At 53.5% G+C, this 230,686-nt stretch carries 202 protein-coding genes, 2 tRNA genes, 1 rRNA gene and 2 other annotated features (1 of these 207 cut by a window edge); of the genes, 47 read left to right on the forward strand and 158 right to left on the reverse strand.

Annotation, left to right across the window (positions count from 1 at the left end; translation table 11 throughout):
- From J2Z18_RS18205 to J2Z18_RS18450, 50 genes are all read right to left on the reverse strand, one after another.
- Positions 1–193, reverse strand: a 16S ribosomal RNA gene (locus J2Z18_RS18205); the annotation flags it as partial.
- 619 nt (positions 194–812) lie between these two features.
- Positions 813–2,546, reverse strand: a complete 1,734-nt coding sequence (locus J2Z18_RS18210; RefSeq protein ID WP_210095136.1) for a LysM peptidoglycan-binding domain-containing protein — start codon at positions 2,544–2,546, stop codon at positions 813–815.
- 165 nt (positions 2,547–2,711) lie between these two features.
- A complete protein-coding gene (gene ilvE / locus J2Z18_RS18215) occupies positions 2,712–3,596 on the reverse strand; it encodes a branched-chain-amino-acid transaminase (RefSeq protein WP_007130706.1) in 885 nt (294 codons plus the stop codon).
- The gene (gene pheA, locus J2Z18_RS18220) at positions 3,597–4,484 is read right to left on the reverse strand and encodes a prephenate dehydratase (protein WP_007130707.1); all 888 of its coding nucleotides are present in this window, start codon (positions 4,482–4,484) and stop codon (positions 3,597–3,599) included.
- Complete coding sequence (gene thrB / locus J2Z18_RS18225) at positions 4,481–5,449, reverse strand: homoserine kinase (protein ID WP_028407031.1); 969 nt, start codon at positions 5,447–5,449, stop codon at positions 4,481–4,483. Before thrB ends, pheA begins: the two co-directional genes overlap by 4 nt.
- Entirely contained in the window at positions 5,446–6,519 is a 1,074-nt protein-coding gene (gene thrC, locus J2Z18_RS18230; protein ID WP_028407032.1) for a threonine synthase, read from the reverse strand. The genes thrB and thrC overlap by 4 nt, the downstream gene beginning before the upstream one ends.
- A gap of 94 nt (positions 6,520–6,613) precedes the next feature.
- Positions 6,614–7,900, reverse strand: coding sequence for a homoserine dehydrogenase (locus tag J2Z18_RS18235; protein WP_210095137.1), 1,287 nt, complete (start codon positions 7,898–7,900; stop codon positions 6,614–6,616).
- A 59-nt stretch (positions 7,901–7,959) separates the two neighbouring features.
- Positions 7,960–8,397 (reverse strand): ACT domain-containing protein, encoded by a 438-nt coding sequence (locus J2Z18_RS18240; RefSeq protein WP_077569210.1) that lies wholly within the window; start codon positions 8,395–8,397, stop codon positions 7,960–7,962.
- Positions 8,398–9,029: 632 nt separating this feature from the next.
- Complete coding sequence (locus J2Z18_RS18245) at positions 9,030–9,779, reverse strand: hypothetical protein (protein WP_210095138.1); 750 nt, start codon at positions 9,777–9,779, stop codon at positions 9,030–9,032.
- Between the two features lie 28 nt (positions 9,780–9,807).
- On the reverse strand, positions 9,808–10,572 hold the full coding sequence (locus J2Z18_RS18250) for a hypothetical protein (protein WP_210095139.1): 765 nt from the start codon (positions 10,570–10,572) through the stop codon (positions 9,808–9,810).
- The gene (locus J2Z18_RS18255) at positions 10,569–11,900 is read right to left on the reverse strand and encodes an SPFH domain-containing protein (protein WP_210095140.1); all 1,332 of its coding nucleotides are present in this window, start codon (positions 11,898–11,900) and stop codon (positions 10,569–10,571) included. Before J2Z18_RS18255 ends, J2Z18_RS18250 begins: the two co-directional genes overlap by 4 nt.
- A gap of 255 nt (positions 11,901–12,155) precedes the next feature.
- Positions 12,156–13,466, reverse strand: coding sequence for a GTPase ObgE (gene obgE, locus J2Z18_RS18260; RefSeq protein ID WP_007130715.1), 1,311 nt, complete (start codon positions 13,464–13,466; stop codon positions 12,156–12,158).
- Between the two features lie 13 nt (positions 13,467–13,479).
- Complete coding sequence (locus tag J2Z18_RS18265) at positions 13,480–14,220, reverse strand: Spo0B domain-containing protein (protein ID WP_007130716.1); 741 nt, start codon at positions 14,218–14,220, stop codon at positions 13,480–13,482.
- Positions 14,221–14,524: 304 nt separating this feature from the next.
- Positions 14,525–14,836, reverse strand: a complete 312-nt coding sequence (gene rpmA / locus J2Z18_RS18270) for a 50S ribosomal protein L27 (RefSeq protein WP_007130717.1) — start codon at positions 14,834–14,836, stop codon at positions 14,525–14,527.
- Between the two features lie 17 nt (positions 14,837–14,853).
- Positions 14,854–15,186 carry a ribosomal-processing cysteine protease Prp gene (locus tag J2Z18_RS18275; RefSeq protein ID WP_077569218.1) on the reverse strand — a complete coding sequence of 111 codons (333 nt, stop codon included), beginning with the start codon at positions 15,184–15,186 and terminating at the stop codon, positions 14,854–14,856.
- A 13-nt stretch (positions 15,187–15,199) separates the two neighbouring features.
- Entirely contained in the window at positions 15,200–15,511 is a 312-nt protein-coding gene (rplU, locus tag J2Z18_RS18280; protein WP_007130719.1) for a 50S ribosomal protein L21, read from the reverse strand.
- A 13-nt stretch (positions 15,512–15,524) separates the two neighbouring features.
- Positions 15,525–15,609 (reverse strand) — a sequence feature (ribosomal protein L21 leader region).
- Between the two features lie 56 nt (positions 15,610–15,665).
- On the reverse strand, positions 15,666–16,907 hold the full coding sequence (locus tag J2Z18_RS18285) for an Rne/Rng family ribonuclease (protein ID WP_210095141.1): 1,242 nt from the start codon (positions 16,905–16,907) through the stop codon (positions 15,666–15,668).
- 122 nt (positions 16,908–17,029) lie between these two features.
- The gene (locus tag J2Z18_RS18290) at positions 17,030–17,884 is read right to left on the reverse strand and encodes a M50 family metallopeptidase (RefSeq protein ID WP_007130721.1); all 855 of its coding nucleotides are present in this window, start codon (positions 17,882–17,884) and stop codon (positions 17,030–17,032) included.
- Positions 17,877–18,797, reverse strand: a complete 921-nt coding sequence (locus J2Z18_RS18295; protein ID WP_210095142.1) for a M23 family metallopeptidase — start codon at positions 18,795–18,797, stop codon at positions 17,877–17,879. Before J2Z18_RS18295 ends, J2Z18_RS18290 begins: the two co-directional genes overlap by 8 nt.
- 261 nt (positions 18,798–19,058) lie before the next feature.
- On the reverse strand, positions 19,059–19,853 hold the full coding sequence (minD, locus tag J2Z18_RS18300; protein WP_007130723.1) for a septum site-determining protein MinD: 795 nt from the start codon (positions 19,851–19,853) through the stop codon (positions 19,059–19,061).
- Positions 19,854–19,856: 3 nt separating this feature from the next.
- Positions 19,857–20,519 carry a septum site-determining protein MinC gene (gene minC, locus J2Z18_RS18305; RefSeq protein WP_007130724.1) on the reverse strand — a complete coding sequence of 221 codons (663 nt, stop codon included), beginning with the start codon at positions 20,517–20,519 and terminating at the stop codon, positions 19,857–19,859.
- 84 nt (positions 20,520–20,603) lie between these two features.
- The gene (mreD, locus tag J2Z18_RS18310; protein ID WP_007130725.1) at positions 20,604–21,134 is read right to left on the reverse strand and encodes a rod shape-determining protein MreD; all 531 of its coding nucleotides are present in this window, start codon (positions 21,132–21,134) and stop codon (positions 20,604–20,606) included.
- Complete coding sequence (gene mreC / locus J2Z18_RS18315) at positions 21,131–22,006, reverse strand: rod shape-determining protein MreC (protein ID WP_007130726.1); 876 nt, start codon at positions 22,004–22,006, stop codon at positions 21,131–21,133. The genes mreD and mreC overlap by 4 nt, the downstream gene beginning before the upstream one ends.
- Positions 22,007–22,062: 56 nt before the next feature.
- Positions 22,063–23,097 (reverse strand): rod shape-determining protein, encoded by a 1,035-nt coding sequence (locus J2Z18_RS18320; RefSeq protein WP_007130727.1) that lies wholly within the window; start codon positions 23,095–23,097, stop codon positions 22,063–22,065.
- Between the two features lie 38 nt (positions 23,098–23,135).
- Positions 23,136–23,825: a RadC family protein gene (gene radC / locus J2Z18_RS18325; protein WP_007130728.1), complete on the reverse strand. Its 690-nt coding sequence runs from the start codon at positions 23,823–23,825 to the stop codon at positions 23,136–23,138.
- 88 nt (positions 23,826–23,913) lie between these two features.
- A complete protein-coding gene (locus tag J2Z18_RS18330; RefSeq protein WP_210095143.1) occupies positions 23,914–24,525 on the reverse strand; it encodes a Maf family protein in 612 nt (203 codons plus the stop codon).
- Between the two features lie 25 nt (positions 24,526–24,550).
- Complete coding sequence (locus J2Z18_RS18335; RefSeq protein WP_007130730.1) at positions 24,551–24,793, reverse strand: DUF4321 domain-containing protein; 243 nt, start codon at positions 24,791–24,793, stop codon at positions 24,551–24,553.
- 127 nt (positions 24,794–24,920) lie between these two features.
- The gene (locus tag J2Z18_RS18340; RefSeq protein ID WP_028406581.1) at positions 24,921–26,354 is read right to left on the reverse strand and encodes an SPOR domain-containing protein; all 1,434 of its coding nucleotides are present in this window, start codon (positions 26,352–26,354) and stop codon (positions 24,921–24,923) included.
- Positions 26,355–26,560: 206 nt separating this feature from the next.
- The gene (gene murC / locus J2Z18_RS18345; RefSeq protein ID WP_028406582.1) at positions 26,561–27,934 is read right to left on the reverse strand and encodes a UDP-N-acetylmuramate--L-alanine ligase; all 1,374 of its coding nucleotides are present in this window, start codon (positions 27,932–27,934) and stop codon (positions 26,561–26,563) included.
- Between the two features lie 6 nt (positions 27,935–27,940).
- Positions 27,941–29,344, reverse strand: coding sequence for a bifunctional folylpolyglutamate synthase/dihydrofolate synthase (locus J2Z18_RS18350; RefSeq protein WP_245256068.1), 1,404 nt, complete (start codon positions 29,342–29,344; stop codon positions 27,941–27,943).
- A gap of 7 nt (positions 29,345–29,351) precedes the next feature.
- Positions 29,352–32,021 (reverse strand): valine--tRNA ligase, encoded by a 2,670-nt coding sequence (locus J2Z18_RS18355; RefSeq protein WP_007130734.1) that lies wholly within the window; start codon positions 32,019–32,021, stop codon positions 29,352–29,354.
- Positions 32,022–32,644: 623 nt separating this feature from the next.
- Positions 32,645–34,033 (reverse strand): LysM peptidoglycan-binding domain-containing protein, encoded by a 1,389-nt coding sequence (locus tag J2Z18_RS18360; protein ID WP_007130735.1) that lies wholly within the window; start codon positions 34,031–34,033, stop codon positions 32,645–32,647.
- A 244-nt stretch (positions 34,034–34,277) separates the two neighbouring features.
- A complete protein-coding gene (locus tag J2Z18_RS18365) occupies positions 34,278–35,183 on the reverse strand; it encodes an RluA family pseudouridine synthase (protein WP_007130736.1) in 906 nt (301 codons plus the stop codon).
- Entirely contained in the window at positions 35,180–36,475 is a 1,296-nt protein-coding gene (gene hemL, locus J2Z18_RS18370) for a glutamate-1-semialdehyde 2,1-aminomutase (RefSeq protein ID WP_007130737.1), read from the reverse strand. Before hemL ends, J2Z18_RS18365 begins: the two co-directional genes overlap by 4 nt.
- Before the next feature lie 38 nt (positions 36,476–36,513).
- Positions 36,514–37,509, reverse strand: a complete 996-nt coding sequence (gene hemB / locus J2Z18_RS18375) for a porphobilinogen synthase (protein ID WP_007130738.1) — start codon at positions 37,507–37,509, stop codon at positions 36,514–36,516.
- A gap of 125 nt (positions 37,510–37,634) precedes the next feature.
- Positions 37,635–39,191, reverse strand: coding sequence for a uroporphyrinogen-III C-methyltransferase (cobA, locus tag J2Z18_RS18380; RefSeq protein ID WP_007130739.1), 1,557 nt, complete (start codon positions 39,189–39,191; stop codon positions 37,635–37,637).
- Positions 39,192–39,195: 4 nt separating this feature from the next.
- On the reverse strand, positions 39,196–40,149 hold the full coding sequence (gene hemC, locus J2Z18_RS18385) for a hydroxymethylbilane synthase (RefSeq protein ID WP_007130740.1): 954 nt from the start codon (positions 40,147–40,149) through the stop codon (positions 39,196–39,198).
- 2 nt (positions 40,150–40,151) lie between these two features.
- Positions 40,152–40,811, reverse strand: a complete 660-nt coding sequence (locus tag J2Z18_RS18390; protein ID WP_007130741.1) for a precorrin-2 dehydrogenase/sirohydrochlorin ferrochelatase family protein — start codon at positions 40,809–40,811, stop codon at positions 40,152–40,154.
- Between the two features lie 3 nt (positions 40,812–40,814).
- Entirely contained in the window at positions 40,815–41,648 is an 834-nt protein-coding gene (gene ccsA, locus J2Z18_RS18395) for a cytochrome c biogenesis protein CcsA (RefSeq protein WP_007130742.1), read from the reverse strand.
- 18 nt (positions 41,649–41,666) lie between these two features.
- Positions 41,667–43,070: a glutamyl-tRNA reductase gene (gene hemA / locus J2Z18_RS18400; protein WP_007130743.1), complete on the reverse strand. Its 1,404-nt coding sequence runs from the start codon at positions 43,068–43,070 to the stop codon at positions 41,667–41,669.
- A gap of 305 nt (positions 43,071–43,375) precedes the next feature.
- A complete protein-coding gene (gene speD / locus J2Z18_RS18405) occupies positions 43,376–43,774 on the reverse strand; it encodes an adenosylmethionine decarboxylase (protein ID WP_007130744.1) in 399 nt (132 codons plus the stop codon).
- Positions 43,775–44,081: 307 nt separating this feature from the next.
- Positions 44,082–44,672 carry a hypothetical protein gene (locus tag J2Z18_RS18410; RefSeq protein ID WP_007130745.1) on the reverse strand — a complete coding sequence of 197 codons (591 nt, stop codon included), beginning with the start codon at positions 44,670–44,672 and terminating at the stop codon, positions 44,082–44,084.
- A 213-nt stretch (positions 44,673–44,885) separates the two neighbouring features.
- The gene (gene yihA / locus J2Z18_RS18415) at positions 44,886–45,536 is read right to left on the reverse strand and encodes a ribosome biogenesis GTP-binding protein YihA/YsxC (protein ID WP_007130746.1); all 651 of its coding nucleotides are present in this window, start codon (positions 45,534–45,536) and stop codon (positions 44,886–44,888) included.
- A gap of 19 nt (positions 45,537–45,555) precedes the next feature.
- The gene (gene lon / locus J2Z18_RS18420) at positions 45,556–47,892 is read right to left on the reverse strand and encodes an endopeptidase La (RefSeq protein ID WP_007130747.1); all 2,337 of its coding nucleotides are present in this window, start codon (positions 47,890–47,892) and stop codon (positions 45,556–45,558) included.
- A gap of 84 nt (positions 47,893–47,976) precedes the next feature.
- On the reverse strand, positions 47,977–49,686 hold the full coding sequence (lonB, locus tag J2Z18_RS18425) for an ATP-dependent protease LonB (protein ID WP_245256078.1): 1,710 nt from the start codon (positions 49,684–49,686) through the stop codon (positions 47,977–47,979).
- An 820-nt stretch (positions 49,687–50,506) separates the two neighbouring features.
- Positions 50,507–51,616 (reverse strand): flavodoxin-dependent (E)-4-hydroxy-3-methylbut-2-enyl-diphosphate synthase, encoded by a 1,110-nt coding sequence (ispG, locus tag J2Z18_RS18430; RefSeq protein ID WP_007130749.1) that lies wholly within the window; start codon positions 51,614–51,616, stop codon positions 50,507–50,509.
- Between the two features lie 115 nt (positions 51,617–51,731).
- A complete protein-coding gene (gene clpX / locus J2Z18_RS18435) occupies positions 51,732–53,000 on the reverse strand; it encodes an ATP-dependent protease ATP-binding subunit ClpX (protein WP_007130750.1) in 1,269 nt (422 codons plus the stop codon).
- Between the two features lie 14 nt (positions 53,001–53,014).
- Positions 53,015–53,605 carry an ATP-dependent Clp endopeptidase proteolytic subunit ClpP gene (gene clpP, locus J2Z18_RS18440; RefSeq protein ID WP_007130751.1) on the reverse strand — a complete coding sequence of 197 codons (591 nt, stop codon included), beginning with the start codon at positions 53,603–53,605 and terminating at the stop codon, positions 53,015–53,017.
- Between the two features lie 272 nt (positions 53,606–53,877).
- Complete coding sequence (gene tig, locus J2Z18_RS18445; protein ID WP_007130752.1) at positions 53,878–55,215, reverse strand: trigger factor; 1,338 nt, start codon at positions 55,213–55,215, stop codon at positions 53,878–53,880.
- 145 nt (positions 55,216–55,360) lie between these two features.
- A complete protein-coding gene (locus J2Z18_RS18450) occupies positions 55,361–56,200 on the reverse strand; it encodes a hypothetical protein (protein WP_007130753.1) in 840 nt (279 codons plus the stop codon).
- A gap of 360 nt (positions 56,201–56,560) precedes the next feature.
- On the opposite strand from J2Z18_RS18450, the gene J2Z18_RS18455 reads away from it, so the two are divergent.
- The 3 genes from J2Z18_RS18455 to J2Z18_RS18465 all read left to right on the forward strand — a co-directional run bounded on the left by J2Z18_RS18455 (position 56,561) and on the right by J2Z18_RS18465 (position 59,726).
- Positions 56,561–56,634: transfer RNA gene (locus J2Z18_RS18455), tRNA-Arg, on the forward strand.
- Between the two features lie 450 nt (positions 56,635–57,084).
- Positions 57,085–57,513 (forward strand): EamA family transporter, encoded by a 429-nt coding sequence (locus J2Z18_RS18460; RefSeq protein ID WP_007130754.1) that lies wholly within the window; start codon positions 57,085–57,087, stop codon positions 57,511–57,513.
- Between the two features lie 55 nt (positions 57,514–57,568).
- Positions 57,569–57,795, forward strand: a binding site (T-box leader).
- Between the two features lie 65 nt (positions 57,796–57,860).
- Positions 57,861–59,726 (forward strand): arginine--tRNA ligase, encoded by a 1,866-nt coding sequence (locus J2Z18_RS18465; RefSeq protein WP_210095144.1) that lies wholly within the window; start codon positions 57,861–57,863, stop codon positions 59,724–59,726.
- Between the two features lie 141 nt (positions 59,727–59,867).
- On the opposite strand, the gene J2Z18_RS18470 is transcribed toward J2Z18_RS18465, so the two are convergent.
- From J2Z18_RS18470 to J2Z18_RS18480, 3 genes are all read right to left on the reverse strand, one after another.
- Positions 59,868–60,311, reverse strand: a complete 444-nt coding sequence (locus J2Z18_RS18470) for a hypothetical protein (RefSeq protein ID WP_007130756.1) — start codon at positions 60,309–60,311, stop codon at positions 59,868–59,870.
- A gap of 252 nt (positions 60,312–60,563) precedes the next feature.
- Entirely contained in the window at positions 60,564–61,577 is a 1,014-nt protein-coding gene (locus tag J2Z18_RS18475) for a S66 family peptidase (protein WP_007130757.1), read from the reverse strand.
- Positions 61,578–62,079: 502 nt separating this feature from the next.
- Positions 62,080–62,153, reverse strand: a tRNA-Arg gene (locus J2Z18_RS18480).
- Positions 62,154–62,307: 154 nt separating this feature from the next.
- Between J2Z18_RS18480 and J2Z18_RS18485 the strand changes: the two genes are divergently transcribed.
- Complete coding sequence (locus J2Z18_RS18485; RefSeq protein WP_007130758.1) at positions 62,308–62,604, forward strand: magnetosome magnetite crystal formation protein family; 297 nt, start codon at positions 62,308–62,310, stop codon at positions 62,602–62,604.
- An 82-nt stretch (positions 62,605–62,686) separates the two neighbouring features.
- On the opposite strand, the gene J2Z18_RS18490 is transcribed toward J2Z18_RS18485, so the two are convergent.
- The 3 genes from J2Z18_RS18490 to J2Z18_RS18500 form a co-directional block, all read right to left on the reverse strand.
- On the reverse strand, positions 62,687–64,168 hold the full coding sequence (locus J2Z18_RS18490) for a stalk domain-containing protein (protein ID WP_007130759.1): 1,482 nt from the start codon (positions 64,166–64,168) through the stop codon (positions 62,687–62,689).
- 358 nt (positions 64,169–64,526) lie between these two features.
- On the reverse strand, positions 64,527–64,892 hold the full coding sequence (locus J2Z18_RS18495; RefSeq protein WP_007130760.1) for a hypothetical protein: 366 nt from the start codon (positions 64,890–64,892) through the stop codon (positions 64,527–64,529).
- A 57-nt stretch (positions 64,893–64,949) separates the two neighbouring features.
- The gene (locus tag J2Z18_RS18500; RefSeq protein ID WP_007130761.1) at positions 64,950–65,267 is read right to left on the reverse strand and encodes a hypothetical protein; all 318 of its coding nucleotides are present in this window, start codon (positions 65,265–65,267) and stop codon (positions 64,950–64,952) included.
- Between the two features lie 164 nt (positions 65,268–65,431).
- Between J2Z18_RS18500 and asnB the strand changes: the two genes are divergently transcribed.
- A complete protein-coding gene (gene asnB, locus J2Z18_RS18505; RefSeq protein WP_007130762.1) occupies positions 65,432–67,276 on the forward strand; it encodes an asparagine synthase (glutamine-hydrolyzing) in 1,845 nt (614 codons plus the stop codon).
- 68 nt (positions 67,277–67,344) lie between these two features.
- Here asnB and J2Z18_RS18510 read toward each other — a convergent pair whose 3' ends face one another.
- From J2Z18_RS18510 to J2Z18_RS18520, 3 genes are all read right to left on the reverse strand, one after another.
- Positions 67,345–67,977: an XTP/dITP diphosphatase gene (locus J2Z18_RS18510; RefSeq protein ID WP_007130763.1), complete on the reverse strand. Its 633-nt coding sequence runs from the start codon at positions 67,975–67,977 to the stop codon at positions 67,345–67,347.
- 4 nt (positions 67,978–67,981) lie between these two features.
- A complete protein-coding gene (gene rph, locus J2Z18_RS18515; RefSeq protein WP_007130764.1) occupies positions 67,982–68,740 on the reverse strand; it encodes a ribonuclease PH in 759 nt (252 codons plus the stop codon).
- A gap of 122 nt (positions 68,741–68,862) precedes the next feature.
- Positions 68,863–69,918 (reverse strand): GerMN domain-containing protein, encoded by a 1,056-nt coding sequence (locus tag J2Z18_RS18520; protein ID WP_007130765.1) that lies wholly within the window; start codon positions 69,916–69,918, stop codon positions 68,863–68,865.
- Between the two features lie 216 nt (positions 69,919–70,134).
- Between J2Z18_RS18520 and J2Z18_RS18525 the strand changes: the two genes are divergently transcribed.
- Complete coding sequence (locus tag J2Z18_RS18525; protein WP_007130766.1) at positions 70,135–70,698, forward strand: phosphatidylglycerophosphatase A family protein; 564 nt, start codon at positions 70,135–70,137, stop codon at positions 70,696–70,698.
- Between the two features lie 447 nt (positions 70,699–71,145).
- Here J2Z18_RS18525 and J2Z18_RS18530 read toward each other — a convergent pair whose 3' ends face one another.
- The 5 genes from J2Z18_RS18530 to J2Z18_RS18550 form a co-directional block, all read right to left on the reverse strand.
- Complete coding sequence (locus J2Z18_RS18530; protein ID WP_210095145.1) at positions 71,146–73,578, reverse strand: glycogen/starch/alpha-glucan phosphorylase; 2,433 nt, start codon at positions 73,576–73,578, stop codon at positions 71,146–71,148.
- Positions 73,579–73,829: 251 nt separating this feature from the next.
- Complete coding sequence (locus J2Z18_RS18535; RefSeq protein WP_210095146.1) at positions 73,830–74,846, reverse strand: MBL fold metallo-hydrolase; 1,017 nt, start codon at positions 74,844–74,846, stop codon at positions 73,830–73,832.
- A 229-nt stretch (positions 74,847–75,075) separates the two neighbouring features.
- On the reverse strand, positions 75,076–76,794 hold the full coding sequence (locus tag J2Z18_RS18540) for a proline--tRNA ligase (protein WP_210095147.1): 1,719 nt from the start codon (positions 76,792–76,794) through the stop codon (positions 75,076–75,078).
- Positions 76,795–77,231: 437 nt separating this feature from the next.
- Positions 77,232–77,537: an ArsR/SmtB family transcription factor gene (locus tag J2Z18_RS18545; RefSeq protein ID WP_007130770.1), complete on the reverse strand. Its 306-nt coding sequence runs from the start codon at positions 77,535–77,537 to the stop codon at positions 77,232–77,234.
- The gene (locus J2Z18_RS18550; protein WP_040739024.1) at positions 77,518–78,588 is read right to left on the reverse strand and encodes a flavin-containing monooxygenase; all 1,071 of its coding nucleotides are present in this window, start codon (positions 78,586–78,588) and stop codon (positions 77,518–77,520) included. The genes J2Z18_RS18545 and J2Z18_RS18550 overlap by 20 nt, the downstream gene beginning before the upstream one ends.
- Before the next feature lie 494 nt (positions 78,589–79,082).
- Between J2Z18_RS18550 and J2Z18_RS18555 the strand changes: the two genes are divergently transcribed.
- From J2Z18_RS18555 to J2Z18_RS18565, 3 genes are read left to right on the forward strand one after another with little or no spacing between them, the layout of a single operon-like run.
- A complete protein-coding gene (locus tag J2Z18_RS18555; RefSeq protein ID WP_007130772.1) occupies positions 79,083–79,334 on the forward strand; it encodes a FeoA family protein in 252 nt (83 codons plus the stop codon).
- Positions 79,331–80,065 (forward strand): FeoB small GTPase domain-containing protein, encoded by a 735-nt coding sequence (locus J2Z18_RS18560; protein WP_210095148.1) that lies wholly within the window; start codon positions 79,331–79,333, stop codon positions 80,063–80,065. The genes J2Z18_RS18555 and J2Z18_RS18560 overlap by 4 nt, the downstream gene beginning before the upstream one ends.
- A complete protein-coding gene (locus J2Z18_RS18565; protein WP_007130774.1) occupies positions 80,028–81,413 on the forward strand; it encodes a nucleoside recognition domain-containing protein in 1,386 nt (461 codons plus the stop codon). Before J2Z18_RS18560 ends, J2Z18_RS18565 begins: the two co-directional genes overlap by 38 nt.
- Before the next feature lie 114 nt (positions 81,414–81,527).
- Here J2Z18_RS18565 and J2Z18_RS18570 read toward each other — a convergent pair whose 3' ends face one another.
- The 9 genes from J2Z18_RS18570 to J2Z18_RS18610 form a co-directional block, all read right to left on the reverse strand.
- Positions 81,528–82,412 carry a carbohydrate ABC transporter permease gene (locus J2Z18_RS18570; protein ID WP_007130775.1) on the reverse strand — a complete coding sequence of 295 codons (885 nt, stop codon included), beginning with the start codon at positions 82,410–82,412 and terminating at the stop codon, positions 81,528–81,530.
- A 13-nt stretch (positions 82,413–82,425) separates the two neighbouring features.
- Positions 82,426–83,307: a carbohydrate ABC transporter permease gene (locus J2Z18_RS18575; RefSeq protein WP_028406781.1), complete on the reverse strand. Its 882-nt coding sequence runs from the start codon at positions 83,305–83,307 to the stop codon at positions 82,426–82,428.
- A 99-nt stretch (positions 83,308–83,406) separates the two neighbouring features.
- Positions 83,407–84,735, reverse strand: coding sequence for an extracellular solute-binding protein (locus J2Z18_RS18580; protein WP_028406780.1), 1,329 nt, complete (start codon positions 84,733–84,735; stop codon positions 83,407–83,409).
- Positions 84,736–84,847: 112 nt separating this feature from the next.
- Positions 84,848–85,636 (reverse strand): response regulator transcription factor, encoded by a 789-nt coding sequence (locus J2Z18_RS18585; RefSeq protein WP_210095149.1) that lies wholly within the window; start codon positions 85,634–85,636, stop codon positions 84,848–84,850.
- Entirely contained in the window at positions 85,611–87,401 is a 1,791-nt protein-coding gene (locus tag J2Z18_RS18590) for a cache domain-containing sensor histidine kinase (protein ID WP_210095150.1), read from the reverse strand. The genes J2Z18_RS18585 and J2Z18_RS18590 overlap by 26 nt, the downstream gene beginning before the upstream one ends.
- Positions 87,402–87,682: 281 nt before the next feature.
- A complete protein-coding gene (locus J2Z18_RS18595) occupies positions 87,683–87,964 on the reverse strand; it encodes a hypothetical protein (protein WP_210095151.1) in 282 nt (93 codons plus the stop codon).
- Positions 87,965–88,204: 240 nt separating this feature from the next.
- A complete protein-coding gene (locus tag J2Z18_RS18600; RefSeq protein WP_210095152.1) occupies positions 88,205–89,938 on the reverse strand; it encodes a hypothetical protein in 1,734 nt (577 codons plus the stop codon).
- Complete coding sequence (locus J2Z18_RS18605) at positions 89,919–90,146, reverse strand: hypothetical protein (RefSeq protein WP_210095153.1); 228 nt, start codon at positions 90,144–90,146, stop codon at positions 89,919–89,921. The genes J2Z18_RS18600 and J2Z18_RS18605 overlap by 20 nt, the downstream gene beginning before the upstream one ends.
- A gap of 218 nt (positions 90,147–90,364) precedes the next feature.
- Complete coding sequence (locus J2Z18_RS18610; RefSeq protein WP_006208732.1) at positions 90,365–90,589, reverse strand: helix-turn-helix domain-containing protein; 225 nt, start codon at positions 90,587–90,589, stop codon at positions 90,365–90,367.
- Between the two features lie 289 nt (positions 90,590–90,878).
- Here J2Z18_RS18610 and J2Z18_RS18615 point away from each other — a divergent pair, with 289 nt between their 5' ends.
- From J2Z18_RS18615 to nagA, 3 genes are read left to right on the forward strand one after another with little or no spacing between them, the layout of a single operon-like run.
- Positions 90,879–91,754, forward strand: a complete 876-nt coding sequence (locus tag J2Z18_RS18615; protein WP_007130783.1) for a MurR/RpiR family transcriptional regulator — start codon at positions 90,879–90,881, stop codon at positions 91,752–91,754.
- A gap of 4 nt (positions 91,755–91,758) precedes the next feature.
- Complete coding sequence (gene nagB / locus J2Z18_RS18620) at positions 91,759–92,487, forward strand: glucosamine-6-phosphate deaminase (protein WP_210095154.1); 729 nt, start codon at positions 91,759–91,761, stop codon at positions 92,485–92,487.
- Positions 92,484–93,671 (forward strand): N-acetylglucosamine-6-phosphate deacetylase, encoded by a 1,188-nt coding sequence (nagA, locus tag J2Z18_RS18625; RefSeq protein WP_210095155.1) that lies wholly within the window; start codon positions 92,484–92,486, stop codon positions 93,669–93,671. Before nagB ends, nagA begins: the two co-directional genes overlap by 4 nt.
- A gap of 105 nt (positions 93,672–93,776) precedes the next feature.
- Here the strand turns inward: nagA and J2Z18_RS18630 are convergent, their stop codons facing one another.
- From J2Z18_RS18630 to J2Z18_RS18720, 19 genes are all read right to left on the reverse strand, one after another.
- Entirely contained in the window at positions 93,777–94,832 is a 1,056-nt protein-coding gene (locus J2Z18_RS18630) for a YhcN/YlaJ family sporulation lipoprotein (RefSeq protein WP_210095156.1), read from the reverse strand.
- A 210-nt stretch (positions 94,833–95,042) separates the two neighbouring features.
- The gene (locus J2Z18_RS18635; RefSeq protein WP_210095157.1) at positions 95,043–95,990 is read right to left on the reverse strand and encodes an NAD-dependent epimerase/dehydratase family protein; all 948 of its coding nucleotides are present in this window, start codon (positions 95,988–95,990) and stop codon (positions 95,043–95,045) included.
- Positions 95,972–96,799 (reverse strand): dTDP-4-dehydrorhamnose reductase family protein, encoded by an 828-nt coding sequence (locus tag J2Z18_RS18640; protein WP_007130788.1) that lies wholly within the window; start codon positions 96,797–96,799, stop codon positions 95,972–95,974. Before J2Z18_RS18640 ends, J2Z18_RS18635 begins: the two co-directional genes overlap by 19 nt.
- Positions 96,796–97,782 carry a polysaccharide biosynthesis protein gene (locus tag J2Z18_RS18645; protein WP_007130789.1) on the reverse strand — a complete coding sequence of 329 codons (987 nt, stop codon included), beginning with the start codon at positions 97,780–97,782 and terminating at the stop codon, positions 96,796–96,798. Before J2Z18_RS18645 ends, J2Z18_RS18640 begins: the two co-directional genes overlap by 4 nt.
- Positions 97,772–98,866: a non-hydrolyzing UDP-N-acetylglucosamine 2-epimerase gene (gene wecB, locus J2Z18_RS18650; protein WP_007130790.1), complete on the reverse strand. Its 1,095-nt coding sequence runs from the start codon at positions 98,864–98,866 to the stop codon at positions 97,772–97,774. The genes J2Z18_RS18645 and wecB overlap by 11 nt, the downstream gene beginning before the upstream one ends.
- Before the next feature lie 128 nt (positions 98,867–98,994).
- Positions 98,995–100,398, reverse strand: a complete 1,404-nt coding sequence (locus tag J2Z18_RS18655; RefSeq protein ID WP_210095158.1) for a glycosyltransferase family 4 protein — start codon at positions 100,396–100,398, stop codon at positions 98,995–98,997.
- A 148-nt stretch (positions 100,399–100,546) separates the two neighbouring features.
- A complete protein-coding gene (locus tag J2Z18_RS18660) occupies positions 100,547–101,668 on the reverse strand; it encodes a CgeB family protein (RefSeq protein ID WP_007130792.1) in 1,122 nt (373 codons plus the stop codon).
- A 46-nt stretch (positions 101,669–101,714) separates the two neighbouring features.
- The gene (locus J2Z18_RS18665; protein ID WP_007130793.1) at positions 101,715–102,785 is read right to left on the reverse strand and encodes a CgeB family protein; all 1,071 of its coding nucleotides are present in this window, start codon (positions 102,783–102,785) and stop codon (positions 101,715–101,717) included.
- A 206-nt stretch (positions 102,786–102,991) separates the two neighbouring features.
- Positions 102,992–103,300, reverse strand: a complete 309-nt coding sequence (locus J2Z18_RS18670) for a hypothetical protein (protein WP_210095159.1) — start codon at positions 103,298–103,300, stop codon at positions 102,992–102,994.
- Positions 103,301–103,322: 22 nt separating this feature from the next.
- Positions 103,323–103,622: a hypothetical protein gene (locus tag J2Z18_RS18675; RefSeq protein WP_007130795.1), complete on the reverse strand. Its 300-nt coding sequence runs from the start codon at positions 103,620–103,622 to the stop codon at positions 103,323–103,325.
- Complete coding sequence (locus J2Z18_RS18680) at positions 103,622–103,930, reverse strand: alpha-helical endospore appendage domain-containing protein (protein WP_007130796.1); 309 nt, start codon at positions 103,928–103,930, stop codon at positions 103,622–103,624. The genes J2Z18_RS18675 and J2Z18_RS18680 overlap by 1 nt, the downstream gene beginning before the upstream one ends.
- Positions 103,931–103,967: 37 nt before the next feature.
- Complete coding sequence (locus J2Z18_RS18685) at positions 103,968–104,258, reverse strand: hypothetical protein (RefSeq protein WP_007130797.1); 291 nt, start codon at positions 104,256–104,258, stop codon at positions 103,968–103,970.
- 135 nt (positions 104,259–104,393) lie between these two features.
- Positions 104,394–105,125, reverse strand: a complete 732-nt coding sequence (locus tag J2Z18_RS18690) for a glycosyltransferase family A protein (RefSeq protein ID WP_210095160.1) — start codon at positions 105,123–105,125, stop codon at positions 104,394–104,396.
- Positions 105,122–105,853 (reverse strand): sugar phosphate nucleotidyltransferase, encoded by a 732-nt coding sequence (locus tag J2Z18_RS18695; RefSeq protein ID WP_007130799.1) that lies wholly within the window; start codon positions 105,851–105,853, stop codon positions 105,122–105,124. The genes J2Z18_RS18690 and J2Z18_RS18695 overlap by 4 nt, the downstream gene beginning before the upstream one ends.
- Positions 105,850–106,611 (reverse strand): glycosyltransferase family 2 protein, encoded by a 762-nt coding sequence (locus J2Z18_RS18700; RefSeq protein WP_028406440.1) that lies wholly within the window; start codon positions 106,609–106,611, stop codon positions 105,850–105,852. Before J2Z18_RS18700 ends, J2Z18_RS18695 begins: the two co-directional genes overlap by 4 nt.
- Complete coding sequence (locus J2Z18_RS18705) at positions 106,608–107,549, reverse strand: glycosyltransferase family 2 protein (protein WP_210095161.1); 942 nt, start codon at positions 107,547–107,549, stop codon at positions 106,608–106,610. Before J2Z18_RS18705 ends, J2Z18_RS18700 begins: the two co-directional genes overlap by 4 nt.
- Positions 107,550–107,674: 125 nt before the next feature.
- Positions 107,675–108,532 carry a glycosyltransferase family 2 protein gene (locus J2Z18_RS18710; protein WP_007130802.1) on the reverse strand — a complete coding sequence of 286 codons (858 nt, stop codon included), beginning with the start codon at positions 108,530–108,532 and terminating at the stop codon, positions 107,675–107,677.
- Between the two features lie 182 nt (positions 108,533–108,714).
- Positions 108,715–109,290 (reverse strand): WIAG-tail domain, encoded by a 576-nt coding sequence (locus tag J2Z18_RS30910; protein ID WP_210095162.1) that lies wholly within the window; start codon positions 109,288–109,290, stop codon positions 108,715–108,717.
- A gap of 282 nt (positions 109,291–109,572) precedes the next feature.
- Positions 109,573–110,718 (reverse strand): glycosyltransferase family 4 protein, encoded by a 1,146-nt coding sequence (locus J2Z18_RS18720; protein WP_210095163.1) that lies wholly within the window; start codon positions 110,716–110,718, stop codon positions 109,573–109,575.
- A 327-nt stretch (positions 110,719–111,045) separates the two neighbouring features.
- Here J2Z18_RS18720 and J2Z18_RS18725 point away from each other — a divergent pair, with 327 nt between their 5' ends.
- Positions 111,046–112,152 carry a YheC/YheD family endospore coat-associated protein gene (locus tag J2Z18_RS18725; protein WP_210095164.1) on the forward strand — a complete coding sequence of 369 codons (1,107 nt, stop codon included), beginning with the start codon at positions 111,046–111,048 and terminating at the stop codon, positions 112,150–112,152.
- A gap of 147 nt (positions 112,153–112,299) precedes the next feature.
- On the opposite strand, the gene J2Z18_RS18730 is transcribed toward J2Z18_RS18725, so the two are convergent.
- The 5 genes from J2Z18_RS18730 to J2Z18_RS18750 form a co-directional block, all read right to left on the reverse strand.
- Entirely contained in the window at positions 112,300–115,065 is a 2,766-nt protein-coding gene (locus J2Z18_RS18730; protein ID WP_245256069.1) for a DUF5704 domain-containing protein, read from the reverse strand.
- Between the two features lie 534 nt (positions 115,066–115,599).
- On the reverse strand, positions 115,600–116,541 hold the full coding sequence (locus J2Z18_RS18735) for a copper amine oxidase N-terminal domain-containing protein (protein ID WP_210095166.1): 942 nt from the start codon (positions 116,539–116,541) through the stop codon (positions 115,600–115,602).
- 354 nt (positions 116,542–116,895) lie between these two features.
- Positions 116,896–117,294: a helix-turn-helix transcriptional regulator gene (locus tag J2Z18_RS18740; RefSeq protein ID WP_210095167.1), complete on the reverse strand. Its 399-nt coding sequence runs from the start codon at positions 117,292–117,294 to the stop codon at positions 116,896–116,898.
- A 102-nt stretch (positions 117,295–117,396) separates the two neighbouring features.
- Positions 117,397–118,137, reverse strand: a complete 741-nt coding sequence (locus J2Z18_RS18745; protein ID WP_276825055.1) for a hypothetical protein — start codon at positions 118,135–118,137, stop codon at positions 117,397–117,399.
- A gap of 223 nt (positions 118,138–118,360) precedes the next feature.
- Positions 118,361–118,516 (reverse strand): hypothetical protein, encoded by a 156-nt coding sequence (locus J2Z18_RS18750; protein WP_186311182.1) that lies wholly within the window; start codon positions 118,514–118,516, stop codon positions 118,361–118,363.
- Between the two features lie 266 nt (positions 118,517–118,782).
- Here J2Z18_RS18750 and J2Z18_RS18755 point away from each other — a divergent pair, with 266 nt between their 5' ends.
- The 6 genes from J2Z18_RS18755 to queF all read left to right on the forward strand — a co-directional run bounded on the left by J2Z18_RS18755 (position 118,783) and on the right by queF (position 122,776).
- A complete protein-coding gene (locus J2Z18_RS18755; protein WP_210095168.1) occupies positions 118,783–119,211 on the forward strand; it encodes a hypothetical protein in 429 nt (142 codons plus the stop codon).
- Positions 119,212–119,249: 38 nt separating this feature from the next.
- Positions 119,250–119,954: an AIM24 family protein gene (locus tag J2Z18_RS18760; RefSeq protein ID WP_007130813.1), complete on the forward strand. Its 705-nt coding sequence runs from the start codon at positions 119,250–119,252 to the stop codon at positions 119,952–119,954.
- Positions 119,955–120,244: 290 nt separating this feature from the next.
- Positions 120,245–120,925, forward strand: a complete 681-nt coding sequence (gene queC / locus J2Z18_RS18765; protein WP_028406449.1) for a 7-cyano-7-deazaguanine synthase QueC — start codon at positions 120,245–120,247, stop codon at positions 120,923–120,925.
- Positions 120,922–121,413 carry a 6-carboxytetrahydropterin synthase QueD gene (queD, locus tag J2Z18_RS18770; RefSeq protein ID WP_007130815.1) on the forward strand — a complete coding sequence of 164 codons (492 nt, stop codon included), beginning with the start codon at positions 120,922–120,924 and terminating at the stop codon, positions 121,411–121,413. Before queC ends, queD begins: the two co-directional genes overlap by 4 nt.
- Positions 121,406–122,200 (forward strand): 7-carboxy-7-deazaguanine synthase QueE, encoded by a 795-nt coding sequence (queE, locus tag J2Z18_RS18775; RefSeq protein ID WP_007130816.1) that lies wholly within the window; start codon positions 121,406–121,408, stop codon positions 122,198–122,200. The genes queD and queE overlap by 8 nt, the downstream gene beginning before the upstream one ends.
- A gap of 78 nt (positions 122,201–122,278) precedes the next feature.
- Positions 122,279–122,776, forward strand: a complete 498-nt coding sequence (gene queF, locus J2Z18_RS18780; RefSeq protein WP_007130817.1) for a preQ(1) synthase — start codon at positions 122,279–122,281, stop codon at positions 122,774–122,776.
- A 177-nt stretch (positions 122,777–122,953) separates the two neighbouring features.
- Here queF and J2Z18_RS18785 read toward each other — a convergent pair whose 3' ends face one another.
- Both J2Z18_RS18785 and J2Z18_RS18790 read right to left on the reverse strand, forming a co-directional pair.
- Positions 122,954–123,865, reverse strand: coding sequence for an EcsC family protein (locus J2Z18_RS18785; protein WP_007130818.1), 912 nt, complete (start codon positions 123,863–123,865; stop codon positions 122,954–122,956).
- Positions 123,866–124,089: 224 nt separating this feature from the next.
- Positions 124,090–124,578 carry a Dps family protein gene (locus J2Z18_RS18790; RefSeq protein ID WP_245256083.1) on the reverse strand — a complete coding sequence of 163 codons (489 nt, stop codon included), beginning with the start codon at positions 124,576–124,578 and terminating at the stop codon, positions 124,090–124,092.
- A gap of 328 nt (positions 124,579–124,906) precedes the next feature.
- Here J2Z18_RS18790 and J2Z18_RS18795 point away from each other — a divergent pair, with 328 nt between their 5' ends.
- On the forward strand, positions 124,907–126,016 hold the full coding sequence (locus tag J2Z18_RS18795) for a GNAT family N-acetyltransferase (RefSeq protein WP_144871455.1): 1,110 nt from the start codon (positions 124,907–124,909) through the stop codon (positions 126,014–126,016).
- A gap of 250 nt (positions 126,017–126,266) precedes the next feature.
- On the opposite strand, the gene J2Z18_RS18800 is transcribed toward J2Z18_RS18795, so the two are convergent.
- Positions 126,267–126,944, reverse strand: coding sequence for a general stress protein (locus tag J2Z18_RS18800; RefSeq protein WP_007130821.1), 678 nt, complete (start codon positions 126,942–126,944; stop codon positions 126,267–126,269).
- Between the two features lie 230 nt (positions 126,945–127,174).
- Here J2Z18_RS18800 and J2Z18_RS18805 point away from each other — a divergent pair, with 230 nt between their 5' ends.
- Both J2Z18_RS18805 and J2Z18_RS18810 read left to right on the forward strand, forming a co-directional pair.
- Positions 127,175–128,128 (forward strand): hypothetical protein, encoded by a 954-nt coding sequence (locus tag J2Z18_RS18805; protein ID WP_210095169.1) that lies wholly within the window; start codon positions 127,175–127,177, stop codon positions 128,126–128,128.
- 71 nt (positions 128,129–128,199) lie between these two features.
- On the forward strand, positions 128,200–128,439 hold the full coding sequence (locus J2Z18_RS18810; RefSeq protein ID WP_007130823.1) for an NHLP leader peptide family RiPP precursor: 240 nt from the start codon (positions 128,200–128,202) through the stop codon (positions 128,437–128,439).
- A gap of 96 nt (positions 128,440–128,535) precedes the next feature.
- On the opposite strand, the gene J2Z18_RS18815 is transcribed toward J2Z18_RS18810, so the two are convergent.
- The 3 genes from J2Z18_RS18815 to J2Z18_RS18825 all read right to left on the reverse strand — a co-directional run bounded on the left by J2Z18_RS18815 (position 128,536) and on the right by J2Z18_RS18825 (position 134,144).
- Positions 128,536–130,425 (reverse strand): ATP-binding protein, encoded by a 1,890-nt coding sequence (locus J2Z18_RS18815; protein ID WP_245256070.1) that lies wholly within the window; start codon positions 130,423–130,425, stop codon positions 128,536–128,538.
- A gap of 151 nt (positions 130,426–130,576) precedes the next feature.
- Positions 130,577–132,487 (reverse strand): ATP-binding protein, encoded by a 1,911-nt coding sequence (locus tag J2Z18_RS18820; protein ID WP_007130825.1) that lies wholly within the window; start codon positions 132,485–132,487, stop codon positions 130,577–130,579.
- Between the two features lie 205 nt (positions 132,488–132,692).
- On the reverse strand, positions 132,693–134,144 hold the full coding sequence (locus tag J2Z18_RS18825) for a SulP family inorganic anion transporter (RefSeq protein WP_007130826.1): 1,452 nt from the start codon (positions 134,142–134,144) through the stop codon (positions 132,693–132,695).
- Between the two features lie 349 nt (positions 134,145–134,493).
- Between J2Z18_RS18825 and J2Z18_RS18830 the strand changes: the two genes are divergently transcribed.
- From J2Z18_RS18830 to J2Z18_RS18845, 4 genes are all read left to right on the forward strand, one after another.
- A complete protein-coding gene (locus J2Z18_RS18830; RefSeq protein WP_007130827.1) occupies positions 134,494–135,222 on the forward strand; it encodes a hypothetical protein in 729 nt (242 codons plus the stop codon).
- Positions 135,223–135,546: 324 nt separating this feature from the next.
- Positions 135,547–135,726, forward strand: coding sequence for a hypothetical protein (locus J2Z18_RS18835; RefSeq protein ID WP_007130829.1), 180 nt, complete (start codon positions 135,547–135,549; stop codon positions 135,724–135,726).
- 121 nt (positions 135,727–135,847) lie between these two features.
- On the forward strand, positions 135,848–136,240 hold the full coding sequence (locus tag J2Z18_RS18840) for a hypothetical protein (protein ID WP_007130830.1): 393 nt from the start codon (positions 135,848–135,850) through the stop codon (positions 136,238–136,240).
- Positions 136,241–136,432: 192 nt separating this feature from the next.
- Complete coding sequence (locus J2Z18_RS18845) at positions 136,433–137,212, forward strand: peptidylprolyl isomerase (RefSeq protein ID WP_007130831.1); 780 nt, start codon at positions 136,433–136,435, stop codon at positions 137,210–137,212.
- A 99-nt stretch (positions 137,213–137,311) separates the two neighbouring features.
- Here J2Z18_RS18845 and J2Z18_RS18850 read toward each other — a convergent pair whose 3' ends face one another.
- A complete protein-coding gene (locus tag J2Z18_RS18850; RefSeq protein ID WP_210095170.1) occupies positions 137,312–139,465 on the reverse strand; it encodes a class I SAM-dependent methyltransferase in 2,154 nt (717 codons plus the stop codon).
- 937 nt (positions 139,466–140,402) lie between these two features.
- On the opposite strand from J2Z18_RS18850, the gene J2Z18_RS18855 reads away from it, so the two are divergent.
- The 5 genes from J2Z18_RS18855 (at position 140,403) to J2Z18_RS18875 (ending at position 146,244) form a co-directional block, all read left to right on the forward strand.
- Entirely contained in the window at positions 140,403–141,122 is a 720-nt protein-coding gene (locus J2Z18_RS18855) for a 3-ketoacyl-ACP reductase (protein ID WP_007130834.1), read from the forward strand.
- Between the two features lie 435 nt (positions 141,123–141,557).
- Positions 141,558–142,481 carry an AEC family transporter gene (locus J2Z18_RS18860; protein WP_007130835.1) on the forward strand — a complete coding sequence of 308 codons (924 nt, stop codon included), beginning with the start codon at positions 141,558–141,560 and terminating at the stop codon, positions 142,479–142,481.
- Positions 142,482–142,510: 29 nt separating this feature from the next.
- The gene (locus J2Z18_RS18865; protein WP_028406331.1) at positions 142,511–143,698 is read left to right on the forward strand and encodes a MalY/PatB family protein; all 1,188 of its coding nucleotides are present in this window, start codon (positions 142,511–142,513) and stop codon (positions 143,696–143,698) included.
- Between the two features lie 156 nt (positions 143,699–143,854).
- Positions 143,855–145,123 carry an MFS transporter gene (locus J2Z18_RS18870; protein ID WP_210095171.1) on the forward strand — a complete coding sequence of 423 codons (1,269 nt, stop codon included), beginning with the start codon at positions 143,855–143,857 and terminating at the stop codon, positions 145,121–145,123.
- A gap of 14 nt (positions 145,124–145,137) precedes the next feature.
- Entirely contained in the window at positions 145,138–146,244 is a 1,107-nt protein-coding gene (locus J2Z18_RS18875) for an ArsR/SmtB family transcription factor (RefSeq protein WP_210095172.1), read from the forward strand.
- 133 nt (positions 146,245–146,377) lie between these two features.
- On the opposite strand, the gene J2Z18_RS18880 is transcribed toward J2Z18_RS18875, so the two are convergent.
- From J2Z18_RS18880 to J2Z18_RS18915, 8 genes are all read right to left on the reverse strand, one after another.
- Positions 146,378–148,297 carry a DUF4855 domain-containing protein gene (locus tag J2Z18_RS18880; RefSeq protein WP_210095173.1) on the reverse strand — a complete coding sequence of 640 codons (1,920 nt, stop codon included), beginning with the start codon at positions 148,295–148,297 and terminating at the stop codon, positions 146,378–146,380.
- 231 nt (positions 148,298–148,528) lie between these two features.
- Positions 148,529–149,218: an N-acetylmannosamine-6-phosphate 2-epimerase gene (locus J2Z18_RS18885; protein ID WP_007130840.1), complete on the reverse strand. Its 690-nt coding sequence runs from the start codon at positions 149,216–149,218 to the stop codon at positions 148,529–148,531.
- 55 nt (positions 149,219–149,273) lie between these two features.
- Positions 149,274–150,107 carry a carbohydrate ABC transporter permease gene (locus J2Z18_RS18890; protein WP_007130841.1) on the reverse strand — a complete coding sequence of 278 codons (834 nt, stop codon included), beginning with the start codon at positions 150,105–150,107 and terminating at the stop codon, positions 149,274–149,276.
- On the reverse strand, positions 150,107–151,036 hold the full coding sequence (locus tag J2Z18_RS18895; protein WP_007130842.1) for a carbohydrate ABC transporter permease: 930 nt from the start codon (positions 151,034–151,036) through the stop codon (positions 150,107–150,109). The genes J2Z18_RS18890 and J2Z18_RS18895 overlap by 1 nt, the downstream gene beginning before the upstream one ends.
- A gap of 108 nt (positions 151,037–151,144) precedes the next feature.
- Positions 151,145–152,461, reverse strand: coding sequence for an ABC transporter substrate-binding protein (locus tag J2Z18_RS18900; protein ID WP_007130843.1), 1,317 nt, complete (start codon positions 152,459–152,461; stop codon positions 151,145–151,147).
- 252 nt (positions 152,462–152,713) lie between these two features.
- Entirely contained in the window at positions 152,714–153,676 is a 963-nt protein-coding gene (locus J2Z18_RS18905) for an ROK family protein (RefSeq protein WP_007130844.1), read from the reverse strand.
- 91 nt (positions 153,677–153,767) lie between these two features.
- Positions 153,768–154,637: a MurR/RpiR family transcriptional regulator gene (locus tag J2Z18_RS18910; protein WP_007130845.1), complete on the reverse strand. Its 870-nt coding sequence runs from the start codon at positions 154,635–154,637 to the stop codon at positions 153,768–153,770.
- Positions 154,638–154,878: 241 nt separating this feature from the next.
- A complete protein-coding gene (locus J2Z18_RS18915; protein ID WP_007130846.1) occupies positions 154,879–155,403 on the reverse strand; it encodes a hypothetical protein in 525 nt (174 codons plus the stop codon).
- 236 nt (positions 155,404–155,639) lie between these two features.
- Between J2Z18_RS18915 and J2Z18_RS18920 the strand changes: the two genes are divergently transcribed.
- From J2Z18_RS18920 to J2Z18_RS18935, 4 genes are all read left to right on the forward strand, one after another.
- Positions 155,640–156,242 carry a M15 family metallopeptidase gene (locus tag J2Z18_RS18920; protein WP_040738889.1) on the forward strand — a complete coding sequence of 201 codons (603 nt, stop codon included), beginning with the start codon at positions 155,640–155,642 and terminating at the stop codon, positions 156,240–156,242.
- A gap of 226 nt (positions 156,243–156,468) precedes the next feature.
- Positions 156,469–156,855 carry a GntR family transcriptional regulator gene (locus J2Z18_RS18925; protein WP_040739034.1) on the forward strand — a complete coding sequence of 129 codons (387 nt, stop codon included), beginning with the start codon at positions 156,469–156,471 and terminating at the stop codon, positions 156,853–156,855.
- A complete protein-coding gene (locus tag J2Z18_RS18930; protein WP_007130849.1) occupies positions 156,845–157,723 on the forward strand; it encodes an ATP-binding cassette domain-containing protein in 879 nt (292 codons plus the stop codon). The genes J2Z18_RS18925 and J2Z18_RS18930 overlap by 11 nt, the downstream gene beginning before the upstream one ends.
- Positions 157,720–158,433 (forward strand): hypothetical protein, encoded by a 714-nt coding sequence (locus tag J2Z18_RS18935; RefSeq protein ID WP_007130850.1) that lies wholly within the window; start codon positions 157,720–157,722, stop codon positions 158,431–158,433. Before J2Z18_RS18930 ends, J2Z18_RS18935 begins: the two co-directional genes overlap by 4 nt.
- Before the next feature lie 122 nt (positions 158,434–158,555).
- Here the strand turns inward: J2Z18_RS18935 and mmsB are convergent, their stop codons facing one another.
- The 7 genes from mmsB to J2Z18_RS18970 all read right to left on the reverse strand — a co-directional run bounded on the left by mmsB (position 158,556) and on the right by J2Z18_RS18970 (position 167,750).
- Entirely contained in the window at positions 158,556–159,722 is a 1,167-nt protein-coding gene (gene mmsB, locus J2Z18_RS18940) for a multiple monosaccharide ABC transporter permease (protein WP_007130851.1), read from the reverse strand.
- Positions 159,723–159,724: 2 nt separating this feature from the next.
- Complete coding sequence (gene mmsA / locus J2Z18_RS18945; protein WP_007130852.1) at positions 159,725–161,257, reverse strand: multiple monosaccharide ABC transporter ATP-binding protein; 1,533 nt, start codon at positions 161,255–161,257, stop codon at positions 159,725–159,727.
- Positions 161,258–161,302: 45 nt separating this feature from the next.
- The gene (gene chvE / locus J2Z18_RS18950; RefSeq protein WP_007130853.1) at positions 161,303–162,388 is read right to left on the reverse strand and encodes a multiple monosaccharide ABC transporter substrate-binding protein; all 1,086 of its coding nucleotides are present in this window, start codon (positions 162,386–162,388) and stop codon (positions 161,303–161,305) included.
- 373 nt (positions 162,389–162,761) lie between these two features.
- Positions 162,762–163,997, reverse strand: a complete 1,236-nt coding sequence (locus J2Z18_RS18955; protein WP_007130854.1) for a response regulator transcription factor — start codon at positions 163,995–163,997, stop codon at positions 162,762–162,764.
- Entirely contained in the window at positions 163,994–165,937 is a 1,944-nt protein-coding gene (locus J2Z18_RS18960; RefSeq protein ID WP_210095174.1) for a cache domain-containing sensor histidine kinase, read from the reverse strand. The genes J2Z18_RS18955 and J2Z18_RS18960 overlap by 4 nt, the downstream gene beginning before the upstream one ends.
- On the reverse strand, positions 165,927–166,934 hold the full coding sequence (locus J2Z18_RS18965) for a substrate-binding domain-containing protein (protein WP_007130856.1): 1,008 nt from the start codon (positions 166,932–166,934) through the stop codon (positions 165,927–165,929). Before J2Z18_RS18965 ends, J2Z18_RS18960 begins: the two co-directional genes overlap by 11 nt.
- A gap of 195 nt (positions 166,935–167,129) precedes the next feature.
- Positions 167,130–167,750: a TetR/AcrR family transcriptional regulator gene (locus J2Z18_RS18970; protein WP_007130857.1), complete on the reverse strand. Its 621-nt coding sequence runs from the start codon at positions 167,748–167,750 to the stop codon at positions 167,130–167,132.
- Between the two features lie 182 nt (positions 167,751–167,932).
- On the opposite strand from J2Z18_RS18970, the gene J2Z18_RS18975 reads away from it, so the two are divergent.
- Positions 167,933–168,640, forward strand: coding sequence for a futalosine hydrolase (locus tag J2Z18_RS18975; protein WP_210095175.1), 708 nt, complete (start codon positions 167,933–167,935; stop codon positions 168,638–168,640).
- Positions 168,637–169,488: a 1,4-dihydroxy-6-naphtoate synthase gene (locus tag J2Z18_RS18980; protein WP_210095176.1), complete on the forward strand. Its 852-nt coding sequence runs from the start codon at positions 168,637–168,639 to the stop codon at positions 169,486–169,488. The genes J2Z18_RS18975 and J2Z18_RS18980 overlap by 4 nt, the downstream gene beginning before the upstream one ends.
- Before the next feature lie 135 nt (positions 169,489–169,623).
- Here J2Z18_RS18980 and J2Z18_RS18985 read toward each other — a convergent pair whose 3' ends face one another.
- Entirely contained in the window at positions 169,624–170,142 is a 519-nt protein-coding gene (locus tag J2Z18_RS18985) for a mismatch-specific DNA-glycosylase (protein ID WP_007130860.1), read from the reverse strand.
- Between the two features lie 33 nt (positions 170,143–170,175).
- On the reverse strand, positions 170,176–170,679 hold the full coding sequence (locus J2Z18_RS18990; protein WP_007130861.1) for a hypothetical protein: 504 nt from the start codon (positions 170,677–170,679) through the stop codon (positions 170,176–170,178).
- A gap of 155 nt (positions 170,680–170,834) precedes the next feature.
- Between J2Z18_RS18990 and J2Z18_RS18995 the strand changes: the two genes are divergently transcribed.
- Together J2Z18_RS18995 and J2Z18_RS19000 are read left to right on the forward strand one after the other, a co-directional pair.
- Positions 170,835–171,350: an RNA polymerase sigma factor gene (locus tag J2Z18_RS18995; RefSeq protein WP_040738902.1), complete on the forward strand. Its 516-nt coding sequence runs from the start codon at positions 170,835–170,837 to the stop codon at positions 171,348–171,350.
- Positions 171,350–172,393 carry a DUF4871 domain-containing protein gene (locus tag J2Z18_RS19000; RefSeq protein ID WP_007130863.1) on the forward strand — a complete coding sequence of 348 codons (1,044 nt, stop codon included), beginning with the start codon at positions 171,350–171,352 and terminating at the stop codon, positions 172,391–172,393. Before J2Z18_RS18995 ends, J2Z18_RS19000 begins: the two co-directional genes overlap by 1 nt.
- A 131-nt stretch (positions 172,394–172,524) precedes the next feature.
- On the opposite strand, the gene J2Z18_RS19005 is transcribed toward J2Z18_RS19000, so the two are convergent.
- On the reverse strand, positions 172,525–173,406 hold the full coding sequence (locus tag J2Z18_RS19005) for a DUF6612 family protein (protein WP_007130864.1): 882 nt from the start codon (positions 173,404–173,406) through the stop codon (positions 172,525–172,527).
- A 125-nt stretch (positions 173,407–173,531) separates the two neighbouring features.
- Here J2Z18_RS19005 and J2Z18_RS19010 point away from each other — a divergent pair, with 125 nt between their 5' ends.
- The gene (locus J2Z18_RS19010) at positions 173,532–174,089 is read left to right on the forward strand and encodes an SLOG family protein (RefSeq protein ID WP_007130865.1); all 558 of its coding nucleotides are present in this window, start codon (positions 173,532–173,534) and stop codon (positions 174,087–174,089) included.
- Positions 174,090–174,191: 102 nt separating this feature from the next.
- Here the strand turns inward: J2Z18_RS19010 and ald are convergent, their stop codons facing one another.
- From ald to J2Z18_RS19070, 13 genes are all read right to left on the reverse strand, one after another.
- On the reverse strand, positions 174,192–175,310 hold the full coding sequence (ald, locus tag J2Z18_RS19015) for an alanine dehydrogenase (RefSeq protein WP_007130866.1): 1,119 nt from the start codon (positions 175,308–175,310) through the stop codon (positions 174,192–174,194).
- A gap of 272 nt (positions 175,311–175,582) precedes the next feature.
- Complete coding sequence (locus J2Z18_RS19020) at positions 175,583–175,810, reverse strand: hypothetical protein (protein WP_040738904.1); 228 nt, start codon at positions 175,808–175,810, stop codon at positions 175,583–175,585.
- An 80-nt stretch (positions 175,811–175,890) separates the two neighbouring features.
- Positions 175,891–177,405 (reverse strand): alpha-glucosidase/alpha-galactosidase, encoded by a 1,515-nt coding sequence (locus J2Z18_RS19025; RefSeq protein ID WP_007130867.1) that lies wholly within the window; start codon positions 177,403–177,405, stop codon positions 175,891–175,893.
- 118 nt (positions 177,406–177,523) lie between these two features.
- On the reverse strand, positions 177,524–178,435 hold the full coding sequence (locus J2Z18_RS19030; protein WP_007130868.1) for an AraC family transcriptional regulator: 912 nt from the start codon (positions 178,433–178,435) through the stop codon (positions 177,524–177,526).
- 80 nt (positions 178,436–178,515) lie between these two features.
- The gene (locus J2Z18_RS19035) at positions 178,516–180,513 is read right to left on the reverse strand and encodes a methyl-accepting chemotaxis protein (protein WP_210095177.1); all 1,998 of its coding nucleotides are present in this window, start codon (positions 180,511–180,513) and stop codon (positions 178,516–178,518) included.
- A complete protein-coding gene (locus J2Z18_RS30810) occupies positions 180,513–180,638 on the reverse strand; it encodes a hypothetical protein (RefSeq protein ID WP_276825062.1) in 126 nt (41 codons plus the stop codon). Before J2Z18_RS30810 ends, J2Z18_RS19035 begins: the two co-directional genes overlap by 1 nt.
- A 238-nt stretch (positions 180,639–180,876) precedes the next feature.
- Entirely contained in the window at positions 180,877–181,539 is a 663-nt protein-coding gene (locus J2Z18_RS19040; protein WP_007130870.1) for a response regulator transcription factor, read from the reverse strand.
- 43 nt (positions 181,540–181,582) lie between these two features.
- Entirely contained in the window at positions 181,583–184,027 is a 2,445-nt protein-coding gene (locus J2Z18_RS19045; protein WP_245256071.1) for a sensor histidine kinase, read from the reverse strand.
- Positions 184,028–184,333: 306 nt separating this feature from the next.
- On the reverse strand, positions 184,334–185,134 hold the full coding sequence (locus J2Z18_RS19050) for an ABC transporter ATP-binding protein (RefSeq protein WP_007130872.1): 801 nt from the start codon (positions 185,132–185,134) through the stop codon (positions 184,334–184,336).
- Positions 185,121–186,131, reverse strand: coding sequence for an ABC transporter ATP-binding protein (locus J2Z18_RS19055; RefSeq protein WP_007130873.1), 1,011 nt, complete (start codon positions 186,129–186,131; stop codon positions 185,121–185,123). The genes J2Z18_RS19050 and J2Z18_RS19055 overlap by 14 nt, the downstream gene beginning before the upstream one ends.
- An 8-nt stretch (positions 186,132–186,139) precedes the next feature.
- Complete coding sequence (locus J2Z18_RS19060; protein ID WP_007130874.1) at positions 186,140–186,976, reverse strand: ABC transporter permease; 837 nt, start codon at positions 186,974–186,976, stop codon at positions 186,140–186,142.
- Between the two features lies 1 nt (position 186,977).
- A complete protein-coding gene (locus J2Z18_RS19065; RefSeq protein ID WP_007130875.1) occupies positions 186,978–187,988 on the reverse strand; it encodes an ABC transporter permease in 1,011 nt (336 codons plus the stop codon).
- Between the two features lie 116 nt (positions 187,989–188,104).
- Positions 188,105–189,946, reverse strand: coding sequence for an ABC transporter substrate-binding protein (locus tag J2Z18_RS19070; RefSeq protein ID WP_007130876.1), 1,842 nt, complete (start codon positions 189,944–189,946; stop codon positions 188,105–188,107).
- Between the two features lie 274 nt (positions 189,947–190,220).
- On the opposite strand from J2Z18_RS19070, the gene J2Z18_RS19075 reads away from it, so the two are divergent.
- Positions 190,221–191,483 (forward strand): ATP-binding protein, encoded by a 1,263-nt coding sequence (locus tag J2Z18_RS19075; protein WP_040739039.1) that lies wholly within the window; start codon positions 190,221–190,223, stop codon positions 191,481–191,483.
- Between the two features lie 249 nt (positions 191,484–191,732).
- On the opposite strand, the gene J2Z18_RS19080 is transcribed toward J2Z18_RS19075, so the two are convergent.
- Positions 191,733–193,031 carry an alpha-glucosidase/alpha-galactosidase gene (locus tag J2Z18_RS19080; RefSeq protein ID WP_007130879.1) on the reverse strand — a complete coding sequence of 433 codons (1,299 nt, stop codon included), beginning with the start codon at positions 193,029–193,031 and terminating at the stop codon, positions 191,733–191,735.
- A 203-nt stretch (positions 193,032–193,234) separates the two neighbouring features.
- Here J2Z18_RS19080 and J2Z18_RS19085 point away from each other — a divergent pair, with 203 nt between their 5' ends.
- The gene (locus J2Z18_RS19085) at positions 193,235–194,116 is read left to right on the forward strand and encodes an AraC family transcriptional regulator (RefSeq protein ID WP_007130880.1); all 882 of its coding nucleotides are present in this window, start codon (positions 193,235–193,237) and stop codon (positions 194,114–194,116) included.
- Positions 194,117–194,392: 276 nt separating this feature from the next.
- On the opposite strand, the gene pepT is transcribed toward J2Z18_RS19085, so the two are convergent.
- The 17 genes from pepT to J2Z18_RS19170 all read right to left on the reverse strand — a co-directional run bounded on the left by pepT (position 194,393) and on the right by J2Z18_RS19170 (position 214,466).
- On the reverse strand, positions 194,393–195,625 hold the full coding sequence (gene pepT, locus J2Z18_RS19090; RefSeq protein ID WP_210095188.1) for a peptidase T: 1,233 nt from the start codon (positions 195,623–195,625) through the stop codon (positions 194,393–194,395).
- 545 nt (positions 195,626–196,170) lie between these two features.
- Positions 196,171–197,001 (reverse strand): MBL fold metallo-hydrolase, encoded by an 831-nt coding sequence (locus J2Z18_RS19095; protein WP_210095179.1) that lies wholly within the window; start codon positions 196,999–197,001, stop codon positions 196,171–196,173.
- A 70-nt stretch (positions 197,002–197,071) separates the two neighbouring features.
- Entirely contained in the window at positions 197,072–199,432 is a 2,361-nt protein-coding gene (locus J2Z18_RS19100) for a glycoside hydrolase domain-containing protein (RefSeq protein WP_028404529.1), read from the reverse strand.
- A 12-nt stretch (positions 199,433–199,444) separates the two neighbouring features.
- Positions 199,445–201,046 (reverse strand): extracellular solute-binding protein, encoded by a 1,602-nt coding sequence (locus J2Z18_RS19105; RefSeq protein ID WP_007130885.1) that lies wholly within the window; start codon positions 201,044–201,046, stop codon positions 199,445–199,447.
- 52 nt (positions 201,047–201,098) lie between these two features.
- Positions 201,099–201,956 (reverse strand): carbohydrate ABC transporter permease, encoded by an 858-nt coding sequence (locus tag J2Z18_RS19110; RefSeq protein WP_100085248.1) that lies wholly within the window; start codon positions 201,954–201,956, stop codon positions 201,099–201,101.
- Between the two features lie 37 nt (positions 201,957–201,993).
- Positions 201,994–202,911 carry an ABC transporter permease gene (locus tag J2Z18_RS19115; RefSeq protein ID WP_050954053.1) on the reverse strand — a complete coding sequence of 306 codons (918 nt, stop codon included), beginning with the start codon at positions 202,909–202,911 and terminating at the stop codon, positions 201,994–201,996.
- Positions 202,912–203,007: 96 nt separating this feature from the next.
- Positions 203,008–204,183 (reverse strand): Gfo/Idh/MocA family protein, encoded by a 1,176-nt coding sequence (locus J2Z18_RS19120; RefSeq protein WP_210095180.1) that lies wholly within the window; start codon positions 204,181–204,183, stop codon positions 203,008–203,010.
- Positions 204,184–204,301: 118 nt separating this feature from the next.
- Positions 204,302–205,372 (reverse strand): LacI family DNA-binding transcriptional regulator, encoded by a 1,071-nt coding sequence (locus J2Z18_RS19125; RefSeq protein WP_312889665.1) that lies wholly within the window; start codon positions 205,370–205,372, stop codon positions 204,302–204,304.
- A gap of 297 nt (positions 205,373–205,669) precedes the next feature.
- A complete protein-coding gene (locus tag J2Z18_RS19130) occupies positions 205,670–206,290 on the reverse strand; it encodes a LysE family translocator (RefSeq protein ID WP_007130890.1) in 621 nt (206 codons plus the stop codon).
- Positions 206,291–206,473: 183 nt separating this feature from the next.
- Positions 206,474–207,307 carry a MetQ/NlpA family ABC transporter substrate-binding protein gene (locus tag J2Z18_RS19135; protein WP_144871011.1) on the reverse strand — a complete coding sequence of 278 codons (834 nt, stop codon included), beginning with the start codon at positions 207,305–207,307 and terminating at the stop codon, positions 206,474–206,476.
- 78 nt (positions 207,308–207,385) lie between these two features.
- Positions 207,386–208,090 (reverse strand): methionine ABC transporter permease, encoded by a 705-nt coding sequence (locus tag J2Z18_RS19140; RefSeq protein ID WP_007130892.1) that lies wholly within the window; start codon positions 208,088–208,090, stop codon positions 207,386–207,388.
- A complete protein-coding gene (locus J2Z18_RS19145) occupies positions 208,077–208,835 on the reverse strand; it encodes a methionine ABC transporter ATP-binding protein (protein WP_083832633.1) in 759 nt (252 codons plus the stop codon). Before J2Z18_RS19145 ends, J2Z18_RS19140 begins: the two co-directional genes overlap by 14 nt.
- Before the next feature lie 169 nt (positions 208,836–209,004).
- Positions 209,005–210,975 (reverse strand): tetratricopeptide repeat protein, encoded by a 1,971-nt coding sequence (locus J2Z18_RS19150; RefSeq protein WP_210095181.1) that lies wholly within the window; start codon positions 210,973–210,975, stop codon positions 209,005–209,007.
- A gap of 215 nt (positions 210,976–211,190) precedes the next feature.
- A complete protein-coding gene (locus J2Z18_RS19155) occupies positions 211,191–211,703 on the reverse strand; it encodes a DUF3995 domain-containing protein (protein WP_210095182.1) in 513 nt (170 codons plus the stop codon).
- Positions 211,704–211,882: 179 nt separating this feature from the next.
- On the reverse strand, positions 211,883–212,875 hold the full coding sequence (locus tag J2Z18_RS19160; RefSeq protein ID WP_007130896.1) for an ABC transporter ATP-binding protein: 993 nt from the start codon (positions 212,873–212,875) through the stop codon (positions 211,883–211,885).
- 17 nt (positions 212,876–212,892) lie between these two features.
- A complete protein-coding gene (locus J2Z18_RS19165; protein ID WP_007130897.1) occupies positions 212,893–213,693 on the reverse strand; it encodes an ABC transporter permease in 801 nt (266 codons plus the stop codon).
- The gene (locus tag J2Z18_RS19170) at positions 213,690–214,466 is read right to left on the reverse strand and encodes an ABC transporter permease (protein ID WP_007130898.1); all 777 of its coding nucleotides are present in this window, start codon (positions 214,464–214,466) and stop codon (positions 213,690–213,692) included. Before J2Z18_RS19170 ends, J2Z18_RS19165 begins: the two co-directional genes overlap by 4 nt.
- 229 nt (positions 214,467–214,695) lie before the next feature.
- On the opposite strand from J2Z18_RS19170, the gene J2Z18_RS19175 reads away from it, so the two are divergent.
- On the forward strand, positions 214,696–215,130 hold the full coding sequence (locus J2Z18_RS19175; protein ID WP_007130899.1) for a hypothetical protein: 435 nt from the start codon (positions 214,696–214,698) through the stop codon (positions 215,128–215,130).
- A 357-nt stretch (positions 215,131–215,487) separates the two neighbouring features.
- Here the strand turns inward: J2Z18_RS19175 and J2Z18_RS19180 are convergent, their stop codons facing one another.
- Positions 215,488–216,426, reverse strand: coding sequence for a LysR family transcriptional regulator (locus J2Z18_RS19180; RefSeq protein WP_028404518.1), 939 nt, complete (start codon positions 216,424–216,426; stop codon positions 215,488–215,490).
- 119 nt (positions 216,427–216,545) lie between these two features.
- On the opposite strand from J2Z18_RS19180, the gene J2Z18_RS19185 reads away from it, so the two are divergent.
- Entirely contained in the window at positions 216,546–217,937 is a 1,392-nt protein-coding gene (locus J2Z18_RS19185; protein ID WP_007130901.1) for an MFS transporter, read from the forward strand.
- Positions 217,938–218,174: 237 nt separating this feature from the next.
- Here J2Z18_RS19185 and J2Z18_RS19190 read toward each other — a convergent pair whose 3' ends face one another.
- From J2Z18_RS19190 to J2Z18_RS19205, 4 genes are all read right to left on the reverse strand, one after another.
- Complete coding sequence (locus J2Z18_RS19190; protein ID WP_210095183.1) at positions 218,175–220,037, reverse strand: ABC transporter ATP-binding protein; 1,863 nt, start codon at positions 220,035–220,037, stop codon at positions 218,175–218,177.
- The gene (locus tag J2Z18_RS19195) at positions 220,018–221,763 is read right to left on the reverse strand and encodes an ABC transporter ATP-binding protein (protein WP_007130903.1); all 1,746 of its coding nucleotides are present in this window, start codon (positions 221,761–221,763) and stop codon (positions 220,018–220,020) included. Before J2Z18_RS19195 ends, J2Z18_RS19190 begins: the two co-directional genes overlap by 20 nt.
- Before the next feature lie 532 nt (positions 221,764–222,295).
- Positions 222,296–223,312: a C45 family autoproteolytic acyltransferase/hydrolase gene (locus tag J2Z18_RS19200; protein WP_007130904.1), complete on the reverse strand. Its 1,017-nt coding sequence runs from the start codon at positions 223,310–223,312 to the stop codon at positions 222,296–222,298.
- Positions 223,313–223,438: 126 nt separating this feature from the next.
- Positions 223,439–224,926 (reverse strand): alpha/beta hydrolase family protein, encoded by a 1,488-nt coding sequence (locus tag J2Z18_RS19205; RefSeq protein ID WP_007130905.1) that lies wholly within the window; start codon positions 224,924–224,926, stop codon positions 223,439–223,441.
- Positions 224,927–225,105: 179 nt separating this feature from the next.
- Here J2Z18_RS19205 and J2Z18_RS19210 point away from each other — a divergent pair, with 179 nt between their 5' ends.
- From J2Z18_RS19210 to J2Z18_RS19220, 3 genes are all read left to right on the forward strand, one after another.
- Positions 225,106–225,843 carry a response regulator transcription factor gene (locus J2Z18_RS19210; RefSeq protein ID WP_007130906.1) on the forward strand — a complete coding sequence of 246 codons (738 nt, stop codon included), beginning with the start codon at positions 225,106–225,108 and terminating at the stop codon, positions 225,841–225,843.
- The gene (locus tag J2Z18_RS19215) at positions 225,840–227,273 is read left to right on the forward strand and encodes a HAMP domain-containing sensor histidine kinase (RefSeq protein ID WP_007130907.1); all 1,434 of its coding nucleotides are present in this window, start codon (positions 225,840–225,842) and stop codon (positions 227,271–227,273) included. The genes J2Z18_RS19210 and J2Z18_RS19215 overlap by 4 nt, the downstream gene beginning before the upstream one ends.
- 208 nt (positions 227,274–227,481) lie before the next feature.
- Positions 227,482–230,686, forward strand: the 5' portion of a protein-coding gene (locus tag J2Z18_RS19220) for a copper amine oxidase N-terminal domain-containing protein (RefSeq protein WP_007130908.1). The gene runs 251 nt beyond the window's last position; the window shows 3,205 of its 3,456 coding nt (coding positions 1–3,205); its start codon is at positions 227,482–227,484; the stop codon falls past the right edge of the window.

Here is a 230,686-nt window from a genome sequence, read left to right on the forward strand (position 1 = left end):
GCAGATTTAATTATCCGGTATTAGCTACCGTTTCCGGTAGTTATCCCAGTCTTGAGGGCAGGTTGCCTACGTGTTACTCACCCGTCCGCCGCTAACCAACGGTTTCCCGAAGGAAACCATCAGTCCGCTCGACTTGCATGTATTAGGCACGCCGCCAGCGTTCGTCCTGAGCCAGGATCAAACTCTCCAATAAAGATCGTCCGAAGGACGATCGACCTCGCCGGATTTGGGTTCCACTCGGATGAGTGAATCAAATCTGGTGAGTCTTGAAAGAGCGATTAAGCTCATTAGAAAAACTGACGAGAATTTGTTCAATTCTCTATTGTAACTCCCCGCCGAAGCGGTTCGTTTTACTCACTCGTTGTTCAGTTTTCAAAGATCAACCTTTTCGTTACCGGCGAATCCCGTTCGCATCAGCAACTCTTATAATATATCATATCCATTTCGATAATGCAAGAGGTTTTTTTAAGTTTTTTGATTTCTTAAAATCCAAACCAAAAATTATTCATCGACCTCTTCCCTGCCGCAAAGGCGTTCGTTTCGCGACTGGATTTATAATATATCATGAATCAATACTGTTTAACAATGCATAATTTTTTCCAAATCCATTATTGCAGCTTGTACTAATTAAAGAGTGGCTTTCAAAGCACTTAAAGCTCGTTCCGCCCTATATTTTACCACGCTTTGTATCCCTACTATAATGAGACAAGACGGCCGGTGACCGGCCGCCCTTCTACTAAAAATCCTAACATGGCTCTAAACCACTCACAACTTACCTCTAAGCTGTTACCCCTTATTTTTTCGCTAAACCTTTATCCTTTTATCCATGGGTTTTGCTGTTTGTTCTTTGCCGACTGCGGCTTCCGTGTTTTCTTGGCTGCAGTTCTGGAGGCTTTCCCCCCCGTCTGACGATGAACCTTTGCCTTGGCCGTCTTACTATTCTCTTCAATTGCAGCGTCACGAATTTCAGCTTCCTGATCGCTCTCTTCAACTGAATGATTCGTTGGAGGTGCATCTTCCGTAAAGCTTGAAGCAATTCCTACTCCTTGTTCTTCATTTTGACGGTCTATCCACATCTGTTCATAAGGGTTCATGAATGATGGATTTGCGCCGAAAGCTCCAATCGGTGCCGAAGGAACGCTGTAGGCACCCGACGAATTCATGGCACCATGCTGCCAATTATAAGGCATTGCATTCTCCGATGCGCCCTGGTTAGCATATGGATAACTTTGAGGCATACCGTAAAAAGGACTAACTTCTCCGCCCTGACAGCCGCAAGGTGAAGAGGCGTAGCCAAGCGGCGAAATCCCGTGATGTTCCGAGTACGGCATATAGTTAGAAGTAACTCCTGCCGTATAGGACTCGGAAACGGATACCTGGGAATACTCCATCCCAACCGAGTCCCCGGACAATCCCGGATAACCTCCCGCTGCATTTCCCCAAGCTTCTCCATAGGACGCCGGAACGGCCGGCTGTGGCACGTGGTAGTATGGATGAACGCTCTCTCCTTGCCATTTTACCGGTTCATGGCACCCGCATGGGGATTCCGGATAACCGTATTGCGGCATCGTAAACTGAGGCTCATGATATCCATGATGATGGTGATGTTGGTACGGACCAAGACATGGATGATCCGGAACATGGTGAATCGGAAACTCCGGACATGGATGCATGAAAGGTTGGACATGGAAATCAGCAACCTTCGGGCATGGTTCATCGACCGGAAGAACCGGATGCGGCATTGGCATTGTCTTTAACGGATACATTTGCTCCGGCTCAAAAGGTTTGTATTCCGGTTTGTATTCCGGTTTGTATTCCGGTTTGTATTCCGGTTTATACTCCGGTTTAAATTCTGGCTTGAACTCTGGCTTATACTCCGGTTTGTATTCTAGTTTAAATTCGGGTTTAATCTCCGGTTTATACTCGAGTTTAATCTCAGGTTTGTACTCGGGCTTAATCTCGGGCTTAATCTCCGGTTTGTACTCCGGCTCTACCTTTTTAGGCTCCTCCGGCAGAGGCGCAATCTCCGGTAGCTTCGGTAACACAGGCGGCTCTGGCATTGGCTGTGGCGGGGCCACCGGCGGCTGCGGTACGGGCTGGGTAATTTCTTCTTTGACGCCCGTGTAATCCTTGCTGCCCGGCTTCTTTTTGCCTGGAGCCATTTCAGCACTCATCGTTACGCCATCGCTGTCCCCCGTCTCCGTATAAATGCCAGATGAAGGGATGTTCACAATCTCTCCCACCAAAAGGGCATTCGGATTTTTAAGCTGCGGGTTGGCATCGATAATTTCTTTCAGGGTCACTCCCCAAGCTTTGGACAGCTTCCATAGAGAATCCCCTTGCTTTACCGTGTGCTTATGGATAATTGGCTGGCTGCCGCCAGGTACCGGAACGGGCTCTGTCGGAATTTTAATTTTAGCCCCGACATCAAGCTTATTCGGATCGACCAGCTGCGGGTTGGCATCGATGATCTTCGTTAACGGTACGTCAAATTTTTTGGACAGCTCATATAGGGTGTCGCCTTCCTTGACGATGTGTATCTTCACGCCGCTAAAACCTCCTACACTCTTCTAGGCGTCATGGTTATTCGCCCGTGTTCGTTACTACATCCTATGCAAGAAATGGGCGATTGACATCCCTCGATACAAAAAAAATCCTTTCATCGACATGAAAGGATTGTTCAATAAGCTTGATTTACTTGTCCGTAATCTTTAGGATTCCCAAACTTTATACCCGTCAATCTCAACGATTTTCCGGAATTCTTCAAGCAATCGGAGCGTAATCGGACCCGCTTGCCCTTTTCCGATGGTGCGCCCGTCAATTTCGCGTGCAGCGATGACCTCGGCGGCCGTACCTGTGAAAAATACCTCGTCGGCGATATACACATCATGCATGCTGAAAGGCTCTTCCTTAAGCGGAATGTCAAGCTTGCCGCACAGCTCGATAATCGCCTGGCGCGTAATGCCTTCAAGTGCGCCCAGGTAACAAGGCGGCGTTGTGACGACACCATTTTTCACGATAAAAATATTGTCTCCCGAACCCTCCGTAACATACCCTTGAGCGTTCATCATAATGGCTTCATCGGCCCCTGCGAAGTTTGACTGGATCTTAACGAGGATGTTGTTCAAATAGTTCAGCGACTTGATCTTCGGATTGAGCGCATCCGGAATGTTTCTGCGCTGGGCCACAGAAACCGCCCGCAAGCCGTTCAAATAAGCTTCCTCAGAATAGATTGCCAACTGTTCGACAATGATCAACACCGTCGGTTTCGGGCAGCGACGTGGATCAAGCCCCAGATTGCCGGCACCGCGCGACACGACGAGGCGGATGTAGCCGTCTCTCATATCGTTGCGGCGAATCGTCTCCGCCATTGCCTCCAGCAGCTCATCGTAGGCCAATGGAATAACTAGATCGATAGACTTGGCCGAATCGTATAAACGGTCCAAATGCTCTTTGCATTTGAAGATGTTGCCGTTATAAATCCGGATGCCTTCGAAAATGCCGTCCCCGTACAGGAAGCCGTGATCAAATACCGAAACTTTCGCATTCTCTTTCGTGACAAATTCTCCGTCTAAATAGATCCATTGCTCAGACATTTACTTTACCCCCAATTTCTCGCTTTCGTAGGCGTAACCCGGATACGATCCAAGCGTGCGGACTTGGCATCCGAGCGCTTCGATTTCTCCCATGGCGGCCGTCAACAGAACGGAATCGGCCGGAGCCATTACATCAATATAGAAATAATAGTTGCCGAGCTTTTTCTTGGTCGGCCGGGATTCGATTCGGGTCAGGTTCAGCCGTCTCCACGCAAATGCCGAAAGCACCTGATGCAGCGCACCCGGCACATCTTCCGGCAGCGTAACCAGAATGCTCGTCTTGACATGCTCCGGTGAACGGTCAATGGCGATCGGCTCATGGCCGATCAGCACGAACCGGGTGTAATTGTTGTCGTGATCCGTAATCCGCTCTGCGAGCAGATCCAATCCATGCTCCGCTGCACCGAGGGATGTTCCGATGGCCGCCCACCCTTTGCCCGGATTTTCTTTTACGATTTTAACGCCTTCGGACGTGCTGCCAACCTGTTCAAGCTCCGCCTGAGGGGCTGCTTTGGCCAGGAATTGGCGGCACTGGGCAGTCGCAACCTGATGGGACCAGATTTTCGTAATCTTGCTGAAATCCATCATTCCATCGGGTCCGCGGAATTCCGAAGCATTGCCGATCAAATTTTGAATCGACGGATACACCCACTCCACCTGCATCGGCATATCCACCTCATTGACAAGCCAATCCATATGGAGGCTTACAGAGCCCTCAATCGTATTCTCAATCGGAATGACGCTATAATCACTCTTGCCTTCGACCGTAGACATGAACACATCAGAGATCAGTTTGTAGTGGACCAGCTCGACAGGCTGATCGCCAAGAAGATATCGTATCGCTTCATGAGATACCGATCCTGAGGGCAACAAGGCTATTTTTTTCATGCGGTAACTTCCCCTCTAATCATATCCAAAAAGGATCTGTTGTTGATGTCGTCCATCGTCCGGACGCCCTCGGCTGCCGGGTCCAGACAGAAGCACGAGGCCGAAATGCCTTCGGCCTCCATCGCTTTCACCAAGTAAGCCTTGAGATCATCCACACGCCGATCGTCACGATCCACGAAAGCGATGATCGTCGGGCCTGCTCCGCTGAGCGCGACCCCCAGTGCGCCTTGATCAGGCGCTTCCGCCAGAATTCTCGGCATCCCGGGCACGAGCGGTGCCCGGTAAGGCTGGTGAATGCGGTCCTGCATCGCTGCACGGACAAGATCCAGGCGGCCTGCCGACAGGGCAGCCGTCATCAAGGACGATCGACTAATATTATATACGGCATCGGCCAAATTGACCTGGGCAGGCAGCGCCTCCCGTGCTTTGGACGTGGCCAGGTGGAAATCCGGAATGACGACCACCGTCCCGAGACGGGCCGGTGGGTCGATCCGGATATAATCCGCATGCTTTCCATCCCATACCGCCGTAATAATGCCGCCAAATAACGAGGCGCCAACGTTGTCCGGATGCTTCTCGAGGGCAGTCGCCATATCGAACAGCTTGGCCTCAGACAGCGGAGAGCCGATCAACGCATTGGCCGCGAACAAGGCGCCAACGATGGCGGAAGCGCTGCTGCCGAGTCCCCGGGCCAACGGAATGTCGGAATACATCGATATTTCAAGCTCGGGAACCGATTCTCCTGCTTCATCGAACACCATTTGCGCCACTTTATAGATCAAATTGCTTTTGTCGACCGGCACTCCCTTCATCTCGTCCCCGTAGAGATGAAATTCAGTGCGATCAGCCGGCTTCAGCTCGATCCAGGAGTATAGTGACAATGCCATGCCGAGCGTATCAAATCCGGGACCGAGGTTGGCCGTACTGGCCGGAACCTTCACCCTTACGCCTTGGGACAAACTCATACCTGCGCAGCCCCTTCAAGCTTCGCGATGGCTTCCATGACTGCGGACTCCGTATCGGATACGACCAGCGGTTCCGATTTGACGGTTGAAATCGCGATGTTCGGATCCTTCAATCCATGTCCAGTCAGAACGCAGACAACGGATTCCCCGCCTTTAAAATATCCTTCCCGCTTCATTTTATATACGCCTGCAATCGAAGCTGCGGATCCCGGCTCGGCAAAGATTCCTTCACGTGACGCGATTTTGCGGTAGGCTTCCAATATTTCCTCATCGGTTACATAGTTAATCTGGCCGCGGGACTCCTCGGCTGCAGCAACCGCCGTCTTCCAGCTGGCCGGATTGCCGATTCGGATTGCCGTTGCGACCGTTTCCGGATTAGCAATCGGCTCGCCTTTCACGATGGCCATGGCTCCTTCGGCCTCAAAGCCGAGCATTTTAGGAAGCGAAGCCGCTTTGCCGGCTGCATGGTATTCCTTGAAGCCTTTCCAATATGCGGAGATATTGCCCGCATTCCCAACCGGGATCGCCAGCACGTCCGGCGCTTTTCCCAACTGATCAACCACTTCGAATGCAGCCGTCTTCTGCCCTTCAATCCGGTACGGGTTCACGGAGTTGACGAGGGTAATCGGATGCTTAGCCGTGATCTCCCGGACGATTTCCAGTGCGCGGTCAAAATTGCCGTCGATGGCAATCACTTTGGCGCCGTAGATCATCGCCTGTGCGAGTTTGCCCAGGGCAATATTGTTGTTCGGGATAATAACGATGCAGTTCAACCCGCCACGCGCCGCATAAGCAGCCGCTGCAGCGGAGGTATTGCCGGTCGAGGCGCACATAATGGTGCGGCTGCCTTCCTCCATCGCCTTTGCTACCGCCATCACCATTCCCCGGTCTTTAAAGGAGCCTGTAGGATTCAGGCCTTCAAATTTAAAGTGCAGATCGATCCCTAGCTCCTCCGACAGGTTTTCGGCGCGGATCAGGGGCGTATTCCCCTCTTTAAGGGTCAGCAGCGGGGTTTGTTCATTAACGGGTAAATATTCTTTATAAGTTTGAAGCAGTCCTTCGTACGGCATCTCTCATGATCTCCTTTTCTATGAAAAAATATAGTCTCGGCTTCTATGAAAAAATATAGTCTCGGCTCTGATGCTCACTTCGCGGTCTTATGGGTTAGCCTTCTACGCGGTAGACGCTCTTGATCCGCCGAATAACCTCCAGGCCCTCGAAATGATTCAGCACCTTATCCATATTTGCCTTGCTCGCATGGTGCGTGACGATGATGATCTCTGCATCCGGATTCTGGTCATTCGGCTGCTGGACGACCGATTCCAGGCTTACGTCATGCTGTGCAAACACTTGGGTGATTTGGGCGAGTACACCCGCTTTATCATCGACATGCAGCAGAATGAAGTTTTTATACGAAATCTGCTCATCCGTCTTAAGCTTCTTCGGTTTATACGGAACGATCGCTTTCAGACCGTTCACGCCAAGCTTCATGTTTTTGATGATCGCGACCAGATCCGCCACAACGGAGGTCGCCGTCGGCATCTCGCCGGCACCCGCACCGTAGAACATTGTCTCCCCTACAGCTTCCCCATAGACGTAGACGGCGTTGAAAACACCGTTAACGGCTGCGATGGGATGTCCCGTGCGTACCATGGTCGGCTGCACGCTGATGCTGACCTCGTCGTCCTGACGCTCCGCGATGCCGAGCAGCTTCATCTCATAGCCCAGACGTTTGGCGTACGAAATGTCTTCTTTGGTTACTTGAGAGATTCCCTTGACCGATACATCCTGCAGCTCGACATTCGTCCGGAAACCAAGCGTTCCGAGAATCGCCATCTTGCGTGCCGCGTCCAGGCCCTCCACATCAGAGGTCGGGTCTGCCTCCGCATAGCCGAGCGCCTGCGCTTCAGCCAGTACGTCCTCAAAGGATGCGCCCTCCTGGCTCATTTTCGTCAAAATATAATTGGTCGTACCGTTCACGATCCCCATAATCTTCATAATGCGGTCCGATGAGAAGCCTTCAATCAGCGTCCGGATAATCGGAATACCGCCGGCTACGCTTGCCTCATAGAATACATCGCACTGCTTCTCTTGCGCTTTTGCCAAAATCTCGGCGCCGTGCAGAGCCATCAGATCCTTATTCGCCGTCACGATATGCTTGCCGCGGTCCAGCGCTTCCAAAATGTACGTCTTCGTCTGATCGATGCCGCCCATAACTTCCACAATGACATCAATCTCCGGATCCCGGATCACTTCCCACGGATCCTCCGTCAGCTTGCTCTGATCCACACTGACGCTGCGGTATTTCTCCAGATGCTTCACCGCAATCCGCTCGATCACGATCGGTGATCCGACCTGGCTGCTCAGATCCTCCTGATGACCTTCTACAATTCGCACAACCCCAGTTCCTACTGTTCCCAATCCTAAAAGTCCTATCTTCACCGGCTTCATTCCTACAATTACCTCCCGTATCCCATCACAATAAGCGATTTACTTAACTATGAAACGAATTATCCTTGCCCGATCATCTGTACTTTGCGTACGCCGGTGATCCGGCGCAGACCGTCCAACAAATCGTCGAGCTCTTCAATCAAACGGGAGACCTCAACAGAGATCACCACGTTTGCGATCCCCTGTAAAGGAATGCTCTGGTGGATGGTCAGCACATTGCCGCCTTCACCGGCAACCAATCCAAGCACCTCTGACAGCATGCCCGAACGGTGCTCCATATCAATCGATATGGTGACAATTTCATCCCGCTCCAGCTGATTGATCGGATGGATGCCATCCTTATACTTATAAAAGGCGCTGCGGCTAAGCCCTACCTGCTCAACAGCTTCATGGACCGTCTTGACGTCGCCGGAGGCCAGCAGCTTCTTCACCTGCATCGTTTTGACCACAGCTTCGGGAAGGATGTCTTCCCGGACCAAATAATAGCGTTCCTTCACAAAACGTCCTCTCCTCAAAGACTACTGTTTTCGTATAGTGGACATTATACTGGATATATCGGGCAAGGGCAATACATAAATGTCCCTTTTTTCGCGTTGGCAGCATCTTCATGTCCAGGCTATAACCTATACTATATCGCAAATTTTATAGGAACTCATCGTTAACCCTGTAAAATTGTAAATTTAGCGAAGAAAAAACGCCCATACTACGCTTAAAGCGAAGAATGAAGTACCTCGGGCCCGCGACAGCAAACAAGTCCCTTAAAGGGACTTGTGGGGCCAAATGCAGCGTTGCAGAAGCAAACAAGTCCCTAAAAGGGACTTGTCACGCCCAATCCAGCGCTGAAATAGCAAACAAGTCCCTTAAAGGGACTTGTTGTGCCCAATCCAGCGCTGCAGGAGCAAACAAGTCCCTAAAAGGGACTTGTCGCGCCCAATCCAGCGCCACAGTAGCAAACAAGTCCCTAAAAGGGACTTGTCGCGCCCAATCCAGCGCCGCAGTAGCAAACAAGTCCCTAAAAGGGACTTGTCGCACAGGCCGGCTTTTATCCTTACACGCTTGGGCCACTCGATCAAGGCGACCAGTGCTTTAGAAGGGGCTTGGGCAGATCCCCCTTTTTCGAACCCTCCGTCTACCCGATCCTGCTGTGCCTCAGCAGCGTGCCGCAATAGTCACACTCCTTGTGCTCGCCGCGGGCCACGGACGATTTCGCACCGCATCCGGGGCATTCTATCCAATACGGGCCGTCCTCTTCCGGTGTCTCCGTCCGCTCTGCCGTCAAAATCACGGCTGCTTGATTCAGGACCGAGTTCAGCTGCTCATCAAGGCTCTGTGCACCACTGGTTTCGCTGAAGTCTTCCCGGCTCCGCAAGGACGGGATTTTCACGACCCCGTTCTCGATCCGTCCATGGGGGAGCAAATGCATGCGAAACATATCATTCAAATCCCGGATCACCTGCTCCGGTCCCTGCCTAACCGCCTGGGCAATGTACGGGATATGGAACAGCCTCCTTCGGACGATGGCATCCGTATAAACCTCGATCAGCATTCCGAAGCTTTGGTCCCGCTTGTTTCCGATCACGAACAAAATGACTGCCGGAAGCAGAAAAACGATTCCCAAGAAGATCGTGACTTCCGTAAGACTCCCGGTCTCCCCGGTGCCGGTGCTGCCGACGATCATCAAAAACTCAAGGACCATAAACGTAATTAGCAATACCCAGCCCAAGAGCCTGTAATTTCTCCCCTTGCAGCTGTTTCGTCGCTGGGTGGCAATCATTCGAATGGCGGCCAGCACCATAGCTAGCGGAAAAAATAAAACGGCAGCCACGAGGATAAGGGCATCGGTTGTGGAAAATTTCAATTTATAAGGTTTCAAAGGCATACCCATACGTTATCTCCTTGATCTGCTTTTATGTAGAACCTGCTTTTGCATGTAAAAGCTGCATATTACGGTCCTGCACCGTTCTGAGGATATCCCGGATCATGCGTGCCGTTTCCTCGGCCACCTCCGGGCGGGCTTCGGCGCTGACTTCACCGATCAGTGTCACCTGATCCTCCAATACCGCGATTTTCTCCCGGATCAAATGCTCCATTTCATGGAGGGAGGCATGGGGAATGGGATCGCTGTAGCGAAGCGTCTCCTCCAGTTCAGCCAAATCCCGGTCCAGCAAGGGGATATCCTCGCCTGACAGCAGGTTCAGCTTTCCCCGGATCGCTCCAACCCAAGCGACCGTTTCACGCTTCCTTGCTGTGTGCTCCCCCTCCTTCTCCTCATGAGCGAATGCATACCTGCCGATCAGAGAGACTAAAGCCAAAACAACGGCAAATCCCAATAACGTCATCGCATGGATTTTGAGATACGCCGGCCCTGAGAGCTTAAACAGGTTTCCCAGCAAAATCACCTCAAGGATGACGGATACGGCATACACCCCGATAATGAAGCCCATGGCGATCGTAAAAGGGGCCTTGGAGGCAGCAGCTTTGCGTCTGCGTTGATGGATGCAGGATCCGGTAAAAAGAAGCACAGACGCCTCAGCGAAACCAATGGCAATGCCGGACATCCACGCGTTGATATCGGTCAGCCCGCCAATAAAACCGAATAGCAGTATCGTTGCCACCGGCACGATCGCGGCAGCCAACCAGAAACCGTTTCGAGTTGCGACTCTTGACGTCATGATGGATCACCGCTTTCACTTTCCATTAACCGATGCCCGCATTCCATGCAGAACTTCTGCCCCGGCTGTACCTCATGATTGCAGTTAGTGCATTGAAGCCTATGGCTTGCTCCGCAGTTCGGACAGAATTTCGCCCCCGGGTCCAGCAAGTGGCTGCATTCCCGGCAAGGGATTGGCAGCTGGGCGCCGCATTCCGCGCATATCTTGGCATTCGCCGGATAATCATAGCCGCAGGATGGGCAGGCTCTGTACGGATCTCCGCAGTTCAGGCAAAACTTCGCATGACGGGGGATCACATGACCGCAATCGGTGCACAAAATATCGCGAGCCGGCTTGTCCGGCTTCTGCACATGGGCCGGCTGACCACAGCCTGAACAAAACCGGGAATGCTCGTCGATCAACGTTCCGCACTCGGTACAGGCTCTTGGCTTCAGTCCGGGGCCGTCCGCAGTCGGTACCTCAGTGTCCCTTAACACTCGGGTCATCGTCTCATATACCGGACCAGCCATGCCGATCCCTACGCCCAGCCCGCTGCCGATGATTCCCGCCGGGCTCCCGGGATTCTTCGCGGCTCCTTCCAGCGTATCGAAGGTCCGCTCCTGATGATATGTATAGCCGATAATGTCCATTTCCGCTTTCTTCGCCAATGCTTCCTTAATTCGAAGAGCCGCGGGGTCATCTTCCGGTATGTTGATGGAATCGACAAAGAAATTGAGCAGCGTAATCCCCATCTCATCGAACGATAGAGCAATCGCTTCCATAATGTGCTTTGATATTTCCGTCATATAGGCGCTGATTTCGACGACGCTGATTTTTTTGAAAATGATGTACGAGGAGATGATATCCTTAATATTGGACATAAGAATCCCCCGGTAATATTTGACCAAGGTGCTTTGATCAAAGGTTGGCAGCGTGCCGACCATTTTCCCCAAAAATTTTCTCGGATCGCTGATCTGGACCCCGAACTGTCCGAATGCCCGCACGGAGACGATAATATTATATTTGGAATCCTGGAGCTGTATCGGCGCGCTCGTCCCCCACTTCACATCCAGTGAGCGCATTTTGTTGATAAACCATACTTCAGCGGTAAACAGGGATTTGCCGCCGAACGGAAGATTGATGATATTCGATAAAATCGGAATGTTTGCAGTGCTTAGCGTATGCCTGCCTGCAGAGAAGGAATCCAAGGCTTGGCCGCCCTTATATAAAATCGCCTCCTGCGATTCATGAACGATAAGTTGGGTCCAGGTGCCCAGTTCCTGGTTCGGATAACGCCAAGCAAACACATCCGGCGGGCCTTCAAATTTAACAACGTCAATGATTGCCATAGTTCTGCTCTCCTTTTGCACGGTTCGTCCGATCTGATGATCAATAAAAAAAAGGTACAAATGTACTACTATTGTATACGATTTGACTGGTAAATGGATGAAAAATTTGGGAATGCGGGCATATTCGCGCTCTTTAGCGTACAAAAAAACCGCCAAGCCTGCTTGCATACAGACTTAGCGGTATCTCTTTATCAAACAAAACCAGCGGCGCTCGAAGGCCCCGATTGGGGGATGTTCCATCCTTCTGTTCTGCTCTTAATAATAGCTGCTTCCTTCAACAAACTCGAATTCAAAATCGCCGATTCGTACAATCGTTCCTTCCGTTGCACCGCGCTTGCGAAGCTCCTCGTCCACACCCATATGGCGCATGGTCCGGGCAAGCTTCAGAATCGCGTCATGCGAATTCATCTGCATCCGCTTCAGCATCCGCTCGATCCGTTCGCTGTGCACGACATACATTTCATTGTCGCGGGTAATCGTGAACGAGTTGTCATTCTGGGCTTTGAACTTGTAGACCTTCCGCTCGGCAACCTCGGTCACCTCTTCCACCGTTGGCTCTTCCGGCATGCTCTCAAGAATATCCATCGTTCGGTACAGAAGCTCCTGGATCCCTTGACGGGTCAGTGAAGAAATGGGCATAACTTCAATGTCCGGGCGGATCGCCTTTACCTTCTCGGTGAAGACGGCCAGATTCTCTTCGGCTTCAGGCATATCCATCTTATTGGCAGCCACAATTTGCGGGCGGTCCATCAGAGCCGCATTGTAGAGCCTGATCTCATCATTGATCTTCTCCCAATCCTCGAACGGGTCCCTGCCCTCCGTACCGGCCATATCCACCACATGAATAATGACGCGCGTCCGCTCTACATGCCGGAGGAACTCATGTCCGAGTCCGACGCCCTCATGGGCGCCCTCGATCAATCCGGGCAGATCGGCCATGACGAAGTTTCGGCCATCGCCCACTTCCACCATACCGAGATTTGGCGTGATGGTCGTAAAATGATAGGCTCCAATCTTAGGCTGCGCGGCGGAAACGACCGATAACAGCGTAGACTTGCCGACGCTCGGGAAGCCGACCAGACCGACATCGGCCATAACCTTAAGCTCCATTACGACATATCGCTCTTCGCCCTCTTCACCGTTCTCGGCGAGCTCCGGCGCAGGATTGTTTGGCGTTGCGAAACGGATATTTCCCCGTCCCCCACGTCCGCCTCTGGCTACAACGACCTGCTGCCCATGCCGGGTCAGATCCCCGATCACTTCGCCCGTGTCGTCATCCATCAGGATCGTGCCGGGCGGTATGCGCACAATCAAATTTTCAGCGTTGGCGCCATGCTGGCTTTTGTTCCGTCCCTTTTCTCCGCGCTTGGCCTTAAAATGCTTCTGGTAACGGAAATCCATCAGCGTACGCAGTCCTTCATCCACTCGAAATATGACATCGCCGCCTTTGCCGCCGTCACCGCCGGCAGGGCCGCCCTCAGGCACATACTTCTCACGGCGGAATGCAATGAGGCCATCTCCTCCGTCTCCGCCTTTTACGTAAACTTTCGCTTTATCTACAAACATGATATCACCTTCCTCAAGTCACTAACGGCAGGTATAAGCGGTACGTGGGTTCCCCCGGCTCCGTCTGTTCCACCCGAACGCCTTCGTCCTGTACGGCTTGTTCGATCTGAAGCCTTAAGCTGTCGGGTTCTCCGAAGTCTCCTTCACCCTGTGCCCATACAATCAGCTCATGCTCCTGCTGCATAAATGTTAACGCTAACTCCCGGGTTTCTCCCCATGACGCCTTCCCGCTCATCTGGAAAGCCTTGACCGTCCGAATAATCGTTTCGGCCACCCGATCGGCCGTTCCTGGCGAGACCTTGCCTTCCAACTGGACTTGATCCACAATGTCAACTTCCAGCTGCAGATTGTTGCCGGAGGTCCGGTATGAATGTAAATAAAAAACCAGAGAAGGGATGCCCAGCTTGGATATTTTGCTCTCCAGCGCCATCCGCTCTTTTATTCTTTCCACACAAGCCACGGATTTATCAAGCTTGCCTAATTGAATATAGCCGTATAAAATTTGAAGTTCATTCATCCAATCATGTCGGTGATGATTCAACATCCGAATCGACGCGTGCTCCATATTCCGAACGATCGCCTGCTGCCTGCGCTTCTCCGACCGCAGCACAAGCCATGCAGCGCCAACCGAAGCAGCCGCAGCCCAGATCGCCGTTACGGCACCCGCTGCGAGACTAGGCTTCCATACCATCCATGCTACCGGCAAGACTGAGGTTAAACCGGCCCCAGCCGTTATCCATATCCAGGATTTCATCGCTTCTCCTCGTCTTTCAACAGCAATTGGTTACATTCACCAGATCTCAGTATATCACAGTCTTTCCGCACGGTTCATCCCCTGGATGATGATCTTGGCAAATTTCAATACGAATTACGGTGGAAGGCCAGCGATCGAAGGCGCTGCAGGCTAACGGTTACTCCACCTTGGCTTCGAAGATGCTAACCAACTCGACGACCGGATACCCCGCCCACGGAGTGAAGCAAGCCCCTTCTTATAATTAAAAAAAGAAGCCCCGGCAACGATGCCGAAAGGCTTCTTCTGTAAGCAGTATAAGAAACGATTAAGCTTCCACTGCAGCCGCTACAGGAGCGACTTCAACCGGGTAGACGCTCACTTTCTTGCGGTCACGGCCCCAACGTTCGAATTTCACAACGCCGTCCACTTTCGCAAACAAAGTATCGTCTTTACCGATACCCACGTTCGTGCCTGGGTGAATTTTCGTACCGCGTTGACGAACCAAGATGCTGCCGCCGGTCACAACTTGACCGTCCGCACGCTTCACGCCAAGGCGCTTCGCTTCACTGTCACGACCGTTCTTCGTGGAACCTACACCTTTTTTCGATGCGAATAACTGAAGATCCAATTTCAACATGTTGTCTACCTCCTTCTTTAAGTAGTCAATTCTTGTATTCGTATATATTTGCCGTATGAATCGGCAATTCCCTGCAACATGACAACCATCGACTCGAGAAGCAGCTGAACTTGACCCGATGCAGATTCGTCTGCACTCTTCGGAAGATTCGCGCTGAGAAAGCCGCCCTTCATCCGGGTCTCCATAACGGTTCCGGTAAGAGCCTCGACGGAATTGACCGTCCCCACCGTGATGCTGGATACTCCGGCACACACGATATCTTGTCCGGGATCGGCATAGCCCGCATGTCCCTCAACCTTAAAGCTACGGATTCGTCCATCTTCCCCGCGCAGGATCTGTACCGTAATCACTTACCGCACCCTCTTACGCTTGGATCTTCTCGATGGTTACTTTCGTATAAGGCTGACGATGACCTTGCTTCTTGTGGTAGTTCTTCTTCGGCTTGTATTTGTATACAACGACCTTGCGGCCTTTACCGTGCTTCTCCACTTTCGCAGTCACAGTTGCACCGGCTACAACCGGAGTACCTGCTACCAGTCCGTCCTCTTTGGAAACGGCCAGTACACGGTCGAAAGTCACGCTCTCTCCGTCACCTGCATTCAGCTTCTCGATGAACAATACATCGCCCTCTTGAACTTTGTATTGCTTACCGCCTGTTTCGATAATAGCGTACATTTGCTTGCACCTCCCTATGTCTCAGACTCGCCTGGAAAAGGTGACTGTCCTTACCTGAACAGCGCTTATAAACCCAACCGGAGCGGTTACAGCATGTGCAGCAATAGATTACTTCACACATACCCAATGATAATATCATAATCCTTATTCAACGTCAACCTCCAGAAGGAAGAACAAATCCTCTCCCTCCGCAGGCACCGCAAGGCTTGGCAAAGGGCAGCGGCATGCTCTCTCTCGCTTTCTTACGGGTCATTTCCAGCAAATCCAGCTTGGTCCAGCCTACGACAAAGGTCTTGCTCCGATCCTTCCGGATCGCCTCCTCCATTGCCGCCGCTACCTGATGCCGATGCTCCTCGCGCTCCATATCGATGAAGTCGACGATGATGATCCCTCCGATGTCCCACAGCCGCAATATGCGTGCAATCTCGCGAGCGGCCAGCAGGTTGGTCTGGAGAATCGTCTCGCCCAGATTATCCCCGCCGATATATTTGGCGGTATTGACATCGATAATGGTCATCGCTTCCGTCTGGTCAATGACGATCGTAACCCCTTCCGGCAGCGCAATCTTTCTTGCGAAGCCGGTCTTCAGCTGATCATCAATCCCGTAAGCCTGGAAGAGCGGGACGCTCTCCGAATAATGGATAACCTTTGGCTCGATGCCCGGGACGCTGTCCTTCAGGTAGCTAATCGTCTCCTCGGCTTTGGGCAGGCTGTCAATCACGAGCTCATCCTCATAAGGATCAAATGAATCCCTGATCAGGCGCTGCAAAAGGCCAAGATCCCGATGGAGCAAAGCGGGAGCTTGAAGCTTCCGTGCCTTTTCCGTTATTCTCGCCCATTCTTCCCTTAAAAACTCAAGATCACTGCGGATAAAATCGATGGGCTCATCCTCCGAAACCGTCCGGATAATGATGCCCTCTTCCCCGGTTCGCAGCTGCTCTCCAATCCCCTTCAGCCGGCTGCGCTCCGCATCGCGCTCGATCTTCTTCGAGACGGCGACATAATCGGCTGTCGGCATGTATACCATGCATCTGCCCGGAAGGGAGAAATGCGTTGTCACCCTGGCTCCCTTGCCTCCTCTCGGCTCTTTCATCACTTGAACGATCAGCTCTTGGCCGACGGTCAGCAGCTGCGAGATCGAGGGTTTCTGCTTCGGCTGTTTCTCAAGATGCGGATGAAGCACATCATCAACATATAAAAATGCGTTCTTCTTCAGTCCGATATCGACAAAGGCTGCCTGCATCCCGGGCAGCACATTGACAACCTTTCCCTTGTAAATGCTTCCGACTACGCTCTGCTCGGAATTTCGCTCAACCGCGAATTCCGCTAATCTCCCATCCTCGATGAGAGCCATCTGAATGTTCTCATGTTCACAATGAACGATCATTTGCCTCATGGCTTCACCTCACAAACGGAAGACGAACTCTATGATTCTATCCTACCACAATTTGGATGAATGAAGCAGACAGAATCGGCCCACCCTGCGTCTCCCTCATGATGTTTACGATTTTACGCATATCAGGGTGGTCCATTTGATGCGAAGTACGAAGAGATGACATGCTGTTCAGGCACAACGGCGAGCAAACGGCCCGGTCCGCCCATCACATATATCAAATGATACTTCTCTCTTTTAAATAGACGCATGATATCACTCAAAGGTTTCGCAGAATCGGCTACGATCGGCTGCGCCGGTCCGAGCCGCTCCAAATTTCGTTCATAAATCTCGCTGCGCTGCACAAGAAATCGGAGAAAACGGTAAGGCACATTCCGGTGATCCTCAAAGTTGGAGTATGCCAGAAACAGCCCGATCATCAGCAGGTTGAGGCGGATCCCGCCGCCGGAGGATAAGGGAGCAAGTCCGTAAGCGATCATCAGCAGACTGCCGCATATGCCGGCCCGGGAAGTCCATACCAGCGTTGCGTGGTAAGGAGCGATTAAACTGATCAGCGCCTGGAGCACCTTTCCTCCATCAAGAGGCAGAATCGGCAGGAGATTGAATAGAGCGATCATCACATTTCCCTGGATAATATAAGCCAGCATCGCCTCGTCTCCCCAGCCGGCCCAGCGGCAGCAGAGGGCAAGTCCGATCATGATGGCATTTTGGAGCGGACCTGAAAGCGCGATGACGATTTCCTTCCATGCCGTCATCCGCCCATCGTCCTCTATAACAGCAACGCCGCCGAACGGCAGCATCTGAATGGCTCTCACCTTGAACCCCATCGCTGCAGCGGCGGCGGCATGACCTAATTCATGGATAAAGACGATGATGAATAATGTAAGCAGCTCGAGAAAACGTCCCGTTACGACGGAAGCCAGCATGACGATGACAAAAAGCGGATGCAGCGACAGGGCTGTCCCCTTAAAATTAATCAAGCGGCATCACTTCCGCAGGGTCCACGTCCCGGTTGCCCTCTTTGAGAACAAAATAAAGCGTCGGGGGACTGCCCGAATCCGTCGATTGAAGCGTACCGATCGGATCTCCGCCCTGCACCCAATCGTTGACCTTCAGCCCGGTCTCCGCCAGTCTGCTGTAAATCGCCTTCCGGTTTCCCGTATGCTGAATTAAAACCGATATCCCGTTCTCCGGATGCTCTGTCACCTCCAGTACCCGGCCGGTCTCAATGCTTCTGACCGCCCGCTGGGATAACGATCCTCCTGCGGCTTCCAGCACGATTCCCTTCAGATCTACAGCAAAGGATTGCACCAACCTGCCTTCAAGCGGAGGAATGAGCGATGTGGATGCATTCACTTTGGTGGAGTGCTCATCGGTTTGCCCGAAAATCGGAATAAAGGATGGAGCTTCTCCAAAATGCTCTTCGTACCATACCTGGGCCGCGCGGAAATCCATCTCACGGCTCAGCCCTTCGATGATAAAGGCCTGCGTTCGCAGAGCCCATGGCTGCTGCATGGAAAATATCCCCCACACGATGCCGAACAGCAGCGCGCTCACGACGAGGCGTCGAACAAGGCCGGGCAGAAAGGATCCCCTTCGCGGCGGATTCGGAGCGTCGCCGGGATCTATAGTGTCGTACCAGCCGCGATATCCCTGCTGCTTCCAGAGCCGCTCGGGATCCGGCTCCATATCGGCCGAGGACCGATCGGGCAATGCCGGTCTGACATTCGCCTTCTGAGCCCGCTCGGGCTCTTTGGCCTCCGGCTTGACCGTCTCCGCTTGTCCAGGCAGCGCCGGCCACGACTTGTCCGGCGGGAGCGAATGCTGTCCGCCCTCGAGCAGCTCCCGGATCCGGGCTTCCCTACGATGTTTCACTGAGGATTTAACGTCCATAAGCTCTCCCCCTTGGGGCTTGTTTGTTAATCTGTCTGCCTCAAGATCCTTCGGCAGATCTCTTCTTGTCCTATCATATGAGGGAGGGAAAGCCGTTTAGAACAAGCCCTGCTCATCTTGATGAGCCGGATCCGGTAGAAATGCCGTTGCCTTCGTGAGAACCTCTTACGCGAGCGTCTTCCAACAGTAAAAAGGGGTATCCCGCCAGATCCAAGATCTGTTGGGATACCCCTGCTGCTCTATATGAAACTGAAACTTCGTTTAACCCATTCCGAAAAACTTCTTGAACTTGGTGAACATGCCCTTTTTCTGATGAATCTGCATCAGAGGCACGGTATCGCCAAGAATTCGGCGTGCGATGTTCCGATAGGCGATCGCCGCCTGGGAATCCGGATTCATGACGGTCGGCTCCCCACTATTGGCCGCCTTGATAACCTTCTCGTCATCGGGCACGATGCCGATCAAATCGATGTTCAGCACCTGCAGCACATCTTCAATCTCGAGCATGTCGCCGGTCTTCACCATGTTCGGACGGATCCGGTTCACGATCAGCTTCGGCGATTCCACATGGGAGCTCTCCAGAAGCCCGATAACCCGGTCTGCGTCCCGAACGGCTGCGTTCTCCGGCGTCGTAACGACAATGGCTTTATCGGCGCCGGCAATTGCATTCTTGAAGCCCTGTTCGATTCCTGCAGGGCAATCGATGATGATGTATTCGAATTCTTTCTTGAGTTCGAGAACGATATCCTTCACTTGATCCGGAGAAATCGCGTTCTTATCCTTCGTCTGGGCTGCAGGCAGCATATACAGATCGTCAAAGCGCTTGTCCTTGATCAACGCTTGATTGAGCCGGCATCGCCCTTCTGCAACGTCGCATATGTCGTAAATAATCCGGTTCTCCAGGCCCATGACGACATCCAAATTGCGCAGACCGATATCCGTATCCACCAAACACACTTTTTTTCCCAAGAGTGCTAAAGCTGTGCCGATGTTCGCCGATGTCGTCGTTTTACCGACTCCGCCCTTACCAGAAGTTACGACGATTGCCTCTCCCATGTACTACACCCCTTTAAACACATTAAAATCCCGACCCAAACGTGAGATGTTGCTGATCTTGTCGATCTCCATGCTTCCGTTCTTCAAATAAGCAAATTCCATGACCGTCTCGCGCGTCTCCCATTCGTCCGGCGGCCGGCTGATCATTTGAGAAATCCGGAGCTGGGTAGGAGCGAAATACGAAGCGGCAATAATCGCTTCTTCGTTGCCGTCCACACCGGCATGCGCGGTTCCGCGCAGCGCGCCCAGTATGTATATATCACCGGTGCACGTAATGACGCCCCCGGGATTGACGTCTCCTAGGAATAGGAGATCTCCATCATGGTGCAGCACCTGCCCTGATCGCACGATTCCCGTCATCAGCTCCAGCTGGCTGCCGGGAGGGGTCTCCGGCTCGATCGGCGGGGACTCTACATTGCGGATTAGAAGATTTCCTTTTTGCTTTAATATATCGAGAATCATCTGCTTTTCTTCTTCGGATACTTTACGGGATCCCAGCTTTACATCCACATGAATGATCGGTCCGGTCAAAATATTCTGGTGACTGTGCTCCAGCTTATACCTAAGCTCCTGGAGCAGCTCGTCGAGCTCACATTGATCGTCAAGCAGGAATACCAGGCCATCCTTAATGCCCTTAATCGTCACATGATTGGATTTTACAGCCATAAGACCTGTCCCTCCCATCCTAGTACATTTCGCGCTCAAACCTTCAAGTTCCTGCTAGTCTTCGTAAAATGTCTTGGCGTGGGCTTAGGAAGCAGTCTTTCTTCGCTGATATTTCGCGATCAGCTCCAGCTGCTTGCGGACCGGGACATAAATCGCCAAAGCAAAGGCAAAGTGAACGAGGAGATTCGGCAGCATATGATGCAGCAGCGACCAGTTGTAAGAGGTCGGATTAAGCCGGAATACCTTGTAGATACCAAACAGCGTGCTATCGAACAGCAGGCTTCCCAAGATGACGATCGTCATCATCATCGGCAGCGGAGCACGCGGCGCCTTGAACACAAGTCCCAGCAAATATGCGGATATGCCCATAGCAAAAGAATAAGTGCCGATCATTTCGCCGTAGTATACGATGTCATGAAGCATACCGAATATAAGTCCGAGCACAAGGCCGGTATGGCGGTGATAATAGATCGAGACGAAAAATATGGCGACCAGAACAAAATTAGGATAGATCTGCAGCTGCAGCGAGCTCGGCGTTAACCAGAAGAACACCGTGCCTTGCAGGATGAACAAAACGAACAACAGGAGAATGAGAATCTGCTTGCGCGCCATCATTTCGGCTCCTCTGGGGTAACCACGATAATGACATATCTCCAGTCCTCGAATTTGGCGGCAGGCGTAATCGTTGCGGTTCTGCTCTGCCCGAATTGGCTGATCTGGACGCTATCTACGGTTCCAATGATCAGGCCCGGCGGAATGACGCCGCCCGCGCCGGACGAAATAATCTTGTCTCCTTCCGCAATCGGATCATCCTCCGCAACCCGTGTCATGAGCAGCGTGTTGGTCTTCTCGTCGTAAGTTTCTACGATGCCGAAGGTTTTGTCCTCCTTGCCGATCGCCGTAACCGAGATCGGCTGCGGATTCGGGTCCTGGGCATCCATCGTTGTCAGCAGCTTCACCGTGGAGGTGAAATTGCTCACGTTGCTTACGATGCCCACCATGCCGTCAACCGTAGTGACCGACATGTTCGGCCGGATGCCGTCGCGCTCGCCCAAATTGACGACAAGCGTCCGGTTGTTCGGATCCGAATTGACAGCGATCACCTCTGCCGTACGGTAATCATATTTATCCCGGTTTTTCTGGTTTTGCGTAAATCGGAGATTATCCCGAAGCCTCTCGTACTTCGCTTTTATCGTATTGTAATTCGCACTCTCTCGCGAATACTGCGCAACCGCCCTACGAAGCTCTTCATTCTCCTCATAGACCGCCTTCATATTCCGCACGTCTTCAAAGAAACCCGCTATATAGGCAGCGGGCTTGTAAAATACGCTTTGCACAAAACCGACCGTATCTTTAACGAATTTCTCAGGCCAAGATAAAGAAGCTCTCGGACCGAGCGTAAATCCCATGATCGCGATAAACGCCACGAGCCCGATAAGCATGATGAACAAGCGCTTGTTGCCTAGCAGCTTAAACAGTTGCAACACCCTCTAACCTTACTGTTTTTCTCTCCCAACATTAGGGGTTTACACGCATCTTGGGTCTACCGTTTGGAACGGACGGCAGAGCTGCTCCGGGATTTGAACAGGTGGATGTTTTCGAGCGCCTTGCCCGTACCGATCGCCACGCAGTCCAGCGGATTCTCGGCAACGATCACCGGCATGCCGGTCTCTTCGGCAAGCAGCTTGTCCAGGTTGCGCAGCAGCGCGCCGCCGCCGGTCAGGACGATACCGCGGTCCATAATATCCGCAGCAAGCTCCGGAGGACATTTCTCCAGCGTAACCTTCACCGCATCCACGATGGCGTTGATCGTGTCAGCCAGCGCTTCGCTAATCTCATCGGACGTAATCGTAATGGTCTTCGGCAGACCGGTTACGAGGTCGCGCCCGCGGATTTCCATCGTTTCCACCGTTTCAAGCGGCATGGCGGAGCCGACTTCCATCTTCAACAGCTCGGCGGTGCGCTCACCGATCATCAGATTATATTGTCGTTTGATATAGGAAATAATAGAATCATCCATCTCATCGCCGGCAACGCGAACCGAACGGCTCGTTACGATGCCGCCGAGCGAGATAACCGCAACCTCGGTGGTGCCGCCTCCGATATCGACTACCATGCTGCCGGTCGGCTCCCATACAGGCAGGTCCGCGCCGATCGCGGCCGCGAACGGCTCCTCAATGATATACGCCTCGCGTGCGCCGGCTTGCTTGGTTGCATCCTCTACCGCACGCTGTTCAACCGCCGTAATGCCCGAAGGAACACAGACCATCACATTCGGATGGCGCGGGAAAACGGAGCGCTGCTTCTGCGCTTGGCGAATAAAATACTTAATCATCGTTGCCGTCGTATCAAAATCTGCAATGACGCCGTCCTTCATCGGACGGATGGCACGGATGTTGCCCGGCGTACGTCCGATCATTTTCTTTGCGGACTCGCCGACCGCCTCAATCGTCTTTGTATCCGTACGCAGTGCAACCACAGACGGCTCCCTCACGACAATTCCTTTACCGCGGACATAGACCAGCGTATTCGCCGTCCCCAAATCGATTCCCAAATCTTTTGTAAAACCACCCAACATGATGTATCTCCCTTTCTTCCTCAATCTGAACTATTATATTACATCAAGCCCCGTTCCTTCAAACTTACGAACGATCCGTCCCCGATAATCAGATGATCCAGCACGTCGATCCCGACAATCTGTCCCGCCTCCACCAGACGGGAGGTAAGGGAAATGTCTTCCGGGCTGGGCGTCGGATCTCCGCTTGGATGGTTGTGCGCGCATACCAGCGACGCACTGCTGCATTTGATAGCCGCTCTGAACACCTCGCGGGGATGAACGATGGAAGCGTTGAGGCTCCCCATCGATAACGTTTCCTGGGCAATGACGTGATTCTTCGTATTTAAAAACAAGCAGACAAAATGCTCTTTCTGCAAATATCGCATCTGTTCACTGAGCAGCTCCGCTGCATCATGCGGATTGCGTATAATGACAGGCTCCACATGCCTGGATGCCGCCAATCGCCGTCCAAGCTCTATGCCAGCCTTCAGCTGAACGGCCTTGGCGGTTCCAATTCCTTTAATTTGCGTAAGTTCTTCGATGCTGAGGTCCACGAGCTGCCGGATTCCTCCGGCTTCCTTAAGCAGCCGCTGCGCTATATGTACGGCAGATTCCTGGCGGGTTCCTGTTCGAAGCAATATCGCCAGCAATTCCGCATGGCTCAGTGCGCTCGCCCCATAATGCATCATGCGTTCTCTTGGTCGTTCGTCATGGGGGATGTCGCGCAGCAATAATGTTGGCGACTCCATAGATTCCCCTACTTTCTAAGAATAAAATCAATCGGTTTCAGCTTGCCCCGGGTGCTCCCAAGGACAGCGAACCGATCAGCCTTTATATCTACGATTCGGTTAGTACATCCATCCCCATCTCAGACAGCATGTCCGACAGCAGAGAAAGCGGAAGGCCGACGACATTAAAATAGTCGCCCTCAATACCTTCGATAAGCGTTGCTCCAAGGCCCTGAATCGCATACGCACCGGCCTTGTCCATCGGTTCGCCGCTCCTTACATAAGCTTCAACCGCATCCGGACTCAAGCGTTTCATGCTCACTTTGGTTTCGCGGTGAGACACCTTGATCGCGCCCGATGCCAGATCGATGCATGCAACTCCCGTAAATACCCGGTGAGCGCGTCCCTGAAGCATGGTCAGCATTCGCACCGCATCGTCATGATCCACCGGTTTCCCCAGCACGAGATCCTCCAGTACAACAACCGTGTCGCTTCCGACGATAATCCCGCCGCCCTGGTCCGTATTCAGCTTGCGGCGAACCGCCTCCGCCTTACGGAGAGCCAGCGATTCTACAATCCGGTCCGGAGACCATTCTGCAGGCGTATCCTCATCCGCTTCACTCGGCACGATTTCGAATGGAATTCGAAGGGAGGCGATCAGCTCCTGACGCCGAGGAGAGGTCGAAGCCAGTATTATACGGCGATTTCTCTTCTCTTTCAAGGGGGATAGTCTCCTTTGTCATGTCTTAGAGCCTGCGGTATAGCCAGATCGCTGCAATGATGCCCAGCAGACTAAGCAGGCTGAAATGAAGTTCAAGGTTAATGTCGTAAATGATGATGTCAAGGTCGGCTGAAGGGGACCACTTGATGGGCGTAGACGCCGTTAGAAACGACACCGCCTTAACCGGCTCAAGCGCCTTCGCGATCCATGTGCCGGCAAGCCACCCTAACAGCAAAAATAAGATGAGCATTCCTTTATTTTTCTTCATGCATCCTCTTCCCTCGCCATTTTTTGACACCCTAATTATTATACGGTGAATCGATAAGCAATACAAACAGAAATCCGGCAGGGGGAACTATTTCCAATTCCTTGCCGGATTTTACGATGATTTGAAATTATAGGCCGTCCAGGAGCTTCTTCTGGCCCATGATATAGTTCATCATGCCTGTTTGAATCTCCCACAAATGCCCCTTGGATTGATTTTTGATATATTCGGAGAGCGCCATAACCGATCCATTCATGGATTGTTCCATCATTGGGAGCACGGCCAGAGACTCCGGTCCCAGTCCTTCAGACAGCTGCTTGACCGATTGGATCCACTGCTGATGGAGGTTTGTCACGCTCTTCATCGCTTCCGCAGCTGCCGGCCCTCCCCCCTCCTGTTGGCCCAATAGAGAAGCAGACAGCGCACTCAGCTCGGAGACCAGCTGGCCGCTGACCGTAAAATAGTCCGTAAGCGTCTTCGCTTCACCGGAATACACCCGGGGCTCGGCCTGCGGCAAGGAAATTTCCCGCACGTACAGCTCGACCCCTTCGGCCTTGAGCTGATTGCTCAGCAGCTTGGCCTGTTCCCGATCCGGCGATATGCCCGCATAGACCCGATTTTCCTCATTCGGATCCCCTCCGGCCGCGATTCCTGCCGCCAGCAGCTCGCTCTTCGCCTGCTCCACGCGCTCGGGCGTGCTGAAAACACCGTACTGCAGCATATAGAAGGTCGATCCCGGAATTTGCACGGCCGTGGCAGGCTGTTGTCCGGAAGGTGCCGGTGTCTCCGTGCTTTCACCCGTTCCCGTTCCCGCTTCGTTTTCAATCACCGTCTCACTGCCCGTCCCTGGCGCCGATATATCCCCATTGTTATTGCTGCCGGCGCCGCCGTTAAACATCGTCAGAACCATGTACCCGAACATTAACCCGGTGATGACCGCTGCACTGACCGCAGCCGCCATCTTCCAGAAGGACGTCGGCCGCTTCGTCCGGTAATAGCTGTAATCATCTCCCTGTGTTCCCTCATAGAAAACCCCGTCCTGTTGTCCGCTTTCCCATGGATCTTGCTGCGGAGGTACTGCTGAGAATTTTCCCGTACGGGAGTGGGAGTCAATCGCGCCGCCATCCCATACCTCAGGAAGATCCTGATATGGATCCGGGTGCTCCGGATTGCCATTGCCCGCCAACTGCTCATTGGCAGCCTGAAGCCGTCTTCTCTCCTCGGCCAGCCGTCCTCTTCGCGAGGAGTCCCGGCTGCTGCGCAGCCTCCGATCATCCAACGCATCCGGCTGATCCGTCTTTGCCTCGGGATGAACAACGCGCAGATGCTCTGGTTTGGGATCGGCCGATGAAGCCGAATGGTCGATGAAGCCGTTTGAATTCCAGCTTCCGGGTGCTCCATCATCCTCCATCCCCAGCCTCTCGAAATCCCAATCGCTGGGCGTATTCCAGTTTGAAACCCCCAGTTCATTCGTGCCGGGCTCTTCCTGCATGCCCCTGCCGTTCCGATGATTCGGTTTGGGAGGGTCATGGTCAAAACGGATGGTCATCCGCGCTTTGTTCATATTCACACACCTCACTTGTCCTCTCTATACCTAGCTATATGATAGGGCTTGGCAAGTTATGTGCGGCGGAGAAAAGAACAAATAAGGGCCCGTTTCACCGTGTTCGTGTCCGAACAAAGGAAAACGGGCCCTGACGCGTCAGGATCCGGTGAGCTATGCTCTGAAGTGCATAAGCTCGCGCCTGACGGCATGGTGTAATCGTAATCTTACTTGCCTTTTATGGATTCCGCGAGTGCCGCTCCAACCTTCCAGATGTCGCCGGCCCCCATCGTGAGGACAAGGTCTCCGTCCTTGACCCGGTCCTTCAAGTCGCTCAGGACATCTTCCTTCGTCGGCAAATAGCGCGCGCCCGGATTGCTGTTCTGCACGATCAATTCGACCAGCTTTGCCGAGCTGATGCCCTCGATTTGCTTCTCGCCGGCCGGGGAATAAATGTCCGTAATGATCACCTCATCCGCGTCACCGAAGGCTCGGCTGAACGCATCCAGGAGGAAGAAGGTTCTTGAATACCGCTGCGGCTGGAAGACGGCAATAATTCGCTTGCCCGTCGCTTTGGCGGCGCTGATGGTCGCTTCAATCTCCGTCGGATGGTGCGCGTAATCGTCGATCACCAGGATGCCGTTCGATTCCCCGAGCACCTGGAACCGGCGCTTCGCCCCGTTGAACTTCACGATCGCTCTTGCGATCGCTTCGAATGAAATGCCGGCTTTCAGGCAGCTGATAACCGTTGCCATCGCATTATAAACATTATGCTTGCCGGGCACGGACAATTCGACCGTTCCCAGCTCCTGTCCACGGTGAAGCATCTTGAAGCTGACATGACGATCGCCCAGCACAAGCTGGGTCGCCGTATAATCGGCATCCGAATGAATGCCGTACGTCGTCACGTTGCAGCGCAGCTCCGGTAGAATGGCCTGGATATTCGCGTCGTCCGCACATACGACCGCCGTGCCGTCCTCTTTGATCTGGCTGAGGAACTGCACATAGGCCGCTTTCAGACGATTGAAGTCGCCATCGTAGTTTTCAAGATGATCGGCTTCGATGTTGAGCACGACGCCAAGCCATGGATGATATTGCAGGAATGAGCCGTCGCTCTCGTCCGCTTCCGCTACGACATGCTCGCCTTCGCCGGCTTTGGCATTCGTGCCGACGTTCATGATTTCGCCGCCGATGATGAATGTCGGATCCGCTCCGCACTCTTCCATGACGAGGGCGATCATCGATGAAGTGGTCGTTTTGCCGTGCGCCCCCGCAACGGCCACACCCTTGCGTTCATTCAGCAGGCGGGCCAGCATCTGGGCGCGGTGAAGAACAGGAATATTGAGCTTCTCCGCCTCGACTCGCTCCACATTATCCTTGGACAATGCGGTCGAGTAGACGACGAGATCTGCTCCCTTCACCTGCTCCGCCGTATGTCCGATATATATTTTGGCGCCTTTGGCCGCCAGCTTTTCTGTCAATTCCTGAGATGCCACGTCAGAACCCGTGACTTTATAACCCATCTCCAGCATAACTCGTGCAATGGCGCTCATCCCATAGCCGCCAATTCCGATGAAATGAACATGTTCTGATGTATTCAACAGATATCACCAACCTTTTTCAGAATCGGAAAGGCCCAGGAGGCTGGAACGCACGTCGGCAATCAGGTACAACGTGCCCGACACCACCCCAAGATCCTCCGCTTCCGTCCGTGACTTCAACTCTTCAAGTGCGTTTTTCCAATTTGGTTCTATGATGATTTGCAGTGTACGTTTCGCATATTGCTCCCTCACCTGCTCTACGATGTCCCCTAACGCCTTGGCGTCCAATTTCTTCCGGAAATCCGGTTCGGTCAGGATAAGCGTATCCACTATTGGCAGTATATGCTGCAAATACGAATCATGATGCTTATTCGCCAGCATTCCCATCATCAAGTTCAGCTTCCGGTATTTATAGATCTGCGGCAGGCTTTTGGCCAGCGCCTCCGCCCCTTCCGGATTATGCGCCCCGTCGAGAACGATCCGCGGCGAGCTCTGCACAAGCTCCAGTCTTCCCGCCCAGAATGTCTCCTTAAAGCCTTGGCGCAGATCATCATCCTCCACGATAAAAGCCATGTACTGGCGAAGGACTTCCAAAGTCATCATCGACAGCGCGGCATTCGCGCATTGATGCTCTCCCTGCATGGATATATTGATATCCATGCTCCGGAACGGTCCTTGGAAATGGAAAGTCTGGCCTTCTTCATCGCTGCGAAGGCGTTCATAGGTGAATTGCTCACCGGCCAGATACAGCGTCGTCCGGTTCCGCTCCACCGTCTCCTTCAGAATCGCTATGGCCTCCGGCTGCGTGACGGTGCTTACCACCGGCACGCCGGGCTTAATAATGCCGGCCTTTTCCCTTGCGATCTCCTCAATGGTGTCCCCCAGAACGTCGGTGTGATCCATCCCGATATTCGTGATCACCGATACGATCGGATGCACGATGTTGGTCACATCGAGGCGGCCACCCAGCCCGGTCTCCCATACCACGACGTCGGGATAGCTCACCTCGGCGTAATACAGGATGGCCAGTGCCGTAGACACCTCGAACATGGTCGGTGAACCAAGGCCTGATTGCGCGATTTCCTCAACGAGCGGCTGCAAGCGGTTAGCAAGCGCAAGCAGCGTCTCCTCGGGAATGTCTTCGCCGTTATATTGGAACCGGTTTGTAAACTTCGTGATATAAGGGGACGTATACGTTCCGACGGAGAATCCGCCTTGGAGCAGCGTCTTCGTCAGAAACGCACAGGTCGACCCCTTGCCGTTCGTCCCGGCCACATGGATAAATTTCAAGCGGCGCTCGGGATGGCCAAGCCGCTGCATCAGCTGCTGGATCCGTTCCATGCCCGGACGAATCCCGAATGCCACTAACCCGTTGATCCAATCTACCGCTTCCTCATACGTTTGGAATGGAGCTGCAACGGCAGCTCCCGAATGATCCCCCATCGATTTCACCTTCTGGTCCAGATTCATAAGCTGTTTAGCCTCTCAATTCTTCAATACGCGCGATGACCTTGCTGCGTTTATCCGAATAATCTGCCAGCTTCGCGCGTTCTTCTTCAATGACTTTTTCAGGCGCCTTGGATACGAAGCCGGGGTTGTTCAGCTTCTTCTCCACCCGTTCGACCTCGCTGTTCAGATGCTGAATCTCCTTCTCCAGACGGGCGATCTCCTGCGCAATATCGATCAATCCCGCCAGCGGCAGGAATAATTCAACACCGGTAACAACCGCAGTCATGGCCTTCTCCGGCGTTGCCAGCCCGAGCGAGGACTGGTATTCCGACGTATTGCAGAATCGGCGGATATAATCGGCGTTGCGGTCGATAATGCCCGCGATCTGCTCGTTCACCGGCTTGAGCAGGAGCTCGACCTTTTTGCTCATCGGCACATTCACTTCGGCCCGGATGTTGCGGACCGCACGAATGACATCCATCAGCAGGTTCATTTCCGCAACCGACTCCGGATTCTCGAACGCCGGATCATAGACCGGCCAGGAAGCCAGCATCACGGTCTCGCCCTCATGCGGCAGATGCTGCCAGATTTCCTCCGAGATGAACGGCATGAACGGATGAATCAGGCGCATCGTGCGATCCAGCACGTAAGCAAGCACCGATTGCGTCTTTTTCTTGGCTGCCTGATCCTCGCCATAGAGGGACAGCTTCGCAAATTCAATATACCAATCGCACAGATCATCCCAGATGAAATTGTAGAGCAGTCGACCGGTTTCGCCAAATTCGTAGGCATCAATTAGACGCGTAATATCGCGGGAAGTTTCGTTGAGTCGATGCAGAATCCAGCGATCGGCGGTGCCGAGCTCCCCGGAAATATCAATATCGGCGGCGGTGAAGCCCTCCAGATTCATGAGCGCAAAGCGGGATGCGTTCCAAATTTTGTTGGCGAAGTTCCGTGCCTGCTCGACGCGCTCCCAGCGGAACCGCAGATCCTGCCCCGGTGTGCTGCCTGTCGAAATCATGTAACGCATCGCATCTGCGCCGTACTTCTCGATGACCTCAAGCGGATCGATGCCGTTGCCCAGCGATTTCGACATTTTGCGGCCTTCGCTGTCACGAACCAAGCCGTGGATCAACGTATCCTTAAACGGCATTTGCCCCGTAAATTCAAGCCCTTGGAAAATCATCCGCGATACCCAGAACGGAATGATGTCATATCCGGTTACGAGTACGCTGGTCGGATAGTAGCGCTTCAGGTCCTCGCTGTCCTCGTTCGGCCAGCCCATCGTCGAGAACGGCCATAATGCCGAGCTGAACCACGTATCCAGCACGTCCTCATCCTGTCTCAGATCATCCTTGCCGAGCTTCGCGCGCGCTTCTTCCTCGTTCATTGCGACAACGACTTCGCCGGTGGATTCGGAATACCAGGCCGGAATCCGATGCCCCCACCACAATTGCCGGGAAATGCACCAGTCGCGGACGTTCTCCATCCAGTGCAGATAGGTGCGCTCGAACCGTTCAGGAACGAAGTTTACCCCATTGCCGGACTTCTGTGCCTCGATTGCCGCTTCGGCAAGCGGCTGCATTTTAACAAACCATTGCGTTGACAAATAAGGCTCTACCACCGCACCGCTTCGCTCGCTGTGTCCAACCTGGTGAACATGGTCTTCGATCCGGATAAGAACGCCGGACTCCTTGAGATCATTGACGATTTGCTTACGGCATTCACTGCGGTCCAGACCTTCATACCGGCCGGCAAACTCGTTCATCGTTCCCGACTCGTCCATCACCGTAATTTGAGGCAAATTATGCCGCAGTCCCATCTCAAAATCGTTCGGATCATGCGCCGGCGTAATTTTCACGGCGCCGCTGCCGAATTCCTTCTCCACATACTCATCGGCAATGACCGGAATTTCACGCCCCACGATCGGCAGAACCAAAGTTTTGCCAATCATATCCTTATAGCGCTCATCCTCCGGATGAACGGCGACAGCCGTATCGCCGAGCATCGTCTCCGGACGGGTCGTCGCGACCGTGATGGAGCCGCTGCCGTCTTTGAGCGGATATTCCAGATGATACAGATGCCCGTTCACTTCTTTATATTCTACTTCAATATCGGACAGAGCGGTCCGGGCAGCCGGGTCCCAATTGATGATCCGCTTGCCGCGGTAAATCAGCCCTTTTTCATAAAGCTTGACGAACACCTGGCGAACCGCGTCCGACAGCCCTTCGTCCATCGTAAAGCGTTCCCTGGAGTAATCGAGGGACAGACCGATCTTCGACCATTGATCGCGAATGGTGCCGGCGTACAGCTCCTTCCACTCCCATACCTTCTCGAGGAATTTCTCGCGGCCGAGATCGTAGCGGGTAACGCCTTCCTCACGGAGCTTCTGCTCTACCTTTGCCTGCGTAGCAATTCCCGCATGGTCGGAGCCGGGGAGCCACAACGCATCGTAGCCCTGCATGCGTTTGAAGCGGATCAGGATATCTTGCAGCGTGAAATCAAGAGCATGGCCGATATGAAGCATTCCCGTCACGTTCGGAGGCGGGATTACGATCGTATAGGGCTTCGCGTCCGGACGCTTGCCCGCTTCGAAATAGCCGCCTTCCTTCCAATAAGGGTACCATTTTTGCTCCGCAGCCTTCGGGTCATACGTCGTCGGCATTTGCGTCTGAGATTGCGTTTGCTTTTCTTCCATATTTTCGTACCTCCGTCACTGTTAATCAGTTTTGCCATCCCAAAATGTTTTAGCCGCCCAAGCAGGGCGTTAATATCACATCGGCGGCGTGAAAACAAAAAAAGCCCTTCGTCCTCAAAGGACGAAAGACTGTTCTCTCGCGGTACCACCTTTGTTTCGCGCTTAGCAGCCGTCAGGAACTCCGTTCCTTACCGTGCTGTATCATTGAAGAGCTTGAAGCGCGACACTTTACGCAGATAACGGCTGCAGCCGGCGGGCTCTGACCGGCTTAGCATCATGGATGCTCCGGTTCAAGCACGCAACTCCCGGGCGACATTGGGCAAGCTGGTTCCTGCGGAATTTCACAGCGCCTATTACAGCAATTCCGCTCTCTGAAGGCCATATCTTCCTACTCTTCCCGTTCAACGTTGTTCACTTTAGAAATACCTGTACATATTCTATTCAAATATAACGCGGTTGTGCAATATAGTCAATATATCGAGTATTTCCGGCATTTTGCTGCTCCATACCTGCTTGCGCTCGGAAATGGCCGAAATAAAAAAAGAGCGTTCCCTTGCAAATGCCATGCAAGGGAACGCTCTGATGCAGCGCAGGCTTTGTCCTGCGATCGGGTTTTTGCAGATTTACTGAGGAATGTAAAGGACTTGCCCTTCCTCCACATTCTGCTCGGACATCCGATTGTACAGCAAGAGCTCGCGCGGCGAAAGCTGATACCTCTCCGCAATAATATCCAGCGTCTCTTCCCGCTGAACGATGCACATCCGCACCTTCCGGAACGGCGTTTCCTCCCTACGGTTGCCCAGGAACAAGCTCTTCCATTCGACATCCTCGGTTGAGGCGGGCTCCGCCAATTCCTCGGCCTTCTCTTCCTCATCCAGGGCGGCAATCTCCTGGTCCTGCACAAGCCGGCTGGAATGCAGCAGTGAAGAAAATCCTACGCCTGAAGAAGCTGCAGCATCGCTGCCCTTCGTCGAAAATGCGACCTTCAGCTCCGGCTTGCCCGGATCGGACGGCTCCTCGGCCTTCAGGACAACTTCCGCCTCCTCTGCCGCGCTGTCAGCAGGCTCCGGCGCTTCGTACGTTTCCTGAACCCCTGCATCAACAGCTTGCAGGTCCGGCACAGCCTCCACGCCGTCCCCCTTGCGGTCGACTACGCCCGGAAACGCCGATGCCACTTCCTCTGCTTGCGGTTCAGGAGCAGGCTCTGGCTCCGCCTTGCGTTCAAATTGCCATACACTTGGAACCGAAGGCTCCGCTTCCTGGGCGGCAGGCTCCGGATCATTATGTAAGGCGTATTCTACCGTATCACGCGCATCGGCATCATCAGCTGCTGCCGCCATGCGGGTGTCCGAAGCCGGCTCTTCTTCGCGGCGGATTTGATTCTCGTACTGGGCCCATGATGCCAAATACTGCTGCGTCCGCTCCTCCTGCTCCTGGATGCTGGCCCGGAAGTTGACAAAAGGCGCTGTTTCGCTTGGATGCGAGGCAGCAGCATCATTGCTCCCGGAAGGCTCCTCATTGGCTTGGAACGGCTCGTACCCCGCCTCTGCCGCCGGTTCTCCAGCCGTTTGCGTGCCGGACGGCTCGGGAGCATGTACCACCGTGAATTCCTCATTCGCCCAAGCCTGATCCCGGACTCCCGGGGCCGCTGCCTGAATGCCTCTGAGCGACAGAACGCCGGTGATGTTAAGACTACGCCTCGATAACAGATCAATATCGAAGTTTTCGATCTCGACTGCAATGTCATCCAGCGACGATACCCGGTTCATCGGGACGGTGATTTCGACCGGAATCCAGTGCTCCAGCGGCTCCGATTCTCCGGTCTCGGTATCGCCTTTATACACGCCCGCCAGAAGCAGATGCCCCCGGAGCGTAGCCTGATCCTGCTGACTGATGACTTGAATATGCGGGATCAGTTCCGCTTCCTCTAATTCTTCGATTCCCGGCAGCTCTTCCGCCAAATTAATACGCTCATAAATATCAAACCGCAATCCGTAGGACTGGTCAAACACGGGAATGTCCTCCTTTCGGCATATACTATCCGTGATCTGTCGTTCACGGCATGAGCCATTTTTTTGCCACTCAACTTATTTATATGCGGGAAAAAGGAGTGCATGACTTTTTTACGGATTGGGGCTGAATCCTGGTGCTGGATCCGACCGGCAGGCAGCCTTATCGGCAGCGCCCTCAAGGGTTGTCGACAGGTCTGCTTGGCCGCTAGAGCAACAGCTTTGTATACATGCCTTCATGCTCGATTCACTCGTGCGCGAATTGTCTCCGAAGCGCTGTTAAATCCTCCGGCCACGGCGCATGGATCTCCAGCTCTTCGCCGGTGAAGGGATGGGAAAAATGCAGTCTTTCCCCGTGAAGCGCCTGTCTGCCAAGGCGGATGGCGCGGCCCCCGTACATCGTATCCCCGAGCAGCGGATGCCCCATATGGCTCAAGTGAACCCGGATTTGATGCGTCCGCCCGGTTTCAAGGCTTACATGCAGCAAGCTCGTGCTCGGGTAGATCTCCGATGAAATAATATGGGTAATGGCCGGCTGTCCGGTCAGCGAAACCCGGCGGCGGCCCGAATGATGGCGATCCTTCCCGATCGGCAGGTCGATGGTTTTCAAGTCATCCCCTACCCGGCCTTGAACGATGGCGGCATAGATGCGGACGATCTCCTTCTTCCGCATCGCTTCATCCAGCTTGAGCTGGGCGTATTCATTCTTGGCGTACAAAACCGGCCCCGTCGTATCCTTATCCAGCCTGTGGATATGCCGGACGGCCGCGCGGATTCCAGCCGTTTCATAATAAGCCGCAACCGCGTGATTGAGCGTGATCTCCCGGCTGGCAGGGTCTGCGGGATGAACGGACATCCCCGCAGGCTTGTTCACGACGAGGCAAAATTCATCCTCGTACAGCACGTCAAGCTCATGCCACCTCGGCTCGATCCCATATTCCCGGTAAGGAAAAAGGACCAGCGACAGCCGGTCCCCTCTCCATCGTATTCCCTGTTCCTGACGGAGCTTGCGATATAGCTTCTCGGGCATCCCCACGGTATCCAGCAGCCACCGGCCGGCGGCTTCCTCCCGGTCCGCTTGTCCGGTCAGTGCTTTGCCCGGCGTCATTTCAAGCCATTCGCCCCGCCGGACCCAGCTTCCCTGATAGCTCATAAGCTCTTGAAGGCGTTATAGTTCGCCTCGATCGTTGCGTCGATATCCTCCGTCGTGTGCGCCGCGGATATGAACATGCCCTCGAACTGGGACGGCGGCACGCTGACGCCCTCCTGCACCATCGCGGCAAAATAACGGTTGAACCGCGCCAAATCGCTTGTTTTGGCGGTGTCGAAGTTAACGACCGGCACATCGGTAAAGAACGGGCAGACCATGGAGCTGATCCGGTTAATCGTGAGCGGAATGCCGAATTCCTTTGCATTCCGTTCAAAGCCGGCCTGCAGGCGTGCACCGCGCTCCTCCAGCTGATCATAGACCGCAGGCGTGAGCAGCTTCAGTGTCGTATAGCCTGCCGCCATCGCCAGCGGATTTCCACTGAGCGTTCCCGCCTGATAGATCGGACCCGCCGGTGCAATTTGCTCCATCAGCTCCCGCTTGCCGCCATAAGCGCCAACCGGCAGGCCGCCGCCGATCACTTTGCCGAGGCAGGTCAAATCCGGCGTAACGCCATAACGACCCTGCGCACAGTTCAGGCCGACACGGAATCCGGTCATGACTTCGTCGAAAATAAGCAGGCTGCCATAATCGGCCGTCACCTTGCGGAGGCCCGCAAGGAAACCTTCCTGCGGCGGCACGACGCCCATATTGCCGGCAACCGGCTCTACAATGACGGCGGCAATCTCTTCGCCGAACCGTTCAAAGGCAAGCTGAACGGATTCCAAATCATTATACGGCACCGCAATGGTATTGGAAGCTACGCTTTCCGGAACGCCCGGGCTGTCAGGCAGGCCGAGCGTGGCGATACCTGAACCGGCTTTGATAAGAAGGCTGTCCGCATGACCGTGATAGGAGCCTTCGAATTTGATGATCTTACTGCGGCCGGTAACGCCTCTGGCAAGACGGATCGCGCTCATCGTCGCTTCCGTGCCGGAGTTCACCATGCGCACCACCTCGATGGACGGCACGCGCTCACAGACCAGCTTGGCCATCTCCGTCTCCAGAAGCGTCGGAGCACCGAAGCTGGTCCCTTTCTTCGCAGTCTCTTGGAGAGCTTCGACCACTTCCGGATGCGCATGTCCCATAATCAGCGGGCCCCAGGATCCGACATAATCGATAAAGCTGTTGCCATCGATATCATAAACGCGGCTTCCTTCCCCGCGCTCGATATAGATCGGCGTCAGTCCCACCGACTTGAACGCGCGGACAGGGCTGTTGACACCGCCGGGAATATACTTCTTGGCTTCCTCAAAGGCAGAGCGCGACAATTCTTCTTTTCTCAAACCTTGGCTCATATTAGCAACTCCTAACTGTATAATCGTATCGTTACGGGTTAGCGCATCCAGCGTGCCGCATCCTTGGAGAAATACGTAATGATAATATCGGCGCCGGCGCGTTTCATTCCGGTCAGCAGCTCCATAACGATCGCCTTCTCACTGATCCAGCCTTGCTGGGCGGCGGCTTTGATCATCGAATATTCCCCGCTGACATTATAAGCCACGATCGGCAAGTCGAACTGATCTCGCAGCAATCTTACAACGTCAAGATAGGCCATCGCCGGCTTCACCATCAGCATGTCCGCACCTTCCAGCACGTCGGATTCCGCCTCGCGCAGCGCTTCCCTCACGTTCGCCGGGTCCATCTGGTACGTTTTCCGGTCGCCGAACTGCGGCGCGGAGTCGGCCGCCTCCCGGAACGGGCCGTAGAACGCCGACGCATATTTAACAGAATACGACATGATCGGCACGTTCTGGAAACCGGCATCGTCAAGACCCGAACGGATAGCCTGTACGAAACCGTCCATCATGTTGGACGGCGCGATAATATCCGCGCCCGCCTTGGCTTGGGATACGGCGGTACGGACGAGCAGCTCCAGGGATTCGTCGTTCAGGACGTCGCCGCACACATGGCCGTCACGCTCATACGTATGGACCATGCCGCAGTGCCCGTGATCCGTAAATTCGCACAGGCAGGTATCCGCAATGACGAGAAGATCCGGGTACCACGATTTAATAAGCCGGGTTGCTTCCTGAACGATTCCGTCGTCGGCAAACCCCGAGGTGCCGATACTGTCCTTCGTCTCCGGTATCCCGAACAGCAGCACAGCAGGAATGCCCAGCTGAACGATCTCATCCACTTCGTCCTTCAACGTATCGAGCGAAAAATGAAAGACGCCAGGCATCGACGAAATTTCGGATTTCACGCCGCTGCCGTAGGTAACGAAGATCGGCTGCACCAAATCCTCGGGATGCAGCACGGTCTCGCGGACCATGCTGCGGATGCCGGCATTTTGACGCAGCCGGCGGTGGCGTACGATTGGAAAACTCATAGCTGTGACAACCTTTCTTTTTTAGAGGTTGTTCAAAAAGTCGTCTTTGAAAACCCGACTTTTTGAACTCGCAATTTTAGGAGATTACAAGCGATATATGGAAATTAAACGAATGAATGATAGCCCTATCGCGTGCGAGGATCGTCTTCCTGCTGATTCCAGCTGCAGAGAGCCTCCACCAGACTGTCGATGGTTGCCTCCTCCGCCATCATCGTAACGTCCAGTCCGGCCTCGGCCGCGGTTTGGGCCGTGAGGGGACCGATGCAAGCGATAGCTGAGCCTTTCAGCAGCTCAACAGGGTTCTCGGCCCCCATCCGCTCAAGCACCTTCAGCAGGTTCGTAACGGTTGAGGAGCTCGTAAACGTAACGGCATGAATTCCGCCTTCGGCAAACAGCTTCATCAGCTCCTCGTCATCCTCCCCGCACAATACGTTCTCGTACATGGTTGCTTCCGTAACGGACAGCCCCATTTCGGTCAGTTTCTCTGGCAGCCATGAACGGCCCAGATTCCCTCGGGGAAGCAGTACGTTCTGGCCGGCAGCAAGCTCGGGGCCATAGGCATCGATCAAGCCTTCAGCCTGAAACCGCTCCTTCAGCACCTCAGGCGCTATGCCGTAATCGCGAAGCGCTTCGGCCGTAGCCGGGCCGACTGCAACGATCCGTGCACCGGCTAGCGAGCGGATGTCCCGCCCGTACTCTTTTAAATGACGGAAGAAGAATTCCACCCCGTTGGTGCTCGTGAAGAAGACCCAATCATAGATCGGAAGCTTGTCCAGCGCGGACCGCAGGCCGGCAACAGCCTCATCCGATGTCGGCGAGATCGTTTCGATGACGGGAAATTCATAGGGTTCTCCGCCAAGGTCCTCGATTTTCGATACAAGCGAGCTGGCCTGGCTCCGGGTTCTCGTTACGAGAATTCGCTTGCCGAATAAGGGCAGCTTCTCGGCCCACTTCAGCCGCTCCCGCTGCAGGACGACATCCCCAACGACAATAACGGCAGGCGGCTGGAAGTCGGCCGCTTGGACCTTCTCCTCAATGTCGGCCAGCGTGCCGGTCAGCGTATCCTGCTCGGCGCGGGTTCCCCATCTTACCAGAGCTACGGGGGTTGCCGGAGACCGGCCATGCTTGATCAATTGACGGCTGATGTAGCCGATCTTTGCCACTCCCATCATGAAGATCAACGTCCCGGTTGCGTTGGTCACTTTATCCCATTGAATCATTCGATCGAGCTTCTCCGGACTCTCATGACCGGTCACGATGGACAAGGAAGAGGCATGCTCGCGATGGGTGACCGGTATGCCCGCGTAGGCCGGCACGCTGATCGCCGACGTGATTCCCGGCACGATCTCATATGAAATGCCGTTTTGCCTAAGCAGCTCCGCTTCCTCCCCGACCCTCCCGAATATGGTCGGGTCGCCGCCTTTCAAACGAACGACCACCTTGCCTTCCAGCGCCAAATCAACGAGCAGCTGGTTGATCTCCTCCTGCTTCATCGTATGCCGGTCGGGCAGCTTGCCGACGTACACCTTCTCGACGCCCGGCTTTGCCCACTTAAGCAGCCTTGGGCTCGCAAGCCGGTCATATACAATGGCATCGGCTTTCTCTATACATTCCTTGCCTTTAATTGTAATCAGGCGCGCGTCGCCAGGACCCGCTCCTACGAGATAAACCTTACCTGCCATCCCCTCATCCCCTAACTTGTGCCAGAATCTTCTCTGCTCCCTTAGCCTTCAGCTTCTCGGCCACTTCGATTCCGAGCGATTCAGGATCGGTTCCCTCGGCGGTTTCTTTAAGGATGATTTCGCCGTCCGGGGAACCTACCATACCTGTTAATTGTATAATGTTTTGAGCTCCGCGGGAATCTCCCGAATCCTCCTTGATGACAGCATACGCTCCGATCGGTACTTGGCAGCCCCCGTTCAGCTCGCTCAGGAACCTGCGTTCTGCCGATACGGTCCGTGCTGTCACCTCATCGTTGTAGAGGGATAGCAGATGCAGAAGCTCCGCATCGTTCTCGCGGCATTCGATTCCGAGCGCGCCTTGTCCCACGGCCGGCAAGCTGATATCGATTGGCAGATAGGACGTGATCCGATCCTCCCAGCCCATCCGCTGAAGACCTGCCGTTGCGAGAATAATAGCCTGGAATTCCCCGCTCTCCAGCTTCCGGATCCGGGAGTCGATATTGCCGCGGATCCAGTCAATCTTCAGATCCGGCCGGTACGCCTTCAGCTGGCTGGAGCGGCGCAGACTGCTTGTCCCCACCTTCGCCCCTTGCGGAAGATCATCCAATGTCGAGCCTTCCATGGAAATGAGGCAGTCGCGGGGATCCTTCCGCTTAGGAACGGCACCGGACACCAGGCCTTCCGGAAGAACGGACGGCATATCCTTCATGCTGTGCACCGCCATATCGATTTCCCCGTCCAGCATGGCTTGCTCGATTTCCTTTACGAACAGTCCTTTCCCGCCAACTTTGGACAGGGTGACATCGACAATGCGATCGCCTTTCGTGACGATTTTCTTGACGGTAAACTCGTACTCTAATCCATGTTCCTTCGCTAACCGCTTCAAATCATCGATAACTTGTCCTGTTTGTGTAAGTGCAAGAGCACTCTGCCTGCTGCCAACCACGATCGTGCGCATATTCATTCCTCCTGATTGTTCTCAATCCATAGCTTGATTTTATCCGTATTCCAGGACGCATAACCTTCGCGGCGAATATCGCCGAGAATATCCAATCGGTATAATCGGTCCAACAGCCGTTTGCGCGCCTCAGCGGATGCCGCTTGTGCCTTAATCGCCGAGCGCATGCTGTATAATATATCGAGATATTCCTCGTATTCCTGGCCGAACTGCTCTTCGAGCTGCTGCCGAATTCGCACGGCCGCAGCGGGCCCTGCCCCGGACGTAGCTACCGCTAAGGTCAATCTTCCCCGGCGCATGACCGCCGGGCTGATGAACGAGCCCGCCTCTCCGTCGCTGGCCACGTTCACCCATATTCCAAGCCGGTCGGCCTCCAGTGCGATCGTTTTATTCAGCGTATCATCGTCCGTTGCGGCGTAAACCAGGAAAGCTCCTTGCAGGTCCCCCGGCTCATAGACCCTGCTGGTCCATTGCACGGCTCCTTCATCTGCCAGCCTGCGAAGCAGGCCGCTCTTTAATTCGGGGCTTACAATATGTACGCTTGCTCCGGCATCCAGAAGCGCCGCGGCCTTCCGTTCAGCCACGGCACCGCCGCCGACCAGCAAGCATAATCGCCCGTCGCATTTCAGCATCACGGGCACATACTTAGAATCATTCATCATCCGTCACACTCCTGACCAGCTGTGAAATCCGGACCACGTATTCAGATAAAAGTTCAATATAATGAATCCGTACCCGATCAGCGCCCAAACCGCGGCCTCCATGCCGGAGCGTTTCAGCAGGCTGCGTTTCAGGAAATAAACAATATACATGCTGAGCGCAAGGAGCGTAGACAGCACCTTAATATCCAGGAGCAGCTGCCATCGCCCTGCCATGGCAACCGACATGATTGCCACGATCAAGGACAGCACCAAAATCGCCGTTCCCGTCATCAACGCTTTATAAGCGTAAATGTCCAGCTTCTCCAAACTGGGCAATCTTCGTACCGTATCATTCCAGTGTTTATGCTTAAGCTTTCGGTGCAGAAACATATAGATTGCGGCAAAAACAGCCCCTACCGTCAGTGCGGCAAAGCTTATGCTCGCCAGCGCGATGTGAATCAGCAGGAGCCGATGCTCGGTCTCCCAGCTGTATAGGGCGTTATCTCCTCCGGCTTTGAACCAAAGCTGGTTGACCAGCATGACGCAGAAGCCGACAAGGTTGATCAGCAGCACCGCATACTCGGATCGCTTTAAATACGTTAGTGCCATCGATGTTATCGTGATGCAGAACGTAAGGAGGAGCAAGAAATCAAACAACGTAAACACGGGGAGATGAAAATGCCCGCCCTCCATCGCTCTGATCCCGATTCCCCCAAGCTGAAGCAGCGCCGTTATGCCAAGAAGCCCTGTGCCTATCCGCTTCGCCACCGAATTGCGCGATACGCAATCCGAGATAAAAAACAGAAGGCTCAGGGCATAGATACAAATGCCGGTATTATAAATAAGGTTTAGCAGCATGGAATGAATTCACCCGCCTCATAGGGTGGCTGGGGCAAGAGATACCTTTATGGGCTTCTCCTCTGCCTGCCGATCGGCAGCGCTCGATATCGCTTCAGCTTTGGTTGCTGCTTTGTCCTTGGTGTGGCTGCGGGTCCCCTGCTCTTTTTCATGAATCAGGCTTTCCAGCGCGAAAATTTGAGTGAAATAGTCGAGCGCTTCATTGCCGTGCTTACCGCCGGTCATTTCTTTAATCCGATTGATCGGGTCATGCATCATTTGGTTAACGATGCTCTTCGTCAATCGGCGAATAACCTTGCGCTGACGTTCGTCCAATTCCGGAAGCTTATTAAATAAGCTTTCAAGCGTCTCTTCGTGGATGGTATTGGATTTCTCCTGCAGAGCGCGAATCGCCGGTCTGACGCCAAGCGTCTTCAGCCAAGTGTGGAATGCGTCCATCTCCGCCTGAATCATAACCTCGATCTTAGCGGCCTCGACGCGGCGCATTTCCATATTCGTCTCAACAATACCTTCCAAATCATCAATGTCATACAAAAATACATTCGACAGCTCGCCGACAGCCGGATCGATATCCCGCGGAACGGCAATATCAATCATGAACAGCGGCCGCGACTGGCGCTTCTTCATGCTCTCCCTTACCCGGTCGGCATTCAGCACGTATTCATTCGAGCCCGTCGAGCTGATAATGATGTCTACGTCATAAAGAAGCCCCATGCCTTCTTCCATCGTGCAGGGCGTGCCCTTGAACTTGCTCGCAAGCTCCTGGGCGCGGCCCAGCGTCCGGTTAGCCACAATTACCTCTGCGGCGCCGTTGGCATAAAGATGCTTGACGGTAAGCTCGCTCATCTTGCCTGCGCCGAGAATCATAACCTTCTTATCGTTGAACGTGCCGAAAATCCGTTTGCCAAGCTCTACCGCCGCATAGCTGACCGACACGGCGCTCTCGCCGATCGAGGTTTCCGAGTGGGCGCGTTTTCCGAGCGTTACCGCCTGCTTGAACAGCATATTGAACCAGGTTCCGGTAGCATGATGCTGCTGGGATGTTAAAAAGGCATTGCGAACCTGTCCCAGGATCTGCGTCTCTCCGATCACCATGGAATCCAGGCCGCAGGTGACCTTGAACAGATGGGAAATGGCCTGTTCATCTTCATATATATATAGATGCTGTGTAAATTCCTCACGGTTAATGCCGAACCACTGCTCCATAAAACTGCGGATAAAGTAGCCGCACATATGAAGGCGATCTACCACAACATAAATCTCAGTACGGTTGCAGGTAGCGACAATGACGCCCTCCAATACGCTCTTGGTTGATTTCAGCTCCCGCAGCGCCTCCGGCAATTCAGCTTCCGAAAACGTAAAGCGTTCCCTGACCTCCACGGGCGCCGTGCGATAATTCAACCCAACAACGACGATGTGCATTGCATGTTCACCTGCCTATTTCTCCGATAGTATGACCGCGATCAAGCGGTCTGCCCTGACCTTGTTCATTATATCACAGTCAGCCAAATCCCCTTGTCTATTTTATGAAATGTTTATGAAATCCCCATGTTTCGTTATATTCTGTTCATGGGGACTCCCCCTCATTTCCTGTTTACCGACACCTTACTATTGTGGATATTCAGCACTGGAGATATACGTATGATTTTCCTTGAAAAGGTCGTCTCAAAATAAATAACCATGGAGGACTCCATGGTTATAGGTATACACAATTTGTAGTTGGCCTGTTAAACGAGTTCGGCCAGTTTCATCTCGGGCGTCTCGACCTTCATTTCTCCAAGTCCGCGCACGAGTTTCTTAGCATAGCATTTTTCAGGTTTCAGTACGGATACCAGGTAGTCAATAGCCAATTGCGGATCTACCGTCTCCCCGCAGGTGTAACAGTCAATCGCAGCAAAACCTCTCTCAGGGTATGTGTGAATCGAGAGATGGCTTTCCGACAGCAATACAAGCACCGTAGCTCCTTGTGGCTCGAACTGCTTGGATTGGACGGACAATACCGTTGCTCCACATGCTTCAGCGGCTTCGACCATCTGAGCTTGTAAAAATTCTGCACTGTTCAATAGTTCAAAATCGACTCCCCAAGTATCAACAGCAACGTGTCTTCCGAAAGTTGAGTATTCCATCTTCCGGTTTCCCCCTTCCTAGGAATAAAATGTTTGAAAATTTCATCCGCTAGGACCTACGTCATTCACTTCCCGAGGGAATAATCTCTCGCAACATTACATGTCCTGAGTGAATCCTGGTTCCTATATTCTTTTCAACGAGATTAAAAATAACATCTATGACAGCGAAATGCAACACCTTTTTCAAAAATAACCTAATAAATAATTTTACAGCTCAATATATGTGCCAAATTCCGAAGCTGTGACTAAGATTACTCCCCTTCCGCAAATAAAAAAGCCGCCCATTTATGGGCAGCCTAACCTAGTCTTATGCTTCGAGAACGAATAGCCGCTGATTGTAGCTCCGGAGCTGTTCATCGATCGATTGGATCTTAGACATGTCATTGCCTGCCGCAATCCGCTGGTCCAGAAGAAGATTAATATTCCGCTGAATGGATTCGATCTCTTTCTCAGCTTCCTTGCTGTTAAACAGGCGCAGCAGCTCTCCGGCCGTATTCTTGTACTCGTATATGACGATACTCTCGTTCCCGGTCATCTGGGTGATTCGGTGAACCGTTCCGACGTGGTAATCATAGCTCATTGTAAAGCCGCGATAGATCCGATTTACCTTCCCCGACCCCTTAAAAGCCGTAAACAGCTTACGTACGGCATCGGCCAGATGGGGAGTTACCAATCGGCACGACAGCTCACAGACGTACAGGCCATTCTTGCGTTCAAAGGGCAAATGAACTTCTTCCCCGCTTTCATCTTCAAGCACGAACTCATGCTCTCCGCCGTCCATCACTTTCACTCGGCTGCTCACCCGGAAAGCGTGGGTCCCTTGCAGAAATCGATCCATTTGAACATCCGTCATTTGCATTGTGGCATTAACATATTCTGTGGCTAACCGCTGAGCCATAAAAATCCCTCAATTCTTTTAACTTACTCCCATTATACTGTACATCCCAGCGGTCTTTCCTGTCGTCCGAACGAGATTATTCATCATATTTCATAAAAAAACGGTTTTAGCCGGAATCAGACTGAGATTTCCCTCAACATGCTCACTTTCCTGTCAAGAATACACCGATTCCCTCTATTACTCAAAAAATCAGGCAAATCCGCTCGATTACGCTTATTCGTCTTCTTCGACGGCTGCATCCCGGAAATCGCCGTTGTCCCCTTCGCCGTTTTCTTGACGGTATCCGATATGTGATTCGATGATTTCCCATAGCTCCTCTTTACCAAGCCCTAACTCCGAAGAGAACATGACGAATGAATGATGAGGCTGAAAGCCAAGCGTTTCCTTTACAATCTTGACGTGTTTCTGTCTGCGCGTCTTCGGGATTTTGTCCGCTTTGGTCGCGACGACGCACACCGGTCGGTCGTAATGCTGCAGCCACTCATACATGCTGACATCGTCCTTTGTAGGCGGGTGGCGCATATCGACCACCAGCAGAACGAGCTTCAGCTCATCCCGGCTGAGCAAATATTTCTCGACCATCTCGCCGAACGCCGCGCGCTGGCTTTTGGATACCTTGGCGTATCCGTACCCCGGAAAGTCGACCAAATACAAATCCTCGTTGACCCGGTAATAATTGAGCTGCTGCGTCTTGCCTGGCGTTGCGCTCGTACGGGCCAAGTTCTTTCTCGATATCATACGGTTGATCAGTGAGGACTTGCCCACATTGGAACGCCCTGCCAGAGCAATTTCCGGCAAGGCGTCTTCAGGATATTGAGCAGGACCGACCGCACTGATGACGAATTCGGCTTTTGTTACTTTCATGATTTTTAAAGGTTCCTCTCTAATGCACTCCCGCCTGCTCTACGAGCGCATGCTCGAGAACTTGGTCCATGTGGGATACCGGAACGAATTCGACGTCATTCTTGACACTGTCCGGAATGTCGCGCAAATCCCTCTCGTTATCTTTCGGGAGCAATATTTTTTTGTAGCCGGCCCTATGAGCGGCCAAGGACTTCTCCTTAAGCCCTCCGATCGGCAGCACGCGTCCGCGGAGTGTTATCTCGCCGGTCATCGCCACGTCACGGGCAACATGGCGCTTCGTTAAGGATGAAATAAGGGCCGTAGCAATCGTGATGCCTGCAGACGGACCATCCTTCGGAATGGCTCCTTCGGGGATATGGATGTGGACATCCAGCTTCTCGTGGAAATCCGGGTCGATGCCGAGCTCTGCGGCCTTCGAACGGGTAAAGCTGAAAGCTGCCTGAGCCGACTCCTTCATTACATCTCCCAGCTTGCCCGTTAGCGTCAGCTTGCCGGTTCCGGGAACGACGGTAACCTCAATGGTCAGCGTCTCGCCGCCAACCTCGGTCCACGCAAGACCGGTTACGGTTCCGACTTGGTCCTCCAGCTCGGCCATACCGTAGCGGAACTTCGGAATGCCGAGATAATCCTTAATATCGTCCGCACCGATCACAATGGAATCGGATTCGTTCGTAACAATCCGCTTCGCGGCCTTCCTGCACAGAGCCGCCACCTGCTGCTCCAGGTTCCGGACGCCGGACTCCCGCGTATATTCACGGATCACCTTCAGGAGCGCCCCTTCGTCTACCTGGAGCTGCTCGGGCTCAAGCCCGTGCTCGCTCTTCTGCTTCGGCAGCAGATAGCGGTTCGCAATCTGGAGCTTCTCGATTTCCGTGTAACCCGGAATATAGAGAACCTCCATCCGATCGAGCAGCGGTCTTGGAATGTTATGAAGAGCGTTGGCTGTCGTCACGAACATGACCTGGGATAAATCAAACGGAATTTCGATAAAGTGATCGCTGAACGTATTGTTCTGTTCCGGATCGAGCACCTCCAGCAGCGCCGAAGACGGGTCGCCGCGGAAATCCGAAGCCATTTTATCGATTTCGTCGAGCAAGAATACCGGATTTAAAGAGCCTGCGGTCTTCATGCCTTGAATGATTCGGCCGGGCATGGCCCCGACATAAGTCCGGCGATGTCCCCTAATTTCGGCTTCATCCCGCACGCCGCCGAGGGAAATGCGGACGAATTTGCGCTCCAGGGAGCGGGCGATGGAACGGGCCAGCGACGTTTTGCCGACGCCCGGCGGTCCGACCAAGCACAGAATCGGCCCCTTCATCTTCTTTACGAGCTTCTGCACGGCCAAATATTCCAGCACGCGCTCTTTCGGCTTCTCCAGCCCGTAGTGATCCTCATCCAGGACCTGCTCGGCTTTTGCGATGTCGAGATCGTCTTCGGTCTTGTTCGTCCACGGCAAGGCAAGCAGCCAATCGACGTAATTCCGGATTACGCCGCCTTCTGCCGAACTGGCCGGCATCTTCTCGAGGCGGTCGATTTCCTTCTCGACTTTCTCGTGGACGCGTTCCGGAAGCTGAAGCTCTTGCAGCTGACTGCGCAGCTCCTCGACTTCCCCGGCACGGCCTTCCTTATCGCCAAGCTCTTTCTGGATGGCCTTCATCTGCTCGCGCAGATAGTATTCCTTCTGGGTCTTCTCCATCTGCTTCTTAACCCGCTGGTTGATCTTTCGCTCCAGCTCCAGCACTTCGCGCTCGTTGTTTAAAATATCCAGCAGCTTTTCCAGCCGTTTGCGGACGTCGATCGTCTCAAGGATCTCCTGTTTATCCTTGATCTTTAACGATAAGTGGCTTGTAATGACATCCGCCAGACGCCCCGGCTCATCGATATCGGAGACGGCCGCAAGCGTCTCGGGCGTAACTTTCTTGGACAAATTGATATAATTCTCAAACTGTGACAGCACCGTCCGCATCAAAGCGGATACTTCAGGGTCATTGTTCTCTTCCTCCGGAAGCTCGCGCGCGATGACCTCGTAGTAATCCGCTTGATCCGTATATTGAATAATTTCCGCCCGTTCCATACCTTCCACAAGCACGCGTATGGTACCGTTTGGAAGCTTAAGCATCTGGCGTACATTCGCAACGGTTCCAATTCGAAAAATATCCTCTTGCGTCGGTTCTTCAATGTTCACTTCCGATTGAGAACACAGGAGAATCAAATTGTCTTCAACCATCGCCTTTTCTAAAGCCTTTACGGATTTCTCCCGGCCTACATCCAAATGAAGCACCATACTCGGGTAGACAAGAAGACCTCTTAAAGGCAATAAAGGAAAACGACGACCTTTGGTTTTACTTGGTCCCATCGCTTTCGCACCTCCAATGGCTCTCAATGTTGACACTATTCCTATTTTATCAAATCTGCGTATAAAAAACCAACAACGGGAAACTTAAACGCCGCCGGCATCGGTCATTTTGCCATTGCGCGGTGGCGTGGCCTGCAGAAGCGATGCCGAGGAGGCCGGATAGATGTCGGTGTTCGGAAGCTCCACGATGTCCGCCGCCAGCGAGCCGCCGAATACTTGGCGGAATACCTCGTCGACCGTTTCGACCGGAATGACCCGCAAGCCGCCGCTCAGATCCTGGAATAACGATTGCCAGTTATCCTTCGGGATGATGACACTGGTTGCTCCGGCCTGGAACGCTGCCTCCACTTTGGCAATCACCCCGCCGATCGGCTTCACTTTGCCGTGAATGCTCATCTCACCGGTCATCGCAATTTTATTATCGACCTCAATTCCCTTAATCGCCGATACGATCGCCGTTGCCATCGCAATACCGGCGGACGGGCCGTCAATCGGGGTTCCCCCCGGGAAATTGATATGGAGATTATAATCCTTCGGCGAGAAGCCCATCGCTTCCAGCACGGTCAGGACGTTCTCAATCGATCCCTTGGCCATGCTCTTGCGCCGCAGCTTGCGCGATCCCCCGCCAAGCTCTTCTTCATCCACGACACCGGTAATATTGTAGGTGCCCTGTCCCTTCTCGACCGGCACCGCTGACACTTCAATCTCGAGCAGCGCCCCCATATTCGGACCGTATACGGCCAGCCCGTTGACAACGCCGATCTGCGGCTTCTCCGGCACCTTGCGGTCCGGGCGGGGCTGCAGCTGACTGCTGCTCGCTACCCACTCTACATCCGAGGCGCGGATGGAGTCTCTTTTTTCCGTTAATGCAAGCCCTGCGGCGAGTTGAATCATATTGACGGCCTCGCGTCCATTGGAGCAGTACTGCTTCACGACGTCCACCGCTTCCGGCGCTGCGCCAAGGCCTATCTTCTGAATGGCATCCTCCGCGATTTTACCGATCTCCTCGGGGAGCAGCGGACGGAAGAAGATCTCCATGCAGCGTGAACGAAGAGCGGGCGCAACTTCTTCCGGGGAGCGCGTGGTCGCGCCAACCAAGCGGAAATCGGCTGGAAGTCCGTTTTGAAAAATATCGTGAATATAGGCTGGCGTATTGGCATCCTCTGAATTATAATATGCACTTTCAAGCAGGACCTTGCGGTCCTCCAGTACTTTTAGCAGCTTATTCATCTGAATCGGGTGCAATTCGCCGATTTCGTCAATGAACAGAATGCCGCCGTGCGCTTTCGTCACTGCGCCCGGCTTCGGCTGCGGAATGCCGGCTACGCCCATCGCACCGGCCCCCTGATAGATCGGATCGTGCACCGACCCGATGAGCGGATCGGCAATACCACGCTCGTCAAAACGGGCGGTGGTCGCATCGATCTCCGTAAACTTTGCATCGTATTTAAACGGCGATTGCGGATTCTTCTTCGCTTCCTCCATCACCACGCGCGCTGCCGCCGTCTTGCCCACCCCCGGCGGGCCATAGATAATGACGTGCTGCGGATTGGCGCTGCACAGGGCGGCCTTCAAGGCCCGCAGTCCGTCCTTTTGTCCGACGATGTCGTCCATGGTCTGAGGTCTCGTCTTCTCCGCGAGCGGCTTCGTCAACGATACCGACCGGAGCTTGCGCAGCTTATCGAGCTCCTTGCGCGACTCCCGGTCCACTGCGGTCTTGCTGGTCTTCTGCCCACGCAATAAGTTCCAAAAATAAATGCCGATGATGACTGCAAAAAACAGCTGCACCAGCATAATCACGATACTCAGATTCACAAGTCATTCCTCCTGTTTCTCCATTATGTCAAGATCCAACGTTAATACTTGGTAGTATTGCCGATTCGTTTGCAGGTAAAACGCCAATGCGGGAACAATTTGTAAAGGGGCTTTTTCACAACAAGTCCCTTAAAAGAACATCTTCACAGCCAGTTGAACCTTTGTGAGCTTTATCAGCACTCCGCATGCGGATTGTTCTTACGATCTCTGTTGTCCTCGGATTTCTTTGAATTCTATGTTCCTATTGATGAAATCCGCGGACAAAGGAGAACGCTTCGCTTCTTCTGAACAATTCCGCCTGCTCCGTTGAAGCTTTCCTGGCGGGCAAGTCCCTTTTGGGGACTTACTTGCCCCTTTGGAGCCCATTTTCGCTTTACAAGTTCCTTTCGGGGACTTGCTTGCTCCTTCCGAGCCCACCTACCCTCTTCAAGTCCCTTTTCGGGACCTGCTTGCTCCTTTTCTGCAATCGTGTCACTTTGCGACGGCTCTCACGTTCTCCCAGTACTTGCATTGACTCGTGGCTCACCAGAAGTGTCGTTCCCCTAACTTGAGTCCACGCAACGCAATTCGGCTGAATCCGAGGACGATCCCGATGAAGAATAACAAAAAGCGGCAGCCTCCTGAATCAGAGGCTACCGCTTAAGGCAAACGCTATTGAATTACCAAGCAAAGATGTATGGAGCTGCTGCATGGTGTTTGGAATCACGACACAATGCTTAGCGTACGGTATGTGGCTTCTAGTTACATCGCAACCACCGATGCCAAGGCCATGTGTGACTGACATTGCATACTATCAAGCTCAGACCGTGGACTTATGCTTGCGGCCAGGGATTTCGCCCGTCTCCTCGTACACCTTCACAATGTTATCGATCTCTTTCTTCAGCTCCTCCACCATCGTGGCTTCCGGAACCTTGCGAATCATTTCGCCGTAACGGAACAGCAGTCCCTCTCCGCGAGCACCGGCAATTCCAATGTCGGCCTCTCTCGCTTCACCCGGTCCGTTCACGGCACAGCCAAGAACGGATACCTTGATCGGCACTCTCAGCTTCGAGATATACTCCTCGACCTCATTGGCAATGGAGAATAAATCGATATCGAGACGTCCGCAAGTCGGGCAGGATACGAGCGTTGCCATATCGGAGATCAATCCGAACGTTTTGAGAAGCTCGCGTCCGACTTTAATCTCCTCTACCGGATCGGCGCTGAGCGAAATCCGCATCGTGTTGCCGATGCCCATCGACAGGAGCGCACCAAGTCCGGCCGCGCTTTTCACCGTTCCGGAGAACAGCGTACCGGCTTCCGTAATGCCCAGGTGAAGCGGGTAAGGGATCACCTCGGCAGCCTTCGTATACGCCGCAATAGCCATCGGAACATCCGATGCCTTCAAGGATACGATGATGTCATGAAAATCGAGCTCCTCCAGAATACCGATATGGTACAGCGCGCTCTCCACCATCGCTTCCGGCGTCGGATAGCCGTATTTTTCAAGAAGATGATTCTCCAGCGAGCCGGCGTTTACGCCGATCCGGATCGGAATGCCTTTCTCCTTGCACGCTTTTACGACCGCTTCGACCTTCTCGCGTTTTCCGATATTGCCGGGATTAATCCGGACTTTATCGATGCCGTTCTCAATGGCGAGAAGGGCAAGCTTATAGTTGAAATGAATATCCGCAACAAGCGGGATATGAATGCGTTTCTTGATTTCCTTAATGGCAGCGGCGGCTTCCTCATTGTTGACCGTTACCCGGACGATTTGGCATCCGGCTTCCTCCAGACGCAAAATTTCCGCGACGGTCGCCTCGACATCCGCTGTTTTGGTGGTGCACATGCTTTGAATAATGACTTGGTTATTTCCCCCTATGGTGAGGTTCCCCACCTTAACGGGCCGTGTGTCTTGTCTCAAAAACATGGTACGATCTCTCCCGTATAACGCCAAAGCTCCACTCCAGCCTAGGCTCATGGCCATAACTGGAAGTGGAGAGGATCAGCGTAAATTTATATCACGTCCGCAGCGTTAGAACGCCTCAGGCGCTTTCTTCCTGTTTCTTGTCATCTTCCGTTCCCTTGCCTTGCATCAGCTCAGGGATCACTCTGTCACGAACGACCTGTTCGGTGATGACGCAATCCTTGATATCGTCTCTGGACGGCACTTCATACATTACATCCAGCATGATGCCTTCAATTATGGAGCGCAGTCCGCGCGCGCCCGTATTGCGCTTGATTGCCTCCTGGGCAATGGCTTCGAGAGCGCCGCGTTCGAACTTGAGATTGACATTATCAAGCTCAAGCAGCTTCTGGTACTGTTTGGTGAGGGCATTCTTCGGCTCGGACAGAATCCGTACCAGCGTCGCCTCATCCAGTGGTTCCAATGTGGAAACAACCGGCAGACGGCCGACAAATTCCGGAATGAGACCGAACTTGAGCAGGTCCTCAGGCAGCACCATCGTCAAATATTCGCCTGGCTTCAGATCTTTCTGGCCTTCAGCGGAAGCGTTGAAGCCGATGACCTTCTTGCCGATCCGGCGTTTGATGTACTGCTCCAACCCGTCAAATGCGCCGCCGCAAATGAACAGAATGTTGGTTGTATCGATCTGAATAAACTCCTGGTGCGGGTGCTTGCGCCCACCTTGCGGCGGAACGGAAGCGACCGTTCCCTCCAGAATTTTCAGAAGCGCCTGCTGAACCCCTTCGCCGGAAACGTCACGAGTGATGGACGGATTCTCGGATTTGCGGGCCACTTTATCAATTTCATCAATATAGATAATGCCGCGTTCCGCTTTCTCCACGTCATAGTCGGCGGCTTGGATCAGCTTGAGCAGGATGTTCTCGACATCCTCGCCCACGTAACCGGCCTCCGTCAACGAGGTGGCATCGGCAATGGCAAACGGAACGTTCAAGATTTTAGCCATCGTTTGCGCAAGCAATGTTTTACCTGAACCTGTAGGTCCCAGCAGCAAAATGTTACTCTTCTGCAATTCAACGTCATCAATCTTGTTTTGCGTATTGATCCGTTTGTAGTGGTTATATACGGCAACTGATAAGGACTTCTTCGCTTGGTCCTGTCCGATGACGTATTGATCAAGAATATCCCGAATTTCACGCGGCTTCGGAATATCCTTCAAATCCACTTCTTCCTCATGGCCGAGTTCTTCCTCTACGATTTCCGAGCACAAGTCAATGCACTCGTCACATATATAAACACCGGGCCCCGCAACCAGCTTGCGAACCTGCTCCTGCGATTTGCCGCAGAAGGAGCATTTCAGCTGCCCTTTGTCGTCGTTAAATTTAAACATGCAATAACCACCCCTTATGATTTGGTCGGTGAAGACAGAACTTCGTCAATAATACCGTACGCCTTCGCTTCCTCCGCGCTCATAAAAAAGTCACGGTCTGTATCGCGTTCGATTTTTTCAAGGGGCTGACCCGTGCGCTCCACATAGATTTGGTTAAGTTTCTGTCTGGTCTTGATGATCCAATCTGCATGGATTTGGATATCGGATGCCTGACCTTGAATTCCGCCAAGCGGCTGATGGATCATGACTTCGCTGTTCTCAAGCGCATACCGTTTGCCGGGCGCTCCGGCGGTGAGCAGCAGCGAGCCCATGCTGGCGGCCATGCCGACGCAAATAGTGGACACATCAGGCTTAATCAACTGCATCGTATCATATATACCCATCCCGGCCGTCACCGAACCGCCAGGAGAATTGATGTACAGAGAGATGTCTTTCTCCGGATCTTCCGCAGCCAAGAAGAGCAGCTGGGCAATGACGAGATTGGCTACATCGTCATCGATCGCATTGCTGAGGAATATAATGCGATCCTTCAGTAATCTTGAGTAGATATCGTAGGATCTTTCGCCTCGACTGGTTTGCTCCACCACCATAGGTACAAGACTCATGCGACCAACCTCATTTCCTTGAAAATTTACTTATGCGTTACAAAAGTTATTCTAACATGTTCAAAGCGCAATGTCATTTTTTAACCCTGATTACATTCTATGAACTTCGCTAGGAATATATCCAGCCAACTTGTCTCATTATGTATGTCGAAAAAATAACCAATTCATGTCACATTTAGTTGAAAATTGGCTATTCTTAGGTAAAAATAAGGCACGCATAAAGTACGTGCCCTATCTCATGTAACGGCAGCTTCGGCAGCCGCCTGTTGTTATTATTCTTCAGTCGCAGTTTCTGCAGCTTCTTCCTTCTTCTCAACTGGAGCGCCTTCTACGCTGTTTTCCAGCAAGAAATCAATCGTCTTGCGGAGAAGCAGCTCTTCGCTAAGGCTGTCAAGGGAACCGTTGGCAGCCAGGATGCTGCGGATTTCTTCGGCGGAACGCTTGTACGTTTCAGCCATATTGTCCAGTTCCTTGTTGATTTCCTCTTCGGAAACTTCAAGCTTCTCTTCTTTCGCAATCGCTTCAAGCACAAGGTTGTTGCGAACGCGCTTCTCGGCATCGTCCTTCATCTGACCTTCCAAATCCGCATTGGTTTGGCCGGAGAAGCTGAGGAACATCTCGAGGTTCATGCCTTGCTGGCGAAGACGGTTGTCGAAATCGCGCATCATGTTCTGAACTTCGGATTGAATCATCGCTTCCGGAATATCGATTTCGGCGTTAGCTGCCGCTTTTTCAACAACTTCATTCTCGCGGACGCCTTGAGCTTCCTGCTCTTTGCGGGCCAGAAGCTGCTTCTTCAGATCTTCCTTGTACTCATCAAGCGTATCGAACTCGCTTACGTCTTTAGCGAACTCGTCGTCCAGCTCAGGAAGCTGCTTGCGCTTGATTTCATGCACTTTCACTTTGAAGACCGCTTGTTTGCCGGCCAGCTCTTCCGCGTGGTAGGTTTCAGGGAATGTCACTTCCACGTCTTTGAAGTCACCCGTAGCCATGCCGATCACTTGATCTTCAAAGCCTGGGATGAAGGTGTTGCTTCCAAGCTCCAGGGAATAACGCTCGGCTTGTCCGCCTTCGAAAGGAACGCCGTCCACGGAACCGTCGAAATCGATCACGACGATGTCGCCGGATTCAGCCGAACCTTCATCGATGACAGCCAGCTCAGCATGACGCTGTTGCAGGCGCTCAAGCTCTTGGTTCAGCTCCTCATCCGAAACCTCAGCTGTTACAGCAGCAACTTCAAGTCCTTTGTAATCGCCAAGCTTAACTTCTGGCTTCACGGTTACTTTCGCTTTGAATTTGAAGGTTTCGCCTTTAGCGAACTGCTCGATTTCTACTTCTGGACGATCTACCGGGAAAATATCCGCTTGCTCAACAGCTTCGCTGTATACTTCAGGAAGCAGAATGTCGATTGCATCCTGATACAAGCTCTCTACGCCGTAACGAGCTTCAAAGATCGGGCGCGGTACTTTACCTTTACGGAATCCAGGTACATTTACTTGTTTCGCTACTTTATTAAAAGCTTTGTCGAGGGCGGCCGCAACGCGATCCGCATCAACCTCAACGTCAAGAACGCCAAGGTTCTTCTCTATTTTTTCCCAAGTTGCTTTCATTTATGCTTTCCCCTCCAAAATAGTTCACGTGGTCGGCGCAATAATCTATCACGTACCGAATAACCACTATAGTATAAACAACATTACATGCTTTTTCAAGGGCGTACCCTTATGGAGCGATACCGTAAACGTTTTCCATCTCTGCCTATTCCTCCGCCCCGGCAGCTACGAATTGCTTTAACGAACGGTATGCTCCCTCATAGCGAAAACGCATGGTGTCCGTAATTCCGTACAACGGCCGGATTTCGTCCTCATTCCGGAACCCTTTTAAACTCTCCGACACGATGTCGTGCAATGCTGCCGCCCAAATATCGAGCGTAGACTCATCCTCGTCGAGCATGGACTCGTAATCCAAGGTTCCGTAAATGGCCATAATGAACTGCGACCATAATTCCTGGGCGAAATAAAACAGCGTCGGCTCGTGAACCTCTGTCTGATCGGCAACGCGTTCCAATATTCTCGTTATTGCAGGCGGGAATTCCGATGGATCGAGCGGTACCGAGTCAATCTCGATTTCGACGGCCTCCTGTCCTCTCTTAAGCGTTACGCTCCCTTCCATGCCACGTCTGCGCAACGTCTGCAGCACGCGGAATTGGAGCAGAGGATGAAGCGGGGTCTCGCTAAGCCAATCCGCTAGAGCCGCATCGATTTCCGGACGGTCCAGATAGGCCAGCTGTTCAAGCGCAAGGATCGTCTGCTCGGTCAAAGGTCCGTTCATGACCGAAGCAAGAAGTTTATCCGCATATCCTGCATCCTGGGCTACCTTATCGTTAACCATCTGGCGGGTCATTTCCGCTTCGTCCGGATCGTCGATCTCCTCGGTATCGGCATCATTCTCACGGGGCACGGCTGCTTCGGGGAAGGCTGCCTCCAGCCATTCCAGAAGGGCACGCCATTCCTCATAGTTCCGCTCATTCTGTCCGCTGCATTGCAGCAGAAACCGCAGCACCTCCATCGCTTCGCCGTACCGTTCATTCTCGAGCATAACCGTTAGCTGAATCTGATAATAATCCAGCGTCTTCGGAAACAGGATGATGTTCTTATCCTCTTGTTCGGGGGAGTAAGAGTCCTTGATAAGGACACCTCCTTTCTAGTCCTGTTTTTAATATTCGTTGATTATAGCATATGTACCGCCAAGATTAAAAAAGCGCGGGTTCCATGGGTTCCTTCTCTTACTTAGAGGGATTGGGATCACCGATCAAGTAAAGAGCAACCGTATTTTATCAATATAACCCCGGATTGCCTAGTCATAATCTAATCGCATCAAAAATCTTCTATTTTCAAAAATATATAGTTGAAATATTCCAGAGCATATGATAATATATTTTTTGCTTGAAAAAAATGTGTCCCAGTAGCTCAGCTGGATAGAGCAACGGCCTTCTAAGCCGTCGGTCAGGGGTTCGAATCCCTTCTGGGACGTAAAGATTACACCGCCTTAGGGCGGTGTTTTTGCGTTCCTTGAGGATGAGAACCCCCATTAGGGGGGCGTCGGAGCATCCGCTTCGAAAGGGTTACTTCGCAATCGGCCTGAAGGGCCGAATCCCTTCTGGGACGTAAAAATAACACCGCCTTTAAGGGCGGTGTTATTGCGTTCCTTGAGGATGAGAACCCCCATTAGGGGGGCGTCGAAGCATCCGCTTCGGTAGGATTACTTCGCAGTCGCCTGAAGGGCCGCATCCCTTCTGGGACGTAAAGATAACACCGCCTTAAGGGCGGTGTTTTTGCGTTCCTTGGGATCCTTTTTGCGTTCCATGGGATACCCAAATTAAAAAATAATGGCCTTTTTCCGATTACCCTATACTATAAAAAAGAATCCCTGTCGGATTCGAAAGTGATGCCAAGCTACATACATAAAAGAGGAGGATGCGTATGCCTTTGTGGCTTATATACGCGCTGCTGTCTGCCGTAGCCGCTGCGCTCGTGGCCATCTTCGGCAAGATCGGCCTGCAGAACATCGACGCGAATTCCGCAACCGCTATACGATCAGTCATCATGGCTTTGTTCTTGCTCGGGGTCATAGCGGTTCAGGGGAAATTCTCGCAGCTCGGCGACATTCTAACGCAGAAAAAAGCGCTCAGCTTCATCGTGCTCAGCGGGATTGCCGGCGCCTTATCCTGGCTGTTCTACTTCCTGGCACTGAAGTACGGCAAAGTATCGCAGGTAGGGCCGATCGATAAATTGAGCGTCGTGATGGCGGTCATTCTTGCTTTTGTTTTTCTGGGTGAGAAAATCTCCTGGATCAACGCAGCCGGCGTTGCTCTGATTGCTGTCGGCGCGCTGCTGGTTGCGGTGAAATAAAAATCGTATTGCTTTTCGAAGCAGATTGGTTATAATATGGAAAACTCGATCATTTTGAAGTTCTGTGATTGGGAGAGTAGCTGCACGCGCTTCAGTCCAAGCGAGCCGGGACAGGTGGGAACCGGTACGAAGCCGCCAGTGAAACGGGCCCAGGAGACGGTTATCCGAAACTTTCAGTAGGGTGACCCGGCTTACACCGTTATCGTAGCAAAGGGGTCAGCCTTCCAATTTCGGGGGTTGACAACAAGAGTGGTACCGCGAGCATAAGTCCTCGTCTCTTAGGAGACGCGGACTTTTTTTATTTTTTCAGACATGGTTGTCACTGTTAAAAGGGGGATTTCACCATTATGTTAAGTCACGTTATCATTGAAAGCCTGGAACAAGCCGTAAACAAGGTGTGCCAAAGCTTCGGCACGAAGCTGCCGGATTCAGTACAGGTCCGTATCGAGCAGCCTGCGAGCATGGAGCATGGAGATTATGCGACCAACATCGCCATGCAGCTTGCCAAAGTTTTGCGCAAGGCACCCATTGAAATCGCCGGGCTGATTCAGCAGGAGCTTCATCAGCATGAGCCATTCCTCGAGCTTATAGCTTCCGTAGAAGTCGCGGCACCGGGCTTTCTGAATCTCCGCATCCGCTGGGAGGCGTGGGCGGGACAGCGTTTCGAGCTGCCTGCTGCCCCGGATGAAAAAATCGTCATTGAACACACATCCATCAACCCGAATAAATCGGCACACATCGGCCATCTGCGAAATTCTTGTATCGGCGACACGCTGGTCAGATTGATGAGAAGGCTCGGTTATGAAGTCGAGGTCCATAACTATATCGACGATCTGGGGAATCAGCTGGCAGATACGGTCGTCGGTCTTCTTCATACTCCGCTCACACAAGAGCATGCCCGGTTCGGGGATTATTGCTGGGATGTATACTCTGCCACCAATCGGGCTTATACGCAGGATCCTTCGCTCGTGCAGCATCGAACCGAAGTGCTTCACGCTCTGGAGGAAGGACACCAGAACTTGGCGTGGATCGGACTCCTCGTGGCGGAGCGGATCGTTAAAGAGCATTTGGAGGAGATGAAGCAGTTCGGCATCGAGTATGATCTGTTGGTGTGGGAGAGCAGCATCGTAAGAGAGGGCTTCTGGGATTATGCATTCGAGCTGCTGAAGAATACGCCGCTGTTCCAGCAGGAAACCGAGGGCAGGCTGGCTGGATGCTGGGTGCTGAAGCAATCCGGCGGCGAAGACGCTGCGGGAAATCCGGAGGCCGAGCACAGCATGGATAAGGTGCTTGTCCGCTCCAACGGCATTTTGACCTACACGGCCAAGGACATCGCGTACCACTTGTGGAAATACGGGGTTTTGGCCAAGGATTTTGCCTACAAAAAATTTACGGAGCATGTGTGGACAACAAGCGCTGACGGCGAGCAGCAGCCGTTCGGCAAAGCCTCTATGGTAATCAATGTTATTGATTACAGGCAGCAATATCCGCAGGCGATGGTCAAGCAGGCGCTCGAAAGCCTGGGGTTCGTCAAGGAAGCGGAGAAGCTCCGTCATGTGAGTTACGGGGTCGTTTCCCTCAGTCCGTCGGCTGCTGCTGACCTAGGGATTGATACGAGTGACGGCAAGGCCTCCTACGCGATGTCCGGGCGTCAAGGGATCGGTATTAAAATTACGGAGCTTATCGATCAGGTGGAGAAGGTCATTGAGGAGACCCGCTCGGATAAAAACGGACTGTCCAGCCGCGAAATCGCGATCGCCTCCATCCGTTACTACCTGCTTCGCTTTGCACTACAGACCGAGGTCGTATTTGATCTCAAGCAGGCTACCGAAATATCCGGCAATACGGGAGTATACCTGCTCTATTCTTATGCACGAGCGCTGAGTGTACTGAATAAAGCGAAGGCATCCGGTGTGGAGCCAGTAAGACCTGTACATTTTCCTGCCATGGAAAAAGCCGAGCACGCCTTGCTGAGACATATCAGCACTTGGCAGGACACCCTCGTCACGGCCGGACGCGAGCTGTCTCCAAGCGCCATTTGCAACTTCACTTACGAGCTGTGCTCATGGTTTAACAATTTTTATTCGGCATGCCCGATCCTGAAGGCGGAGGAGGAGGTCCTCCAATTCCGTGTATGGCTGACCTCGGTGTTTAAAGAGACGCTGGGCGATGCGCTGGACGTCCTCGGGCTGCCTACGCCAAGCCGGATGTAAAATCGCATGCAGAGCATCCGCCCGCTCTCCTTCTTCCTAGAAACTTGCCTGGTAAACGCTTAGGCTTTTAGGTTCTAAAGGACCATGAATCAGTCCTCAAAAAATAGCCGCCATCCCGATGGATGACGGCTATTTCCCCTTCTATTGCAGCCCTCTAACCGTAAGCTTAACCTGAATCTTCCCGCCTGTCAGAGGTTCTTCTTGAATGGTCCAATTAACAGCGAGCGTATCCTTCAAACGGCCCAGCTGATCCTCCGTCAGCTGCAGCTGATCTATGATCCCTTCGCCTACGCGAAAGTCGGATTCGGAGCTGATGCCAAACGCTTCCTCCAGCCATATTTTCAAGCCGTTCCGCGTATTAAATGTAATTCTGTAGCCTTCCTGTACAGCCTTCTCCAGATTCTCCCCATGCTCCTCGGCGTAGGAGAACAATTCATCGTAATGGAAATGGCCGGTTTGGGCCGTCCCGAACCGTTCAACCTCCCGTGAACGAACGGCATCCAAGAGATCGGCGGATGACATTCCTGAATTTTTGGCATGCTCCAATAGAATGGCGGTGTTTTGCGATATTTTCGTAAGCTGCATAGTAAATTAAGGCCTCCTCAAGGATGAAAAAAAATCATTTTCTACTATTATAAGACTCGCAATGATGTGAGACGGGGAAGCTTCGCAAGATATAAACTAAACGTTCCATCGCTTATGTACTTGCTAAAGGACTTAATCTCATAATACCCCAGCTTTCTGCAAAAATGAACTGATACCTACCGCGAAAAGGTTAAGCCATTTCCCCGATCCCCCAGTACCGTCTAAACAAAGCGGTTATGATCGTCTGCATCCTCATCGAAACGTCTGCACGACCATCCCTTTGCCGTCCTTTACATCCACCTCGGCATATGCCCCATTGATCAATGTCATCTGCGGCGGAACATGTCCGCAGTCCATATCATAAACGATGGGAACGCCAAGCTCCCGGGTAAGGTCTTGGTATACGTCCTCCGCCTCGTAATTCTCGATGGCATGATTGGCAGCGCTTCTGCCGAACAGAATGCCGGAACAGTTCGCGAACCAGCCGGCAAGCTTCATCTGAACAAGCGATCTGCGTAAATCGGTCGTGGATAGCTCGCAGTTCTCGAAGTACCAGAGGATGGGTTCATTTCCGATGTACTGCTGCTGGAAGCTCGTCACGTCGCCGTAGGGAGTGCCGATCAGATGGCGGATCACATCGATGCAGCCCCCAAGCAGTCGTCCCTTCATTTGGGCAGGAGCGCCTGTGACGGATTTCCACTCCGTCGGCTCCGTTAAATGGTAGATCCATGGAGTCGGGTTGTCATGCTGCCATTCCTTCTGATAGCTTTCGGAAGATTGCTGGGCGACGGATCCGCCCCTGGACGTTGACAGCACGGTTTGCCATCGTGAAGTCGTCGGGTCGGTTTGCTCCCCGCGCAGGTCAATGAGATTCGTGCCATGCGCAGTGGCGATGCCTCTTACCAACGTGAGTGCCAATAGGAGCACACTCGTGTCCGAGTAGCCAAGAATCCACTTGGGGCTCACTTGATCAAATTCGATATGCTCCAGGATTTCGATCAATAGCTCCCCGCCCCATGGAGGAACGATGAGATCGATCGCTTCATTCTGAAGCATCGCATTCAGCTCTTGGGCCCGAATACGCGCAGGAGCCGACTTAGCCTTTTCCTGTGTCCAGACAGTATCTCCGACGATCGTACGGAATCCCCTCGACTCCATCCGGTTGATCGCTTGCCTCAATAAACCATGCAATTCGGCCTCTACGCCAGATGACGGAGCGGGTATGCCGATGGTCGCCCCTTCCTGCAAAAACGGATAATGGATCATTGGTTATCTTCCCCTCTCATACGTATCGCTTCATGCCTGCAAGCCTTCACGGTTGTTCAGACTTCAGATGCCTATACTAATCTTAACATCTAGAGCGTCCCAGAAGGGATGCGGCCTTTCAGGCCGACTGCGAAGTCAACCTCCCGAAGCGGATGCTCCGACGCCCCCCTAACTGGGGTTCTCATCCTCATGGAACGCAAAAACACCGCCATTAAGGCGGTGTTATCTTTACGTCCCAGAAGGGATGCGGCCTTTCAGGCCGACTGCGAAGTCAGCCTCCCGAAGCGGATGCTCCGACGCCCCCCTAACTGGGGTTCTCACCTTCTGGAATACGCAAAAAATCGCCGTTTGGCGATTTCTTAGAAAGCGTCCCAGAAGGGATGCGGCCTTTCAGGCCGACTGCGAAGTCATCCTCCCGAAGCGGATGCTCCGACGCCCCCCTAACTGGGGTTCTCATCCTCATGGAACGCAAAAACACCGCCATTAAGGAGGTGTTTTTTTACGTCCCAGAAGGGATTCGAACCCCTGACCGACGGCTTAGAAGGCCGTTGCTCTATCCAGCTGAGCTACTGGGACATATGTATACATCTTTTTGAAACAGTAACGAAATATATTATATCGCAACTTCGTCATTTTTCAAAGAATTTTTTTGTAAAGGAATCATTCGGGGAATCAGCCGTTCGCTCGCAGGGTATTGTAATATCAAACAACCTTTCAGGAGGTGGTACCCGTGAGACAGCTGCTATCCTCATTATCGTACTTCAGCATTTTCTTTGCGCCCTTTATTCTCCCAATCCTGGTGTGGATTCTATCCCAAGATGCTTATGTAGCGAAGCATGCGCGCCGCGCCCTTTTCTCTCATCTCTTCCCGCTTCTTGCAGCCATCCCGCTCATCTATATGGCGGTAACCTCAGGCTCCTTCGGTTCCGTGATCGGGTACCTGATTCTGTTCGGCATCATTTATTTCGGCAGCTTCGTGTATAATATCGTCCTGGGCATTCAGGTTCTCCGCGAACCGAGCTACTGATGCTTTTATCTGGGGATTTCGCAAAATCCTGACCTAAAAGAAGAACCATGCCGCAATCGTCCGGCATGGTTCATTTTATTTATTATTTCGTTGTAATGTGCACCATTTTCTCGCTGCTGTCCCACTTGACGTCAGCGCCGAGAGCCGTAGCGACAAATCGAAGCGGTACCATCGTAGTGCCCTTTACCATGCGCGGTGCGGAATCAAGCGTAACGTTCTTTCCGTTCACCACGGCCTGCTTTGATCCCATCTTCAGCTTGATTTGGGAGGAGCCTTTGACGGAGGTTATGGTCTGCGTCTTCTGATCCCATTTCACGGAAGCGTCAAGCGATTCGAAAATCGCGCGCATCGGCACCAGCACGCTGCCGCCGGACATAACAGGTGCCTGTGCATAAGATTGCAGCTGTCCGTTCAGCTTGATGCGGATCGGCATTTGGCCGATTTCTCTTCCGGATTGATCGTAGTATTTCAGCTTCACGCTCTTCACACGGGAATCATAGTCGATCCGCAGCGTTGTGGTCTCATGAGCCGACAAGAACGTAGAGTTGGACTCCGATCCCAAGGAGCGTCCTTTCGCATCGTACGCCGTCGATTTGACGGTAATGCGCTGGGACGTATCCCCGTTCTCGATCCCGATTGTAACGACAAGCTTGTTGTTAACGGTCATCCGGCCTTCGGCGATAATTTTCGGCGTTTGGCTGCTTCCGGTCAGGAACACCTTGATATTGCTGGCCGCTTTGCCTGCTTCCAGCTCAGCCGCAAAATTCGCGATTTCGCTGCCGCTCAGGTAACCTGTGGTCGTGTTCACTTCCAGCACCTTGCCGCTGCCATTGCTGCCGACGACGATTACGCCAACCCGTCCGCCTTCTTTACGGTTTTGGATCGAGCCGGTTACGATCAGCTTCCCGTTCTCGAGACGGCTTCCGGTTTGAAGCAGCTTCACAGCGTCCTCTACCGGATCAATCGCGGAAACTTTAACCGTTTTAATCAATTTGGCTGCTTTCAACTCGACTTCGAAGGTAGAAACCTCGCTGCCGGTGAAGTAGCCGTCTGCCGACGTAACCTCAACCGCTTTACCGGAAGCGTCGTATCCAACAGCCAACATGCCCACATTGCGGCCCTCGGTTCCATTCTGAACGACGCCGGTTACCTTGACCACTCCGTTATCCGTCCTCGATCCGGATGCCAGCAGCTTGGCTTCACTGCCTGCCGGACCGGCTGGAAGCACTTCTACCCGCTTGATGCTGCTCCCGCCGTCTAGATCCACTTCATATGTATTGATTTCATCGCTCATGAAATATTCCGAGTTGCCGGCTACTTCCAGCGCATTGCCGTTCTCGTCATAACCTACGACATAAAAGCCGCCCTCTTTGCCGGAACCGCCATTGCGAACATCGGCAGTAACGCGCATTTTGCCATTAATAAGCTCATGGGATGATTCAAGTATGCTAATTCCTTCAGTGCCTTCTGCCTTCACAGCTCCCTGAACGGGTCCGAAGATGAGCGAAAAAGCGAGCAGTCCCGCGCCCAGCAGCTTCGTCAAATTTCTGTTTGTTTTGCGCAAATCCAATCTCCCCTTGTCAAATATGCTAGAATCATGCTTACACTAATCTAACATTATAGGCAAGATTCCCCTGTTATCAAATAGAGGATAAGTCCTATTTCTTAATTTTGCGTAATCCACAGCCGTCATTGGTCCCTATTCCCCAGAGCGATGGGCTCCTCCACCAGCATCCTATATTCAGACGGCCTTTCGCTTGCAGAACTGCGTAATGAAACGCAAAGGCATCCGAGAAAGGTTGTGCTTACGGCGGCAGCTTCCCCTTTACATGGGCCATGTGACATGAAAAAGCCTGGTCCAAACGGACCAGGCTTTTTTACAGGGTTTTGACACAAGCGCTTTATTGTTTTATGTGACTTGCCTAAAAATAAAGCGGACCTTCGCTCAGCCGTTGATTCAGCTGTTCGTACAGCTGTCCGGTGGAGAGCAGCTGCTGCTTGAAGGCATCCCGGTCTTCTTCTGCTGTAGACGCCGCGCTGTTCTCGAACGCCACATCCGTCGCATCCACAAAAGCATCATGCATGCTGTTATCATACCAGTCCACCTCCAAGCTGGCATTGCTGCGTACGATTTTTACCAGATCATAGCCTCCCAAAGGAGACGATGGGGTCAAATAGGCCAGCAAAGCGCTTTCTCCCTCCTCTTGCGGATAAACCTCAACCTCGGCGCAAGGCGCTCCGTTCACTTCCGTAATTCGCCGTATTTTAGCATCTCTAATTGCATACATGGTTCCATTCTCCTTACCCGGATGCGCAGCTTCCATGCTCAGCATCCTTCATATTTTTCAAGTCAGCTCGGATAGCAGCCGCAGCTCCTCCATCTGTTGACGCGTTTCTGGCGTGCCCAGACGGTAGATGGTCCGGTATACTCTGTCCAGCGAGGTCTGAAATAAAGTATTTGTGCTTTGCTCCGGAGTATCCGGCCAAGGGAAGACATATCCCGGAAACGCCTCCTCTTCTTTCTCCTGCAGCATGTCCAGCTCAATCCGGACCTGATCCGCCTCTTCGGGCGTGGCCTCGATCTCCCATTCGTACGGACTCGCCCCTTGTTCGGTTAGAACCGAGCGGCTTTGCACGGACACATAGTAGGTTGACTTGTCCATGGACGCTTCTCTCCTTCGCTTTGAATTCGCCGTCGTTCCTTAGTTTTCGTAAAAGGACAGACATTTTATGCCCTGCTTCGGCATATATCTGGTATCACTTTGGCGACTAAGGGAGTAAAAAGATGGGACAGCGTACGACAAAGACAAAGAGAGGATGAACCGTCATGTGCGGAATAACCGGTTTTATACAATGGAACGGCGATTTGACGCAGGATTCGCAGCTGCTGGTAAAAATGACAGAGAGTTTGGCTCACCGCGGACCTGACGGATCCGGCACCTGGATTTCAAACCCGTGCGCATTCGGTCACCGCAGACTCAGCGTGATCGACCCCGAAAATGGAGCACAGCCGATGATCATTCATCAGGAAGATGAAGTCTACGCTATTGTATACAATGGGGAATTATATAATGCAGTCGAGCTTCGAGAGGATCTCATACGACGCGGACACCGTTTCAGCACCAAATGCGATACCGAGGTTCTCCTGGTCTCCTATATCGAATGGGGCCCCGACTGCCTGGAGCGCCTTAACGGTATTTTTGCGTTTGCCATTTGGGACAGCGCGCGTGAACAGGTATTTCTGGCGCGTGACCGGGTCGGGGTTAAACCTTTGTTCTACAGTTATATCGATGGAACGCTAATCTTCGGCTCCGAGCCGAAGGCACTGCTGCAGCACCCCAAGGTCGAGCCGGTGGTCGGGGCGGAAGGGCTTGCCGAAGTGTTCATTATCGGCCCTGCAAGAACGCCTGGGCATGGCGTTTACAAGGATATTTCCGAGCTTCGTCCTGGCATGGCCATGATCTTTAGCCGGGAAGGGCTGCGAAAGTATACGTACTGGAAGCTGGAAAGCAAGCCCCATGAGGATGATGTCCTACGCACGGCAAGCTACCTGCAGGGCCTTCTCCGCGATACGGTAGAACGCCAGCTCGTATCGGATGTTCCGGTCTGCTCGCTGCTCTCCGGAGGGCTGGATTCCAGCGCGCTCTCGTCGCTGGCCGTAGACTATTACCGGCGAACAGGCCAAGGACAAGTGCATACCTACTCCGTCGATTATGTCGACAACAGCAAGCATTTCCAGTCCCACTCCTTCCAGCCTGGCGCCGATGGACCGTGGATCAAGCGCATGCATGAGGAGCTCGGGACCCATCATCATTGGGTCGAGTTTGACACGCCCGAGCTGGTCGAGGCGCTGGATGATTCAACAAGGACGCGTGATCTGCCGGGAATGGCGGATGTCGATGCTTCCTTATTCCTCTTCTGCCGCGAGATCAAAAAAGGCGCAACGGTCGCCATATCCGGCGAGGCTGCCGATGAAATATTCGGCGGCTATCCATGGTTTCACCGGGAAGAAATGCTCAATTCCGGCACCTTTCCTTGGTCGGTTGCACCGGATATGCGGGCAAGTCTCTTGTCTCCCGAAATCCGGGAATGGATCCGGCCGCTGGAATACCTCGGGGATCGTTATTCGGATGCGGTGGCCGAGGTTCCGAAGCTGGACGGCGAAACCGGGGAGCAGGCGAAGATGCGGGTCATGTCATACCTTAATATCACCCGCTTCATGCCAACGCTGCTGGATCGGAAGGACCGGATGAGCATGGGCGTTGGATTGGAAGTCCGGGTTCCTTATACGGACCACCGGCTGATTGAATATGTATGGAATATTCCGTGGAGCATCAAGTCGACCGGAAACCGGGAAAAGGGCATTCTCCGAAAAGCGCTCGAAGGCGTTCTTCCAGACGATGTGCTCTATCGGAAAAAAAGTCCGTATCCAAAAACCCATAACCCGAACTATCTCGCGGCGGTCAAGGCTCAGGTGCTCCGCATTTTGGACGACGCCTCCTCACCGCTGCTGCCGCTTATCGACAAGACGCGGATCCGCGAGCTGGCATCCTCACCGGATGCTTCGTCCAACCTTCCTTGGTTCGGGCAGCTGATGTCCGGCCCGCAATTGTTTGCATACCTGGCACAGGTACATTTCTGGCTTAAGGAGTACAATGTCTCGATACGCTGACGATTGCCTTTCAGCATAAAAAAAAGGAACCATGCCCGTCTCGCCAGGGCATGGTTTCCTTACGTTCCCTACATTTCCGATTTCAGCTGGGCCACAAGCTTCGACAGCGCTTCGCCGCGATGGCTGATAGCCTGCTTCTCTTCCATGGTCAATTCCGCCATCGTCTTCTCATGGCTCGGCAGGTAGAAGAGCGGATCATAGCCGAAGCCGCCCCCACCGGCCGGCTCGGATGTAATCCAGCCGTCCACCGTTCCCTCAGCCGTAAGCTTACGTCCCGACTGCGGATCATACAATACCAGAACGCAGACGAACCGGGCCGGACTGAGCAGCGGCTGCTCCGTGTCCTCACCGAGCTTCAGCTTCTCCAGCTCGGCAAGAAGCTTCGCGTTGTTATCCTCGTCGGCGCCGTGCGTTCCGGCGTACCTGGCAGAGTACACGCCGGGCGCTCCCCCGAGCGCATCGACGCACAAACCGGAATCGTCCGCAAGCACGGGCAGCCCCAGCGCTTCGGCGACCTCTTTGGCTTTCTTGAAGGCATTCTCTTCAAACGTTGCTCCGTCCTCGACGACATCCGGCAGGTCGGGAAAGTCATACATGCTTTTTACTTCCGTGCCGAAAGCTGCGAATGCATGGGCGAATTCCTTCACTTTCCCCGCATTGCGCGTCGCTACGATAAGTGTATCTCCTAGTACGAATGCCATCGCCTTACACTCCGCTTCCCGCGTTCACCGATCCAATCTTTGCCGCGATCGGTCCAAGCGCTTCCTGTTGTCTAGCGATCAGCTCGTTGATTCCTTTTTGCCCAAGCTCCAAAATTTGGTCCAGCTCCTGTCGGGAGAACGGGCTCTCTTCCCCGGTTCCCTGAACCTCGACGAATGTTCCGCTGCCCGTCATAACCAGGTTCATATCCACCTTCGCCTTGGAGTCTTCCTCATAGTTCAGGTCAAGCAGCGCCTGTCCGCCCGCAATGCCGACGCTGACGGATGCCAGGTAATCGGTAATCGGGAATACCGCAAGCTTATGCTGCTCGGCAATTTTATTGACCGCGATGGCCAGCGCAACGAATGCACCCGTGATGGAAGTCGTCCGCGTTCCGCCGTCCGCCTGGATAACATCGCAATCCAGGGTAATCGTCCGCTCGCCAAGCGCATTCAGATTTACAACGGACCGGAGCGCACGGCCGATCAGCCGCTGAATTTCCATCGTCCGTCCGCTCAGCTTGCCGCGGTTCGCTTCCCGCTGATTGCGGGACTGCGTTGCGCGCGGCAGCATCGAATATTCGGCCGTAACCCAGCCTTTTCCCTGTCCCTTCAGGAACGGGGGAACCTTCTCGTCCACGGTAGCGGTAATCAATACCTTGGTGTCCCCCATCTCGATGTACACAGAGCCTTCCGCATATTTATTCACATGGGTTGATAAATTCATCGGGCGAAGCTCATCGCTCTTACGTCCGTTAGATCTCATTTGTTTGCCTCCTACTTCATATCGCAATCCTGATCAGCATCCCCTATTCTACCAAAGTGTTGGCATAAAAGCACCTTTTTGGACGAGAGACAGTCCCCGTATCGTCAGCAAATGCCCGGCTCTTAAATCGATATTTCGTTAATGAATTCCGGCGCGCTTACAGGCTCGCTGTAGTTGCGGCTGTCTTCCCCGATGACCTCGGCCAGATCATTCATATGGATTTTGACCTTCGCGTCGTTCGCGTTTTCGGATACCGTCAATACGACGGCTTGAAGCAGCTCAACCGGAACCGCATCCCCTTCGACAAACATGCCGTCTTCAAGGGATACGGTCACCGAACCGTCCTCCCCTTTCTCGATAGCTTTTACCTTCGTATTGTCCGGAATGACCTCCGCCAGGCCGTCACCGTACTGCGGGCCGCGGATCAGCTCGTTCAGCGCGGCTGTTACCGCATCTTGACCGCTCGGCACGAGTCTTGTAACCGGGACATAGTACTGGATCCCGGACGGAGTAACCGAGGAGAAATATACGGTAACCGGGGAAGAAGCGGAATACACCGCATCGTCGGCCTTCTGCAGATTGATGCCCATCGAGCGGGAGAGCGGGCGGTCCAGCGGCGTTTTATTCACCGGCATTTCGGTCAAGCGTGTCCCCTCTACCCATACCTGCATCTGTTCAACACCCTCATGCCCTGTCAGCGTCCAGGTCAGCGCCTCCAAAATTTTCCGTTCATCCGAAGGCTTGTATTCGGTAAATGCCTTATTGAATTCCACAACGGCCATTTTGTTCTCCGCATCGACGGTCACATTGTTAATTACCGTTCCGGCCGGCAGTACGCCTTGGAAGCCCTGCGGAATATATCCGGTATAGCGTCCGCCGCTGACGAGTACTTCCAAAGACTCCTTTAGCTCACTCCCGGCCTCCGCCTTCGGTATGCCCAGCGTCACAGGCGCAAGCATTCCCCTGGCATCGGCAAGATATACCGTCGTCTGCATGCCGATCTCACCCTGGGCAGCCGAGGAATTCACATTCTCCAACATTTGCTTCTCCACTTGTGCAGGCGGCGGGTCAATCGCTTCGGACTGTTTGCCCGCAAACGGACCGCAGCCGGACATGATAATCGGAACAGCAAGCAGCCCGGCGGCCGAAAGCCTGCGAAGATTACGTTTACTGGTCATGTATTGTTCCTCCCCTAACATTTTTAGTACAGGTTGTACTCCTATGTATACGAGCCCTTTCCAAAAAAATACCGTCCAGTTTCCCCTTTCTGGACAAAGGGGTTCCTAAAAAGTACAATCGTCTTTAAGCGCGAGATCAAAAAGTCAAAAGACGACTTTTTGAACAACCTCTATAAGCAGCTTTTACCAAACTACGAAAATGAGGTGATATCCATCATGGCTGAAATGGATGCAAACATCCCGTATAGTCTCAACAGCAAAAAGGTAGCGGAAGCAACCCGAAGCCTGCTTAAGGAACGAGGAGTCAAGGTGGAGGAAATCGCCGAGCTGGTGATGATCCTTCAGAAGAAATATTATCCGAATTTGACGATGGAGGAATGCATGCAGAACGTCGACGCGGTTCTAAGCAAGCGCGAGGTCCAGAATGCGGTGCTGACCGGAATCCAGCTGGACAAGCTGGCGGAGGAAGGGAAGCTTATTTCTCCCCTTCAGGAGATGCTGGCCAATGATGAAGGGCTGTATGGCGTAGACGAGGTTCTGGCCTTCTCCATTGTTAACGTGTACGGCAGCATCGGCTTTACGAACTACGGATACATCGACAAGCTGAAGCCCGGCGTCCTTGAACGGCTTAACGACAAAACGGACGGAGACGTCCATACCTTCCTGGACGATATCGTCGGGGCTGTTGCCGCGGCGGCCAGCAGCCGGATCGCCCACCGCAAGCAGGCGGAACGGGAGCTTGAATTGTATGGGACGACCGAAGAACTGCCGAAGGATTAGTGCAATTAAACCTCCTCTGGCGGACGCTACTTTCAACATATGAAGTAAAGCAAGCAGGCCCGCTTCTGAAAGCGAGCCTGCTTGCTGCTTTTAACGCGAAAGACGCTGCAAGAATACAATCTTTACAGAAAAGAACCGTCAAAACGTTCCTCATTTCAAAGAGTTATAGACGAATGGGATAGGTCACAGAAGCTCTGCAACGTCCTCTGCAGCCGGGTTTCTTCTATAATATAGGGTCTCGCACATTCCGAAATAATCGGGCCTTAATTTCGTCCACACCGGTAAATCTATCTAGTCATTCTTCAAACCTCGAACATATCCTATGATGAGAACGATTCAATAGAGCACCTGTTGCTGCCCCCCGTTATCCTGTAACGGGGCTTTTTTTCGTAGGATTATAGATTTATTACTCCGTGCGATCCCGCTCCATTCCGGAAGCCGGACGTCCTATCCCTTCTTCACTGGGAGCACCCGCCATATCTCGGAGGCATACCGGGCAATGGTGCAGTCACTGGAGAAGCGGCCCGAATGTGCGATATTGACAATAGCGCTCTCAGCCCATCTTCTTGGATTGACATAGGCTTTTTCAACAGCTGCCTGTGCCGTGACATAGGCATGAAAATCCTTCAGCACGAAATATTCGTCATTATGATCGAGCAGCGCCTGGAGAATGCGGCCAAATGGCCGGCCGTGACGGCTGAAGGGACTCGGGTAAGCCAGTTGATCCAGCACGCGGGCGATCCGGGCATCCTGTTCATAACAGGCTCTTGCAAAATACCCGCCGGATCGGGACAGCTCAAGCACCTCCTCGGCTCGCAGCCCGAACAGAAACATATGCTCCTCCCCGATCATCCGGTGCATCTCCACATTGGCCCCGTCCAGCGTTCCAATCGTCAACGCCCCGTTCATCATGAACTTCATGTTCCCCGTACCGGAGGCCTCTTTCCCCGCGGTCGATATTTGTTCACTGACATCGGCAGCCGGAATGATCTTCTCGGCAAGGGAAACGGAATAATTTTCGAGAAAGAGCACCCGCAGCTTATCATTCACCTCCGGATCCCGATTGATGACATCGGCCACCGCATGGATCAGCTGGATAATGCTTTTCGCCAAATCGTATCCCGGCGCAGCCTTCGCTCCGAATATAACCGTACGCGGAACACGAGGAACCGTCGGCCGCTCCTTCATCTCATTGTAATCATGAATCACCCTCAAAATGTTTAACAGCTGCCTCTTGTAACCGTGAAGCCGCTTGACATGAACATCGAACAAGGAATCCGGATCCACCCGGACGCCTTGCCTGGCTGCAATAAAGTCCGCGAGCCGCCGTTTATTGTCCTGCTTAATCCGCATGAGCCGTTCCTGGAAGGCGGCATCCCGCTTATAGGCTTCCAGCTCCCGCAGGGCTAAGGGATCGTTGATCCACTCCGTGCCGATCGCGGAGCTGATGAGCCGCGTTAGTCCCGGATTGCTGTGAATCAGCCAGCGCCGATGAGTAATGCCGTTCGTCTTATTGCTGAATCGCTCGGGGTACAGCTCGTAGTGATGCTTCATGACATCCGTCTTCAGCAGCTCGGTATGCAGCCCGGCGACGCCGTTAATATGATAGCTGCCCCAAGCCGCTAAATTTGCCATTCGGATCTGATCCCCTTCGATGATCGCCAGCTCCGATATCCGCTCCATCTGCTGGGGATATCGGGCCAGCAGCATACCGCAGAAGCGCTTGTTCATCTCCTCAATGATCATATAAATGCGGGGCAGCAATTCCCGGACCATCCCCGCCGGCCATTTCTCGAGAGCTTCGCTCATCAGCGTATGGTTCGTGTAAGATACCGTCCGATGGGCCACTTCCCAGGCTTCATCCCAGCCAAGTCCCTTGTCGTCGATGAGAATTCGGATAAGCTCGGGGATCACGAGCGTAGGGTGTGTGTCGTTAATGTGAATGGCGGCATGCTCCGGCAGCTCCCTGTACGGAAGTCCAAGCTTATCAAATGTTCGAAGAATGCTCTGAACGCCTGCACTGGATAGAAAATACTGCTGTTTCAAACGCAGCAGCTTGCCCTCGTAAGATTTATCGTCCGGGTACAGAAACTCCGAAATCGACTCCACCTGACGGGCGTATTCCAGATACCGGTAATACCCGCTTTGATGGCTCAGGCGAATGGCTGCGGAATCGACGGTCGCTTCGGCGCTCCACAGCCGCAATGTATTCACTTGCGACTCGCCGTAACCGATCACCGGCATATCGTACGGCACAGCCAATATTCGTTCATCCTCCACGGTATCAAACACCGTTTTGCCATCACGCTCCGAAATCTCCACACGACCCCAGAAGGAAATCTCCACCGCTTTATCCGCTCGCCGCTCCTCCCACACGTTTCCATCCCGAAGCCAATTATCGGGCAGCTCCACCTGCTCGCCGTCCATAATACGCTGCTCGAACAGCCCGTATCGGTACCGGATGCCGCAGCCGTGTCCCGCATAGCTTAACGAGGCGAGCGAGTCCAGGAAGCATGCGGCCAGCCTTCCGAGCCCCCCGTTGCCGAGACCGGCATCCGGCTCCTGTTCCTCAAGCTCCTCAAGCTCCCAGCCGAGCTCCTTCAGCCCGCTGCGGACGATGTCCAGCAGTCCGAGATTGAGCAGATTGGCGCCCAGCAGACGGCCGATCAGAAACTCCATCGAAAAATAATACACCTGCTTCTGCTTCGTATCCCGGTACGTCCGGTTTGAAGCTGCCCACTGGCTTCCGACGAATTCGCGAATCATGCCGCCGAGAATTTTGTAGGCATCCTCGGCTGTAGCCTCTTCAAGCCCTTTTCCCAAACGGCTTACCAATAGCTCTGTAAAGACCTGTTTGAACGCTTCCTTGTTGTTAAACAAATGAAATCCTCCTGACGGATTCGTAATCAATACAATGCGGAAGGCTTATGCAATTGCGGCGACCGTACCTATATATATGCGTGTATACGCGGAGTAAGCCTAACTCTGACTGATAACCCCCGCGAGCAAGGGAATTTTCAGAGCAATGGAATATTTGCCGCCAGAACATGAATAACCGCCCTGTCTACGACAGCTTGAGCAACAGTCGTAAACGGGCGGTCTTGGCAAACGGACACGTTAATCGCTCTGGATCAGGGGCGCTTCCGCACAGCGAAATAGCTTGTGCCATCCCCTGCATCCAGCTGCTCCACGTGGCCGCGGGATACGAGCTCGGCAAGATGGGCAAGCGCTTCGCACATGGCGAAGCGCAGCTGATGGATGCCGAGCTTATCGCCGAAGAGGGCGGTGCATACCTCGAAGGCGGTGAGTCGCCCGGCAGCGCCAAGCATGCCGGCGATGTCACTCAGCCGCTCCTCATGGTGGAGGAGGAGCGCATCAATCCGTTCACGGAAATGCGTGAACGGGTGACGGTGTCCGGGATACGCCGTCCGGACATGCAGTTCCCGCAGGCGGCGCAGCCCTGCAAGGAACGAGGCCAGCGGCTGAGGATCGCTTCCCGGCAGCAGGCTCACGTTGGGCGATATTTGCGGGAGCACGGCATCGCCGCATAACAGGGCCCCGCTGTCTTCGTGGAAGAATGAGAGGTGGCCCGGCGCATGACCGGCCGTCTCGATCGGCAGCCATAAGCGGCCTCCCATGCGCAGCGGCACCCCTTCATGAAGAAAAGACACCTTCGGCTGGGGGGTCACCTGGGGAAAGAAGCTGTTCAAATGCCCCGGCAGCTCCGCAAGCCTCGCCTCCGGCATGCCGTGACGGCGGAAATACGCAGGGAGCACCCGATCCATGCTCGAGTTCGTCCCCCACATCAGCCCGGCCTCCTCATGGGCCCGCTGCGACATCCACACGTCAGCCCCGGACCGTTCTTGGAACCAGCCGGCCAATCCGTAATGGTCGGGGTGATGATGGGTCAGCACCACGCTAGCGACGTCCCCGAAGCCGATACTCAGACTGGAGAGGGCGTTCAGCCACTCCTGCTCCGAGACAGCCGTGCGCGGGCCCGGGTCCAGTATGGTAATGCCTTCTTCCCCCCGCAGCACGTAACTGTTCACCCAGCGGAGCGGATTGGCCAGCGTGATTTTGACCTGGACCAGCTCATGCTCATCCAACCAGGAAATGTCCGGATGGTCTCCCTTGTGATTGTTATTCATACAGATAAAAAACCTCCATCGGTCTGTCGCTTCGATTCTTATCCCTACCATCATAAGCCCGCTTCCAACATGGACACAAGTCTGGGCTACCAACGCATGAACCCAAGCAATTTAAAGGTGCTCTTCCCTTGATCGTCTCAGCGCGCTGAAGGATACGGGCCGATGTGCAGCCCCGCAGTTTAAATCATCTGATGTACATCTATTTGCTGTCAGGGTTTGGAGATTAGCTTTACCTGCTGGAGGCAGCAGCCTCCCTTGCCCGGCGAACGGCCTCATCCGCCTTCAATGGAAGCTTGATCCCGTCCTCGCCCATCCACTCCACCTCGCCGGAGGCGGCCCCGCGGCCGATGATCAGCCGCAGCGGCGCGCCTGCCAGATCGGCATCCTTGAACTTGACGCCGGCCCGCTCATCGCGGTCATCCAGCAGCGGTTCAAGACCGGCGCTTGCAAGCTCATGGTACAGCTGCTCGGCGAGACGCATCTGGGCTTCATCCTTGACCGCTATCGGGATAATGTGCACCTTAAACGGAGCGATCGCCATCGGCCAGACGAGCCGTCCGCCTGAAATGCTCTGCTCGGCGACCGCTGCCATGACTCGGGACACGCCGATTCCGTAGCAGCCCATAATCAGCGGCTTCTGCCGTCCGTCCGCGTCAAGGAACCCCGCGTTCATGGATTCGCTGTATTTGGTGCCAAGCATGAAGACATGCCCGAGCTCGATGCCGCGATGAAACTGCAGCCGTCCGCGGCAGCGGGGACATGCATCCCCCTCGGCCGCATTGCGGAAGTCACCGGTATGCGTGAGCGAAAAATCCCGGCCGGGACGGACGCCCGTAAGATGGGCGTCCGACTGATTGGCACCTGTGACTCCCCCGGATAATGCGGCAACTTCACGGTCGACCAACAGCTTCATCGATAGCCCGACAGGGCCGGCATATCCGATCGGAGCACCCGTAGCCTCCGCCACCTCTTCCTCGGCTGCCAGCTCCACGCTCTCGGCCTTTAGATAGCCCTTTACCTTTAGCTCGTTCACTTCCCTATCGCCTCGGACGAGCACCCCGACCAGTTCATCGTCGGCACGGTAAATCAACGTCTTGATCACCTGGTCGGGGTTGATCTCCATAAATGCGGTGAGCTCCCCGATCGTCCGAACGTTCGGCGTTCGAACCAGCACCGGTTTCAAAGCGTTCCGGTCCTCAATCTCCGCGTCAGGGGCAATCTCGGGATACGCCGTCTCGGCCCGCTCCAGATTGGCGGCATAGCTGCAATCGCTGCAGGAGACGATGGTATCCTCCCCGATATCGGCAAGCGCCATAAATTCATGGGTCTCCCCTTGTCCGCCCATCGCCCCCGTATCGGCTTCAACCGCCCGGAACGTCAGGCCGCAGCGCTGAAAGATACGCTCATACGTTTCATACATGATCCGGTACGATCGATCGAGGCCTTCCCAGTCCTTGTCGAAGGAATATGCGTCCTTCATCAAGAATTCCCGTCCCCGAAGCAGGCCGAATCGCGGCCGCCGCTCGTCACGGTATTTCGTCTGAATCTGGTATAAATTCACCGGAAGCGAGCGGTACGAAGCGATTTCCTGGCGCACGATCGAGGTGATGACCTCCTCATGCGTCGGTCCGAGTACAAACTCGCGTTCATGGCGATCATGCAGCCGGATCAGCTCAGGCCCGTACACACCGTATCTTCCCGATTCCCGCCACAGCTCGGCCGGCTGCATCGCGGGCATCAGCAGCTCCTGCGCGCCGAAGGCATCCATCTCCTGGCGCACGATCTCTTCAATGTTGCGCAGCACGCGCCGCCCAAGCGGCAGATAGGAATATATCCCTGCCGCGTTTTGACGCATATAACCTCCGCGCAGCATCCATTGGTGGCTCAGCGCCTCCGCCTCGGACGGCACGTCGCGCTTCGTGTTCATGAGCAGTTGGCTTTGCCGCATGTCCATCATCCTCCTTTATTTCGTAGCGTTCGTGAACGAATACCTGATAGGGCCCGACCAACAGCGGCAGCCAGGGCTGAATCGATCGGGCAAATATAAAAAAGCACATTCATCCCAAAGGGACGAATGTGCTCGTGGTACCACCCTAATTCAACCTTCCGAAATAGCCAAAGAGCGGTCTCGGAAAGATCCTTATCCTCGGCTGTAACGGGCCGTGCCGGCACCGGCTTGCTTGCACAAGGCCAGGGCAACTGCAAGGTAGGAAGCACGCAGCCTTGCGAGCGAAGCCTTTCAGCCGTGGGCCTCTTCTCTGTCTCGCCGGATCCTGCGGACTTATGTCCTTGGTCATCGTTATTTTCGCGAACATTTATTTCCCAATACATTACAGCCAAGTCGCCTGTCATGTCAAGCAGGTTAAGCTTTCAGTTCAAGCTTCCTTAATGAGCAAGATGGTCCAGCACCTGGCGCAGAATGCCGATGACATGCTCATCCTCATATGTATAGTAATACGTGTTGCCGTCTCTCCGGTATTTGACCAGCCGCAAGCTTCGAAGATAGCTTAGCTGGTGGGATACCGCAGACTGGCTCATGCCGAGCACCTCGGCGATATGACCCACGGGGCATTCCTCTTGGGACAGCAGATGCAGAATCCGGATCCGCGTCGGATCCGATATCGCTTTAAGCAGCCGGGACGCTTCCATCGCCTGCTCCTCATGTAGAAGCTCATGGTGTTCCTTTTCCATTCCTTATCCCCTCTTTCTGAATCATCATCGCTCGCACAACCTCGCGGGCGTCCCGGCCGACGCCGGCCAGCAGTGATGAGCCGCGGTGCGTTTGCCAAGGCAATCCGACATAATACAATCCCTCGATCGGACTGACGCCGCGCGTATGGACAACCTTCCGGTTTGCATCCAGCGCCCCATCCACCTGCAGCCAGCCGTATGATGTAACGTAGCCTGTCGCCCAAACGATGTTCCGGACCGTCAGCCGGGAGCCATCGGCGAATTGAATGCCGGCAGCCCCGGCATGGACGGCTCTCGTTTTTAACACCACTTTACCGCACTTCACCGCTTGTTTCAATTCATAGCCGAAGATCGGATCTCTTTGACGCCGTAATCGTTGTCCTGCCCAAGAAGATGAATCGGCTCTCAAAATGCCCGCGAGATCCAGCCACCAGAACAGGCTGCGGCCGAAAAGCGACATAGGCAAGTACCGCGGCTGCTCAGCCAGTGCCAGGTAAGTTTCACGGGTATCGGCCAGCTCCGCCGCAATTTGGGCTCCGCTGTTGCCGCCGCCAACGACGAGCACCGGCCCGTCTTGAAGCTGTGAAGGCTCTTGATAGGCAGAGGAGTGGAGCTGCATAATGTCCCTCGGCAGATGTGAAGCAAAATCGGGGATTCTCGGCTGCTGGAACGGGCCCGTCGCCACAATCAGCGCACGTGATTGGAATACTTCACGCTCGGTATGGATCAGGAAGGTCCCTTCCTCCTTCCGGACAGCGACCACTTCGCTCCCGAACCGAATCGGCAGCTCGAACTTCGCGGCGTATTTTTTCAAATAAGCAGCCATCTCTTGTTTGTTCGGGAAGCCGATGGGATCCCCTTCAAGCTTCAACCCGGGGAGAGCGCTGTGGGTTCGCGGGGTGAACAGCTTCAACGACTTGTAACGCGAGCTCCACATTTCTCCCGCCTCCCTCCCCCGGTCCAATATGAGAAAATGCTGCCCTTCCCGCTTCAGCCAATACCCTGCCGCCATTCCAGCCTGTCCTGCCCCTATAACGATCGCATCATAAATCATGTCCGGTTCACCTCATCGATAAAATGGAATCATATTTTGATCGTATGATTATTTATATGAATAATTGTTCATATATAGATATATCATGGATCACCATTCCCCGCAATCCCAATCCACCATTACGAGTCCATCATGACGCCAGGTCCATCGTAATGCCGGGTCTACCATAATACCAGTCCATCGTAATTCCAGTCCATCGTAATTCCAGTCCGTCGTAATGCCAGGTCCACCATGATGCCAATCCATCATGATCCCAATTCTGCATTAGAAACGTCATATAATCTAATCGTCAAGCCGTCCTCTTCCGTGGCAACCGACCAACGATCCAGCAAAAGAGGAAGGGTGACCCGGTAATATCCGAATGGAATCTGAATAGAAAAAATTTCTTCTGCCAGTTGACAATGGAGCGAATCGGTCATACTATAGGCGTAAAGTTGCTTTAAGGAAACAATATATGCTCGGACCAATTTAATAGGGAGAGGTTAAACTTTATGGACGAGACAAATATTTTGCAGCATTTGCATCAGGCGTCTCTCGGGGAACGTTTCCTGATTGAGCGAGTCGATATACAGGGTGAGCTGAAACGCAGGCTTCTGGACCTGGGCTTTGTTCCGGGGGCCGTCATTGAAGTGCTGAAGGCGAGTCCGCTGGGAGATCCCATCTCTTATAGAGTAGCTGGTACGGTCATCGCATTGAGACAAGAGGAGAGTCAGTTAATCTGGGGCAAGGTGATGCCGTCATGAGAACTTATACGATTGCGCTGGCCGGGAATCCGAATACGGGAAAAAGCACGCTGTTCAACGCTCTCACCGGCCTCAAGCAGCATACCGGCAACTGGTCGGGCAAGACGGTAAGCTTGGCCAGCGGCTATTACGAATACAAGAATTCCCGTTTCCGGTTCATCGATCTGCCGGGAACGTATTCCCTGTTCTCCAACTCTGCGGACGAAGAGGTAGCCCGCGATTACATCGTCTTTGAGAAACCGGACGTGACGCTGCTGGTGCTGGACTCGACGGCGCTGGAACGCAGCCTGAATTTGGCGCTTCAAGTGCTTGAAATGACGGACCGGGTGATCGTCTGCCTCAATCTGATGGATGAGGCGAAGAAGAAAGGCATTAAGGTTGATGCAGGCAAGCTTGCGCAAAAACTCGGCGTTCCGGTTATCCCGATATCCGCCAGAAACAATGAAGGCCTGGATACGCTGTCCGAGCAGCTGCTTCTCATGTGCACCGGAAGCATTCGAACGACTCCTTACCGCATGAAATATAACGAACGGCTGGAGGAGGAGATCGCCAAGCTTGAGACGGAGCTGAAGCTGATCGTTGGCGATGAATATCCGGCAAGATGGCTGGCAATCCGTCTTCTTGACGGGGACCGGAAGCTGATCGACACATTGAAACAGAAACTTGCCGCTTCGGATAGAGGGGGAATGATTTATGGAGCAGCTAAAGCGCTTGGAAGCACTAACCGGTAGCATTCCTGCCGACCAGGTGGATGACGTCCGGGAGTCGATCGTCGGGGAATTGTTCAAAAAATCCAGAGAGCTGTGCGCCGAAGCGGTCACCGTCACGGATCGCGAACGATTGTACCGTTCGGAGCGCCTGGACCGGATATTCACCTCCAAGCTGTGGGGGTTCCCGATCATGCTGGCCATGCTCGGCGTTATATTTTACCTGACGATTGCCGGAGCCAATGTCCCCTCCTCCATGCTGTCAAGCTTCTTCGGCTGGATTGAAGGCTATCTGACGGCGGCATTCGAAGCGGTTCACGCTCCGGATTGGCTGCATGGGATATTGATCCTTGGATTGTTCCGCGGCACCGCCTGGGTCATCAGTGTCATGCTGCCGCCGATGGCGATTTTCTTTCCGGTGTTTGCCCTGCTCGAGAACTACGGGTATTTGCCTAGGGTTGCCTTCAATCTCGACCGCCTGTTCAAAAAATCAGGCGCTCACGGCAAGCAATCCCTCACCATGGCTATGGGGTTCGGCTGCAACGCCGCAGCGATTATGTCAACCCGGATTATCGAATCGCCGCGCGAGCGGATGCTGGCCATCCTGACCAATAACTTCGTGCCATGCAACGGACGCTGGCCGACGCTCATTCTGCTGGCTTCCCTGTTTATGGCTGCAGGTTTTTCAGGGGGCGTGCAGACGCTCGTAACCGCATCGGTTGTTATGGGCATGGTTCTCTTGGGGATCGTTGTTACGCTGACGGTGTCGTGGACCTTGTCCAAAACGGCGCTCAAAGGCGTTCCTTCCCACTATACCCTGGAGCTGCCGCCCTACAGGAAGCCGAAAATACTGAATACCATTCTGCGGGCAACGCTCGACAAGACGATCTATGTTCTGCGCCGAGCCGTTATCGTTGCCGCGCCGGCAGGCGTGCTCACCTGGATTCTGGCGAATATTTATATCGGGGATACGAGCATTCTGCTTCACTTCGTCCAATTCCTGGATCCGTTCGCCAAGGCGCTCGGATTGGACGGCTTCATTCTGATGGCGTTTATCATCGGACTGCCCGCGAACGAGATCGTGCTGCCGATCCTCCTAATGGGGTACTTGGCAACCGGGTCGCTGACCGAGGTGGAGAACATGTTTGCTTTGAAGCAGATTTTCGTGGATCAAGGCTGGACCTGGCTGACGGCGCTGAATATGATGCTGTTCTCCCTGCTTCACTATCCGTGCGGCACGACCTTGTTCAATATTTGGAAGGAAACGAAAAGCTTCAAGTGGACCTTCCTGTCCTTTGCCATTCCGACGGCCATTGCGATTCTAGTTACATTTATTGTCGCCCAAGCCGCGCGAGCGCTCGGGTGGGTCTGATACACCAAATCTGTCATGGTCAACGATATCAATGCCGCAGCCCGGTCTCTCATTCTGAGACCGGGCTGCTTAATATGTGACTCTACTTGTCACCCTTTATCAAAACGCATGCAATTATCCCTTCACCGAACCGGCTGCAATGCCTTCCACAATCCGGTCGCTCAGGAAGAGGAACATCAGCAGAATCGGCAAAATGCTGATCATCAGCGTCGCGCCGATGGCTCCCCAATCGGTCGTATACTGCCCGATAAAGTTCTGGACCCCTACGGTCAGCGTCTTGAACATATCCGAGCTGATGAACGTATTCACGAAAATAAACTCGTTCCAGTTATAGATCATGTTGATGATTGCCGTCGTGGCCAATACCGAGCCTGTCATCGGAAGCACGATCCGGAAGAATACGCGGTGAACCGAGCAGCCATCCATGACTGCGGCCTCCTCCACTTCCCTCGGCAGCGTATAGTAAAATCCGAGCAAAATCATGATCGTGATCGGCATATTGAACGCCACATACGAAAGAATGAGCGACACCGGATGGTCGGTCAGCCCGGCTTTGTTGAACAGGCTGAACAACGGAATCAGCGTGGAGTGAACCGGGATCATCATCGCAACCATGAATAAGCCGAGAACGAAGGAGCTGCCCTTCCACTTCATTCTCGTTATGGCAAACGTCACGAGACTGCCCAGCATAATCGTCAATACGGTGGCGGCGACGGTAATCCAGACGCTGTTCAGAAAATACACGCTGATGTTGCCCGCGCTCCATACCTTTTCATAGTTCTCCCAGCGCGGATTCATCGGCAGCGACAATGGCGGCAGATCGAATACTTCCTGGTTGTTCTTCAGCGAGAACAGCAGCAGCCATACGAGCGGAAACAGCTGGAATACCGCCACTCCGATCAGCACGACATACAGCAGGGTGTACCCCAGCTTACGCGCACCCCCACCGCCGGATCGGGATGGCCGGCTCCGGAGCTGTCCTGCGGCTCCTTGAATCATGAAACATCCCTCCTTATGAATATTGGATCGTATCTTTGGTTGCCGTTAATTTCCGAATGACCCAAGTCACCAGCAGACAGATGACCAGCAGGAAAAAGCCGATGGCGCTCCCGTAACCGAAATCATAAGCGCGGAAGGCCGTATGGTACATATAGGACGCCATAACCTCGCTCGCGCCGTTCGGTCCTCCGTCAGTCATAACAAAGATCAAGTCGAAATATTTCAAGGAGCCGACGACGGCGAGTACAATCGTTACCTTGATGACTTCCATGATAAGCGGCAGCTTGATCCGGAATGCAATTTGCAGCGAGGTCGCCCCGTCGATCTTCGCCGCTTCCACCAGCGATGCCGGGATGTTCTTGAGGGCGGCGTAATAGATCAGAATGTAAAAGCCCGCATACTGCCACAAAATCGGGATGAACAGGGCGTACAGCACCAGCGAAGGCTCGGCGAGCCAGGCCGGCGGGTTCGTGATCCCGATCGACTCCAGGAAGCTGTTCACGATCCCGTTCGTCGGATGGTACATGCGAAGCCACAGCTGCGCTATGGCTACGGAAGACAGCAGCATCGGAATCAGATAGATTTTGCGGAACAGGCCGGCGCCTTTAATCTTTGAGGACAGCACCATCGCCACAGCCAGGTAAACGATCAGGCTGAGCGCGGAGAATACCGCAAGCAGCAGCGAGTGCCATGCACTGTCCCAGAACTTGCCGTCGGACAACAGCGCCTGGTAATTGTCCAGCCCGATAAACGTCATCGCGCCGATGCCGTTCCACTCGTTCAGGCCGTAAAACGCCGTAAGCACGATTGGAATATACACGATCGCCATGATCACAAGCAAAGCCGGCAGCACGTACAAGGCAATGACTTTTTTATTGGACATTACTTTATCCAAAGTTATCGACTCCTTTCCCGAATCGGTCCTCCAGGAAGCATTTATCCGGCATCGCTGCCGGATAAATGGGATTCCCAGTCTCTTGGTTGCCTGATCGTCTTATTTCCCTTTGGATACGGCCTTGTCGTGCTCGTCCGAGAAGTTCTCCGGCGTGACCGCTTTGCCGAAGAGGGCCTGAATCATATTCAAATGCGTCTCGGCGGCATTCGCTTCCATCTGGACATCCGCAAACAAGGTAATGCTGCTTGCCTGGTTCATTTCGTTGAACAGGTCGATATACAGCTGCGGAAGCTCCAGCGATGCGGTATCCACCTTCGTTGCCGGAATGACGCCCGCGCCGGTCACCGATTGCTCGCCCCATTTCGTGACGAAGTACTCCACGAATTTCTTCGCTTCCTCCTTCACCTTGGAGTCCTCGGAGATGAACAGTCCGACGCCCGGACCGCCAACCCAGCTGTTAATGTCGCCTTTGCCGCCATCCACCGTCGGGAATTTGAAAAATCCGACGCTGTCGCGGAATTCCTGCGGAATCTCTTCATTGGTCGTAAAGTTCGGCAGCTCCCAGGTTCCCATCATATACATGGCGGCTTTGCCGTTCAGGAATTCGGATTTGGCCTCTTCGTTGGACAAGCCGTTGAACCCTTTGACAAAAGCATTGCCGTCGACCAGCGACTGAATTTCTGCGGCAGCCTTCACAAGAGATTCGTCCTTAAACGATACGTCGCCGCTAATCGCGCTCGCCAGCGTGTCCTGTCCGCCGATCCGGTCGGCGAGGTACATATACCACAGGGAGCCGGTCCAGCGGTCCTTATTACCCAACGCAATCGGTGCGATTCCGTTATCGGAGAGCGTTTTCACAATCTGCTTGAATTCCTCGTAGCTCTGCGGCACTTGCAGGTTATACTGTTCAAAAATCGCTTTATTGTAGTACACCGGAGCGATGTTGAACTCCAGCGGCAGCGCATAGGTCTTGCCATCGATCGCATAGGCCTCCGTCGTACCCGAGACGAATTTTCCGTTCAGCTCGCCGCTGAGCAGATCATCGACAGGCGCGAACAGATTGCCTTCCACATAAGGCTTTAAAAATCCGGCAGCCCATGTTACGCCGACATCCGGCAGCTCATTCGATGCAGAAAGCACTTTCAATTTGTTCTTGTACTGCTCGTTATCCAGAACCTCCTGCTTGATCGTCACGTTCGGATTCTCATTCTGATAATCCTCGATGATCTGGTTAACGATCTTGTTCTGGCCCGCGGATACGCCGGCCGGCCACAGATGCATGAAGTTTACGGTTACTTTCTCTCCCTCGCCGCTGCCGCTGCTTTTATCGCCGCCGGCCCCTTCTGTACCGCCGCCCGATCCGCAGCCTGCCGCAAATACAGCCAGGCACAATGTCAGAAGAAGAACTGTCCATTTTTTGTTGAACACGTTTCCAACCCCTTTTTTAGGATGTCTTTTGCGTAATGAAACCGCTTTAGTTCAATTGTAGCAATGAGGGGATGAACGGATAAGGTCATAACGATTGGGTCTAATTCCACTATTATTGGATCTTCTCTCCTGCATCCGTCACGCTCTGCCGGTATTGGCTCGGGCTTACCTGCTCCATGTCCCGGAACACTTTGACAAAATATTTGGATGTCTGGTAGCCGACCTGCTCCGCGATTTCAGCAACGGACAGGGGCGTTGCAGCTAGCAGCTCCTTCGCCCGCTGCACGCGCCGTCTTGTCAAATATTCGCTGAAGGTCAGCCCGGTCTGTTCCTTGAACAATACGCTGAAATAGCTCGCATTCAAGTGAAGCCCTTCAGCCACCTCCTTCAGGGATACCTGCGCCTGGAGATGCTCATCCACATACCGCATCGCCTCCTGCACCTGAACGCTGTACACCTTCTCCTGCCCTGCTGCCTCCAGGAGCTTCGGATCAACGAGCTTCTCCATCCGCGCTACGCGCTCCTTCTGGTCGCCGCGCTGAAGCGCCATCTCCACCGCTTCCACGAGCTTCCGCTTATCGATCGGCTTGAGCAAATAGTCCACCACGCCGAATTGGAGCGCCTTCCTTGCATAGTCGAACTCCGAATAACCGGAAATCACGATAATCACCGGAGGATGCCTCAGATCCTGCAGTCGCTCGATCAGCTCCAGCCCGCCGATTTCCGGCATGCGGATATCGGTCACAATGAGCTGCGCCTCGTTCTCCTGCAGCCATTCCAGCGCCTCAACGCCGCTGGCAGCGGTCTCGATCCGGTTGCGTCCGGAAGACCATGCTTCCAGTGTTTTTCGAATGCCTTCTCTTGTTCTCGGTTCATCATCCACGATCAATATCGTCTTCATGCGTCTCTTCCTCCCCGGGATTTCTACGGTACACGTTCGGGATCTCAAATGAGATGGTTGTTCCTGCGCCTGCCTCGCTCTGAATGCACAAGCCCGCTTGTCCGGCATCATAGTACAACCGCAAGCGCTGCTCGACGTTGGACAGGCCGACGCCGCTGTTTTTGGAAGACGGCACATGCCCTTTTTCCATGGAGGCATACAGGGACGCGAGGGTTTCCCCGTCCATGCCGGGTCCGTCATCCGATACGGACACCACCGTATGCCCCGGCCGTTCGGATGGCTGTGCCCGCACGATGACCGTGCCCGGTCCGAGCCGCTGCTCCACGCCATGGAGAATCGCATTTTCCACAATAGGCTGGATGAGCAGCTTCGGGATCGGAACCGCCCTGCTCGCCTCGTCCGCTTCAATCCTCCAAGAGAGGCGGTCCAGCATCCGCATTTTCATAATGATCAAATAGCGCTCGGCATGATCCAGCTCATCGCCGATCATCACCCACTCATCCTCATCCTTCCGGTTAATCACGTAACGAAACAAGCCCGACATGGCCACTACGATTTGAGCCAGCTCTTCTTCGCCCTGATCATCGAGCGCCCAATAAAACGCTTCCAGGGTGTTGAACAGAAAATGCGGGTTAATCTGCGCCTGCAGAGCCTTCAGCTCGGTCCGGCTCTGGATAAGCTCCTTCTGATACACCACCTCGATCAATTCGTTAAGCGAATCGACCATCTGGTTATACGTATTGGTAAGCTCGTTGATCTCCATCGTCTTCGAGGTGACCGATATCGGCTTCAGCGTGCCGAACCTTGCCCCTCGCATCGACTTGATCATCTTGAGAATCGGGCGGATAATCATCGTCGTCAAGATGAAGCTAAGGATTAGGAACAACAGCGCGCCGACCGCGCCGGATACGATAACCGCCGTCCGCAGCACCGAAATGCCCTCTGTCGTATAATCCACCGGCGTCAAAATCACGAGCGTCCACCCCGTGGCTTCCGACTGCTTCTGCACCGCGATATAATCCTCGTTACCTATGGTGACCGTCTCGCCCTCGCGATGCAAAATCTCCTTGGAATTCACCGTCACGTCGAAATCGGAGGATATTTCATGGCCGGCTTGATCGAACAGCCCCATCGCTTCCCGGGATTGCCCCGTATCGCCCGCCGAGTCGGCGAGCTCGAAATAGCTCTTCTCCAGCCGGACGAGCAAGTACCCGCCATGTGCGAAGGATTGGTCAACCAGGCGGACCCGCCGCATGGCTACGACCACATCCTGATCCCGGGGATCCTGCCCGAACCATACGAGCTTGCCCATTCCCTCGTCCGCCATCGCGATCCATTCGCCCCTCACCCGGCTCGCCAGGCTCCCCTCATCCAGCGGAAACAATCGCCGATAATCGGTCGTATACAGCTCCAGCGATCGAATACCGGTCGCGTAGGCCTCATATTTGCGAACCTCCTGCTGCAAAGACTGCCGCTCGCCGAACGTAATCGGTTTGCCTTCGGTTTCCTGGGTCAGGAATCGCTGGACCGTGGCATTCGTGGACACTTGGGCGGTCAGCGTATCGACCTGCTTAAGCAGCGCGTCCAGCTTGCCCGTGGCTTGAACGGCGGTCTGCTGAATATGCTTTTCCGCACTGTTGCGGAGCAGCACGGATACCTGCTCGTATACAAATGCGCCTACCAGCGCAAGCACGATCACCATGACCAGCATAAACCCGAGAAATATTTGATTTCGCAGCGTATTCAGCCTGCCGAATCGGTTCATGTTCCAAGCACACCCCTTCCCGTGGATGAACAGACTGTTATTCGCTGTGCACATCATGAGTGAGCGAAGCGAAAGCTTCGCCTCATGAGAAAGTTATAACAAACGATATCGGCTTAAGTCTATGGCTATGTTTATACTCGTAAGGAAATCCTTTGTAAGTTGAACAAATGAATGTAGTTAGGGCAAGTATGTAGAGTATTCCTTCAATCGCTGTTAGGCAAAAAAGAGGAAGGGCGCAGAATATGACTCTCTCGCCCTTCCTCATTCGCACATGCTCAGCTCTACACGGGATACAGCTCCTGATGCCGCTCCAATTCTCTTCGGCACGCCTTGCACAATCCTCTGACAGCCCCCGAAGCATCGGCATAAAACGTCAGCTTGCGCCGCTGCTTGCATCGGCTGCAGACCTGTCCTCTGCCCGTACCTCCGCTTCTTCGGCTTCTCGATTTCAGATCGATCACGTTACCGCCCTTCGCTGCTTGCCGTGTACGTCTTAATCGAGCGAAAAATACGGAAACGAAAACTGCGATGATTATGACCGCAATTCCGACCGCCACCTCCACGCCGGCCCACCTCCTCGCTCTTTAGGGCGCCAGAACCCGCTTTTTGGCCCTGTCTGGATTCCGGCTTCTATGCCCTCTTCCGGATTCCCTTCTGTCTCTTACAGTCTAACAAATGAGGTGCCCGTTCGGAAAGCAGCCTATTAAACCCTATTCCCATTCCGATGGAGGTGCCCATAAATGACCGCAATACAAGCGAAAGATCGGAATACGCGCCTTGTGCGCCTTGCTTCTGGCTAAAGCTTAATTTCCTGTTAAAAAACGCCTCTCGACCCAAACTCCCGGTGCCCCCGCAGTAATACACTCCCAACCATCAACAATATATTTGGTTCCTACAGTGCCCAGCTCCGCCCTATTTTCGTTCACAACACGATCACCCTTTTTCCAGCTACCCTGTGTTGGGATGGCCGGGCCTGTAACAGCAACGTTGTCGCCTTCCATTCTAATCTTGGTATACGTTGAATTAAATGAACCCACAGGGCCTGCTGATCGCGTTTTCCATCGTTCGCCCGTCGAGAGGAAATATCCGAGATCATAGACGTGCACGCCATTGCCTACAGGGATATCAACCCAATGCGTATACTGCCCGGCCATTTTGCCTCGGTAGAGTCTGATTTTTGACAACTGCATTTCAGGCCGATACGACACATTGAGATATGGAACTTGAGCTGCCGGATTGGTCACGTGAGCACTTTGTTCCCCTCCGCCCCATCTTCCAACCTCCCGATCTACAGGGCCGAAGTAGTACACTGCCTGATAGTAATACGTTCCGGCAGCTTCATCAAAGCTCGTATGGTTTGTGACGGGCACCCCGAACAGCACGAAATTCCTTGTGAACTCTGCCTCGTTGATACTCGTGAATATTCGATTATCCGAAATGTAACTGTCCTTCGAGTAGAGCGGGCTGGCGTTCTCCCACTGTTCCGAAATTTTGGTACCGTCAAAGCTTATTTTTGCCGCCGTGGCCATTCCGAATGAAGGATCCAATGCGAACTGCGGACGCCGGAAGAAGTTTGTGATTTTGACATTCGTATTCTTAAAGTAAGCATCAAAATAATCGGGATCCGTGTAATTCTTCGACTGATCGGTTCTGCCCCTTAAGTGTATAACTGCATAGTTTTCGATGATGCACGGCATGGACGGTTTGTCGTTGGCTGCACCGGTTATCGTTAATGGGATCGGCTGATAATCCTTGTGGTACCAGTGATATATGTCCCTCAGCGTTACCTGGCTGGAGATGATATGAATCTTTCCGTGTTCGCAATGGAAATTCTCGATGGAAACGCCCATGGATTTATTGATCCGTATATCCCCATTTATGCATCCAGCGATTTTTCCGCCATTGCAATATTCCAGGTTCAGCAGATTAAAATTGCTGTCCGCGGCACCTGCTGTATGGCACCGATCGATAAAGAGCCCGTCGCCGTTGTATTTAATGTCAATAAGCGGGTCTGTGCCCATACAGTTCACAAAATAAAGTTTCTCAAGATGCATCATATCGGAGTAATCGCCGTCACTGAACCCCTCTTTCAAAATCCCTTTGTACACACCTCTAAATGTGATGTTACGAAAATTTGTTTTCCCTCTGGTGTAGAACGCCTTAGCGTCCGACAATTGATGAGGATTTTCGAATTTGAGGTTTTGGATGGTAGGAACCTGTTCCCCACCCCATTTCACGATGGTCGAGTTTTGGAGGGTTGAGTTCACGTAAAACAAAAATCCACCTGTCAACGTCCCGCCGCTCAAAGGGATTATCTTGGCCAGATTCCCTTCAATGCTCACATTATGTGGGATTATGACTGTATTCTTAATGCCGTAAGTTTTAGTCCCATTAAGAATGATAGTCCCAGCCTTGCCCCCCAATTTATCGATCGCGTCCAAGAAAGCTTGAGTATCATCGGAGCCATCACCAGCCGCACCAAATTGAGAAATGCTCACTCCAAAATCGAATTGTTGATCACGGATTTGCTTGTCCATCGGATGCCACCGCCTTCTCTTTGATGGCCATTGCAGCATTGCCATTAGCAGGAGCAAACGCCGTCCCATCCCCCAGCGTATCATCAGACGATTCTGCTTTGATCTTTACCTTCATACCTCCATCATCGCTGTCGGCCAGGTTGATCGCTTCGCCGGCGTTGTTGTATTGCTTGTTAAGCAATGGTGCAGCATCATACGCACTGCTCATACATGGTTCGCTCCTTTTTTGACTGGTTTGGACCTCGCCGGTCGTTACTTCATCATATGCTATGTTTTCATGTGTGCCTTCGGTTTGTATTGTTTCGCTAACATAGCAGCAAGGATACTGGGAGAAGTCACCTTCCTCCAACACAAAAAAGCCTTCTTGCTCCCCTTACAGGGGAAGAAGGCTTTCGCTGTGCTCTCGTTCATACAACCGGCATGATGTCAGATCTTTAACTCACCGAGTTTTATCAACTCAACGACAGCTTGCGAACGGCCCTTGACGTTTAGCTTCTGCATGACGTTGGAAATGTGGTTACGCACCGTCTTTTCGCTAATAAACAACTGCCCGGCGATGTCGCGAGTCGTTTTGTCTTGAACGAGCAATTCAAACACTTCGCGTTCACGGTGGGTTAACAAGAACTTGCTGTTATGGTCGGTCCCCTTCAATGGTGTCACCCCTCCTTGCCCGGGTATGTGTGGTCTAACAAGGTTTAGGGATACAGTCAACTCATATTATGTTGAAAATGGGGGGATGGTGCGCGTGCTGCCGCCATTTGGGCGTATTATCGACGATTAGTGATTTTTATCCTTGCTTATCCGCACACGTTGTTCTATGATGATGTTGTTAAAAATTATTTTCTTTTCATTTTCATTTTCAATAAAATTATTTTCATGAATTCGCACCTGATGCCGCACGATAAGCTTACCGGGAATCAGTGAAAAAAGGAGGCTTGCGATGACACCGATCCTGCATATTATCTCTGTCGAAAAGGACCGCCTGCCCCGGCAGGAAAGACGGCTCGCAGAGTTCATTTTGGCGGCCCCGTCCGAGATCGTGCACATGGGCATTAAGGATCTTGCCGATCAGTGCGAAGTCAGCGCCGCGACGGTAACCCGCTTTTGCAAAAATTTTCAATGCAAAGGGTATCCTGATTTTAAGCTCAAGCTTGCCTCTGAGATTGCGCATGCCGAGATGGCAGCGCGGACCGGCAACACCCGCTATCAGGATATCGTGGCCGGGAATCCGCTCGCAGGCATCGTCGAGGCGATCGAATCCAATCATCTGACCTCGATTCGGGACACCACGGAGCTCCTTGATCTCGGGCAGCTGGAACGGGCAGTGGATGCCCTGTGCCGCGCCAAGCGGATCGATCTGTACGGCGTTGCTACTTCATCGATCGTGGCCCAGGACTTCTATCAGAAGCTGATCCGGATCGGCAAGAACTGCACGGCCTTCGCAGACTCCCATATGCAGATCACATCGGCTTCGACCTTGACGTCAAGCGATGTGGCCGTAGCGGTCTCCTACTCGGGCGAAACGCCCGAAACGATTGATGCGCTTGCTTGCGCAAAGGACGCCGGCGCATTTACGATCAGCATCACTTCTTATCGAAGCAGCGCGATATCTGCCTTGGCGGATATCACACTGTATTCTTCCTCGCTGGAGGAAGGCATGCGCCGGGGCGATATGGCTTCCCGGATCGCGCAGCTTCACATTATCGACATCCTGTTCATGGGAATGGCCAGCCGTGACTTTTCCACGTATGTACCGAGGCTGGAACAGTCCTATCTGAATGTTAAAAACTACCGCAAAAGCCGAGGAGGACATTGAAGACATGAATATTTTCATACTGCGTAACGAAGAACAATTTGTACAAACAGGCGCCAGCCTGATCTCGGGACTGCTGCACACGAATCCACGGGCAACCCTGGGTCTGGCTACGGGCAGCACGCCGATCGGTTTGTACGCCAAGCTGATTGAAATGAACAAGCAAGGTCTGGTCAGCTTCGCGCAGGCTACGACTTACAATCTGGACGAGTATGTCGGTCTGCCTGAGAACCATCCGGAAAGCTACCGGACCTTCATGAACGAAAAGTTCTTCAACCATATCGATATTCAGATCGAGCGGACGCATGTGCCAAACGGCAATGCAGCAAATCTCGAAGAAGAGTGCCTGAATTACGACCGGATGCTCGAAGAGCACGGCCCGGTCGACCTTCAGCTTCTCGGCATCGGCCATAACGGTCACATCGGCTTCAACGAGCCTGGCGAATCCCTTACCGGGGGAACCCATTTGGTTGAGCTTCAGGAGAAGACTCGCACGGCGAATGCAAGATTCTTCCCTTCCTTGGACGATGTCCCTACCCATGCCATCACGATGGGAGTGGCCAGCATTCTAAAGGCCCGTCAGATCCTTCTTCTCGTTCGGGGCGAGGATAAAGCCGAAATCGTGCATCGCGCACTGAAGGGGCCTATTACAACGGAATGTCCTGCATCCCTTCTTCAGTGCCACTCCAATGTGGTCGTTCTTCTCGACCAAGGCGCAGGGAGACTGTTCGTATGAAAAACGACACCTTAGCTCAAATGCAACTGCTGTATGGAAACGTGCTGACACCAACAGGTCTGATCCAGGAAGGCGTGCTCGCCATCGCAGGAGAGAAGATTGTTTATGCCGGTGAAGCTGCCGGATTGCCGGCCGAGCTTCAGCAAAATAATGCTCAAGTGCTCAAGCACCCGGATGGTTACATCATTCCCGGCTTCATCGATATTCATGTCCATGGCGGCAACCGCGAAGACTTCATGGATTCGAGCAAGGAAGTTTTGGATAAAATCACATCGTTCCACAGCTCCCAAGGCACGACGGCAATGCTGGCGACGACGATGACCGCGCCGAAGGCAGATATCGACCGGGTTCTGAATGAGGTACAGAATTACCGTAATCAAGAGATGCCTTATACCCGGCTTGAAGGCGTACATCTCGAGGGGCCATTCATCAGCCCAAAATGGCCTGGAGCTCAAAACCCCGAGCATATCGTCCTGGCGAACATCGAGTGGCTCGAGGAATGGGTATCGACGTATCCTGGCCTTGTTCGGCAGGTCACCCTTGCCCCTGAGCGCGAAGGCGCACTGGAAGCCGTGAAATGGCTTAGCAGCCATGGTATTGTCGCTGCGCTGGGTCATACCGATGCAACCTATGAAGAAGTCGAGGCGGCCGTTGAGGCCGGTCTGAGCCATGGCGTGCATACATTCAATGCCATGACGGGTCTGCATCACCGCAAACCCGGCGTCGTCGGAGCCATGCTGAGCGATGACCGTCTGAGCTGCGAGATCATTGCCGACGGCATCCATGTTCATCCGGCAGCGATGCGAATTCTGGCTCGCGTGAAGCCTCAAGATAAGCTCATCCTTATTACGGATGCGATGTCCGCAGCAGGGATGCCTGACGGCGAATACACCATAGGCGATTTGCCTGTCGTCGTAGAGGATGGCATCGCTACGCTCAAGAGCAACCGCAACAGTCTGGCAGGCAGTACCTTGACCATGATCAAGGGCTTCCAGCTTCTCGTTCGCGAGGTTGGGTTAAGCCTGGAGCAGGCTTCGCTTGCCGCCAGCACGAACCCGGCCAGGAAGATCGGCATCGACGACCGCACCGGTTCGCTTGAAGCCGGCAAGCTCGCCGATGCGCTGCTGCTTGATCATAAGCTTGAGCTGCAGGGCGTATGGATTCAAGGAACGCGCAAACATTAAGCTGTAAGAGCGATCGAATATATAGAAACATGCAAAGGAGCTGCCTTGTTAGGGATGTACTCAACCTAACGGGCAGTTCCTTTGGTTGTAACGAATGTTACGGTTTTACCGGCTGTTCCGGTTCCCGCCGAACCATCCATCGTCCGTATCGTTTCTCATGAGATTGCCGCGGGTATCATTCATGCCGTCACGTCCGCCAATGTTAAGCGGGAAGATGCGGTTGATCCATGAACCGAAATCACGGGAAAGCGTACCGAACGTGTTGCCGGCATTGCCGTTGGTAGCAAATCCGTTTGCTTGCTGATAAAAATCCTGATCCGAGGAAACATAAACCTGCTGGATATGCGGAGCCGTCTTGCGAATTTTGCTGCTAATTTCCATACGGATATGCTGCGGAACATCATTAGCGTTATTATTTGTGTTCATCATTCCCATATTGTTACCGTTATAAGTTCCATAAGGCACGCCGTTAATGCCTGTTCCGATTCGGGTGTCGTTCATGTTGCCGTCAGTGCCTCTCGTACCTGTCATCGTGTTGGTACGCGGGGTATTCATCGTATTGAAGCCGCCGTCAGCGAAGCCGTTGTTCCGCGTCGTACCGCGAACCCCGAAACCGCGCGTATCCGCATTGCCGCCAAGGCCTGTACCAAATCCGGTATTGTTATCTACGGTACGTCTGGTATTGTCGGTCATATCGCGAAGAAGACCGACACTGCCGGTGCTTGTGTTATACGTGCCGTCCATCGCATTGCTGCGGGTTCTAGTCGTCATCGTTCTGCCGGTACCGGGACTAATTCCCGTCGTACGTCCGTTGATGCTGTTGGTTTGTGCTCCGCCGTTCTGGTTGTCCAGAGCCAGCGAGACATAAGCGTTACGGTTGGTTACAAACACATGCGCAGAGCCTACGCCGCTGATGCGGGACACTTTAGCGGAAAGCTCCCGGCTGTATTTCAGATTTGTAAGGTCGTGCTGCGTGCCTGTTGGAGTTTGGTTGTTCCGAATGGAATTTACCCCGACACGGCCGCCGTCGACATTATTCGTGCGCGTCGTATTGCCGTTGTTCGCTTTGCCGTTGTTCGCATTGCCGCATCCTGCAACTGCGGTCATGCTGAGAAGCAGGGCCGCGGAGACGGTCAGGTTGAGGGCTTTCGATTTAATCATGTTCATCCTCCATCTCTATAATAAGTGTAGTAACACCGTTAGGATGGCTTTGCGGCAGTAGCGGTATGCTGAAAGGTTTTAACATGGAATATAAGTGTATCCTCGGTTCAACGGCACTCCTGTATGCGAAACACCCGCTTTTCGGTCCGCTGCCATATAAAAAATGCCGATGGAATTCCATCGGCATTTGATATGGATCAGCTTACGGACTTAGCGGGCTCGGCTTCGCGCATACTCCATAATATCGGCGACCGATTCCGCCAGCCTATACCTTGGCATCCAGCCTAGCGACTTCAGAAGAGCGGCTCCTTGCCCATCACCGCTTCCTTTATTAAGTGAATCGGCCGACAAAGGACTCGTTTCAGGGCCCCAATCGATAGGCACCGCTTCCTGCGTCAAACCAAGGAGCGCCTGGGTCAGCTCTTCGAGCGTATGATTTTCTCCGGATTCGATCGGGTAGGTTACGCCTGGCGTACCGTGGCTTAATAGATATCCGTATGCACACACCGCATCCCGCACGTCCAGGAAATCCCTGGATTCGTGACGCGAGCTTATTTTAAATACCGGACGCGGTCTTCCGGCTTCGAAGTCGGCGATATAGCGAGCCAGCAGCGTGCAAAAGCCTCTGGATTCTCCCGGGCCGATTAGATTGGATGGCTCCGCTAAAATAATCGGCTGGTTATACAGACTGTGCCAGGCGGCAGCGGCCCATGTGCCAAAGGTTTTGCTGAGACTATATGGATGCGGCACGGCGGCCGGCCCTTTGGCCGGATCGATGCTGAGACGCGAGCCCACCATGAGGATGACGCTATCCGGACGATGGCGGCGCAGCGCCTCAAACAAGTAGACGGGAGCCATCGCATTGCTCTCCATATATTGATCAGGATGCTCCCACGACTCGGAAGCTGAATTTTTTCCGGCCAAATGCAGAACATAATCAGGAAGACTCTCCTTCACCAATCGTTCGGTTTGCTCCCGATCCTCCAAATGGCATTCCCGCGGAAGCACTTCCGGGATGGCCTTAAGCCGTGTCAAATCCCGTCCAGCAGCGATAACCGTACAGCCCTGGCGGATAAAATACGCACAGGCATGAAGGCCGGTAAACCCGGAGGCTCCTGTAATGAGAAGCTTTTTCTTATTTAATGTGCCTGCTGCCATTCATACATCTCCTTTAACATGCGAACATAGTCGGGGAACGGATACACGGCATCCAGCCGTGTATTCCGGAGCGTACGGTCCTGAACGAACTCATCGGACGGCACAACATCGACGTCTTGCTTTCCCCATATGTCCTTGAACAACAGCAGCAAATCGTATTTGCTAACCGGATTGGGATGACCGAGATGTATCAATCCTCCGACATCCTTATTCATGAAGAAATCGATGGCTTTCGCCAGTTCCAGGGTCGTGACTCCATTCCATTTGACGGCACGGTATCCCGTAACCTCCCCCCGCTGCTTCATGAACCAGTTGAACAAGCCGATTCCGCTCGGGCGGATCTCCGGACCGATAATAGAAGTCCGTATCGTTAAATGATCGGGCTCACGCACCTCACCCAGCGCCTTCGTAAGCGCGTAGGCGGAGATTCCATCGGGAAGATCATCTTCCCGATAGCCTCCTTTGTTCCCAAGAAACACACAATCCGTGCTGATGTGGATAAGACGTGCCGAGATGGCGTCCGCCAAATAACGCAGACGGTGCGGCAGGAAGCCGTTGATATGATATGCATTTATTTTGTCATCCTCAGCCCGTTGATTCAAGACCCCGACGGCGTTAATGATAATATCCGGCCTTACCGCCCGAACGACATGCTCCACTGCGCTCATATCGGTAACATCCAGCACCAGGCTTTTGGAATCGCAACTGTCTCGGGTGGTATAAAAGACATGGTGCTTGCCTGATTGCTGAAAGTACTGAACAAGGATATGCCCAGCCATTCCGTTTCCCCCGAGAATGAGCATTTTCATGACAAGAAGCCTCCGCGCCGCAGGATCTCGCGAATTTCGTCTTTATTCATTAAATTATGCTCGGAGCTGAAACTGCTGAACGATACCTTCGGCAGGCCTTGATACCGCTCTTTCAGATTCGGAATGTCGAGGGTCGGAAGAATAACCAGGTACTCGTCGTCATAGACGACGGTCGTCAAGCTTTCGAAATCACTCATCAGAATTTCATGGATTTTCTCGCCGGGCCGTGTGCCGGTTTCAACCAGGCTGACCTCGCTTCTTCCGGATGCCTCGATCAGCACGTCCGCCAAATCGACGATCCGGCAGGTCGGCATCATCATCACGAAGATTTCGCCGCCTACGCTTTCAACGGATGCTTTGAACAGCAGGGAGATGGCATCCTTCAGCGTAAGGAAAAAGCGCGTCATATTTTTATCGGTGATACTGATCTGACCCTTCTGCCTAATTTGGCTGTTGAATACATGCACGACGCTTCCGTTGGTTCCCAGCACGTTGCCGCCCCGGACACAGACGAACTTCGTCGTCGGGCTCAGCAGGTTCGCGTAGACGATCAGCTTCTCGCCGATCGCTTTGGTCATGCCGTAGAAATTGGACGGGTTGGCCGCCTTGTCGGTCGATATATAAATGACCTTTTTCACATTGTTCTCAATGGCGGCCTCGATCACATGCTGCGTGCCGACCACATTGGTCTTCAATGCCTCGTAGGGATGCTCCTCGCACACGGGAACATGCTTCAGCGCCGCCAGATGAAATACGTAATCGACGCCCTGACAAGCCGCGGTAAGCGCCTCCTTATCGCGAATATCTCCGATCCGGAACGTCAACCGCGGATCCTCGAACTCACGGTCCATCGCTACCTGCGTCGCCTCGCTTCTGGAATAAACGATAACCTGCTTCGGATCCATCGGCAGCAGCTGGCTGATCAATTCATGTCCCCAAGAGCCTGTGCCGCCGGTCACCAAAATCCGTTGATTAGTGAACATTCATTTTCCCCCCAAGCACAAATTTTACGACGGTATGCGACACATTGTCCGCCAGATAGCCCTCCGGGCACTTCCAGTCACGGCTCAGCTGCGTCATGAGCTTAACCGCCCCGTGAATTCGCTCGGCATCAAGGCCGGAAACGATATTGCTGCCGCAGTCCACCGTTTCGGGCCGCTCCGTCGTCCGTCGAACCGTTACCGTGGGCACATGCATAATGCAGCATTCTTCTTGTACGGTACCGCTGTCCGTAATAGCGCATAGTGCCTCTTTCTCCAGCCTTACAAAATCAAAAAAGCCGAACGGCTCATGAAATTCGATTAGCGGATGAAGCGGAACGTCCGCCACCTCTTGCAAACGCGAAGCCGTCCGAGGATGCAGGCTGGTGATCAAACGGTGGCCGAAGCTTTCCGCGACGGCATTCAGCCCTCTGAAGATTTCTCTCAAATGCTCAGGCCGATCGACATTTTCCGACCGGTGAATCGTTACCAGAAAGTACTGCCGGCTGGTTAAGGACAGCTTTTCCATAATCATGCTTTCACTGACCTTGGCATCATAATGCTTCAAAACTTCATAGATCGGATTACCGGTTAGGACAATGCGCTGACTGGGAAATCCTTCCCGGAGCAGATGATTTTTGCTGTAGCTTGTATATGGCATATTGATGGTGGAAACCGCGTCGATGATTCGGCGGTTCTTCTCCTCGGGCACCTCCAGGTCAAAACAGCGATTCCCCGCCTCCATATGCACGACGGGATATCCCAACCGCTCGGCCAGTATGGCGCATAACGCACTGTTCGTATCGCCAAGGAGCAGTACAGTGTCCGGCTGCTCCTTCTGCAAAATTTCCTCGATGCGGCTAAACATGACGGATAGCTGTCCACCCAAAGTGGCCTGCCGATCCTGAAGCACATAATCCGGGGCACGGAGACCCATCTCCGAAAAAAATATTCCGCTTAGCGTTTCCGTGAAGTTTTGCCCCGTATGAACAAGCACATGCCGCTTCGCATACCGATCCAGAAGAGGAATGATCAAGCTTAGCCGAATAATTTCAGGCCTTGTACCCAAGATCGTCATGACTTTCATATTGGATTCTCCCTTGCCAACTTAATCACAGATCCGAGGGCGATCATTGACGCAGCACGATCATTCTTCTGCTTTAAGCGGAGACAGCAGCTGTCTGGTCTGGTCCTTTGCTCTGCTAGTTCGTTGTGCTATGCCTTTCTTCGCCTCACGGACGTTCTGCGTATTCTTATTTTTGTCGCCCGGCGTCTTGCTTTTCTAAGCTCAATTCTTCTGCTCTTTCGGGCAGTGCGTAGATGCGGAAACGAGAAGCCTCTCTTCTTCCGGTTCCGTCCCCGGCTTTTATGACGTGATGAAGGCAGCAAATGCCGGAAGTTGATCGCCTTATTAATTTGGAACCATGAAGGCTGCTCCGTCATCCAGCGAGTAACCATGCCGTTGACGCGTGCTCTGTAGAGTTCAGGACCATAGACGGACACCACCTGTGCCCTGTTTTGCTGCCCCAATGCCTCCCCGTGATCGGATTGCTCCAAAACGGCCGCCACTTTTTCCGCTAAAGAGGCCGGGCTCGAAGGTTCTGCCAGCATCTGCGGGCATCCTACAGCCGTAAGCATTTCCGCAAGCCCGCCGGCAGCATAGGCAACGACCGGTTTCCCATAGAGCAGTCCCTCAAGGGCCGTAAGGCCAAATCCTTCCGGAACCAAACTCGGCACTACCACAATATCCAGTGCAGGGTACACTTGCTCCATATCCTCCTTGGATCCGGAAAATATGAACCGGCTTTGCGCGCCGGCAGCTTCGATGCGTTCCCTGCATTGCTTCTCATAGCCTGGATCCATCACACTGCCTACGATTAGAAACAGCGCTTTAGCGAATGTGTCCTTAAGGGAGAGGGCCATGTCAATAAAATGGTGCACGCCCTTCGTTTCGATGAGAAACGAGGAGATCATGCCGATAACCGGAATGTCCGGGCCGATGCCGAGTCTGCTCCGAAAGGATTCCCTAAGTGCGGGCCATATTTCGGGATGAATGTCGAGATCGTTCCAGGACGGAGGAAGAATCGTCATCTTGGACTGCCTGACATCCACAGGAAAATACTGGGCCACGGATTCGGAGATACTGATGATCCAGCTGCTGTATTGGTGTATCAGACTAGCCGACAGGTGGGCGTACCCGTTATTCGTAATCATCTCGGTCAGCTGCCATAGAACCGGGATACCAAGCTTCTTCCCTGCAACAGCCGGAAGCAAATGCACGCAGGTGTTGGTAACGATGACGCTCGGCGACTCGCCAGCGATCCACTGGACGAAGGAGCGGAATACCGAAGTGGATACCAGCCTGTCAGCCTCGGCAAGCAGACCCGGACCAGGGGTGTATATACTGTGCAGCAGAGGGACCTTGTAGATTCTGACATCATGCCCCGACGCTCTGGCGAGTGTTGTCAGCCTGCCTTCATTTGGGGCAACCAGAACGCATTCGAAATAAGGGGAGATTTGCTGGCAGAAGAACAGGAGCAGTTTTTCCGCTCCCGTTATGCTTGTCGGATTACAAACGTGCGAGAATATCAACATCTTCGGTTTAAGGACCATCGGCATTGTCCGCATCTCCAGTAACCGTGGTTTGAGCGCAGTACCGGATGCGATCCACCTCCTTTTCACCCAGTTGGTACAATATATTAGAGAGACAAAGATACCGTAACGACACTTGTTCCTCCAGCATTCAACTATTTATGGCTTCATGCCCTTAAGGAAAGATGACCGAGAGCAGCGTATTCAGACGGTGCGCATAGGTATGCTCCCCATACGTTCTCTCCAACGCGCGGTGCGCAATGTCTTTTCGATGCTGATCGTTCGCAAGATAATATTCGATCTTCTCCAGCAGCTCACTTTGCGAACGGTACGTCTCAATCTCGATGCCCGGCGTATAAAAACGCGCCAAGTCCTCTCGCTCGTCGACTAGCTGCAGCGTTCCGCAAGCGTTGATCTCGAACGTGCGCGGATTCGGCGATGCGGCAGGAATTCGGCCACTGTTCTGATTGATATCATCGTCATCGACAGCCCGGTGCAGGTTAATGATGATTTTGGCGCTGTTGTAGACGTCTGCGGTCTCCGCAGGGCCCATCCATTTATTGACCTCGATCCGGTTGCTGAATCTGGCGTAACCCGGGAGCCGTTCCCACCAGTTGCCGCTGATGAAGGTACGATGCCGCATCAGCTGATCCATGATCGGCTCGAAAAAACGGATCCGCTTCGGATAAGCCGTGCCGACGAATCCGATGTCCCGGCTCGCTGCCGCCGGCATGGCGATGGGGCGGTAATGGAGCGGGAATGCGCCGAACGGCAAATAGTGAACCTGTGCACACCCCAAATTCTGATAATGTGCTACGCAGTTCAGCTCCAGCGTAAATATATAATCATAGTGATGAATCCAGCCGACCGATATATCCGTGTAGTACGGATCATCCGTCATCCAAACGGCGGTCCGCAGCCCCATCGACCGGATGGCGTCCATCTGCTCCACAGGCATATACATCCCGTCCAGCACCAGCACGAGGTCCGGTCGGGTCCGGCTAGCCTCGGCCGCCACATCCTGCTTCGCATCCGATACGGTCACTTGCGAAACCATCGTATGCAGAGTTGCAATAATCGCCTCATCGATCGGAGAGTACGGGAAGCCTTTACCCGAGCTGACAAATAATACATGCAGATTCCGCAGCGTAGGGGCGTACAACACCCGATTCACGATTCCTTGCGACTTTCCACGGAAATATCCATCCATATAACCCTGTTGCAAGCCGGAGCTGCGCCCTTGCTCGTAGGCATCGGCAGCAGCCCGTTTCGGGCCTGCGGCAAACATTCTGGGCATCCGCTTCACTCCTAACGTTTTTGTGTTTTCCGACACACGCGACCGTTCATAACGGGATTTTTCCCAGCAGCTCGGGAAGCCTGTGCGCATAGGTATGCTTAGACATCGTAGAGGCAACCGCACGCATGGCTATGCTCCGGCGGTGATCCTCGTTGGCAAGATAATAGGAAATCTTCTGCTTCAGCTCCTCGACAGAACCGAAGGTTTCAATGTCGACGCCGGGTGTATAGTACATGGTTAAATCCTCGCGGATGTCCGTCAGCTGCAGTGTTCCGCAAGCATTGATTTCAAACGTCCGCGGGTTGATCGAACGTCCTTGCAGATTCATAATGTTGCGATTGTCGCTCCCTCTTTCGCTTGGGCGGTGCAGATTGATCACGATCTTCGCCCCGTTGTAGAATTTAACGGTTTCGGCTGCCGGAATGAATCCGCTGTACACAAAAGGCGACAGCTCCTTGTAACGGGCCAGCCTCTCCCAAAAACCGCCGATAATGCGCACACGCTTACCGGCCAAAAACGGAGCCAGCTCATCGAATAAGGCGGCGCGGTTGCGGAAGGCGTTGCCGATAAAGCAAATATCCGACTGATAGGCGGGTCCTGCCATGGTCGGGGCAAACAGCTCCGGGTGAACGGCGAGCGGCATATAATGCACCTCCTGCGCTCCAACGCTTTGATACAGTTGAACGCAGCTGAGCTCATGCGTGAACACGACGTCAAAGTGCCGGGACAGTTCGGGCGTTTCATCCGTGAAGTAGGGGTCATCCACGAACCAGATCGCTGTTCGAAAGCCCTGCTGACGCACTTGGTCCAACGATTCACGGAAATGCTCCGGAAATACATGCAGGCCGTTCATGACCAGAATCAAGTCCGGTTTTACCGACAGCGTCGTCTCCAGCAAGGTTTCGGGGCGCCCGACGATGCATTCACGGACCATGCCGCCAAGCGCCTTCGTGATCCCTTCGTCAATCGATTCAAACCCTTGGGGAATATACAAAATTCTTGCATCGAAAAATGGCGGCGCCGCAGGCGGAATGCGCTCTATAAGCGCGCGATATCCTCCAACGCGGTAGCCTTCGTTATAGCCGGCCTGATAGCCTTCCTTCTGACCTTTACGCATCGCTAAACTCACGGCTTTTCACCCTGTCTTTTGTGAGATTTGCTCAGGTTCATATAACTATATGCCGGGAGGACGGATGCATCATGGACGATTGTCCACTAATGCCAAGAAATTGGCGCATGCCCGTAATGCATCAAGCTTGTCCCAACCAAAAAGCGGTTCTCATGGATGGGTATGTTCCATGAGAACCGCTTGGAGCAGCTCCTTCATGAGATTGGAGGAGGGGCTGCCAGACCGTCTTCATAGCCTTTCGCGAATCCGGCTTTGAAGCCTTCATCATAGGCTTGGCTGTAGCCTTGATTATAGGCTTGGGAAGAAGCCGGATATACACGGCCTACCCTTCTCAAACGGTAGCCTCCACGAGCTCCCCGGCGTCTGGATAGTCCGGATTTGGCCCGGCGACGGCGCCTTGGGCCTTGAACCACCTTCAGACGATGCATGCCGGGAAATGACCTTCTGCTGCCGGCCGGCCGAATTCTCCCTCTCTTTCGCACGGCGGAAATCTTTATTTTCATTTCAATAGCCTCCTGTCCCGCTTCAATTCATTCTTGCGATGTTCTCATTCGGGCTTGCCGAGCATCCGTCCGCAAGCCAGGGCGACGTCGGATTTCCCGTCTTCGTCCGGTTCAGCGATATGCCGGTCAGCATCTCTGTCATCACCGATTGGTAGGCGGTCAGAAGCCTGATATTCTCCGCTAGCGTTCGCGCAGTCAGATCGGAATGGGCAGAAATATCGGCAATGCTCTCCAATATACCGGCAAGGGCCTCCTGGCTTCTCGCAATCGACGAGACAATCGCAACCCTCGCCGCATGTTCACGGTGAGTGCGCGTATTCATTAATCGGAATCTCCAAATTCAAATTCATCAAACCCTCCGCCGGCACTCCGCTCCTCCGTACCGATGGCGATCCGCAAATTCCGGCATAGTCCGGATCCGATCCGTGTAAGCCCCTCAATCTGCTCCACGATTTGCTCGTGAATGGTCAGGGTTTCCTTCAAGCCATTCATGGCAGAGGGCTCCTGCGAAACGACCCATTCACGGACTTTTTCCGCTTCAACGGCCTTCCCCTCCAGTATCAAAGAGGTCTCCCGCTGAATAGCGACAGCTGCATCCAGCATACGCATCAAAGACTCTTCTTTGCTCACTTTATTTTCCCGCCCTTGTCATCCGGTATAGGACCGGTTATTCTTCCTCTTGCTCACGAAGCTCTTTCAGCACGATCTCCAGGTTATCCGCTGCAGTCTGCTGCAAATCAGCCATCGCGTTCAGGTAGGCTACGATGCTGCGGTTGATTTGCTCCGCCTGACCGCCGGAAGACCGCGCTCCATCAGCCACTCGAAATTCATATTCAGGCAATGCATGTATAATTTGAGCCATGCGAACAGCAGAATGGCGCTGCGCCTCCAGAATCCGAGCCAACTGCTGCTGAGAATGCGAGAGATGCGCAAGCATATCATCGATCCGGCTTTCCATGTCAGTACACTCCTTCACTCTCATCTACCCTCCAGCATATGCGGAGAAGAGATTCCCTGTGCCAAACCCCTTCATCCCCCGCATCCTTTTCGGGCACGTGCTACAGCTTGCCGGAACACAAAAAAGCCGCCGGAATCACGTAGCGGCCGTTTTGTTCTCATTGAAAATATCGGATCGGAAGATGCGCTGCGTCTTTTCTAGCCGATCAAGCCACTTCTGCAGATGCTCCTCCACCGTCATTGTGCCCTCGTCCCACCATCCGATTTCGGCCGGCAGCTTCCTCCGGAACAGCACGCAGCCGATCCTGTCCCTAACCGTCTGTTCCTCTAGAAATGCGGACTGCTCTTGAGCCTGGTCAAACGGGGGACTCAAGGCTCGGGATGCAGCACATACGACCTTCGCTTCCGGATGATGCTCAAGCTCAAAGAGCATTTCACCGATCCAGTTGTCGCAGACGGGGGCAGAATCGGTCAACACGGCAATGTACTCGCCGAGCGATACCTTCATCGCCCGATTGACCACTTGAACCAGGTTCTCCCCCTGACTGCCTTTAATATGCCGGAGCGCTCCGCTTCGGTCGTGAAAATACCGCCTGCTGGCAACCGACGCACCGGCATCTGCAATAAGCACCTCGTAAGGGTGGGGCGTTGCCGCCTCGATTTGCTGGATGATGCGGATCACCGCATCGTCGTGGGGACGGGCGGGAATAATGATGCTCGGTCCCTCGAATACCGTTCCGCTGTCTTCCCGGCCGAGCTGATACCCTAGTGCATATCCCGCCTGATAACCGGCTCGGTAATCGCCGGAAGCCGCCCCTCTCTCCTCCACAGGGTGGAATGCTATGCGTGCAGTTCGGCGTCTGTTCATGGCAGAACATCCTTCATATGAGCCGCCGCCTCCTGTAATGACTCAAAGGTGCCGGCATCACACCACCACTGCTGCAGGATGTCATACATCAGCTTGCCGTCTGCTGCGTACAGGTTGTTGACATCCGTGATCTCCAATTCGCCTCTCTCCGAAGGATGGATCCGGCGAATGATGTCAAACACCGCATCATCATACATATAGATTCCGGTCACCGCTTGGCGGCTGCGAGGATTAATCGGTTTCTCCTCGATGAAGAGCAGCTTTCCGCTCCCGTCCTCGGCAAATACGGGCACGCCATATCTATGCGGGCGATCCGTCGGGCTAAGCAGCACCATCGCCGTGCCCGGCGGCTGCCCCATATATTTCTGGATGAACGGCTTCAACTCATCTTGAAACAGATTATCGCCCAGCAGAACGACAAACTTTTCCCCAGGCAGGATGTAACCTCGCGCCAGCTCCAGTGCTTCCGCAATCCCGCCAGCCTGCTCCTGGACTCGGTAGGTCAGGTTCACGCCAAAATCCCGGCCGTTCTCCAAATACTCTGCATATAATCCAACCGATTTGGAGCCGGTAATCAGCATGATATCCTCGATACCGGCTTGATGGAGCTTGTGAATGCCGTATGCGATCATCGGATGCCTGCCTACCGGAAGCAGGTGCTTATTCATATATTTCGTTAACGGAAGAAGACGGGTTCCGTTTCCTCCCGCCAGCAATACCCCCTTCATGATGCGTCACCTCTCTCCTCGATGAACTGTAACGGATCCACTTTCCATTTATCTACAAACCGCTTGCGGTTCCGCTCCACCAACTCTTGGAACCCTCCGGGGTACCGGTTTCGGAAGCTCGCGCTTCCTTCATGATGGACCAGCACATTACCGGCTACCAGCAGCTTGAAGCCAGCCAGGCGGGCACGGTAGCAGTAATCATCATCCTCGTAATGTCCCGGGGAATACATCTCATCCAACAGGCCGATACGCTCCATCACCGTACGTTTAAACAAGTAACATAACCCGACGATGCGGTGGACTTCCTTCCACTTTGCGGGGTCCGGCACATTCCAGGACTCGGCCTCACGAATAAAGCCCGCTAAATCGCTGTATCCGACCTTCACCTGTTGGATGCCGCTGGCGTAATTCGTTACTGGTCCAACAATCCCGATGTCCTCCCTGCTGTACAGCGCATCCAGCATATAGGACAGCCAGCGCGGCGAGGCAAAGCAATCGTTATTCAGCAAGAGCAAATTGTCGCCGGAGGCGATCCGCAAACCGCGATTGCAGGCGACGGGAAACCCGGCGTTATCCGGCAGGGATACAAGCAGCAGCTTCTCACGAATACAATATGCAGCTGTGCCGTCACGGGAACCGTTATCCACCACGATTATTTCGTAGGGCACGTTGGTATAAGCGCGGATATGCTCCACACATGTCCGAAGAAGATGAAGCCCGTTATACGTTGGAATAATAATGCTCGTCAGTCCGCTCATATGCCGTTCCTCCGTATTGCGAATTCGTCCCGGGACACCTGTCCCCATTGCAGGCGGGTGCCGGCACTCTTCATGGCTTCCATCAGGGCCTCGATATGATCCCCAATGATCAGCCGGGCTACCGGATTATCCCTGCCTCGGTTCAACGTTCGTCTACGGTTGACGCTGAGCACATCTACCGTTTGAACCGCCTGGATTCGAAGCCCTGCCCGGATGGCAAGCGTCTGCGCTTTCGGCGGTACGGCAAGATTATCGTATCCGATCATCTCGATCGCCCTTCTTGACAGGGCATGGGGGACAGCGGTCATCGAATTCGCCTCCAGATCATCACGTCCCATCATCCGGTTAAGAAAGGTCTTGCAGCGGGTGACCTCATCCTGCCGGTCAAACGCAGGCAAGAGAGGCATAATATCATTGAGTGCCACGTCCACGCCCCGATCTGCCGCCACCAAAAAGGCGGACAGTAAATGAGCGGACACCGGCATATCTCCATCTATAAACAAAACGAAGTCTCCCGTACTCAGCTTCGCTCCGATTCCACGCGCCACATCATGCCCAAGCCGCTCGGCGATATGAACGACGATCACACCGTCGAAGGAACGCGCTGCAGCAAAGCTGCCGTCTTGGCTTCCGTTCACTACCACAATGATTTCATGGAAGGGAAGCCGCTTGAGCTCCCTCAATACCGCCGGCAGCGAACCCGCCTCGTTGCAGGCGGATACAACCACCGAAGGACGTCCTGCCAGAGGCGGCATTAGAGGGGAGGGAATCTGGCTGCCGGAGCTTCGGACGAAGCCGCGGCGGAAGGATTCCGCAACGCCGGGCAGCAGGCGAAACAGCTGTCCGGCAGGCAATGCGGCCGATGCCAGCCACTGCCCAAACGCGGCGGCTGCGGCGCCTCCCCTTCTTCCCGCCAAGCGGCCGGCCGTCACTGCCATCCTCCCCCACCTGCCGTTCCGCAGGAAACGTAAGCCTGCGTTCCGTACTAAGCTTCTTCCCGGACGCCTCCGGCTGCGCCGGCGGATTAGCGCTGATGCTTTGGGGCCGTGCCTTTTCACACTCGTCACCTCACCATGCTCCGTCTTCGTTCTCCATCATGAAATCCTCCGCGCACACCGCGCTCCGCCACCAATGCAGCCAATGCCTCCAGATGATCGCCCAGCACAAGCTTCTCGAGCGGATCTCCTCCGGCAGCCCGACCCGGGTTCAATCGGCCGACCTCTACCCGATGCACTGCCTCGACGCGCAATTCCCTGCACACCGCCGCAGCCTGGGCCTTCGGCGGCACGGACAGGATCTCGGCTCCGATCGTCTGCAGGGCACGTCGGCTTATGGCATGCGGAACAGCGGTCATGGATGCTCCCCGCAGATCGGGCCTGCCCAGCATGGAATTTAATGTATACTTCGCAAGAATGACCCGGTGCACCAGCGATCGGTCAGTAGGACCCGTATAATCGTTTAACGCCACATCGACTCCGGATTGCACCGCATGCACAAATGGCTTCAATTCGCTAGAAGGAATCACCATATCGCTATCCGTAAACAGTAAGATTTGGCCCTTGGCCGCCTGTGCGCCCACGCTTCTTCCCACATCGTTGCCCAGCGGGTCGGCAAAAGCCAAAACCTTCGCTCCCATACGCTCCGCTGCCATTTCCGTATGGTCCCTGCAACCATTCGCGACAACGATAACCTCCGTTGCCGGATGGACGGCCCTCGCTTCGGCGATCACGGCGGCAATCTTGCCGGCTTCATTCATAGCCGGGATAATGACCGATACCAACGGTTCCGGATGGTTCTGCTTTGGGATCAGCGGTTCAAAGAAACGGTAGGTCAGCCCTATCGGCGCCGTCTCCGGGACCTGCGGCGCGGAAGGGCGCCGGACCCTTGATCTTCTTGGTCTTAACCGCTGCACGTGACGCATGATCGTATTCCTCCTCCGCAAAGGGGTCTCTTTTCTCCTCGGCAATCTATGCTATTGTATGTAAGACATCCGGCACCGTAACGGCATATGTACAGTCATCTCTGCTTGACTTACCTCGTGAATCCTGGATGCATACAAAAGGGCTGGAGTCGCCTCCAGCCCTGCTGACCGTTATGCTCTGCCTACTTCAAGCCGATGGCAATCCAGGACAGCCACCCTTCACCTGCGAGGCTGTCTTGGGGTCTTGTAATTCCTACAACCGCCTGCAGTTCATTTTTTGCGCGAACGCCCGCCTGGAATGCCGGGTCATTGCATGAAACGACCATCACATAATTTCCATCCGGGTAAAAGGCCTGCAGTGTTACGGATACATCCATTTCCGTGGCGCCTTTCGGGAATATGAACGGTATTTGACCGAACTGCTGCATCACCGGCCGTTCCGCCGCTCCCTGCACAGGATTAAAATTCAGATGCTCTAATTCCACGGAGTTTAACGCGATCTTGGAGGATGTAATCGATTCAGGAGACAGATGAATGCTGTACACGGAATAATCTTCGATGGCTTCGCTTCGCACACTCCGATGCTTAAGATGGGAAGCGCTGATCGTATCCTCGGCCAAAGCATACTCCGAGTCGCCGTCTGCCCGATCGGCTCCGGCCGTTGTTTTTCCCCTGAAGGCGGATGTCCGGAGACGTCCGGAATATCGCCGGCAAGGGCGTATCCCTCTCCCTCTCGTAATCCTTCTGGCTTTGTTCACTGTCGGCTCTCTCCTCTGCTCTAATCGTTACATTCATCCTATTCGGGAAGGAGGGCTCCTGCCACTGCACCCGGGTTTTGCATGCAGACATGTTATTTCCCGGGCTATAAGCTAGAGCACCCCGGCTTACTTGCAGCCGGTGTACTAGTATCCATTCCGAGCCGGCCCGATTATGAGGATTCCGTAAAAAGGGCAGGCATCCATGATCGATTGTAGATCGTATAAATATAAACCGTTAAGATTGCGTATTTCTTTTGTCCCGTTTGTTTCAGATGGTCGGACTCAGATCGTCTGCATCAGCCGCACCCAGCGCTCCGCGGTATGGTCCCATCTAAAGCGCTGGCGGACCGCTTCACGGCCAGCCATCCCGAGCCGAATGCGCAGCTCCTCGTTCTTCAGCAGACGGTCAATCTGTTCAACGAGTCCGGTCTGCAGCTCATCCCCTTTGACCAAATATCCCGTAACGCCGTTTTCAATGATTTCCGGTATACCTCCTGCACTTGCGGCAATGACCGGCACACCGGCTGCCATCGCTTCTACGTTCACGAGTCCGAACGCCTCCCTTGGAGCGGACGGGACGACAACGACATCCGCCAGCGAGTACCAGTCCGCGATAGCCGGATACGGAACAAAGGGGCGAAAATGCACCCACTTCTGATATGGCCTTGCCGCTTGCTTCAGTTCCCGGACATAAGCGGTTTCCCGGTCGGATCCGTAAGCCGCGCTTCCGACAATAAGAAGCAGGACATTCGGATGTCTTTCGACCAATTGGGGCAATGCTGCGATGAGATGGTGAACGCCTTTGTCCGGAATGAGCCGTCCGGCAAACATAACAATACGACGTCCGCTCCAGCCAAAGTGCGCCAGCCTCCCCTCTTTCAGCGCTTTGGCCGCCGGACTGAACGGCGGAGTGAAATGCTCGAGGCGGACACCGAGATGATTGATCGTCATTTTCTCATGGAGCCATGGGTATAGCGAGGTTATTTCCTCCAGCAAAAACCGGCTGTTGACGACAATTCCGTCCATCCAGCGGGCGATGCTCCCAAATCGCTGCCGGCTTATATAAGGCGGGGAGATGAAGGTATTCGAATGAAGATTCAGCACAATTTTGATATCCGGAAGATGCATCTTCAGACGCTGGGCCAGAAGCGGACGATTGTGCACTTCAATGATGTCGGGTCTCCACTTCTGAAGTCTTCGCAGCAGGGAGGAATAGTAGCTGGCACCGGCCGGCAGGCGGTAGCACGGCACTCCTCCAATCGTGTCTTTAACAGGCAGTCCTTTGCCCACCACACCATAGATTCGGACGTCCATCGCCTCTTGAGCTAAAGGAATGATCTGTTCGACGACCCGCTCCACGGAACTGCTCCTTCCTGATGGAATGACAAAAGACCCCGGCGTCACGACCGCCACCTTCCGTAAACTCATATCTTCACATCCTTCTCGCAGCATATCTATTAAAAATTTCCATATCCACCCCATTGGATTCCCGAAATTCATAATTTCGCGGCAACCCGATCGGTGTATAGAATTTGATACGATTCATAAATCAATATTCCGGCCATGCTCTCCTCCGGTGCCTGATTTTCACCGTATCCGATGTGCCGTCTCCCCCGTCCCATAGGGAAGCGAACATGCTCACCTGAAAGAATAGGCCAACCATGCACGACACCCGTCCATCCGGGACAAACTTTCCTATGCATACGATGAGATACGAAAAAACTACAAAGATTTGTGGCAGCAAGGAGGATGACCATGCATCCGGAATTTGTCGGCATTCTGCTTAACAACAGCACGTATCGCAGAATTTCCAGCGGGAGAATCGGTACCGAATCACTGAGCAACTATGAAGAAGCAGCTGCCATATACGGACTGGTTCCTTGTTTTTTTACCATCCGCCATATTTCGCTTGAAACCGGAGAGGTCACCGGATTTATGCCGAAGCGGCCGTACGGATATACACGCGTGCGTATTCCGATTCCACGGGCGATTCATATGCGGGCCATTTATTCCCATCGGCGGGAACGATCCCAGATCGAAGATCTTATCCAGCGCGGATTCTTCGTATACAACGGCCGCACCCGGTACGGCAAGGATGCTATACATCGTATGCTGGAGCAGGACCCAGAGGTCACACCTGCCCTGCCGCATACGGTAAAAGCTACCGCTGCCTCCATTCGAACGATGCTTCACGAGTATGGCGACCTGGTCCTGAAGCCCTGCAGCGGCAGCGTAGGCGTAGGGATCATGCGGTTGCGAAGCAGTCCGCCGGGCAGCTTGCTCACCTACTCCCGCTCCTCTCCTTCAGCGAAGGGCTGGCGAACCGTGAAGCTTGCAGCCGGAAATCTGCATCCGCTGATCTTTCAGCGAATCCGGCGGGCTCCCTTTCTTGCCCAGGAACGCATTCCGCTGGCCGAGTATAAGGGACGCCCTTTCGACATCCGCGTGACCGTTCAGCGGGGAGGCAGCGGAGCCTGGGAGGTAGCGGGCATGTTTGCCAAGACCTCGCCGCCGCGCACATTTGTCTCGAACATCGCCCAGGGCGGATCGGCTTACCAAGTCCCGTATATCCTGCAGAACAGCCTGCCGGACCTGCCGGTTCCGCTCATGATGAAACGAATCACGGAATTTTCCCTTCATATCGCCCGCGTGCTGTCCCTGTTTATACCGTATGCAGCGGACTTTGGTCTCGACATCGGAATTACGGCGGATGGGAAGCTATATTTCATCGAATGCAACGGATGTGATCAGCGCTACGGATTTTTGGAGGCAGGGATGGAGGAAGCGTGGAGAACCGCTTACCGCAATCCGATGGCCTTCGCCCGTTATCTATATGATCACCAGGCATGGCCCGATTACTAGTCGAACACTTTTGAGATCAAGTCTGTTGCGATTAGATGGACCGCAGGAACAAAGGAAAAAACGGGCCAATCAAGCATTACGAAGCTTGATTGGCCCGTCTTTGAATGACGCCCAAAGCCAGGATACAGCAAAACAGCCGTAAAGACATTAATGCGGTACCCTGGAAAGGAAGTCCCCCTTACTGGATTTGTCGCCATGATAGAATACGACATCGCCATCGAGCAGGCTGAATCGGTGCCCGTAAGGATCGGTGTATGAGCTTGCGTACCCCTCCAGCCTCCATTGGTTCATCAGCCGAGCATGAATATACTGCAGATGCGGCCTTGCCGTGTTGCCATCCCGGATCGATTCGAGGTTAAACCGAACGATGATATACCCTTTTTTCAGAAAAATATCGGACTTTTCATCCAATCGCCGGGTTCGACCGTGCTCTGCAATATTCGTTCCTTTCTTGACGACATATACATCAGAGGGAATGCTGAATTCCCCATACCACCGCTGGATTGCAGCGTTGGCTCGCCCGGCATCCACCGTTGCCGGCAGCCCTGCTTTCGGCCCGATCAACGTACGCACCCCTGACGGAAGCAGAAGCCAGTCATACCGGCCAACCCAGGTCTTGGATTTGCTAAGCTTCTCGATATACTGCTTGGTGAACGCTTCAGCAGGCATGCCGGCTGATGCCCCGCCTTGACGGTACAGATGGTCGGCTGTATCCCGAAGCTCTGCTAACGGCACGTTTCGAAGCCGCTCGTTCAGAATGACATATCGCTTCTCCGTGTCCTCAGGGGAGCCGATTCGTATAAACTTTCGGTCTCCGCTGTGGTAGTACAGATCCACCTCCTGCCGTCCCGTTCCATCCTTGCCCACAAAATAAAAGCTAGGCGTGATCGCGATCCCGTCTGCGGCACCGAACATATTGCCCTGGGTCTTCAAATCGAATTTGAAATGGTAGCCCGTCTTCACGGCGGCATTGTTATACCCTTTAGCCGGATGCTTCCCTGGCGCGATTGGGAGCATGTATGGAGCGGTATTCCCCCGGACTCCCCCATCGATATCCCGAAGTCCCGTCCAATAGGAGACACCGCTTGAAACGGCGCTCCCCTTCTGTTTGCGGAAGACCCCCTCCCAGTTATAATCCGCGATATCGGTAATATGAAAATCATACATCCGCCCGATCACCTCTACAGGCTCGATGTCTGTGGCTGCATGGTGGATCAAATCCACATTTGCGCCCGGCTGCGTCGTATAATCGGGCGGCGCATTCTCAGCAATCGTACGGAAATACACCTGATAATCCCCTTCATCAACCCAGACCGGCAGGAAAAATTCCGTATCGAGCTGGGCTGTCGGGATCGTGATCCACGTATTTTTCGGGTAGAACGTCCGCTTATCACCGCTGTACACATCAAACGGAAAATAGACCTGCTTCGCTTTTACATACTTGGCATAATCCCGATTTCCGTAACCCGCAATATTGCGATGCTGTCCGGACGTCGGGATGCGTACCGTAAACGGTCTGTCCAAAATAAAGGCAGACCGGTCCGGATTCGGCACCGTCTTTTGATTATGAGCCCGATCATCCGTTACGGAGGAATAGTTGACCACGGGAGTATGAACGGTGACCGTATTGATACCGTAAATCGGGAATTCCTTGTCGCTGCCTCCATTTATGCTCCCCGGCAGGAGGCCATACGCGATTATACCGGCGCTTGTTGTATTCGCCCGATTGGCCTTATCGCTGCTAATCATGTTGCCGGGCTTGTACAGCACGTTCTCGCGGATCTGAGGCGGCTCGGGAATGCTTCCCGGCGTGGGACCGCTCTCCACAGTCCGGCGGCTGTCCATAATCGTTGCTCCGTTAAAAATGAGGGAGTCATTGGTGACCTCCACTCGATCCACGCCGGCCTCTGCGATGCTTTGCAGATTTTCGCTAGGCGGGGATGGCTTGCTCTTGTAAGAGCTGCCTCCGTAGGAGCCGGACGGCGCTATGATCGGATCCGGCGGGGAAGGCGGATAGAAAGCACCCGTTTGGCTGGTTGAATACTGCGGCGGCTGATAGCCTTGCGGATCAAGGCGGATTTCATTGCCGGGGAGCGCATAATTTCGGAGCAGGCCTTGGTTGATTCTGTATACTTCCAGGTTGTCGATCACCCAATAGGAGTAGGGACGCTTAACCGTATATCGCTCCGTCACTTTCTCTTCCGCTTGCTGGGGATCCGGTACCGTGGTCGGCTTACCGTCCGGTCCTTTTGGTCCGGGCTTGCCGGGATCCCAGTGCAGTGTCCAGCTCTTCTCCACATTCACTTCAAATGTGCATACCCCGGTCATTTTGACAAACGTGTTCTGAACAAGATAGCTGCGAGCCAGAATGTTGCCGTATAAGCTCTCGGAGGTCGGAATTCCCTGCAGCACGTCAAAGCGTTCGCTGCCACGCTGATCGGCCAGGATCTTCGCCGTCACCACCGGGTCCATATACCGTCCGTTGATCGTCTGCCCTGGAGCGGGCTCCGTACAGGCTCCGGTTGACGGGTCAGGCGGGGGCGGTGTGTCCCTGGTTGGTTCGTAGTAAAAGTACAGGTAATAGGTAGGGAAAGACCCGTCATAGGTAAACGGATACGGATCCCCCGGCGTAATTGGGCCGCCGCTCGGAGCAGCTATTGTGCTCTTCTTATGCCCCTTGTAGGTATAATCCGCATTGCCCGGTGTGTGCGTAAAAGCATAGGGCTTATCCTTCTCCAGCTTCTCCTCCCGGTCTGAAAAACCGGGGACTCCATGTAGCGGTTTCCCTGTAGTGGTGTAGTGTTTAATAATCGCATTTCCTTCCGCCGGTTCAAGCTCGATTTCGAATAAGGTAGGGAAGTAGTAACGCCAGCCTTCGACGAGCGGTTCAAAGTGTTTTCCGTTTTTATCCATCTCCTCTTGTCTCCGGTCAATAGCCATTGGAGCTACTAGGAGAGCATCAGTAACATACACAGGAACGTTGGCTATGTTAGTACCTTTCCCTGTCCATTGTCTTCCAGAAAAAAAATATGAAGGTGACGTAGCTCGTATGTAATAATCTCTAGGATTCTGAGCCATTTCAACGGAACGTGAAGCTTCAAAGATTTTATCTCCATACTGCCGATTATAATCAAATTTGCTTACCCGAATATCCTTTATTTTACGAGAGGAGTTAAATTCAAACATGTAATCAAAGCCATCTACATCTGTCTTACCGCCAGGTGGTGTATTAACCCATTGCCCAGCAGCATTGCTCCAAGTTTCATAGTATACCATTCCAACAAAATAAAATTTATCATGGTTGTTGGGATCTTGAAACATCCGATTGACTCCGATGGCTTCTGCTTTACCGGGATTTATAATAAGTACAGTAGTGACTAGCACTAGGAAGGAAAACGTAATCTGAGCAAACTTTTTTAATTTCGCACTCAACATACCGTGACTCCCTTATTTAAATGGATTAATGAGTGCCACGATATAGTCATCAACTTTGTACGTGCTGAAGGCAATGTAATCAGCTTTATTTAATTTAAATTTGGTGTAGTCATGGGTCTGAATGTATTTTCCTGTTTGGAATTTATCCGTACCGTTTACGACCGGATAATAATTTGTTGCAGTACCATCCCTGTTATTCTCGAATGCATTATCTACCCCGGTACGATATTTTGCATAATCATTTTTAACCATAAAGAAAATTGGTGTTCCCCTCTCTGAACTGCGTATGGCAATGTATTCATAACCTTTTCTTTTCACTAACTTGATGTCATAAATAATCTCACCATTACCTAGCTTGATTGGCAACTGTTTCGTCGTAATAACCTTTATCCCTTTGAATAATTGACCAACATCAGTAGTCTTTTCAAATAAATACGGATTTTTCATATACGCCTTAAAATCACTCAACGGCCGCAGCTTAAACTCCGCATCATCCGTATTCCGGAATGTTTTCTCACCAATCCAGACCCACCGGCCAACCTTATCCCACTCTACCTTTTCGCCCAGCCCTTCACTTACGAGCCGCAGCGGCACAAAGGTACGGTTTTGTTTCAAGATCACCTTCGTCCCGTAATCTTTCGCTTTCCCGTTCACCTGGGCGCTCGTTTGGCCCACGGTCATTTTTACAAGGTCATCGCCCTTTCGAATTTCAACGATCGTCTTGCCGCCAGACTTGCTGTAGCTGATCTTCCCGCCGAGCGCTTCCGAGACGAACCGGATCGGTACCATGACGCTGCCTTGGCTATCTTGGAACGGCTTGGCATCCGGAAAGCTCAGCTTGTTAGCGTTCAATAGGACTTCAACCTGACTTGGGCTCGAGGCCTCTGCTCCATCGGTTCCCAGTACGGATAATGCCACCATACTCAACAACATCGTCAGAATGATTTTTTTCATCGATCTTCTTGCTCCCCTCTCCATTTCTCAAAAACTAGTTCTGCATGTCGTGCATCCCTTGCACGGATCTCCTTTCTACGCCCTTGCTTAGGGACGTTGTGCCGCTATATCCCCATCCGAATCAGCAATTGACAGATTCTGATCCCTAGAGATAAATTGTAGTCATTTTATCATATATTCATATAATTTGGTATATTATCCCTATATTTTCATAGTCTTTAAGACACTATTCGCATTGAAGCAGAATGAGTTTATAGTCCTAAACAACAAAAACCCCGAATGACTGTCACATGCCAATTCCATGTGCTTCATTCGGGGCTTCACATTTACGATGTGCGATTTCGTCTGCGAAAATTAGGCCTGGACAGAGGAATCATCACGGTCCCCCGACTGGATTTCGGCCTTTTCCGCACTCTGTTTATATACGGCAGCCAGCACTTTTTCATAAGCGCTTTCAAATTCTATGGGCAGCAGCGGTTTGATTTTGTCCATCACGGGCATCAGCTTGAATAATGCCTGCACCTCTTCTTCCGTCAAACCAAGCGGATACATGGCAAAGTGGCCGATAAACGTATATCCGCGCCCGCGCCCCTGGTGGGTGATGGGGATATGCATCGCGCTGAGCGCATCCATATCACGATAGATGGTTCTTTCACTCGTTCCGCAGCGTTCCGCAAGCTCTCTCGCCAAAATTCCGGGTCTTGCTTGTACAAGGGTAATGATTCTCATTAGTCGGATCAGTCTGTCTGTCATATGCATTCTCCCTATCTCTCTAGTAAATTAGACGTATATTTTATGACTATAAAATAGTACATTCGACCCTGATATCATTTTTCCTTTTTTGGACAAAGATTCTTAATAACTAGCATCAGAATAAGTCTTAAGTCCTTGTCGTTTCGCAATACGGGAACGGAACTTACGGTATGTATCCAAATACAGCGTGCTTAACCTATACAAAGCCTCCGCTTCTTTTAAATAATCGGCATCCTCTAAACGTGCGGCGTACAGCAGCATTTCATCGGCCCGTCTAAGAATAATCGCTTCCCCTTCGGCCAGTTTTCCACGCTGCATTTCCTGTCTGGCTTGCTCCACGATCATCGGATTCTGCAGCAATTTGAGTGCCTTTTCCACACGATCATCGGGGCTCCGCTTAATTAGTGCGGTACTGTTGCTGAACTGGAGGGGGATTGTTCGAGACGGCTGCAGCACCATCTTTTGTTTGATCACATCCAGATAGGTCCACAGCATCGTGACAATGGGGTAAACACCTGACGGCCGGGGGCCGACCGACAGATCGAGCACCAGCCGCCTTACCTTTCCTTCGGACAATGTGCCCAGCGATAATGAGAGATTCCGGTCATTCAGCATTTCGCCTTCGCATCCGTACATACGACCAAGCTGCACGCGCTCACCCAATTGAAGATGCAGCTGAACTTGATCCGCGAGCAGCTGCTTGGAACCTTTTGCCGGCAATTTCGGCCCTAAGACTCCACCCCTCCACTCGATCAGCAGAAAGACTTGATTACAGCCGCTAGCTGATACCTGGTTATGGCTCCATACAAAATCCGAATACAACCCTGACTGCAATACATCCACCTCTTTCCTCTTCTTCTAATAATGTACCAATAGAGATGGACATCTTACTGTCACGGAACATATGTTCGATAAATGTTTTCGACAAAAAAAGACCGCAGCCTCTATCGCTGCAGTCTTTGACATAGATTCTGTCGGGGCCGATTAGATAACCGGCAATCGCCCTGTCATTCCTCCCAGGGAACCCAAAGCTCCTTCAAAAAAGAGTAGTCGCTGTATGACCTGCTTAACCAATCACCGTGCTCGCAGCCCTGCTCGCTTCACTGCGGGCCTCCTCTGTACGCCCAACGGGCGCATAGGTGACTTTATCAATAACCAGGCCGTTTCCAACCGGTTTGCCGTTTACGGTAATCATGATTTTTTTCACGTTATTGTTATTCATATGCATAATCTCCTTATTCCGAAAATTCTATTAATTTGTCATCTTGTTAAAGAGCGTGTCTATTATTCCATGTCGGATTCTGCCTATCATGCTGAGCATGCTTGGCCGCTACTTGCCAACATCTATTTACCCGATTCAACCGCCTATTAAACATCCTGGCGGCCCGAGATGAAACGCCGCCTCTCCAGTGGGTAAATGATACTATGGAAACTTGTTCCTCTATCCATTCGTATGTACTATTATATATCAAAGGATGGTGATCCCTCATGGACAAGCCTGCACGATCTAAGCTGATCCGACTTTCTTTGATACTACTGGCGACAGGGATCGCGCTTCCCCTCGGAGGCCGCACGGCCAGCGCCGGCTATATCAGTAATTTGTACGACAATATACAGCAGTTTCGTGAATTGCCGCAAGAGGTTACCGAGCTGAAGGACAGCTATAATCAAACACTGCAGGAGCTGGATCGGGCTCGGATGAATACGGAAAAGCTCCAGCAGCAAAATGCGGAGCTAGCGGAGCAAAATCGGCAATTGACGCAAATGGTGAACCAGCTGCAGGAAGCGGAAGCCGCCCGAAAGCGGGGAGCGGAACGGCTGAAGAACCTGGCGATTACGGCGGCTGCGCTAGCTGCAGGATATTTTTTGCTGATACGCGCCCTTCGATTCGGCATGCGCCGAACGAACCGCTTTTAAATAAAGCAGCCAGTCAGACTGATAAAGGAGGTGGGCGTGTGATTATCCGAATGGAAGATACGTCCGGCGGCGGGGCTGGACAAGCGGTTACCTTTTCCTTGGCCGACGGCGACATTGCCCATGTGCTGCATCCCGATCAGATTGTAGCGTACCGGGGTCCCTCGACCGGGCGAAGCGACCGTCTGATGAACGTGAAAGGGATATACCGGAAGAAGAAGCTGATCCGTGCCGACATCAGCGGTCCCAGCCAGTTTACGGCAGCCCTCCCTCCGGGCTTCAACATGCATGAGATCCGGCTGGAAGGCGGGGAGGACATGCTCTACGATTTCAGGCATGTATTCTTCTATACCAGTAATGTAACAATGCAGACCCGTATTTTGAAATTTAAAAATATGCTCGTTACGCGGGACGCCATTAAAATGAAGTTTTCCGGCAGCGGCAGCATCGGCATCCTGACCCAAGGTCCGGTCTGCAAGGTGAAGCTGCACCCTACGGAGCCGCTATACGTCGATGCAGGCAGCATCATTGCCTATCCAGAAGGAGCCAAACTGGATTTGACCGTATACGGAAATCACCTGGCAAGCCAGCATATGAATTACCATTGGAAGCTCACCGGAGAAGGATATGTCCTGTTTCAGGCCGGGCGGCAGAACCAGCGGCTGGTCGACGAATTCAACGATGAAGGGATTATCAAGCGCTTCTTACGGGAAGCAATTCCCTTCGGCGGAGTGTTTATCAAATAATGTCCCCGTGTTATAATGTAGGGCATAAGTACCCGGCTGCAGCGCAAGAGCCGCTAGCGGCCGCTAGTGACAACAGAAGACAAGTCCATACGCTGCAAAGCGTATGGGAGAGGTTCGCGAACTCCCTCTATAAAAAACTACATTGTCTTATTCGGCATCGAATTATCTTTTTTAAACTGCCGTGAAAATAAGGCTTGTTTTTTTGCGGATTCAGTTCAAGAACTTCTCTATTCTTCTACGGGATCGGCCTTCGGGCTCCCCTAAAACTATGAAGAATGAGAGGTTTTTTTATGCTTAAACATGAAAAAGCGGTCGTCGTGTTCAGCGGCGGCCAAGACAGCACCACCTGTCTGTTCTGGGCGAAGGAACGCTTTGCCGAGGTGGAGACGGTCACCTTCGATTACGGCCAGCGCCACAAGCTTGAGATCGAATGCGCCGCCCAGATCGCCAAAGAACAAGGCGTGAAGCAAACCGTGCTCGATATGAGCCTGTTGAACCAGCTGGCTCCCAATGCGTTGACACGCACCGATATTGAAATCAAGGAAGGCGACCAAGGCTTGCCAACCACGTTCGTGGAGGGTCGGAACCTCCTGTTTCTTAGCTTCGCTGCCGTCCTTGCGAAAGGAATCGGAGCCAAGCATCTCGTAACCGGCGTATGCGAGACGGACTTCAGCGGCTATCCCGATTGCCGCGACAGCTTTATCAAATCGCTCAATGTGACGCTGAATCTGGCCATGGACTATCCTTTTGTCATTCATACCCCGCTCATGTGGCTGGACAAAGCGGAAACATGGGAGCTCGCAGACCAGATGAACGCCCTGGAATATATCCGTGATCACACGCTGACCTGCTATAACGGCATTAAAGGCGACGGCTGCGGGGAATGCCCTGCCTGCAAGCTGAGAAAAGCCGGATTGGATAAATATTTGAGCCGCAGGAACGCGAGCGTTGAAGGGGGGCGCACGGTATGAGCCGAGAGCCTGGGGCATTTCGGATCGTTGAACGGCTGCAGAAGCTCGGCGAGGATATCGATGCCGGCAGCCTGCGCTACCACCGGAAGCGCGTGCTCGTCTCCAAGGAATTTACGTTCGATGCAGCACATCATCTGCATGCTTATGAAGGAAAATGCAAGAACCTCCACGGGCATACCTATAAAGTCGTATTCGGCATCAGCGGCATTCCGGATGAAGTCGGAATTACCGTGGATTTCGGTGAAATTAAGGACATCTGGAAATCGGAGATCGAGCCTTATCTCGACCATCGATATCTGAACGAAACGCTGCCTCCGATGAACACCACGGCGGAGAATATGGTCGTATGGCTGTTTGAGAAAATGGAAGCCGCCCTCAGCGCCAAGCCATCCCATGAGCAGCAGGGAACGCGCACCGAATTCGTGCGTTTGTTCGAAACACCGACCAGCTATGCCGAGGTCAGACGGGAGTGGATGCTAGGTGAATAATCAGCATAGTAAGGCAGAGACCGGCACAAGCGGAGGCGCATTCGCTGCGGCAACCGTCGACCGCCCCATTCCGGTAATGGAAATTTTCGGCCCTACCGTACAAGGCGAAGGGATGGTCGTTGGCCGAAAAACGATGTTCGTCCGCACGGCGGGCTGTGATTACCGCTGCGCCTGGTGCGATTCCGCGTTTACGTGGGACGGATCGGCGGCAGATTCGATCCGCAAGATGAGCACTGATGAAATATGGCAGGAGCTGTATCGTCTTGGGGGAGAACGGTTCGACCACGTCACCCTTTCGGGCGGCAACCCCGCCCTGCTGTCCCAATTAGGCTCCCTTGTGGATGAGCTGCACCGGCACGGCATTACCGTTGCGGTAGAGACGCAAGGCTCCCGCTGGCAGGATTGGCTGAACGACATCGATGAAGTCACCATATCGCCGAAGCCGCCGAGCTCCGGTATGGAGACGGATTGGGAGAAGCTTGACATCATGATCTCCCGCTTGTCCGCGCGCCAGCCCGGCCGCTCCTTCAGCTTGAAGGTGGTCGTATTCGACGATACCGATCTGGCTTACGCCGAAACGGTGCATGAGCGATATCCGAATGTCCCGTTTTACCTGCAAACCGGCAACCCGGATGTCAGCACAAGTGATACGTCCTCCCATGTCAGCTACCTGCTGGAGCGATACGAGTGGCTGGTGAATGCGGTTATGCAATCCGATCGGCTCAACGACGTGCGCGTCCTTCCCCAGCTGCATACGCTCGTATGGGGCAATAAGCGCGGCGTCTAGACAGCTGTCCGGCATGCCGCTTGATGGCCTAATGAACCTGAACAGAAAACGATTATAATATAGAGGAGTTATGCATTCATGGCTGGAAGACAAAGAGAGGAAATGCAAGAGGTTACCCTGCTGGGCAACCAAGGCACGAAATATACCTTCGAGTATGATCCCGGCATCCTGGAAAGCTTCGACAATAAGCATCCATATCGGGATTACTTCGTAAAATTCAACTGCCCCGAGTTTACAAGCCTGTGTCCGATTACGGGCCAACCGGACTTTGCCACTATTTACATCAGCTACATTCCGGATATTAAAATGGTGGAGAGCAAGTCCCTGAAGCTGTATCTGTTCAGCTTCCGCAATCATGGCGATTTCCATGAAGACTGCGTCAACATCATCATGAACGATTTGATCAAGCTGATGGATCCGAGATATATTGAAGTGTGGGGCAAATTCACTCCGCGCGGCGGGATATCCATCGATCCGTACTGCAACTACGGCCGTCCCGGAACCAAATACGAGGAAATGGCTGCACAGCGTCTCATGAATCATGATCTGTATCCGGAAAAAGTGGATAACCGTTAAATACAAGTTACCTGTACTGGTAACAAGTACAGGTACAAGTTAGATTTACAAGCAAGCTAACACTTCTTACACGATGCTTTACCTCTAGGCATTCATACCAATAAGGGCCGCTCCATTTACGGAGCGGCCCTCTTTTTAGTCTCAATCTGCACCCATTCTTCTGGCTTAGCTGAAAACTTACAGCGGATATTCCATATTGCGCAGTCGGTGGTTCAGGCGACGTTTTTTGTAGAGCATCTTTCCGGCTTCCGCCACGTCCCCGATGGTGCCCTTGTTGTTGATCGAGCCGAATACAATCCCGGCAATCGGAATAAGCTGGAACAGCTTCTTCATTCCGAAGCTGTCCGTGTACGACTGGATCACTTCCCTCCATCCCTGCAGCTGGGAGAATACCTGATCCGTCCCCTTCTCGTCATCAAAGCTGGCGAGCTCCTCCAGCACCGCCTTCTTGCCCACTATATCGGCGGAAGCGAACTGCAGGCACTTCACGATAAACACCCGCTCCCTGGTATCGTTCGGATCATAGCCGTAGCATAGCGCCATCTCTTGAAGCACCTTTAGTGACTGTCCGAGCACCATCGGAATATCGACTGCAATCGTAAAGACGCCGCCGATCCCGGTGGCTGCCCCTTGGGCGGCGGCAAATTTGACCCGTTTAGCCGTCAAAATATCCGCCGCGGCATCCATCACCTGCAGCGGCAAACGAGAAGCCTCGGTCAAGGTCAGCTTCTGATCGCCTGAGCCATCCGCCGCGTTGCCACCCGTACGGGAAGGATCGGTTTCTTCTTCGATCTCCCACGCTTCGGCTTCCTTGGAAGCGGTCCCCTCATCTCCCGCCGTTTTGGCCAACAGATTCATTACGGACTGCTCGCGCACCAGATACTGGCCTCCGGTCTGGATAAAGCTGCCGACATCGTTAAGCGCCTCGCCGATTTTATTCCGCACGGCCTTCGGTGTCAGCCGATCCAGAAGCATGAAGGGGATTCTGCCGAGCTTTTCCCAGAACATCACGTCCTTCTGTTCTTTTTCCCACACCAATATCTCTTGAAGCTGTGACTCCAACACTTGCCGTGATTCCATTTCTGCCATGTTCACAATCTCCTCTTCAATTCAGCGTTAACTATGGAGTATATACGCATCAAACGTAAAAACGGCGCAGTATTTTTCAAAACTGATGCCTCAGCACGATATCGCCCAAATCGAGCAGCCCCATTATAGCCAGCTAATCATACGAAAAAGCCATCCCATCTGGGATGGCCATTTTACGATGTTTTTCGAAATGTAATGAACATCAAGCAACCTGTATACGCCGCTTATTTGCCCAAAAATGCGTTCAACATCCAGGCATGCTTCTGAATATCGGTCATCATGCCCGTGAACAAGTCGGCTGTCGCATCGTCACCTGCTGCATCGGCTGCCGCGATCCCCTGCTTAAGCTCGGCTGCGATCGTTTCATAATCGGCGATAAGCTGGCTCACCATCTCTTCAGCGCTGTTCTCACCGTTCGCTTCTTGAAGCGTCGTCAGCTGCAGATACTGGGTCATGCTTGCTGCCGGTTTGCCACCGATGGCCAGCAGCCGCTCAGCCAGCTCGTCCACGTAATCGGCTGCCGCGTTATACAGCTCCTCAAACTTCTCATGCAGCACGTAAAACTGTGGCCCTTTCACATACCAGTGGTAATGGTGCAGCTTTACGCCCAGCAGGCTCCAGTTCGCAACTTGGAGATTAAGGATGCTGTGGAGCTCGTTTTCACCCTGCAGGTTTTGAGTCAAATTTACATTCGCGTTCGTATTTGTATTCATCATCTATATCGTCTCCTTTAGTTGATATTGTATTTAGACTTATTCTAAATCCTTGTCTTTATAATATCAGATTTTCATCTTATTTGCAAAGCAATTCACGATTTCTTAGATGAAGATAGGATGAAGATTTTTCTCTGTTTTTATACCCTATCATAAGTGCTCCTTGCCGAGCCGGCTGTGAATTGAATCATGTTGTTCTTCAGGTGATGGGTGCTGAGAGCGGTTTATCCATAAAAATCTATTAATTTGTAAACGTTTACTGGAAATCCCGCGGTCTGTCACCTTATACTGGTGTTAAGTGACAACCATAGGGAGGCGAAATACCCCAGTGCATATTTCTATCATGAATTCCGATCAACTGACCCAAGCGATTGAATTATCCGATCGTATTTTTCTTAAGCAGCCCGAGCAGCCCTCCATGGGCGTATCCTTCCCGCTTATCTTCTCTCCGGGTATCAGCCATTCATACGGAGCATGGGATCAAGAGAAGCTTGTCTCGTTCATGGGATTTGTCCCGTTTATGATGAAGATCCGTGGAGCACGGCTGAACGTATTCTCGATCGGATCCGTATGTACGGACCCAGACTATCGGGGACAGCGGCTTGCCGGTTCGCTGCTTCAAGCATGCATCAAGCATGGGGAAGCTTCGGGCGCATCCCTGATCTTCATCTCCGGAGGGAGATCCCTGTACACCCGTGCCGGCAGCCGTTTGTTCGGCCGGGCCCAGCGCTTTCAGGTGACCCCTTCCATGGTCGAGCCCCTTCGGTCCTCCACCGCAAAGCAGGTTCAGATCCGGGCCATGAAGCCGGAGGATCTGTTGCAAGTCCACGCGCTTATGGAAGATCGGGAAGCCGGGTATATGTCGACGCCTACCGAGCTTGGCAAGCTGCTTGACGCAAGCGCCTATTCCAACGTGATCCGGCTTGAGCAGCAAGTGCTTGTCGCCGAGCAGAACGGGGAATTGTCGGCATTCGCAATCATTGCCGTGCCCGGAACCGTGATGACGCCTTCCCGCGCATCCACGCTTGTGGAATGGGGCGGCAGCCCGGAAGCCGCCGCGCTGGTCATTGCTGAAGCAATCGCCGGCTTTAACCTGCCGGAGCTGATCATTCCACTGGCCTGGCAGGACCGAGAGCTCGCCGCGCTGCTTCAATCCGCCGGTGCCATGCCGGAATCGATCCAGAATGACGGGACGGTTTACCTGGTGAACGGAATCCGGCTTCTGGATCAGCTGGCTCCGCTGCTGCCGGAAGGCGCCATCCAAGCCGATGGGGAGCATGGACCTTATCGCATTACGCTCTCGGGGGAGACTGTTGTCCTGGATGACGAAGGACTGCTGTCGCTCCTGTTCGACCCTTTGTCTCCGTACCGGATTCAAGGGACAGCAGCGTTCGACCCGATTCCGCTGCCGTATACCTCCGGGCTGCAGTATATTTAAATAAGCCAACGGATACCGAATACTCATCGAACCGAATGTTCACCGAGGTTTGGCCTGATAGTAAATTTTTTATCCTAGAGATGAGCCGCTTTTCCAGATTTAATAGGCATAAAGTGATTGATGGCAAACCGTAACTGCGAAAGGAAATCCATAACGGTTACTGAAGTGGCTTGACAGCAGGAAGAGGGGCTGCCCCAGATCGATGATCTTGTGGGACAGCCCCTCATTTTATAGAGTAATATATAGTATCTTAAAGTCTCTTAGATGACCCTTCGCGGCCCGTGCTTACACCATCAGGTCTCACCGCGCCTCCGTCCCCGTTGCCATAGCCGTGATACAAATTCGGATCCGGAACGGCATCCTCGGTAGCCGCCGCCGCTTCCGTGCGGGAATCGATTGGGGAGCCCGTGCCGTTGTACGTTGTTCCTTGACGGTAATGATGCTCATTAAGCGCGCTGTTGCTGCGGAAGATATCATATACCTTTCCGCCGCGGCTCTCATCCGCATCCACCATGACGAGAATATGCCCTTCATCCACATAGCTTCCGTATTCCTTCGCCTGATCTTCCGGTATGCCGAGTCCGATCAATCCTCCAACCAGCCCGCCTGCGCCTGCTCCGACGGCAGCTCCCGTAAGAGTGGCAGCGATGGGACCTGCAGCGACAATCGGGCCGATGCCCGGTATAGCAAGCGCGCCGAGCCCGGCAAGCAGTCCGGTTACGCCGCCCAGGACGCCGCCTGTTGCTGCCCCGGACGCCAGGCCTTCCGGCGCCTTCGTCCCTGTCTCTTCCTCAATCGCCGACGTTTCACCGCGATCCTTTGCAATGACAGAGATTTCATCTGCTCTGAACCCTTGCGACTTCAGTTCCTCTATAGCGCGGGTTGCTTCCTCTTCCGAACGAAAAGCACCAACAATTTTCTGAGTCATATGAGTTACCTCCTTATGGTCATTTCAGTTATCGGTGTACACTTCATTCTTAAACGTCTGAGGACTTGATCAAACAACAGATCCCGGCCAAAAGGCATCGTTCCATCGATTTCCATACCGAGCGGAAGAATCTCCCCTGAATTTGAATGGTAATATTTAACTATTAAGTTATTCATGCTAGAATTAAAAGTAAGTAATTCCCAATAAAATAGAAATAGGCTGGTGATTCGATGAATTGGTTTAAGTCATTCGAGGACGATCTTGCTGCCGTATTTGCGCAATGCGAAGCTCGATTGTCGGACCTGCCCCCTCCGTTGAATGAACTCGGAATTTCGTATTTGCGCGCTTTCGACGTCTTCGAGCAAGACAGCTCCAAAAACTACATCTGTTATCTACTTCCCTTCTGGATGAAAGAACTTACCACACTCCCAGCAGAAAGTTACCGCCACCTGGCAGCAGCCAACATCATCGGAATGCTCTACTATTTCATTCAAGACGACATCATGGACTCTGTTCGGGAGAGTCCATCCCCGCTCCATGTGAAACAGCATCTTGCACTCGCGACCCTTTTATATTCGGAATTCCTTGCGATGTACCAAGCTTACTTCCCGCCTGACTCCGCATTCTGGCAATTTTTCAAAGTTTATAATCAAGAATGGTCGGATGGCGTCATTCACGAGAGCAGCGCTGATTATTTCGTGAACGTGCCGATTGGAGTCGCCAAGAAGGCCGCTCCGGTTAAACTCGGCAGCACTGCCGTCCTCCTTCTGGCGGAACGCCCTGAGCTGATTCCTGCCGCGAATGACATGATGAACCACGTGCTGCTGACCTTGCAGATGATGGACGATTGGATGGACTGGAAGCAGGATCTTGCAGACGGCAGCTACAACTGCCTGCTCGCCATGATTAAAGCAAGGCTAGGGCGTCCCTGGGATGCAGCGCTAACCGAAGCGGAAGCTCAAGAGGCGATTTATATCCGCAACCTCTTGAAGCCTTATGCAGCGATTGCAGCTGAGACGCATACCCGCCTGACAGAGACCAGGCTTGACGCGCCGAATCTGATATCCTTCCATTATACGATGGTGGACGAGCTCATTTCGGATGCAAATCATATCGAAAATAGCAAGCAAACCCTGGCTTTAGGCGGTTTGAATTATTATTTGTCTATATCAACCAAAAAATAATAGATTTTAAATTTATTCCATGGTATCCTTAAAGAGTAAATTATAACCATTTATTTGAAAGGGTGATTCTAATGACAACAGAAGCCATCTTTCAAACACAACTGATTCAAAAAGCATGGGAGGATCCTAGCTTTAAAGCAAAGCTGGTCAGCGATCCGAAATCAGCGATCAAGGAAGTACTTGGCGTGCGAATCCCCGACCACATTGAAGTAAGAACGCTCGAAGAGCAGCCCAATGAGCTGTACCTGGTCATCCCTCCGAATCCGGCAGGCGTGATCAAGTCCGAAGCCAAAGAAAGAGCCATCTGGTAAAGACTACATAACAGCCCGGGATTTACTCATACATGGAAGAACACGAAGCAAAGAGTGGGGACTGGAAGCCTTCCGCCAAGTCCGCAGCCTACGATTTTATTCGTAAGCTGCGGGCAGCGTGATAACGGCATCCGTCCCCACTCCTTTTTTACTTGTAAATTGAATGCTGCCATCCATGGCCTCGATAATTCGAAACGTGACCATAAGCCCGAGTCCCGTCCCCTTCGTCTTGTTGGAGAAGTACGGCTCGCCTAACCGGGCCAGCACATCCTCCCCCATTCCTTCGCCGTTATCCACGACGTGTATGTATACCCGCCCCTGCTTCTGATAGCAGCGGATCTGGATGACCCCCTCCTCTTGCAAAGCTTCAATGCTGTTCTTGATAATGTTAATGAACGCCTGCTTGAACTTGGAGGAATTGCCGCGTACGGCAAGGTCCTCTGGAATGTCCACGGTGATCTTTCCGCCATGCAGATGCGCTAGCGGTGCAAGAATCCCCTCGATATGCTTGAATTCGTCGGAGATCTGAAGCACGGTGTCCTTGCCGAACTCCGGCTTGGCAAAGGTCAGGAAGTCCGTAATAATGCCCGACGCCCGATCCAGCTCCACCAGCGCCAAATCCAGATACTCGCGTTCAGCCGCCTTGGCCTTGCCCATGAGCAGCTGTAGAAATCCTCGTGTTACTTGAAGCGGGTTGCGGACTTCATGGGCTACCGAGGCTGCAAGCTCGCTGATGATCTCCATCTTCTCGGAGCGCTGCAGCTCATTGTTGAACATCTCCAGCTCCTTGGAGTATTGGAGAATCCGTTCATGATTTTTGGCAAAATGGCGCCCCAGAATGACAATGAGCGATACGATAAAGACGACAACGCCCCATTTCCATAAAAACAGATTATAGCTTCCCCGGCTGAGGAAAAACTGCAGCAGCTCGCCCAATCCGATAACGGCAAACGCGGCAAAGCCTGCATTGAAAATGACGGCATCCCTGTTTCCTTTGATGGCAAAATACATCGAGCTTCCGATCAGCAGCGTGAATTGCAGGATCATAACAACGCCGAGCACCTGCACGGAAAAGAAGTAGTACAGCCCAAACCACTGGTTTGCGGCCAGTTGATTGGCGATCAGGAACAGAATACAAAACAAGGAGTAAAACACTTGGAAATTGCGCAGTTTGTGAAGCATGCCCTTCCAGCCATGACCGAATATTTTTTCGAAAAACAGGCTGAACGAAGGCAGAAGGACGAGTAATGAAATATCATACATGTGTGTAAAGATGTTTCCGTATTCTTCAAAAACGGTGTAAAGGAAAGGGGAGTAAGTAAACACCAGGATGCCGACAGATAGGATGGTAAAGGCCAAAGAAAGGACGGCGACCAGATATTTATTGTTCAAAAAGACAGCACATATGAGCATCACGAAGGCAATGAATAAGAAGGCGCTGCCTAAAATGATATCGCCCAGATTCGATCGGACAAACCGGTTCAGAAGCTCGTGGTATGGGCCGATCACGATTTTTCCGTCGACCATAATATGATCTCTTGCCGTTTCCAGCCATACATACAGGTCCTGGCCGGATAAATCCTCATGCAGCGGGAGCAAGATATGGTTCAGCTCATAATTGTAGGTTCTCGCGGATTCATAGATTTTCCGTTCGCCGGCAAACACCGCTACCTGCTGTCCGTGAAGCTTGTCTATTAGTATGCCTTGCGAGGAGGAGGAGATATCCGGAAGTTTCATATGAATCCATGCCGACGTCTTGCTCTGCGGCTTCGAGTGTTCGGAAATCCGGGCGGAGCCTTCCACCCAAATCTCTCCCTCTGGCGGCGCACGATCCGGCACTTCCCCTGCATCCGACCATAGAATTCGCCACTCCTTAATCACAGCTGACGCTGGCGCACTGGCAGCGCCGGAGGATAACCCCGGAATGCCGAGGGTAATACCAATTGTGATGATCAGGGACATACCGATTCTCCATCCAGATCTCATGCACGCACCTCAAACATTATAATGAATACCTCCTAAAAGTATTCGATGCGTTAAAACATTCCCCCTTCTAAAATTCATAATTATGAAAAATTTTTCTATTCTTTTGCTAAAATAACAGGAGATACCGATCCGGTATCTCCTAAAAACGCGTTTAAGTTGGGTTTCCTTGATGGTTCGATGCACAGGCAGGGAAGCGGATAATCGCTTCGGTGCCGACCCCTTTCCTGCTGTTGAAGTGTATGGTGCCGTTCATCGACTTGATGATCCGGTAGGTAACCATCAGACCGAGGCCCGTTCCCTTGGATTTATTCGAGAAATACGGCTCTCCGAGCCTGGACAGCTCAAGAGCATCCATCCCGACCCCATTGTCTTGGATATGGATAATGACCTCGTTCGATTGAGCATAAGCCCAAATGCGGACAGTGCCTTCCCCGTCGAGAGCTTCAATACCGTTCTTCACGATATTAATCATCGCCTGCTTCAGCTTGGAGGAATTACCGGTAATACATAAATCCTCCGCTTCTTCCAGCTCAATCGTGCCGCCTGCAAGGTTGGCTAGCGGGAGAAGAATACCGGTAACATGCTTTAGCTCCTCGTACACGTTCAGAGGCACAATCTGTTCGACTTGCGGCTTGGCAAACGTCAGAAAATCCGTAATGATCCCCGACGCCCGGTCCATCTCCTTTAAGGCCAAAGCGAAATATTCCTTCTCCTCCGGCTTGGCGCTCTGCGAGAGCAGCTGCATAAAGCCGCGCGTCACCTGCAGCGGATTTCGGACCTCATGCGCAACCGAAGCGGCCAATTCGCTAATAATCTCCATCTTCTCGGAGCGCTGCAGTTCATTATTGAACAGCTCCAGCTCCCGGGAGTACTCGAGCACCTGCTGATGACTCCGGACGAATTTTCGCCCCAGCATGACGATCAGCGATACGACGAGCGCAATAACGCCCCATTTCCATAAATAGAATTCATAGTTGCTGTCTTTCATATAGAAGCTTATCAGGTCACCCAGCGTCAGCAGGGCCATTATGCCGAATCCGAACGAGAAAATATAAGCGTCTTTATTACGTTTGGATGCATACAGGATCGTAATTCCGATAAGCAGCGACAGCTCCAGAATAATCAGAATACCGAGGATCTTCACTGTAAATAAATAGTAGAGCTGAGGAAACGGATGCGTGCCGACCAGCTGAACGATAAGCAAAATCAGGCACAGCCCGGAATAGCCCATCTGGAATCTTTGGCCATAGCGGATGATCCGGTAAGGACCCGGACCGTATATTTTTTCAAAATAAAAAAACATGGCAGGCATGATGGCAAACAAAGCCGTATCAAACAGGGTTACCCATACGCTTCCCAGATCGCCATAGAACGTGTAGAGGAAAGGCGAATAGGCAATCAGCAGCGCACCGAATGCAAAAATAACGATGCACAGGGCAAGCCAGCTGGGTACCGTATGCCGCGGAAGAAACAGGCAGCATACCGTCATGACCGCCGCGATGAACAATAAGGAGCCGCCAAGTATGAAATCCTCCAGATCCTTCTTGATGAATACGCCCCGCATATGTTCATACTCTCCGAGCACGATGTCCCCTTGGATTCCTAGTGCAGTATCCGTTCCCTTCGACCATATATAGACGGTTTTGCCGGCATCCTCCCCGGTAACGGGCAGCAGCAGCGTATGGTTCATATATACAAAATACCGCTTTACTTCGTATAATGGCAGCTCTTCCAGAAAAGCCGACACATCCTGCCCCTTGACCCGCTCGATCAGTACAGCCGATTGTCCCGGCGGCAGCTTCGGCAGCGTGAACCGGTTCCATGACGAAACAGCCCCATCCGGCCGAGGGGGGGATGCCATCCCCTTCTTTGCATCGATCCATTGACTGCGGCTCCTGATGCTTGCAGGATTCACGTCCCCTTCCCGATCCTCGAACTCCCACAACACCTGCCAATCGGAGATTACCGCGGGAGCAGCTTGCGCATGAGCGGGCGCGCCCCAGAATGACATGAGCGGCATCATCAGCAGCAGCAGGAGTATGTATTTAGGTACATCCTTCATTTTGTGCGCACCTCTAACCGTCCTTCGTTCATAATGTAGGGTTTTACTGCGTTTATGCGTCATGTCGATTCGACAAACTTCGTCTTGATTTACAACCAATATACCATGAAAAGCAACACCCGTTGTCAGAAAAATTTTAGTTGTTAAGAAAATGAAAAGGGACTGCCGATCTGCCATCACAGTGGCAAGCAGCAATCCCTTAAGGTTAGTGTGAAGAACTGGAAGCAAGCCCCATTCTTTCAACCATCCGCTTGCTTTCCTCATTCAAGCCGACGATGGTCATATGCTTGCCTGCCTCCTTGTACTTATTGAATATTTTGGAAATTGCGTCCGTTCCGGACTGATCCCACACATGCGACTTGGAGAAATCAATCGTGACATGGTCCGGATCGTTATGAGCATCGAACAGTTTGATGAAATACATCGCGGTCCCGAAAAACAGCTGTCCCCGAATTTCATATACCTTGACTCCATTGGCCTCGATATGCGGATTGGCATAAATTCTCGCCATCTTCCAGCCGAAATTCAGCGCGCTGAGCACGATGCCGATCATGACGCCGATGGCCAGGTTATGGGTTGCAACAACGATGATGACCGTCGTGAGCATAACCACCGTATCTCCGAGCGGAATCCGGTGGAGCGTCCGAAGCGAGTTCCATTCAAAGGTGCCTATGGACACCATGAACATGACGCCGACCAGGGCAGCCATCGGAATCTGCTTGACGACATCACCAAGGACGATGATCAGAAACAGCAGGAACACGCCGGCAACGAGCGTAGAGAGCCGCGTGCGGCCGCCGGATTTAACGTTGATGACCGTCTGTCCGATCATCGCGCAGCCGGCCATCCCCCCGAAAAATCCGGTAATGATATTCGCGATTCCCTGTCCCCGGATCTCCCGGTTCTTGTCACTGTCGGTCTCGGTCAATTCATCCACGAGCGAAGCCGTCAGCAGCGATTCGGTCATCCCCACGACCGCAAGCGCCAAGGAGATTGGAAGTATGGTCATGATCATCTCCAGACTGATATACACATCGGGAATATGGAAGAACGGAAGCGTCTGCGTTATGTTGCCCATATCTCCGACCGTGCGCACGGGAGCCCCTGTCCATACCGCGATGATCGTCATGACAATGATCGCCACAAGCGCTGAAGGAACAGCTTTCGTGAGCAGCGGCAGAACATAGATGATCACGAGCGTCCCGGCCACCATCAGAAACATCGGCCATGACTCCCCGACAAAGTTCGGAAGCTGGGCCAAAAAGATAATGATGGCAAGCGAGTTCACAAAGCCGGTAATGACCGGCTGCGGCACGAAAGAAATAAACCGTCCGAATTTCAATGCCCCCATCAGCCATTGCAGAAGTCCCGTGAGAACCGTCGCTGCGTATAAATACTCAATGCCGTGCTTGGCTACGAGCGGTCCCATCAGGGAAGCCATCGCCCCGGTCGCCGCGGATATCATGCCCGGCCGGCCGCCGAAGAATGAAATGCTGACCGCGATGACAAAGGAAGCATATAAGCCGACCATCGGGTCGACGCCGGCCATGATCGAGAAGGCGATCGCCTCGGGGATAAGTGCAAATGCTACGGTAAGTCCCGACAAAATATCTTTGCGCGTATTGCCAAAGAAGCCTTGTTTAATCCATGCAAACAAAGAGAAAATCACATCCTGTTCGTATCTTATGGTTGGCGCCCCACTCTCAGGTTTGCCCGGGTCCGATAATCACTTTTCCGATTATATATCAAGCCGGTCCCTGTTTTCAGATATTAATAAAGCGCATTCATTTCGGTTTATCTCTCAATTCCTCTTAAATTCAAACGATAACGCGTCGATATCCCATTTTCAAGAATTTCATAATGATTCTTGCGGCCGGGAATGCTACCAAAAGACTTACGACTTCCCTCACGGCCTTTGAAAAGCGATTCATTCCTGACCCAGCGGGTAAAGTCGGAATATATAAAACATCCCGAAGCGGGATGGTATGGAAAGGAGTTATCAACCGATGCGCGACGAGAACAATCGGAATACGCTGCCTGAGTTGATATACCTGGAATATGAGACCAAGCGGAAGATCGACGAGACGGATATGATTCCGGAGGATGACATTCGGGATGTAAACACCTACACAACCCAGAGCCTTAGCAGTGAGGAGGCCGACCACAGCGGTTACGACCAGAATGAGTCCGCCCCCGCGGACGCGAAACCGCCCGCAGCAGTGATAAATCCGGACCATAGCGCTCTTGATGCTTGGGAAGCGGCAGGCGCTGAGCCTTATAACCGGACGATCGCCGGGGAGCCGGCATCCGGGTCCTCGGCAGATGCCGTCGATGGGCAGGAGCCCAAAGCGGAGGGCCGGCTCCCACTGGACCAGGCATCGGCAAATGCCGCCTTCGTCCATGGGGATGAGCGTGAGGCAAGAGAATGGTTGGATATGGAAGGTGAGCCGCCGACGCGGCCAGGAGATGAGGTGATCGCGGAATACGCAGGCGATGCTGAACGCCGCGTGACAGCGGATGCTGCCTTTTCCGGAAGCGGCACGGCTTTTCTGGGACAGGGACAGGATCTATTCATCACCGATTCAGCCGGTGATGATGAGGATTACACGCCGCTTCAGGACGTCCCGGATGCCGACGCCATTGCAGCGGACAGCCCGGTTGACCCCGCTGCCCCGCAGACCGATCTAATGCATGGAACGGATCTTTTGAACGGCAGCAACGGTGAAGAGGATTAATCCGGATTCCAGCTGCTCGTTTTGAGCCTATGAATGATCAAGACCCGCTTTCTCTTCGTCACAGTGAAAGCGGGTCCTGTTATATGAATCTATTTTCCGAACAATATGTCCAGCCAGCCAAGCAATGACATCCATAGCAGGATACCGATCAGGGTTCCCCATATGAGTGCTGTTAGTATATTGCCCTTTCGTTCCATACCGAGCCTCCCATATTCTGTCTTTTATAGTAATTCAGTATGGGTCAAGCCACTATTTCTTATACCGGCCAAGCTCTTTATCTTGTAATCTACGATGTACCATAACCTAGGAGTAGGAGGATTCGCCATGAAACAGCCTTCCGACCGTGACACCCCTCTTGTCACCGAGCGTGACATCGACGAGAAATTTGGTCTTTTCGTAGAAGGGTCCTATCCGGACAGCGTTCCCATTCCCGACAGCGTCAAGCGAGAGAAGCCGGATGGCAGCGATACCAGCCATCGCGGAAACGAGTCTTCGAGCGGCTGAAGCCTTGCATCCACTACAAAGATATAGGTACAAAAGCTGTGCTGAGTCCTTCTCATCTTTCACCCATAGGATGCCTTCCCACATACACTACACCATATGAATTCGGAAGGATGATGTGAAGATGAACGGACCTCGATTGACCCGCTTGATGCAAAATATCTCCCTGCAGCAGCGGCTGGCCTCTTTAGTCGGGCATCTTGCAGAAATTAACGGCCCGAATATGGGGCTCGAACCCGGCCGGCTGCAGCGGGTGCTGAAGAGCCAGTTTATCGTGGTGAAGGGTGAGCTGTTCGTGCCCGCTAGCCTCGAGTCGATCCGGGTATTTGATGTTAAGCCGCCGAAACGGACGATTCATGTCGGCGTGCGTACCACCTTTTCCACGGGCGGCGCCTTTAGCCGGATCCGGCTTGTCCGGATCGGCACGGATTTCATTGAGCTGCTCGCCAAGGATAAGAACCACTCCCGGATCCTGCTCCCGCTGAACAAAGTGGAGGGCATCTATCAAGTGAAATAAAGACTCGAAGCTTTCTTTGGCCTTATCAACGTACATCCTGCAGCCTGTAGCCTCCGGACTTGCCGCCAAGCTCCGGGGGCTATTACTTATGTTTACGCTGCGAATGTTGTTTTCAGTACTTGTCCTACCTGTGTTAAAATGGGTTACGGTATACGATCTAACCTGAATAGCTAGTTACAGGAGGAGAATGAAATGCTGAAACAGAGAATGCGCTGGATGCCTGTTCTCGGTATCGTCTTTGCCGTGCTGCTGGTCCTCTCCGCATGCGGCAACAATGACAAAGGAACCGGCAGCGCAAACGGCAGCGGAACTGCCAGTGAATCCGCAAGCGGCTCTACAGGCTCGACAGGCGATTCCACGACCGGGTCCTCAAGCGGATCTGAGAACGGGGCCGCACCTGAGGAGAAAACCCCTGAAACAACCGAAACGGAGGCTAATGTACCCGATCCGGATGCAAGCCATCCGATCGTGACGATTGAAATGGAAGACGGAGGCGTGATCAAGGCCGAGCTGTATCCGGAGGTGGCGCCGAATACCGTCAACAATTTTATTTCCCTGATCAAGCAGGGCTTCTATGACGGAACCGGCTTTCATCGCGTTATTCCCGGCTTCATGATCCAGGGCGGCGACCCGGACGGGAACGGTACCGGCGGACCCGGCTACAGCATTCCCGGCGAATTTACCGCCAACGGGTTCCAGAACGACCTGAAGCATACGACGGGCGTCTTATCCATGGCCCGGGGGGAGGATCCGAACAGCGCGGGCTCCCAATTCTTCATTATGGTGGCGGATGCGCCTCATCTGGATCAGCTGTATGCGTCGTTCGGCAAGGTGATTGAAGGCATGGACGTGGCAATGGGGATCGTGAATGTAGAAACGAATGGCGAAACGCCTGTCAAAATGCCAATCATGAAAAAAGTGACGGTCGACACCCTCGGCAAGGATTATCCGGAGCCTGAGAAGCAATCATAATTTCCTTGCGATATCAGGACCGGATCCCCTGAGATTCTGCTTCCTGATATTTTCAACAAAAGGCGGTGCAGCCATGAATGCTGCACCGCCTTTTGTATTTTATTTCACCGGCTCGGCCGGTTTTTCGATAACGAACAGGCATGTACTGTCCGGCAGGGCCGTCACCCGGCCTGCATCATCGGTCAGTTCAATCCGGCCTGCCAGCGCTTCGGCATACCCCTCCTGCAAATAATGCCGCTGTACAAGAATACGGGCCTCGGGGCCAAGCGTCTTCCGTATGCATGCGGCATACCCGGAAGGCGTAAAGACGCCGAACTGCTCCTGGACTTCGTGTACGTACGCTTCCGCCCCCCAGGTATAGGTGTACAAAAATTCCATCGCATCATTGACCGGCATGCGCACCTCATTTGCAGACAAGGGCTCATACCGGATTGCTCTTCCTTGAAAGTCCGCGGCATAACGGGCCAGCCACGTCATCCCGTCCTCCTCGAGAAAACGAATTCGCCGCCATGCGTCCCCTTCGGTCATGATGCCGTCCCGGATAATGATACGTCCACCGGGTGAAAGCACCTCGTACGCGCTCCTGAGTGCGGCTTCGACGGTCGCGGTATTGAACCGTCTCCCGTCCGTTTCGATGTAAGAGTACAGCTCATGCAATATGGATGAGAAGATGACGGTATCGACCTTGCCCGGCTCAACATACTGTTTGAGCCGCAGCGCATCCCCCTTCATTACCTCCCATGACCTTTGCTCAAGTCGCTTCCGCTTCTCCAGCGCTTCGATCACGTTCGATGAAATATCGATGCCGATGGGGCGAACATGCGGCAGCCGCTCCTCCATGAGATCAAGCAGCACGCCGCCGCCGGGCCCGATGTCCAGCACCACCGTTCCCGTGACGTACTCAAGGATGACTTGCTTGTAGTCCCCCGTGCTGTTCATATCCTCCAGATAGCTCTCCTCGTTATGAAACCGGTCGTAAGCGTCCCGGCGGAGGCCGAACAGATCGAACAGCAGCAGTACGGCTTTCTCATATAGCGGAGACTTCTCGGCCTCGATGCAGAATTCGATCAATTTTTCCGCCGCCTTGGAAAATTCGAACGTGAAGAACACGGTGTCCGGAAGACCCGGCTTTCGCACGATGCGGTGACGGAGATGCGGGTTTGCGCTGACAGCTCCTTGAAGGCAGGCTTCCCAGTCCGCTTGGCGCAAATACTGCTCGATCATCCGCTTTTTATAGACATTCAGCTTCTTGGCCCCTTTGTAGTCGTAATACATGTCATTCATCAGCGTCTCGAAGCTTAAATGACGGATCGGCTTCGGCATCTCCGGATGTATGGCAAGCCCGCTCGTATCCTCGGTCCCCTTCCTGCCTTCCGCTGAACCTTCGCCCTCGGCCCGAAGAGACAAGAGCATCACCTTCACGAATTCCTCGAGCGAAAAATCCTGCAGCGCGGCTTCCACATACCATAGCGTCATGTTCCGCAAATCGTTTAAGGCAATCGTCAGATCGACCCGCTCCCCGATTCGCTTAAGCTCCGATTCGAAATCTTCGCCGCTTTGGATCGAGCCCGCGCGGAGACGGCGCAGCCGGTCATGCAGGCTCCATTCCTCATCAAAGGCGCCTTCGGCTATGCGGACCACCAGCTGGGCGGTCTCCTCTTTGACGGCATGCCACAATGGCTCGGACACCGCGCCAATGATGCATTGGTTTAGCGGAACCAGCAGCCGGCTCAGCTCCTCTACCGTAAGCTGCCCGCTTTGAACCAGCCCGGACAGCGGGGCGTTCTCCTCAAGGGCGACCTCGCCCCGAATATGCTGGCCGATGAGCCCGTGGGTCCGGATCAGCGTATGTACCATTTGTTCATGCGGCGTCATGCTCCCCCGGCGCTCCAGGACATGCCGTTCGTACAGCTGGGCCGATCCGATATGGTGGAGGAACAGATTGACGCCGGATCGGGTCCAATGGAGCCGCTCCCGTACCGTCCCGCCCTTGGCGGTTTCGGCCCATGCCAGCACCTCCTCCAGCAGCTCCTTGATCCAGTAGGACAGCGGCAAGCTGTCGAGGATCGTTAACGTCCTTTCTACATAATCCAATACAGGATTGGCATGGGCTAATTCCCCGATGGACGAGATCCGCTCCAGGTTCACGATTCGCTCTTCAGCCGAAACCAGCATGAACAGCCAGGGATGCGTCCTGCATACCGACTCGTCCCCGCCGCGAAAGGCCTTGATCATCTCCAGCGATTCCAGCATAAATTCATCCTCCGCTTTCCTAGGTTATGGACAGGATGGAGTTATCCCTCCCGTAGTCTGGTTATGATTATATCAGATCCTTCTTTAAGCGATCGCAGCAAGTCTCTAAAAGGGACTTGTGCGAGTGAAATGGAGCTCCGGGGGCCGTGCACGTCCCTAAAAGGGACTTGTGCCGGCGAATTGGAGCTCCGAGCGCCAAGCAAGTCCCTAAAAAGGACTTGTGCCGGTGAAATGGAGCTCCAGTGCCCGAGCAAGTCCCCAAAAGGGACTTGTGCGGGCGATATGGAGCTCCGGCAGCCGTGCACGTCCCTAAAAGGGACTTGTCCAGGCGAATTGGAGCTCCGGGGGCCAAGCAAGTCCCTAAAAAGGACTTGTGCAGCCGAATTGGAGCTCCGAGCGCCAAGCAAGTCCCTAAAAAGGACTTGTGCGGGCGATATGGAGCTCCGGGGGCCGTGCACGTCCCTAAAAGGGACTTATGCCGGCGAATTGGAGCTCCGGGGGCCGTGCACGTCCCCAAAAGGGACTTGTTCGGGTGAAATGGAGCCCCAGTGCCCGAGCAAGTCCCCAAAAGGGACTTATGCCGGCGATATGGAGCTCCGGGGGCCAAGCAAGTCCCCAAAAGGGACTTGTGCGGGCGATATGGAGCTCCGGCAGCCGTGCACGTCCCTAAAAGGGACTTGTGCCGGCGATATGGAGCTCCAGTGCCCGAGCAAGTCCCCAAAAGGGACTTGTGCAGCCGAATTGGAGCTCCGAGCGCCAAGCAAGTCCCTAAAAAGGACTTGTACGGGCGATATGGAGCTCCGGGGGCCGTGCACGTCCCTAAAAGGGACTTGTGCGGACAAATGGACCTGCCGGCATTTGGCGCAGGAGGGCCTGACGAGGTATACTGATCAACGAAACCATATGAAGTTATTCAAAATAAAGGAGTGAGTGTTTCATGACCCTGAAAAATAAAACAGCCTTGATTACCGGCGCAGGCAAAGGCATCGGCCGCGCGCTGGCCATCGCCCTCGCGAAGGAAGGCGTACATGTCGGACTTGTAGCCCGCACCGCCTCGGATCTGGAATCGCTGAGCGCGCTGATCGCAGAGCAGTATGGCGTAAAAGCTGTCGCTGCCGTCGCCGACATTTCGGTGCAAGAGGAAGCGGAAGCGGCGTTTGCAGCGGTAAGCATGGAGCTTGGCTCCGTCGACATTCTGATTAACAACGCGGGCATTGCCCAGTTCGGCAACCTGCTGGAGATGGAGCCGGAGGCATGGAAGCGGATCGTGGACGTCAATCTGATGGGAACCTACCATATGCTCCGCGCCGCGCTTCCAGGCATGATCGAGCGCAGTCAGGGAGACGTAATCAACATCTCTTCCACGGCCGGAGAGCGGGGCTTTGCGACCGGCTCGGCCTATAACGCCTCCAAATTCGCCGTCATGGGCCTGACGGAGGCCGTACTGCAGGAGGTACGAAAGCATAACATCCGCGTCACCGCCCTGACGCCAAGCACCGTCAACACGGAGCTTGCGGTCAATGCCGGGCTGAAGATCGGCGATGAGGACCGTATGCTGCAGCCGGAGGATGTGGCCGAGCTTGTACTGGCCGCATTGAAGCTGCCGCAGCGCGTGTTTGTCAAAACCGCCGGCATCTGGACAACGAATCCGCAGTAAAAAGCCGCTTCTCTCACGAAGCTCATCCAAACGGGTGCCCGCCTGCAGCGGGGCACCCGTTTTGTTGTGCTTTAACCGCGCGAATGCACTAACCAGCGGTACCCTTTGTTTGCGCTCAAACGCAGCTGCCTGTGATCCACACCGAGGTTTTTTTGTCGGACCATGCCTGGGCATGGCAACGGTACCATCCGTTGCGTGTTCTACCGCGACACAACGACGATAAATGAAGCATCCAGTATTGCCCTGATCCAAGTTTCCCTCGATACCGATACATACCAGGACGGGCCTTTTCCCGAAGTACGCCCGGTTATGCAGCCCTCTTCGCGGTTCTCTCGTGTCAACCTCGCGATGCCATGATATAATGACAAGGCATTTATCATTCAATGAGGGCATTCACCTTCAGCTACATTTACGGGGAAAGAAGATGACAACAGCATGATCGCCGACATTTTATTGGAAGTGGTACTCCCGATCTTCGTGCTGATCGGCTTCGGCGTAACGATGCAGTATGCATTCAAGCTGGATTTGTACACACTCGCCAAAATCAATTTTTATTACATCACGCCCGCTGCCGTGTTCATGAGCATGTACGAGTCCGAGATGTCGCCCCAGCTCCTGGGGACGGTCGCCTTGTTCTACGCCCTCTATATCGCCGTCCTGTATGGGATCAGCATGCTGGTTGCTCGGCAGCGGAAGTTCAACCGCGGCATGAAGGCCGCGTTCACCAACAGCCTAATTCTCGACAACTCCGGCAACTATGGCCTTCCGATCAACAACTTGGCCTTCAAGGGCGATCCGATGGCAACCTCGGTCCAGGCGCTGATCATGTCCTTTCAGAGTCTGCTGACGTTCACCTACGGCGTCATTTCTATTCAGGGCGCCAAGACGAACGGCCTCTATAAGCAAGCCATTATCGGATTTCTGAAAATGCCCGTCCCTTACGCGCTTGTTCTCGGGATTGCGCTGCATGCGCTGGACCTGCCGCTGCCCGTATTTATCTCGCAGCCGCTGATCTATGCCGACCAATCGATGGTCGCCATCGCCCTGCTGACGCTCGGTGCGCAAATTATCAAATATCCGCTCCGGCTGCGCCGGCTCGACGTCTATTTGAGCGTCCTGCTTCGCCTGCTCGTTGCACCCGCCATCGGGATTGCGCTTGTCCTCCTGCTCGGACTTAAGGGAATTCCGGCCCAGGCGCTCATCATCGCCTCGGGGATGCCGGTCGGCGTCAATTCGTCCATTCTCGCGGAAGAATATCAGAACGAGCCGGACTTTGCTGCACAAACGGTGCTCATCTCGACCATACTAAATGTAATTACCATTACTGGCTTGATATCCCTGGCCAAAACGATAGCCTAATTCCATTTTTGCTTAGGAGGAAATGACATATGAATTTTGATTTGACCATTGACCGAAGCTGCACCGCTTGTCACAAGTGGGATAACGTTCCCGCTGTATTCGGCGTGCCTGACGCTCTTCCGATGTGGGTTGCGGATATGGATTTTGCAGCCCCGCCTGCCGTGCTGGAGGCTCTTCACCGCCGGGTAGAGCATGGGGTGTTCGGTTACACCTTCCCGACGGAGTCGTACCAGGAGGCTATTGCGGAATGGATGCAAAGCCGTCACGGCTGGAGCATTCAAAAGGATTGGATCCAGTTCTGCCCCGGCGTGGTGCCCGCGCTGAGCCTGATCGTGGACGCATTTACGGAGCCGGGAGATCAGGTTGTCATTCAGACGCCGGTATATCCTCCGTTTCATAGCGTGGTCAAGGACCAAGAGCGGGAGCTTGTGCTTAACCCGCTTATTCGCGGGGAGGACGGGGACTATGCAATGGATTTCGAGGATCTGGAGAAGAGCCTTGCCGGCGGCCGTGTAAAAATGCTGATTCTGTGCAGTCCGCACAACCCGGTCGGACGGGTGTGGAGACGCGAAGAGCTTGAGCGTCTGGCCGATCTGTGCCGGCAGTACGACGTGCTTGTCGTATCCGACGAAATTCACGCCGACCTCATCTTTGAGCAGGGCAGCCATACGCCGTTCGCCGCCTTGTCCGACGACGCGGCATCTCGCTCGATCATTTGTACTGCGCCGAGCAAAACCTTCAATATCGCAGGGATGAACACAGCCAACATGATCATTCCTAATGAGCAGCTTCGCCGGACCTTCCGGAAAGTGCTGAACCGGTATCACATCGGCTCCATTACGCCGCTCGGAGCAGTGGCCACGGAAGCTGCATACCGCGAAGGAGGGCCATGGCTGGACGAGCTGCTGGTTTATATTCGCGGAAACATGGAGCTCGTTGCGAATTATATCCGCGAGCATCTGCCGGAGCTGAGCGTGGCCCTGCCCGAAGCTACATACCTCCTGTGGATCGACTTCCGTTCGCTCGGGATGGAGCATGACAAGCTGAACCGCTTCCTCGTCGAAGAGGCGAAGCTGGGATTAAACAGCGGGGCGACCTTCGGCAAGGATGGCGAGGGCTTCATGCGTATGAATGTAGCCTGCACCCGGGCTACGGTTGAGGAAGCCATGTCACGTTTGCATAATGCGATACGACAATGGCGGGAAATGCGGAAATAGGCGAGAGATCGTCCCATAGCTAGAGGAGCCGTGCCCATGTGCACGGCTTCTCTTTTTTATATGCATCGAAGTCGAAAGTTTTATTTTTGTCTAACATTTATATTGACGATCATCTAACCATTATGTTTTATTTATATCTATAAAGGAGGTTAGATCATGGTCTTACAAGAGCAAAGAAGAGCAAAAGCACATCGGTACCGGGATTTACTAACCCAAAGAGAGTACATGAAGCTAATGGCCGCCAATGCCGTCAACCGTTACGGCGACTCCATCGACATGATCGCATTTTCCCTCATGGTCTATCAGCTTACGGGCTCCGCTTCCTGGGTTGCTGTCATCTTCGGCGTCAACGCACTGCCGTCCATTCTGTTCCAGCCCTTTGCCGGTGCGATCGTCGAGGGAATGAACAAGCGGTATGTCATGGCGGCTGCCGACATCGGGCGCGGCCTTGCAGTGGCAGCGACGGCCATCCTGTTCATGCTTGGTCTGCTGCAGCCCTGGCTTCTCCTCCTGCTCACCTTCATGAATTCGACTTTGGAATCCCTGCGCATCCCGGCAGGGCTCGCCATCATCCCCCGGCTGCTTCAGAAATCCATGTACCCGCACGGCATCGCCTTCAATACGACGCTCAAAAAAATGATGGAGCTGATCGGCCTCGGCTCCGCTGCCGCGATCATCGGAATGTTCGGCCTTGGGACCGCCATTCTGATCGATGCTGCCACCTTCATCATTTCGGCTGCTCTCATCCTGGGAATCGACAGTAAAGAAACATCGATTAGCGGCAGGCTCAAGCTGGATATGATAGGTTACATGCATACGCTTAAAGAAGGCTTCGATTACCTGAGCAACACCCGCACCGTATTTACGATATGCCTGCTGGGAGGCGCCATCGGCATTTTCTTGATCCCGATCAATTCCATGATGGCTCCCTATACGACCGACTTCCTCGGTTTATCCGCGAACGGAATGTCCGCAGCCGGTATCTCTTCGACGATCGGTCTTGGTTTGGGCGCGATTCTGTTCCCTTATCTGCGTAAAACATTGTCGTCCCGCATCCTGTTCATCTCGGGGGGAGTCGTAATCGGGGCCTGTTATCTCATTTGGGTCTGGATCGCTGCATATGCGGACCAGCGCGTGTTCGTCTATACCTTACTCATCATTACCATGCTTGTATTCGGCTTTTTCGCTTCCTTCGTCGAAACGGTGATCGGCGTATCCTTTATGGAGCATATCGAAGAGGCGTATTTATCGCGCGTCGGCGCGATTTTCAACGCGATCGCAAGCGTAACGATCCCGCTCGGATCCATGCTGATCGCGGCCGTCATGACGAAATTGAACCTGCTACAGCTCTTCGGGATTACAGGGATTTTTACAATCCTGCTGTTTGTTGGTATGCTCTTCATAAAGACATTACGACAGCTGTAAAGGAGTATTTCCCTATGAAAGTCGCGGTATATTCACAGCCGAATATTCTCTTCGAATGCTTGGAATTGCTCTGCCGATATGCGAATAACGAAGACACGAGAGCGGTCTTGCGCGGGCTTCAGGATAAATACCGCCTGGATACCCCTGAACTGCTGCAAGCCTTCGAACCTATCATTGAGCTTGGCGAATACGTGTATAACGGCGTCAACGCCGATGAGGAGCGTCTGGCCTTCTTCTTCAGGAGCCAGGGGCATGAGAAGTGGTGCTGCGCCCGAATACTCCTGCATTCCTCGCTACATGCGTATATGCCTCATCCCGAGGCCCCCGACGCGGACTTCAAGCCGCTCGTACCCATGCCGAAGGAACAACGGCTCCAGCAATATACCGGACACCTCAAGCATTGGTTTGCGAGCGAGGCGGACGGCTCCGCCGACCTCGTTGTGCAAAACGATGCCGACCTTATCAATTGGATCGATTCATTCGATGTGGACGTACAGGAGAAATGGCTCCTGAGCCTGCTCTACCAAAATTACGATGCGTACATGCAAGAGCTGCTTCCCATCTTGAATCGGGCGGCTTCGTTATACCGCGAAAAGCTGGACATCGTTTCGCCGCTCCTTGAAGGCTTTGAGGCCCGTTACCGGGAACTGGTCGCCTCGAAGCCCATCGAGCGCTTGAACAGCAAGCTTCAAATCAAACTGCTGGATGATAAACAGGTCCATATCGTTCCGCAAGTCATCGGCTTTAATATGGTTACATACCTCAGCCATACCGGTACAGCAGAGGCCGAAACGCTGTACATCGGCGTCCTGTTTGAAACGCTGGAGGAGATCGCCCGGCAGTCGGTATCCGACGAGGAGATTTGCCGAACGCTGAAAATGCTCAGCGATCCGAGCAAATTCGCCATTCTAAAGTACATTCGGCGTCAGCCGGCTTACGGCTCGGAGCTTGCCGAGCAGTTGGGCCTGTCGACCGCAACGATCTCCCACCATATGAACGCCTTAATCCAGCAAGGCTTCGTGCAAATCGAGAAGCAAGCGAACCGCATCTACTATCGAATGAACCGCGAGGCTGTCGAGAAGTATCTCGACCTGCTGCAAACGAGCCTGCTTCAGAATTAGAAGTATTGGTCCCGCCGGTTCGTCCGCTAAATCCAACGGTGCTTTTTTAAATAAATCATTTCCATTGAACAAAAAAGGGAACCCTTGGAATTTGAAATCCCTCGGGTTCCCCTGTCAGTATCCTTATATGCGCTTACCGCAGCCGTTTAGCCACATAATCGGCGTTTGCTTTCAACAACGGATAGGCTTTGCCGGATACCAGCCCATTCTGCTTATGCTGCTCCAGCAGCTCAAGGAAACGGTCCAAATGGCCGGAGGCCTGTTCCTTGTTCCCTTGCTCCTCAAAACGAACGACCGAATCCCAATGCGCCGTCAGAGAGCGGGCTGCCCCGTGGCTTTTGAATTGTCCGCCCTTTTCCAGCTGATTCACCAGCTCTTTCATATGAACGGTGCCGGTATTATCCAACTGATATGTTCCCTTCACGAATTGATACAGCCAATCGTACATAATCCGGATCTCAGGATCCTCGCTGGCCGCGGCTGTTCCCAACACCGGTCCGGAGCCTTTGTAGTAGGCTTTGAACGTATCCGTCATGTACCCGTATTTCACGCCGCCATCCAGATACTCCTTGTAACGCTGGCGGAATACCGGATCCGTGAGCATCCGCCCATCGAATTCGATCTCGACGCCCATTCCGAACCGTTCGGCCGTATAGGCCGCATCGTCCAGACGTTCGCTGCTCATCTCTTCGAAGAAGTAGTTCGGCTGGAATGCCACCGCATCAAACCCGACTTCTTTCCACATATAGCTTTTGTAAGCCAGAAAGTGAGGAATCCAGAACGACTTCAAGCCTTCGGCATGGATTTCGCCGTTAACGTATTTCAGCATATCCGGTCCCGAAGCGCTCGTGCTTACCTGTTCGGACAGCCAATACAACCCGGCAAGCTCCAGGTGGCTATATCCGCTGCTCTCCCAACGCTTAAGAACTTCATCCATCCACCACCGGACAGCCTTCTGCCTGTTGGCCATGGCCTGCTGCTCGCCCACGCTGCCGGCATTGAAATTCTCGGATTTGCCGTCCCCGTCCACATCGCCGAAGTCCGTTACGTATTCGCTCGGGTCGGGAATCATGACGACGACCTTCGTTTTGTGGTCCGGATCGCCGAGCTTGGTGCCCGCTTCCTTGGTAGCCTCATTGAGCTGGAACATATCGCCGTCCGCAGCAAATGTTTTATCAAGATACCAGTTCCAATCCTTCAGATTCGAGCCGCCTCCGAAATCTCTGCCGTCCGGCGACAGCAATCCGAGAACCAGAACGCCGTCGAAGAACCAGTCGACCGGCTCGCCATCCTGATTCACATAACTGATCTGCGGAATGATGTCCTCTTTGCTCCAGTCTCCGTCTCCATTGGCGTAATGCCCGTTATACAGCAGGGACAAATCCCGTATGCCCGCCGTGGCTTCGCCCGGCGCCAGCATCTTGAATTCCTCCGGCGGAACCCGGACCGCGCCTTTCGACTGGCCGTCGGTGCCTGTAATTTCGATCTCGTCGATGAAGGTCCATGCTCTCGTATGCATCGTGAACGTTACCTTAACATAACGTGCGTAGGCGTGAGTTGCATCCTCCGCGCCAGGCACGCCGTCCGCGCCTGCATCCCAGGCATAGGTTTCGTCGACCGGAGGTCCGTCGATCCATAGCGTCTGGGTCGCTTTATGGGTCAAGGTTGCCCAATGAACATTATCATCCGATACGTACATCGAAACGGTCAGCGGGAACAGGACGGCAGACCCGGGCCAATCCTGCAGAAAATGCGCTTTAATGCCGGAGATGGATTTCGGCTCGCCGAGATCAAATACGACCTCCCGCGTCTTCTTCCGTAAATGCCCGACCCAGGCCGGATCCAGCACGTTACGCGTCCCGAAGACGCCGTCATTCAGCTTGTTCCCTGGGTCGGGATAAGCGCTCTCCGGCGCTTCCGACCACATGTAGACCGCATCCCTGGCCAAATTCCGCGCCTCCGCTTTCGCTTCATCCGCATAGGCGGCCGGGACGAGCGAAAACATCATCAGGAGTGCCAGAACCAAGGATATCCGTTTTCTAGACGATTTCATGTCATCATCCTCCTTATTAGTCATCCTTCTTCCTTCTAAGCTTGCGACCAACTTCATAAGATACTGCAGCTGCTGCCTATCAACTCATTTCTTGGCGCATCCTGCTCTAGGATCGCCAGCTTGCTCAGAACGCGCTGCTCCCGGATCCGAGCCGTTTCATGATCTCACCCCTTCAACATGTATTGTTCTTCCGGAATAAATGCACATCCCCTCTTCGTTGATCACCCCCTTCTAGCTATTCAATACAACCTTGTCCTCAATCGCTTTCCGATAGCGCTCGGTAATATCCTGCGGGCGGGTGATCGCGCTGCCCACCACCACGAATTGAGCTCCTGCGTTCAATGCCTGAATCATCTGCTCCGAGCTCGTGAACCTTCCTTCGGCAACGACCGGCAGCCTGGTTTCCTGTGCGAGACACCGAACAAGCTCGATGTCCGGTTTATTCGTTCCGGGGCTGTACGGGGTGTAACCCGACAGCGTCGTCGAAATATATTGAACGCCAAGCTCTGCCGCATGCAGCCCCTCCTCCAAGGTAGATACATCCGCCATGACGCACACCCCAAGGCGAGTCAGTTCCTCTACGACCTGCCGAATCGTTGTCCCGTCCGGCCGCAGCCTGCGCGTCCCGTCAATGGCCACAATGTCCGCACCCGCGGCATGGACGGCGCATGCATCCTCCAATGTCGGCGTAATATATACGGGGCAGTCTCCCACCCGCCGTTTCAACAAACCGATCACCGGCACATTCACGACAGCCTTGATCGCCGCGATGTCGGCCGTTCCGTTCGCCCGAATGCCGATGGCCCCTCCCAACACTGCCGCTTTGGCCATCTCCGCCATATGATGGGGACCGAAGAGCGGCTCACCTTCATAAGCCTGACAAGATACGACTAATCCTCTTTCTGTAATCATCCGCCTCATAAGTTAGCTCCTAAATCTGTTTTAGTATGACAGCCCTCCGCAGCCTATTTTTCGGTTATTTCATGCCTGTAATCGTAATCCCCTCGATGAATTTCTTCTGCACGAAGAAGTAGAGGATGATGATCGGGACCGTGAACAGCGTTGCTGCCGCCATCAGAGGCCCCCATGCCACTGAATTTTCCCGGATGAACTGCTTCAGTCCGATGGAGAGCGTCCATGTCTCCTGATCGTTCAAATAAATCAGCGCGCCTTGGAAATCGCCCCATGCTCCCAAAAACGTAAACAAACCAATCGTGAGCAGCGCCGGCTTCGCCAGCGGCAGAATAATTTGGGAATAGATGCGAAATTCCGATGCGCCATCGATCTTGGCCGATTCCGTCAGCTCGATCGGAATCCCGTTAAAAAACTGCCGAATCAAAAACACGTTAAATGCCATCCCCGTTCCAAACCACGCGCTAAGGACGAGCGGCCAGTTGGAATTCAGCAGGTTCGCCTTGTTAAACACGACATACAGCGGAATCATCGTCACCTGCATCGGAAGCATCAGCGTACTGAGCATAATGATGAACAGTACGTTCCGTCCCTTGAAATCGATTCTCGAGAAGCCGTAAGCGACGAGCGGCGAAAGGATGACCACGCCCGCAACGCTCAACAGGGCAATAACGATAGTGTTCCAGGTGTATTTAATGAACGGGATCATCTGAACCGCATTGCGGTAGTTATCCCAGATCCATTCCGAAGGGAACCATTGCACAGGGATGACAAAGATCTCATCCTCCGTCTTGAACGTTGTCAGCAGCAGCCAGGCGAATGGCGCCAGGAACATCAAGCCGACCAAAATCAGGATCAGATGGGTGAGAAGCCTTCTGCCCAGGATCGACGCATTCATTATTTTTCACCTCCATAGAAGACCCATTTGCTCGATGATTTGAAGATCAGCAGGGTCAGCAGCAGCACGATGATGAACAGAATCCACGCCATTGCGGAGGCATAGCCCATTTTCAGGTACATGAACGCATTCTGGAACAGATAAATCGCATAGAACAGAATCGAATTCCCCGGGCCGCCGATGGCTTGGCTGCTGGAATCCGCGAACACATATCCTTGTGAAAAATATTGAAATGAGCCGATAAGTCCCATAATGAGCTGGAAAAAGGTCATCGGAGATATTGCCGGCAGCGTAATGTGCCAAAACTTGTGCCACTTGTTCGCTCCGTCGATCGAAGCGGCTTCATAGTACATTTTCGGCACCTCTTGAAGGGCGGCCAGATACATGATCGTAATCGTCCCCGTTCCCCAGAAGCCCATTAATATCAGGGAAGGCTTCGTCCAATTCTCGTCCATGAGCCAGTTCGGTTCAGGCAGCCCAATGGCGCCTAGCATTTGATTCACCAGACCGTACTGCGCGTTCAGCAGCCATATCCACAGAAGAGAACCTGCGACGGCCGGAACCAGTGTCGGGAGAAAATAAACGGTGCGGTATAAAGACAGCCCTTTTACGCTTTGGTTCAGCAGCAGTGCGATCACAAGCGCGTACACCAGCTGCGGAAAAAAACCGAACAACGCCATGAATACCGTATTGTACAGCGAAGAGAACATTTTATCGTCCCGGAACATCTCGTTGTAATTGTCCAGACCGATCCATTGCGGCGGGTTAAACATGTTATATTCCGTAAAGCTGTAATATAGCGACATGATGATGGGATAGAGCTGAAATACCAGGAAGCCGAAAATCCATGGACTCAGAAACATGAGGCCGATGAACAGCCGCTTTCTCTCCCTGCTCTTGATACCGCTATGGAGCTTTAAACGATCCATGCGGGGGTTCACCTCCTAATAACCCTTGCAAAGCATGCCGGGAATGCCGGGAGCTAAGGTTCCACCTACCATCCTTCTCCCCCGGTATCCTGCAGGCAAATTGCCATGTTATTTTTTGTATTTGTCCGCAATCGGCTGCATCTTGTTCACAACATTATCCATGGCTTCCTGGGCGGTAAGTTGGCCCTTCAGCGCCTTCTCCGTCTCTTCATTCAAGGTTTGCAGGTATTCATTAATGTAAATGCTGTTCGGGAAGCCTTTCAAATTCGGACTTTTAGCGCTTTCATAATATTCCCACAGCACCTTCGTCTCTTCATTCTGCGTCAGCTTCGGATTATCCAGCGCCTTGGTCAAAACCGGGATCGAGCCGAAATCGATGCTGTATTGAATCTGCACGTCCTCGCTGAGCAAATACTGCAGCACCTTCCACGCTTCCTCCTGATGCTTCGCTTTGGAAGGAATGAACATTGCAATCGGGCTTACCATTCCGGAGCCTTTAAGCTCTGGGTTGGCCGCCGGATAAGGGAACGGTGCGACACCGACATCCTTGCCTTCACCCCGGTCGTCCACATACCAGTTCTCCCAGCCGATGATCATGGCCAGCTTGCCGGTCAGAATCGGATCCTGCGGCGTTTGGAGTCCGCCCATGCCCGATTTGAATTTATCGATGCTTTCCTGCCCAAATTCCTTATAGTAACTCATCTGGTAGTCGATCGCTTTAACGTTTGCTTCCTGGTTAGCGGTCAGCTTCCCGTTTTCGTCCACCCAGGAGCCATTAAATATGATGGGCCAGAACACGTTATCGATCCAAGGATAATCCGGAATAAAGCCCATTTGCGTAATATTGCCTTTGTCGTCCTTCTTGGTCAGCCGCTTCGAGTATTCGAACAATTCCTCCAGCGTTTCAGGCGGCGCGGTAAGGCCTGCCTCCTCAAACACTTCTTTGTTATAGAACAATTTATTCGCCATACTCATGGAGATCGGAAGCCCATAAATTTCATCGTCAACCTTCATGCGCTCCAGCGCAGCCGGGATAATCTGGCCGGTGTCGTAACCGTCCCGTTTAATGAATTCCTCCAATGATTTAACGGCTCCGGCTTCCGACCACGGGCCGATGTTGTTCCACTGCGTAATGATGATGTCGGGGGCATTGCCGCCTGAAATCGCGGTCAACTGCTTCTGGTGATCCTGATTGCTGAGTGTCTTTACAACGATGTCGTCCTGGCTTTCATTGAATTTGGCTATAGCCGCTTCAATCGGCTTCGCACCGTCTCCGGTTGCCGAGCTCCACAGCTGGATTTCAACCTTTCCGCCCTTGCCCGGACCACCTTCCTTCGAACCGGAACAAGCGCTTAGCACAACCGAAAAGGCCAGTACCAGCAGCAGCGTGGCGTGAAACGACCTCTTTCTATAGTTCTTCTTCAAATGACTCACCCTCCAACATGTTCTGGATTCCAGAAAAATAATTTTTGGAGAAAATATCCTCCTACAAGAAAAATAATGGATGTATTTTCTTTAGTCAATCCTTATTTTCTGAGCATTGTATGCGCTTCAACTCATTGACCCAGCACGATTTCGGCGAAAACCCTTGTGTATCCAATGGTTTTTCGTATCTTTTGATGTAATAGAAATAAAATGTATTCCTTAAATTATTTTAATAATGGAGGAATTATTCTCCTAAATTACGTAATTTAATTCCCCTTCATCGTTATGATTCCATACCAGAGCCGCTGCCCCTATCACGCCTGCATCAACTCCCAGACCCGCAGGAATAATCCGGCAGCACTTGCTCATATACGAAGAAGTCCGAACGTCCACTTCCTGTTCCAGCTCCGCGAAAAAGCGCGGTCCCGCTTCCGCAACCCCGCCGCCAATAAGAATTGCCTCAGGATTAAAGGTATGGATATATCCCGCAATCGCTGCGCCAAGGGCGCGGATCACCTTCGTCATGACGAGCGCAGCTCCCTCATCGTTGTGCAGCCAGGCATGAATAATTTCCCTCGAATGAGGCTTCCACGAATATAAAGCGCTTCCATTTCCCTGCATCTCCCGACCTATTCTCGCAATTCCGCTGCCGGAGGCATACAGCTCAATGCATCCGTTATTGCCGCAGCTGCAGCGTGGACCGTTCACATCGACGCAGACATGCCCCAGCTCTCCTGCGCCTCCGAAGACGCCTCGAAGAAGACGGCCGGATTCCATAACCGCTCCCCCGATTCCCGTCCCCAGCGCCAAACAAACAAAATTGCTGTAGCCGATGCCGGCACCATACCTCTTCTCGGCAAAAGCGATCACATTCACGTCATTATCAACATACACCTTATGGCCGAACCGGTTCGACACGAGCTGCTTAATCGGAACACCGGTCCATCCTGGCAAGGTATCGCCGGCATACAAAACAACGCCTTCCTGGTAATCGATCTGACCTGCACTGCCAATGCCGATGCCGCAGACTTCCCCATGCTGCTGCGCAGCATTCATCATGCGGTCGATGCCGGACAGCAGTTTATCCATCAGCTGCCCGGCTCCCTTATCCGCTTCGGTAGGCACAAGATACCGGCTGACGATTTCCCCCTGCCGGTTGACTACCGCAAATTGCACCTTAGTTCCTCCGATATCAACGCCAATTGCATATTCCATGGTGCAAAGACCTCCTTTCCATTATCCAAAAGTCGATTTCCCTCGCTGCCTGTTGTCGAGGATTAAGGGAACGACCGTTAGTACAGTGATGTTAGTACAGCTTATCGGCTACCGATCTCGCCGTTTTCTCGAGTGATTCGATTGCGTCCTCCTTCTTCATTGCAAGCAGCGTCGTTAGGAGGTTGAGCATATATGTCTGCATGAATTTTGTTGCCAGCGCCCCGCCTTCAGTCGGCATCTCCCGCGAAGAGACAAGCAGTACCGTGTCTGCATAGGTTGCGATCGGCGATCTCAGGTGTCCTGTCAGGCAAATGACGTCCGCCCCGTTCTTCTTCGCTTCCTTCACCGGATCCACGAGATCGCGTGTGCTGCCGGAGGTTGAGATGGCAAATACCAGATCCCCCTCCTTCACCAGAGCTGCCGACATCGCGATGATATGAGCATCCCGGTGCGCTTCGACGTTCAGGCCAAGACGCATCAGCTGGTAATGCAGGTCCAGCGCCGTAATGCCCGAAGATCCGACCCCATAAACATACACTTTAGTCGCGGCTAGCAGCTTATCGACCGCCATTCTCAGATGATCGGCATTTACGAGATCCAGCGTGTTTTTCAGTAAAATTTCATGCTGCATCGTAAGCTTGCGGGCTACCGTCATGAGGTCATCCTGCTCATCGATGGCCGTATCGACCACAGACTGGGGACGATCCACCAAATCCTGGGCGACGGACAGCTTGAACTCATGAAACCCGCGAAACCCCAGCTTTCTGCAGAAACGGATGACGGAGGTTTCGCCAACACCCGCCTTTTCCGATAGGTCCGTAACGGTGGCCAGCACCGTCTCCTCCGGATAACTCTTGACGTAATCGGCCACCTTCTTCTCCGTCTTGGTCAGTGACGAATAGATGCTGGATATCATCAGCAGCGTATTGGATTGATTCAGTTTGGGTCCTACTCTCGCCATCGCAACTCCCTCTTTTCCAAATGGTTCTTTTATCTAGTCCATTTCCCTATTGATTTATGGATATTTTCTCCTTGATTATATATTAAAAAAGATATTTCTTTCAATCACAAAAAAGAAGCTTGCAGAACCCTCGCTAAAATGGGTCTGAAGCTTCGAAAATAGGGGGATTGTTTTCGCAGCAGCTTACTTCCCGCTACGTAGGCAGGGTCCGCCCTCATTGGCTTTTTAAGCATGCTTCCGGTTATATCGTCCATCCGTCATGAGTATCCATGGTCGTCTCTTCGATCGGGACCGCTCCGTTCAAGCTGCCGCCGGTCTGAGCCCCCCGCTCCATCTGATAACCCATATCCAGCATGGAGCCGTCCAATTGACGCAGCTGCTGACTGACCTCCGCCATTTGCTGGAATATTTGCCTGTACTGGTAGGCTTCCGGGTAACCGCTTTGCTTGGCTGCATCAGCCAGCTGTTCAAATGCGGCCTTGTTCTCGCCAAGAACCTGGCGGTACTGCTCGGCCGCCCGGGCTTGAATGGCCTCCACGGCGTTCATCATGCCATGCAGAAGCATGCGGCAATTGACAAGCTCCTGCCTAGCTGACTCGGAGGCTTCCGACGTAAGCCCCGATTGTGCGCTTTGAAGCGCAGTCTGAAGCTGCCCCAGCTGGCCCGCAATCGCCCCGACCTCCTCCATGCTGCCGCTCTGCTCCGCTGCCGCCAATTGGCCAGACAGCTGACTCAGTGTTCCTTGCAACTGTTGAATGCTGCTCATTACGATTCTCCTTTCCCTGCCCCGGCTTTCCCGGCGACGATTTCGCCGCCATCGTTTTGGGACAAGCATTTTCCATCTTGTTGCTTAGCATGCGAAGAACCAGGGATTGCTATTCATTCCTGCTTATGGTCAGGAGTCCGGCGCTGTTGGAACCTGGGCCCGGTTGCCGATATAATAGATTGAGAGAAGATTGATCGTAAGTGATTCTTGTGAAAGTAGGTAGAAACGAAACTCCGATGATTAAACGTAGAAGAAAGACCCTTGTCCTCCTGGCCGCCTTGCTGCTCGCCATATTTTATATGCAGATGCAAACCGCTATTCCCGGCATCATCAACGACATGGATTTTGATCTTGGTAAAAAAGAAACGCCGGCGATCACCGGCCTACACCCTTATGTGTTGAAGCAAAAAAACGAGCTGGTCCGCCTCACCAAGCAGCGGGGCATCACGATCGTCATCACCGACGGATACCGGAGCCATGAAGAACAGACCCGGATCTACAATCAGGGCCGGACAACCGAGGGGGATATCGTTACGAACGCCAAAGCCGGCCAATCTCTCCACAACTACGGGCTCGCTATCGATTTTGCTTTGAGGCTCGAAGATGGAAGCGTCATCTGGGACATGGAATACGACGGTAACGGCAATGGCAAATCCGACTGGATGGAAGTGGTGGCCATCGCCAAAGAGCTCGGGTTCGAATGGGGCGGCGATTGGGACAAATTCCCTGACTATCCGCATTTGCAGATGGATTTCGGGCTGACGATCCGCGAACTTCAGCGCGGCAAGCTGCCGGATGCGGATATCCATGAGTATTCGGAGGGAGCGAAATCGAAATAACGATTTGCCGTGAACGCACGGACCGGCCTGTTTTCCGAGAGGCAGTTTCCGAGAATAGAAACTATGATAAGTCACATGCGCTAGTTTATGGCATGTGACTTTTTTGTTGATCGGGTGTGAGGATTTTCCAAAATGACCTTGACATGCTCTGCACGTTTTGGTTATATAGTCATATATATAAGCATATAACCTTTACAGAAACATCAACGGCAAGGCGGTGATTCGAATTAGCAGCTCGGTATATCCGGATAACAAGCCCTTGTTCCTCCAGATCAAGGAGAAGATCGAAGATCAGATCGTGAACGACCAGCTGCTCGAAGGGGAGCAGGTGCCTTCCACGACGCAGCTGTCAAGCTTTTACAAAATCAATCACATTACGGTCTTGAAGGGGATCAACCTGCTCGTTGAATCCGGCCTCATTTTTAAAAAGCGGGGTGTCGGCATGTTTGTTGCGGAAGGGGCGAAGGAGCAGCTGCTTCGGACCCGGAAAAATGCATTTGCAGATGATTATGTGGTGCCTATGGTGCAGGAGGCCGACAAGCTCGGCCTGTCCACGGAAGATTTGTTTGAGATCATCACCCAAGTAAAGGAGCGTGACGCCCATGAATCTTGATATCGAATTCGACCGGGTCTCCATTCGCTACGGGGACGTCGAGGCCGTAAAGGATATGTCCTTCCGATTGGACGGCGGGAAAATCTACGGCCTGCTCGGACGGAACGGCGCAGGCAAAACCTCGCTGCTGTCCGTTCTGGCTTCGTTTCGCGAGCCGTCGTCAGGCACGGTGAAGGTAGGCGGCGAGCAGCCGTTTGAAAATGCAAAAATCATGCGGGAGGTCTCGTTCCTCTATGACATCGACTACAAGGACGAGTCGGACAAAGTCAAAGCGGCGATCGAGACGGTGGCCGGGTATAGGCCCCGATTCGATACGGAATATGCCCTTAGGCTTGCCCGTAATTTCAACCTGCCGCTGGATAAACCGCTTAAGGAGCTCTCGAAAGGCATGCAGTCGGCTTTCAACGTTACGATCGGGCTTGCCAGCCGCTCGCCGGTAACGATTCTGGACGAGGTGTACCTGGGCATGGATGCACCCACCCGGGAAATTTTCTACCGGGAGCTCCTTGAGGATCAGGAGCGGCACCCGCGGACGTTCATCCTGTCCACGCATCTCGTGTCGGAGATGGATTATTTGTTCGAGGAGGTCATTATCATCCATAAAGGCCGGTTCGTCCTCCAAGACGATTACGAATCGTTAACCTCCCGCGGCGTTTCGATTACGGGACCAGCGCAGAAGGTGGACGAATTCACGCCGGGACTGAAGGTGCTGAATGTTCAACAGCTGGGCTCCACCAAATCGGCCATCGTCTACGGAGAGCTGAGCGAGGAATCCAAGCATGCAGCTAGACGTGCGGGACTTGAGCTGGGTCCGATCTCGCTGCAGGACTTGTTTATCCATATCACAGGGGAGGAGCAGGGAACATGAAACAACCAACGTCAGCCGCTTCGAGAATAATGATGGAGATGTTTTGGCACCAAGGCTCATGGGCCATAGGATATCTGGTTATCGTGTTCCTCCTTAACCTCGCGCTTGGGATTACCGGCAGCAGCAGCAACATCGGCCAGGACGATTTCTTCTCCATCATCTACCGCTCGACCAAGGGCTTCATGCTGGTCATCGGCATTATATCCTCCTTCGGCTTCCTGAGCTTCTATGTGCGCCACGGCTTTACCAGAAGGGACTTTTTTAAAGGAGCCGCCTTGGCCGCCCTGCTGCTGTCCATTGCCTTTCCGCTCGTCGTCGGCCCCGTCAGCCTGCTGCTCTCGGCGATGAACTTCTCGGACACCGGGAACTCTCCGGTACTGCAGGCATTCGAGCACAACTGGTTCCTTGCCCTGGCGTCCTTTGGCATCCAAATCTTCGTTTACTACCTGATGGGATGGATGATCGGCTCCGGCTTCTACCGGCACGACTGGATTCGAGGTTTAGGCTTCATCGCCATAGCGATCGTCCTTGTCGGCTTCATGGATGCGCTGTGGCAATTCGAACTGGCCTCGCTATGGGATCGCTGGATGCCTGCCTTCACCCTTGACGTGCCGCTGTACGCTTCGCTTGCCGGGTCGGCCGTCATCATGGTTCTTGGGCTGGTGTTGATCCGCTTGTTGACACGCAAAGTGACGATTAAGCTGAGATAAGCTAGTATTGAACCCCACCTAAGAGCTTAGTCGTTTATCGCAAAAAAGCACGGCCGGCTCCCGCAGACTTTAAATATCTGCGCGGAGCCGGCCGTGCTTTTTGTATATTCGCCAAAATGCAATTACGAGGCGCTGCTCTTCTTCTTGTTATAAATATCGAAAGCGACGGCTGCCAGAAGGACAAGGCCCTTGATGCCCTGCTGCCAGTCGATGCCGAGTCCGACGAGGGACATGCCGTTATTCAGGACACCCATGACGAGGCCGCCGATGATTGCGCCGAACACCGTACCGATACCGCCTGTGGCGGATGCACCGCCGATAAAGCTTGCCGCAATGGCGTCCAGCTCAAAGTTCGTACCTGCCCGAGGCGTTGCCGCGTTCAGACGGGCGGCAAACATCAGGCCGGAAATGGCCGCCATGACGCCCATATTGACGAACACCCAGAATGTTACCTTCTTCGTCTTCACGCCGGACAGCGCAGCGGCCTTCTCATTGCCGCCAAGCGCATAAATATGGCGTCCCATCACGGTTTTGTTCATCACGAAGGAATAGATGATGATGAGCACAAGCAGCAGAATCAGAATATTCGGCAGGCCGGCGTAGCTTGCCAGCATAAACGTAAAGGCATTAATAACGGCTGCCATCAGGAAGAGCTTAAGCAGGAACAGGCCGCCTGGAAGCACGTCGAAGTTATACTTTTTCTGGGATTTACGGTCTCTCAGCTCATTGATGACATAAATCACCGTAAACGCGATGCCGACGAGAATCGCAACCAGATTGGTGCCGGTGTTGCCGAAATCCGGAACGAAGCCCGAGCTGAGCTTCTGAAATCCGCCCGGAAACGGCGAGATCGATTGCCCATCCAGGACGATCATGGTAAGGCCCCGGAACAGCAGCATACCGGCAAGGGTTACGATAAAGGCCGGGATTCTCACATACGCCACCCAGAAGCCCTGCCAGGCGCCGATCAATCCCCCGACGATCAAGGAGGCGATGACGGCGATCACCGGATGCAGCTGCATATCGACCATCATCACGGCTGCGACAGCACCAACGAAAGCCGCCACCGAGCCGACGGACAAGTCAATATGTCCCGTAATGATGACCAGCACCATCCCAATGGCCAGGATGAGAATGTAGCTGTTTTGCAGGATCAGGTTCGTAATATTGATCGGCTCAAGCAGCAGCCCGCCCGTAATGATCTGGAAGAAGATCATAATCAGGACCAAGGCGATGATCATTCCGTACTGCCGAATATTGTTTTTGAATAATTTCATGAGCGTTTCCATGCTTAAGCCCCTCCGTTCTTGGTCATATATCTCATCAGCGTTTCCTGCGAAGCCTCTTCCTTGCTCACTTCACCGGTGATCCGGCCGGCATTCATGACATAGATCCGGTCGCAAATGCCGAGGATTTCCGGCAGCTCGGAGGAAATGACCAGCACCCCTTTGCCTTCGTCCGCAAGCTGATTGATAATCGAGTAAATCTCGAACTTGGCTCCCACATCGATGCCGCGGGTCGGCTCATCGAGGATGAGGATGTCCGGCTCGGAATAGATCCATTTGCTCAAGACTACTTTCTGCTGGTTGCCTCCGCTCAGATTGCCGGTCTTTTGCAAGATGTTCGGCGTCTTGATCTTCAGCTTCCTGCGCATCTCCTCGGCAACGAGGATTTCCTCCCTTTCATCGATCACCATGTTCCTCGCCAGCTTCGGCAGCCCCGTAAGGGAGATATTCCGCTTAATGTCATCGATCAGAATCAGGCCGTAATCCTTCCGGTCCTCCGTCACATAGGCAAAGCCGTTCGCAATCGCCTCGGTCACCGTCCGGTTCTGAATGACCTGCCCGTTCTTATACAGCTCGCCGCTGATATTCCGGCCGTATGCCCTGCCGAACACGCTCATCGCAAGCTCGGTCCGGCCCGATCCCATCAGTCCGGCAATGCCGACGATTTCCCCTCTTCGAATATGGAGGTTCGCGCCATCAATCACCTTGCGGTCCGCCTGCAGCTCGTGATATACCGTCCAATCCTTGATCTCCAGGATGACTTCACCGACCTTCGGAGTACGCTCCGGATAACGGCTCGTCAAATCCCGTCCGACCATCCCGCGGATGATGCGGTCCTCATTGACCTCTTTGCCGTGCATATCCAGCGTTTCGATGGTTTTGCCGTCCCGCAAAATCGTAATGGAATCCGACACCTTGGAAACCTCGTTCAGCTTATGGGAGATCAGAATGCATGAGATGCCCTGCTTCTTGAATTCCAGCATCAGCTGCAGCAGGTTCTCGCTGTCATCCTCGTTCAAGGCTGCCGTCGGTTCATCCAAAATCAACAGCTTTACCTTCTTCGAGAGCGCTTTCGCAATTTCGACCAGCTGCTGCTTGCCGACCCCGATGGTGCCCACTGGCGTGTTCGGATTTTCCGTAAGCCCGACCTTGCCCAGCAGCTCCTTCGCTCCGCGGATCGTCTCGTTCCAGTCCACGATGCCTTTGTGGGCGCGCTCATTGCCGAGATAAATATTCTCCGCAATCGACAAGTAAGGAATCAGCGCCAGCTCCTGGTGGATGATGACGATGCCGAGGTCCTCGCTGTCCTTAATGCTTTTGAATTCGCATACCTTCCCCTTGAACAAAATATCACCATCATAAGTACCGTGCGGATACACGCCGCTCAGCACCTTCATCAGCGTAGATTTGCCGGCGCCGTTCTCCCCGCACAAGGAATGGATTTCGCCTTCGCGAATCTTCAGATTCACGCTATCCAGCGCCTTCACGCCTGGGAACGCTTTCGTTATGTTCCGCATTTCAAGAATGTATTCCGACATTCGGGCTGCACCTTCCCTTCTGTTTCGTATCCATAAGGCCGTTATTTACTTCAAACCGATTTCTTCCTTCGTGTAGTAGCCCGTATCCACAAGCTCCTTCTCGACATTGCTAGCGTCCACTGACACCGGTGGAAGGAGGTATGCCGGCACGACCTTGACTCCGTTATCGTAGGACTCGGTATCGTTCACCTCGGCCTCTTCACCTTTTATTACGCTTTCGGCCATCTTTACTGCCTGTTCCGCCAGCTGGCGCGTATCCTTGAACACCGTCTGCGTCTGCTCGCCGGCCACGATCGATTTGATCGAAGCAAGCTCCCCGTCCTGCCCCGTAATAATCGGCAGCGGCTTATCCGGCGTACCGTACCCTACACCCTTGAGCGAGGAGATGATCCCGATGCTGATGCCGTCATAAGGGGAAAGGACCGCATCCAAATGAGCGTTCGAATAATTCGCACTGATCAGATTATCCATCCGGGACTGGGCCAGCGCGCCGTCCCAACGGAGTGTCGCGATCTGCGCCATGGTCGTCTGCTTGCTGCGCACCACGAGCTTGCCGGAATCGATATACGGCTTCAGCACCGACATCGCCCCGTCATAGAAGAAGTACGCATTGTTATCGTCCGGCGAGCCGCCGAACAGCTCGATATTGAACGGCCCCTTTCCTTCCTTCAAGCCGAGCTTTTCTTCGATATAGGAAGCCTGCAGCACCCCGACCTTGAAGTTGTCGAAGGTCGCGTAGTAGCTCAAATGCTCGGTATTGCGGATCAGACGGTCATACGCGATGACCTTGATCCCTTGATCATGGGCCTTCTTGATAACATCCGTCAGCGTATTGCCGTCGATCGATGCAATCACGATGACATCCACGCCCTTGGTGATCATGTTCTCGATCTGGGCGATCTGGTTCTCAATCACGTCCTCCGCAAACTGAAGATCGGTCTTATAGCCTTTTTCCTGAAACAGCCGCTCCATGTTTTTACCGTCGGCCACCCAGCGCTCCGATGACTTGGTTGGCATCGCAAGCCCGACATAGCCTTTATTCGCATCGCCGGCATCCGTTTCGGCCAGGTTACAGGCCGTCAGGGCAACCAGCATGACCGCAATAAGAACACCCAGCATTCCTCTCTTCATCGGTTGTTCCCCTTTCCGAAAAGTTGGATCGAGAGCGCTTACATCCTAACCATCCGTAAAAGCCTCTCTGTATGAATCAGCATACACCCGCGGATGGAAAGGGTCTTTCGACAGATACAACCTTTTTTATAATTTTCATACTTTTGTGGCCTGATTGGATGGTTAAATGAATGGATGGATGAATGAATGGATGGATGAATGAATGGATGGATGAATCGATGAATGGATGAACGAGTGAGTGGATGAATGGAGGAGTGTGAATGGTAAACCTTCACCGGCTTCCCGGAATCGATCCCAGCGATGAATCCCGAAAAGAAAAAGTCCCTGCTTCGTTGGGAGCTCCAACCAAACAGGGACTGCTTGTTAATATACGTCAACCGCCCTTCTCTTCCTGAAAAGCGAGGCCCTTGCGATAGCCGTTCGGCGATACGCCCATCACCTTCTTGAATGCTGTGCTGAAGTAGTGCTGGCTGTCATAGCCGGTCCGCTCCGCGATTTCAAGAATAGACAGATCGGTGCCATTCAGAAGCTGGATCGCCTTCCGGATGCGGGTCTGGGTGATGAAGACGACAAACGACGTGCCCAGCTCCTTCTTGAGGGTACGGCTGAGGTAAACCGGCGAGACCTGCAGCGCCGCAGCCAAAGACTCCAGCGTCAGCTCCGGATCGGCATACTGCTCCTGAATCAGCTGCCTGGCCCGGCGAACCAGCGGAGACAGCTGGGCGTCACGGAGCACCGCCTCCCGGCAGGCTTCGTACGCGGCCGATATTCCTCCACTGTCGTCCCGTACCGGCTCGACATGCATTTGGATCGAAAGCTTCAAGTATTTCTGAACCGCCTGCTCGGCATCCGCACACGTCTTCGCGGGGATTTCATCCCACAGCAGCATGCCGATATGGCCCGTTCGGTCGCGGAACAGCACATGGGCAGCCGGCTGCAGCAGCTCGCCGATCATGTTCTCGATGGCGAACAGATACAGCTGCCGGTCGCTCTCCTTCATGAGCGGCTGGGGAACGGTCAGCTCGGGCCATCTCGCGATGCCTGCCTGAACGGGCAGCTTTGGCGGCAGGCCGAGGAATTCCAGCTGCTCCACGGCTTCAGACTCTTCAAGCTGTCCGTCAATCCATTCTTGGCAGAAGCGCTCGCGAAGGAGCGGGATATTCTTCTCGATCTGTTCCGATGCCTTCTTCAAATAGTTGCTCTGAATATGGCGCTCATCCAGCTCTTCCCTTACGCTGCGCAGCACCGATACGAGATGCTCCGCATTCACCGGCTTCAAAATATAATCCTTTACGCCAAGCCGGATCGCTTCCTGCGCATATGCGAACTCGTCATGGCCCGTGATGATCACGAAACGGCAATCAGGGCGTTCTTCCCTCAGCCTCTTCATCAGCGCGATGCCGTCCATGAACGGCATGTTCATATCCACAAGCGCGATATCGATAACGCGGCTGAGCGCAAGCTCAAGCGCCTCTTCGCCGTCTTCCGCTTCGGCTGCCACTTCCATGCCGAGCGCAGCCCAATCCACCGCATCCCGAATCCCCTCGCGGATGATCGGCTCATCATCGGCGATCAGCACTTGGTAAAGCACCTGGTTAGCCTTATTCATAGCCTATCTCCCCTATCGTTATCCGGCGGCGGAGGAATCGCAGCGAGCAGCGGGTGACGGATCGTCACCGAAGTTCCTTCGCCTTCCGTACTTTCTATGGTGATTCCGTAAGCCTCGCCGAACGTTAGCTGTATCCGGGCTTGAACATTCAGCATGCCGTAGCTGCGGCTACCCGCAGATGTCCCGCCCGCATCCTCATCCATGGCAGAGATCGGGTCCCGAAGCTTCCGGCGAAGCTCCTCGAGCCTGTCTTGCGGCATGCCCGCGCCATTGTCTTGAACGTTCAGAACCAGGGCATGATTCTCGGTATACGCCCTGATCGATATTCGCCCGGGTCCCCGGCGCGCCTTGATGCCGTGGTAAATCGCATTTTCCACGATCGGCTGCAGAAGCAGCTTAAGGACATACAGCCTTTCGGCCTCGGGCGCAAGCTCCAGCTGCGTCTGCAGCCTGTCCCGGTACCGGGTCTTCTGAATTTGCAAGTAGCTGCTGATATGCATCCATTCATCCTGCATCGGAATGATGTCATCCCCCTTGCTGAGACCGATCCTGAACAGGGTCGACAAGGATTCCACCAGCTCGGACACCTCATCCGCCCCTTTTTTGCGGGCCATCCAATGAATCGTATCGAGCGTGTTGTACAGAAAATGCGGCTTAATATGCGCCTGAAGGCTGCGCAGCTCCGCTTCCCGCTTCTGCCGCTCGCGCAGCTCGCTCAGCTTCATCAGCTTGCGAATCTGAAGCAGCATGCGGTTGAAGCTCCGGCCAAGCATGCCGACCTCATCCTGCCGGTTCCCCCAGTAGCGGATCGCAAGATCGCCGGACTCCGCCTTTTGCATGAACGACATCAGCTGCCAGATCGGCCGCGATATCGATTGCGACAATGTATACGAGGCAGTAACGCCGAAGAGGCAGACCATAAACAGGAAGCAGATTAAATAGAATCGGATTTCCTTCACTTCGTAAACCGTTTCGTTCGTTGGGAACACGCCGATGGTCCGCCATCCGGTGAAGGAGGACGTACCGTAAATCAGCTGCACCCGCTCGCCGTTCACCTCGCGTATGAACGTGCCGCTGTCCTGCTCCGGAAACCAAGACGGCGGTATGCTTGGAAGCAGGGAGTCGTCCGGCTTATAGATGCTGGATCCCCCAGCCTCCGTCACCATCAGGTACCCGTTCTTGCCCAGCGTCACATCCCGGGCCGCACGTGCTACGGTCCGAAGCTTCAAATCAATAAGGACCGCCCCGGTGACCTCTCGGGTATCCGGATCGACAAAGGAACGGACAACCGAAACCAGCTCCTCATCGGCATAATGCACGTGCGTTGTCACATTGCGATCCGACGGATGCCCGAGCACGGTAAAGATTCCTTCATTCTTAATGGCTTCCCGGTACCAAGCCTCATCCGTCAGCTTCCCGCTGCCTCGGGCATACATTTCGTTGCTGATATAGGCCCCTTCACGATTGACCACCAGAATAGCGGCAATCTCCGGATACAGCGTCGTAAAGCCTTGAAGATACTGGTGGATCTCGTAATTGTCCGCATCATCCTGATGCATCAGGCGGCGGTCCGAGGCGTATCCGGCATTTGCCTGTACGCTGTTCCCCGCCTGGGCCGGAGGCATATCCCCCTGGATATGTCCTTTCATAAACCGCTCCGTGCGGGGATCGAAGCCGATAAGATAGGTGATGTTCTGAAGGTTCTCCATCTCGTTGTCGAGCGTCTGATTAACCTTCCCGATCAATTGTATGGTATGACTTGTCACCTGCTGATCCACAATCCGATTAACCGTCCAGTTCACCAGCACCCCGAGCCCGATCGAGGGGAGAATGCCGATCATCAGAAACAGAATGACCAGCTTGTAACGAAGCGGCAGATCCCCAAAATGCAGCCACCGCTTCAGCCCCTGCCGCCATGCGCCCAATCCGTTACTTCGCATAGTAATCCTTCACATTCTCTTGGGTCACGATCGTAATGCCGGTATCGACCCGGGGCGGCAGAGGAGCGACATCATTGCCGAGCGTCGGCGCAGGAACGGTAAGGCCATGATGGAGATGGAACAAATATTGCAGCGACCAATACCCCATATTCCAGGTTCCCTGCGCGATCGTGGCCGAAATCGTTCCGTCCGATATCCGGTCGAGCGTCACTTTATTCGTATCGAACCCGATAATTCGGACGTCTTCGGCCCTGCCCGCGGCAATGGCGGCATCGGCGGCGCCGGCTCCCCCGTTCGCCTCCGTCGCAAAGATGCCCTTCAGCTCGGGGAACTTCTCCATCATGCGGGCGGCAGCTTCCTTGGAGGCGATAATATCTCCTTTGCCTTCCCTAATCTCCACCACCGACATGGCCGGATAGCTTTTCTCTAACGTTTCCCGGAAGCCCGCCGTCCGGTCATCGTGGTTCTGCTGGCCGGTTTGGGTAATGATGCCGACCTCCCCTTCCCGTCCAAGAAGCTCAGCCATCTTATCTGCAGCTGCCGCCCCGGCATTGTAATTGTTGGTCGCCAGGAAGGAGTAGGCTTTGCTGTCAGGAGCGTCCGCATCAAACAGGACGACCGGAATTCCCGCATCAACGGCTTTATTGATCGTTGGCGTGAGCGCCTTCGAATCGATGGCCGATAAAGCAATCCCTGCCGGCCGCTTGGCGATAACCTGCTCCAGGACGGTAATCTGCTCCTTGACGTCATATTGCGTAGCGCCGCGGTAATCGACGGTAACGCCAAGCGCGTCTCCGCCGTCCTCGAAGCCCTTCAAAATATTTTTCCAATATTCCATGCCTGATTGAAAGGTGACCATAACGTAGCTCTCGCCGATGCTGCCGTGAAGCCCGCCTTCCTCCCAGCTGGATGTCCGCTTGTCCTCAAGACGGTACATGAATACGTAAAGGAGAAATGCGACAATCAGCGCACCGTAAACCAGCATCATCTTCTTCATTAGCGGATCCTCCGATCATTCTCCTCTGACTCTCCTGATGGAATCGGTTACATACATGTGTATTACGACTATACTCCACTTTCCCGCCATATTTCAAACGATGCTGCAGCGCGAAAGACAGCAAAAACAGACTGCAATCGGCGCATGAAGCGAAGGATGCAGTCGTATTCGTATCCATAATGCAGATTATCGATGTCATACTCCCTGGAACTTATCGCCTGACACTCGGCCATACGGGTGTTCGCAGATGCCGTGCATGAAGAGATTCACGACATGACGCGCCAAATCCCCGGAAGGCCGCTTGCCGTTAAGTAGCTCCTGCAGCGTCAGCCTTTCGATGACCCCGACCAGACTTTCCGAAATGACCGCCATATCCGCTTCGGCCCGGAAATAACCTTCCTGCTGCTCGGCCCTTAAATTATTCGCGATCATTGCGGCCATTTCCGACTTGATGGCTGCAGATTCCTCGCTTATGTAAAATCCGATCTGGGTTGAATCAGGATCCTTGCCCAAATACTCAAATAAGCTTGTTAAGACAGCCAGCAGCCGATCGGGAACATCATCCTCCCTTATGCCGCCCTCCAGCCTGCTGCCTTCGATCAGCTCCTTCAGCCCGGACCGGAAATTCCCGACCAATTCCCGAAAGATCGCTTCTTTACTCTCAAAATACAGGTAAAACGACGGCTGGGTTAACCCTGCCCGGGATACGATGGTGCTGATCTTCGTATGATGATACCCTGATCTCGCGAATTCATTAGCAGCGATCATCAGCAGTTTCGCCCTGCTCTCTTGTCCGTTCGCACCCTTCTTGCGCAAAGATATCCAACCTCCGAATCTCATCCCGATGTACGTAGTTTTTGTCCATTATACTCTATGCAGGGAAGCTCCTGCTACAAAAACTGAGGCAAGACGAAAGCCCTAAGACTTTACACAAGAGCCGTAACGAGATAACGTTAAAGGGTAGGTCGCTGGAATTCAGCCATGAAGGAGAGCAGAACATGCAAGATCATTCTCAATCAGACCCGGCAAGAGCCGGGAATCATAACACGCAGGATCCGTCCGCCCGTCGCGTGCTGATCGTTACCGCGGTAGAGGCGGAACGGGATGCCGTCATGCGGGGATTAAGGAATGCGGACGGCTTCGATGTCATTGCAGCGGGCGTTGGCCCTGCTGCCGCGGCTGCTGCTGCCGCAACCCGTCTGGTCCGTTCGGCATATCGCCTCGTCATCAGCGCCGGCATCGCCGGCGGTTTCGACGGAAGAGCGGAAGTGGGCGGCGTTGTTATCGCCGATTCGATCGTCGCCGCGGATTTGGGATCGGAAACGGCGGACGGCTTTGCCAGCGTTCGGGAGCTCGGTTTCGGAACCGACCGGATTGAAGCCGAGACTAACGCATCCATTCGGCTTGTCGAAGCGCTGAAGCGCGCCGGCTTGCCCGTAAGTCTTGGTCCGATCCTGACCGTCTCCACGACAACGGGCAGTGCAGAACGCGCGGCAGGGTTAGCCGGGCAGGTGCCCGGCGCTGCCGCTGAAGGAATGGAGGGCTTCGGCGTGGCGACGGCTGCCGCTATGGCCTGCGTACCGGTCATGGAAATCCGCGCAATATCCAATAAGGTCGGTCCGAGGGATCGCAGCGCATGGCGGATTCCCGAAGCGCTGCGCCAGCTTGAGACCGCCAGTTCACTACTTCCGGAGGTGCTGTCATGAAAATTGCGTTTTCCCCTTGTCCGAACGATACCTTTGTATTCCACGCCTGGGTGCACGGACGGATACCGGGTGCCCCAGAGCTTGATGTATCCTATGCCGATATCGATATTACGAACCGCTGGGCTGCGGAGGACCGGACACATGACATTCTGAAAATATCTTATGCAGCCTTGCCGTGGGTACTCGATGAGTATGCCCTGCTTCCGTGCGGCGGCGCACTTGGCCGCGGCTGCGGCCCGCTCGTGCTGACGGCGGACAAGCTCACGGACGGCCAAACCCCGGCCAGCCCTGCATCTCTGTCAGGTCGCCGCGTGGCTGTTCCGAGCGATCGGTCCACAGCCTACCTGCTGTTCCGTTTATGGGCCGCAAAGCATGTACCCGGCGGGCTTGGCGAAATTGTCGTCATGCCGTTTGACCGGATCATGCCTGCCGTACGGGACGGCGAAATCGACGCCGGTCTTGTCATTCATGAAGCGCGGTTCACCTATCCTTCCTACGGCCTCAAGCTAATGACGGATCTCGGAAGCTGGTGGGAAGAGGATACGGGCCTGCCGATCCCGCTCGGCGCCATCGTTGCCCGCCGTTCGCTTGACCTTGGCCGCATTGCCGAATGGACCCGCGCCTCGGTCGAATATGCGTGGAAGCATCCGGAGGAATCCCGATCCTATGTACTGGAGCATGCGCAGGAGATGGATCCGAAGGTAGCGGAGGCTCACATTAACCTGTACGTCAACCCGTTCACGGCCGATCTTGGTTCGGACGGTTACAATGCTATTACGTCCCTGCTGGATCGCGCGGCTGACGAAGGGCTTGTCCCGCGGATCGACCCTTCGCTGCTGCGGCTGTAAGCCGGCACAGCCCATAAAAATTGCAGCACAACAAGAGGAACGCTCAAGAACCGGATATCGGTGTCTTATGAGGCGTTCCTCTTTTTTAGGGAAATCTATCACTCATTTGAAGGACATGTAAAGCGTAAAGCTGGCTTACATCTCCGGGCTTTCGGAAACCAGCTCGTACAGCTCCCGGTATATTGACACAATCTCCCCCATGGGCATGCGGACCAGTCCGCTGGAAGAGGGAGCCACAAAATCGCGGACCCCGTCAACAACGGAATCGGACTGCAAGCCCCATTGCGCCTTCGTCCTGCCGCTGAATTCGGTGTATACGCCTTTGCCGACATAGCAGGCGACTTGAGGTCTGTATTTCTGCAGCTTTTCCCTAAGCGTCTCCCGTCCTGCCCGGTATTCCTCGCGCGTAATATCCTCCGCCCCCCTGGTCGGCCTTGCCACGATATTGGTGAAGCCGTAGCCCAATTTAAGCAGCTCCCCGTCCTCGGAAGCGTCATAAAGCCGGGGCGTCAAGCCCGATTGATGCAAGATCCTCCAAAAATTGTTGCGAGGATTCGCATAATGATGCCCAACCTCCCCGGATCGCAAGCTCGGATTAAATCCGATAAAAATAATCGTCAAGCCATAATCCAAATGATCGCTGACTGTATTCATGCTGCCCTATTCCCTCCTGCCCGTAAGACGGCGTTAATGGGATGCGCTTGCCGCCGCACTGTTATTGCGCTTGCGGATTTCATGGATTCCCATCACGACGGCAATCAGTTCATAATCGCCGAGAACCCCGCTGCTGTTGTGCAGCCGGTAAGCGCCTGGCTGCAGCCATCCGCTGATCCTCGAAAACCGTGGGACAAAGCTTCCCCTGCCATCGCTTATCTCATATTCATTGGAAAAAGCCGGAGATACAATTTCATAAATGCCCCGATCTCCCGCATCATATTCGAATTTCTTGGTTACAAAGCTCATTCGCATACGCAGCACGCCAAGCTCCCTGTCCTCCGCGTCAACGACATTCCATTTGTTCGAGAAGAAACGGAAGGAGCCGCTGCATACCTTGGTCCTTGAGGCATCGTATACATCCAGTGAAGAGCTGAAGGCGCTTTTCAAATCCAGTGTGCCGATGCTTTCCCCATTCACATTCATAATATCTGTCCAGCCCGCGCTAAAAAAGTTATCCTTAAAATACAGATCCATACCCTTTCCTCCCCTCGCGCCTTGTTCGGATGCCGATAATTATATAACGTTTAACCGCCTGATTTCGTTTCGCATAAATGACAACAAGCCGGGAACCGATGATGTCTTCATTTGTCTAATTCATGAGGTGACGAATATTGGAGTACCTAAAGACGATGGTAGCCGCAGACGATGCCGGCTCAGTCCTGAAAGAGCTTATGGAGTCTTTTGGCCAGGATGTATGGAATTATGCCTATTTCCTTACGAAGCGCCGCGATGCTGCCGATGATATCAGCCAGGACGTCTTCCTAAGAGCCTTCCAGCATTTGAAGGATTTCCAAGGCCGCAGCTCCGTCAAGACCTGGCTTCTGACCATCACCCGCAATCTGTCCCTGAATTATCTCAAATCCTCCTTCATATCCAAAGTCTCGCTTGTGGGATGGCTCACAACCAGACAGGCCGGCCCTTCCGCCGAAATGGAGTTTTTGGATACGGAAGCGGTATCGCAGATCTGGAAGCATGTCATGCAGCTGCCCCAGGCATACCGGGAGGTGCTCCTGCTGGAATTTCATTTTCAGATGACCCGCAAGGAAATGGCCGAGCTGCTAGGCATCTCGGAGGGGACGATCAAATCCAGGCTCCACCGCGCCCGCGTAAGAATGGAAAATTTGCTGAGAGGAGAGGATGCCTAATGAATAAGGAATCGAAGCCGGATCGGCCGGAATGGGCCCGGGAGCTTGCAGCTTCCCCGTTCCGGGAGCCAATGTTCACGGAGGAGATGAAGGCCGATATTCTGAATCGCCGGAAATCCGCCGACTTGCAGCATTCGCAAGGCTTGGCGTCTTCTTGGAGGCGCCGCGTCCCTGTCCTGACTGCCGGAATATGTGCGCTCCTTCTGCTAACCGCAGTATGGGGATGGCAAGCGTTTCCCGCCCTTCGACAGCTTGTGCCTCTTAAGGGCCCCGGCTCGGCCTCCGAATGGACACCGCATACGCTGTATACGGAGAACGGGGAGCCAAAGCTTCAAGTGTTTGCCGGTGGAGACTACGCTGCTGGCGCTCCTGCGGGAGCGGCATGGTTCCTTATGTCGCCGATCGAGGAGCTTGAGGGCAAGCATGCCCGCATTACGGCCGTTCATCGGGATTCCGGCACGATCCTGGAGGAGCTGGCCGAGACGGAAATTACGGCGGACATGGCATATTTAGGCGGGCCGGACTCGTCATTCAAGGACGCGACGCGTATTGTTTCCCGCTTTGGACTGCCGCTCGCAGGGCTATGGAAGTTCGATCTGCTGATCGACGGAAAAAAATACGGCGATATCGTCTTCGATGTGCCTGACGGAAGCTGGGAGCCGAGCCCCTCCTTCGTTACCGATCGTTCAGAAGAAGAAGCGAAGATCGCTCCGTCCAGGGGCGCCCCTCCGAGAAGCGTAACGGGCGTGGAGGGTCGGCTTGCTTTCCTCGGCATGGATTTTGCCGCAGGCAAACCCAATAAGTATATGTGGCATTTCTGGGGAAAGGACGAGGAGCTGACCGGCGACTTGACGTTTACCGCCGTTAAACAGCATTCCAATGAGCTGATCGATGTATTTCAAACGGAAATCCGTCCCTCCCCGATGTACGGCGCAGATGCGATGCTCCCGTCTATGATGATGCTGCCTTCACCGGGATTATGGCGGATTATGGCTTCGATTGACGGACAGCTGTTTGGCAGCGTGGTTGTAGAGGTTCGATAGGCCTGCCCGAGCTGATCCATGATGTCGACAATGCCCGCTGATAAACGGCCCGACGAGCACACACATCTAAAAAAACAGCTGTCCCTCATCCGGCGGGACAGCTGTTTCCTTAATTAATATATAATATCCGATTATTCCGCACTCAACGCTTCCTTCGGTACTTCGATCTTGCTTACCTCATTATGCTTGGAATACGTGCTCTTCATCTTCATGTCGAGCGTCACTTTCTGACCTTCGGCTTCCATTTCCATCACCATGTCCAGATCGGTCGCGGTCGGCAAGTAGGTATCCTTCTGTATGCCGTACACGATGTTGATGCTCTTGATGTCCATCTGCTCCATCATTGCAGCCGTTTGCGGGTCACCGCCTGCCTGATTCATCATGGACGTTGCGAGCTCTTTCAAATTATCGCCGGAAACCTCCGCCGTCAAGACGTACTTGTCACCTTCATCGGCTACCTTCATATCCTTGGCGATCGACTTGAACTGCTCGATCTGCTGCTTAGGGCCGGCTGCGGCCATATCCAAGCTGCTGCGGATTTCCTGCTCCGATTCTTGAGGAATTTTCATCCATTGTCCATCCATCAACATATAGATGCCTTCCTCTGTAATATATTGCTTCATCTCGACTTTGCCTTCCGGCGATTCCATCGTCATGTTCTGCATCATTTCCATCGGCTCAAGCGTTACTTCCGAATCCAGCACCATGTCGATGTTCTGCTCGGCATTCTCCGTGCCTTCCACAACGATATTTTGTTTAATATCGGCTTGCATGGCAAAGCTCTTCATGCTTTGGGAAGCTTCCACCGATTTTTCCAGAAGCTCGTCAGCCGTCGGTGCAGCTTCCTCCTTCGGCTCCTCTTTAGCGTCCTCAGCCGGCGGCGTTTCCGGCGTCGTCGCTTCCTGTCCGGCAGCCGGGGTTACCGGCTCTTCTTTAGCCTCTTTGTCATTGCCGCATGCAGCCAATCCCATAACCAAAATTGTTCCAAGTAGTACCGCTGTCCATTTCTTCAAAAGAATGTCCTCCTAAAATATGTATTCTCGCTTACTTACCCAAACCGAAACTTTGTGAAACGATGTTGCTAGATGTTTCTGAAAACTATACACTGATCCTACATCCCATCAAGGAGTGTACGCAGATGGAAAACATTCTGGTCACCGGATATCGGGCCCATGAGCTCGGTATCTATAGCAACAAGCATCAAGGCATCCCCTATATCCGCAAAGCGATAGCGAACCGGCTCATTCCGCTGCTTGAGGAAGGATTGCAATGGGTCATCACCCCCGGACAATACGGAGTCGACTTATGGGCGATCGAGGCCGCCATCGAGCTGAAGACAACGTATCCCCAGCTGAGGTGCTCCATTCTTACCGCCTACTTGAATCCTGAGGAGCAGTGGAACGATGACAAGAAGTCCTATTTCCAGCAGCTCATGAAGGGGGTCGACTTTTATGCCGCTGTCAGCAAGGAGCCCTATCGTGGCCCATGGCAATTCACGGCCAGGGATGATCTCCTTCTTCGCAAAACCGACGGCATCCTCCTCGTTTATGATGAAGACGCAGGCGAAGCGAGCCCGAAATTCATAAAGGAACGCGCATTAAACAAGCAAGCGAAGGACGGATACCAGGTCCTCAGCATCGGATCGGAAGAAATACAATCGGTTGCCGATGAAGAGAGCATGAACCGGGACTTCTGATTCGCCGCTTGTGCCAAGGCGATGACCGTTATAAAAGAGCTCTTTTTTTCGTAATTTCGAAAAAGAGCTTTTTTTTATATGTAAAACACATCTGCTGCAGCCTTAAGACAGCAAGTAATCGTCTATGCTGGTATAAGCATATCCGTGTGCAGCTGCGACCGCTTCATACGTTACTTTGCCGCCGATCACGTTAATGCCCTTGGCCAGCGCCTGATCCTGCCGGGCGGCGGATCGTATGCCTTTATTCGCGATCTTCAGTCCATACGGAGCCGTAACGTTTGTCAATGCCAGCGTCGAGGTGCGCGCTACGGCACCCGGCATGTTAGCAACGGCGTAATGGATGACGCCGTGCTTCTCGTAGGTCGGATGATCGTGGGTGGTAATCCGGTCAATCGTCTCGATAGAGCCGCCTTGGTCAATCGCCACATCCACGATGACGGATCCGGGGCTCATCTCCTTGACCATCTCCTCGGTAACGAGCCGAGGGGCTCGGGCACCCGGGATAAGGACGGCTCCAACGACGAGGTCTGCCGTTTTCACCGTTTCCGCAATATGATACGGGTCCGACATAATGGTTTTAACTCTCCCCTGGAATAAATCGTCCAGCTGACGAAGTCGGACCGGATTGATATCCAGAATGCTGACATCCGCGCCAAGACCGAGGGCAACCCTGGCGGCATTCGTACCGACGATGCCTCCTCCGATGACAGCCACCTTGCCCGGAGCTACGCCGGGAACGCCGCTGAGCAGCACTCCTTTGCCGCCGTGCGCCTTCTCCAGGAAATGGGCGCCGATCTGAATGGACATTCTGCCGGCCACTTCGCTCATCGGCGTCAAGAGCGGCAAACTGCCATCCGGAAGCTGAATCGTCTCATATGCCACCGCGCATACCTTGCGGTCTACCAATGCTTTTGTCAGCTCCGGCTCGGGAGCCAAATGCAGGTAGGTGTAGAGAATCATATCTTCTTGGAAGTAATCGTATTCCTCCTGCAGGGGTTCCTTTACTTTGACGACCATTTCGGCCTTCCATGCATCTGCGGCAGTTCCTACCACTTTCGCCCCTGCCGCGATGTAATCCTCGTCGGTGAAGCCGACGCCGAGACCGGCACCGGATTGCACCAGCACTTCGTGCCCGGCCTTTGTATAGCTGACGACAGTGCCCGGCGTCATGCCGACACGATGCTCATTATTTTTAATTTCCTTAGGAACCCCAATGATCATCCTATGGCCTCCTTCTTCATTAAAACTTGACTCTCCACTTGCATGCATTGTAAACCATTTCCATTGTGCACGCTTACCTGTTTTAAAGTCAAGTTTATCCATTCATAATTTTGAAAGAGAAGATGTTTGCAACGGGACGCTACGTGTTCGCGTTTGTATGATTTTTCGTATAAATGCATGAGGGTTGACGCTTTCGCAATGGCTTTTGCACGACTTTTTGTACAAAATTTCTGAGGGCATGGATTTAGCAGTCTCATTTTTTGAAATATTCGTCAAATTTGTGAAATGGGGCCTTTGCTCCCCTTTAGTACAACTTTTCGCAAGATACGCGCTTTTGCTTGGGCAAGTGCGGCCAAAAAAGACCTCCGGCCGCATAAAACGGCCGGAGGTCTACCATTGCGGCGATCTCGAGCACCCTTGATCCATGATTCATGATTAATGCTGCTTAGATTCAATGATTCATCGACTTTTATGGCTTTCATTACATCGATCGCTTCCATTGACTCATTGCTTCCAACGATTCCATTAACTCCGTTAACTCTATTAACTCCATTAACTCATGGACTCCATTTTCTTCCATTCACTCCAGACCGGGCGATATTTTCTCGCGGTCTTTCCCCTTGTCGGATTCACCCGCATTCCGATTAGCCTGATCCCGGTCCTGACGCATCTCCTCGATCGTCTTCACCTTCAGCCGGGCGGCGCCTTCATAGCTTCGGGTCGGAAGAAGGCTGCCAGCGGCCAGCCGCTGCTTCGCTTCGGCTATGGCGTCCTTGTATTGGGGCAGCCAAGCTTCCCCGGCTACAAGCATCTCGTCAACCAGCTGCCAGATTTCCTTCGGATTGCACACCGCCCCGACGAGCGGATCCATCATGAATGCTTGCCGAAGCAGCTGATCGTCGCCATGTACGGCCGCTTCCACCGCTAACCGCTGTACCGAAATGCTCGCATTGCATACGGCTGCGGGACCAAGCGGCAGCTCTCCTACGAGCGGCATGGAGATCCCGTTCCGGTCGACATATCCCGGCGCTTCGATGACGGCATCGTCCGGCAGATTAGAGATAACTCCCTGGTTGACGACGTTGAAATGCCCTCGATAGACCCGCCCGGTCTCCAAGCCTTCAATGATATAGGAGCCGTGCTCTTCCCCACGGTTCTCTTGGGTGTAGCTGACAGCCGGATCCTTCATCCAGTTCGGGAAATCCGTCTCGAACCAATTCCTTCCCTCCGTGCAGACACGAAGATAGCCGCCGGTTTCTCCGTTGATCCAGCTGCCCAGGTCGATCCAATCCGGGATCTCCTCCGGACGCTTGCGGTACCACGGCACGTATTCGCTCAAATGGCCGTTGGACTCCGTGCTGTAATAGCCGAAGCGCCGAAGCATATCGATCCGGACCTTCTCGGTACGGCTGTATTCCGGATGGCGCTCGAACGCCTCCAGCAGCCCCTCGGTCAAATCCCTTCCCTGATGCGATGCTTTTATATACCAAGTCTGATGATTGATGCCCGCGCAGACAATGTCCACGTCCTTCTTGTCCAGCCCGTAGACCTCGGCAATCTGATGATGGCCGTGTTGAACCCCGTGACACAAGCCGATCGTGCGAACGCCGCCGTACTTATTGCAAGCCCATGTCAGCATCGCCATCGGGTTGGAATAGTTGAGAAGCAGCACATCCGGCAGGCAAACCTCCCGAATATCCTTGCATATGCGAAGCATTTCGGGGATTCCGCGCTGACCGTACATAATGCCGCCCGCGCATAGCGTATCGCCTACGCACTGATCAATGCCATATTTAAGCGGTATATCCACATCCGTCTGAAAAGCTTCAAGCCCTCCAACGCGAATCGTGCAAAATACGTACTTGGCACCCGCCAGCGCTTCTCGACGGTCCGTCGTCGATTGGATGGTGATCGGCAATCCGTTCTCGTTGATGTCCCTCTGGCAGAGTTCGGTGACCATCGAGAGATTGCGCTCGCTGATATCCGTGAAGGCAATCTGAATATTCCGGAATTCCGGTACAATCAAGAGATCCCGCAGCAGTCCGCGGGTAAACCCTATGCTTCCAGCTCCGATAAACGTTACCTTAAACGACATTCGTTCTTCACTCCCAGCTTCAATATCGGTTGAAGCTATTGTAGCAACGAACCCGCGGTAAGCGTTATCAATATCATGACTTCTTTGCTTTCATCCGAGTCAAATATTCTAACCTGCTCTAGGAGTGATTGCTGATCTCGTCCTGTTTCCAGGAATTCCGGTCCTTCGAATGCCGGTATTCCACCGGCGTGCTCCCCGTATATTTCTTAAACAGCAGGTGGAAATACTGCCTGCTGGAAACGCCGACGTAATCGGAAATTTCATGGATGGGGATATCGGTCTGTTCCAGCAGCAGCTTGGCTTTTTCCATGCGGATCATCGTCAAATAATCCGTGATTGTTCTCCCGGTCCCCTTCTTGAACACGCGGTGAAGGTACCCCGGGTGCAGATTGACTTCAGCCGCAACATCCTTCACCTGGATGTTCCGGTCATAATTATGATGCAGAAAATCAACGCACCGTTTGATATAGAATTCGCTGGAAGGAACGTCGCTGCTCTCACGCTCCTTATACAGCCGGGCAACACACACAAGCAGCTGGATAAACATCAGATGCGTCATGAGCGTTCCTTCCGTTCCCCGCTGGTCAAGCTCCAGCACCAGGCTCTTCAGCACCGGATATACCTCTTCCCGATCAGCTAACACCACAAAAGGAGAGGTCTGTCCGATCAAGGAGTACACCGCCGCTTCCTCATCTGCGATATGGCGCAAGGAGGGTGAACTGCTCTCACGTTCCGCAAAACCGAATTCCACGTTAAGCATGCGGCATGAAGCCGCCTTGTCTACGATCAGCCGGTGGGGAACCTTGGCATCCAAAATAATGAACTCCCCTTTTCTCAGCTTGATCCCCTTCTCCTCATTTCCGTCCTTCACTTCGATGCGGCAGGTCCCTGAAATCATGTACATAATTTCCGTTGAATCATGGTGATGAAACGGCATCGTATAATCCGTCCACTGCTTATAGTAATACGCATAAAACCGGGGAATAAAATTGCCGCTCAACAACTGCCGCTGAAACAGGCTGCCAAACATGCCGCTGTCCTCCAATCTCTTCCAAAGCAAAAAAGCCTGGCCTTAGGGCCAAGCTTATCACCATTTTCAAGGACTTGCCATCAGATTTTAAACGCCGAAACGGTATGGTTCAGCTCATCGGCCAGCTCGGCGAGAGATTGCGCGGTAGCCGCAGTCTCTTCGCTCGTCGCAGCGGTTTCCTGCGTTGAGGACGAGATGTTCTCAATCGCGGACCCCACGGATACGGCCTGAGCCGCCTGCTCCTCACTCGCGGCAGCGATATCCATCACCTTCGCGGCAGACTCGTTCACCATGCTGACGATGCGCTCAAAGGCTTCACCGGCCTGCTCGGTGGACCTGACTCCTTCGTGCACCGCCTCCGCGCTGTCGGTTGTATTTTGCTGCATGCCCTTTATAATGTCGGCGATCTGCTTCGTCGCTTCTCCGCTTCGGACGGCCAGCTGGCGCACTTCATGAGCCACGACCGCGAAGCCTCTGCCGTGATCTCCGGCACGTGCGGCTTCAATCGCCGCGTTCAGCGCAAGCAGATTCGTCTGTCTCGCAATGTCATCGATCACCAGCGTAATCTCACCGATCCGCTGCGAATCCTGCTCCAATCTCGCCATATGCTCGCGAACGCGATTCATCCCTTCAACCGATTGGTGGACCACCGCTCCGCCTTCGGACGCCACCTCGGCTGTCTGATTGACGAGCTCGGATGCCGACGAAGCGCTGCTTGCCACCGATGTAATGGCCGTCGACCATTCCTGGAACAGCTCGCTCATCGTCTGTACGGACTCGGCTTGCGTGCTGCTGCCGACCGCCAGCTCCTCCGCCCCTGCCGATAGCTGCTGGGAAGCCTCCGCAACCGAGAGGGCATTGCTGTTCACGCGCCCGATCATCGTCCGCATGCTCTCGCCCAGCTGCTTAAATACCCGGGACAGCGTTCCGATCTCATCGGCCTTGGCCAAATAGGCTTCCGGGATTTCTTGCGTAAAGTCTCCGCGCGACATGGATTCGCCGATCGCAACCGCTTGACCAAGCGGCTTCACGATGGATCGGGTCAGAAGCGTAACGACAATCGCCATTTCAAGCAGCGTCACAACGCCAGCGATGATAATCAACTGCAGCAGCCTGTCCGATTGGGCCGTAATCTCATCGGTCGGAACAATGATTGCGACTGACCACGGCGTCTCCGTATGCCCTGTCCGGACCGGGGTGTAGAGCTTGAACAGCTCATCATCCTGTTCGGAATATACCTCGCCCTTTGCAATGGCACTCAAAATATCGCCGGCCGTCTCGCCCGGATAGGCATCTTCAAGCCGCTGTCCCATCCTTCCATCCTCCGGAGAGGTCACGATCACCCCGGTATTGGAGTAGATATGGGCATACCCGGTTTCGAACAATTTGAATTGCTCCATCACCGTTTGCAGCGCCTCCAGCGAAACATCCACGCCAACGACCCCGATCGTCTTTCCGTTCTCGATAATCGGCACGACAAGCGACGTCATCATCATCTCTTCACCGCCGACTTTGAAGAGGTAAGGATCCATAATAACCTCTTTGCCGCTGTTCTTCGCAAGCAGGTAAAAGTCTCCTTCACCTTCCGCAGTATAATCATCCGTAATCGGCGTGTGCTCTAGACCGGATTTCGTTCTGGCCCAATAAGAGATCATCCGTCCGGAAGCATCGCTCCCCAGCTTGTTCCGGAATTCCGCATCCCGGCTGTCGAAGGCATTCGGCTCCCAAATGGTCCAGATTCCTTCCCAGGACGGATTGCCCTCCAAATTCATCCGCAGCATTTCGCTTACCACCTCACGATTAGCCGCGCCGGTCTGTTTCATACCGATAAAGCTGGCGGACAAGGTTCTTGCGCTGTTCATCACATCGTCAAGCTCCCGCTGAACAAGGGCGCCGATCTTCTCGCTGTGCGTAAATGCCAGTGTTCTGGCGGAATCCAGCGCTTCGTCTTTCGTCGTAAAGCTGATATATGTAATCATTCCTCCCAGCAAAATCGTAATTGACCCTAGAATGACCCACATCATTCGCGTCCGAAGCTTCATTGCAAATAATGATTTCAACCTCTCCCGTAATCCCATCAATCGTTCCCCCCGCCTCTTCTGGTTGCAGCCTTCATGATTTCCTCTTCTAGCTGAGCTAGGATGACATCAATCTCCTCGGGCGACAAGAGATCGTCCGCAGTAAATTCTAGGTCTTTTGTCATACCACAAGCTCCCACCCTTCCTACGTTAAGACTATATTCATCTAGTAACTTAAGCATATACACTCGCTTACGGTTCGTAACCGAAATTTTATTGCGTGATCACGCATTTTTTTTGCGGGGTACCTAACCACAATGCTGCTGCTTTATCGTAACTTGCCTTGGTATGAGCCTGTAGAGCCCAGTCAGGGAGAAACGAAGAGCGATTAGAATGAAGCCATGCGATTCTTCTCCACCATTATTATTGCATTTGCACAAAATCGGTATCGGACAGGATTCCGAGCTGTTTCGCCTTGATGGCAGCCTCGATTCGGGATTTGACACTCAGCTTCTGGAACAGGCTCGTTAGACAGTACTCAAGCGAACGCTGGCTCATCATGATCGTTCCCGCAATTTCTTTATTGCTCTTCCCCCGCGCTATTTCCTTTAGAATGTCGTATTCCTTGTTCGTGATCGACTGGGCTTGGTTGCCCGGGGCGCGTTCCAGCATGGTACCCGTTGTCCGGCGAAGCTGCTTCACCAGCCCGAGCGGAAGAACGACCTCCCCCCGAAGGGCGCACCGGACTGCCGTGACAAGCTGCTCCTTTCCCGCCGTCTTCAGTACAAAGCCTGACAACCCGGCATCCATGATCAGATTGAAGTGATAGCTCACTTCAAAGCCGGTATAGATAAGCATGATCGCATCCGGCATCAGCCCAAGAATCTTCTTCGCCAAATCAATGCCGTTCATGCCCGGCATATGCATATCGATCAGCATCACATCGAAATGCCGCGATGTAACGAGCTGGAGCGCCTGCTCCGGCGTGTATGCAAGCATGACTCTCATATCCTCCTCCTGTTCAAGCAGCATCTTCGTTCCCTCCATTACGGAGGGATGGTCGTCCACCAATAAAATTTCAATCATCCCTTAACCCCCTCGATCTACAGCCTGCATCCCAGGTCCAGGCTTATCTTGCCGTTACCGAAATATATACAGCCAGTCCGCCGCCTGCGGCTGAAGCGAACGCGATGGTCCCGTTCATGCAGCGCACGCGCTCCTTCATCCCGTGTATGCCCATGCTGCTGAATTGATCCCTCTGCTTCTCCAGATCTTCCAGCTCCATGCCGATGCCGTTGTCCTCGTAATTCAGAATGACCTGGCCTGATCGGGTGGACAAGCCCAGCTTTACCTCCGTTGCATTGGAATGCTTGGTCGCGTTTGCAAGAAGCTCCTGCACGATCCGGTAAAGTCCGATAAGTCTGTCGTCGCTGAGATCATCTTCGAATGCCGAGCAATCGAACGAAATGGAATAATTGGTACGCAGCTGCGTGAATTCAAACAGCGCCTCCAGCGACCGTTCAAGTCCCTCTTCCTTCAGAAGCGGCGGCCGGAGCTCATTGCACGTAATCCGGATTTGATAGATGACGTCGAGCAGTCCCTGCTCAATCTCCTCAAGCTGACCCCGAAGCTTTGGAGGCAGCTCCGTATCCGTGACGATCTGGTTCAGCTTTCTGTACCATATAATCTGCTCTTGAAGAGCCGCATCATGGAGATCCTGGGAGAGGCGCTTCCGCTCGTTCTCCGAGAGGTGAAGCATAAGGCGCAGCAGCCATACGGGCTGCCGGGAGGACCCCAGCTTCTCCAGCTCTGCGGTCAAATCCTCGATCACGCGGAAATTATCATACAGCACGCTCACATAACGCGAGATCGTCTCCAGCCATATTTTTATCGCTTCGTACTGAAGCAACGCCACTTTCTCGCTGATGTAAATCATGCTGTGATCCCCGTTGATCTCGCCGATCTTCACGAAATATCCGCCTGACGTCTCGTGCAGCTTGCAGAGCGGAAGCTGCTCGGGATGGCGATCGCAAATCGCATACAGAGCGTCTTTGGAGAATTCCCCGGCACCTCCTGAGACGCAGAACTCTGAGCTGCCGCAGTTCAAGGTGACGAGGCTGACCTTCTCGGTTTTAAGCACTTTTTGGATTTCCTCGACGATCCTTGTATTCAGTTCACTGATCTTCACCATCCCGAACAGGTCCGAGGAGAACCGGTCAAGGCTCATCTGCAGCTGGAAATATCGCTCCTCGCTCTCCCTTATCAGCTTCTCCGCCGCATTCCGCTCCCGCTCCGCCCTCTTCTCCTCCGTAATATCCCGGATAATCGTCAGTGCTGTATTGTCCCCGATATAAGGGATTGGGGCGGTAACGACCTCGATATCGATGACCGTGCCGTCGATTTGGATAATCTGGCTCTCCACCAGCGTTGCAGTGGCCCCTTGCTCATAGACTCCCTTGACCTCCCTTCGAACCAGGTCAATCTGATCAGGGGGAACGAATTGCTCATACCCCCTCCCTTCAAGCTGAGCGAGATCCGAGACGCCAAGCAGGCGCATGCCTGCCGGATTCATATAAATACATTCAAAATTCGAATGAAGCACCATCGCGACCGGAGCGATATCCAAAATATGGCGGTTGATCCGTTCGCTGTCGATCAGGGCCCGCTCGGCCGCTTTGCGGGCCGTCACATCCTCGAAGAAAATTCGGACCGCATCCGTTTCGTCGTCGGGCAATGCCGTAACGATAACGTCCACCTTGGCCCCGTCCATTCTCCGGATCGACAGCTCTTCAGGGACGACATTCCCCTTGCGAATGCGCTCGATGACCCTGCCCTGCTTGCTCTGTTCCCAGGGCTCGTACAGCCAGTCCCAAGGATCGGTCCCGAGGAAATCCTCCGGGCCGCCGGCACCCACAATCCGCAGTCCGGCGGGATTGACATAGACCAGCTTGTGCTGCCTGCATACGGCAATGGCCACCGGCGAAGATTCGACGAGCCTGCGGTATCGCTCCATGCTTTCTTTTAGCGCCTGCTCCATCTTTTTGCCCTCCGTAATGTCATGAAGCGCCTCTTCCATCTTATAGCGGGAAGTAACGTCGATCGCGATGCCATCCACCCGGACCATCCGCTTCAGCTGATCCATGGTCGGGATCATCTTCACCTGGACCCAGCGCACATCGCCCGCGGCATGGACGATCCGATATTGCGTATGGACAGCTTCTCCCTGCCGCAGCTGTAGAACGCATGATTCAAGCAATGGCAGATCCTCCGGGTGAATCAGGGCTCTCCATGAGATGCCGTTCTCGAAATGCTCCGCCAAATAGCCGCTCATTTCATGAAAGGCCAGGGAGGCGTTAACAATCCGCCCCGCTCCGCAGTCATAAGACCAGATGCCGACATCGAGCGTATGCAGCAGATCGTCCAGCATTCGAAATCTGCTTTCCGCCTCCGCGAGTCTTTTTTTGTCGTCTTTTATCGAATTTCGTTGCTTATGTCTCCTCACCATGATCATCCCGATCATCAACGCGTATATGGCGAGGATAGCAAACGCCGTCCAGAAGTTTTCGTGTCTCAATAAGCGGTTCATCCCTTCTTCGTCATCCATTCTGTCGATGCCATGCCCGATCCAGTCTCACTACCTCCATGGAATGAATCGAAGGGCAGCCAAATGATATATCGGCAAATTTTGCACAAATGCGAATATCGAACGAAAAAAATCTTTGCACACAGACTGCAGTATTGCATCTGCCCCAATAGAATAAGCGGGACGTCCTTGACCGCCTGCTGCTTCTCACCTCCGAAAAAACAAATGCCCGTAAACGGTTCGTTTCCGTTTACGGGCAGCTCTGTGCTGACATGCAACAGCCGGCGTGATAAGCAATCAGGCGAGATCCCACTCCGAATGGATTTTCGGAACATCGGAAATCAGCTGGCGGGTATACGGGTGCTTCGGATTCAGGATGACTTCCTCGGCCGGCCCCTTCTCAACCACTTTCCCCTGCTCCATGATGTAAAGCGTATCGCTCACATAATAGGCCAGGCCGACGTCATGGGTAATGAAAATAATCGTCATATTGTTCTCCTCCCGCAGCTTAAGGAGCATATCCAGGATGGTCGATCTGGAGCAGGCGTCGACCATGGAGGTCGGTTCATCGGCGATAAGCAGCTTCGGATGGAGGATAAAAATTCTCGCGATCATAAGCCGCTGCATCTGTCCGCCGGACAGCTCGAACGGGTACTTATTGTGCAGCTCCTCGTATTTCAGATTGACGAAGGAGCAGGCCTCCTTCATGCGGCGCAGCTGCTCCTCCTTCGTCAGCTTCTCCCCCTGCAGCTTGATGCAATCGAGGAGAAGCTTCTCGACTCTATAGAACTGATTGAAGGAAGAGAACGGGTCCTGAAAGATCGCCTGAATATGCTTCCAATATTTTCTCCGGTCCGAATGCCGCTTCAGTCGCCTCGGCTTGCCCATATATTCGATCGTTCCGGCGCTTTCCTTCAGCAATCCCATAATCAGTTTGGCCAGCGTCGTCTTGCCGCTTCCGCTCTCTCCGACGATCGATATAATCTCGCCTTCATGAAAAGCGAAGCTGACATTGTCAACCGCGGTCGTCTTGTTGCCGCCGAAGCCGAATACCTTCGTCAGATTCTTTCCTTCGATCAGCACGTTATTCCCCTTCATTCGCATACCACTCCCTAAGCGTTTCAGGCTCGACGATGCATCGGTACGTCCGGTCCCCCAAGGTTTTGTTCGCAATCTTTCCCTGGCGGCACGCTTCCTGGGCATACTTGCAGCGATCCGCGAACCGGCAGCCCTCCGGGACGTTCTTCAGGTTCGGCGGCGTTCCCGGAATGGCCGCCAGCTTATGGCCCTTCATGCCTTCCTCCGGCACGATGATGGAGCCCATCAGCTTCTTCGTATATGGATGGATCGGATCAAAGATCATCTGCTCGGCGGTTCCCCGCTCCACGATCTCGCCCGCGTACATGACCATAATGTCATCCGTGACATGGTACAAGAGCGGCAGCTCGTGCGTTATGAAGACGAGCGACCGGATAAAGCCTTTGTCCAGCAAGCTCTTCAGCAGCTTGATCACCGCCTTTTGCGACGTAACGTCCAGGGCGGAGGTCGGTTCGTCCGCGATCAGCACTTTCGGGTTCAAAATGGTGGAGATCGCAATGACGGTCCGCTGCTTCATGCCGCCCGACAGCTCATTCGGATACGCATTCAGCACCCTCGGCGACAGGTTCAGCGTCTCGAACCGCTCGGCGGCCATATCCCATACCTGCTTCTTGGTCAGCTCGGGCCGATGCTCCTTCATGATGTCCTCGATGAAACGAATGATCCGCAGCGTCGGATTCAACGCATTCATTGCCGCCTGCGGAATGTAGGAGATCTCCCTGCCCGACACTTGGGAGCGCAGCTGCTCCTTCCCGAGCTTCATGATATCCCTTCCGCCGACGATAATGGAGCCGCCTCCGAAATGAAGCGGGGGAAAGTAAAATCCCATCAGGCTTAAGGCCAGCGTCGATTTGCCGCAGCCCGATTCGCCGGCGATGCCGAGCGTCTTTCCCTCCTCCAGCGCGAACGTGACGCCATCCACCGCATAGACATGCTCCTTGAGCCGGGTCCGGTAATACGTCTTCAATTCGTTGACTTCCAGAATATGCGTACTCACGTCATCCATCAGCTCCTAATCTTCGGATTGAATATTTCGTCCATGCCCGTATTCATCATGTACAAGGAGAACGTGATCATGGCGATCGAAATCGCCGCCGGAATGAACGCCCACCATGCGCCGGCTACCGGGGCTTCAAACACGAGCGCCCAGTTCATGATGATGCCGAGCGAAATCGTATTGTACGGGCCGAGTCCAAGCATGGAGATGGAAGCCTCAGACAGGATTCCCGACGCGGTCTGCAGCACGAAGGCCATGACGACATAGGAAGCAATATACGGAAGAATTTCAGACACGATGATCCGCGGCGTGCTGTATCCGGATATTTTGGCGATATTCACGTGATCCCGGTTCCGAAGCGAGGAGGTCTGGGCCCGCACGGCCCGCGCCGTCCACGGCCAGCTGGTCACCCCGATGATGACCGCCGTCACGAAGGAGCTCCGTGAATCGATGCTGACCGAGATCAGAATGAGAATGACAAAGGACGGAATGACGATGAAAATATTCGTGACCGCGGTCAGCAGGTTATCGATCATGCCGCCGATATATCCCGAGGTCAGTCCGATCACGAGCCCGATCGCGGTAGCGAACACGCCGGCAATAAGCCCCACCTGGAGCGATGTGCGGATACCGTAGATCAATTCCAGAAACAAATCCCTGCCGAAGTTGTCGGAGCCCAGCAGCAGCTTGGCATCGGGCGGCTGGTACGCAAGCGCGATCATCTCCAGCGGGTCGCTGCGGTTAAACAGCGGATAGATCAGCACAAGACCGATCATGGCCAGCAGCGTGCACGCCCCGAACATGAACTTCGGCGACTTGATCAAGATGCGGAATGAACTGTTCATATCACTGATCCTCCATCTGCGCGGCCTTGATTCTCGGATCGATCCAGCCGTATATGATATCGATCGTGAAGTTGGCGAGCAGCACGGCAATCGCGATGAGCAGCGTGCAGCCCGAAATCAGCGGATAATCCAGCTGCCGGATGGCGGTGAACATCCAGGTGCCGATGCCCGGATAGCTGAATACGATCTCGCAGATCAGGGAGCCGCCGACCATGGTGCCGATGGACAGGGCAAGCCCTGTAATCTGCGGCAGCATGGCGTTGCGGAACACATATCTTGCAATCCGGGAATCCCGGATGCCGAGCAGCTTGCTGTAGAGCACATAATCCGAGTTCAGCTCGTAGATGGACATTTCCCGCATGCCGATCGCTTGGCCCCCGATCGTGACGAGTACGATCGACAGGAAGGGCAGCGTGTGATGGCGGATGACCGAAGCGAAAAATTCCCAGCTTAAGGAAGGCACCAGCTGGTAGTCATAGCCGCCGTGCAGCGGGAACCAATTCAGGGACAGGGCGAACACGTACAGCATAATGATCGCCAGCGTAAAGAACGGGATGGAATTCACGAACAAGGCGACCGGAAAAATCACTTTATCGAACACGCCTTTGCGGTATGCGGCAACGGCGCCGAGGATATTGCCAAGCAGCCATCCGACCAGGATGGCCGGCAGCTGAAGGCCGATCGTCCACGGGACGGCGGAGGCCAGAATTTCCGTGACGGGCTTCGGATACAGCCCGAAGGACGTGCCCAGATTGCCGCTGAGCAGATTTTTCACATAGATCAAAAACTGTTCGCCCAAGGGCTTGTCGATGCCAAACTCAATAAGGAACGTCTCGTACACCCGCTTAATGGTGTCGCTGTCCGTCATGCCCTGCGTCATCTCCGAGACGATCATGCTCACCGGATTGCCTTCGATCATGCGCGGCAGCAGGAAATTAAGCCCGACCGCAATGACCAGCGTAAGGAAATACCAGAAGAACTTCTTGACGATGTATTTTCCGTAAACGCTCAAGCAGCTCACCCCCATGGCCTGTAAGTTGTCGCGACATGTTTCGCTGGAAAAGAGACCTATATCAGGGCCTCATTCGTCCGCTAATATAGGTCTTTCACGCGCGTTTGATTTAACAATCAGTTATGAATCTGATACAGCGCCTTGATGCCTGCTCCATCCATCGAGATTTGAGGCGGGATATTGCTGCCGTCGCCTTCTCTCGGGAAGCCCTTCCAAACCGATTCATTGACGGTATCGAACACCCAAGGGCGGTACATGAGCGGAATGGACGGAATGTCCTTCAGCCAGATTTGGGTGAGCTCGGTATATAGCGCTTTCAATTCCGCCTCGTCCGTCGTCGCCGGAATTTTCTCGATGATGGCATCCGCCTGGTCATTCTTGTAACGGCCCCAGTTCCAGAACGCCATCTCGCCGATCGGAGCAACGCCCTTGGAATACATGATCGTTCTGGCGCGGTCCCAAGGCTGGCTTGGGTTGACGCCGCCGGCCGGCGTGTTCATGATGATGTCGAATTTGCCGGTCTGCAGATCGTTGGTCCATACCGGCGCCTCCGGGAATTTCGTGCGGATCTCGATGCCGATGGCCTTGGCGTTCTGGGCAACGATCTCCAGCGCTGCGTTCCAGTCCGACCATCCGTACGGGCATTCGATTTCAAACGGACCCAGCCGCGTGCCGTTCAAAACGCGGATGCCGTCCTTGCCCTTCTTGGCTCCGATCGAATCCAGCAAGGCGTTTGCGCCCTCCACGTCGGTCGTCCATTGCAGCGGCTTGATGGCCTCCTGATCCACGTATTTCGACTCAGCATCGGTGTTCAGCGTTAAGGAAGGCTCCATTGGCGCAGAGTAGCCGCTGATGGCAAGCTCCGAGATTTTCCCGTAATCAATCGCCATGGCGATCGCCCTCCGGACATCCGGGTTATCAAGCCCCGGCTTCGACATATTGAAGAAGATGGACGGCATGGAGCCCGGCAAATAGTACGGCGCATCCTTCAGGTATGTTCGGACAGGGGCGCCGTCCTCCCACATTTTCCATACCTGCGGAATGAACTGCTGGGATACGTCGACCTGACCGCTCTTGAATGCCAAGTCGCCCGCGGCGTTATCCTTGTAGATGACGTGGGTAATGTATTTCGGTGCCGGCAGCTTGCCGAACAGCACCTGCCCCCAGTAGTTGTCGTCCCGGACGATCGTGATCTTCTGGTCATTGTAAAAATACATCTTATACGGTCCCGTTCCGATCGGGTCGGCGTTCACTTCCTTACGGATCGTCGCAAGATCATTGCCCGCCTTCTTCTCGATTTCTTCCCAGACATGCTTCGGCAGCATCGGAATCAGCTCAATGCTGTCCAGCACGGTCAGCTTGTTGGGATTTTTTTCATTCAACGTAATAATTACGGCATGGGGGCCATCGGCCTTTACGTCCGCAATATACGTCCAGAAGCTGCTCCAATTGATGTCGTATTTTTTGCCGAGCTGATACGTATAAACAACGTCCTCCGAAGTGAACGGCTTTCCGTCGCTCCACTTGGCCTCCGGATGAAGCTCAACCTTCATGTTCAGATCGTCCGTCCATTCGTACTTGGTGCCGAGGAGCGGCTCCAGCTCCCCTGTCAGCTGGTTGACCATGAACAGCGTTTCGTAGACCAATTCCCGGGAGTTCCCATAGTTGATCGGAAACGCGGCGTTCCCGCTGAGCAGGTTGAAATTCGTCGGTGCCCCCCACTGCAGGCCGTTCACATACAGCGTTTCGTTTCTAGGCGTCGCCTTCGGATCTCCTTGCGGTGCCGGCTCATCCTTGCCCCCCGGGGCCGGTGTCTCTCCTCCGGACGGCGGCGTTTCTCCCCCGGACGGCGGAGGCTCGGTTGCCGATGGCGGCGTAACGCCCTGGCATCCGGCAATAAAGAAGGAAATGGCTAACAACAGAATGAAGACGGGTCTCATAACGATTTTCAGCTTCACTCGTGAACCCTCCATTCACAAATAATGTGCTCATCGTGCTCGTTCCTCCGGCAAAAATGCCGGAATTGTGCTGCCGCTTCGCCGGAAGCGTTTTCTCGATGAATTTATATGTCCCTTCATTTCTTCTTTAGTACAGATAAATTTTGAATCCGAAATATGAACCCCAAGGATTTTGAAAGGTAGGCGTCGAATTTTTGGAGGGCGTTGATCATGAGCAAACGTGGAGGAATGGAATCTAATTATCCTAGCGAAGCAAGTAAAGGAGTGTTGTCTGCTGACTGTGATTAAGGATACTCTACTGCAGCTCTTATTTGCGTTAATGCCTTCCGTTGTCTACAACATCTATTACAGGAATCTGACCGTCAACTATTCCCGCAGCTTCATCATCATGATCTGTTCGCTTTGCCTGATCCTGTCCATGACCTTCGCTTCATCGGTGCAGGCTGGGCTGATCTTCGATATCCGCTATGTCATTATGTTCTTCGGCATCCTGTTCGGAGGGCTGACAACGGGCTGGATATTACTCGTCGAATTTATGATCTACCGGCTATACATCGGCGGCACCGGGGTGATCGACGCCATCATTATTCTTGTGATTACGTTTCCGCTATCGGTCATGCTCGCATCGGTGTATCAGAGAACGCGGCATCGGCTATGGATCGTTTTTACGGCCGGAATCAGCTTCTCCTTCATCCCGCTTACCGTACTCTACATCACGAAGCCTGATTACATTATGAACCAATTGGTATTTAACATTCTGGCCATCCCTGTTCAAAATTCCCTTGGCATCTGGCTGCTGATCACACTGTTCAACAAATCGGTAACCGACAAAGAGCTGTCCTTGAAATATATCCAGAACGAGAAAGCGGAGGCCGTCAATCATGTCGCCGCCTCGCTCGCCCATGAAGTCCGCAACCCGTTAACCACCGTCCTGGGCTTCCTGCAATTAATGAAGAGCGGAACCTTCTCTCCCGAAAAAATGAACCGGTTTCTCGAAATCAGCATGGAGGAAATCCGGCGAACCGAGCAGATTTTGTCCGAATATTTGTCCATCAGCAAGCCGGCCGCTTCGCTCCAGCAGCGACTTGAGCTTATTTCCCAAATGCAGGCCGTTGTCGAGGTTATGACCTCTTATGCGAATATGAATAATGTCGCACTTCACGTCCGCTGCCCCCAGACGCCGATCTTCATATCCGGCAGCACAGCGGAGCTGAAGCAGCTGCTGGTCAATTTCATTAAGAATGCCATCGAAGCCAGCAAGGACGTCACCAAAGGTACGGTGGAGATTTCGATTCGGGAGGAGCCGCCTCATGTCGTCATCCAAATCGAGGACAACGGAATCGGCATGACCGAGGAGCAGTTAAACCGGCTGGGCTCCATTTACTATTCCACCAAAATGAACGGAACCGGACTCGGATTAACCTTCTCCTACCAGGCCATCCGCGCGATGAACGGAAGCGTATCCGTCAGCAGCGAGCCGCTGTCCGGTACGACATTTCTAATCCGGCTGCCGATTGCAGAGGGGGTGAAAGGCTGATGGAGGCCGGTGCACCTTTCGGTGCTGCTGTGCTGGTGCTGCTGTGCTGGTGCTGCAATGCTGTTGATCCAATATTTGGTACTACAATGCCGGTGCTATACTCCATCAGTAAAAAAGATACCGCCTTCTATTCCGAGCCCGCCCCGTCAATATAGAATGAGCAGCCAAACTCCCGTCTGCCCACGCAAAAAAGGCGGGAATACCTCCCGCCTCGCTTGCTATTTCTATTCAAGAAGCCTGTGATTTCGTTTAGTGGAATTTCGGCAGCCAATCGCCGTGCGCCTCGATCAGATCGTCGCACAGGCTCTTGATGTCGTCCATGGACAGCTCTGCCGCCGTATGCGGATCCAGCATCGCCGCATGATAGATATGCTCCTTCTTGCCGGTCGCAGCCGCTTCCAGCGTAAGCAGCTGGGTGTTGATATTCGTGCGATTCAGCGCAGCGCACTGCGGTGGAAGATCGCCCACGTAGGTCGGCGTCACGCCGCTCGCATCCACCAGGCACGGCACCTCGACGCACGCTTCCTTCGGCAGATTTGTGATCAAGCCGGTGTTCATCACATTCCCCCCGATTTTGAAAGGAACATTCGTCTCCATCGCTTCCAAAATATAAGACGCATACTCATGGGAGCGCTTGTGCGTCAAATCTTTATTGTTCACCAGCTCTTCGCGCATCTGCTTCCAGCCCTCGATCTGATTCACGCAGCGGCGCGGGTACTCGTCCAGCGGAATGTTGAAGCGCTCGATCAGCTCCGGATAATTCCGCTTAATGAAATACGGATGATACTCGGCGTTATGCTCCGAGGACTCGGTAATATAGTAGCCGAAGTTCAGCATCATCTCCAGGCGTACCATATCGTGATGCTTCTCCTTCTGCTTCTCGGCAGCCCGCCGCTTGATTTCCGGATAGAGGTCAACGCCGTCCTTCGTAACCTCGAGCAGCCAGGCCATATGGTTGATGCCTGCAATCTTGGCCTGCACGCCTTCCTTGTCCATCCCGAGATTATCGAACAGATGCGGAATGCATGCCTGCACGCTGTGGCACAGACCTACCGTCTGAACACCGCCGAGCGTGTTCATCGCATTGGTCAATACCGCCATCGGGTTCGTATAGTTCAGGAACAGGGCATTCGGACATACCTCCCGGATGTCGGCCGCAAAATCCAGCATGACCGGAATCGTGCGCAGGTTGCGGAATATCCCCCCGATCCCGACGGTGTCGGCAATCGTCTGTCTCAGCCCGTATTTCTTCGGAACCTCAAAATCGGTAATCGTGCATGGGTCATAACCGCCGACCTGAATCGCATTGATCACGTACTTCGCGCCCCGGAGCGCTTCCTTGCGGTCGCTGTAGGATTTGATGACGCAGGTGCTGCCGCTCGTCTTCTTTATATTATTCAGCATGTTCTCGGAGTCTTTCAGTCTTACGGGATCAATGTCAAACAAGGCAAGCTCGAACCCCTGCAGCGCCGGAGTCTGCATGCAGTCTCCCAGTACGTTTTTGGCAAAAACACTGCTTCCCGCTCCGATAAATGTAATCTTGGACATAATAACGCCCTCCTTAAACCCAATGTATTCATGCGCTTTCACATGAATAACTATATGTGATTCCTGCATCCTTGAATATGGAGCAAAACAAGGGCGATATGGACATTTGTCGTTTCATCCATTAATCTATGGGTGACTCTTAAAGATGCATTCAGGGCTTAAGATTATTGAACAAGGAATCCTCCAAAGGGGGCTGATACACGATGTCCATCCTGCCTGACCACTCCCTGTACGCGATCGGCATGAACCCTTCCCCGGGCGCCCATGACCTAACCATGCTGTTCAGCGGAGAAGGCATTCCGGTACCAAGGCACAAAATCGGACCGGCCATCCACGACTACTGCTTAATTCATACGGTGACCGACGGCGAAGGCATATTCGAATGCGCCGGCAAGGTATATCCCTGCAAGGCGGGTGATACGTTCATCATTCTTCCGGGCGTTCTGTTCAGTTATCAGGCGGACGACCGGAATCCATGGCACTATCATTGGGTCGCCTTTCAGGAGAAAGGGGCTCCCTTGCTGCTTGCGGATATGGGGATTACCGCCGCAAGACCGGTCATCCGCTGCAAAGACCCGGAGGAGCTGAAGGAGCTTAAATCCATGTACAGCCGCATTCGCCTCGGCTTCAATCAGTCGGATTATCCGCGGCTTGAGGATCTGCAGGGCTCGGCCTGGCTCCGATTGCTGCTATACAAGCTTGCCATGCTGAATCAGCAGCATCTGCCTTCAAGGGAGCGGGATGTAGCTGATATTGAACGCGGTGTAAGGCAGGCGGAGCGCCTCATCTCGACGCAATATCACCAGCAGCTGTCGATCGGGCAGCTGGCGAGCACGCTCGGTTACCACCGCGCCCATCTCTCGAAGGCCTTCAAGCAGCATACCGGGTTATCCCCGATGCAGTATCTGATGAAGGTGCGAATGGAGAAGGCGAAATCCCTGCTGAGGACATCCTTTTCGATTCAAGAGATCGCCTCTTCGGTCGGCTTCAATGATGCCCTCTACTTCTCCAAGCTGTTCCGCAAATGGACGGGCATGACTCCCAGCGAATACCGCAGCGGCCCGGGTAAAGGATTGTCTGGATAAGCGGAGCGGGGGCGGGAGTGGCAGGAGGACCGGCAATGGCCTGTCCAGCCCTGGGTCCCCGGCAAACGCAAAAAAGCCGCCGGGACGTTGCTCCCGGCAGCTTTGGCCTTTGATAGCCTTGTCATGTTCAGCTTTGCCGCTTTGCTGTCATTTGTCAGCACTGAAACTTCCAGCTTGTTGTCATTGGTCAGCACTGAAACTTCCACCTTGTTGTCATTGTCAGCTCTGCAGCTTCCGGCTTTGTTGTCATTGTCAGCCTGTGATTGCAAACCTGGCCTATGCTCTTGCCTCATAGAGCTGGACAATCTCGACGATCGTTTGGACCGCCTGCATCATCGTGTCTGCGGACACGTATTCGTACCGCCCGTGATAGTTCTCCCCGCCCGTAAATATATTCGGCGTCGGCAGTCCCATGTAGGACAGCTGGGAGCCGTCGGTACCGCCGCGAATCGGCTCGATGATCGGCCGAATGCCCAGGTTCTCCATCGCAGCCTTCACAATCTCCACCACTTCGATCACCGGCTCGATTTTCTCGCGCATATTGTAATATTGATCCCGCATTTGCAGCACGATCCGTTCGGCTCCGTACTTCTGCTGAAGCTCCTCCACAATGGAAGCCAGCTTCGCTTTTCTTTCCTCGAAGCGCTCCCGGTCATGATCGCGAATAATATATCGGAGCTCGGTCAGCTCGACATCGCCCTCAATGGAGGTGAGATGAAAGAAGCCCTCGTAGCCCTCCGTGAACTCCGGCGCTTCCTCCGCCGGCAGCATGCCGTGCACTTCCATCGCAATTTTGGCAGCATTCACCATTTTAGCTTTGGCCGTTCCGGGGTGTACATTCTTTCCTTTGCATGTCACCAGCGCCGCTGCCGCATTGAAGCTTTCATATTGAAGCTCTCCGACCGGTCCGCCATCCATCGTATACGCATATTTCGCTCCGAAAGCCTCGACATCGAATTTATGCGGTCCCCGGCCGATCTCCTCATCCGGCGTGAACGCAACCCGGATCTTCCCGTGCTTCAGCTCCGGATGCTGAATCAGATACGACATGGCAGTCATAATTTCGGCAATCCCGGCTTTATCGTCGGCGCCAAGCAGCGTTGTCCCATCCGTCGTAATGAGCGTGTGGCCCTTGTAGTTAGCCAGTTCCGGAAAATCTCGCGGAGAGAGCACCACGTTCTGATTCGCGTTAAGTACGATATCTCCTCCGTCATAGTCTTCAACGATCTGCGGCTTTACGCCTGCGCCCGTGAAATCCGTTGCCGTATCCACATGCGCCAGGAAGCCAATCGTCGGGATATCCTTGTCCGTATTCGCCGGCAGGGTAGCCATGACATAACCGTTCTCATCCATCGTCACGTCCTCCATGCCGATCTCCTTCAGCTCGTCTACAAGCAGACGGCCCAGTGTCAGCTGGCCCGGGGTCGAGGGGCAGGTGTTGCTGGTTTCATCCGACTGGGTATTGATTTGCGCATATCGAATCAGTCTGTCGATCACTTCTTTTTTCATCATTCTCAACTCCCGTCATACGTATTTCGATTTTGTACTGTCATATCGTAGCAATTGGACTTGCTGTGGATTGGATACCCGGCTCTTTGTATCTATATCGATATTCTTCACTATAAAGTGTCAGGCTAGCCAGCCATCCCTTCCTTAATCATCCATCATTATATCCAGTTGCCGCCGCTCAGGTCAATTTCACCAGAGGAGAGGGGATGACCCAAAAGATCTTAGATCTGGTGGGATGCCTTCTTTTTCTGTTAGGAGGCGCTCCGTTTACGAATCGTTCCTTCCATCGCTGCTGCCCCCAAATTTCGGCCTCAAACTTACGAACAGCACCAAGAAAGACTCGGAGACCGGAACAGCTACAGCAAATCGGACCATGGCGCCTCGTTCATGCGGATGAAAGAAGATGCGAAATGGCGGTGCAAGGATCACATCCTTAGCACCGCCATTTCTTCATTTGATACGTTTTTGATCTAAAAAACAATCTGTCGAGTGAATAAACCTACTATTGCATCAGCTCCCTCGAATACAATAGAACTCCTGCCCCCTTATGATTCAGGGAGGATATGAACCGTCAGTCCATCGAAGGCGCACTGGGCGCCGAATTGACCGACCTCTTCCGCCAATTCATGGTGCGGACCGACGGATTGGTGGGAGAAATGAGTCGCAATGAGCTGTGTCTGATCGGTAATGGCCCCGATGCGCTTCAGCCGTTCCACCATCCGGCCAAAGTCCGATCGATTGAGGTGCTCTTTTCCGGGAGGACGGTTCCAGATCGTCCCCTCCAGCACAACGGCGTCAAATCGGCGCCCCTGCAGCGATTCCCATACGTCTTCCTCGTAATACCCGCTATCCGATGCATATAGGAGCGAAGCCTTCCCATCGTCGATCAGGTAATTCATCGCATCGCCGATCCGCAAGTGATGGCAGGCTGCAATGGCCGTAACCGAATATTCCTTCAGCCGAACCGTTTGCCCCGGATGAATGATACGCCTTAGAATCCCGGCCCCCTGGTCATTCCCGCCGGTGTCCTCCCATTTCGTCCAAACCGAAGGTCCCGCAAGCATCGTCAGCTCCGGCAGCTCGGTTGCCAAACGAAACGCTTTGCCCCGGAGCATCAGATTAACGGGATCGAAATGATCGAGGTGGCTATGGGTGATCAATAAGCAGTCCAGGTCGCGCAGGGCAATGCCCAGCCCGGCACAGGAGGCGAAAATATCCGGCCCAAAATCGATGAGCAGATTATCATTGATTAAGACGCTCTGCCGCCGCCGGTTGTTATGTCCGCCGTTTTCTCTGGCATGCTCGCACGTCAGGCAGTCACAGAACGGGGAAGGAATTCCTTCCACAGCCCCCGTTCCCAGAAAAGTCAGCTTCATGCGTTCCCCTCTTTTTATCAAAATGGAGTTGCTAGGTACCCGATTGATAAGCTGCTCCGCCACACCTGCCTCACGGTGTCATCGGATCCTGAGGCGCGGCAGAAGTAAACCGGAAGTTGTCGAAATACAGGGTCTGCGGAGCCGACTGGCGCCACATCCAGATCTCAATGCCCTTGATCCGGCTGAGGTCCAAATTCACCTGCCGAAGCGGAATGCTAACGGTTTCGCCGCTGCCTGCGCGAATATACTGCATGAAGGTATCATCGCTTTTCCCGTCCAGCTGATGGAACTTGACGTAGAATTGTACCGTCTCGCCAGGATTGAACACGTCGAACTCCAGCGTCTCGAATGCCGACCAGTCGCTGCTGCGGAATCCTTTCCCTGCATCAAACAACCGCAAATTCGGAAAATTCACGTTTGCCGAAAACACAGCCTTCATGGAGTAGGTCCCCTCGGTGACATTCACCTTGGCAAGATCGGTATCCACCGTCTGGGATGTGAAGCGGTTGATCGCTTCATCGGTTTCGGCATCGTTTAAAGCGACCGTATACGGAGCATGGGTTTCATAAACGACAAGGGTCCGATTCACGGTTTTGGACGATCCGTCCTTGCTCACGACGATATCCAGCTCTTGGGCTCCGGGATCCAGGCTTAGCACCAGCGAAAATTGATCGTGCTCTGCTCCCTCAGCGGTTATCGGCGCTTGCTGTCCGTTCACCGTTACCTCCGAGCCTTTCTCCGCATAGATCGAAACCTCGCGGCTTCCGTCCGCTGGGCTGCCGACCGTAACCAATACCGGCGCACCCTCCGAAGCGGTAACGATCTCCTGTGCAATCTCGCTTCGTACCTGCATCACCTTCTCGGGGTTCTCTTCGAAAGTTTTGATGTTCTCATACAATCGGTCATAGAATGGGCGCATCGCATCCCGATACGGGAAGGCGTCCGCTATGCCCAGCTTCGAGGCAGCTTCACGCAGCTTCTGCTCATACAGCCACAGATACTCGTAATCCTCCATGCTCTCGCGGAGCACTTCCAGACGGATCGTGCCAATCGGGCCGTCGACGCCTACTTCCGTTCCGGGATAAAACAAATATCCATCGCCGTTCGCCCCGGGGAATGCCAGCGGATCGGTCCATACATCACGGCTGACGTATTTCTTCTGGGCGGCATCATACTTCTGGAACTGGGTCGTCGCCCAATATAACGTGCCCTCCACGCCGTAATCGCGCTGCATCCAGGTTAACAGCCGCGTTCCGACCAAGTCATCATCCAGATGATAGGAAGGGAACGGATGCTTCGGCTTCACATAGGTGTACCACCAGACCGAATCGCCGGCGGCCTGCCGCTCCTTGGCGAAAGCCTCGTCGAACTTTTCAATATCCGCTACCCAAATATCCACATCCCCGACTAATTCATCGACCGGCTGAATCGTAACGAGATGCGGAACATCGGGAGCCGCCTGTTCGAGAGCATCGTTGATCTGCTTCACACGGGCATATTTATCGCGTGTCGGTTCATCGATCTCGGACACATAATAATACGCTTTAGACAGCAGGCCTGCCTCCCTTAAACGATCCACCAGCTGCTTGTTCCGCTGTATATCCGGCTGCCCGTCAGCCGTCCGATAATACGGCAAGCGGTAGGCGGATATTCTCGGATCGTTTACATACTTTGGCGCCCGTTCAACGTAGCTGTTGATGTCGGAGTCCGGAATCGGCAAGTATCCCGGCGTCAGGCGGTGCTCAACGGATGCGTAGTAGTACTTCTCGATGTACTTCCATGCCTCCTCGCCCACGACATTGCCGTGCGCTTCCTGAACCGGTCCGCCCCAGACCCCGAAATTGGTTTTGGCGTGGCTCTCATCGGTAAGCTCGAAATCCCATACGGTGAGTTCGATTGGGATTCGGACCGGATTTCCTGTTTCGTGCAGTGTCATTTCTCCAGTATACGTACCGGGATGCTGCCCTTTGGGCACATAGACTTTGAACCAGATCCCTTGATTATGTCCTTCGGCTACTTCCAATTGCTGATTCAACGGGATCAAGGCATCCGGATACCAGCCTTTCGGATAAGCCGGCGTTGTGGAAGTCTTTACTTCAATGTAATGCTGTTTGAACAATTGAATATGCTCTCGGCCGATTTTGGCGCTTCCGTCCGTAAGCTTCAGATCGCTCATGGATACCTGCAGCTTGCGTAGTGGTTGATTGGCTTTCACGATGACCTGGCCGCTCTCATATTCATTGCGTGCGGCTCCGATCCGAATGCTGGAATTGGTTTCGCCCGGAAAAGCCTGATCCCGCATCACCTTCTCCGTATTGGTCGGCACCCAAACATCGAACAGGTCGCCCTGGCTAGCCGCGGCCGAACCGGGCAGGAAAGACGTCAACAGCAGCATCACCGACAGCAGAGACAAGCAAGCCTTTTTCCACATCCTATCGCCCTCCTACTCGGCCTTGTACCGATTATATGCAGCTGTATAGATTTCGAGATACTGCGACAATCCCATTCTCTCAATGGTGCTTACATATTTATCCCATTCGCTGAACGGTACATCGCCTACAACAAATTTGGCCGTCATTTCATCAACATACTTATTGATGTCCGTATGAAGCGGCGTGAACTGGGTAAGCTCCTCCTGGGTATACGTAAACTGCGGCCATACCTCCTCCGGCCACTGGCCTTCAACTTTCGCCGCGGCTGCGAGGCTTGGCTCTGTCGCTTCACCGGCCTTGAAGGTTTTGTCCGTCAGCATCGCCGGGTAGAACCCGCCTGCCCATGAGACGAATTTTGACTGCTCCTTCAGCGCTTCCTCGGTATATTCAATCGAACCGTCAGGGTTCTCTACATAACTGACATCCTTCACGCCCATGAAGAACAGCTTGCTGCCCTCCTCGCTGTAGAAGTGGTCAATCCAGCGGACCGTCGCTTCCGGATGCTGATTTTTATCGGTGATGACAAAAGCCCCGACATCGATCAGCGGAGAACGCGCTCTTGAGAAAATCTGGTCGCCGTAAGGTCCCTTAAGCGTCGGAGCCCCTACAAAATGCTCGATCGTTACCCCGCCAATCGCATGCGGACTGTTGGTTTCCGCGGAGCCGACAAGCCCTTCATCCATCAGAGCGTTCACCTGTGGACCTTCGATGGTCATGATATCCTGAACCATGAGGCCTTCCTTGTACAGCTTATTCAAGTATTCCAGCACTTCTTTGTATCTCGGATCGGTAGGGATGAACCGAAGTTTACCGGACTGCGGATCCATATCCACCCGTCCATGAATATTCCCCCGGTTGCCGAGCCCCCACGCTCCCTTCAGTTCATCGAGCAAGGATCCAATGCCGCTTGCGGCATACGGAATTTCGTCCGCCTTGCCGTTCTTGTTCGGGTCCTGGGTCTTGACCGCCTTCAAGTATTCGTAATATTCGTCCGTCGTTTCGGGCTCCTTCATGCCGAGCGCGTCCAGAAACGCTTGGTTGTACCACAGCTTGGTTCCAATAAGCACCGATTTAAAGTTCGGGTCATAAAACGTCGGGAAGGAATAGATGTTGCCGTCAGGCATCGTCATTCCTTTCTTGACCTCCGGATGCTCCTCCAGGAGCTTCTTGAAATTCGGCGCATACTGGTCGATCAAATCATTAAGCGGAATAAAAATGCCCTGGCCTCCATAATTCATCAAATCATTCGCAGACAGCCGCGCCGTGTGGAAGGCATCCGGATAATCGCCGCCGGAGAGCACCAGATTCCGCTTCTCCGCCAGACTCTCTGCAGGCGTCAATTGAAAATCGACTTCGATGTTCGTCTGCTTGGCATATTCCTTCCATACCGGGAGCGAGTTCCAGTCCGCTGGAGCCGAAGCGGCTTTCCCTGCGAAGAACGTAAGCTTGATAGGCTCCTCCACGATCGGAAACCCTGTAGGATTTACAGCCGTTTGCTCCTTAGGCTCCTCCTCCGCCGCCGGCTTTCCTCCGCTGCCGCAGGCGGTTGCCAGACTTGCGGTCAACACGCCTGTGAGCAGGACTTTAGTGAACCGCTTGAAATGATTCCCCATCTTTTCTCAGACCTCCACTTTTCGAAATATATTGCGAAACAAGAGCCGTTTTCTAACCCTTGAGAGCGCCGATCATCATACCCTTGACAAAATACTTCTGAAGGAACGGGTACAGCAGCAGTACAGGTAAATTGGCCACTATGACGATGGCGTATTTAATCGCCTCGGCCTCCATCAGATGCTTCTGCACCGATAAATCCATGCTTCCGGCCATCTGGTCCACTTGGGATTTGATCAGGATTTCCCTTAAGAACAGCTGCAGCGGGTATTTATCCCGATCATTCAGATAGATGAGTGCGTTGAAGTAGGAATTCCAGTGCCCCACGCTGTAAAACAAAATCATAACCGCGATGATCGGCATGGAGAGCGGGAGCACGATTCTCCACAGCGTCTGCATATTGGAGCAGCCGTCGATCGAGGCCGATTCCTGAATCTCATTCGGAATGGAGGTCTGGAAGAAGGTGCGCATGATGATGATGTTCCACACCGATACCGCGCCCGGAATGATCAGCGCCCACATCGTGTTGATCATCCCGAGGTTTTTTACGAGCAAATACGTTGGGATGAGGCCGCCGCTGAAAAACATCGTGAATACGATGTAAGCCGTGATGACATTCCGACCCGCGAAATCTTTGCGCGATAACGGATAGGCTGCAAATATGGTCATAACCAGATTGATTGCGGTGCCCACCAATGTGTACAGCAGCGTGTTCGCATAGCCGGTCCATATTTCCTTATTCGCAAAAACCAGCTCGTAGCCGATAAAGGACAAATCCTTCGGAAACAGCCACATTTCTCCTCTCGATACGGTGAGCGGGTCGCTGATCGAGGCGCTGACGACAAAAATCAGCGGATACAGGACAAGCAGCAGGATAATGGACAGCAAGATATAAATTACGATGAGTGTCATACGATCCTGGACGGATTCTTTCACCCTGATCCCCTCCTTACCATAAGCTAGTTTCATTGACTTTTTTGGCGATTCGGTTCACAAGCACGAGCAGCACCAGATTAACCAAGGAGTTAAACAAGCCGACCGCGGCGGAGAAGCTGTACTGGGCTCCCAGAATCCCCTGTGTATACACATAGGTGGAGATCACTTCGGAGCTCTCGATATTCAGATCGTTCTGCATCAGATAAATTTTTTCAAAGCCGATGCCCATGATCTGCCCGACATTTAAAATAAGCAGAATGACGACGGTTGGCATAATGCCGGGCAGGTTGATCTTCCATATCCGCTGGAGCCTGCTCGCTCCATCCACTTTGGCCGCTTCGTGCAGCGTCGGGTCGATTCCGGCGAGCGCCGCAAGATAAATGATGGAGCTCCATCCCATGCCCTGCCATACACCCGAAAATACATAAATCGATTTGAACCATTCAGGTTCCGTCATGAATGAGATGCGTTCACCGCCAAAAAAGGCGATAAGGTGGTTAATGATGCCGTTCTGAGGTGAGAGAAAAATGATGATGAGTCCTACCATGACGACCGTTGATAGGAAATGGGGGGCGTATGTAACCGTTTGGACAAAACGCTTGAAATGCCGGTTGCCTACTTCATTGAGCAAGAGTGCCAGGATAAGCGGAATCGGAAATCCGATGGCCAGCTGATACAAGCTGATCCCGAGCGTATTCAGAATCAATCGGTCGAAATAAAAGCTGTTAAAAAAACGCTCGAAATGATCAAACCCGATCCATTCGCTGGCCCATATCCCCTTAGCCGCCACAAAGTTTTTGAACGCGATTTGTATGCCGTACATCGGCAGGTAATCAAAGATAAAGAAATAAAGAACGACGGGAGTAATGAGCAAATATAATTCCCAATTTTTACGGAATGTTCGGCGAAACGCCCTCCACTTCGCGGGCACGGCTTCTCGGGCCTCCGTTCGCCTGGCAGGTGCTGTATTCACTAAGAATCCCCCTCCTTCGCATCGTTGGAGCGTGTGGTTCTATCGGCATGTCGATCAAGTCCCGGATAGGCTGCTCTTCTGTCCAAGCATCCAGGGCTCCGGCTCCTTTACATAAACTAACTGCCCCCCCTTTCTCATCGATTCCGTTGCGGCTACGCCGACCGCTACGCTCATGCGGCCTGCGATCGGTTCGGCGATGGGCTCCTTATTTTGCAGAATCATATCCAGAAAATCCTCGCAAATGATCGGATCGGCTCCGTTATGCGAACCCTCGGCTTTCTTAATCTCGTAAATCTTATCCGATAGATCACGCCAGGTTTGGGACTTGCGCGTTTTGACGTAAACCCGCTGTGCGATCTCATCATTCTCGATGCGGCCCTCGGTGCCGATAATGGTGTAGTTCCGCTGATAGTCAGGCGTGAAATGACACTGCATATACGAGGCTTTGATCCCCCCGTCCAGCTCCATTAACACCATGCTGTTGTCCTCCACGTCGATTTCCTCGCGAAAAGCGCATTGCACAAGCGGGCCCGAACGGTATTCGGGACAAGTCGCTTTTTCGCCGCATTCCGGGCACGTAAGCTCATTCGGCTTCGTTCCGCCAAAATAATCCACCCCGCCGAAAGCGGCTACTTTCTTCGTATATCGCCCGGTCAGCCAGTGAATCAGGTCGATATCGTGGGAAGCCTTCTGCAGCAGAAGCGAGGTTGTATTCCTTGAGCTGCCGTGCCAGCTGTGATAGTAGTAATCGCTGCCCAAGCCTACGAAATGTCGAACCCATACCGACTTCACCTCTCCGATCTCCCCGCTGTCGACAATCTCCTTCATCGTGCGGTACATATTCATATAGCGCATATTAAAACCGATCATGAAATGTTTCCCTGATTGGGCCCAAGCAGTCAATATCCGGTCACAGCCTTCGACCGTAATGGATAACGGCTTCTCGCAGTACACATGCTTTCCGGCCTGCAGCGCTGCAACCGCGATTTCATCATGGCTGTCATCAGGGGTTGTAATTACGATCGCATCAATATCTTCCCGCTGCAGCAGCTCCCTGTAATCCAGAGTAACCGCCGCCTCGGGGTTAATATTTTGTTGAAATTTGGTTAGTCTGAGAGGATCCGTATCCGCACCTACAACGACGAGGGATCTCCCGTTTGGCTGATGCCAATACTTCGTAAACCCCGATCTCCAACCCAGTCCAATAATTCCTAATCGAATTTGATTCATTTCCTTCTTCCTCCGCCAATTATTTTTGGCCCCAAAATCCTATCCGATTTTCCAATAAGGGTATAGAAAGAGAGGAGGTACCGTACCAGCACCTCGATGATTTATGTGTACACTCTTTCTACTCCCGAAAATAATCCGAAGACTGCCGCAGCATCAACTGATAAGGCACAAACAGCTTGAACGGCAAAGGATTCTTGCCTTCGATTTGATCGATCAGCACCTTGGCGGCCATCATGCCGATTTCCTCCTTGGGAATATGAACGGTGGATAGCGGAGGAGAAGTATACTGCGAGACCTCGATATTATCCAGGCCCACGAAGGCGACATCCTGAGGAACCTGAAGCCCATGCTCAGCCGCCGCCCGCATCGCGGATATCGCCATCATATCGCTCGCAGCGAACATGGCGGTCGGACGTTCATGGTCCGGGAGGCTTAAGAGCTCGTACATAAGGGTATAGCTGTTATTCACATCCCAGCCTGTGTTCAGGACCAGCCGCGGATCCATATCCAGCCCGGCTTCCTCCATCGCATAACGGTAACCGCGATACCGCTTCTCCCGCTCGAGATCCCCTGTAAGTCCCGCCCCGCCGATAAAGCCGATCCGGCGATGCCCCCGTTCGATCAAATGCTGTACGGCCGATTTCGCCGCAGCCACGCGGTCATAAAGAATCACGGGCACGGTCGAATCGGATATATCGATGCCAACAACCGCAGGAACAGATTGTTTGATAAATTCATACACATTCGGGTCAATTCCCTCGATGATAATCATGCCGTCGAGCTGGGCATCCTGTGCTAGCTTGTTCATCGCCCCTTCACCCTTGATTTCATCCATCGTGAGCACATAAGTGAGCACGCCGTTCAGCTCGGACAGCTTTTTCTCAATCCCCTGCAAAATCGGCGAGAAATAAGGATGATTATACTTGTTTTGCGTAACGGATACGATGCAGCCAATCTGGCGATACCCCGTTGTCTGCGGAGGATGATTCTTCTTTAGAGACGGCCGGGCGGATTCGTTGAGGGCATAGCCAAGCTCTTTGGCCGCCTCGACAATTTTGGTGCGGGTGGCCTGGCTGATGTGCCGGCTCGTATCGTTATTGATGACTCGTGATACGGTGGAGATCGATACTCCAACATGGTTTGCTATATCCTTTAAAGTAGCAATAATGGAACTCTCCTTTCTCTCAATCCGCGATCAAAAAAGCAATTCAAGACAATATATGTACCCAAAACTATGTACCCAAAACTATGTACCCAAAACAATGAATTATTTTGGCACTTTGGCCCAAACACGAACTGCTGCTAACGTCATGATAACAGCCGTTTTCGGTTGGTGTCAAAGAGTTTTTTGTAAATTGACCGTAAATTTTTTGCATATTATTTGGGGCCAAACTTAATACAGAGATAACAATGAGCTCACATTCAGCTCTCCACCTCCCTAAACGAAAATAAGGACAGGCCTATGCGTACCTATCCTTTAAAATATTTATTGCCCTGTTCTTTGGACCCTAAAGATCATATTCAGTCCGAATCCGATTAAAACAACCCCTGTGGCTTTATCGATCAGGCTCTGAATTCTCGGGGACATGAGCCATTGTCGAATATAACTTAACATAAGAACGATGGCCGTAAACCAAACCATGGAAAGCACGACATAACAGAGTCCCATCATTGCAAACTGCATGCTAGAATTGTAGTCCGGCGATACGAATTGCGGTAGAAACGTCAGGAAAAAAATCGCAACTTTCGGATTCAAGGTGTTGGTTATTAGCCCTTGCATAAACGCCGATTGCTTGGATGCGACAGGTTGAGCATGAGTTTGCGCCTGCTTCCGGCTGACCAAGGATGATACCCCTATGTAAATTAAATAGATGGCACCGACATATTTAATGACCTCGAAAGCGAGCGCAGATTTCATTAAGATCAAGGATAGACCGAGTGCGGCTGCTGTTGTGTGAACCAACACGCCGGATGAAATACCCAGCGCAATTTTTAGCCCCTCTTTCCTGCCGTCCGAGAGCGTCCGTTTCGTGATTAATGCGAAATCGACCCCCGGTGACATGATTAGAAAGATAATCAATACGAGAAACGTCAGGATGTCATTCATGATTGCTCCCCCACAATAGCCAAAAAATTTTGATAAGTAATACTAACGCGTGATTCAGCTTTTTTCAACCCTTGAAATGATCCATCAATCTGAACCTTAAATGACTTCCTAATCGTAAAAAACCGCCCCTCTCGGAGCGGCTTCAAAGAACAAGTAAAAATTCAGCTATACCTATAGCTTAATTTAGAATGCAGGCAGTGCAATCTCGGAGTAGTTATCCTCGAAAAACTTCTTCACTTCCTGGCTCGTCATCGCCTTCGCCAGCTTCTGGATCGGCTCGGAATCGACATTGTCTTTGCGCGCAATCAGCGTAATCGTGAACTCGGAATCTTTGCCTTCCGTAATCAACGCATCGTTCTTCGGCGTCAGGCCAAGCGGCTTGGCATAAGCCGGAGTCATCGCAACCATGTCCACATCGTCCAGCGTACGCGCCAGCATGAGCAGATCGACTTCCTTGAACTTGTAGTTTTTCGGATTGTCGATAATATCCGCCTGCGTCGCTTTAATGCCGACGCCTTCCTTCAGCTTAATCAAGCCGTTCTTCTCGAACATGACCAAGGAACGTCCGATGTTGGAAGGATCATTCGGAATCGCAATCGTCGCACCTTCGGGAAGGTCCTCGATCTTGTCGTAACGCTTGGAGTACGCCCCGAACACCGCGTTATAGATCGGCACCACCGGTACGAGCTCCGAGCCGTTATTGGCATTGTATTCTTCCATGTACGGCACGTGCTGGAAGAAGTTCGCATCCACTTCCTTATTCGCCAGCGCATTGTTCGGCTGCACATTGTCGGACAGGATGACGATTTCCAGGTTGATGCCTTCCTCTTTCAGCTTGGGCTTCGCCATTTCGAGCACATCCGTCATCGGCGGGATAAGCGCAGCTACCTTTAGGGTAACCTCCTCGCCAGCTCCGGATTGTCCGCTCTCTTGATCTTCTTTACCATTCTGCTTCTGTCCGCAGCCGGCAAGAAGTAGGATCAGAGCCAGCATCATTAACGCCATTTTTTTATTCATCGTCTTTGTTACCCCCATGTAAAATAAGTGATTTGTGTAAAATGTAACTGCATGTGTAGTGCAAATGCCCGCGGACGCTCAGACTTTCCGTTTGTCGAGCAATCTTGCAGCCAGACTGCCCGCAAATTGAATCGATTGCACCAAGATCACCATAATGATGATGGTAAACACCATGATTTCGGTCTCAAAGCGCTGGTACCCGTAACGGATGGCAAAATCGCCGACCCCGCCGCCGCCGACGATCCCCATGACCGTCGAGTAGGAAATGAAGCTGATGGTCGATGTCGTAAGGCCGAGCGTAAGGCCCGATCTGGCTTCGACATACAGAAACTTGAAGATGATCTGCAGCGTCGACGCACCCATCGAAGAGGCCGCCTCCAGCACTTCCTTGGGCACCTCCAGCAGCGACTGCTCAACCAGTCTCGAGTAGGATGCGATGGCGACAACCGACAGCGGAACGGCAGCCGCCAGCGTACCGATGGATGTCCCGACAATAAGGCGGGTGAGCGGGATCATGATGACCACCAGCAGCAGGAAGGGGAAGGAACGGATGATATTGACCAAGCCGTTCATGACGGAGAACAACGGGCGGTTTTCGTACAGCTGCCCCTTCCGGCATAGAAATAACACTGTTCCGACCGGAAGACCCAGAAATACGGCCGCAGCAATCGAAATGCCGACCATGACGAAGGTTTCGCCGATGGCGCGCCATATTTCCGTGTCATACTGCTGCACATATGTGAAGTAATCGTTCAAATATTGAATAATGCTAGGCGCGTCCATGGTCCGGTTCCTCCGCTTCCCTTGATGCTTCTGCCGCCAGCCCGGTTTGAGAGAGCCCGGACGATGATTTTACGTCGTAGGTTCTCGTTAACCGCCCCTTCTCCATGACGGACACCCGATCGCAAATCGCGTGCACCGCATCCATCTCATGAGACACGATGACGATGGTAACGCCAAGCTCCCGGTTAATTTTCCGCAGCACATCCAGGATGCCGGATGTCGTCTTCGGGTCAAGCGATGAGGTCGGCTCATCACAGAGCAGAACGGAAGGGGAATTCGCCAGCGCTCGCGCAATGGCGACACGCTGCTTCTGCCCCCCGCTGAGCTGCGCCGGATACTGCCTCATCTTGTCCTCCAGCCCGACGTATCTCATCACTTCAAGTACGCGCTGCTCCCTGATTGCCCTCGGAGTCTTTGCCAGCTCGAGCGGCAAAGCTACATTTCCATAAGCCGTCCGGTTGCCGACCAGCTGAAAATGCTGAAAGATCATGCCGATCGACCTTCTCGCTTCCCTGAGAGCCCGGCTTCCGAGCGCGGTAAGCTCGAGGCCGTTCACCTGCACGCTGCCCGAATCGGGGCTCTCCAGCACATTCATCAAACGCAGCAGCGTCGACTTTCCGGCTCCGCTTGGACCGATGATTCCATGAATCGTTCCCTCAGCGATGTCGAGGGATACATTGTTTATCACTTGATAATGTTCATTACCATCAACAAAGCTCTTATTCACCTTCTGCAGCGAGATCAGAATACATCCCCCCTTGCCTGTCTTGCTCCCTCACATGAAGAAAGCCCGCGCGGCTGGATCAGCCTGCGAGCAACGAGCTGCAACAATAACATTAGAATCATACCATAAGTTCGGATAAAGTGTGAGCCATCTTGCGGTGCTTTTAGGCCAAGCATTTTTTACCTGGAAACTAAGACAAGTACAGCTGGTGACCGTACATCCCCGTCAATCGTTCAACCGCCCGCTCCAAGACATCCTCCTCGAAGCCCTCCAAACCTTGGATCGCCTGGATCTTGTCTCCCGGAGACATCTCCTTATCCAGGTGAAGGCTCCAATTGACGATGGCGTTAACAGCCTCCTCCGTCTCAAATTGGCCGTAATAAATATGCGCTTTATACAGATAGCTGTCCGCATGATTCGGGACGGCTTCGAGCACCTGATCAAATGCATACAAGGCGGCATCCTCGTCATGGTCCTTGTAGTGAATCTGACCCAGCCGGAAATAAGCGCCCGGATGCCCCGGCACAAGCTCCAGAAATTTCATCGTATCTTCCTTGGCGCGGCTGTAATCCAGCATGGAATAATAGATTCCGCTTCTCAAACTGTACAGATTACCGAACTCCGGATCGAGCTCCAGACCCTGCGAGCAATCGGCAAGCCCCCGCTCCAGCTGGCCGGTCTCCACGAAGCAGATTGCCCGGAATTCATAGAATCGCGGATTGCCCGGAACCGCCTGTATCGCGTTGGAATAAGCATCGATCGCAAGATCCCACAAGCCCATCTCCTTGTAGATATGCCCGCTGGCCGCCAGATAGGTCGGATGGGTGGAAAAGTCCTCGTCCAGCTTGACCGCCTCCTGCAGCTCCAGCAGCGCTTCCTCATTGCGCCCCTGCAGGTACAACGCATAACTGAGCTTGTTTCTGATCTCGGAGGCATCCTGAATTTCGATCGCGCTCTTCAGCGCCTTCTCGGCAGCGGGCAAATCATGCATCTCCATATGAATATCGGCGCGCTGTACGAAATTCGGCGCATCGTCCGGCTCCAGCCGGAGCAGCTTATCGTTCAGCTTCAGCGCCTCCTCGTTGCGTCCGAGCCGGTAATAGCTGTCCGCCATCCAGTAGCAGACGAGCGGCGACTCGGGCATTCTGGCATACAGCTTCGAGATCAGCTCGAAGGCCGGCTCCTCCAGCCCGTCCTCGCGATAGAGCCGCGCCAGCTCGAAGTAGCCGCGGTAATCATCGGGAGCCGCTTCGATCGCACGCTCCAGATCAGCCTTGGCGGATTGCATGCTGCCGGATTTTTTGTGGATATCCGCCCGCTTCAAGTACAGCTCATAGGCTTCCGGGTAACGCTCGATCGCTTCCGATATATACGCCAGCGCCTGATCGAAGGCCCCAAGCTGCAGGTGCAGATCCGCCATATGTTTCCGGAACGAATACGCTTCCCGCATCTGCCGCTGAAACGACAGAAACGCGCCGTAGCTGTAATTCGTGCTGGAAGCAAACAGGGCATAACCCTGGTCGGCTTCCGCTTCATACCGGTCTGCTAGCTGGATCCCTTCCTGCAGGACGCTCACCGCTTCCTTCAGTTCATCCATCAAGTCCAGGCAAACCGACAGCATGTAATAATACATCGGAATGGCTCGGGAAGGCTCCTTGATGCTGACACGGAAGCAGTTCGCGGCCTCCGCCGGATTCCGGCTCTCATAATACGTCATCCCAAGCTCATAATACGTGGAAATGACCGTGCTCGGATCTTCCCGCTTGATCGATTCCTTAAGATCACGGATGGCCTCCTCGTACCGGTTAAGGTCTTTATAGGCGATCCCGCGGGTATACCAATTCATATAGTTGTCCGCATTTAATGCAATCGCCTGGTCCAGGTCCGCGATAGCCTCCAGCTCCCGGTCCATCTCACGCAAAATATGAGCCCGCCGTTCATAAGCACGATGGCTGCCGGTGGTCTCGATCACGCGGCCCAAATAGTCGACAGCCTCATCCGAATAGCCACCGTTATGCAGCAGCTCGGCGTAGAGGAGCTTATCATTAAAGCTCGTAATCCCGCCCTCGCCTTTTCTCATATATTTCAACGCCTGTTCAAAATCCTGTTTCTTGCGATAATAGTTTCCGATGCGCAGCCAGATCCGCTTCATTAACTTCATGCCGGTTCACCCTCTATATATGTAAATACAAGTTCAAATCTCTGATCTTACTCCTACTGTATGACGGTTTGCAATAAAATGCAAAGAGGACCCCGGAGGTCCCCCGATATGATATCTATTATATTGTACAATGTTTCCGGAAATGTCCACTCTTTCATCCATTAGAATTTTGTAACCTTCGATTCCGGTCGTATCCGGCCGGTCGACGGGATCCCTCAGCCGGTGACCCGCGACGGCTCGGTCTTCTTCTTGCGGATCTTTGCGGTATACAATGCAGCCGTCCCCAGCGATATTCCCCATACGAGAAAGAGTCCATACCAGAAGTAGCCCCACACCGCCATCGGGCTTGCATCCTGGACCGCAAAGGCGGGAGCCGATTGCACGCGGCCAATCGCAAGCTGAAATTTCAGGACAAAGTATGAGAATCCCCATAGCGTTAGACCTGCTGAACCGATCCAGGCCGGGATGAGAAGCAGCAGCTTCGGCAGCCTCTCTCCCCATGGCATGGCAAAGGCAAACGCGAACAAAGCGCCAAAAACCGCTAAAACTCCCATTCCCCAATATCCGATCAAGACGCTCCAAAATTCACCCGGCGCCCCCTCGAAGTCGCCTGGGAAAGCCAGCCCAATCCCTAATCCCCACCAAAAATGGGGGAGTGCATACATGAGCGCAGCCATACCGGCGATGTACCCGGCCATTCTCGCTCGTGAACGATTCTTCTCCATCATCTCTATCACCTCTATTAGTTGTTTGAACAGGCGTAGGTGATCGGCGGTATAATCATACTCTCCATCCCGGCAATCGTAGTCCAGCCTTTCGTTCAACTAACAGTCTACATGCCGTTATGAAAAGTAAAGCGACCTCAAGTTTAAGATTGGGTTAAAATGAAAAGCGATATGAAAGACAGCTAGTAAACCTTGTGAATGACATCCTCGAAATCCGGATCCTGCATATCGATGTCATCCAGCTCCCCCCATTTCCCCAGCTCCTTGACAATTTCCAGCGTATTCATTTCGCGCCGGTTCGCCTCGATCGTTACGCTCTGGTCCAGAACGCGGGTCACTCGGATTCGGGCCTGGGTCGAGCTATCGCCAGTCGCCATAAATGACTCCGGGATTTGGAACGGTCCCCGGAAGGTGACCGTAATGAGGGTAGGCAACCCGATGGAATCGCGAAGCGAGCGAACCGTTCCGTCATAAGACAGCCTTCCTTCGTTAATCACCATCACCCGGCTGCACAGCTGCTCGATATCATCCATGTCATGGGTCGTAAGCAGAATCGTCTTCCCGAATTTCTCGTTGATCAGCTTCAGAAAATGGCGAATATTGCGCTTGGCATTAACGTCGAGGCCGATGGTCGGCTCGTCTAGGAAAAGCACATCCGGATCGTGCAGCATGGCAGCGGCCAGATCGGCGCGCATGCGCTGTCCGAGCGACAGCTTGCGCACGGGCGTTTCCCAGAACGCCTGCAGATCGAGCAGCTCCGTAAACTGTTCGAGTCTCCGCACTTTGTCCGCCTCATCGACGGCATACATTTTGGCCAAGATATCAAATGAATCCCGAACCGGCAGATCCCACCACAGCTGACTCCGCTGGCCGAACACCACGCCCAGGCGCTTGACGACGGCTCGCCGCTCCCGATGCGGATTCATCCCCCCGATGATCACCTCCCCGGAAGTGGGGTGCAGAATGCCGGACAGCATCTTGATGGTCGTTGATTTACCGGCTCCGTTCGGTCCGATGTATCCGACGAACTCGCCCCGGTCCACCTTGAAGCTGATCCCCCGAACCGCCTCCTTGATCCGGTATTCCCTCGAGAACAGGGTCCGGATTCCAGAGAAGCGCCCTTCCTTGACAACGGGGGTTTTGAATGACTTGCGAATATCTTGAACTTCGATCATGCTGTTTGCCTCCTTCCTTAACTGCCCGTGCTTTGGTATTTGGTCAAACCGAACTGCCAGAATTTCAAGCTGAGCGCGAGACAGAGCAGCGCGGCTCCCGCCAAAGCCGGCAGCACCCACCATCCCAGCTCGCCGCGAAGTATGTATAGGGACGGGACATAATTCACGAGTCCGACCGGAACGAGGATCAGAAGAATGGACGACATCCATTTCGGGTACAGCGTCAGCGGGTATTGGGCTGCGGTCCTTGCGGCGTCCTCCGTCAGATTCTGCAGCTCGGTGATTCGGGTCGTCCAGAAGCCGAAGGTCGCGGTAGCAAGTCCGATCGAGAACAGGATGACAGCCCCGGTCAGGATGATGTATAACGTCTGCGGTACAGCGCTCCATCCCACCTGCCCGCTCCCCATCATGCCGCTCAGCGACCACCAGAGCAGAAAGCCTCCTTGCAGCACTTCGCCAAGCATGATGCGGAATTTTTGCGGCATCAGCGCAAGCAGCACCGGCATCGGCCGCGTGAGCAGCTGGTCCAGCTCGCCGTTCACCAAATACTTTTCCAGATGGTGGACTTCATCAGCGAACGTCCGGTACAGCGTCTTCGATAAGGTCATCACCGCGAACAGATAGCCGATTTCGTGCATCGACCACCCCTGAATGGCGCCGAATTTATAGAGCACGATCGCGACCATCAGAAATTCGGAGATCTGAATCAATGCGGCCAGGATGGAAGCCAGCACAAAATTGAATTTGTATTGCATGCGGCTTTTGATGCTTGTACGTATCAGCAGCGCATACAGCGACAGCCAGGATTTTGCGGTCATCCTCCCTGCACCTCCACCTTGCGCCTCAAGAAGCCGGTCGCCAGCAAGCAAGCCAGCGTAAGCAGCACGCACCAAAATAACGTTCCCCACAAATAAGAGACGTTGCCAAAACCTAAATACAATCGAGTCGGAACATACAGCAGATAAGGGTACGGAGACCACCAAGCTGCCGTTTGCAGCCAGCCAGGCAGCCATTCGATAGGAATAAAGAAGCCTGCGAGGAGGTTGATCATCGCATGGTTGCCCCAATACAACCATGAGGATTCCGTCGTCCACAACGCGGATGCGCCGATGAGATAATTGATGCAGATCGATAAATAAGCTGCACCAGCCAGCGCAAGGGCTACAAATAGAAGATCCGATGCTTTTCCGGGAAGTTCCAAGGAAAATGCGAAATAGTACACCACGTAGATCGGAATCGATTTGTAAATGAATTGATAAGCGATTTGGCCCCATTCCTTGGCCATCAAGTGGCTGAACAAATGGACGGGACGCATCAAATCCAGGGAAATATGGCCGGTTCTGACGGCTTGGGGAATGCCGAGGCCATTGGTGATGAAGCTGGAGATCCAGAGTGCGGCTTGGGTAAAGGCGATATAGCCGACCATCCCTTGCGTTCCGTACTCTCCAAGCGCATGATCCGCACCGAGACCGATCCAGATGCACGCGTACATGAAGCCGAACATCGCGCTTGCGATATTGTGCACCATGTGGGCCCCGCGGTATTGCAAATTGCGGGCATAGGCTTTGGAAGCCAAAGTGAAATAAAGCATGCAGCACCTCCGATAAGCATATTAGACGGCGGACCCGTCCACTTCAGACAAGGCGAAAATGAGAGAAGGACACCATCATACCAGATCATTCCATAGATGGCAACCGCTAATTTGGGTTAGAAGCGTAAAGGATGCAAGCGCTGCAGAGAAAGTGGATTTAGCCCTACATATCTTGGAACAAGTTAGGAGAGGGTGCGTAATAAATAAGTAAGTGAAGGGGGCTAATCCTATGTTTTTGATACTGCTTGGTATCATGCAAATCGCATTCGGATGGTATGCGTTCCGCAATCCGGATTCCGATTGGATGAGGATGCTCGCACGCATTCCGGAAGATGTGGAACAAGACGACAGCGATTTATTTAAATCGCAAATCTACAGTGTAATCACTGCCTTTATCGGCGTGATTTTTATCCTAATCGGGCTGTCCTATTATTTTGATGAATTCCCTATTCAGACATTTATAACTTCACTTTTGCTGGGCGGCGCTGGAATTGCAATTGGTGTAGTTGCGCTGCTTCGCCCCGAATCCCGATGGTTCAAACGACGCGGGGAAGATGGCGAAGATATCGAACCCAGAATCTGGCTCATGAAACTTGCCGGCATTACCATGATCGGAATCAGTATCCTTACCATGCTCCTAAGCGCACAGCATCTCTTTTCTTAACGGCTTCTGCGGCTTTAAGCCAGGTCCTATGGCAGCTTCCGGCTGCCGACTCCCTCTATGAATCTTCCATTTCACAAACAATGTAAACACAACAAAAAGGCCCCCGTCGCTCTTACCGGTTTGCAGCCGAACAAGAGATAAGGGGCTCTATCATTTTGTGCTGCCGCTTCAAATCTTGCGGCTTGCGCAGCAGCCGGGAAATCATCCACATCCGCTCTAGGCCTAATCATCTTTCGCTTTACGTTCCGATTGCGGCTCCGTCTTTTCAGCGCCTGGGCCTAATCCTGCCTCTGCCCCGCTGGTTATATTGGGATTAATCAAATATTGCAGCTGCCGGCACGGCTGGGGCTGCTCCATTTATTGCAGCTGCCGGAACGCCTGCGTTTGCTCCATCCGCTCTTGCTCCACCGGCTCCTGCAGCTCATTAAAATAGTCGACGAGAAATTGCCGAAACCGCAGCGCGGCCTTGGACAAATACCGCTGTTCCAGCCAAGCTATGGAGAAGGTTCGGTGGCAGGAGGGAGATTCGATGCGCAGCATGGAATACGGCGGCTTGTCATCCCCTTTGCATCCGGGCACAAATGCGAGCCCCAGCCCGGCTGACACCAGGCTGTTAAGGGCTGCCGGTTCATCCACTTCGCAGACGACCTCTCGGCGGATCCCCGCCGACTCGCAAAACTCATCATTCATTTTACGGAACGGATGTCCCTCCTTGTACTCGATGAAGGCTTCGCCCGAGAGCTCCTGGAGCGAGATGCACTCGCGTCCTTCCAGCCGGTGTCCTGCAGGTACAGCCAGATACACCTCTGCTTGCAGGACAGGCATTTCCCGGATTTTAGCTTCCTCCAGCGATGCTGCTATAAAGCATAAATCCACCTCGCCGTTCTCCAGCATCCCCACCATATCCAACATGGCATTCGGGGGAATTTGGACGACTCGAAAGTTCACCTCCGGATAAGCGGTACGGAACGCGCCCAGCGCCTTCGAAAGCCGGTTTAAGGCCGTTGTCGCCAAGCGAATGCTCCCGCGCTCCATTCCCGCAAGGTCCGTCACTTCGCGCCGCCCCTCCTCCAGCGCCGACAAGGCGGTTTCCACGCTTTTCAGAAACGCTTTACCGAACGAATTAAGCTTAATCTGCCGATTCTGCCGGTCGAAGAGCGGAACGCCCAGATCCTCTTCCAGGCGGGCAATCGTCTTACTCAGGGCAGGCTGGGCGATTCGCAGCTCCTTGGCGGCGTTGGTCATATGCTCCATCCGGGCCACGGTCTGAAAATATTGAAGCTGAAGCAGTTCCATGATGAATCAACCTCTCTTTCCATAACCTTTAGTATATGAATGCATAACTTAACATATATTTTTATTTATTAACTATCGATTGTAAAATAAATCGTAATCAAAGGAAAGGGGGAATCGATATGCACGTCGATCCCGAAAGACCCCATGCTAATCAATTGATACGCATTTTGGCGTTTACGATGGTTCTCTCATCCATGAGCGCAACGATGTTTAACATCGTCCTGCCTGAAATGAGCAAGGACTTTCAGTTATCCTTTGCGCAGGTCAGCTGGGTGTCATCGATTTATATGCTCATCTATGCCATCGGCTCCGTCATATACGGCAAGCTTGCCGATACGTATAAATTGAAAAATCTGCTTACGTTCGGCTTGCTGCTGTTCTTCGTCGGCTCCATGGTCGGTTTGGCATCGCAGGCTTACTGGATGGTGCTTCTCGGCCGCATCCTGCAAGCCTCCGGCGCTGCGGTCATCCCCGCCACCGCGATGATTATTCCGGTACGTTACTTTCCGGCGGAGACCCGCGGTCGGGCGCTCGGGATTACCGCTACGGGACTCGCAATCGGCAGCGCCATCGGCCCGATCGTATCGGCGCTCATGGTAAGCGTGTTTCATTGGCGTTGGCTGTTCTTCATCCCGCTAGTCATCTTGTTTACGCTCCCGTTGTACCGTAAATATTTGGGCGATGAGCAGGGGCAGGGCGGCAAGATTGACTGGCTTGGCGGCGGTCTGCTCGCCGGAACGGTTGCCCTGCTGCTGCTGGCCGTTACCCAAGGCGGCTGGATCTATGCCACAGGCAGCCTCATCCTGTTCATTCTATTCATGATTCGCATCAAAGCGGCTAAGGCGCCATTCGTCCAGCCCCGCCTGTTCCGCAACGCCGGCTACTCCGTCGGCTTAACGCTCGGCGTATTCATTGTGAGCATCGGCTACGCCCTTCCGTTTTTGACGCCTCAGCTGCTCGCCGACGTTCATCGGCTTGAGCCTGGCTGGATCGGATTCATTATGGTACCGGGTGCCGTCGTTACGGCATTTCTTGGGCGGACCGGAGGCAAACTGGCGGATACGAAAGGAACCTCTTACCTGTTCTATGCCGCTTCATCGCTGCTTATCGCCGGATTTGTGCTGCTGTCCTCCTTCGCCTGGGTGTCCCCGATTGGGATCGCGTTGATTCTGATTCTCGGCAATGTCGGACAAATGTTCATGCAAATTTCGCTGTCGAAGACGATCTCACTGTCCTTGCCGAAAGAGCAGACCGGGGTCGGCATGGGACTGTTCTCCCTGCTGAACTTTCTATCGGGAGCGATCGCCACGGGGATCTACGGGAAGGCTGTTGATGTAGGAGCCACGCATGCCTGGAATCCGCTCAATACAGACCAAGGCGCTTCCACCTACAGTAACATCTATGTCATTCTGGCGGCTGTGCAGCTCGGCATCCTGCTGCTGTACGCCGTTCAGTTCGGACGGAACGCCCGGCGTACTCCGGAGCTTCAGGCGACAGGATCCAAGGGATAACGGCAGCGCTGGAGCAGCCGGCCACACCAAATACGCTGCTCGGATTGTTCCTTCAATTGCAAACGGACTGCGCAGGATAGGACTAGTGTAACCGTCAAAAAGCATTAAAAAAATACCACCGGATGCTTAGAGCGAATATAGTACTTCGCCCTTTAACGTCCGGTGGTATTGCTGTTGCTGTTGCTGTGTGCTTTTTGAACCTGTATTCGCATCGTTCGCAGACTGCACGCAGAGCCTTTACATTGCCGCCCGCTTCAATTGGCTGTGATACAGCTCGCTGTAGAAGCCGCCCTGCTTCAGCAGCTCGTCATGGGTGCCCTGCTCCATCAGGCGCCCGTCCTTCAGCACGAGAATCCGGTCTGCCGAGCGGATCGTATTAAGACGGTGCGCGATGACAAAGCTTGTTCTCCCCTTCATCAAGCGCTGCAAGCCCTCCTGGATTTTGATCTCCGTGACGGTATCAATGCTGCTCGTCGCTTCATCCAGCACCAGCATCGAGGGATTGGCCAAGATCGCACGCGCGATCGCAAGCAGCTGCTTCTGTCCCTGGCTGATTCCGCTTCCGTCCGGCTTAAGCATTTTGTCATAGCCGTCCTTCATCCGCATAATAAAGGAATGCGCATTCGCCAGCTTGGCTGCCTCTTCGACCTCTTCGTCGGTCGCATCCAGCCGTCCGAAGCGGATATTCTCCCGGATGGTTCCCTGGAATAGGAATGAATCCTGGAGCACGAAGGCCATTTGCGAACGCAGACTCTCCCTGCGTATGGTGGACAGGTCCCGGCCGTCCAGCGCAATCCGGCCGCTGTCCGGATCATAGAAGCGGGACAGCAGCTGGATCAGGGTTGTCTTGCCGGCGCCTGTCGGGCCGACAAGCGCGATCATCTCGCCGGGCTTGGCCTCGAAGCTGATGCCTTCCAGCGTGTCCCCTCCTTTTTCATAAGAGAACGAAACATTCTCGAAGGCTACGGCCCCGTCGACATGCGTTAACGTAACGGCTGCCCCTTCATCCTTCGCCTCGACTTCCTCGTCCAGCACTTCGAATACCCGCTCTGCCCCTGCAATCGCCGACAGCAGCGTATTCCACTGGTTCGCCAAATCGTTCAGCGGTCTTGTGAACTGTCTGGCATAGCTTTCGAAGATAATGATCGTGCCGATCGAAATATAGCCCTTGATGGCCATAATGCCGCCGATTCCCGCTACGATCGCAAAGCTGAGGTTGTTCAATCCGTTCATCAGCTTCGGAATGAAGCCGGAAATGCTCTGCGCCCAGAAGCCGGACAAACGAATCCGCTTGTTGCGCTCATTAAATCCCCGGATTACCCGCTCTTCCTGGGAGAACGCTTTGATCACCCGCTGGCCGGACAGCGTTTCCTCGATATAGCCGTTCAGATCGCCGAGATTGCGCTGGCGCTCCTTGAACAGCGGCCCCGTCCGCCGGGTGATCCAGCGCATCCCCAGCACCATGAGCGGAACGACCAGGAATGTCAGCAGCGTCAGCAGCGGACTGAGCCACAGCATGACGGTCAGCGTTCCGACCAGCGTCAGCACGCTCGAGAAGATTTGAATGGCCGAGCTGTTCAGCGTCGAGCTGACATTCTCGATATCATTGGTCAGACGGCTCATAATTTCGCCCTGCTGCCGTTTGCCGTAGAACGGAATCGGCAGCCGGTGCAGATGCGTGAACAATTCCATGCGCATCCGGTATACGGTCTCCTGGGCGATCCCGATCATCCAGACGTTATGAAGCCAGGTCGTCAGGGCCTGCAGAATGTAGACGGCTGCCAAGCCGATCAGGAAGTAAATCCAGCCCGAATCGTAGGGGGCCTCGTCCGGCCCTTTCAGACTGACCAAGAACTCATCCACGCCGATCCCAAGCAGATAAGGGCCCAGGAGGGACAGTCCCGAGCTTAGCATGACCATCAGCAGCACCAAAGCCAGCTTGCCCTTGCGCCGGGCAAGATAGGACCAGATTCTGGCCAGCGTGCCTGACATGTTTTTGGCCTTTGCCTTCGGTTTGCGGCCTGACGCGCCATCCGTTCCTTTCCCCAAATCCAGCTCAGGTCTCGGATGGCGGAACGGTTCAATGAATGCCTTGAGCATGCTTCCCGGCCTCCTCTCCATATTGGGACTCATAGATACGGCGATACAGCGGAGAGCTTTCCATCAAGGTTTCATGGTTCCCTTTTCCGATGAGACGCCCATCGTCGAGCAGCAGAATGAGATCGGCCGAAGTCGTGGAGCTGATCTTCTGCGTAATGATAAACGTCGTGCAGGATAGATCCTTCAGCGCATCCAGCAGCGCCGCTTCGGTACGCACATCCAGCGCGCTCGTGCTATCGTCCAGGATGAGAATTGCCGGCTTGCGGACAAGCGCCCTGGCAATCGACAGCCGCTGCTTCTGGCCGCCCGACAGATTGACCCCGCGCTGACCGAGCATCGTGTCATATCCGCTCGGCAGCCGTTCGATCGTATCGTGAATTTGCGCGCGCCTCGCAGCCTCCTGAATCTCCTCCAGCGTGGCGTCTTCACGGCCCCAGGCGATATTCTCCCGCACCGTGCCCGAGAACAGCAGAACCTCCTGCGGAACATAACCGATGCTGCCGCGAAGATGATCGGCCAAGATCGAGCCGACATCCATGCCGTCCACCTTAACCGTGCCCTGATCCGGCTCATACAGCCTCGGAATGAGCTGAACGAGAGAGGATTTACCGGAGCCGGTCGCCCCCATGATCGCAATGCGCTCACCTGCCCGGGCCCGGAAGGATATATCCGTCAGCACATCGATATCGCTCCCGGGATAGCTGAAGCTGACTTGCTCAAACTCGACGGCCCCTTCGATCCGCTTCATTGCGGATCGTTGGCCGTTCTCCTGATCGGCTTCCCGGTCTTCCGTCTGCAGAACCTCCTGCGCCCGCTGCGCGGAGGCGCGTCCGCGGGAGAACGCGACCACGATCCAGGACAGCGCCGACATCGCTCCGATGCAGCGAAGAGAGTAGTTGATGACGGCAACCACTTCGCCGACGCTTGCGCTTCCCGCCGCGATATCGCTGCGTCCGAACCACAGCACGGCCATAATTCCGGCGTTCATCACGAGCAGGATGAAGGGCATCGTGATCTCCGTAAGCCGCAGCGTCGACACGGTCGTGCTCATCAGCTCGTCCGACGTCCGGGCAAAGCGTTGAATCTCGTGCCCCATGCGAACGAACACGCGAATCAGGCGGATGCCGGTCAGATTCTCCTGGATGACGCCGTTGACGGCGTCCAGCTTCTGCTGTACGGTACGGAACGCATCGGCTGCCCGTCTCATCATCCAGGCGATAAAGATGAACAATGCCGGAACCGTTAGCACCAGCAGCACGCCCAGCTTTACATTGACGACCAGCGCCATGATAATGCTTCCCGTCACCAGCAGCGGCACGCGGCTCATGAACCGCAGCGCCATGAACACGGTCTCCTGGATTTGGGTCACGTCTCCCGTCAGCCTCGTTATAAGCGAGGAGGTGGCGAACCGGTTAAACAACGAATAGGAGAAGGATTGAACCTTGTCATACAGCTTGTCCCGAAGATCATAGCCCAGCCCCTGGCTCGTATGCGCGGCAAAGAAGGAGCTCGCAATGCCGGCAATGAAAGCGATGCCAGCACTGCCCAGCAGGACGCCTCCCCACATCCATACGACCGGGAGATCTCCTTTCTGGATGCCGTCGTCGATAATTTTGGAGATGAGCAGCGGCTGAATCAGCTCCACGGTAAGCTCGATCAGCATCATGACGAGTGCGGCAATCGCGGCAACGCGGTATTTTTTCAAAATCGAGAAGACCATTCCCATAAGCAATTCCTCCGAAGCCGAAGACCGGGATGTTCGATTCATGATGATGTTCCCACCAGGGTCTTCCTGTAGTCGCAAATTTTGTTTCGTATCAGAGCTCGAATATGTACATTATAATATAATTTCACCCGGAACTAGCCCGCTGAACGAAAAAATATGGCATTCATTTCTTTGGCGACAGGAGCCAGCAGTCAAATCATGAGACGAACAACGAAAAAAAGCGCTCTTCTCTTTATAGAAAAGAAGCGCTTTAATTTCACTATGATAACCGCCGGTTACCGCATGGTTCCCGCTTCCCTTCATGGTTCCATGAAAGCCGCTCTATCCTCCGGCGTCAGTTTCGAGACTAATGCCGACGGGGCCCGTTCCGTATAGCTGACCGATTGAACGATCCACCGTCCCTCCACCATCGCGTATGCGGCCGTAGCAGGCCTTCATCCCGGTGACGATGCTCACTGGTCCCCTTATCCGGGTCACTGCCTGACAATACCGTAAAGTAAGGATCCATGAGCTTGACCTCTCTCGCATCGCTTTATTCCTTTTGACCGTCGATACGCCCCGTAAGCTCCCGAGCCTCGATATCTTTACCCTGAACCCATTCCCGGAAGGAAAACTCGAGCGGACGGCCTTGCGCCAGGGAAGTTAATACGACGCAGTCCTCATACGAATACGCGAAGGTGTGAAGCGTTCCGAAGAGCTGGTCGTAATCCGTGAAGAATAGCGGGGATTGCCGGTTCTTAAATATGTCGAAGGCTTCCGCGGCAGTTAACCGCTCCGGATCCAAACTTTCAAGGTAGCGTTTCCGGCGAAGGGAATGCTCAATGGACGGGCGGTTACGGCCCGTTAGCGTTTCATAATGGTTCACGCAAGCCATCGCCTCCTCGCCGGTACGGATGAGCACTTGATCCGGGCTTGCTTCGGCAACCGCCATGCTGCCATGCGCATCCCCGATCGAAAAGTTGTAACACGCCACATGCGGAATGCTCCGCAGCATGTCGGCGGCCTCCTCTACGGTCGCGCAGGACTCGAGAACCATCCGCACGCTGATCCAAGGGGACACGCCCGTCCGGTATCCTTCGAAGCTGACAAAATGCAAGCCGGCGGCGAGTCCCTTCTCATTGACGCCGTCATGCCTGCCGATCCCTTGCAAATTGTAGCCGGCCGTCGCATAGCCTTGGCCTGTTTGGGACAGCGTAAACAGTCCGTCATAGAACTCAGGGGCAAAATCATAATTTCTGGCGTAAAACCCGCGGGTCATCAGGGCAGAGCAGCCCATCGCAGCAATCTTCGGCACATCGTATCCGCTGAATAAAGCGGCTGCCCTGCCGAACGGAAGCTTCAGCCCCTCCGCCAGCCCCTCAAGCTCTTCCAGCAGCACCGGAGCAAACGTGCGGTAAATGCCGCGCATCCGGTCTGTATCAATCTCCGGCTTGGTCATCGCTTCGAACGCTTGCACAATCGAATGTCCTTGCAGGCTGCGGCCCAAGCTGTATCCGTTGGCACGGGCATCCTCCCGAAGCTGCAAAATGCGGACGTGATACTCCGACATTTCAATCCCCCTTGTCACATTCCATTTGGAAATAAAATCCTAATCCCATTATAGATGAATGGGGTTCATTCTTACTATCAAAAACTCCAGCCCGGCATGTCACCATGCTTGGCTGGAGTTGAAAATTTACGGTCGGATCAGTCCCGGCAGGCTGAGCGCGGTCTTTTCAACCGAGGCGCCCGGATCGCCTTTCACATATTGATCGAAAAAGGCCGCGGACAGCGCGTTGATCGAGCTGTGCATCTGCCTTGGCTCCGCACCCTTGGGCGGAAGCAGCGGGGAGAACAGGTAAAAATCCGTAAAGCTCATATGGTTCGCATGGGCAAATATGATCGTATGCGCTTCACCCGACTCCGCGCGGCTTCGGCGTTCGACCGACTCGGCCCAGAACTGCTCGTAATCCTCCCGGCTGCGGCCGGAAGACGCCATCGCCCGGTCCAGCGATTGTTCAAATACGGCACGGTCGATGCTTAGCTCAGCATTCATCTGCATATACGGCTTGCCAAAGCCGCCTTCCGGCACCGGCTGTCCGTATAGGGTTCCGTCCATATTCAGTGCGGCCTTCACCCGGCTGTCCGCCAGCAGCATTTGCGCCGCGGTCGCCCCGCCGAACGAGTGGCCGAACATGCCGATCTTGTCCATGTCGAGCCGCCCGGACAAGAACCCTGAAGCGGCAGGCCCGCTCATCCGCTCCAGCTCGTCCAGGACAAATTTCGCATCCTCCACCCAGAGCCGGCTCTTCTCCTCGTAGGCATCAAAGCCCGATAAATTGCCAAGCTTGAGCATGGCGGTCCGGTCCGGGAACACGACGGCGGCGGCGTCATAGGCATGGTCGATGCCGACCACGATATATCCCCGGCTGGCAAGCTCCGTTACCTGAAACGTGTTCTGGTTCCGAAAGCCGGAAAGCCCGTGAGAGAAGAGCAGCACGGGATATCGCTCCTGATCCCGGGATACTTCCGCATCCTGCATGGCATAAGGCTGCACATACTTTAGCTGGCTCAGCAGGAACGGAGGCATTGAAATCGACTGGCGCAGGCCTTCCAGAACAATCGGCAGATGCTCGATGTATGGCGCCTTGCCGCTGCCTGTGCCGGCTTCCGCCGGATACCAGATTTGAATCATGAGCCTGCGCCGATCCGCCCGATCCTCCGTAGCCGGCTCTTCCCTTCGTTTATCCTCCAGCATCAATGTCGTTGTTCCGACCTTGTACGTTCCTTGCGGTTCGGCAAACGTGAACACCGGCAGAAGCGACGGCAGGGCAGCCGACAGGATGGCATACAGGCATAATACCAAAGCGATCATCAAACGCTTGAATCCGCGAAGCCGTGGGCGCGGATTATCGCTCATGTCCGAGGCGGCGTTCCTTGTCTTCTTGCGCGAAGTCCCGGCATGATACAACGCCATTCCCCCTGCAGCCAGGCTGGCGGCATAAACCGGCAGCATCTGCCAGCGGTATCCTTCCGTGAATATTTGCGCGATGCTTAATGCTGCGCTCAAGGCCGCCGCCCAGGAGCAGAAGCTAACCGGGCGGCGGCGTTTTCGCGATAGCATGACGCATCCGATGACGATAGCGAGATTCGTGATCCACAGTGCCGTTTCGAGTGTACGCATAAACATCCTCCAATCGTTGTCATGTCCTCAGCGTATCATTCCGGCCTGTAGCCTGACTGTCGGGAACCTTACATTATCCTTACATTTCCTCCAAGCCGATGCCTGAACCGATCGTTACGGTGTATAGTTCTATATAGAGCAAGCGGCCAGGCCGTCGATGATTGAAAGGAAGAAACCAAGTGGAACCTTATGCGAAACCAAGCGAAGAACGTACAATCTTAATCGCCGATGACGAAGCGGACATCACCGAGCTGCTGCGGCTGTTCCTTGAGCGCGAGCACTATCGCGTACTGGAAGCATCCAGCGGCCGGGAAGCGTGGAATCTGCTGCAGCGAGAGCGGATCGACCTTGCAGTGATCGACATCATGATGCCGGAGCTGGACGGTTATCAGTTGATCGCGCGCATCCGCGAGAAGCTCAGGCTGCCCGTCATTATTTTGTCGGCCAGGAGCGGAGATGTCGATAAAGTTACCGGGCTTGGGCTCGGGGCGGACGATTTCATCTCCAAGCCGTTCAGCCCGATCGAAGTCGTGGCGAGAATCAAGGCGCAGCTAAGGCGGTTTTACGATCTTAAGGGGGCGGAGCCGCTTCGGGCGGCTGAACCGCTTCGGACCCTGAACGGACCGCTGGTTCTGGACCATGAAGCCTGCGTGTTGTACAAACGAGGCGTGACGATTACGCTCGGGCCGCTGGAGTACAAGCTGCTCAAGCTGTTGATGGAGGCGCCGGGCCGGATATTCACGAAGCGTCAAATATATGAGAGCGTATGGAACGAGCCGTATCTGGAAGACAGCAATACGGTCATGGTCCAGATCAGCAGGCTGAGGGATAAGCTGGAGGACGATCCGCGGGAGCCGCAGTTTTTGATCACGGTTAAAGGGCTCGGCTATAAGCTGAGCGCAGAGGATGCTCTATGATGACGAAACGCCGAAGCGTACATGCGAGCCTGATGATCAATTATGCGCTGTTCTCCGTCATCCTCGGGATTATCGGATTTCTGGTGTATGACGGCATGTATGATGCCCGCGACGCCTATGTAAACCGAACGCTGCCCATGGTGGAAGCGGACCGTCTGGTCCGGGAGGATTGGGAGAGCATCCCTTACGAGACCGTGGAGTCTTTCGGAGGGTACATCCAGGTGCTGGATCAGCGCTTGAATGTCGTTTTTGCGAGGGGCAAAGGGGCCGGGGAAGCCCAAACCTCCTATTCGGAGGAAGAACTCTACGCCTTGTTCTACGAAGGAAACCGGTCGGACTACCATTCCCTCGCCCCTTTCCAATCATCGGGCGAAGAATATCGGCTGCTTGTAACGATACCGGACGGGGCGGTCAAGAAGGAAAGCCGCCTGGTGAAGACGACCGCGGACATCACCGATGCGTTTACGGGAATATTGCTGCGCGGCCTGCTGTGGTTCGCCGCTGCATTTCTGTTTAGTTTATGGCTGTACGGACGGTTGACCGCGCGGAAGTTTACGAATCCGTTAGCGGACGTGTCCCGGGGTCTTGAACGGATCGCCGAAGGAGGGGGCGGGGAGCGGCTCCGTTATAACGCCAGCAAGGAGCTGATGCAGCTTCGGCATCATTTCAACCGGATGGCGGACAGGCTTGAGCAGGCGGAGTCGGATAAGCGAAAGCTGGAACAAGAACGGATGCGGCTGATGATGGACATTTCGCATGACTTGAAAACGCCGATATCCACGATCCAGGGATATGCGGAGGTGCTGCAACTCGGCATGGAAGAGGATCCGGAGCAGCGCCGGAAATATGCCGGCCGGATTCATGCCAAGTCGAAACTGATCGCCTCCCTCGTGAACGACCTGTTTGAACTGACGAAGCTGGAGAGCGCGGATATGCCTTTTGAGCCTCAGCCAGGGGATTTTGCCGAGCTGTGCCGCACGACGGCCGCCGATCTGTACGATTCGTTCGAGCGGAAGGGAATCGGCTTCGACATCCGCATTGCCGATAAGCCGGTCAAACTGTCCTATCAGGATGATCTCATGCGCCGGGCGCTCTCGAATATATTGGCGAATGCTCTGAAATACAACCCGCCAGGCGCGAGCGTCTGGCTGGAGCTCGAGGCGATGCCTGACGGCGCGCTGCTGACCGTAGGCGACAATGGTCCGGGAATTTCCGAGAACGTGAGACACTCGGTGTTCGAGCCGTTCGTTCGCGGAGACCGTGCCCGGAAAAGCGACGGAGGCAGCGGACTCGGATTATCCATCGCGAAGAGCGTGGTTGAGCGGCACGGCGGGAGGATATGGCTGGATCCAGACGCGGAAGGCACGGTCATTCGGATCCGGTTATTCCGGGAGTCTATAAACGGTCTGGACGAGCCGCGGGCGAAATGATACACGGTGGAGGAAGCAACAGACGGCCTGCTGACCATGCTTAAGCCAAGGGGGATGCCTTACGATACAAGGGTTTTCCCCCTCTGAGCGCTGCCAGGTGCAAAAAAATATTTACGCTGTCGACGTTAACCATGAAACTTTATTCCGGGCGAATGCGTCATATTGTAGAGGAAAATAATAACAAGATTGAATTCAGGAGGTTGAGTGTGTGAAAAGAATATGGACTGCCTTGCTAGCAGCTATACTCATTGTTCCATTCCTATTCCAGTCACAGGCACAGGCGGCAGTTAATATCAGCGTCGTGATCGACGGCGTCCGCTTGAAAACACCGCAAGCGCCGGTCATGATTCAAGGACGGGTCATGCTGCCGATGCGGGTGATCTTCGAAGCGCTGGATGCATCCGTGAAATGGAATCAGAAGACGAAAACGGTCACGGCCGTGAAAGACGGCACCACCATCGTGCTGAAGATCAACTCCAAAACGGCAACGATTAATGGCAAGACCGTATCTTTAGACGTTCCGGCGAAAAACCTGAAGGGAAACACGATGGTTCCGGTCCGCTTCGTCAGTGAATCGCTCGGCGAGAAGATCGGCTGGAACTCCAGAACCAAAACGGTTACCATTACCACGTCTTCGGAACCGGATATCGGATTTACGGGAGTTAACCACGTAACCCTCCGGGATATCGGCAACGCCGGAGACGGACGCGATCTGTCGGTCAGCTTCTCCAAATCCTCTACGGAGTCGCAGGTTTCGCATTATCGCGTGTTTATCGTGAAGCAATCCCAGTCACTCAGCCTTGCCGAAGCACAGCGCCTGCCTTCGACGGCCTATACGTCAGTGCTTCCGACCGGCTCGGATCTCACCCGAACCTTCTCAGCCAGTACGACGGATACGAATGGAGATTTGATCCGAAATAATCAGCCGTATAAGGCGTATGTGCTGACCGTAGGGAATACTAGCGGCAACTATGCGTTGTCCCCTGCTTCCCCGTCACTGACGCTGACGAATTCGAATGCAGTCGCTGCGGCGACGAATGTGAAGGCCAGCGACGTCAGCAATTACGGCGATGGCCGCGATCTGTCGGTTAGCTTTACCCGCGCTCAGAGTGAAAGCAACATTTCGAATTACCAGGTGTTTGTCGTGAAATCCAAAGACGCAGCGAAATTCGACCTGGCAGCAGCGAAGGCGGTAGCTAGCACGAACTACACAACCGTCAATAAATCCAGTTCAAGCAATACGACCCTGACAACGGGCTTCAGCTCCACGTCAAGAGACACGTCGGGCGAATATATCCGCAGCGGCGTCGCTTATACGGTATTTGTTCTGTCCGTCAGCAGCAACGAGAGCGCAATCGCAAGCAAGCTGTCTTCCGGTTCGTCTTCGATTACGCTCAGCACAGGCACGACGACGGTTCCAAGCATCTCGCAGGTGACCGACGTGAGCGATTACGGCGACGGGCGCGACCTTCGCGTCAGCTTCAACCGGGTATCCAATGAGTCTTCCATCAGCGGCTACCGGATCTTCGTGGTCAAGGAGAGCGACTATCATAACTTCAGCGTAAGCCGGGCGAATGCCATCAATTCAAACTCCTACTACACGAATGTCAGCAAATCAAGCAATAATACTCTCACGCTCGGTTCGGGAGCTCGGGACGTGGATGGCGCCTTGATTCGTAACGGCGTATATTACCGGGTATTCGTGATGGCCCTCGACAATCAAAGCCAGAACAACAATGTTCTTTCTTCCGCTTCGAGTTCCATCATCCTGACGAACAACAGCTATCGTGTAGGAACGATCTCCAGCCTGTACGTCAGTGATGTAGGCAATTACGGAAACGGCCGGGATCTGGAAATTTCATTTAACCGGGCTTCGGACGAAAGCAATATTAGCCATTACCGGGTGTTTGTCGTAAAATCCTCGGATTATAACTATTTTGATTTAAGCAGAGCGGAAAACAACTCTTATTACACGCAAGTAAACAAAATCGGCTACAACAATTACAGGCTCAATCTGTCATCCGACAGCCGCGATGCTGACGGCGCATTGATTCGCAATGGCGTAAGCTACCGCGTATATGTTATGTCCTACGCATATTCGGGCAGCAATCACGCCCTGTCCTCTGCTTCATCGGCGATTACGCTCAGCGGTAACAATCAAAGTGTCAGTCCGGTTTCGACGCCTGTAGTGGAAGACATCGGCGACAATGGCAACGGCAGCGACCTGAGAGTTTCGTTCAGTCGTCCTTCCGACGAGTATTACATCGACCATTACAGAGTATTTGTCGTGAAGTCTTCCAAGTCACTGTCAGTAAACGATGCTACGAATAATGGATACTTTACAAGAGTGAACAAAAATTCGGGTTATTCCGTCCGACTGGATTCGAACGCTCGAGATACAGATGGAGAATTGATTAAGAACGGCACGGGCTACCGCGTATACGTGCTGTCAGTCGGCACTTATGGCGTCAACGCCATTTCCCCAAGATCGAACGAGATCAAGCTTCAGGGCAAAACGCAGGTCGGCACGGCAACCATCAGATCCGTTGAGGATGTTGGGAATAAAGGCGACGCCAGCGACATCAAGGTCAAATTCGACAAAGCAACCAACGAAACCAATATTTACGGATATCGCATCATGATCGTTGAGGCTGGGGATGCCCAAAATTTCAAATTAGAGCAAGCTAACGCGGTACAAAATCAAGATCGATACGATTTCGTGCCTGTAGGTAATTCTTTTGATAACACTTTAAGACCAGGGACGAAGGACGTAAACGGCAAAGACATCCGCAACAAGGTGCCTTACCATGTGTTCGTCTTATCCGTTAGTAACGATGGTGGAAGCACCAATGCACTGTCCCAGCCATACGGTCCGATCGTGCTTGAGGGGACTCAAGTCGCCGTTCCTTCCGATGTGTACGCAGGAATTGAGGGCAACAACGGCAACGCCAGCGATATCAAAGTGCGGTTTACTCCTGCAGATAACGCGGGCACTATAAGTGAATACCGGATCATGGTCGTACCTGATGCGAAAGCGTTTGGGGAAGCTGAAGCCAGCCTGGTTAAACAAGGAAACTACACACCAGTCGCGCCGCCGCAAGGACAGTACGACAGCCTTTTGCCAGCTGAAACGAAGGATGTCGACGGCAACCCAATCAAAGCCGGCAGCTCTTACAGAGTCTATATCCTTGTTGTGGCTGACGGAACCGTCTCGACCAAGAATAAGCTGTCGTCATCTTCACAGCCCTTTACGATTCCCTCCCCGACTCAGGTGACCGATGTAAAGGCCGAGCTGAATGGCACGGGAGATAAAGTGAAGGTGAGCTTTAAGAAGGCAGCGGATGAGCGCAATATTGGTGAGTACCGCGTCTTCATCGTATCCAAAAGCGAAGTGAGTAAATTCAAAGTTGCCG

The sequence above is a fragment of the Paenibacillus lactis genome, assembly GCF_017873605.1.
In the GTDB taxonomy this organism is placed as follows: domain Bacteria; phylum Bacillota; class Bacilli; order Paenibacillales; family Paenibacillaceae; genus Paenibacillus_AQ; species Paenibacillus_AQ lactis.

Coding starts and splice junctions, on each gene's coding strand:
- ilvE (WP_007130706.1), bottom strand. CDS start 3,596: ATGTCTGAGCAATGGATCTATTTAGACGGAGAATTTGTCACGAAAGAG.
- pheA (WP_007130707.1), bottom strand. CDS start 4,484: ATGAAAAAAATAGCCTTGTTGCCCTCAGGATCGGTATCTCATGAAGCG.
- thrB (WP_028407031.1), bottom strand. CDS start 5,449: ATGAGTTTGTCCCAAGGCGTAAGGGTGAAGGTTCCGGCCAGTACGGCC.
- thrC (WP_028407032.1), bottom strand. CDS start 6,519: ATGCCGTACGAAGGACTGCTTCAAACTTATAAAGAATATTTACCCGTT.
- J2Z18_RS18235 (WP_210095137.1), bottom strand. CDS start 7,900: ATGAAGCCGGTGAAGATAGGACTTTTAGGATTGGGAACAGTAGGAACT.
- J2Z18_RS18245 (WP_210095138.1), bottom strand. CDS start 9,779: ATGCCTTTGAAACCTTATAAATTGAAATTTTCCACAACCGATGCCCTT.
- J2Z18_RS18250 (WP_210095139.1), bottom strand. CDS start 10,572: ATGACGTCAAGAGTCGCAACTCGAAACGGTTTCTGGTTGGCTGCCGCG.
- J2Z18_RS18255 (WP_210095140.1), bottom strand. CDS start 11,900: ATGGCAATCATTGACGTTGTTAAATTTGAAGGCCCGCCGGATGTGTTT.
- obgE (WP_007130715.1), bottom strand. CDS start 13,466: ATGTTTGTAGATAAAGCGAAAGTTTACGTAAAAGGCGGAGACGGAGGA.
- J2Z18_RS18265 (WP_007130716.1), bottom strand. CDS start 14,220: ATGAAATCCTGGATATGGATAACGGCTGGGGCCGGTTTAACCTCAGTC.
- rpmA (WP_007130717.1), bottom strand. CDS start 14,836: ATGTTGAAATTGGATCTTCAGTTATTCGCATCGAAAAAAGGTGTAGGT.
- rplU (WP_007130719.1), bottom strand. CDS start 15,511: ATGTACGCTATTATCGAAACAGGCGGTAAGCAATACAAAGTTCAAGAG.
- J2Z18_RS18285 (WP_210095141.1), bottom strand. CDS start 16,907: ATGAGGCAAATGATCGTTCATTGTGAACATGAGAACATTCAGATGGCT.
- J2Z18_RS18295 (WP_210095142.1), bottom strand. CDS start 18,797: ATGGACGTTAAATCCTCAGTGAAACATCGTAGGGAAGCCCGGATCCGG.
- minD (WP_007130723.1), bottom strand. CDS start 19,853: ATGGGAGAGGCAATCGTCGTAACTTCTGGTAAGGGCGGAGTCGGTAAA.
- minC (WP_007130724.1), bottom strand. CDS start 20,519: ATGGCTGTAAAATCCAATCATGTGACGATTAAGGGCATTAAGGATGGC.
- mreD (WP_007130725.1), bottom strand. CDS start 21,134: ATGATGGCGCGCAAGCAGATTCTCATTCTCCTGTTGTTCGTTTTGTTC.
- J2Z18_RS18320 (WP_007130727.1), bottom strand. CDS start 23,097: ATGTTGGGTGGTTTTACAAAAGATTTGGGAATCGATTTGGGGACGGCG.
- radC (WP_007130728.1), bottom strand. CDS start 23,825: ATGGAGTCGCCAACATTATTGCTGCGCGACATCCCCCATGACGAACGA.
- J2Z18_RS18335 (WP_007130730.1), bottom strand. CDS start 24,793: ATGAAGAAAAATAAAGGAATGCTCATCTTATTTTTGCTGTTAGGGTGG.
- J2Z18_RS18340 (WP_028406581.1), bottom strand. CDS start 26,354: ATGAACAAAGCGCGGATGACCATCCGTTTTGACCATGACCCTCCCAAA.
- J2Z18_RS18350 (WP_245256068.1), bottom strand. CDS start 29,344: ATGAATCTGGACCAGAAGGTGAAATCGATGGGGGATCATTCGGGAGCT.
- J2Z18_RS18355 (WP_007130734.1), bottom strand. CDS start 32,021: ATGGAAGAAAAGCAAACGCAATCTCAGACGCAAATGCCGACGACGTAT.
- J2Z18_RS18365 (WP_007130736.1), bottom strand. CDS start 35,183: ATGAGCTATCAGGGAAGCTGGGTCCGGCGGGGCGAATGGCTTGAAATG.
- hemL (WP_007130737.1), bottom strand. CDS start 36,475: ATGAGCCAAGGTTTGAGAAAAGAAGAATTGTCGCGCTCTGCCTTTGAG.
- hemB (WP_007130738.1), bottom strand. CDS start 37,509: ATGAGTTTTCCAATCGTACGCCACCGCCGGCTGCGTCAAAATGCCGGC.
- cobA (WP_007130739.1), bottom strand. CDS start 39,191: ATGGCAGGTAAGGTTTATCTCGTAGGAGCGGGTCCTGGCGACGCGCGC.
- hemC (WP_007130740.1), bottom strand. CDS start 40,149: ATGCGCACGATCGTGGTTGGCAGCAGGCAGAGTGCTCTTGCACTTACA.
- J2Z18_RS18390 (WP_007130741.1), bottom strand. CDS start 40,811: ATGATGAATGATTCTAAGTATGTGCCCGTGATGCTGAAATGCGACGGG.
- ccsA (WP_007130742.1), bottom strand. CDS start 41,648: ATGCTGCTAAACCTTATTTATAATACCGGCATTTGTATCTATGCCCTG.
- hemA (WP_007130743.1), bottom strand. CDS start 43,070: ATGCACATCGTCGTTGTTGGGTTGAATTATCGCACGGCGCCCGTGGAG.
- speD (WP_007130744.1), bottom strand. CDS start 43,774: ATGGAATACTCAACTTTCGGAAGACACGTTGCTGTTGATACTTGGGGA.
- J2Z18_RS18410 (WP_007130745.1), bottom strand. CDS start 44,672: ATGGCTCAGCGGTTAGCCACAGAATATGTTAATGCCACAATGCAAATG.
- yihA (WP_007130746.1), bottom strand. CDS start 45,536: ATGAAAGTAACAAAAGCCGAATTCGTCATCAGTGCGGTCGGTCCTGCT.
- lon (WP_007130747.1), bottom strand. CDS start 47,892: ATGGGACCAAGTAAAACCAAAGGTCGTCGTTTTCCTTTATTGCCTTTA.
- lonB (WP_245256078.1), bottom strand. CDS start 49,686: ATGCTGGTGCAGCTGTTTTTTGCAGTCATCATCGGCATTTATTTTTGG.
- ispG (WP_007130749.1), bottom strand. CDS start 51,616: ATGTTTTTGAGACAAGACACACGGCCCGTTAAGGTGGGGAACCTCACC.
- clpX (WP_007130750.1), bottom strand. CDS start 53,000: ATGTTTAAATTTAACGACGACAAAGGGCAGCTGAAATGCTCCTTCTGC.
- clpP (WP_007130751.1), bottom strand. CDS start 53,605: ATGAGTCTTGTACCTATGGTGGTGGAGCAAACCAGTCGAGGCGAAAGA.
- tig (WP_007130752.1), bottom strand. CDS start 55,215: ATGAAAGCAACTTGGGAAAAAATAGAGAAGAACCTTGGCGTTCTTGAC.
- J2Z18_RS18450 (WP_007130753.1), bottom strand. CDS start 56,200: ATGCTCGAGAATGAACGGTACGGCGAAGCGATGGAGGTGCTGCGGTTT.
- J2Z18_RS18460 (WP_007130754.1), top strand. CDS start 57,085: ATGCCTTTGTGGCTTATATACGCGCTGCTGTCTGCCGTAGCCGCTGCG.
- J2Z18_RS18465 (WP_210095144.1), top strand. CDS start 57,861: ATGTTAAGTCACGTTATCATTGAAAGCCTGGAACAAGCCGTAAACAAG.
- J2Z18_RS18470 (WP_007130756.1), bottom strand. CDS start 60,311: ATGCAGCTTACGAAAATATCGCAAAACACCGCCATTCTATTGGAGCAT.
- J2Z18_RS18475 (WP_007130757.1), bottom strand. CDS start 61,577: ATGATCCATTATCCGTTTTTGCAGGAAGGGGCGACCATCGGCATACCC.
- J2Z18_RS18495 (WP_007130760.1), bottom strand. CDS start 64,892: ATGTATGCAATTAGAGATGCTAAAATACGGCGAATTACGGAAGTGAAC.
- J2Z18_RS18500 (WP_007130761.1), bottom strand. CDS start 65,267: ATGGACAAGTCAACCTACTATGTGTCCGTGCAAAGCCGCTCGGTTCTA.
- asnB (WP_007130762.1), top strand. CDS start 65,432: ATGTGCGGAATAACCGGTTTTATACAATGGAACGGCGATTTGACGCAG.
- J2Z18_RS18510 (WP_007130763.1), bottom strand. CDS start 67,977: ATGGCATTCGTACTAGGAGATACACTTATCGTAGCGACGCGCAATGCG.
- rph (WP_007130764.1), bottom strand. CDS start 68,740: ATGAGATCTAACGGACGTAAGAGCGATGAGCTTCGCCCGATGAATTTA.
- J2Z18_RS18520 (WP_007130765.1), bottom strand. CDS start 69,918: ATGACCAGTAAACGTAATCTTCGCAGGCTTTCGGCCGCCGGGCTGCTT.
- J2Z18_RS18525 (WP_007130766.1), top strand. CDS start 70,135: ATGGCTGAAATGGATGCAAACATCCCGTATAGTCTCAACAGCAAAAAG.
- J2Z18_RS18535 (WP_210095146.1), bottom strand. CDS start 74,846: ATGAATAACAATCACAAGGGAGACCATCCGGACATTTCCTGGTTGGAT.
- J2Z18_RS18540 (WP_210095147.1), bottom strand. CDS start 76,794: ATGCGGCAAAGCCAACTGCTCATGAACACGAAGCGCGACGTGCCGTCC.
- J2Z18_RS18545 (WP_007130770.1), bottom strand. CDS start 77,537: ATGGAAAAGGAACACCATGAGCTTCTACATGAGGAGCAGGCGATGGAA.
- J2Z18_RS18555 (WP_007130772.1), top strand. CDS start 79,083: ATGGACGAGACAAATATTTTGCAGCATTTGCATCAGGCGTCTCTCGGG.
- J2Z18_RS18560 (WP_210095148.1), top strand. CDS start 79,331: ATGAGAACTTATACGATTGCGCTGGCCGGGAATCCGAATACGGGAAAA.
- J2Z18_RS18565 (WP_007130774.1), top strand. CDS start 80,028: ATGGAGCAGCTAAAGCGCTTGGAAGCACTAACCGGTAGCATTCCTGCC.
- J2Z18_RS18570 (WP_007130775.1), bottom strand. CDS start 82,412: ATGATTCAAGGAGCCGCAGGACAGCTCCGGAGCCGGCCATCCCGATCC.
- J2Z18_RS18585 (WP_210095149.1), bottom strand. CDS start 85,636: ATGAAGACGATATTGATCGTGGATGATGAACCGAGAACAAGAGAAGGC.
- J2Z18_RS18590 (WP_210095150.1), bottom strand. CDS start 87,401: ATGAACCGATTCGGCAGGCTGAATACGCTGCGAAATCAAATATTTCTC.
- J2Z18_RS18600 (WP_210095152.1), bottom strand. CDS start 89,938: ATGGACAAGCAAATCCGTGATCAACAATTCGATTTTGGAGTGAGCATT.
- J2Z18_RS18605 (WP_210095153.1), bottom strand. CDS start 90,146: ATGAGCAGTGCGTATGATGCTGCACCATTGCTTAACAAGCAATACAAC.
- J2Z18_RS18615 (WP_007130783.1), top strand. CDS start 90,879: ATGACACCGATCCTGCATATTATCTCTGTCGAAAAGGACCGCCTGCCC.
- nagB (WP_210095154.1), top strand. CDS start 91,759: ATGAATATTTTCATACTGCGTAACGAAGAACAATTTGTACAAACAGGC.
- nagA (WP_210095155.1), top strand. CDS start 92,484: ATGAAAAACGACACCTTAGCTCAAATGCAACTGCTGTATGGAAACGTG.
- J2Z18_RS18630 (WP_210095156.1), bottom strand. CDS start 94,832: ATGATTAAATCGAAAGCCCTCAACCTGACCGTCTCCGCGGCCCTGCTT.
- J2Z18_RS18635 (WP_210095157.1), bottom strand. CDS start 95,990: ATGGCAGCAGGCACATTAAATAAGAAAAAGCTTCTCATTACAGGAGCC.
- J2Z18_RS18640 (WP_007130788.1), bottom strand. CDS start 96,799: ATGAAAATGCTCATTCTCGGGGGAAACGGAATGGCTGGGCATATCCTT.
- J2Z18_RS18645 (WP_007130789.1), bottom strand. CDS start 97,782: ATGTTCACTAATCAACGGATTTTGGTGACCGGCGGCACAGGCTCTTGG.
- wecB (WP_007130790.1), bottom strand. CDS start 98,866: ATGAAAGTCATGACGATCTTGGGTACAAGGCCTGAAATTATTCGGCTA.
- J2Z18_RS18655 (WP_210095158.1), bottom strand. CDS start 100,398: ATGCCGATGGTCCTTAAACCGAAGATGTTGATATTCTCGCACGTTTGT.
- J2Z18_RS18660 (WP_007130792.1), bottom strand. CDS start 101,668: ATGCCCAGAATGTTTGCCGCAGGCCCGAAACGGGCTGCTGCCGATGCC.
- J2Z18_RS18665 (WP_007130793.1), bottom strand. CDS start 102,785: ATGCGTAAAGGTCAGAAGGAAGGCTATCAGGCCGGCTATAACGAAGGC.
- J2Z18_RS18670 (WP_210095159.1), bottom strand. CDS start 103,300: ATGAAAATAAAGATTTCCGCCGTGCGAAAGAGAGGGAGAATTCGGCCG.
- J2Z18_RS18675 (WP_007130795.1), bottom strand. CDS start 103,622: ATGAATACGCGCACTCACCGTGAACATGCGGCGAGGGTTGCGATTGTC.
- J2Z18_RS18685 (WP_007130797.1), bottom strand. CDS start 104,258: ATGGAAAGCCGGATCGATGATATGCTTGCGCATCTCTCGCATTCTCAG.
- J2Z18_RS18690 (WP_210095160.1), bottom strand. CDS start 105,125: ATGAACAGACGCCGAACTGCACGCATAGCATTCCACCCTGTGGAGGAG.
- J2Z18_RS18695 (WP_007130799.1), bottom strand. CDS start 105,853: ATGAAGGGGGTATTGCTGGCGGGAGGAAACGGAACCCGTCTTCTTCCG.
- J2Z18_RS18700 (WP_028406440.1), bottom strand. CDS start 106,611: ATGAGCGGACTGACGAGCATTATTATTCCAACGTATAACGGGCTTCAT.
- J2Z18_RS18705 (WP_210095161.1), bottom strand. CDS start 107,549: ATGGCAGTGACGGCCGGCCGCTTGGCGGGAAGAAGGGGAGGCGCCGCA.
- J2Z18_RS18710 (WP_007130802.1), bottom strand. CDS start 108,532: ATGCGTCACGTGCAGCGGTTAAGACCAAGAAGATCAAGGGTCCGGCGC.
- J2Z18_RS18720 (WP_210095163.1), bottom strand. CDS start 110,718: ATGAGTTTACGGAAGGTGGCGGTCGTGACGCCGGGGTCTTTTGTCATT.
- J2Z18_RS18725 (WP_210095164.1), top strand. CDS start 111,046: ATGCATCCGGAATTTGTCGGCATTCTGCTTAACAACAGCACGTATCGC.
- J2Z18_RS18730 (WP_245256069.1), bottom strand. CDS start 115,065: ATGGATAAAAACGGAAAACACTTTGAACCGCTCGTCGAAGGCTGGCGT.
- J2Z18_RS18735 (WP_210095166.1), bottom strand. CDS start 116,541: ATGAAAAAAATCATTCTGACGATGTTGTTGAGTATGGTGGCATTATCC.
- J2Z18_RS18740 (WP_210095167.1), bottom strand. CDS start 117,294: ATGACAGACAGACTGATCCGACTAATGAGAATCATTACCCTTGTACAA.
- J2Z18_RS18750 (WP_186311182.1), bottom strand. CDS start 118,516: ATGAATAACAATAACGTGAAAAAAATCATGATTACCGTAAACGGCAAA.
- J2Z18_RS18755 (WP_210095168.1), top strand. CDS start 118,783: ATGGACAAGCCTGCACGATCTAAGCTGATCCGACTTTCTTTGATACTA.
- queC (WP_028406449.1), top strand. CDS start 120,245: ATGCTTAAACATGAAAAAGCGGTCGTCGTGTTCAGCGGCGGCCAAGAC.
- queD (WP_007130815.1), top strand. CDS start 120,922: ATGAGCCGAGAGCCTGGGGCATTTCGGATCGTTGAACGGCTGCAGAAG.
- queF (WP_007130817.1), top strand. CDS start 122,279: ATGGCTGGAAGACAAAGAGAGGAAATGCAAGAGGTTACCCTGCTGGGC.
- J2Z18_RS18785 (WP_007130818.1), bottom strand. CDS start 123,865: ATGGCAGAAATGGAATCACGGCAAGTGTTGGAGTCACAGCTTCAAGAG.
- J2Z18_RS18790 (WP_245256083.1), bottom strand. CDS start 124,578: ATGAATACAAATACGAACGCGAATGTAAATTTGACTCAAAACCTGCAG.
- J2Z18_RS18800 (WP_007130821.1), bottom strand. CDS start 126,944: ATGACTCAGAAAATTGTTGGTGCTTTTCGTTCGGAAGAGGAAGCAACC.
- J2Z18_RS18805 (WP_210095169.1), top strand. CDS start 127,175: ATGAATTGGTTTAAGTCATTCGAGGACGATCTTGCTGCCGTATTTGCG.
- J2Z18_RS18810 (WP_007130823.1), top strand. CDS start 128,200: ATGACAACAGAAGCCATCTTTCAAACACAACTGATTCAAAAAGCATGG.
- J2Z18_RS18815 (WP_245256070.1), bottom strand. CDS start 130,425: ATGAGATCTGGATGGAGAATCGGTATGTCCCTGATCATCACAATTGGT.
- J2Z18_RS18820 (WP_007130825.1), bottom strand. CDS start 132,487: ATGAAGGATGTACCTAAATACATACTCCTGCTGCTGCTGATGATGCCG.
- J2Z18_RS18830 (WP_007130827.1), top strand. CDS start 134,494: ATGCGCGACGAGAACAATCGGAATACGCTGCCTGAGTTGATATACCTG.
- J2Z18_RS18835 (WP_007130829.1), top strand. CDS start 135,547: ATGAAACAGCCTTCCGACCGTGACACCCCTCTTGTCACCGAGCGTGAC.
- J2Z18_RS18840 (WP_007130830.1), top strand. CDS start 135,848: ATGAACGGACCTCGATTGACCCGCTTGATGCAAAATATCTCCCTGCAG.
- J2Z18_RS18845 (WP_007130831.1), top strand. CDS start 136,433: ATGCTGAAACAGAGAATGCGCTGGATGCCTGTTCTCGGTATCGTCTTT.
- J2Z18_RS18850 (WP_210095170.1), bottom strand. CDS start 139,465: ATGCTGGAATCGCTGGAGATGATCAAGGCCTTTCGCGGCGGGGACGAG.
- J2Z18_RS18855 (WP_007130834.1), top strand. CDS start 140,403: ATGACCCTGAAAAATAAAACAGCCTTGATTACCGGCGCAGGCAAAGGC.
- J2Z18_RS18860 (WP_007130835.1), top strand. CDS start 141,558: ATGATCGCCGACATTTTATTGGAAGTGGTACTCCCGATCTTCGTGCTG.
- J2Z18_RS18865 (WP_028406331.1), top strand. CDS start 142,511: ATGAATTTTGATTTGACCATTGACCGAAGCTGCACCGCTTGTCACAAG.
- J2Z18_RS18870 (WP_210095171.1), top strand. CDS start 143,855: ATGGTCTTACAAGAGCAAAGAAGAGCAAAAGCACATCGGTACCGGGAT.
- J2Z18_RS18875 (WP_210095172.1), top strand. CDS start 145,138: ATGAAAGTCGCGGTATATTCACAGCCGAATATTCTCTTCGAATGCTTG.
- J2Z18_RS18880 (WP_210095173.1), bottom strand. CDS start 148,297: ATGAAATCGTCTAGAAAACGGATATCCTTGGTTCTGGCACTCCTGATG.
- J2Z18_RS18885 (WP_007130840.1), bottom strand. CDS start 149,218: ATGAGGCGGATGATTACAGAAAGAGGATTAGTCGTATCTTGTCAGGCT.
- J2Z18_RS18890 (WP_007130841.1), bottom strand. CDS start 150,107: ATGAATGCGTCGATCCTGGGCAGAAGGCTTCTCACCCATCTGATCCTG.
- J2Z18_RS18895 (WP_007130842.1), bottom strand. CDS start 151,036: ATGGATCGTTTAAAGCTCCATAGCGGTATCAAGAGCAGGGAGAGAAAG.
- J2Z18_RS18905 (WP_007130844.1), bottom strand. CDS start 153,676: ATGGAATATGCAATTGGCGTTGATATCGGAGGAACTAAGGTGCAATTT.
- J2Z18_RS18910 (WP_007130845.1), bottom strand. CDS start 154,637: ATGGCGAGAGTAGGACCCAAACTGAATCAATCCAATACGCTGCTGATG.
- J2Z18_RS18915 (WP_007130846.1), bottom strand. CDS start 155,403: ATGAGCAGCATTCAACAGTTGCAAGGAACACTGAGTCAGCTGTCTGGC.
- J2Z18_RS18920 (WP_040738889.1), top strand. CDS start 155,640: ATGATTAAACGTAGAAGAAAGACCCTTGTCCTCCTGGCCGCCTTGCTG.
- J2Z18_RS18930 (WP_007130849.1), top strand. CDS start 156,845: ATGAATCTTGATATCGAATTCGACCGGGTCTCCATTCGCTACGGGGAC.
- J2Z18_RS18935 (WP_007130850.1), top strand. CDS start 157,720: ATGAAACAACCAACGTCAGCCGCTTCGAGAATAATGATGGAGATGTTT.
- mmsB (WP_007130851.1), bottom strand. CDS start 159,722: ATGGAAACGCTCATGAAATTATTCAAAAACAATATTCGGCAGTACGGA.
- mmsA (WP_007130852.1), bottom strand. CDS start 161,257: ATGTCGGAATACATTCTTGAAATGCGGAACATAACGAAAGCGTTCCCA.
- chvE (WP_007130853.1), bottom strand. CDS start 162,388: ATGAAGAGAGGAATGCTGGGTGTTCTTATTGCGGTCATGCTGGTTGCC.
- J2Z18_RS18955 (WP_007130854.1), bottom strand. CDS start 163,997: ATGAATAAGGCTAACCAGGTGCTTTACCAAGTGCTGATCGCCGATGAT.
- J2Z18_RS18960 (WP_210095174.1), bottom strand. CDS start 165,937: ATGCGAAGTAACGGATTGGGCGCATGGCGGCAGGGGCTGAAGCGGTGG.
- J2Z18_RS18965 (WP_007130856.1), bottom strand. CDS start 166,934: ATGAAGAAGATGATGCTGGTTTACGGTGCGCTGATTGTCGCATTTCTC.
- J2Z18_RS18975 (WP_210095175.1), top strand. CDS start 167,933: ATGCAAGATCATTCTCAATCAGACCCGGCAAGAGCCGGGAATCATAAC.
- J2Z18_RS18980 (WP_210095176.1), top strand. CDS start 168,637: ATGAAAATTGCGTTTTCCCCTTGTCCGAACGATACCTTTGTATTCCAC.
- J2Z18_RS18985 (WP_007130860.1), bottom strand. CDS start 170,142: ATGAATACAGTCAGCGATCATTTGGATTATGGCTTGACGATTATTTTT.
- J2Z18_RS18990 (WP_007130861.1), bottom strand. CDS start 170,679: ATGGATCTGTATTTTAAGGATAACTTTTTTAGCGCGGGCTGGACAGAT.
- J2Z18_RS18995 (WP_040738902.1), top strand. CDS start 170,835: ATGGTAGCCGCAGACGATGCCGGCTCAGTCCTGAAAGAGCTTATGGAG.
- J2Z18_RS19000 (WP_007130863.1), top strand. CDS start 171,350: ATGAATAAGGAATCGAAGCCGGATCGGCCGGAATGGGCCCGGGAGCTT.
- J2Z18_RS19010 (WP_007130865.1), top strand. CDS start 173,532: ATGGAAAACATTCTGGTCACCGGATATCGGGCCCATGAGCTCGGTATC.
- ald (WP_007130866.1), bottom strand. CDS start 175,310: ATGATCATTGGGGTTCCTAAGGAAATTAAAAATAATGAGCATCGTGTC.
- J2Z18_RS19020 (WP_040738904.1), bottom strand. CDS start 175,810: ATGGAAGCGATCGATGTAATGAAAGCCATAAAAGTCGATGAATCATTG.
- J2Z18_RS19025 (WP_007130867.1), bottom strand. CDS start 177,405: ATGTCGTTTAAGGTAACGTTTATCGGAGCTGGAAGCATAGGGTTTACC.
- J2Z18_RS19030 (WP_007130868.1), bottom strand. CDS start 178,435: ATGTTTGGCAGCCTGTTTCAGCGGCAGTTGTTGAGCGGCAATTTTATT.
- J2Z18_RS19035 (WP_210095177.1), bottom strand. CDS start 180,513: ATGGGATTACGGGAGAGGTTGAAATCATTATTTGCAATGAAGCTTCGG.
- J2Z18_RS30810 (WP_276825062.1), bottom strand. CDS start 180,638: ATGACAAAAGACCTAGAATTTACTGCGGACGATCTCTTGTCGCCCGAG.
- J2Z18_RS19040 (WP_007130870.1), bottom strand. CDS start 181,539: ATGATTGAAATTTTATTGGTGGACGACCATCCCTCCGTAATGGAGGGA.
- J2Z18_RS19050 (WP_007130872.1), bottom strand. CDS start 185,134: ATGAAGGGGAATAACGTGCTGATCGAAGGAAAGAATCTGACGAAGGTA.
- J2Z18_RS19060 (WP_007130874.1), bottom strand. CDS start 186,976: ATGAACAGTTCATTCCGCATCTTGATCAAGTCGCCGAAGTTCATGTTC.
- J2Z18_RS19080 (WP_007130879.1), bottom strand. CDS start 193,031: ATGTCCAAGATTACATTTATCGGAGCGGGAAGCAGTGTTTTTGCCAAA.
- J2Z18_RS19085 (WP_007130880.1), top strand. CDS start 193,235: ATGTCCATCCTGCCTGACCACTCCCTGTACGCGATCGGCATGAACCCT.
- pepT (WP_210095188.1), bottom strand. CDS start 195,625: ATGAAAAAAGAAGTGATCGACAGACTGATTCGATATGCGCAAATCAAT.
- J2Z18_RS19095 (WP_210095179.1), bottom strand. CDS start 197,001: ATGAAGCTGACTTTTCTGGGAACGGGGGCTGTGGAAGGAATTCCTTCC.
- J2Z18_RS19100 (WP_028404529.1), bottom strand. CDS start 199,432: ATGTGGAAAAAGGCTTGCTTGTCTCTGCTGTCGGTGATGCTGCTGTTG.
- J2Z18_RS19105 (WP_007130885.1), bottom strand. CDS start 201,046: ATGGGGAATCATTTCAAGCGGTTCACTAAAGTCCTGCTCACAGGCGTG.
- J2Z18_RS19110 (WP_100085248.1), bottom strand. CDS start 201,956: ATGACACTCATCGTAATTTATATCTTGCTGTCCATTATCCTGCTGCTT.
- J2Z18_RS19120 (WP_210095180.1), bottom strand. CDS start 204,183: ATGAATCAAATTCGATTAGGAATTATTGGACTGGGTTGGAGATCGGGG.
- J2Z18_RS19130 (WP_007130890.1), bottom strand. CDS start 206,290: ATGAATGACATCCTGACGTTTCTCGTATTGATTATCTTTCTAATCATG.
- J2Z18_RS19135 (WP_144871011.1), bottom strand. CDS start 207,307: ATGAATAAAAAAATGGCGTTAATGATGCTGGCTCTGATCCTACTTCTT.
- J2Z18_RS19140 (WP_007130892.1), bottom strand. CDS start 208,090: ATGGACGCGCCTAGCATTATTCAATATTTGAACGATTACTTCACATAT.
- J2Z18_RS19150 (WP_210095181.1), bottom strand. CDS start 210,975: ATGAAGTTAATGAAGCGGATCTGGCTGCGCATCGGAAACTATTATCGC.
- J2Z18_RS19155 (WP_210095182.1), bottom strand. CDS start 211,703: ATGATGGAGAAGAATCGTTCACGAGCGAGAATGGCCGGGTACATCGCC.
- J2Z18_RS19160 (WP_007130896.1), bottom strand. CDS start 212,875: ATGATCGAAGTTCAAGATATTCGCAAGTCATTCAAAACCCCCGTTGTC.
- J2Z18_RS19165 (WP_007130897.1), bottom strand. CDS start 213,693: ATGACCGCAAAATCCTGGCTGTCGCTGTATGCGCTGCTGATACGTACA.
- J2Z18_RS19170 (WP_007130898.1), bottom strand. CDS start 214,466: ATGCTTTATTTCACTTTGGCTTCCAAAGCCTATGCCCGCAATTTGCAA.
- J2Z18_RS19175 (WP_007130899.1), top strand. CDS start 214,696: ATGTTTTTGATACTGCTTGGTATCATGCAAATCGCATTCGGATGGTAT.
- J2Z18_RS19180 (WP_028404518.1), bottom strand. CDS start 216,426: ATGGAACTGCTTCAGCTTCAATATTTTCAGACCGTGGCCCGGATGGAG.
- J2Z18_RS19185 (WP_007130901.1), top strand. CDS start 216,546: ATGCACGTCGATCCCGAAAGACCCCATGCTAATCAATTGATACGCATT.
- J2Z18_RS19190 (WP_210095183.1), bottom strand. CDS start 220,037: ATGCTCAAGGCATTCATTGAACCGTTCCGCCATCCGAGACCTGAGCTG.
- J2Z18_RS19195 (WP_007130903.1), bottom strand. CDS start 221,763: ATGGGAATGGTCTTCTCGATTTTGAAAAAATACCGCGTTGCCGCGATT.
- J2Z18_RS19200 (WP_007130904.1), bottom strand. CDS start 223,312: ATGTCGGAGTATCACGTCCGCATTTTGCAGCTTCGGGAGGATGCCCGT.
- J2Z18_RS19205 (WP_007130905.1), bottom strand. CDS start 224,926: ATGCGTACACTCGAAACGGCACTGTGGATCACGAATCTCGCTATCGTC.
- J2Z18_RS19215 (WP_007130907.1), top strand. CDS start 225,840: ATGATGACGAAACGCCGAAGCGTACATGCGAGCCTGATGATCAATTAT.